The organism is Pseudomonas sp. S2_E02 (genome assembly GCF_054668355.1).
On sequence record NZ_CP162761.1, the window covers coordinates 6,374,843 to 6,544,582 of the forward strand.

General features: G+C 58.6%; 158 protein-coding genes, 5 tRNA genes, 1 pseudogene and 1 riboswitch (1 of these 165 running past the window's edge). Of the genes and pseudogenes, 92 read left to right on the forward strand and 72 right to left on the reverse strand.

All coding sequences use genetic code 11. The features are described 5' to 3' along the window. On the reverse strand, nucleotides 1-777 hold the 5' end (the start) of the coding sequence (gcl, locus tag AB4O01_RS28660; RefSeq protein ID WP_460090206.1) for a glyoxylate carboligase. It extends 999 nt beyond the left edge of the window; only the first 777 of its 1,776 coding nucleotides appear in the window; its start codon is at nucleotides 775-777; its stop codon lies off the left edge, out of view. Between the two features lie 268 nt (nucleotides 778-1,045). Between gcl and AB4O01_RS28665 the strand changes: the two genes are divergently transcribed. Together AB4O01_RS28665 and AB4O01_RS28670 are read left to right on the forward strand one after the other, a co-directional pair. Beyond that, nucleotides 1,046-1,486 carry a GlcG/HbpS family heme-binding protein gene (locus tag AB4O01_RS28665; RefSeq protein ID WP_016987506.1) on the forward strand — a complete coding sequence of 147 codons (441 nt, stop codon included), beginning with the start codon at nucleotides 1,046-1,048 and terminating at the stop codon, nucleotides 1,484-1,486. 209 nt (nucleotides 1,487-1,695) lie between these two features. After that, entirely contained in the window at nucleotides 1,696-2,154 is a 459-nt protein-coding gene (locus AB4O01_RS28670; protein WP_460090207.1) for an REP-associated tyrosine transposase, read from the forward strand. A gap of 112 nt (nucleotides 2,155-2,266) precedes the next feature. Here AB4O01_RS28670 and AB4O01_RS28675 read toward each other — a convergent pair whose 3' ends face one another. Continuing rightward, nucleotides 2,267-2,872, reverse strand: coding sequence for a TetR/AcrR family transcriptional regulator (locus AB4O01_RS28675; protein ID WP_007919931.1), 606 nt, complete (start codon nucleotides 2,870-2,872; stop codon nucleotides 2,267-2,269). Nucleotides 2,873-3,007: 135 nt separating this feature from the next. On the opposite strand from AB4O01_RS28675, the gene AB4O01_RS28680 reads away from it, so the two are divergent. After that, a complete protein-coding gene (locus AB4O01_RS28680) occupies nucleotides 3,008-3,922 on the forward strand; it encodes a DUF808 domain-containing protein (protein ID WP_093439889.1) in 915 nt (304 codons plus the stop codon). A gap of 181 nt (nucleotides 3,923-4,103) precedes the next feature. On the opposite strand, the gene AB4O01_RS28685 is transcribed toward AB4O01_RS28680, so the two are convergent. Together AB4O01_RS28685 and AB4O01_RS28690 are read right to left on the reverse strand one after the other, a co-directional pair. After that, the gene (locus AB4O01_RS28685; protein WP_034151542.1) at nucleotides 4,104-4,892 is read right to left on the reverse strand and encodes an MlaA family lipoprotein; all 789 of its coding nucleotides are present in this window, start codon (nucleotides 4,890-4,892) and stop codon (nucleotides 4,104-4,106) included. Then, nucleotides 4,885-6,183 carry a hypothetical protein gene (locus tag AB4O01_RS28690; RefSeq protein WP_064117369.1) on the reverse strand — a complete coding sequence of 433 codons (1,299 nt, stop codon included), beginning with the start codon at nucleotides 6,181-6,183 and terminating at the stop codon, nucleotides 4,885-4,887. Before AB4O01_RS28690 ends, AB4O01_RS28685 begins: the two co-directional genes overlap by 8 nt. 224 nt (nucleotides 6,184-6,407) lie before the next feature. Here AB4O01_RS28690 and AB4O01_RS28695 point away from each other — a divergent pair, with 224 nt between their 5' ends. Then, on the forward strand, nucleotides 6,408-6,776 hold the full coding sequence (locus AB4O01_RS28695) for a hypothetical protein (protein ID WP_257357719.1): 369 nt from the start codon (nucleotides 6,408-6,410) through the stop codon (nucleotides 6,774-6,776). A gap of 97 nt (nucleotides 6,777-6,873) precedes the next feature. On the opposite strand, the gene AB4O01_RS28700 is transcribed toward AB4O01_RS28695, so the two are convergent. Continuing rightward, the gene (locus tag AB4O01_RS28700) at nucleotides 6,874-8,469 is read right to left on the reverse strand and encodes a glycoside hydrolase family 17 protein (RefSeq protein ID WP_460090209.1); all 1,596 of its coding nucleotides are present in this window, start codon (nucleotides 8,467-8,469) and stop codon (nucleotides 6,874-6,876) included. Nucleotides 8,470-8,755: 286 nt separating this feature from the next. Between AB4O01_RS28700 and AB4O01_RS28705 the strand changes: the two genes are divergently transcribed. From AB4O01_RS28705 to AB4O01_RS28715, 3 genes are all read left to right on the forward strand, one after another. Then, nucleotides 8,756-9,607 carry a glycine betaine ABC transporter substrate-binding protein gene (locus AB4O01_RS28705; RefSeq protein WP_034151546.1) on the forward strand — a complete coding sequence of 284 codons (852 nt, stop codon included), beginning with the start codon at nucleotides 8,756-8,758 and terminating at the stop codon, nucleotides 9,605-9,607. Nucleotides 9,608-9,847: 240 nt separating this feature from the next. After that, nucleotides 9,848-10,159, forward strand: coding sequence for a DUF485 domain-containing protein (locus tag AB4O01_RS28710; RefSeq protein WP_093439905.1), 312 nt, complete (start codon nucleotides 9,848-9,850; stop codon nucleotides 10,157-10,159). Further along, on the forward strand, nucleotides 10,156-11,814 hold the full coding sequence (locus tag AB4O01_RS28715; RefSeq protein ID WP_093439909.1) for a cation acetate symporter: 1,659 nt from the start codon (nucleotides 10,156-10,158) through the stop codon (nucleotides 11,812-11,814). Before AB4O01_RS28710 ends, AB4O01_RS28715 begins: the two co-directional genes overlap by 4 nt. A gap of 1,247 nt (nucleotides 11,815-13,061) precedes the next feature. On the opposite strand, the gene gltA is transcribed toward AB4O01_RS28715, so the two are convergent. Beyond that, entirely contained in the window at nucleotides 13,062-14,351 is a 1,290-nt protein-coding gene (gene gltA, locus AB4O01_RS28720; RefSeq protein ID WP_039763648.1) for a citrate synthase, read from the reverse strand. A gap of 363 nt (nucleotides 14,352-14,714) precedes the next feature. Between gltA and sdhC the strand changes: the two genes are divergently transcribed. The 12 genes from sdhC to AB4O01_RS28780 all read left to right on the forward strand — a co-directional run bounded on the left by sdhC (nucleotide 14,715) and on the right by AB4O01_RS28780 (nucleotide 29,104). Further along, on the forward strand, nucleotides 14,715-15,089 hold the full coding sequence (sdhC, locus tag AB4O01_RS28725) for a succinate dehydrogenase, cytochrome b556 subunit (RefSeq protein ID WP_016773673.1): 375 nt from the start codon (nucleotides 14,715-14,717) through the stop codon (nucleotides 15,087-15,089). Beyond that, a complete protein-coding gene (sdhD, locus tag AB4O01_RS28730; protein WP_003222999.1) occupies nucleotides 15,083-15,451 on the forward strand; it encodes a succinate dehydrogenase, hydrophobic membrane anchor protein in 369 nt (122 codons plus the stop codon). The genes sdhC and sdhD overlap by 7 nt, the downstream gene beginning before the upstream one ends. Nucleotides 15,452-15,454: 3 nt before the next feature. Then, a complete protein-coding gene (gene sdhA, locus AB4O01_RS28735) occupies nucleotides 15,455-17,227 on the forward strand; it encodes a succinate dehydrogenase flavoprotein subunit (RefSeq protein ID WP_099758391.1) in 1,773 nt (590 codons plus the stop codon). A gap of 11 nt (nucleotides 17,228-17,238) precedes the next feature. Then, nucleotides 17,239-17,943, forward strand: coding sequence for a succinate dehydrogenase iron-sulfur subunit (locus AB4O01_RS28740; protein ID WP_093440161.1), 705 nt, complete (start codon nucleotides 17,239-17,241; stop codon nucleotides 17,941-17,943). A 251-nt stretch (nucleotides 17,944-18,194) separates the two neighbouring features. Then, entirely contained in the window at nucleotides 18,195-21,026 is a 2,832-nt protein-coding gene (locus tag AB4O01_RS28745; protein WP_186624874.1) for a 2-oxoglutarate dehydrogenase E1 component, read from the forward strand. A 42-nt stretch (nucleotides 21,027-21,068) separates the two neighbouring features. After that, nucleotides 21,069-22,292, forward strand: a complete 1,224-nt coding sequence (gene odhB / locus AB4O01_RS28750) for a 2-oxoglutarate dehydrogenase complex dihydrolipoyllysine-residue succinyltransferase (RefSeq protein ID WP_077571706.1) — start codon at nucleotides 21,069-21,071, stop codon at nucleotides 22,290-22,292. Nucleotides 22,293-22,386: 94 nt separating this feature from the next. Then, nucleotides 22,387-23,823, forward strand: a complete 1,437-nt coding sequence (gene lpdA / locus AB4O01_RS28755) for a dihydrolipoyl dehydrogenase (RefSeq protein WP_007919881.1) — start codon at nucleotides 22,387-22,389, stop codon at nucleotides 23,821-23,823. Nucleotides 23,824-24,005: 182 nt separating this feature from the next. After that, on the forward strand, nucleotides 24,006-25,172 hold the full coding sequence (gene sucC, locus AB4O01_RS28760; protein WP_038363950.1) for an ADP-forming succinate--CoA ligase subunit beta: 1,167 nt from the start codon (nucleotides 24,006-24,008) through the stop codon (nucleotides 25,170-25,172). Beyond that, entirely contained in the window at nucleotides 25,172-26,053 is an 882-nt protein-coding gene (gene sucD / locus AB4O01_RS28765) for a succinate--CoA ligase subunit alpha (protein ID WP_038363951.1), read from the forward strand. The genes sucC and sucD overlap by 1 nt, the downstream gene beginning before the upstream one ends. Nucleotides 26,054-26,456: 403 nt before the next feature. Next, on the forward strand, nucleotides 26,457-27,770 hold the full coding sequence (brnQ, locus tag AB4O01_RS28770; RefSeq protein ID WP_093439927.1) for a branched-chain amino acid transport system II carrier protein: 1,314 nt from the start codon (nucleotides 26,457-26,459) through the stop codon (nucleotides 27,768-27,770). A gap of 195 nt (nucleotides 27,771-27,965) precedes the next feature. After that, nucleotides 27,966-28,703, forward strand: coding sequence for a DUF599 domain-containing protein (locus AB4O01_RS28775; protein WP_095050220.1), 738 nt, complete (start codon nucleotides 27,966-27,968; stop codon nucleotides 28,701-28,703). Then, nucleotides 28,703-29,104, forward strand: coding sequence for an MAPEG family protein (locus AB4O01_RS28780; protein WP_320337233.1), 402 nt, complete (start codon nucleotides 28,703-28,705; stop codon nucleotides 29,102-29,104). Before AB4O01_RS28775 ends, AB4O01_RS28780 begins: the two co-directional genes overlap by 1 nt. Nucleotides 29,105-29,182: 78 nt before the next feature. On the opposite strand, the gene AB4O01_RS28785 is transcribed toward AB4O01_RS28780, so the two are convergent. Continuing rightward, nucleotides 29,183-29,419, reverse strand: a complete 237-nt coding sequence (locus tag AB4O01_RS28785) for a hypothetical protein (protein WP_007919867.1) — start codon at nucleotides 29,417-29,419, stop codon at nucleotides 29,183-29,185. A gap of 158 nt (nucleotides 29,420-29,577) precedes the next feature. Here AB4O01_RS28785 and AB4O01_RS28790 point away from each other — a divergent pair, with 158 nt between their 5' ends. The 4 genes from AB4O01_RS28790 to AB4O01_RS28805 all read left to right on the forward strand — a co-directional run bounded on the left by AB4O01_RS28790 (nucleotide 29,578) and on the right by AB4O01_RS28805 (nucleotide 33,287). Further along, nucleotides 29,578-30,054: a PaaI family thioesterase gene (locus AB4O01_RS28790; RefSeq protein ID WP_093439939.1), complete on the forward strand. Its 477-nt coding sequence runs from the start codon at nucleotides 29,578-29,580 to the stop codon at nucleotides 30,052-30,054. Then, nucleotides 30,051-30,503, forward strand: coding sequence for a PaaI family thioesterase (locus tag AB4O01_RS28795; protein WP_093439944.1), 453 nt, complete (start codon nucleotides 30,051-30,053; stop codon nucleotides 30,501-30,503). Before AB4O01_RS28790 ends, AB4O01_RS28795 begins: the two co-directional genes overlap by 4 nt. Before the next feature lie 82 nt (nucleotides 30,504-30,585). Continuing rightward, a complete protein-coding gene (gene htpG / locus AB4O01_RS28800) occupies nucleotides 30,586-32,490 on the forward strand; it encodes a molecular chaperone HtpG (RefSeq protein WP_116256535.1) in 1,905 nt (634 codons plus the stop codon). A gap of 68 nt (nucleotides 32,491-32,558) precedes the next feature. Beyond that, nucleotides 32,559-33,287 (forward strand): dienelactone hydrolase family protein, encoded by a 729-nt coding sequence (locus AB4O01_RS28805; RefSeq protein WP_093439949.1) that lies wholly within the window; start codon nucleotides 32,559-32,561, stop codon nucleotides 33,285-33,287. A gap of 356 nt (nucleotides 33,288-33,643) precedes the next feature. On the opposite strand, the gene AB4O01_RS28810 is transcribed toward AB4O01_RS28805, so the two are convergent. Continuing rightward, nucleotides 33,644-34,510, reverse strand: coding sequence for a pirin family protein (locus AB4O01_RS28810; protein ID WP_460090211.1), 867 nt, complete (start codon nucleotides 34,508-34,510; stop codon nucleotides 33,644-33,646). A gap of 61 nt (nucleotides 34,511-34,571) precedes the next feature. After that, entirely contained in the window at nucleotides 34,572-34,988 is a 417-nt protein-coding gene (locus AB4O01_RS28815) for an OsmC family protein (protein ID WP_320337236.1), read from the reverse strand. Nucleotides 34,989-35,116: 128 nt separating this feature from the next. Between AB4O01_RS28815 and AB4O01_RS28820 the strand changes: the two genes are divergently transcribed. Continuing rightward, complete coding sequence (locus AB4O01_RS28820) at nucleotides 35,117-36,172, forward strand: amidohydrolase family protein (RefSeq protein ID WP_099758395.1); 1,056 nt, start codon at nucleotides 35,117-35,119, stop codon at nucleotides 36,170-36,172. Nucleotides 36,173-36,302: 130 nt separating this feature from the next. Continuing rightward, nucleotides 36,303-37,928, forward strand: coding sequence for a methyl-accepting chemotaxis protein (locus AB4O01_RS28825; RefSeq protein ID WP_460090212.1), 1,626 nt, complete (start codon nucleotides 36,303-36,305; stop codon nucleotides 37,926-37,928). 270 nt (nucleotides 37,929-38,198) lie between these two features. On the opposite strand, the gene AB4O01_RS28830 is transcribed toward AB4O01_RS28825, so the two are convergent. Genes AB4O01_RS28830 through purM form a run of 3 tightly spaced genes read right to left on the reverse strand, consistent with a single transcriptional unit; the run spans nucleotide 38,199 to nucleotide 40,629 of the window. Continuing rightward, nucleotides 38,199-38,912 carry a DUF3108 domain-containing protein gene (locus AB4O01_RS28830; RefSeq protein ID WP_093439984.1) on the reverse strand — a complete coding sequence of 238 codons (714 nt, stop codon included), beginning with the start codon at nucleotides 38,910-38,912 and terminating at the stop codon, nucleotides 38,199-38,201. An 8-nt stretch (nucleotides 38,913-38,920) separates the two neighbouring features. Further along, nucleotides 38,921-39,571: a phosphoribosylglycinamide formyltransferase gene (gene purN / locus AB4O01_RS28835; protein WP_093439988.1), complete on the reverse strand. Its 651-nt coding sequence runs from the start codon at nucleotides 39,569-39,571 to the stop codon at nucleotides 38,921-38,923. Beyond that, nucleotides 39,571-40,629, reverse strand: coding sequence for a phosphoribosylformylglycinamidine cyclo-ligase (purM, locus tag AB4O01_RS28840; RefSeq protein WP_099758397.1), 1,059 nt, complete (start codon nucleotides 40,627-40,629; stop codon nucleotides 39,571-39,573). The genes purN and purM overlap by 1 nt, the downstream gene beginning before the upstream one ends. A 373-nt stretch (nucleotides 40,630-41,002) precedes the next feature. On the opposite strand from purM, the gene AB4O01_RS28845 reads away from it, so the two are divergent. The 5 genes from AB4O01_RS28845 (at nucleotide 41,003) to AB4O01_RS28865 (ending at nucleotide 45,667) form a co-directional block, all read left to right on the forward strand. Beyond that, entirely contained in the window at nucleotides 41,003-42,061 is a 1,059-nt protein-coding gene (locus AB4O01_RS28845; RefSeq protein ID WP_414926774.1) for a DUF2066 domain-containing protein, read from the forward strand. 34 nt (nucleotides 42,062-42,095) lie between these two features. After that, nucleotides 42,096-43,169 (forward strand): AI-2E family transporter, encoded by a 1,074-nt coding sequence (locus AB4O01_RS28850; protein ID WP_093440003.1) that lies wholly within the window; start codon nucleotides 42,096-42,098, stop codon nucleotides 43,167-43,169. 206 nt (nucleotides 43,170-43,375) lie between these two features. Further along, nucleotides 43,376-44,080, forward strand: a complete 705-nt coding sequence (gene hda / locus AB4O01_RS28855; RefSeq protein ID WP_007919828.1) for a DnaA regulatory inactivator Hda — start codon at nucleotides 43,376-43,378, stop codon at nucleotides 44,078-44,080. A gap of 214 nt (nucleotides 44,081-44,294) precedes the next feature. Beyond that, the gene (locus AB4O01_RS28860) at nucleotides 44,295-44,912 is read left to right on the forward strand and encodes a C40 family peptidase (RefSeq protein ID WP_007919826.1); all 618 of its coding nucleotides are present in this window, start codon (nucleotides 44,295-44,297) and stop codon (nucleotides 44,910-44,912) included. A gap of 218 nt (nucleotides 44,913-45,130) precedes the next feature. After that, nucleotides 45,131-45,667 carry a C40 family peptidase gene (locus AB4O01_RS28865; RefSeq protein WP_016987857.1) on the forward strand — a complete coding sequence of 179 codons (537 nt, stop codon included), beginning with the start codon at nucleotides 45,131-45,133 and terminating at the stop codon, nucleotides 45,665-45,667. Between the two features lie 134 nt (nucleotides 45,668-45,801). On the opposite strand, the gene AB4O01_RS28870 is transcribed toward AB4O01_RS28865, so the two are convergent. Together AB4O01_RS28870 and AB4O01_RS28875 are read right to left on the reverse strand one after the other, a co-directional pair. Continuing rightward, on the reverse strand, nucleotides 45,802-47,115 hold the full coding sequence (locus tag AB4O01_RS28870) for a PQQ-dependent sugar dehydrogenase (protein ID WP_175554965.1): 1,314 nt from the start codon (nucleotides 47,113-47,115) through the stop codon (nucleotides 45,802-45,804). A gap of 66 nt (nucleotides 47,116-47,181) precedes the next feature. Next, on the reverse strand, nucleotides 47,182-47,766 hold the full coding sequence (locus tag AB4O01_RS28875) for a hypothetical protein (RefSeq protein WP_122597294.1): 585 nt from the start codon (nucleotides 47,764-47,766) through the stop codon (nucleotides 47,182-47,184). Between the two features lie 163 nt (nucleotides 47,767-47,929). Continuing rightward, nucleotides 47,930-48,159: riboswitch (cobalamin riboswitch) on the forward strand. 81 nt (nucleotides 48,160-48,240) lie between these two features. Between AB4O01_RS28875 and cobO the strand changes: the two genes are divergently transcribed. From cobO to AB4O01_RS28945, 14 genes are all read left to right on the forward strand, one after another. Beyond that, nucleotides 48,241-48,852, forward strand: a complete 612-nt coding sequence (gene cobO / locus AB4O01_RS28880) for a cob(I)yrinic acid a,c-diamide adenosyltransferase (RefSeq protein WP_003223053.1) — start codon at nucleotides 48,241-48,243, stop codon at nucleotides 48,850-48,852. Then, complete coding sequence (locus AB4O01_RS28885; RefSeq protein WP_460090215.1) at nucleotides 48,849-50,198, forward strand: cobyrinate a,c-diamide synthase; 1,350 nt, start codon at nucleotides 48,849-48,851, stop codon at nucleotides 50,196-50,198. Before cobO ends, AB4O01_RS28885 begins: the two co-directional genes overlap by 4 nt. Before the next feature lie 47 nt (nucleotides 50,199-50,245). Beyond that, nucleotides 50,246-50,896 carry a 5,6-dimethylbenzimidazole synthase gene (bluB, locus tag AB4O01_RS28890; RefSeq protein WP_460090217.1) on the forward strand — a complete coding sequence of 217 codons (651 nt, stop codon included), beginning with the start codon at nucleotides 50,246-50,248 and terminating at the stop codon, nucleotides 50,894-50,896. Further along, the gene (cbiB, locus tag AB4O01_RS28895) at nucleotides 50,893-51,801 is read left to right on the forward strand and encodes an adenosylcobinamide-phosphate synthase CbiB (RefSeq protein ID WP_093440029.1); all 909 of its coding nucleotides are present in this window, start codon (nucleotides 50,893-50,895) and stop codon (nucleotides 51,799-51,801) included. Before bluB ends, cbiB begins: the two co-directional genes overlap by 4 nt. After that, a complete protein-coding gene (gene cobD, locus AB4O01_RS28900; RefSeq protein ID WP_194934467.1) occupies nucleotides 51,794-52,786 on the forward strand; it encodes a threonine-phosphate decarboxylase CobD in 993 nt (330 codons plus the stop codon). Before cbiB ends, cobD begins: the two co-directional genes overlap by 8 nt. Continuing rightward, nucleotides 52,783-54,234 (forward strand): cobyric acid synthase, encoded by a 1,452-nt coding sequence (locus tag AB4O01_RS28905; RefSeq protein ID WP_460090220.1) that lies wholly within the window; start codon nucleotides 52,783-52,785, stop codon nucleotides 54,232-54,234. The genes cobD and AB4O01_RS28905 overlap by 4 nt, the downstream gene beginning before the upstream one ends. Nucleotides 54,235-54,383: 149 nt before the next feature. Beyond that, nucleotides 54,384-54,905 (forward strand): bifunctional adenosylcobinamide kinase/adenosylcobinamide-phosphate guanylyltransferase, encoded by a 522-nt coding sequence (gene cobU, locus AB4O01_RS28910; RefSeq protein WP_460090222.1) that lies wholly within the window; start codon nucleotides 54,384-54,386, stop codon nucleotides 54,903-54,905. Beyond that, a complete protein-coding gene (cobT, locus tag AB4O01_RS28915) occupies nucleotides 54,902-55,957 on the forward strand; it encodes a nicotinate-nucleotide--dimethylbenzimidazole phosphoribosyltransferase (protein ID WP_460090223.1) in 1,056 nt (351 codons plus the stop codon). Before cobU ends, cobT begins: the two co-directional genes overlap by 4 nt. Next, the gene (gene cobC / locus AB4O01_RS28920) at nucleotides 55,954-56,529 is read left to right on the forward strand and encodes an alpha-ribazole phosphatase family protein (RefSeq protein WP_460090224.1); all 576 of its coding nucleotides are present in this window, start codon (nucleotides 55,954-55,956) and stop codon (nucleotides 56,527-56,529) included. The genes cobT and cobC overlap by 4 nt, the downstream gene beginning before the upstream one ends. A 1-nt stretch (nucleotide 56,530) precedes the next feature. Next, on the forward strand, nucleotides 56,531-57,262 hold the full coding sequence (locus AB4O01_RS28925) for an adenosylcobinamide-GDP ribazoletransferase (RefSeq protein ID WP_460090226.1): 732 nt from the start codon (nucleotides 56,531-56,533) through the stop codon (nucleotides 57,260-57,262). 175 nt (nucleotides 57,263-57,437) lie between these two features. After that, nucleotides 57,438-57,842: a MarR family winged helix-turn-helix transcriptional regulator gene (locus AB4O01_RS28930; RefSeq protein ID WP_007919794.1), complete on the forward strand. Its 405-nt coding sequence runs from the start codon at nucleotides 57,438-57,440 to the stop codon at nucleotides 57,840-57,842. A gap of 53 nt (nucleotides 57,843-57,895) precedes the next feature. Continuing rightward, a complete protein-coding gene (locus tag AB4O01_RS28935; protein ID WP_093440060.1) occupies nucleotides 57,896-59,104 on the forward strand; it encodes an MFS transporter in 1,209 nt (402 codons plus the stop codon). Beyond that, nucleotides 59,101-59,223 carry a hypothetical protein gene (locus AB4O01_RS28940; protein WP_256573964.1) on the forward strand — a complete coding sequence of 41 codons (123 nt, stop codon included), beginning with the start codon at nucleotides 59,101-59,103 and terminating at the stop codon, nucleotides 59,221-59,223. The genes AB4O01_RS28935 and AB4O01_RS28940 overlap by 4 nt, the downstream gene beginning before the upstream one ends. A 55-nt stretch (nucleotides 59,224-59,278) precedes the next feature. Continuing rightward, nucleotides 59,279-59,839, forward strand: a complete 561-nt coding sequence (locus AB4O01_RS28945) for a glutathione peroxidase (RefSeq protein ID WP_414926784.1) — start codon at nucleotides 59,279-59,281, stop codon at nucleotides 59,837-59,839. Nucleotides 59,840-59,972: 133 nt separating this feature from the next. On the opposite strand, the gene AB4O01_RS28950 is transcribed toward AB4O01_RS28945, so the two are convergent. The 3 genes from AB4O01_RS28950 to AB4O01_RS28960 all read right to left on the reverse strand — a co-directional run bounded on the left by AB4O01_RS28950 (nucleotide 59,973) and on the right by AB4O01_RS28960 (nucleotide 62,374). Next, nucleotides 59,973-61,244: an OmpP1/FadL family transporter gene (locus AB4O01_RS28950; protein ID WP_034156220.1), complete on the reverse strand. Its 1,272-nt coding sequence runs from the start codon at nucleotides 61,242-61,244 to the stop codon at nucleotides 59,973-59,975. Between the two features lie 147 nt (nucleotides 61,245-61,391). Continuing rightward, nucleotides 61,392-61,874: a hypothetical protein gene (locus AB4O01_RS28955; RefSeq protein ID WP_093440074.1), complete on the reverse strand. Its 483-nt coding sequence runs from the start codon at nucleotides 61,872-61,874 to the stop codon at nucleotides 61,392-61,394. A 275-nt stretch (nucleotides 61,875-62,149) separates the two neighbouring features. Next, nucleotides 62,150-62,374 carry a hypothetical protein gene (locus AB4O01_RS28960; RefSeq protein WP_003214941.1) on the reverse strand — a complete coding sequence of 75 codons (225 nt, stop codon included), beginning with the start codon at nucleotides 62,372-62,374 and terminating at the stop codon, nucleotides 62,150-62,152. A gap of 962 nt (nucleotides 62,375-63,336) precedes the next feature. Between AB4O01_RS28960 and AB4O01_RS28965 the strand changes: the two genes are divergently transcribed. Further along, the gene (locus AB4O01_RS28965) at nucleotides 63,337-63,660 is read left to right on the forward strand and encodes an SEL1-like repeat protein (RefSeq protein WP_186624892.1); all 324 of its coding nucleotides are present in this window, start codon (nucleotides 63,337-63,339) and stop codon (nucleotides 63,658-63,660) included. A 175-nt stretch (nucleotides 63,661-63,835) separates the two neighbouring features. Further along, a complete protein-coding gene (locus tag AB4O01_RS28970) occupies nucleotides 63,836-65,200 on the forward strand; it encodes a DNA recombination protein RmuC (protein WP_163013634.1) in 1,365 nt (454 codons plus the stop codon). Nucleotides 65,201-65,287: 87 nt separating this feature from the next. On the opposite strand, the gene AB4O01_RS28975 is transcribed toward AB4O01_RS28970, so the two are convergent. Together AB4O01_RS28975 and AB4O01_RS28980 are read right to left on the reverse strand one after the other, a co-directional pair. Beyond that, nucleotides 65,288-68,758: a hybrid sensor histidine kinase/response regulator gene (locus AB4O01_RS28975; RefSeq protein ID WP_460090228.1), complete on the reverse strand. Its 3,471-nt coding sequence runs from the start codon at nucleotides 68,756-68,758 to the stop codon at nucleotides 65,288-65,290. Nucleotides 68,759-68,909: 151 nt separating this feature from the next. Continuing rightward, nucleotides 68,910-69,452: a TetR/AcrR family transcriptional regulator gene (locus AB4O01_RS28980; protein ID WP_460090230.1), complete on the reverse strand. Its 543-nt coding sequence runs from the start codon at nucleotides 69,450-69,452 to the stop codon at nucleotides 68,910-68,912. A 91-nt stretch (nucleotides 69,453-69,543) separates the two neighbouring features. On the opposite strand from AB4O01_RS28980, the gene AB4O01_RS28985 reads away from it, so the two are divergent. From AB4O01_RS28985 to AB4O01_RS29000, 4 genes are all read left to right on the forward strand, one after another. Beyond that, nucleotides 69,544-70,731, forward strand: coding sequence for an MFS transporter (locus AB4O01_RS28985; protein ID WP_427118689.1), 1,188 nt, complete (start codon nucleotides 69,544-69,546; stop codon nucleotides 70,729-70,731). Nucleotides 70,732-70,782: 51 nt separating this feature from the next. Continuing rightward, a complete protein-coding gene (locus tag AB4O01_RS28990; RefSeq protein WP_095051094.1) occupies nucleotides 70,783-71,094 on the forward strand; it encodes a cupin domain-containing protein in 312 nt (103 codons plus the stop codon). Nucleotides 71,095-71,199: 105 nt separating this feature from the next. Then, nucleotides 71,200-72,351 carry a TDT family transporter gene (locus tag AB4O01_RS28995; RefSeq protein WP_460092327.1) on the forward strand — a complete coding sequence of 384 codons (1,152 nt, stop codon included), beginning with the start codon at nucleotides 71,200-71,202 and terminating at the stop codon, nucleotides 72,349-72,351. 99 nt (nucleotides 72,352-72,450) lie between these two features. After that, nucleotides 72,451-74,325, forward strand: coding sequence for an MFS transporter (locus AB4O01_RS29000; RefSeq protein ID WP_460090231.1), 1,875 nt, complete (start codon nucleotides 72,451-72,453; stop codon nucleotides 74,323-74,325). Between the two features lie 112 nt (nucleotides 74,326-74,437). Here the strand turns inward: AB4O01_RS29000 and sugE are convergent, their stop codons facing one another. The 3 genes from sugE to rdgC all read right to left on the reverse strand — a co-directional run bounded on the left by sugE (nucleotide 74,438) and on the right by rdgC (nucleotide 76,906). Beyond that, nucleotides 74,438-74,752 carry a quaternary ammonium compound efflux SMR transporter SugE gene (gene sugE, locus AB4O01_RS29005; RefSeq protein ID WP_003223093.1) on the reverse strand — a complete coding sequence of 105 codons (315 nt, stop codon included), beginning with the start codon at nucleotides 74,750-74,752 and terminating at the stop codon, nucleotides 74,438-74,440. 119 nt (nucleotides 74,753-74,871) lie between these two features. Further along, the gene (locus AB4O01_RS29010) at nucleotides 74,872-75,837 is read right to left on the reverse strand and encodes a bile acid:sodium symporter family protein (protein ID WP_460090232.1); all 966 of its coding nucleotides are present in this window, start codon (nucleotides 75,835-75,837) and stop codon (nucleotides 74,872-74,874) included. Between the two features lie 148 nt (nucleotides 75,838-75,985). Then, nucleotides 75,986-76,906 carry a recombination-associated protein RdgC gene (gene rdgC / locus AB4O01_RS29015; RefSeq protein WP_064390914.1) on the reverse strand — a complete coding sequence of 307 codons (921 nt, stop codon included), beginning with the start codon at nucleotides 76,904-76,906 and terminating at the stop codon, nucleotides 75,986-75,988. A 159-nt stretch (nucleotides 76,907-77,065) separates the two neighbouring features. Between rdgC and AB4O01_RS29020 the strand changes: the two genes are divergently transcribed. The 4 genes from AB4O01_RS29020 (at nucleotide 77,066) to AB4O01_RS29035 (ending at nucleotide 77,600) form a co-directional block, all read left to right on the forward strand. Beyond that, nucleotides 77,066-77,141, forward strand: a tRNA-Val gene (locus AB4O01_RS29020). Between the two features lie 19 nt (nucleotides 77,142-77,160). Further along, nucleotides 77,161-77,237, forward strand: a tRNA-Asp gene (locus AB4O01_RS29025). A 191-nt stretch (nucleotides 77,238-77,428) separates the two neighbouring features. Beyond that, a tRNA-Val gene (locus AB4O01_RS29030) sits at nucleotides 77,429-77,504 on the forward strand. Between the two features lie 19 nt (nucleotides 77,505-77,523). Continuing rightward, a tRNA-Asp gene (locus tag AB4O01_RS29035) sits at nucleotides 77,524-77,600 on the forward strand. Between the two features lie 114 nt (nucleotides 77,601-77,714). Here the strand turns inward: AB4O01_RS29035 and AB4O01_RS29040 are convergent. Both AB4O01_RS29040 and AB4O01_RS29045 read right to left on the reverse strand, forming a co-directional pair. Next, nucleotides 77,715-78,881: a catalase family protein gene (locus AB4O01_RS29040; protein ID WP_460090233.1), complete on the reverse strand. Its 1,167-nt coding sequence runs from the start codon at nucleotides 78,879-78,881 to the stop codon at nucleotides 77,715-77,717. Beyond that, nucleotides 78,878-80,694, reverse strand: a pseudogene (locus tag AB4O01_RS29045) (di-heme-cytochrome C peroxidase). The gene AB4O01_RS29040 and the pseudogene AB4O01_RS29045 overlap by 4 nt, the downstream one beginning before the upstream one ends. Before the next feature lie 261 nt (nucleotides 80,695-80,955). On the opposite strand from AB4O01_RS29045, the gene AB4O01_RS29050 reads away from it, so the two are divergent. From AB4O01_RS29050 to AB4O01_RS29080, 7 genes are all read left to right on the forward strand, one after another. Next, entirely contained in the window at nucleotides 80,956-81,672 is a 717-nt protein-coding gene (locus tag AB4O01_RS29050; protein ID WP_007919751.1) for an FKBP-type peptidyl-prolyl cis-trans isomerase, read from the forward strand. 294 nt (nucleotides 81,673-81,966) lie between these two features. After that, on the forward strand, nucleotides 81,967-82,422 hold the full coding sequence (locus AB4O01_RS29055) for a YkvA family protein (RefSeq protein WP_007919749.1): 456 nt from the start codon (nucleotides 81,967-81,969) through the stop codon (nucleotides 82,420-82,422). A gap of 112 nt (nucleotides 82,423-82,534) precedes the next feature. Further along, nucleotides 82,535-82,876: a helix-turn-helix domain-containing protein gene (locus AB4O01_RS29060; RefSeq protein ID WP_093440125.1), complete on the forward strand. Its 342-nt coding sequence runs from the start codon at nucleotides 82,535-82,537 to the stop codon at nucleotides 82,874-82,876. After that, nucleotides 82,873-83,244 (forward strand): hypothetical protein, encoded by a 372-nt coding sequence (locus AB4O01_RS29065; protein ID WP_003223109.1) that lies wholly within the window; start codon nucleotides 82,873-82,875, stop codon nucleotides 83,242-83,244. Before AB4O01_RS29060 ends, AB4O01_RS29065 begins: the two co-directional genes overlap by 4 nt. Further along, nucleotides 83,245-83,652, forward strand: a complete 408-nt coding sequence (locus AB4O01_RS29070) for an SEL1-like repeat protein (RefSeq protein ID WP_093440130.1) — start codon at nucleotides 83,245-83,247, stop codon at nucleotides 83,650-83,652. A 241-nt stretch (nucleotides 83,653-83,893) separates the two neighbouring features. Further along, a complete protein-coding gene (locus tag AB4O01_RS29075; RefSeq protein ID WP_460090234.1) occupies nucleotides 83,894-88,663 on the forward strand; it encodes an RHS repeat-associated core domain-containing protein in 4,770 nt (1,589 codons plus the stop codon). Beyond that, on the forward strand, nucleotides 88,660-89,037 hold the full coding sequence (locus AB4O01_RS29080) for a hypothetical protein (RefSeq protein ID WP_093441580.1): 378 nt from the start codon (nucleotides 88,660-88,662) through the stop codon (nucleotides 89,035-89,037). Before AB4O01_RS29075 ends, AB4O01_RS29080 begins: the two co-directional genes overlap by 4 nt. A gap of 43 nt (nucleotides 89,038-89,080) precedes the next feature. On the opposite strand, the gene AB4O01_RS29085 is transcribed toward AB4O01_RS29080, so the two are convergent. Next, nucleotides 89,081-90,871: a bifunctional diguanylate cyclase/phosphodiesterase gene (locus tag AB4O01_RS29085; protein ID WP_460090235.1), complete on the reverse strand. Its 1,791-nt coding sequence runs from the start codon at nucleotides 90,869-90,871 to the stop codon at nucleotides 89,081-89,083. A 134-nt stretch (nucleotides 90,872-91,005) separates the two neighbouring features. After that, the gene (locus AB4O01_RS29090) at nucleotides 91,006-93,090 is read right to left on the reverse strand and encodes a carboxy terminal-processing peptidase (RefSeq protein WP_460090236.1); all 2,085 of its coding nucleotides are present in this window, start codon (nucleotides 93,088-93,090) and stop codon (nucleotides 91,006-91,008) included. A gap of 138 nt (nucleotides 93,091-93,228) precedes the next feature. Between AB4O01_RS29090 and AB4O01_RS29095 the strand changes: the two genes are divergently transcribed. Then, nucleotides 93,229-94,191, forward strand: coding sequence for a zinc-binding dehydrogenase (locus tag AB4O01_RS29095; protein WP_257357809.1), 963 nt, complete (start codon nucleotides 93,229-93,231; stop codon nucleotides 94,189-94,191). Nucleotides 94,192-94,336: 145 nt separating this feature from the next. Here AB4O01_RS29095 and AB4O01_RS29100 read toward each other — a convergent pair whose 3' ends face one another. The 6 genes from AB4O01_RS29100 to AB4O01_RS29125 all read right to left on the reverse strand — a co-directional run bounded on the left by AB4O01_RS29100 (nucleotide 94,337) and on the right by AB4O01_RS29125 (nucleotide 99,695). Then, the gene (locus tag AB4O01_RS29100; protein WP_460090237.1) at nucleotides 94,337-94,990 is read right to left on the reverse strand and encodes an HAD family hydrolase; all 654 of its coding nucleotides are present in this window, start codon (nucleotides 94,988-94,990) and stop codon (nucleotides 94,337-94,339) included. 34 nt (nucleotides 94,991-95,024) lie between these two features. After that, nucleotides 95,025-96,014, reverse strand: coding sequence for an ABC transporter ATP-binding protein (locus AB4O01_RS29105; RefSeq protein WP_099758418.1), 990 nt, complete (start codon nucleotides 96,012-96,014; stop codon nucleotides 95,025-95,027). After that, a complete protein-coding gene (locus tag AB4O01_RS29110; protein WP_007916333.1) occupies nucleotides 96,011-96,811 on the reverse strand; it encodes an ABC transporter permease in 801 nt (266 codons plus the stop codon). Before AB4O01_RS29110 ends, AB4O01_RS29105 begins: the two co-directional genes overlap by 4 nt. Next, nucleotides 96,798-97,634 carry an ABC transporter permease gene (locus AB4O01_RS29115; protein ID WP_177413149.1) on the reverse strand — a complete coding sequence of 279 codons (837 nt, stop codon included), beginning with the start codon at nucleotides 97,632-97,634 and terminating at the stop codon, nucleotides 96,798-96,800. Before AB4O01_RS29115 ends, AB4O01_RS29110 begins: the two co-directional genes overlap by 14 nt. 5 nt (nucleotides 97,635-97,639) lie before the next feature. After that, nucleotides 97,640-98,446, reverse strand: a complete 807-nt coding sequence (locus AB4O01_RS29120) for an alkaline phosphatase family protein (protein ID WP_093441617.1) — start codon at nucleotides 98,444-98,446, stop codon at nucleotides 97,640-97,642. 181 nt (nucleotides 98,447-98,627) lie between these two features. Next, the gene (locus tag AB4O01_RS29125; protein WP_093441622.1) at nucleotides 98,628-99,695 is read right to left on the reverse strand and encodes an ABC transporter substrate-binding protein; all 1,068 of its coding nucleotides are present in this window, start codon (nucleotides 99,693-99,695) and stop codon (nucleotides 98,628-98,630) included. 351 nt (nucleotides 99,696-100,046) lie between these two features. Between AB4O01_RS29125 and AB4O01_RS29130 the strand changes: the two genes are divergently transcribed. Next, nucleotides 100,047-100,760, forward strand: a complete 714-nt coding sequence (locus AB4O01_RS29130; protein ID WP_064121017.1) for a UTRA domain-containing protein — start codon at nucleotides 100,047-100,049, stop codon at nucleotides 100,758-100,760. Nucleotides 100,761-101,243: 483 nt separating this feature from the next. Here AB4O01_RS29130 and AB4O01_RS29135 read toward each other — a convergent pair whose 3' ends face one another. The 8 genes from AB4O01_RS29135 to minC form a co-directional block, all read right to left on the reverse strand. After that, nucleotides 101,244-102,578: an amidohydrolase gene (locus tag AB4O01_RS29135; RefSeq protein ID WP_460090239.1), complete on the reverse strand. Its 1,335-nt coding sequence runs from the start codon at nucleotides 102,576-102,578 to the stop codon at nucleotides 101,244-101,246. 64 nt (nucleotides 102,579-102,642) lie between these two features. Then, the gene (locus AB4O01_RS29140) at nucleotides 102,643-104,796 is read right to left on the reverse strand and encodes a mechanosensitive ion channel family protein (protein ID WP_460090240.1); all 2,154 of its coding nucleotides are present in this window, start codon (nucleotides 104,794-104,796) and stop codon (nucleotides 102,643-102,645) included. Between the two features lie 77 nt (nucleotides 104,797-104,873). Then, nucleotides 104,874-105,050 (reverse strand): hypothetical protein, encoded by a 177-nt coding sequence (locus AB4O01_RS29145; protein WP_016982863.1) that lies wholly within the window; start codon nucleotides 105,048-105,050, stop codon nucleotides 104,874-104,876. A 212-nt stretch (nucleotides 105,051-105,262) separates the two neighbouring features. Continuing rightward, nucleotides 105,263-106,552 (reverse strand): M18 family aminopeptidase, encoded by a 1,290-nt coding sequence (locus tag AB4O01_RS29150; RefSeq protein ID WP_007919200.1) that lies wholly within the window; start codon nucleotides 106,550-106,552, stop codon nucleotides 105,263-105,265. Nucleotides 106,553-106,668: 116 nt separating this feature from the next. Then, nucleotides 106,669-107,304: an RluA family pseudouridine synthase gene (locus AB4O01_RS29155; RefSeq protein ID WP_007960625.1), complete on the reverse strand. Its 636-nt coding sequence runs from the start codon at nucleotides 107,302-107,304 to the stop codon at nucleotides 106,669-106,671. 90 nt (nucleotides 107,305-107,394) lie between these two features. After that, nucleotides 107,395-107,649: a cell division topological specificity factor MinE gene (gene minE / locus AB4O01_RS29160; RefSeq protein WP_003223146.1), complete on the reverse strand. Its 255-nt coding sequence runs from the start codon at nucleotides 107,647-107,649 to the stop codon at nucleotides 107,395-107,397. Continuing rightward, a complete protein-coding gene (gene minD / locus AB4O01_RS29165; RefSeq protein ID WP_007913953.1) occupies nucleotides 107,649-108,461 on the reverse strand; it encodes a septum site-determining protein MinD in 813 nt (270 codons plus the stop codon). Before minD ends, minE begins: the two co-directional genes overlap by 1 nt. A gap of 169 nt (nucleotides 108,462-108,630) precedes the next feature. Further along, nucleotides 108,631-109,368: a septum site-determining protein MinC gene (minC, locus tag AB4O01_RS29170; protein WP_026000431.1), complete on the reverse strand. Its 738-nt coding sequence runs from the start codon at nucleotides 109,366-109,368 to the stop codon at nucleotides 108,631-108,633. 117 nt (nucleotides 109,369-109,485) lie between these two features. On the opposite strand from minC, the gene AB4O01_RS29175 reads away from it, so the two are divergent. Together AB4O01_RS29175 and AB4O01_RS29180 are read left to right on the forward strand one after the other, a co-directional pair. Then, nucleotides 109,486-110,418, forward strand: a complete 933-nt coding sequence (locus tag AB4O01_RS29175) for a lipid A biosynthesis lauroyl acyltransferase (protein WP_093441635.1) — start codon at nucleotides 109,486-109,488, stop codon at nucleotides 110,416-110,418. 35 nt (nucleotides 110,419-110,453) lie between these two features. Continuing rightward, nucleotides 110,454-111,638: a patatin-like phospholipase family protein gene (locus AB4O01_RS29180; RefSeq protein WP_460090241.1), complete on the forward strand. Its 1,185-nt coding sequence runs from the start codon at nucleotides 110,454-110,456 to the stop codon at nucleotides 111,636-111,638. A gap of 121 nt (nucleotides 111,639-111,759) precedes the next feature. Here the strand turns inward: AB4O01_RS29180 and AB4O01_RS29185 are convergent, their stop codons facing one another. The 8 genes from AB4O01_RS29185 to puuE form a co-directional block, all read right to left on the reverse strand. Then, on the reverse strand, nucleotides 111,760-112,545 hold the full coding sequence (locus AB4O01_RS29185; protein ID WP_093441644.1) for an outer membrane protein OmpK: 786 nt from the start codon (nucleotides 112,543-112,545) through the stop codon (nucleotides 111,760-111,762). A 373-nt stretch (nucleotides 112,546-112,918) separates the two neighbouring features. Further along, entirely contained in the window at nucleotides 112,919-113,704 is a 786-nt protein-coding gene (locus tag AB4O01_RS29190; protein WP_064118622.1) for an outer membrane protein OmpK, read from the reverse strand. 174 nt (nucleotides 113,705-113,878) lie between these two features. Beyond that, a complete protein-coding gene (locus AB4O01_RS29195; protein ID WP_099758423.1) occupies nucleotides 113,879-115,231 on the reverse strand; it encodes a nucleobase:cation symporter-2 family protein in 1,353 nt (450 codons plus the stop codon). A gap of 167 nt (nucleotides 115,232-115,398) precedes the next feature. After that, the gene (locus AB4O01_RS29200) at nucleotides 115,399-116,712 is read right to left on the reverse strand and encodes a urate hydroxylase PuuD (protein WP_460090242.1); all 1,314 of its coding nucleotides are present in this window, start codon (nucleotides 116,710-116,712) and stop codon (nucleotides 115,399-115,401) included. A 51-nt stretch (nucleotides 116,713-116,763) separates the two neighbouring features. Next, entirely contained in the window at nucleotides 116,764-117,267 is a 504-nt protein-coding gene (locus AB4O01_RS29205) for an ureidoglycolate lyase (RefSeq protein WP_034151759.1), read from the reverse strand. A 119-nt stretch (nucleotides 117,268-117,386) separates the two neighbouring features. Continuing rightward, entirely contained in the window at nucleotides 117,387-118,382 is a 996-nt protein-coding gene (gene alc / locus AB4O01_RS29210) for an allantoicase (RefSeq protein WP_007913974.1), read from the reverse strand. A gap of 87 nt (nucleotides 118,383-118,469) precedes the next feature. Further along, on the reverse strand, nucleotides 118,470-118,985 hold the full coding sequence (gene uraD, locus AB4O01_RS29215; protein WP_064391195.1) for a 2-oxo-4-hydroxy-4-carboxy-5-ureidoimidazoline decarboxylase: 516 nt from the start codon (nucleotides 118,983-118,985) through the stop codon (nucleotides 118,470-118,472). Then, nucleotides 118,982-119,908: an allantoinase PuuE gene (puuE, locus tag AB4O01_RS29220; RefSeq protein WP_099758426.1), complete on the reverse strand. Its 927-nt coding sequence runs from the start codon at nucleotides 119,906-119,908 to the stop codon at nucleotides 118,982-118,984. The genes uraD and puuE overlap by 4 nt, the downstream gene beginning before the upstream one ends. Nucleotides 119,909-120,329: 421 nt before the next feature. Between puuE and uraH the strand changes: the two genes are divergently transcribed. Beyond that, nucleotides 120,330-120,683 (forward strand): hydroxyisourate hydrolase, encoded by a 354-nt coding sequence (gene uraH / locus AB4O01_RS29225; protein WP_003223171.1) that lies wholly within the window; start codon nucleotides 120,330-120,332, stop codon nucleotides 120,681-120,683. A gap of 133 nt (nucleotides 120,684-120,816) precedes the next feature. Here uraH and AB4O01_RS29230 read toward each other — a convergent pair whose 3' ends face one another. From AB4O01_RS29230 to AB4O01_RS29270, 9 genes are all read right to left on the reverse strand, one after another. Continuing rightward, entirely contained in the window at nucleotides 120,817-121,980 is a 1,164-nt protein-coding gene (locus AB4O01_RS29230) for a hypothetical protein (protein ID WP_460090244.1), read from the reverse strand. After that, nucleotides 121,968-122,702, reverse strand: a complete 735-nt coding sequence (locus tag AB4O01_RS29235) for a hypothetical protein (protein WP_460090245.1) — start codon at nucleotides 122,700-122,702, stop codon at nucleotides 121,968-121,970. The genes AB4O01_RS29230 and AB4O01_RS29235 overlap by 13 nt, the downstream gene beginning before the upstream one ends. A gap of 49 nt (nucleotides 122,703-122,751) precedes the next feature. Further along, on the reverse strand, nucleotides 122,752-124,596 hold the full coding sequence (locus tag AB4O01_RS29240) for a response regulator (protein WP_460090246.1): 1,845 nt from the start codon (nucleotides 124,594-124,596) through the stop codon (nucleotides 122,752-122,754). Nucleotides 124,597-124,676: 80 nt separating this feature from the next. Further along, nucleotides 124,677-126,350, reverse strand: a complete 1,674-nt coding sequence (locus AB4O01_RS29245) for a hypothetical protein (protein ID WP_460090247.1) — start codon at nucleotides 126,348-126,350, stop codon at nucleotides 124,677-124,679. Nucleotides 126,351-126,597: 247 nt separating this feature from the next. Further along, nucleotides 126,598-128,442: a hypothetical protein gene (locus tag AB4O01_RS29250; RefSeq protein ID WP_320337258.1), complete on the reverse strand. Its 1,845-nt coding sequence runs from the start codon at nucleotides 128,440-128,442 to the stop codon at nucleotides 126,598-126,600. 149 nt (nucleotides 128,443-128,591) lie between these two features. Then, complete coding sequence (locus AB4O01_RS29255) at nucleotides 128,592-132,137, reverse strand: calcium-binding protein (protein ID WP_460090248.1); 3,546 nt, start codon at nucleotides 132,135-132,137, stop codon at nucleotides 128,592-128,594. A gap of 233 nt (nucleotides 132,138-132,370) precedes the next feature. Beyond that, on the reverse strand, nucleotides 132,371-133,000 hold the full coding sequence (locus AB4O01_RS29260; protein ID WP_038366975.1) for a LysE family translocator: 630 nt from the start codon (nucleotides 132,998-133,000) through the stop codon (nucleotides 132,371-132,373). 90 nt (nucleotides 133,001-133,090) lie between these two features. Beyond that, on the reverse strand, nucleotides 133,091-134,440 hold the full coding sequence (locus AB4O01_RS29265) for an NCS2 family permease (protein ID WP_007914003.1): 1,350 nt from the start codon (nucleotides 134,438-134,440) through the stop codon (nucleotides 133,091-133,093). A gap of 291 nt (nucleotides 134,441-134,731) precedes the next feature. Next, nucleotides 134,732-135,178 (reverse strand): MarR family winged helix-turn-helix transcriptional regulator, encoded by a 447-nt coding sequence (locus AB4O01_RS29270; RefSeq protein ID WP_093441687.1) that lies wholly within the window; start codon nucleotides 135,176-135,178, stop codon nucleotides 134,732-134,734. 82 nt (nucleotides 135,179-135,260) lie between these two features. Between AB4O01_RS29270 and AB4O01_RS29275 the strand changes: the two genes are divergently transcribed. Beyond that, on the forward strand, nucleotides 135,261-136,427 hold the full coding sequence (locus AB4O01_RS29275; protein ID WP_116256627.1) for an aminotransferase-like domain-containing protein: 1,167 nt from the start codon (nucleotides 135,261-135,263) through the stop codon (nucleotides 136,425-136,427). Nucleotides 136,428-136,588: 161 nt separating this feature from the next. On the opposite strand, the gene AB4O01_RS29280 is transcribed toward AB4O01_RS29275, so the two are convergent. The 5 genes from AB4O01_RS29280 to AB4O01_RS29300 all read right to left on the reverse strand — a co-directional run bounded on the left by AB4O01_RS29280 (nucleotide 136,589) and on the right by AB4O01_RS29300 (nucleotide 139,361). After that, nucleotides 136,589-136,960: a glutathione S-transferase N-terminal domain-containing protein gene (locus AB4O01_RS29280; RefSeq protein ID WP_093441696.1), complete on the reverse strand. Its 372-nt coding sequence runs from the start codon at nucleotides 136,958-136,960 to the stop codon at nucleotides 136,589-136,591. A gap of 104 nt (nucleotides 136,961-137,064) precedes the next feature. Next, the gene (folE, locus tag AB4O01_RS29285) at nucleotides 137,065-137,610 is read right to left on the reverse strand and encodes a GTP cyclohydrolase I FolE (RefSeq protein ID WP_003442011.1); all 546 of its coding nucleotides are present in this window, start codon (nucleotides 137,608-137,610) and stop codon (nucleotides 137,065-137,067) included. A 77-nt stretch (nucleotides 137,611-137,687) separates the two neighbouring features. Then, nucleotides 137,688-138,245 (reverse strand): Smr/MutS family protein, encoded by a 558-nt coding sequence (locus tag AB4O01_RS29290; RefSeq protein ID WP_038366959.1) that lies wholly within the window; start codon nucleotides 138,243-138,245, stop codon nucleotides 137,688-137,690. Nucleotides 138,246-138,319: 74 nt separating this feature from the next. Next, on the reverse strand, nucleotides 138,320-138,640 hold the full coding sequence (locus tag AB4O01_RS29295) for a hypothetical protein (protein ID WP_460090249.1): 321 nt from the start codon (nucleotides 138,638-138,640) through the stop codon (nucleotides 138,320-138,322). Between the two features lie 130 nt (nucleotides 138,641-138,770). After that, nucleotides 138,771-139,361 carry a cysteine hydrolase family protein gene (locus AB4O01_RS29300; RefSeq protein ID WP_007914026.1) on the reverse strand — a complete coding sequence of 197 codons (591 nt, stop codon included), beginning with the start codon at nucleotides 139,359-139,361 and terminating at the stop codon, nucleotides 138,771-138,773. Nucleotides 139,362-139,600: 239 nt separating this feature from the next. Here AB4O01_RS29300 and prmB point away from each other — a divergent pair, with 239 nt between their 5' ends. Further along, nucleotides 139,601-140,509: a 50S ribosomal protein L3 N(5)-glutamine methyltransferase gene (prmB, locus tag AB4O01_RS29305; RefSeq protein ID WP_099758433.1), complete on the forward strand. Its 909-nt coding sequence runs from the start codon at nucleotides 139,601-139,603 to the stop codon at nucleotides 140,507-140,509. A gap of 137 nt (nucleotides 140,510-140,646) precedes the next feature. Here prmB and AB4O01_RS29310 read toward each other — a convergent pair whose 3' ends face one another. Both AB4O01_RS29310 and AB4O01_RS29315 read right to left on the reverse strand, forming a co-directional pair. Next, nucleotides 140,647-141,438 (reverse strand): hypothetical protein, encoded by a 792-nt coding sequence (locus AB4O01_RS29310; protein WP_093441710.1) that lies wholly within the window; start codon nucleotides 141,436-141,438, stop codon nucleotides 140,647-140,649. Between the two features lie 99 nt (nucleotides 141,439-141,537). Further along, entirely contained in the window at nucleotides 141,538-142,491 is a 954-nt protein-coding gene (locus AB4O01_RS29315; protein ID WP_460090251.1) for an alpha/beta hydrolase, read from the reverse strand. Between the two features lie 130 nt (nucleotides 142,492-142,621). Between AB4O01_RS29315 and aroC the strand changes: the two genes are divergently transcribed. From aroC to mtnC, 5 genes are all read left to right on the forward strand, one after another. Continuing rightward, nucleotides 142,622-143,713, forward strand: a complete 1,092-nt coding sequence (gene aroC, locus AB4O01_RS29320; protein WP_093441715.1) for a chorismate synthase — start codon at nucleotides 142,622-142,624, stop codon at nucleotides 143,711-143,713. A 34-nt stretch (nucleotides 143,714-143,747) separates the two neighbouring features. Further along, complete coding sequence (locus AB4O01_RS29325) at nucleotides 143,748-144,893, forward strand: MFS transporter (protein WP_427120602.1); 1,146 nt, start codon at nucleotides 143,748-143,750, stop codon at nucleotides 144,891-144,893. Beyond that, nucleotides 144,890-145,516 (forward strand): methylthioribulose 1-phosphate dehydratase, encoded by a 627-nt coding sequence (locus AB4O01_RS29330; RefSeq protein WP_099758436.1) that lies wholly within the window; start codon nucleotides 144,890-144,892, stop codon nucleotides 145,514-145,516. The genes AB4O01_RS29325 and AB4O01_RS29330 overlap by 4 nt, the downstream gene beginning before the upstream one ends. A 94-nt stretch (nucleotides 145,517-145,610) precedes the next feature. Continuing rightward, nucleotides 145,611-146,156: a 1,2-dihydroxy-3-keto-5-methylthiopentene dioxygenase gene (locus tag AB4O01_RS29335; RefSeq protein ID WP_460090253.1), complete on the forward strand. Its 546-nt coding sequence runs from the start codon at nucleotides 145,611-145,613 to the stop codon at nucleotides 146,154-146,156. A gap of 4 nt (nucleotides 146,157-146,160) precedes the next feature. Next, a complete protein-coding gene (gene mtnC / locus AB4O01_RS29340) occupies nucleotides 146,161-146,844 on the forward strand; it encodes an acireductone synthase (RefSeq protein ID WP_116256628.1) in 684 nt (227 codons plus the stop codon). A gap of 183 nt (nucleotides 146,845-147,027) precedes the next feature. Here mtnC and AB4O01_RS29345 read toward each other — a convergent pair whose 3' ends face one another. Next, on the reverse strand, nucleotides 147,028-147,306 hold the full coding sequence (locus tag AB4O01_RS29345) for a DUF3509 domain-containing protein (protein WP_008080936.1): 279 nt from the start codon (nucleotides 147,304-147,306) through the stop codon (nucleotides 147,028-147,030). 390 nt (nucleotides 147,307-147,696) lie between these two features. Here AB4O01_RS29345 and AB4O01_RS29350 point away from each other — a divergent pair, with 390 nt between their 5' ends. From AB4O01_RS29350 to AB4O01_RS29395, 10 genes are all read left to right on the forward strand, one after another. Further along, the gene (locus AB4O01_RS29350; protein WP_116256629.1) at nucleotides 147,697-149,535 is read left to right on the forward strand and encodes a long-chain-acyl-CoA synthetase; all 1,839 of its coding nucleotides are present in this window, start codon (nucleotides 147,697-147,699) and stop codon (nucleotides 149,533-149,535) included. Nucleotides 149,536-149,632: 97 nt separating this feature from the next. Continuing rightward, complete coding sequence (locus AB4O01_RS29355; protein ID WP_460090255.1) at nucleotides 149,633-150,151, forward strand: ankyrin repeat domain-containing protein; 519 nt, start codon at nucleotides 149,633-149,635, stop codon at nucleotides 150,149-150,151. A 140-nt stretch (nucleotides 150,152-150,291) separates the two neighbouring features. Further along, complete coding sequence (locus tag AB4O01_RS29360; RefSeq protein ID WP_093441747.1) at nucleotides 150,292-150,822, forward strand: hypothetical protein; 531 nt, start codon at nucleotides 150,292-150,294, stop codon at nucleotides 150,820-150,822. A gap of 77 nt (nucleotides 150,823-150,899) precedes the next feature. Beyond that, nucleotides 150,900-151,091, forward strand: coding sequence for a PLDc N-terminal domain-containing protein (locus tag AB4O01_RS29365; RefSeq protein ID WP_007914053.1), 192 nt, complete (start codon nucleotides 150,900-150,902; stop codon nucleotides 151,089-151,091). 240 nt (nucleotides 151,092-151,331) lie between these two features. Further along, entirely contained in the window at nucleotides 151,332-152,207 is an 876-nt protein-coding gene (speE, locus tag AB4O01_RS29370; RefSeq protein WP_460090256.1) for a polyamine aminopropyltransferase, read from the forward strand. Between the two features lie 238 nt (nucleotides 152,208-152,445). Continuing rightward, entirely contained in the window at nucleotides 152,446-152,679 is a 234-nt protein-coding gene (locus AB4O01_RS29375) for a hypothetical protein (protein WP_093441755.1), read from the forward strand. A gap of 208 nt (nucleotides 152,680-152,887) precedes the next feature. After that, nucleotides 152,888-153,235 carry a ribonuclease E inhibitor RraB gene (locus AB4O01_RS29380; protein WP_093441760.1) on the forward strand — a complete coding sequence of 116 codons (348 nt, stop codon included), beginning with the start codon at nucleotides 152,888-152,890 and terminating at the stop codon, nucleotides 153,233-153,235. Nucleotides 153,236-153,722: 487 nt separating this feature from the next. Continuing rightward, nucleotides 153,723-155,132 (forward strand): circularly permuted type 2 ATP-grasp protein, encoded by a 1,410-nt coding sequence (locus AB4O01_RS29385; protein ID WP_007914061.1) that lies wholly within the window; start codon nucleotides 153,723-153,725, stop codon nucleotides 155,130-155,132. A 12-nt stretch (nucleotides 155,133-155,144) separates the two neighbouring features. Then, on the forward strand, nucleotides 155,145-156,095 hold the full coding sequence (locus AB4O01_RS29390; RefSeq protein ID WP_016982907.1) for an alpha-E domain-containing protein: 951 nt from the start codon (nucleotides 155,145-155,147) through the stop codon (nucleotides 156,093-156,095). Next, a complete protein-coding gene (locus AB4O01_RS29395) occupies nucleotides 156,092-156,895 on the forward strand; it encodes a transglutaminase family protein (protein ID WP_460090257.1) in 804 nt (267 codons plus the stop codon). Before AB4O01_RS29390 ends, AB4O01_RS29395 begins: the two co-directional genes overlap by 4 nt. 113 nt (nucleotides 156,896-157,008) lie before the next feature. On the opposite strand, the gene AB4O01_RS29400 is transcribed toward AB4O01_RS29395, so the two are convergent. Beyond that, nucleotides 157,009-157,830, reverse strand: a complete 822-nt coding sequence (locus tag AB4O01_RS29400) for a c-type cytochrome (protein ID WP_186624402.1) — start codon at nucleotides 157,828-157,830, stop codon at nucleotides 157,009-157,011. Between the two features lie 585 nt (nucleotides 157,831-158,415). Between AB4O01_RS29400 and AB4O01_RS29405 the strand changes: the two genes are divergently transcribed. From AB4O01_RS29405 to AB4O01_RS29415, 3 genes are all read left to right on the forward strand, one after another. Beyond that, the gene (locus AB4O01_RS29405; RefSeq protein WP_460090258.1) at nucleotides 158,416-159,621 is read left to right on the forward strand and encodes an acetyl-CoA C-acetyltransferase; all 1,206 of its coding nucleotides are present in this window, start codon (nucleotides 158,416-158,418) and stop codon (nucleotides 159,619-159,621) included. A 24-nt stretch (nucleotides 159,622-159,645) separates the two neighbouring features. After that, complete coding sequence (locus AB4O01_RS29410) at nucleotides 159,646-161,790, forward strand: 3-hydroxyacyl-CoA dehydrogenase NAD-binding domain-containing protein (protein WP_460090259.1); 2,145 nt, start codon at nucleotides 159,646-159,648, stop codon at nucleotides 161,788-161,790. Nucleotides 161,791-161,882: 92 nt separating this feature from the next. Continuing rightward, nucleotides 161,883-162,605: an amidotransferase gene (locus tag AB4O01_RS29415; RefSeq protein ID WP_460090260.1), complete on the forward strand. Its 723-nt coding sequence runs from the start codon at nucleotides 161,883-161,885 to the stop codon at nucleotides 162,603-162,605. A 108-nt stretch (nucleotides 162,606-162,713) separates the two neighbouring features. Here the strand turns inward: AB4O01_RS29415 and AB4O01_RS29420 are convergent, their stop codons facing one another. The 3 genes from AB4O01_RS29420 to AB4O01_RS29430 form a co-directional block, all read right to left on the reverse strand. Then, nucleotides 162,714-163,685 carry a magnesium and cobalt transport protein CorA gene (locus tag AB4O01_RS29420; protein WP_093441790.1) on the reverse strand — a complete coding sequence of 324 codons (972 nt, stop codon included), beginning with the start codon at nucleotides 163,683-163,685 and terminating at the stop codon, nucleotides 162,714-162,716. 134 nt (nucleotides 163,686-163,819) lie between these two features. Then, the gene (locus tag AB4O01_RS29425; RefSeq protein WP_077571798.1) at nucleotides 163,820-164,542 is read right to left on the reverse strand and encodes a lysophospholipid acyltransferase family protein; all 723 of its coding nucleotides are present in this window, start codon (nucleotides 164,540-164,542) and stop codon (nucleotides 163,820-163,822) included. Nucleotides 164,543-164,755: 213 nt separating this feature from the next. Beyond that, nucleotides 164,756-165,445, reverse strand: coding sequence for a crotonase/enoyl-CoA hydratase family protein (locus AB4O01_RS29430; RefSeq protein WP_034151725.1), 690 nt, complete (start codon nucleotides 165,443-165,445; stop codon nucleotides 164,756-164,758). 295 nt (nucleotides 165,446-165,740) lie between these two features. Between AB4O01_RS29430 and AB4O01_RS29435 the strand changes: the two genes are divergently transcribed. Beyond that, nucleotides 165,741-165,830, forward strand: a tRNA-Ser gene (locus tag AB4O01_RS29435). Nucleotides 165,831-165,975: 145 nt separating this feature from the next. Beyond that, nucleotides 165,976-166,296 (forward strand): YbjQ family protein, encoded by a 321-nt coding sequence (locus AB4O01_RS29440; RefSeq protein WP_099758444.1) that lies wholly within the window; start codon nucleotides 165,976-165,978, stop codon nucleotides 166,294-166,296. A 61-nt stretch (nucleotides 166,297-166,357) separates the two neighbouring features. On the opposite strand, the gene AB4O01_RS29445 is transcribed toward AB4O01_RS29440, so the two are convergent. Further along, nucleotides 166,358-166,762: a hypothetical protein gene (locus AB4O01_RS29445; RefSeq protein WP_460090261.1), complete on the reverse strand. Its 405-nt coding sequence runs from the start codon at nucleotides 166,760-166,762 to the stop codon at nucleotides 166,358-166,360. Between the two features lie 119 nt (nucleotides 166,763-166,881). Between AB4O01_RS29445 and AB4O01_RS29450 the strand changes: the two genes are divergently transcribed. The 4 genes from AB4O01_RS29450 to AB4O01_RS29465 all read left to right on the forward strand — a co-directional run bounded on the left by AB4O01_RS29450 (nucleotide 166,882) and on the right by AB4O01_RS29465 (nucleotide 168,618). Continuing rightward, complete coding sequence (locus AB4O01_RS29450) at nucleotides 166,882-167,070, forward strand: hypothetical protein (RefSeq protein ID WP_093441821.1); 189 nt, start codon at nucleotides 166,882-166,884, stop codon at nucleotides 167,068-167,070. A gap of 324 nt (nucleotides 167,071-167,394) precedes the next feature. Next, nucleotides 167,395-167,766 (forward strand): glycine zipper domain-containing protein, encoded by a 372-nt coding sequence (locus tag AB4O01_RS29455; RefSeq protein WP_016983669.1) that lies wholly within the window; start codon nucleotides 167,395-167,397, stop codon nucleotides 167,764-167,766. 137 nt (nucleotides 167,767-167,903) lie between these two features. Then, nucleotides 167,904-168,323, forward strand: coding sequence for a YMGG-like glycine zipper-containing protein (locus tag AB4O01_RS29460; RefSeq protein ID WP_007914081.1), 420 nt, complete (start codon nucleotides 167,904-167,906; stop codon nucleotides 168,321-168,323). Nucleotides 168,324-168,444: 121 nt separating this feature from the next. Next, entirely contained in the window at nucleotides 168,445-168,618 is a 174-nt protein-coding gene (locus tag AB4O01_RS29465) for a hypothetical protein (protein ID WP_174244440.1), read from the forward strand. 290 nt (nucleotides 168,619-168,908) lie between these two features. Here the strand turns inward: AB4O01_RS29465 and AB4O01_RS29470 are convergent, their stop codons facing one another. Both AB4O01_RS29470 and AB4O01_RS29475 read right to left on the reverse strand, forming a co-directional pair. Beyond that, a complete protein-coding gene (locus AB4O01_RS29470; RefSeq protein ID WP_158561689.1) occupies nucleotides 168,909-169,304 on the reverse strand; it encodes an Imm50 family immunity protein in 396 nt (131 codons plus the stop codon). Nucleotides 169,305-169,306: 2 nt separating this feature from the next. Continuing rightward, a partial coding sequence (locus tag AB4O01_RS29475) for an HNH/endonuclease VII fold putative polymorphic toxin (protein ID WP_460090262.1) occupies nucleotides 169,307-169,740 on the reverse strand: 434 nt, incomplete at its 5' end.

The window sequence follows — 169,740 nt, forward strand, 5'->3', positions numbered from 1 at the left end:
AGTCTGCAGGCCAACCATGCCCACCATCAGTGGGTGGTCGTCCGGGATAGTGCCCCAGCCCATCAGGGTTGGGATCACCGGGATGCCGGTCAGTTCAGCGAACTCAACCAGCAGATCGCTGGCGTCGGCGTTGATGATGCCGCCGCCGGCCACCAGCAATGGACGCTCAGCCTGATCCAGCAAAGCCAAAGCCTTCTCGACCTGAACGCGGGTCGCAGTCGGTTTGGCCAGCGGTAGCGGCTGGTAGGCGTCGATGTCGAATTCGATCTCGGCCATCTGCACGTCGAACGGCAGGTCGATCAGCACGGGGCCAGGACGGCCGGAGCGCATTTCAAAGAACGCTTTCTGGAACGCGTAAGGCACCTGGCCCGGTTCCAGAACAGTGGTCGCCCACTTGGTGACTGGCTTGACGATGCTGGTGATGTCGACAGCCTGGAAGTCTTCCTTGTGCATACGGGCGCGGGGTGCCTGGCCGGTAATGCAGAGGATTGGAATCGAGTCGGCCGAGGCGCTGTAGAGCCCGGTGACCATGTCGGTACCGGCAGGGCCGGAAGTACCGATGCACACGCCGATGTTGCCGGCCTTGGTGCGGGTGTAGCCCTCGGCCATGTGCGAGGCGCCTTCAACGTGGCGAGCAAGGACGTGATCGATGCCACCGACCTTCTGCAAGGCGGAGTACAGCGGGTTGATGGCAGCGCCCGGGATGCCAAAAGCGGTATCAACCCCTTCACGGCGCATCACCAGAACGGCGGCTTCGATTGCTCTCATTTTGCTCATGGTTTTGTGCCTCTTTACGTTTTGTAATTGTATACAAGTGGCTTTGCGCAGAGTGTATTCACGGCGGACGGCGCAGGTCAATCCATTTTCTCAAGCGCCTGTTTCATTCGTCGGAAGCCTTTCTGACTGTGGCTTTTCGTCGCATGTGGCGCTTTTCGAGAATTATTGTATACAAAAAAATAATTCATTGTGTTCTATTTGTTGCATCGACCTGCGGCAGAAAACCGCAGGCCCACGACTTTCCCTATAACAAAATGAGGACGGCACCATGAGCGCTTTAACCTTGAAAGTCGCAGTCAACCTGGTCAACGAAGCCATCAACGCAGGGCGCGGCATCAATGCCGCGCCGCTGACCATCGCGGTACTCGATACCGGCGGTCACCTGATCACCCTGCAACGCGAAGACGGCGCCAGCCTGCTACGCCCGAACATCGCCATCGGCAAAGCCTGGGGCGCCATCGCGCTGGGCAAAGGCTCACGCCTGCTGGCACTCGACGCGCAACAACGCCCGGCGTTTATTGCCGCACTCAACAGCATGGGCCAAGGCAGCGTCGTGCCGGCACCGGGTGGTGTGTTGATTCGGGATCAGGCGGGGAATGTGCTGGGCGCGATCGGGATTAGCGGGGATTTGTCGGATATTGATGAGCAGGTGGCGATCAGGGCGGTGGAGGCGTTGGAGTTGAGGGCGGATGCGGGGGTGGCTGCTTGATCTTTAGCGTCTGAACTGAAGTCTTCGCGAGCAAGCTCGCTCCCACAGGTTTGTGTTCTGTCACATAAAGTGTGAACACCTCAAATCCCCTGTGGGAGCGAGCTTGCTCGCGAAGGCGATTCAACGGACACATCTGGCTAACAGTCTTGACGCTTCCTCCCCGTGTACAGATCTAACCTTTCAGGTCATCTCTTGAAAGGGGCAAAGGAATGCCGAAACTGTCCGCTTCACATCGCTTGCGCTTTGGTCGTTACGACGAGCCCAACCGAATTTATCTGCTGACTGCCAATACCCTATATCGCGAACCTGTTTTCCACGATTTTGCGTTGGGCAGGTTGGTCGTTGACCAATTTCGACGCGCCCAAGAGCAGGGCTTTGCCGACTCTTTGGCGTGGGTAGTTATGCCTGACCACTTTCATTGGTTGATCGATTTGAAGCGAGGTTCCTTGAGTGAACTGATGCAACGGACCAAATCCTTGAGCGCGCGGGCTGTGAATATGGCTGCGGATAGAAAAGGCAGTTTGTGGCAGCAGGGATTTCATGACCGTGCGCTGAGGCGGGAAGACGATTTGGTGAAAATGGCGCGTTATGTCGTGGCCAACCCATTGCGGGCAGGTTTAGTGCAGAAGTTTGGCGACTATCCCCTGTGGGATGCGATGTGGGTCTGACAGGCTAACCGAGTCGCTCCATTCGCGAGCAAGCTCGCTCCCACATTGGATCTGTGGCGTTCACGAATCCCTGTGGGAGCGAGCTTGCTCGCGAAGCAGTCGCCGCGGTCTATCAGTCCGGCTCACACCCCTTCAACACCAGCCGGATAATCGTTTGCGCCGCCGCTTCATAATCCGCCTCGTCCAGCTTGTCCTTGCCGGTCACCGCAGAAATCTGCCAGTCGAAGTCGGCGTAGGTCTGGGTCGCGGCCCAGATGCTGAACATCAGGTGATTAGGGTCGATCGGGGCAATTTGCCCGCGGTCGATCCAGCTCTGGATGCAATCGATGTTGTGCTTGGCCTGGCCGTTGAGTTGCTCGACCAGGTCGGCGCTCAGGTGTGGGGCGCCGTGCATGATTTCGCTGGCGAATACTTTCGAGGCGAAGGGCAGGTCGCGGGAGATGCGGATTTTCGAGCGGATGTAGCCGCTCAGCACTTCGCTCGGTACGCCGTCCGGATTGAACGGGGTCGAGGCCTGCAAAATCGGCACGATGATGCTTTCCAGAACCTCGCGGTAGAGGTTCTCCTTGGACTTGAAGTAGTAGTAGACATTGGGCTTGGGCAATCCCGCCTTGGCGGCGATGTCGCTGGTTTTGGTCGCAGCGAAGCCCTTGTCGGCAAACTCCTCACTGGCGGCACGCAGGATCAGTTCTTTGTTGCGCTCGCGGATTGTGCTCATAAACCCGGTGGTTCCTTGCCTGTTCTGGCGGTTGCGCATGGTAGCACCGGCCTCGCGCGGCGCTCAAGAATGCCCCGTGTGGTCTGTGGTCGCGTTATGCTTCGCACCATTCATACATAAAAGGAAACAGGATTCATGGCAGGAAGCAGTTTGCTGGTGCTGGTCGACGATATTGCCACTGTGCTGGATGACGTGGCGTTGATGAGCAAAATGGCCGCCAAGAAGACCGCCGGCGTACTCGGCGATGATCTGGCGCTCAACGCCCAGCAGGTCTCCGGCGTACGTGCCGAACGGGAAATCCCCGTGGTCTGGGCCGTGGCCAAGGGTTCTTTCGTCAACAAACTGATTCTAGTGCCATCGGCGCTGGCGATCAGTGCGTTCGTGCCGTGGCTGGTGACGCCATTGTTGATGGTCGGCGGTGCGTATCTGTGCTTTGAGGGTTTTGAGAAGCTTGCGCACAAGTTTCTGCACAGCAAGGCTGAAGACGAGGTCGAACATGCGCAACTGACTGAGGCGGTAGCCGATCCGGCGACCGATCTGGTGGCCTACGAGAAAGACAAGATCAAAGGCGCGATCCGCACTGACTTTATCCTCTCCGCAGAAATCATCGCGATCACCCTGGGCACCGTGGCTACTGCTTCGCTGACTCAGCAAGTGATCGTCATGTCCGGTATCGCGATTGTGATGACGGTGGGCGTTTATGGACTGGTGGCGGGCATCGTCAAACTCGACGACCTCGGCTTGTGGCTGACGCAAAAGCCTGGGCAGTTGGCGAAGAAAATCGGCAGCGCCATTCTCAGTGCCGCGCCGTACATGATGAAAACCCTGTCGGTGGTCGGCACGGCGGCGATGTTCCTGGTCGGCGGCGGCATCCTCACCCATGGCGTGCCGGTCGTGCATGACTGGATTGAAGGCGTTGGCGCCGCGGCGGGGAGTGCCGGGTTTGCGGTGCCGATGTTGCTCAATGGTGTGGCGGGGATCATCGCTGGTGCTGTGGTGTTGGCGGTGGTTTCCGTTGTCGGCAAAATCTGGAAAGCCGTGAAGGGCTAACCAGCGACACAAAACAAATGTGGGAGCGAGCTTGCTCGCGAAAGCGGAGTATCAGTCGACTTAAATGTTGACTGGACTACCGCATTCGCGAGCAAGCTCGCTCCCACATTGGATTCAGCTGATGCCATGAAAAAGGGCCATTCGACTCGCATCGAATGGCCCTTTTTTGTGCCTGCCGTTTTTACTCGGCGATCTGCAACTTACGCGCTTCGGTATACACGTAACGCACCTTCTCGTACTCGAACGGCGAGTTCATCTGGCCGTAGCGGAAGCTGGTCTGGTAGCGCTTGTCGACCGCGCGCAGGGCCCAGATTTCCGGGTGGTTGGAGCTGACTTCCGAGACGTTGAGGAAGTTGATCGCTGATTCGGCGGTGTAATCCACAGCAAGACCGGCGGTGTCGCGGATGTTCGACGGGCCGAGGATTGGCAACACGAAGTAGGCGCCGCCCGGTACACCGTAGAAGCCCAGGGTCTGGCCGAAGTCTTCGCTCTGGCGCGGCAGGCCCATGGCGGTCGCTGGGTCCCAAAGGCCGGCAATGCCGATGGTGGTGTTGAGCAGCAGGCGCGCGGTGGTTTCCATCGAGCGCTGGCCTTTGAACTGCAACAGGCTGTTGACCAGGTTCGGCACGTCACCGAGGTTGTTGAAGAAGTTGCTTACCCCGGTACGCACAAAACTCGGCGTGATGTAGCGATAGCCATCGACCACCGGCAGGAACACCCATTGGTCGAAGCGGTAGTTGAAGTGGTAAACCCGACGGTTCCACGACTCCAGCGGGTCGTAGACGTTCAGCGCGTTGAGCGTCGAGCGCTCGAATTCGCGCTGATCCAGCCCCGGGTTGAACTTGAGTTTGGACAGCGGCTCTTTGAAGCCGTCGCTGTCGACGACGACCGGCGCGTTGGCTTTACTGTTGTCGGCCTGGGCCACGCCTGCGCAGAGGAGCGCTGCCATCAGCAGGAGATATTTAGCCACGGAAGAACTCCAGCATGGCGTCGCTGTTGACGCGGTAGTTAAGGTTGCCGCAATGGCCGCCCAGTGGATAAACGGTCAGACGATCACCGAACGTTTTACGCAGGAAACCGAGATCGCCCGGGCCGAGGATCACGTCGTCGGCGTTGTGCATCACGGCGATTTTCGGGCTGTCGTGCAGGTAATCCTTGAGTGCATACAGGCTGACCTGATCGATCAGTTGCAGCAGGCTGCCGCCGTCAGTGCGCGCACGCCACATCGGGATCACCTGATCGGTCAGATAGCAGTCGAAGTCGCACTGCAGCGCACGCTTGAGGAACGGCGTGAGGCTGGTGCCTTCGGTGATCGGGAACTTCGGCGGGGTGATCAGGCCGCGACGGTTGATCAGATCCGAGGTGAAGGCAATGTCGGCCGCCGAGAAGCGGAACGAGGTGCCGATCAGCATCGCCATCTGTTCGTTGGTCAGGTGCTGCTTGGACTGCTGGAAGTCGTAGAGCAGTGCATCGTTGAGGTCGATGTAGCCTTTCTGCTGGAAGTAGCGGGTCAACTTCGACAGCACCAGTTCATAGAACGTGGTGCTGTTGTTGATGCCTTTCACCTCGGTTTGCACCAACTTGTCGAGGTTGGTCACCGAGGTGTAGAGGTTGACCGGCGGATTGAGCAGCAGGACTTTCTTGAAGTTGAAGCTGCGGCGCGTCTCGTCCAGATGCGCGACGAAGGCGGCATCAAGGGCGCCGAGGCTGTAACCGGTCAGGTAGTACTCGGTCACCGGCAGTTTCGGGTTCTGCGCGCGCACGGCCTGCATCACTCGATACATGTCCTCGGCGTCTTCCTTGGTCACGCCCGGGGTCGCGAAGCGCGAGGCGGCGCTGATGAAGTCGAAACTGGTCGGCGACGACAATTGCACGACGTGGTAGCCGGCCTTGTAGTAGAGCTTTTTCAGGTATTCGTTGAGGGTGCTGTCATAACGCGCGCCGGTGCCGGCGATCAGGAAGATCAGCGGTGCCGGTTTGTCCTGGGTGGCGATGCGATAGGTGAGTTTTTTCACCGCCCAGAAGTTATCCGGCAGGATGAACTCTCGCTCCGGGCGCAACGTCAGGCTGCGGTCCGACTGATTGATGTCGTCGTCCAGCGGCAATTCCGGGCGCAAGTCCGGCGGCGTCGTGGCGATGGTCGCCTCGAACGGGTTGGTCAGGGGGTAGCCATAACTGGCGGCATCGATATCCACCGCCAGTGCGGACGCACTCAAAATAAGGCCGCTGAACAGCGCGGCGAAGCGCAAGGAACGGAGCATGACTAGATCCCTTAGAGGAAGGTGCCGAATGAAGTTCGCAGGCTATGACCACCGGGGTTGCGCCAAAGTGCCATGCTGCGGCACCAAACAGGCAGAATTCGGAGTAATAGTAGCTGGACGATACACTTTGCACGCCCTGAATGAACAGTTAACAGTTGTTAGTTCTTGCACACGGCTGGCGGCAGATTAAGCTGGCCGCCGATTTCCAAAGATTGGAGTGTTTCATGTCCCGCCGTTTGCCCGTGATTTTGCTGCTCATTCTGTTGCCGTTGTGGCTGGCCGCCAGTTATGGCGCGCGTTATGGCTTTATGGAAGACGGAAAGTGGGTGGGCATCTGCGTGGATGAGGCCAGTCGCTGGGAATGTCAGGTGCGCTCGAACCTTGGGTTGATGATTCACTTCAAGGTGCTGGGCTGGACGGCGTTGGGTGCGGCGTTGATCGGTTTTGTCTTGCCGGGGCGGGCAGGGTGGTGGCTGGCGGTGCTGGCGCTGGTGTTTGGGGCGCCGGCGCTGGCGTTGTACAACACCACGTTGGCGGTGTTTGCGCTGGTGATTGCCGGGTTGCGTCTGGTCCGGGAGTCCCGCAGCGCCTGACAGTCAGTCTTCGCGAGCAAGCTCGCTCCCACATTTGGAATGCATTCTCCTGTGGGAGCGAGCTTGCTCGCGAAGAGGTCTTTAGCCTCGCTGAAAATCAGACCTTGCGAACGCGAAGGCAGCGCCACAAAGCAGCCACCATCAACACACTCACCAACGCCCAACCCCACGCCTGCTGATTCTGCAGGCCTTCCTGATACAACTGCGGCGCAATCCCCGCGCCGACAATAAACGTCAGCAGGGCAATTTCCCGACGCGGCACGCTCACCGGCCGGCACAGATAAACCAGCGCCGGCAGCACGAACGCCATGCTCGCAAAGCTGCGATAACGCGGATCGAAGACCATCTCCAGCATCATTACTGCTGCGGCAAAACCTGCCGCTGCGACCAGCCAGCCCGCGCGGCGCTCCAATAGATTGAACGCCCGCTCACGCCAGCCGGCACGCGCGCTCAGCGTCAGCGCAGCGTGCGCCAACACCAACAGGTTCAAAGCGGTCAGCAAGCCGACCCACAACCACTCACTGGCAAACCGCGTGGTTACCCGTGCCAGATCACCCCAGGCGCCAATCGAGCAAGCGGCGAGGGCGCCCAGCAGCGGCAACACCAACGCCGAGCGCGTAGTGCGGACGCGACCGCCAAGGATCAGCGTGCCAAGAAAAATCAAACCACCGACCGCCAGCCATTCCTTCCAATAGGGGACGTTGGTCACCGGCCCGGCCAGCACGCCCTTGTCGTGACGGTCGGCATCGAACAAGCCCCAATAGCCACCGACTGCGCCTTCACTGCCGCGCTTCCACGGCTGGTCGAAGGCTTCGATCAGGTTGTAATGCCAGCCTTCCTTCTCGGCCATCGCGACAAAACCACGAATGAATTTGGCCTCATTGACCCGACTCGGCAGGGCGGTTTCGCGCTGACGGCCTTCGCTCGGCCAGCCGGTTTCGCCGATCATCACGTCTTTCGGTGCGAATTTATTACCGAACACCTGGCGCACATCCGCCACATGCTGCAGGGCGACGTCGATGTTCGACGGATCATCTTCCCAGTACGGCAGTAAATGAATAGTCAGAAAGTCCACCGCTGGCGCGACTTCAGGATGCTTGAGCCAGAACTCCCAGACATCGGCGTAAGTGACCGGTTGCTTGACCTGACTTTTGACCTTGTTGATCAATCGGGCCAGTTGCGCGCCGGTGACTTCCTTGCGCAGCAGCGCCTCGTTGCCGACGATCACTGCACTGACCACATCCGCGTTGGCGTTGGCCGATTTGATCAGCAGGTCGACTTCCTTTTCGGTGTCCACCGGGTTGCTGTTGACCCACGCGCCGATCATCAATTTCAAGCCGTGTTTGCGCGCCATATCCGGCAGCGCCTCAAGGCCTGTCATCGAGTAAGTGCGTATGCACTCAAAGCGTGTCGCCAGCAATGCGAGGTCGGCGTCCATGCGCTCCGGGCGCAGTTTGAACGGCACGTCGAACGGCGATTGGTCTTTATCGAACGGGGTGTAGGAGGCGCACTGCAATTTATGCGTCGGGGTCGCGGCGTCGGGCAGGATCACCGGTTGGCCGAGGCCGTACCAGAAGCCGCCGAGGGCAAACAGCCCCAGCAGGCAGGCGAAGAGATAAGGCAGAAAAGGGAAGCGGGAAGTCGCGGACATGGTCAGGCCGAGTGGCTGCAAAGCGACGCATGTTACCTGCATTTATAGAGGGGTTGGTGGCCCGCATGATTTTGACATGCAAAGTTCGGGCGGATTATTTGGCGTCATTTATATAGCCGCGATTAATGGCCTTCTGATGTCGTTTCTCGTTGCCTTGAGGTCGCTGACAGAGCAGGTCGCTGCGGGCGTCAGGTTGATGATCGAAAGCGTCAGTACTCCGCTGACGACGAACGAGTTTGCGGTCAGGCGTGATGGGGGCGCCGTGCACCATAACAATACGTTGACGCCGCCCGTCATCCGTCGGGCGCAGCATTTCGGGGAAGTAACGATGAAGATGCGACGACTTTTAGGCGCAAGTGCTGCTTTGGTGCTTGCGATGAGTTCCACTTTCGCCAGCGCAGAAAAACAGACCCTGAACATCGGTTACGTTGACGGCTGGTCCGACAGCGTTGCGACCACCCACGTAGCGGCCGAAGTGATCAAGCAGAAACTCGGCTACGACGTGAAACTGCAAGCCGTCGCCACCGGGATCATGTGGCAGGGCGTAGCCACCGGCAAACTCGACGCCATGCTCTCGGCCTGGCTGCCCGTGACCCACGGCGAATACTGGACGAAAAACAAGGATCTGGTCGTCGATTACGGCCCGAACTTCAAGGATGCGAAAATCGGCCTGATCGTGCCGGAGTATGTAAAAGCCAAGTCGATCGAAGACCTGAAAACCGACGACACCTTCAAAAACCGTATCGTCGGCATCGATGCCGGGTCAGGCGTAATGCTCAAGACTGATCAGGCGATCAAGGATTACGGTCTCGACAAATACAGCCTCAAAGCCAGTTCCGGCGCCGGCATGATTGCCGAGCTGACCCGTGCCGAGAAGAAAAACGAATCCATCGCCGTCACGGGTTGGGTGCCGCACTGGATGTTCGCCAAGTGGAAACTGCGCTTCCTCGACGACCCGAAAGGCGTGTATGGCGCAGCTGAAACCGTGAACAGCATCGGCAGCAAAGAGCTGGCAACCAAAGCGCCGGAAGTGGCCAAGTTCCTGAAGAACTTCCAGTGGGCGTCGAAAGACGAAATCGGCGAAGTCATGCTGGCGATTCAGGACGGTGCCAAACCTGAAGCCGCGGCCAAGGATTGGGTGGCCAAACACCCGGATCGCGTGGCTGACTGGACCAAATAACCGCCACACCGCCTAACCCTGTGGGAGCGAGCCTGCTCGCGAATGCGATCTGTCAGTTGATGCAAATATCGACTGATCCGACGCCTTCGCGAGCAAGCTCGCTCCCACAGTTGTTTTGTGTGTACCGGAAATTGGCAAAAGTGTCATGGCGTTCTACTACTAAGGTCGTCTGTTACCGCGCTCGCAGCCGCATACATTAGCTATGTTCCAACAATAATCTGTGCTGCGAGGATAAAAACAATGAACGACAGCATTTACCTCTCGATTCAAAACAGTCCCCGATTCAAGGAGCTGGTTCAGAAAAGGGAACGATTCGCCTGGATTCTCTCGGCAATCATGCTCGGGCTGTACTCCGCATTCATTCTGTTGATCGCTTACGGGCCGCAAGTGCTCGGGGCGAAACTCAGTCCTGAATCTTCGATTACCTGGGGCATTCCGATCGGTGTCGGTCTGATTGTCTCGGCCTTCGTCCTGACCGGTATCTATGTGCGCCGCGCCAATGGCGAGTTTGACGACCTGAACAATGCGATTCTCAAGGAGGCTCAGCAATGATCCGGCGTCTACTGGCTCTTCTGAGCATCTCGGCGTTCGCGCCTGCGGTCTGGGCCGCTGACGCCCTGACCGGTGAAGTTCACAAACAACCGCTCAATGTCGCGGCGATTGCCATGTTCGTGGTGTTCGTCGGTGCGACCCTGTGCATCACTTACTGGGCGTCCAAGCGTAACAAGTCGGCTGCCGACTACTACGCGGCGGGCGGCAAAATCACCGGTTTCCAGAACGGTCTGGCGATTGCCGGTGACTACATGTCCGCGGCTTCCTTCCTGGGGATTTCCGCGCTGGTGTTCACCTCCGGCTACGATGGCCTGATCTACTCGATCGGCTTCCTGGTGGGCTGGCCGATCATTCTGTTCCTGATCGCCGAGCGTCTGCGTAACCTGGGGAAATACACCTTTGCCGACGTGGCGTCCTACCGCCTCGGGCAAACCCAGATCCGCACGCTATCGGCCTGCGGCTCGCTGGTGGTGGTGGCGTTCTACCTGATCGCGCAAATGGTTGGTGCCGGCAAGCTGATCCAGCTGCTGTTCGGTCTCGACTACTACGTGGCGGTGATTCTGGTCGGTATCCTGATGTGCATGTACGTGCTGTTCGGCGGCATGCTGGCGACCACCTGGGTGCAGATCATCAAGGCGGTGCTGCTGCTGTCCGGTGCCTCGTTCATGGCGCTGATGGTGATGAAGCACGTCAACTTCGACTTCAACATGCTGTTCTCCGAGGCGATCAAGGTTCACCCGAAAGGTGAGGCGATCATGAGCCCGGGCGGTTTGGTGAAAGATCCGGTATCGGCGTTCTCCCTCGGCCTGGCACTGATGTTCGGTACCGCTGGCCTGCCGCACATTCTGATGCGTTTCTTCACCGTGAGTGACGCCAAAGAAGCGCGTAAGAGCGTGCTCTACGCCACTGGCTTCATTGGTTACTTCTACATCCTGACGTTCATCATCGGCTTCGGCGCGATCCTGCTGGTCAGCACCAACCCGGCCTTCAAAGATGCGGCGGGCGCTCTGCTCGGCGGCAATAACATGGCGGCGGTGCACCTGGCTGACGCGGTGGGCGGCAGTATTTTCCTGGGCTTTATCTCGGCTGTAGCGTTTGCGACCATTCTGGCGGTAGTGGCGGGTCTGACCCTGGCCGGTGCTTCGGCGGTCTCTCACGATCTGTATGCCAGCGTGATCAAGAAGGGCAAGGCTAACGACAAGGATGAGATTCGCGTTTCGAAGATCACCACGGTTGCGCTGGGTATTCTGGCTATTGGCTTGGGTATCTTGTTCGAAAGCCAGAACATTGCGTTCATGGTGGGCTTGGCGTTCTCGATCGCTGCCAGCTGTAACTTCCCGGTGCTGTTGCTTTCGATGTACTGGAAGAAGCTGACCACTCGGGGCGCGATGATTGGTGGCTGGTTGGGTCTGGTGAGTGCGGTGGGCTTGATGATCCTTGGCCCGACCATCTGGGTGCAGATTCTGCATCATGAGAAGGCAATCTTCCCTTACGAGTATCCGGCGTTGTTTTCGATGATCATTGCTTTTGTCGGGATCTGGTTCTTCTCGATTACTGACAAGTCGACGGCTGCGGATAACGAGCGGGCGCTGTTCTTCCCGCAGTTTGTGCGTTCGCAGACTGGGTTGGGGGCGAGTGGGGCGGTTTCGCATTGATGGTTTGATGGTTTTGTAATGTTGTGCTGAATGCCCCGGTTGAGAGATCGGGGCATTTTTATTGGGCGGTTATCGGCTAGAGCTGTGTACATATCCGTTGCTGCGGTAACGGCTGATTAGGGTTTCGCCCTTACGGCGACTCACTTTTTTTACAAACGCCTAAAAAAAGTAAGAAAAAAAACGCTTGCTCCTACGTGCGGCCCGCTCGCCGGGGCTCGGGGTTCCTTCGCTGCGGGATCGATCCGGGCGCAGCGCCTACGGTTTGCTTCGCTGCACCTCCTCTCGCTGTGTTTGGCTGCGCCAAACGGTCGCTGCGCTCCCCCGTCCGGATCAATCCCTCCACTCAGCCTTCCGACGTCGCCTTACAGATCAAGAGCTGCGGCCGAGCTAACGCTCATCCTGTTGAGTGGTGAAGAACACAGCGCGGTCGGCTGTGGTTTTGTGTTGGATTCGCCCCTCACCCCAGCCCTCTCCCGAGGGAGAGGGAGCCGATGGTGAGCTTTTCAAAATTTGTGTTCAACGCGGTATTGCACGTCGGCGTACCTCTCCCAAACACCTCGGTCAGTCCCCTCTCCCTCCGGTAGTGGAAGGAAATGGGGCTGATTTGTTTGCTTTTTAGAGCCTGAGTTCAACGCGGTATCGCAAGTCGGCGTAGCTCTCTCAAATACCTCAGTTAGTCCCCTCTCTCTCAGGGAGGGTGATGGGCCGATTCGTTTGCTTTTCAGAGCCTGAGTTCAACGCGGTATTGCACGTCGGCGTACCTCTCCCAAACACCTCGGTCAGTCCCCTCTCCCTCCGGGAGAGGGCTAGGGTGAGGGGCTCTTGATCTGGCTTGTGATCTTGCTTTGGCTTTGGCTTTGGTTTTTGATCTTTTGCCCCATCGGCAGGCCGAGCGTAGGTGTTCATCCGGGGGTTAGGCGCGCAGCGCCGTTCGACGAAGTCGAACACATCGAGAGGAGGTGCAGCGAAGCAAACCGTAGGCGATGCCCCCGGATGGACACCGTAGCGAGGGAACACTGAGCCTCAGCGAAGTGCCGTACGCCGGGGCAAAGCCTTTTGGGTTACCTTTTCGGCGTTTGGAAAAGGTGACTCGCTGTAAGAGCGAAACCGCCAGCGGCAACACCCGCAGCAACGGATATGCCCCCAATCCCAATCCCAAAGCCCCAAATCCCAGACAAACAAAAACGGCCCCTATATAAATAGAGGCCGTTCCCGATACAACTTAAGACGTTATCGCAAGACAAATCTTATTTGCGGTCTTCCAGCTTGGTAATGTCACGCGACTCGTAGCCGGTGTACAACTGGCGCGGACGGCCAATCTTGTACGGGCTGGAGAGCATTTCTTTCCAGTGGGAGATCCAGCCAACAGTACGCGCCAGCGCGAAAATCACAGTGAACATGCTGGTCGGAATGCCGATCGCCTTGAGGATAATCCCCGAGTAGAAGTCGACGTTCGGGTACAGCGAGCGTTCGATGAAGTACGGGTCGGTCAGCGCGATCTCTTCCAGGCGCATGGCCAGTTCGAGTTGCGGATCGTTGTTGATGCCCAGTTCCTTCAGTACTTCGTCGCAGGTCTGCTTCATTACAGTCGCGCGAGGGTCGCGGTTCTTGTAAACGCGGTGACCGAAGCCCATCAGTTTGAACGAATCGTTCTTATCCTTGGCCTTGGCGATGAACTTGTCGATGTTCGAAACATCGCCAATCTCGTCAAGCATGGTCAATACGGCTTCGTTCGCACCGCCGTGGGCAGGGCCCCACAGTGCGGCGATACCGGCGGCGATACAAGCGAACGGGTTGGCACCCGAAGAACCTGCCAGACGCACGGTGGAGGTCGAAGCGTTCTGCTCATGGTCGGCGTGGAGGATGAAGATCCGGTCCATGGCCTTGGCGAGTACCGGGCTGATCGGTTTGATCTCGCACGGGGTGTTGAACATCATGTGCAGGAAGTTTTCCGCGTACGTCAGGTCGTTGCGCGGGTACATCATGGGCTGTCCCATGGAGTACTTGTAAACCATCGCTGCCAGGGTCGGCATCTTGGCAACCAGACGGATCGCGGAAATTTCGCGATGCTGCGGGTTATTGATGTCCAGGGAGTCGTGGTAGAAGGCCGAGAGGGCGCCGACTACACCGCACATGACGGCCATCGGGTGGGCGTCGCGACGGAAACCGTTGAAGAAGGTTTTCAACTGCTCGTGAACCATCGTGTGGTTTTTCACGGTGCTGACGAACTGGGCCTTCTGTTCTGCGGTCGGCAGTTCGCCGTTGAGCAGCAGGTAGCAGGTTTCCAGGTAGTCCGACTTTTCAGCCAGTTGTTCGATCGGGTAGCCGCGGTGCAACAGAATGCCGTTGTCGCCGTCGATATAGGTGATCTTCGACTCGCACGAGGCGGTCGACATGAAGCCTGGGTCGAAAGTGAAGCGGCCCGTGGCCGTCAGGCCCCGAACATCGATTACATCGGGACCAACGGTGCCGGTTAAAATGGGCAGCTCGACGGGGGCTGCGCCCTCGATGATCAACTGCGCTTTTTTGTCAGCCATGTGGCCTCCTATTTATGCTTGAACCATCAGACAGACCCCCCACGCAGGGCCCGCACCACTATAGTGAGATAAATTCGAATGTCAATTTGCCTAAAGTCTTGCTCCAGAAGGCTTTAAGCGCACTTTTTCCTCGAAATTGACTGCCATTTACGCCTTTTATACGACTTGTGCAATCAGCTATTTGGGGTAGGTGATTGCGTTGTCATTAGTAGCCTAACTGTCTATACTCGGCCACCGACCGCCAAGGGCTTTTGGGCTTGCTTTCATTGGGGGTCGCATCCCTGGGTGGTGGTTACCTGACCAGTGCACTCCCCAACAACTTTGCCCTGATTGTTAGGGGCTCTTCAGTGTGAAAAAAAAGCCGTGAAAAGCCAACGACCTGTAAACCTAGACCTAAGGACCATCAAACTCCCAGTCACTGCTTACACGTCCATTCTTCACCGTATCTCCGGTGTCATCCTCTTCGTGTGCCTTGCCATCATGCTTTATGCATTGGACAAGTCGCTCAGCTCCGAGGAAGGCTTCGGTCAGGTGAAAGCGTGTCTGACCAGTCCGCTAGCCAAGCTAGTGATTTGGGGCATCCTGTCCGCTCTGCTGTATCACCTGGTAGCCGGTGTGCGCCATTTGATCATGGACATGGGCATCGGTGAGACGCTGGAAGGCGGCAAGCTGGGCTCGAAAATCGTTATCGCCGTTTCCGTGGTGGTAATCGTTCTGGCAGGAGTTTGGATATGGTAACTAACGTCACGAACCTGTCGCGTTCGGGCCTCTATGACTGGATGGCGCAACGTGTGTCTGCGGTCGTTCTCGCGGCTTACTTCATCTTTCTGATCGGATACGTCGTGGCCCACCCTGGCCTCGAGTATGCCCAGTGGCATGAACTGTTCGCCCACAACGGGATGCGTATTTTCAGCCTCCTGGCCCTTGTTGCTCTCGGCGCTCACGCCTGGGTCGGCATGTGGACCATCGCGACTGACTACCTGACGCCGATGGCGTTCGGCAAGTCCGCAACGGCGATACGTTTCCTTTTCCAGGCAGTATGCGGCGTTGCGATGTTCGCTTACTTCGTCTGGGGTGTGCAGATTCTCTGGGGTATCTGAGTCATGGCTAACATTCCAACGATTTCTTTCGACGCCATCATTATTGGTGGTGGCGGTGCCGGCATGCGCGCTGCGCTGCAACTGGCGCAGGGTGGTCACAAGACTGCCGTGATCACCAAGGTTTTCCCGACCCGTTCGCACACTGTATCCGCTCAGGGCGGCATCACGTGCGCGATCGCGTCTGCTGACCCGAACGATGACTGGCGCTGGCACATGTACGATACCGTCAAGGGCTCCGACTACATCGGTGACCAGGACGCTATCGAATACATGTGTCAGGAAGGCCCGGCCGCGGTTTTCGAGCTGGACCACATGGGTCTGCCGTTCTCGCGTACCGAACAAGGCCGTATCTACCAGCGTCCGTTCGGTGGTCAGTCCAAGGACTACGGTAAAGGCGGCCAGGCTGCGCGTACTTGCGCAGCTTCCGACCGTACCGGTCACGCCCTGCTGCACACCCTTTATCAGGGCAACCTGAAAGCCGGTACCACGTTCCTGAACGAGTACTACGCTGTCGACCTGGTGAAAAACCAGGAAGGCGATTTCGTCGGTGTGATCGCGATCTGCATCGAAACTGGCGAAACTTCCTACATCCGCGCCAAAGCCACCGTATTGGCTACCGGCGGTGCAGGTCGTATCTACGCTTCCACCACCAACGCCCTGATCAACACCGGTGACGGCGTCGGCATGGCTCTGCGTGCTGGCGTACCGGTACAAGACATCGAAATGTGGCAGTTCCACCCGACCGGCATCGCCGGTGCCGGTGTACTGGTTACAGAAGGTTGCCGTGGTGAAGGTGGTTACCTGATCAACAAGCACGGCGAGCGTTTCATGGAGCGTTATGCTCCGAACGCCAAAGACCTTGCCGGTCGTGACGTGGTTGCTCGCTCGATGGTTAAAGAAATCATCGCTGGCAACGGTTGCGGTCCGAATGGCGACCACGTGATGCTCAAGCTCGACCACCTGGGCGAGGAAGTGCTGCACAGCCGTCTGCCAGGCATCTGCGAACTGTCGAAGACTTTCGCCCACGTTGACCCGGTTGTTGCGCCGGTTCCGGTTGTTCCGACTTGCCACTATATGATGGGCGGCGTTGCCACCAACATCCATGGTCAGGCGATCACCCAGAACGCCGATGGCGTGGATCAGATCATTCCTGGTCTGTTCGCGGTAGGTGAAGTGGCTTGCGTATCGGTTCACGGTGCCAACCGTCTGGGCGGCAACTCGCTGCTCGACCTGGTGGTATTCGGCCGCGCTGCCGGCCTGCACCTGGAAAAAGCCCTGACCGACGGCATCGAATACGACGACGCTACCGAAGCCGACATCGAAGCTGCCCTGTCGCGCCTGAACGCACTGAACAGCCGTACTGACGGCGAAGACGTCGCTACCCTGCGTCGCGAACTGCAGAGCTGCATGCAGAACTACTTCGGTGTATTCCGTACTGGCGAATACATGCAGAAGGGTATTGCTCAGCTGGCCGATCTGCGCAAGCGTATCGCCAACGTGAAGATCAACGATAAGTCGCAGGCGTTCAACACTGCACGTATCGAAGCGCTGGAACTGCAAAACCTGCTGGAAGTGGCTGAAGCTACCGCCATCGCGGCCGAAGTACGTAAAGAGTCCCGCGGTGCTCACGCCCGTGAAGACTTTGAAGATCGTGATGACGAAAACTGGCTGTGCCACACCCTGTACTTCCCGGGTGACAAGCGCGTCACCAAGCGTGCCGTGAACTTCTCGCCGAAGACTGTTCCGACTTTCGAACCTAAAGTCCGGACTTATTAAGGGTGACCGCCATGTTGAATGTCAGTGTTTATCGCTACAACCCTGATCAGGACGCTGCGCCGTTCATGCAGGAATTCCAGGTCGATACCGGTGGTAAAGACCTGATGGTGCTGGACGTGCTGGCTCTGATCAAAGAGCAGGACGAGGGTTTCTCCTATCGTCGCTCTTGCCGTGAAGGCGTCTGCGGCTCCGACGGCATGAACATCAACGGTAAAAACGGTCTGGCGTGCATCACGCCGCTGTCCGCCGTTGTAAAAGGTAACAAGCTGATCGTTCGTCCGCTGCCAGGTTTGCCGGTTATCCGTGACCTGGTCGTCGATATGAGCATCTTCTACAAGCAATACGAGAAGGTGAAGCCTTACCTGCAGAACGACACGCCGGCTCCGGCCATCGAGCGTCTGCAGTCGCCAGAAGAGCGTGAAAAACTCGACGGTCTGTACGAGTGCATCCTGTGCGCTTGCTGCTCGACCTCTTGCCCGTCCTTCTGGTGGAACCCGGACAAGTTCCTGGGTCCAGCTGCGCTGCTGCAAGCTTATCGCTTCCTGGCAGACAGCCGTGACACCAAGACATCCGAGCGTCTGGCTTCGCTCGATGACCCGTTCAGCGTCTTCCGCTGCCGGGGCATCATGAACTGCGTCAACGTATGTCCGAAAGGCCTGAACCCGACTAAGGCCATCGGTCACATCCGTAACATGCTGCTTTCGAGCGGCGTGTGATTCAGCTGCTGTAACCGCTGTACCGTAGAGGCTGTGGCGCGGGCTTCAACCCGCGTCATGGCTATAACCAGAGCAGTAGCCAAAAGCTGCCGCTCTTATTTTGAAGAAATGAGACAAGCAGGGGCATCCGGGCTGGTACCCGGACTATCAGTGTGATCCTAAGTGGCTTGTTTTAGTCGCTGCATTCGGACTTCTGCAAGTTTGCTCGGTGTCGACATCGATGGTGTTCCCCTAACCGAGGGTGACCAAGCATGCAAGAAAGCGTGATGCAGCGCATGTGGAACAGCGCCTACCTTTCAGGTGGAAACGCTGCCTATGTGGAAGAGCTTTATGAGCTCTACCTGCACGACCCTAACGCTGTGCCAGAAGAGTGGCGCACCTACTTTCAGAAGTTGCCTGCCGACGGCAACTCTGCCACTGATGTTTCGCACTCCACGATTCGCGATCATTTCGTGCTGCTGGCAAAGAACCAGCGCCGCGCCCAACCGGTTTCCGCCGGCAGCGTGAGCAGTGAGCACGAGAAGAAGCAAGTTGAAGTGTTGCGATTGATCCAGGCCTACCGTATGCGTGGCCACCAGGCAGCCCAGCTTGACCCGCTGGGGCTGTGGCAGCGTCCTGCACCTGCAGACCTGTCGATCAATCATTACGGCTTGACCAATGCCGATCTTGATACGACCTTCCGTGCCGGCGACCTGTTCATCGGCAAAGAGGAAGCGAGCCTACGCGAAATTCACGAAGCGTTGCAGCAGACATATTGCCGCACCATCGGCGCTGAATTTACGCACATCACCGATTCCGAGCAGCGCCAGTGGTTCCAGCAGCGTCTGGAAAGCGTGCGTGGTCGTCCGACGTACTCCGCCGACATCAAGAGCCACCTGCTTGAGCGCGTAACCGCCGGTGAAGGCCTGGAAAAATACCTGGGCACCAAATACCCGGGCACCAAGCGTTTCGGTCTGGAAGGCGGCGAAAGCCTGATTCCGATGCTCGACGAACTGATCCAGCGTTCCGGTTCCTACGGCACCAAGGAAGTCGTCATCGGCATGGCCCACCGTGGCCGTCTGAACGTGCTGGTCAACACCTTCGGCAAGAACCCGCGCGAGCTGTTCGACGAGTTCGAAGGCAAGAAGAAGGTCGAGCTGGGTTCCGGTGACGTTAAGTATCACCAGGGCTTCTCGTCCAACGTGATGACCGCCGGCGGTGAAGTTCACCTGGCCATGGCGTTCAACCCGTCCCACCTGGAAATCGTTTCCCCGGTGGTCGAAGGTTCGGTGCGCGCCCGTCAGGATCGTCGTAATGACGCCACTGGCGAGAAGGTTCTGCCGATCTCCATCCACGGTGACGCTGCATTCGCAGGTCAGGGCGTGGTCATGGAAACCTTCCAGATGTCGCAGACCCGCGGTTTCAAGACCGGCGGTACCGTGCACATCGTGATCAACAACCAGGTCGGTTTCACCATCAGCAACCCGCTGGACTCGCGCTCCACCGAGTACGCCACCGACGTCGCGAAGATGATCCAGGCGCCGATCCTCCATGTGAATGGTGATGATCCGGAAGCCGTATTGTTCGTGACCCAGCTGGCCATCGACTACCGCATGCAGTTCAAGCGTGACGTGGTGATCGACCTGGTCTGCTACCGTCGTCGCGGCCACAACGAAGCTGACGAGCCTAGCGGCACCCAGCCTCTGATGTATCAGCAGATCACCAAACAGCGCACCACCCGTGAGCTGTACGCTGATCGTCTGACCCAGGGCGGTGTGCTGGACGCAGAGCGTGTTCAGGCGAAAGTCGATGAATACCGCAACGCGCTGGACAACGGTCTGCACGTAGTGAAATCGCTGGTCAAAGAGCCGAACAAAGAGCTGTTCGTGGACTGGCGTCCGTATCTGGGCCACGCCTGGACTGCGCGTCACGACACTCGCTTTGATCTGAAGACCCTGCAAGAACTGTCCGCCAAGCTGCTGGAAATTCCGGAAGGCTTCGTGGTTCAGCGTCAGGTCGCGAAGATCTACGAAGACCGTCAGAAGATGCAAGCCGGCGGCCTGCCGATCAACTGGGGTTACGCCGAAACCATGGCGTACGCGACCCTGGCGTTCGAAGGTCACCCGATCCGTATGACCGGTCAGGACATCGGCCGCGGTACGTTCTCGCACCGTCACGCTGTGCTGCACAACCAGAAAGACGCGGGTACCTACATTCCGCTGCAGCACCTGTACGACGGTCAGCCACGCTTTGACCTGTACGACTCGTTCCTGTCGGAAGAAGCGGTACTGGCCTTCGAATACGGTTACTCGACCACCACGCCGGATGCGCTGGTGATCTGGGAAGCCCAGTTCGGCGACTTCGCCAACGGTGCACAGGTTGTAATCGACCAGTTCATCACCAGCGGCGAGCACAAGTGGGGCCGTCTCTGCGGTCTGACCATGTTGCTGCCACACGGTTACGAAGGTCAGGGTCCTGAGCACAGCTCGGCACGTCTTGAGCGTTACCTGCAATTGTGCGCCGAGCACAACATTCAGGTTGCCGTACCGACTACGCCAGCACAGATCTACCACTTGCTGCGTCGTCAGGTGATTCGTCCGCTGCGCAAGCCGTTGATCGTGCTGACGCCGAAGTCGCTGCTGCGCCACAAGCTGGCCATCTCGACCCTGGAAGATCTGGCCGAAGGTTCGTTCCAGACCGTGATCCCGGAAATCGATGCTCTGGACCCGAAAAAGGTCGAGCGCGTTGTTCTGTGTAGCGGCAAGGTCTACTACGACCTGCTGGAAAAACGCCGTGCCGAAGGCCGTGAAGATATCGCCATCGTGCGTATCGAGCAGCTGTATCCATTCCCTGAGGACGACTTGAAAGAAGTCCTGGCTCCATACACCAACGTCAAAAATGCCGTTTGGTGTCAGGAAGAGCCGATGAACCAGGGCGCCTGGTACTGCAGCCAGCACCACTTGCGTCGCAGCATCGGTAACCTCGACAAGTCTCTCGTACTTGAGTACGCGGGCCGTGAGGCTTCTGCTGCCCCAGCTTGTGGTTACGCATCGATGCACGCCGAGCAGCAGGAAAAACTCCTGCAAGACGCGTTTACCATTTAACGCCTTCGCGCACCTGAAACCGAATTTAAGGAACCACAGATAATGGCTATCGAGATCAAAGCCCCCACTTTCCCGGAATCGGTTGCCGATGGCACCGTTGCCACCTGGCACAAACAACCGGGCGACGCTGTCAAGCGCGACGACCTGATCGTCGACATCGAAACCGACAAAGTCGTACTGGAAGTTCTGGCTACCGCTGATGGCGTGCTGGGCGCAATCGTCAAGAACGAAGGCGACACCGTTCTGTCCGACGAAGTGCTGGGCTCCATCGAAGCGGGCGGCGCTGCTGCCGCTGCCCCAGCCGCCGCTGCTGCTCCGGCCGCTGCTGCCGCTGCACCGGCTGCCGCCGAAGGCGAAGACGATCCTGTTGCTGCACCGGCTGCTCGCAAGCTGGCTGAAGAAAACGGCATCAACATCGCTTCCGTTGCCGGCACCGGCAAGGGCGGTCGTGTGACCAAGGAAGACGTGGTTGCTGCTGTTGCTGCCAAGAAAGCTGCTCCGGCTGCCGCACCTGCCAAGGCTGCTGCTCCTTCGGCTGCTGCTCCTGTGTTCGCCGCTGGCGACCGCATCGAGAAGCGCGTACCGATGACCCGCGTTCGTGCCACCGTGGCCAAGCGTCTGGTTGAAGCACAGTCGAACATGGCGATGCTGACCACTTTCAACGAAGTCGACATGACTGAAGTCATGGCCCTGCGTTCGAAGTACAAGGATCTGTTCGAGAAGTCCCACAACGGCGTACGCCTGGGCTTCATGTCGTTCTTCGTGAAAGCGGCCACCGAAGCGCTGAAACGCTTCCCGGCTGTCAACGCGTCGATCGACGGCGGCGACATCGTTTACCACGGCTACGCGGACATCGGCGTTGCCGTTTCCAGCGACCGTGGCCTGGTGGTTCCGGTTCTGCGTAACGCCGAGCTGATGAGCCTGGCTGAAATTGAAGGCGGCATCGCCACCTTCGGCAAGAAAGCCCGTGACGGCAAACTGTCGATGGACGAGATGACCGGTGGTACCTTCACCATCACCAACGGTGGTACCTTCGGTTCGATGATGTCGACCCCGATCGTCAACCCGCCGCAGGCAGCGATTCTGGGCATGCACAACATCATCCAGCGTCCTATGGCCATCAATGGTCAGGTCGTTATCCGTCCGATGATGTACCTGGCACTGTCCTACGATCACCGTCTGATCGATGGCAAAGAAGCTGTGACCTTCCTGGTGACCATCAAGAACCTGCTGGAAGATCCAGCTCGTCTGTTGCTGGATATCTGATAGAAGCAGTCGCGGGCTGTTGGGGTATCGCCGGAAACGGCGGTACAGCCTGCAGCGCGCGGCTTGAAGCTTTTCGCTAAAGAGGATTTTTTGAATGTCGCAGAAATTTGACGTAGTAGTGATCGGTGCTGGCCCTGGTGGCTACGTGGCTGCCATCAAGGCGGCGCAGCTGGGTCTGACCACTGCCTGCATCGAGAAGTACACCGACGCTGAAGGCAAGCAAGCCCTGGGCGGCACCTGCCTGAACGTGGGCTGCATTCCTTCCAAGGCGCTGCTCGACAGCTCCTGGAAATACAAGGAAGCGAAAGAAAGCTTCAACGTTCACGGTATCTCGACTGGCGAAGTCAAAATGGACGTCGCTGCGATGGTTGGCCGCAAGGCTGGCATCGTCAAGAACCTGACCGGCGGCGTTGCCACCCTGTTCAAGGCCAACGGCGTTACTTCGATCCAGGGCCACGGCAAACTGCTGGCTGGCAAGAAAGTCGAAGTCACCAAGCCAGACGGCTCGGTTGAAGTCATCGAAGCTGAAAACGTCATTCTGGCTCCAGGCTCGCGTCCGATCGACATTCCACCGGCTCCGGTTGATCAGAAAGTCATCGTTGATTCGACTGGCGCTCTGGAATTCCAGTCCGTACCTAAGCGTCTGGGCGTGATCGGCGCTGGCGTGATCGGTCTGGAACTGGGTTCGGTCTGGTCGCGTCTGGGCTCCGAAGTCGTTGTTCTGGAAGCACTGGACACCTTCCTGATGGCAGCGGACACCGCTGTTTCCAAGGAAGCGCTGAAAACCCTGACCAAACAAGGTCTGGACATCAAACTGGGCGCTCGCGTAACCGGCTCGAAAGTGAACGGCGACGAAGTCGTTGTGAACTACACCGATGCCAACGGCGAACAGACCATCACTTTCGACAAGCTGATCGTAGCCGTTGGTCGCCGTCCGGTGACCACTGATCTGCTGGCTGCCGACAGCGGCGTGACCCTCGACGAGCGCGGTTTCGTGCACGTTGACGATCACTGCGCGACCACCGTACCGGGCGTTTTCGCCATCGGTGACGTGGTTCGCGGCATGATGCTGGCTCACAAAGCTTCGGAAGAAGGCATCATGGTTGTCGAGCGCATCAAGGGCCACAAAGCCCAGATGAACTATGACCTGATCCCTTCGGTTATTTATACTCACCCGGAAATCGCGTGGGTTGGCAAAACCGAGCAGGCCTTGAAAGCTGAAGGCGTTGAAGTTAACGTCGGCACCTTCCCGTTCGCCGCTTCCGGCCGTGCCATGGCCGCCAACGATACCGGTGGTTTCGTCAAGGTCATCGCTGATGCCAAGACTGACCGCGTATTGGGCGTGCACGTGATTGGCCCGAGCGCTGCAGAACTGGTTCAGCAGGGCGCGATCGGTATGGAATTCGGCACCAGCGCTGAAGACCTGGGCATGATGGTTTTCTCCCATCCGACCCTGTCTGAAGCCTTGCACGAAGCTGCTCTGGCTGTGAATGGCGGTGCCATCCACATTGCCAACCGCAAGAAGCGTTAAGACACAATAAGAAACCACGGCGGTAACGGCCCGTCGTGAGCCTTGCGAGCAAGTCTCACCGCGGAATGTCCGCTGGACGCAGTCTTGCGTAGCTCAGCTACGCAAGCAGCAGTCACAGGTGGCGCGGCACTCAAACGAGCGCAGCGCCGAATGCGCAGTACCTAACGAAGACGGTAAAAAGCATGAATCTTCACGAGTATCAGGGTAAGCAGCTGTTCGCTGAATACGGCCTGCCAGTTTCCACTGGTTACGCAGTAGACACCCCGGAAGCAGCAGCAGAAGCTTGCGACAAAATCGGCGGCAGCGAGTGGGTTGTCAAAGCCCAGGTCCACGCCGGTGGTCGCGGTAAAGCGGGCGGCGTCAAGCTGGTTCGCAGCAAAGAAGACGCCAAAGCCTTCGCACAGCAGTGGCTGGGCAAGCGTCTGGTGACTTACCAGACTGATGCCAATGGCCAGCCAGTCACCAAGATCCTGGTTGAATCGTGCACTGATATCGCTAAAGAGCTGTACCTGGGCGCTGTCGTTGACCGTTCGAGCCGTCGCATCGTGTTCATGGCTTCCACCGAAGGTGGCGTGGACATCGAGAAAATCGCTCACGACACTCCAGAAAAAATTCTCAAGGCCACTATCGATCCACTGGTTGGCGCTCTGCCATGCCAGGGTCGCGAGCTGGCATTCCAGCTGGGTCTGGAAGGCAAGCAGGTCAATCAGTTCGCCAAGATCTTCGTTGGTCTGGCCAAGCTGTTCAAGGATCACGACCTGGCTCTGCTGGAAGTGAACCCGCTGGTGATCAAGGCTGACGGCGATCTGCACTGCCTGGACGCCAAGATCAACATCGACGCCAACGCCATGTACCGTCAGCCTAAGCTGAAGGCTTTCCACGATCCGTCGCAGGACGATCCGCGCGAAGCGCACGCTGCCAAGTTCGAACTGAACTACGTAGCACTGGAAGGCAACATCGGCTGCATGGTCAACGGTGCTGGCCTGGCCATGGGTACCATGGACATCGTCAACCTGCATGGCGGCAAGCCAGCCAACTTCCTCGACGTAGGTGGTGGCGCTACCAAGGAACGCGTAACTGAAGCGTTCAAGATCATTCTGTCCGACACCAACGTCGCTGCAGTACTGGTCAACATCTTCGGCGGCATCGTTCGCTGCGACATGATTGCCGAAGGCATCATCGGCGCTGTGAAAGAAGTCGGCGTGAAAATCCCGGTTGTTGTTCGCCTTGAAGGCAACAACGCTGAGCTGGGCGCTAAAGTACTGGCAGAAAGCGGTTTGAACATCATCGCTGCTACCAGCCTGACCGACGCTGCTCAACAAGTTGTCAAAGCTGCGGAGGGCAAATAATGAGCGTCCTGATCAATAAAGACACCAAAGTTATCTGCCAGGGTATTACCGGTTCGCAAGGTAGTTTCCACACCCAGCAAGCCATCGAATACGGCACCAAGATGGTTGGCGGCGTAACTCCTGGCAAAGGCGGCACCGAGCACCTGGGTCTGCCAGTGTTCAACACCGTTAAAGACGCAGTTGCAGCCACTGGCGCTACCGCCAGCGTGATCTACGTTCCGGCTCCTTTCTGCAAAGACTCGATCCTGGAAGCGGCATTCGGCGGCATCAAGCTGATCGTCTGCATCACCGAAGGCATTCCAACCCTGGACATGCTGGACGCCAAAGTTACTTGCGACGAGCTGGGCGTAGTCCTGATCGGCCCTAACTGCCCAGGCGTTATCACTCCGGGCGAGTGCAAGATCGGCATCATGCCAGGTCACATTCACTTGCCAGGCAAGGTCGGTATCGTTTCGCGTTCCGGCACCCTGACCTACGAAGCTGTCAAGCAGACTACTGACGCCGGTTTCGGTCAGTCGACTTGCGTCGGCATCGGTGGTGACCCGATCCCGGGTTCGAACTTCATCGACATCCTGAAGCTGTTCCAGGAAGACCCGAAGACCGAAGCGATCGTCATGATCGGTGAGATCGGCGGTTCGGCTGAAGAAGAAGCGGCTGCCTACATCAAGGCACACGTGACCAAGCCGGTTGTTTCCTACATCGCTGGTGTGACTGCTCCTCCGGGCAAGCGCATGGGCCATGCTGGCGCAATCATCTCTGGCGGCAAAGGCACTGCAGACGAGAAATTCGCTGCACTGCAAGACGCAGGCGTGAAAACCGTGCGTTCGCTGGCAGACATCGGCAAGGCCCTGGCCGAGCTGACTGGTTGGGCTGTCAAGTAAGCCTCGCGCTTAACTGACGCTTTACCAAACAAAGGCCACCTTCGGGTGGCCTTTGTCGTTTCTGGCACCTGCGTCATCAGTGATATCGCCTTCGCGAGCAAGCTCGCTCCCACATTTGTACGCATTCCCAAGTGGGAGCGAGCTTGCTCGCGAAGGCGATTTATAGACATCTACCCAATTACATGCAAAAACGCGACACGGAAACGTCGCGTATCGGATAGTTCGCCCTCTAACAGTGCGTTCGCACGACAAATTCGTTAGGCTAGCAGCCATTTTTGCGTCTGCCGCCCACAAGGCATGCAACGCGCTTAAGGGTCAGTCCCATACGGATCGACAGCATTTCCCTAATTACACAGGGCAATCCCCCTCTAAATTCCGATTTCAGTAGTGTGGTATTACCTTAATGAAAGTTTTGAAAGGTCAGGACATCCTGGCACTTGGCTTTATGACATTTGCCCTGTTCGTTGGGGCTGGCAACATCATCTTCCCGCCGATCGTGGGCTTGCAGGCCGGACCTCACGTCTGGATGGCCGCGCTGGGCTTCCTGATCACTGCGGTGGGTCTGCCGGTGATCACCGTCGTTGCACTGGCCAAGGTCGGTGGGGCGATGGATACGCTGAGCAGCCCGATCGGCAAGATTGCCGGCGGCATTCTGGCGGCGGCGTGCTACCTGGCGGTCGGCCCGTTGTTCGCCACCCCGCGTACCGCAACCGTATCGTTTGAAGTCGGTCTGGCGCCGCTCACTGGCGAAAGCCCGTTGGCACTGTTCCTCTACAGCTCGGTGTACTTCCTGCTGGTGTTCTTCATCTCGCTTTACCCTGGGCGGTTGCTGGACACGGTTGGCCGTTTCCTCGCGCCGCTGAAGATCATCGCACTGGCGGTGCTCGGTATCGCCGCATTCGCCTTGCCGGCGGGTGACATCGGCCAAGGTACGCCGGAATACGTGGCGGCACCGTTCTCTCAGGGTTTCATCAATGGTTACCTGACCATGGATACCCTGGGGGCGCTGGTGTTCGGCATCGTCATCGTTAACGCGATCCGCTCCCGTGGCGTCGAGTCGCCCGCGCTGATCACCCGTTACGCGATCATCGCCGGGCTGATTGCCGGTGTCGGTCTGGCGCTGGTGTATGTCAGCCTGTTCCGCCTCGGTTCCGGCAGCCACGAAGTGGCGGTGGGCGCGACCAACGGCGCCGCGGTATTGCACGCCTATGTGCAACACACCTTCGGTTCGCTGGGCAGCGGTTTCCTCGCGGTGCTGATCTCGCTGGCGTGCCTGGTGACAGCGGTCGGCCTGACCTGTGCTTGCGCTGAGTACTTCAGCCGTGTGCTGCCACTGTCCTACAAGACCCTGGTGATCATTCTGGCGGCGTTCTCGCTGCTGGTGTCCAACCTGGGTCTGACCAAGCTGATTGCCTTCTCGATCCCGGTGCTGACCGCGATCTACCCGCCGTGCATCGTGCTGGTGGCGCTGAGCTTCTGCAAAGATTTCTGGCATGAGCACGGCCGCATTCTTGGTCCGGTGATGCTGGTATCGTTCGTGTTCGGCACCATCGACGCGCTGAAAGGCGCCGGTCTGGCCGACTGGATGCCATCGCAGTTGTCCCACCTGCCGCTGAGCGAGCAGGGTTTGGCATGGCTGGTGCCCTGTGTGATGACCCTGGTGGTCGCAGTGGTTTGCGATCGCATGCTGGGCAAGCGCAGCGAAGCGGTTGCCTGACGTTGCTTGACCCGCCATAAGCGGGTCTTCAACGCTTAAACAGAAATGCCCCGTATCAATCGATACGGGGCATTTTTTATGCGCCTCAGGCAGTGTCTTTTTCCCTAGGCTAACGTCGAAGGGTTGCCGAAGTCCTAACGTGGGAGCGAGCAGGCTCGCTCCCACAGGTAGCATCCATACTTCACAGGGAATTGCATGTCGTTCATCCAAGCCAACCTGATCCACCTGCTCGCCGCCGTCTGGTTTGTCATCTGCTGGGGCGGTTACACCCGTTATGCCGGCTGGAAAGCCCGCGACACAGCATGTCTGGCCAGTGTGCTGCACCTGTACCGCGAGGACTGGATGCGCCGTATGTTGCTGCGTGACAACCGCATCGCCGACGCCAGCGTGATTGGCAATCTTGAACGCAACGCCTCGTTCTTCGCCTCAAGCACATTGATTATTCTCGCCGGCATTCTCACCGTGCTTGGCGCGTCAGAGCGGGCGGTTTCGTTGCTGGCGGACATCCCGATGGTGCAACAGGCGTCGCAGGGCATGTCGGAGATCAAGTTGCTGTGTCTGGCGATGGTGTTCGTTTACGCCTTTTTCACCTTTAGCTGGTGTATGCGCCAGTACAACTTTGCCGCCGTTCTGGTGGGGTCGGCGCCGATGATTGGCGAGCGGCAGGTGTCGGAGCAGGAGCGTAAAGCCTTCGCCTTACGGGCGGCGCGAGTGATTTCGATGGCTGCCAACCAGTTCAACTTCGGCTTGCGTTCCTACTACTTCGGCATGAGCATGCTGGCCTGGTTTGTCAGTCCATGGCTGTTCATGCTGATGAGTGCCGGCGTCGTGGTGGTTCTGTATCGCCGGGAGTTTCATTCCGACGTTCTCGATGTCATGGTCTATACCCCTACAGAAGCCCCCCTTCCCGAAACAAACAGAGAGGTCGCTTGATGAGTATTCCGTTCTGGTGTGTGTTTATCAGTGCGCTGTTGATCTATATCGCGCGTATGCCGGTAGGCAAAGCGATGAAAGAGCAGGGTGGTTACAACAATCACCTGCCGCGTCAGCAACAGGCGCAATTGACCGGTTACGGCGCGAGGGCGCTGGCGGCGCATCAGAACAGCATCGAAGCGTTCATGTTGTTCGCAGTCGGTGTGTTGATGGCGCACACCACGCAAACGGCAGGATGGTTGATCGACACATTTGCGATCGTCTTCGTGATCGCGCGACTCTTCTACTTGTGGTTCTACCTGGCCGATCTTCCCAAGCTGCGCAGTCTGGCCTGGATAGTTGGCGTATTGTGTTCGCTGTTGCTAATGATTAGTCCGACTTTTAGAACTGTCTTGCTCTAAGGCGGCTCTGGCGTTAATTCCCAGACAAAAGAAAACCCGCACTTGGCGGGTTTTCTTTTTTCTGCAGCAAAAAGCGAATTATTGCTTCTTGGCAGCTTCTTCTTGCGCAGCAGCGTTCGATTCAGCCTGAGCTTTGGCAGCTTCGGCGTTTTCTTTCGCAGCGTCGTTCACTTTATCCTGAGCTTTGTTCATGTCCTGCTGAGCTTGTTCAGCATGTTGGTTGGCATCTTGAGCTTTGTCCTCGGATTTTTTATCGCAGGCAGCGAGACCGAGGGAAGCGGTCAACATCAAGGCAATAGCAAAAGTCTTACGCATGGGGTGTTTCTCCTTATGGAAAATAACTACTGGCCTTAAGAACTCGGCGCTACAGGTTAAGTTCCTCATTTCTTTCAGATATATAAGTTTGTTTTTACACGGAACTTTTGCTGGTTTGCACACTACTGGCAAAAGGCTCTAACGAGAGTAATTATCATATGGCCGAAAATCCCGTTTTTGAGCGTGCGACGCGATTTCTCTCCGCGCTGCGCCACTGTCAGGTACTCGGTTTGCAGGTGCACAGCGCCTCGGCCGAAGGGCTTACGGTGATCTTGCCGTACAGCGAAAAAATCGTCGGCAATCCCCGGACGGGAGTCATTCACGGCGGGGCGATTACTTCATTGATGGACACCGCCTGCGGGATGTCGACCCTGTGCGTGTTGCCGGAGTTCGAGGTGTGTCCAACCCTCGATCTGCGCATCGACTATATGCACGCCGCCGAGCCGAACAAGGATGTGTATGGCTTTGCCCAGTGCTACCGAGTGACCACCGATGTGATATTCGCCCGAGGCTTCGCTTATCAGGATGATCCCGAACAGCCCATCGCCCATGTGGTTGGCACCTTCATGCGCATGGGCAAGGGCCTTAAAGGCACCAAAGGTTTCGGCGGCGCGATCAAGGGAGAAAATCAGTGATCGACGACCTCAAGAAACAATTGCAGCAGGCCCATGCAGAGGGTGATTACGCGCCGTTGCTGGAGCTGATCCCGTACGCCGGGCTGATCGGTATCGAGTGTTCGCGAGTCGGCGATGAACTGTTGTTCAAGCTGCCGGCGAACAAGGACAACATTGGTAACCCTTTATTGCCGGCGATTCACGGCGGGGTGATTGCCGGATTCATGGAGCTGGCCGCCGCCCTGCATCTGTTGATTTTCACCGGTGCGCCTGGCGTGCCGAAGATTATCGACTTCTCCCTCGATTACCTGCGCGCCGGGCAGTTCCGCGATACCTGGGCCAAATGTCAGGTCTGCCGTCAGGGCCGGCGCGTCGCCAACGTTGCGATCACAGCCTGGCAAAGCACTGAAAGCGAACCGATTGCCACCGCGCGTGCGCACTTCAAAATCGAGGAGCCCTTGAAATCCTGAACAGCGCCCCAAACTCACAAGACAACCCGCCGCCGACCATTTCGGGTCGCGGCCACTGCCATCTGATTGGAGTTTGATGACCATGAGTGTGGAAACTCAAAAGGAAACCCTGGGCTTCCAGACCGAGGTAAAGCAGCTGCTGCACCTCATGATCCATTCGCTGTATTCCAACAAGGAAATTTTCCTTCGCGAATTGATCTCGAACGCCTCTGACGCTGTCGACAAGCTGCGCTTCGAAGCCCTGGCCAAGCCAGAGTTGCTCGAAGGTGGCGCTGATCTGAAAATCCGTGTGAGCTTCGACAAGGACGCCAAGACCGTAACCCTCGAAGACAACGGTATCGGCATGAACCGTGACGATGTGATCACCCACCTGGGGACCATCGCCAAATCCGGCACTGCCGATTTCATGAAGAACCTCTCGGGCGATCAGAAGAAAGATTCGCACCTGATCGGCCAGTTCGGTGTGGGCTTCTACTCCGCCTTCATCGTTGCTGACCAGGTTGATGTGTACTCCCGTCGCGCCGGCACCCCGGCCAGCGAAGGCGTGCACTGGTCGTCGAAAGGTGAGGGCGAGTTCGAAGTCGCCACCATCGAAAAACCAGAACGTGGTACCCGCATCGTCCTGCACCTGAAAGCCGCTGAAGACGAGTTCGCCGATGGCTGGCGTCTGCGTAACATCATCAAGAAGTACTCCGACCACATCGCTTTGCCGATCGAGTTGCCGAAAGAAGCGGCAGCAGCAGAAGGCGAAGAAGCACCAGCCGTTGAATGGGAAACCGTCAACCGCGCCAGTGCTCTGTGGACCCGTCCGCGCACTGAAGTGAAGGATGAGGAATACCAGGAGTTCTACAAGCACATCGCTCACGACTTTGAAAACCCGTTGGCCTGGAGCCACAACAAAGTCGAAGGCAAGCTCGAATACAGCTCGCTGCTGTACGTGCCGGCCCGTGCACCGTTCGACCTGTACCAGCGTGAAGCGCCGAAAGGCCTGAAGCTCTACGTGCAACGCGTGTTCGTCATGGATCAGGCCGAGTCGTTCCTGCCGCTGTACCTGCGCTTCATCAAAGGTGTGGTCGATTCCAACGACCTGTCGCTGAACGTGTCGCGTGAAATCCTGCAGAAAGACCCGATCATCGATTCGATGAAGACCGCGCTGACCAAGCGTGTGCTCGACATGCTGGAAAAACTGGCGAAAAACGAGCCTGAGCAATACAAAGGCTTCTGGAAGAACTTCGGTCAGGTCATGAAAGAAGGCCCGGCAGAAGACTTTGCCAACAAAGAGAAAATCGCCGGCCTGCTGCGTTTCGCATCGACCCAAGGCGACGACGGCGAGCAGATCGTTGGTCTGGCCGACTACCTGGCCCGTGCCAAGGAAGGTCAGGACAAAATCTACTACCTCACCGGCGAAACCTACGCGCAGGTCAAGAACAGCCCGCACCTGGAGGTCTTCCGCAAGAAAGGCATCGAAGTGCTGCTGCTGACTGACCGCATCGACGAGTGGCTGATGAGCTACCTCAGCGAGTTCGACGGTAAGACTTTTGTCGACGTGGCACGCGGTGATCTCGATCTGGGCAACCTGGACTCGGAAGAGGACAAGAAAGCCGCAGAAGAAGTCGCCAAGTCCAAAGAAGGTCTGGTTGAACGTCTGAAAACCGCGCTGGGCGATTCCGTGGCTGAAGTCCGCGTATCGCATCGTCTGACCGACTCGCCGGCCATTCTGGCCATCGGCGAGCAGGATCTGGGTCTGCAAATGCGCCAGATCCTCGAAGCCAGCGGGCAAAAAGTGCCGGATTCGAAGCCAATCTTCGAATTCAACCCAAGCCACCCGCTGATCGAGAAACTCGATGGCGAGCAGAGCGAAGAGCGGTTCGGCGATCTGTCGCACATCCTCTTCGATCAGGCAGCCCTGGCTGCCGGCGACAGCTTGAAGGATCCGGCCGCGTATGTGCGCCGTCTGAACAAGCTGCTGGTTGAACTGTCGGTTTAACCAAGTTGCAGAAAAACCCGCTTCGGCGGGTTTTTTCATTCTGGTGTTTAGCAAATCAGGAGTCAGAAATGAGCGAAGTCACTGTACGTTCCGTGGTCTACCAGATCGACGGCCAGCCTTATGAAGGTCGTCTGGCGTTCGACGCCGAGCACAAAGGCGCGCGGCCGGGTTTGTTGATGGCGCCGAACTGGATGGGCGTCAGCGCTGGTGCCGAAGAGATCGCCAAATCGGTGGCGGCCAAGGGCTACGTGGTGTTGATCGCTGACGTTTACGGTCAGGCTGTGCGTCCGCAGAATGCTGATCAGGCCGGCGCGGCGATGATGCCGTTGAAGGATGATCGCGCGCTGCTGCGCAAGCGTATGCAAGCGGCGTTCGAGCAGTTGCAGAAGCAGGGCGAAGCGGCGGTGGATACTTCGAAACTGGCGGTGTTCGGTTTCTGCTTCGGCGGTTGCTGTGCGCTGGATCTGGCGCGCACCGGCGCGCCGGTGAAAGCGGCGGTGTCGTTCCACGGCACACTGGATTCACCGAATCCGGGCGACGCGCAGAACATTAAAGGTTCGGTGCTGGTGCTGCACGGTGCTGCAGACCCGTTGGTGCCGAAAGAGCAATTGCCGGCGTTTGAGGATGAAATGAACGCGGCGAAAGTCGATTGGCAGTTGCTGAGCTATGGCGGTGCGGTGCACTCGTTCACTGATCCGCATGCGAATGTGCCGGGCAAGATGATGTACGACGCGAAGACCGCGAAGCGCGCGTTCAAGTCGATGCATGATTTGCTGGATGAAGTGTTCAAGGGCTGAAGCCTGAAAAGCAAAAGCCCCTCATCGGAACGCCGCCCGCCTAACCCTCTCCCAAAGGGAGAGGGGACTGATTGGGGGATGCTGAAGGACTACGCAGACCTGAAAGGGCAGTGCTGAATCCATAATCGCCAAGACTTTTCAGGTCGGCGTATAACCTGAGACATCTCGGTCGGCTCCCTCTCCCTCTGGGAGAGGGCTGGGGTGAGGGTACTGATGGTGGGTGCTCAACCAACGCGTCGACCTGAAAGTGTCTTGGTGAATCCATAATCGCCAAGATTTTTCAGGTCGATGTATGACGCAAGACATTTCGGTCGGCTCCCTCTCCCTAAGGGAGAGGGCTGGGGTGAGGGTGCTTTTCAGCGCGGCAACTCGATCCGCTCAACTTCCCCCGGCACCGTCGGCCAGTCCCCGGTCGCCCATTTGCGCCGCGCCTCATCAATCGCCGCCGGATCGCTCGCGACAAAATTCCAGTTGATCCGCCGAGGCCCATCCAACGGCGCGCCGCCAAAAACCACCGCGTGCACATCACTTTCGGCAAACAGACTTATCTCTTCCCCGGCCGGCAATACCGCCAGCGCATGCGGTTCAAGCGCTTCACCGTTCAGTTGCGCATCGCCACTCAACACATAAACCGCCCGCTCTTGATGCTCGGTCGGAATCAGCAAAGTGGTCGCCGTTCGCATCTGCACTTCCGCATACAACGTAGGAGAAAGCACCGGCACCGGCGATTCCAGGCAAAAGCCTGACCCGGCAATCATGCGGATCTGTACACCCAGGTTGTCGCTGACCGGCAAGGTCGCCGCCGGGTGATGGCTGTAATGCCCGGGACCTTGCTCGTGCTCCTTGGGCGAGGCCAGCCAGATTTGCAAACCGTGCATCGTGAAGCTCTGCTCCCACAACGGCTCCGGCGTGCGTTCAACGTGAGCAATCGCGCTGCCAGCGGTCATCCAGCTGACATCGCCAGCGCCGACCACCTGATCGGAGCCAAGGCTGTCCTTGTGCTGGATCTGACCTTCGAACAGATACGTAAGCGTCGACAGACCGATGTGCGGATGCTGTCGGATGTTCATGCCTTTGCCCGTCGGATAAACCGTCTGGAGCATGTGATCAAAAAACACGAATGGCCCGACACTGCGGCATTTGGCTGACGGCAGCGGACGCAGAATCGGCTGGCCTTCGACGTCTTCGGCGCGCGGGCGGATGATCAGAGGTTGCGTGTCCATGGTGCATTCCAGACTGAGCGGGTGATGCCAGAAGCATAACCCGCCGCTGGCATCAGGAGGGTTACTGGCTATCGAAGCCTTGCGGGGCGTGGGTCTCGATCGTCACGTCGCTGGTGGTCATCAGTTTGTGAATCGGGCAGCGATCGGCGACGCGCAGCAGTTCTTCACGCTGGGCGTCGGTGAGTACGCCTTTGAGGGTGAGGGTTACGTGCAGGGCGTATTTGCCTTTCTGCTCTTCACTGTTGTCGCGTTTGACCTCGACTCCGACACCGGTCAGCGGGATGTCTTTTTTCTTCGCGTACATCTTTAGAGTCAACGCTTTGCAGGCGCCGAGGGCCGCATCGAAGTAGTCGTGCGGCTCAGGCGCCGTGCCTTCGCCGCCGGCGGATTTCGGCACGTCGGCAAACAGTTCGTGGTCATCAATCTGTACGGTGTGACGAAAACCTTCAGCGGAGACGGTATTGACGGTAACGGTCATGGGAACCTCACTGGCAGTAGGAAAAGTCGTTCGATCAAAAAAGACCTTGCAGTTATAGAGCATTCCCACCGGTACGCGTTCCACTTTCCTGCGGGATGAACCCTTGTCGTCAGGGCGGGGTCTAGGCTATGCCTACTTCCCGGAGATTACTTGTGTCCCTGTATCGTCTGAGTCTTGCCTGTCTTCTTCTGGTTGCCGGCAGCGCCAGCGCCCGCGATTACACCTACAGCGATGCGCACCTGCATTACGTTGATTTTTTCCAGGAAAGCGCGGGCATGGCGAAATTGCTGACAGCCATGCAGGACAATTCCATCGAGCATGTGATGATTTCCGGTATTCCGGTGGCGAAGAAATGGCACGAAGACGAACCCAAGCGTCCGCGCTATTACGCGGGTGACGACGCTGACGCCTACTGGTACAGCGCAACCGATGTGATCGTTGCTGATGCCGTGCAAAAACTCAGTGCCGAGCAGCGCCCGTACTTTCATCCGTTCCTGTCCGGCTTCAACCCCAACGACAAGAACTCCGCCGCACATATCCAGCGCATGCTCGACCTTTACCCAGGGCTTTGGCAGGGCATCGGCGAAGTGTTTACCCGGCATGACGATCTCACGGCGCTGACCTCCGGCGACACGCCGCGGGCCAACAATGAAGCGATGACCAAGATCTATCATCTGGCCGCCGAGAACGATCTGCCGGTAATGCTGCATTCCAACATCACTTCCAAGCGTGAGAAAAATCCGCTGTACCTGAAGGAAATCGAAGAGCCGCTGCGTAATCACCCGCACACGCGATTCATTTGGGCGCACGCCGGCACGAGTGCAGAAATTCATCGGCATCAGACACAACTGAAGTTCTTGCTGCCCACGCTGACGCGCATGCTCGAGGCGTATCCCAACCTGTTTATCGACTTGTCCTGGAGCATGCTCACGCCGTACCTGCTGGACGAACAGGGCACGCCGCGCGTGGAGTGGCTGGCGCTGGTCAGGAAATATCCGGAACGTTTCATGCTCGGCTCTGACGTGGTCGGGCGTTTCAATAAGCTCGGTGAAGAAATGCGAAGTTTCAAACCGTTCCTTGATGCGCTGCCGGAAGACGTTGCGCAAAAAGTCGCTCGGGATAACTTCCTGGCAATCTTGCCGCGAACGGTGCTCAAGTCCGGCAAAAGCACGCTGAATCGTTAATGCCAACGGTTCGAAGGATCAAGGCCTTTTGATATCGCCTTTTCGTCTTACGCAAATTTTCGCCGGGCCGATACCTTCTTAAGCAACCAGCTGCAGGGTTGATGCAGCGCTTTTGGAAGGAACCAGAGCAATGAGTATCCGTAGTCTCAATATTGCCCCGCGCGCCGGCCTCGGTTTTGGCTTGTTGGCGCTGATGGTGTTTGCTCTTGGCGCGTTCGCTTTGCTGCAAATGTCGAACATGCGCGCGCAGTCCGACGAGGTCGATAACAATTGGTTGCCGAGCGTGATGGCGGTCGGCGAGATGAGTCAGGACATGCTGCGCCTGCGAGCGTTGACCATGCGTCTGTTGCTCAATCGTGATCCGCAGGCGCTCGAACAGAACGTTGCCAAACTCAATGAATTGCGCGGTGTGCTCAGTGAGGCGCAGCAGCGTTATGACGTGCTGATCGTGTTGCCCGAGGAGCGCAAGCTGTTCGATCGCTTCAAGGTTGCCGAACACCAGTATCTTGAGTTTCAGGCACAGGTCATGCAGTTGTCTGCGCAGAATCGGGTCGCGGAGGCTGCGACCATTCTCAACGGTCAGATGAGTCCTTTGGCCGACGAAATCGCAGTGCTTTTGCGCGAACTGGTTGAGCTGAATAAACACAATGCCAATCTCGCCACTGAAGCTGCGCGGTTGGTGTTCATGAATTCGCGGGTGTGGGTCGGGGTGATGATTGGCGTGACCACGCTGATCACCATCGGCCTGGCCCTGTTGCTGACCCGCAGCATCGTGTTGCCGCTGGCGCAGTCGTTGGGCGTGGCCGAGGTGGTGGCGGGTGGCGATCTGACCGGCGACATCAACATCAGCGGCAAGGACGAGCCGGCGCGGCTGTTGCAGGCGCTCAAGAGCATGCAGCACAACTTGCGCGAGACGATTCGGCAGATCTCGGAGTCCTCCAGCCAATTGGCCTCGGCGTCAGAGGAGCTGAGTTGCGTCACGGAAGACGCTACGCGCGGTTTGCACCAGCAGAGCCTGGAAATTGAACAGGCGGCCACGGCGGTCAATCAGATGACTGCTGCAGTGGAGGAGGTTGCCAGCAATGCCGTGGCAACGTCAGAAGCGTCGCGGGAATCCGATCGTATTGCCCAGCATGGTCGTGAACAGGTGCATCAAACGGTGTTGTCCATCGAATCGCTTGCCGATGATGTGACGGCCAATGCCAGCCAAGTAGAAGATCTGGCGCAGAAGGTCTATAGCATCAGCAAAGTGCTGGACGTGATCCGTTCGATTGCCGAGCAGACCAATTTGCTGGCGCTGAACGCTGCGATCGAGGCGGCGCGGGCCGGTGATGCCGGGCGTGGGTTTGCTGTGGTGGCGGACGAGGTGCGGGCCTTGGCGCATCGCACCCAGCAGTCGACTCAAGAGATTGAGCAGATGATTGGCGGGATTCAGCAGGGTACCGATTCGGCGGTCAGTTCAATGCAGCAAAGCAATGTACGTGCGCGTTCGACGTTGGAGCTGGCCAAGGCTGCCGGGACTGCACTTGAAGAGATCGCCTCGGCATTCACGCTGATCAACGAGCGCAATCTGGTGATCGCCAGTGCCTCGGAGGAGCAGGCAGCGGTGGCGCGGGAGGTGGATCGTAATCTGATGAATATTCGTGATCTGGCGATGCAGACATCGGCTGGGGCCAATCAAACGAGCGCTGCGAGTCAGGAGCTGTCGCGGTTGGCGGTGGATTTGAACAGCATGGTGGCGAAGTTTTCGGTCTGATTGTGTGTTGAACCTGAGGCTGCCCTCACCCTAGCCCTCTCCCAGAGGGAGAGGGGACTGACCGTGGGACATTAGAGAATTACGCCGACCTGATCTAATCCATAATCGACTCGGTCTTTCAGGTCGATGTATGGCGCCAGACATCTCGGTCGGCTCCCTCTCCCCCGGGAGAGGGCTGGGGTGAGGGGGCGAAGGTGATACAAAAAATCGGGTTGAACGCAGGCAAAAAAAAGCCCCGCATTTCGCGAGGCTCTTTGCTGTAACGGCAGATCAGCTGCCTTTAACGGCTTTGCCGTTGACGGTGCCGTCCTGGAGCATGATGTTGTACTCCTTGCCGTCGGTTTCAACCTGTTGCAGGCGAACCAGCAGGTAATCCCAATCCTTGGCGAACCAGAGGACCGTGGTGCGCTTGCTTTGTGTCGGGTCGCGCACACGCTCGACCTTGATCGCATCGATCTTGCCAGCCTTGGTCTCGACTTTCTCCGAGCCCAGCACGCGGAAGTCATAGGTATCGACTTCACCGTCATCGACCACTTGATAGCTCATGGTCTTCTTGCCGGCAGCTACGTCATGTTGCAGTGCCAACTGGTAAGTGGACTTGTCGACCATGCCGCGATTCAGTGGAATCTTCACCGCGTCGCCACGGTCGGTACCGGTGACCATTTTGCTGTTCCAGTCAAAATCCAGATCAGCCTTTTTCGCTTTGCCCAAGCCACCACGTTCAAAGTGGTAGGACTGCGGCAGCAGGGTGTCCTTGTCCAGGGTCAGAGTGCTTTCTTCAGTCAGGCTGGCGATCATCATCGAAGCCTTGAAGCTGAGCTTCCAGACGCCGTTGGCTTCCTTGACCAGACTGCGCTCGGCGGTGCCGCTCATGGGCAGCTGCTTCCAGTCGGCGGTGTAGCTGGCGGAGAACGGTTGAAGGTCCGCTGCCTGCGCGAAGGGCAGGGCGAGCAGAGCGCAAGCGAAGAGCAGGGCGCGACGCATAAAATCTCCTAGTTTCGAATCAAGTGGCCGCTGGCCGCGAGTAACTGCCCGTCCAGTAAAGCACCGTGTTCACCGAGTGCCAGTCTGCCTTCTGCAAACCAGCGCACTGCCATCGGATAAATCAGGTGTTCCTGAACGTGGACTCGCTGCGCCAGACTCTGCGGCGTGTCGTGCAACTCTACCGGTAATACTGCCTGTACGACCAGTGGTCCGCCATCGAGTTCCTCGGTGACGAAGTGCACGGAGCAACCGTGCTCAGTGTCACCGGCCTCCAGCGCACGCTGATGAGTGTGTAACCCTTTGTATTTGGGCAGCAGCGACGGGTGGATGTTGAGCAGGCGACCCTGATAGTGGCGAACGAAATCAGCGCTGAGAATGCGCATGAAGCCGGCCAGCACCACAAGTTTCGGTTTGAATTCGTCGATCAGTTCGATCAGGGCAGCATCGAAGGCCTCGCGACCTTCGAATGCCTTGTGATCCAGCGCGCGGGTGGCGATACCCGCAGCACTGGCGCGTTGCAGGCCGTAGGCATCGGCGCGATTGGAAATCACTGCAGCGATGCGGACCGGGCTGTCGCCGGTCCGCGTGCTGTCGATCAGAGCCTGCAAGTTACTGCCGGTGCCGGACAACAGCACCACGACATCACAGGTTGCGGACATTAATGAGCCTTAAGGTTCTGCAGATCAACCTGGGCAGCGCCTTCGGCAGCAGCAGCGATCTGACCGATGACCCAAGGCTGTTCGCCGGCGTCACGCAGGGTTTTCAGGGCTACTTCAACGTGCTCTTGAGCCACGCAGATGACCATGCCAACGCCGCAGTTCAGTACGCGGTGCATCTCGGTTTCGTCAACGTTGCCTTTTTCCTGCAGCCAGTCGAACACGGCAGGGCGAGTCCAGCTAGCCACGTCAACCACCGCCTGAGCGCCTTTTGGCAGTACGCGCGGGATGTTGTCGAGCAGGCCGCCACCGGTGATGTGGGCCATGGCTTTGACGGCGCCGGTGTCTTTGATCAGCTTGAGCAGCGGCTTCACGTAGATGCGGGTCGGGGCCATCAGCAGATCGGTCAGCGGTTTGCCGTCGAGCTGGATGTTTTCGATGTCGGCACCGGAGACTTCGATGATCTTGCGGATCAGCGAGTAGCCGTTGGAGTGCGGGCCGGACGATGGCAGAGCGATCAGCGCATCACCAGTGGCGACTTTCGAGCCGTCGATGATTTCCGATTTTTCCACGACGCCGACGCAGAAGCCGGCCAGGTCGTAGTCTTCGCCTTCGTACATGCCTGGCATTTCAGCGGTTTCGCCGCCAACCAGCGAGCAACCCGACAGTTCGCAGCCAGCGCCGATGCCGGTTACCACCTGGGCAGCGGTGTCGACATTCAATTTGCCGGTGGCGTAGTAGTCGAGGAAGAACAGTGGCTCAGCGCCGCAAACGACGAGGTCGTTGACGCACATGGCAACCAGGTCGATACCGATGCTGTCGTGCTTGTTCAGGTTCAGCGCCAGACGCAGCTTGGTGCCGACGCCGTCGGTGCCGGAAACCAGTACTGGCTGCTTGTAGCCGGCCGGGATTTCGCAGAGGGCGCCGAAACCGCCCAGGCCGCCCATGACTTCCGGGCGCGCAGTGCGCTTGGCGACGCTCTTGATGCGTTCGACCAATGCTTCACCGGCGTCGATGTCTACACCGGCGTCCTTGTAGCTCAGGGAGGGTTGCTTGCTCATGATCCAGGCCTTTAGGGGAGGGGATTCAGGGGTAACGACCGAGTTCAGCGGGAACTTCGAAATCGACGGGGCGATGGCCTCACGCGAGTTTCGAGGTGCCCGGCTGTTGCCGGTCTGCGAAGGCGCGCGATTTTATCAGGCTTGAGGGGCAGCGGCCATCCTCGCACCGACGGGCAGGGCCATATCAGCGGAAATTTTTTGCAATTGAGCCGTATGAACGCCTGTATAAGGTGTGGCGATTAACCGTCTATCGTTATCACTGTGCAAAAACTTACCGCTACCGTGTGAATGTTTTGCGATGGCAGATTGTCACAGCCTTGCTTAACCGGTTCACGCGGCCTGTTCCAGCCGCTCCTGTCGACGGGAATTTTCCATGCGTTTTTGTAAATTGTTGTTTGTGGGTTGTTTGTCTCTGCTCAGCCTGGCGAGTCACGCCGAAAATCTCAAAGGCCTTTATCAAGTGCGTGAGCCGGTCAATGGCCAGGCGCCGGAAGAACGTGATCGCGCCACGCAGGCGGCGCTCGACACGTTGGTGCTGCGTTTGACGGGCGATCCGAAAGCTGCGCAAAACCCGGGGCTGGCGGCGATTCGCAAGGATCCGCAGCAAATTATCAGTCAGTTCGGTTTCGATGCCGGGCCGCCGGAGGTGCTGAAGGTCGATTTCGATCCGGCGACCACCGAGCAGGCGCTGCGTCGGGCCGGCCTGTCGTTGTGGGGCGCCAGTCGGCCGTCGATTCTGAGCTGGTGGCTGAATGATTCGGCTGAAGGTTCGAGTCTGGTCGGTGATGGTCAGGCCGCTGCCGCGCCGTTGCGTACCGCCGCTCAGCATCGCGGCTTGCCATTGCGTTTGCCGTTGGCGGACTTGAGCGAGCAACTGGTTGCCACGGCGCCAGCGCTGGAAGGCACCGATCCGGCACCGTTGCGCGGCGCCTCCGAGCGCTACAACGCTGACGCCTTGCTGGCGGTGCATGCCCGCGAAGAAGGCGGGCAATGGCAGGCCAAGTGGCACTTGTGGCTGGGCGACCAGAAAGAGGCGGGCAGTGTGCAGGGTGCCGATCAGGCCGCTGTCGCTGATGCGGTGATGCTGGCGGTGGCTGAACGTCTGGCGCCACGATTTGTGGCCAAGCCCGGCGCTTCGGGTCAGCAGACTCTGGAAGTCCAAGGCATGAATCTTGAACATTACGCGGCGCTGTTGCGGTTACTCGAGCCGTTTGGCGTGCGTCTGCAAAGTGTTGATGGTGATCGCATCGTTTATCGGGTCAATGGCAGCGCCGATCAAATGCGCGCGCAGTTGTCGCTGGCGAAGTTGCAGGAGTTGCCCGCCGAAGCCCCGGTTCCAGTGGCGGCGCCACAGCCAGTGGCTGGTGGTGCAGCACCTGTCGCGGCGCCAGCCCCGACCCCGGCAGCACCGTCGTTGCGGTTTCGCTGGTAAGTCTTTCCTTATATAGAAGCAACAGGAGTGGTACATGGCCGATACGCGGCGTTGGTTCTGGCTCGGTGGGGTAGTCCTGCTTTGCGCGTTTGTGTGGTTGCTGCACCCGATCCTCACGCCGTTTCTGGTGGCGCTGCTACTGGCTTATCTGTTCGATCCGTTGGTGGATCGACTGGAAAAACTCGGGCTGTCGCGAACCTGGGGCGTGATCGCGGTGTTTGCGTTGTTCACGCTGATCGTCACCGCACTGATGCTGGTGCTGGTGCCGATGCTCGCCAAGCAGTTGCTGCGTCTGTACGAACTGGCACCGCAGATGCTCGACTGGTTGCAGCACACAGCTGTGCCGTGGGCGCAGTCGAAGCTGGGGTTGTCGGACGGTTTCTGGAAGTTCGATAAGGTCAAGGCCGCGATCAGCGAGCACATGGGTCAGACCACCGACATTGTCGGCGTGGTGCTGAGTCAGGCAACGGCCTCCAGTCTGGCGCTGATCGGCTGGCTGGCCAATCTGGTGCTGATCCCGGTGGTAAGTTTCTACCTGCTGCGCGACTGGGACGTGATGATGGCCAAGATCCGCAGCCTGTTGCCGCGTGATCGTGAAGAGCGTGTAGTCGCGCTGGCTGGCGAATGTCATGAGGTGCTGGGCGCGTTCGTTCGTGGTCAGTTGCTGGTGATGCTGGCGCTGGGTGTGATTTATGCGGCAGGCCTGATGATTGTCGGTCTGGAACTGGGGCTGTTGATCGGCCTGATCGCGGGGCTGGCGGCGATCGTGCCGTACATGGGCTTCGTGATCGGCATTGGCGCAGCGCTGATTGCCGGGTTGTTCCAGTTCGGTGGTGATCTGTACCCGATGGTCGGGATCGTCGCGGTGTTCATGGTTGGTCAGGCGCTTGAGGGTATGGTGTTGACCCCGTTGCTGGTGGGTGATCGTATTGGTCTGCACCCGGTGGCGGTGATCTTCGCGATTCTGGCTGGCGGCGAGCTGTTCGGTTTCACCGGTGTGCTGTTGGCCTTGCCGGTGGCGGCGGTGATCATGGTGCTGGTGCGCCATGTGCACGACTTGTACAAGGATTCCGAGATCTATAGCGGTGTGGACGAGCCGGAGTTGTAACGGTGCAGGGCGGCCCGGCGATTAGCCGGGTTGGTCCGTGTCCTGCAGGCGCTGGCGCCAAAGAATCTGTCATAAAACCAGCGTGTTAACGCAAACCTTTGATTTTGCTTGGACTCTGTCGCATTGTGCGCTCAGCTTCACGGGTATAAACTTCGCAAACTTTACACAGAGGCCACTAACGGTTCCTTGAGAACTGTTCAGTCAGCATGAAACCGATTCAGCTGCCCCTAGGTGTGCGTCTGCGTGACGACGCCACCTTCATCAACTACTACCCAGGCGCCAATGCCGCTGCACTCGGCTATGTCGAGCGTCTATGCGAAGCCGACGCCGGCTGGACAGAAAGCCTGATCTACCTGTGGGGCAAACACGGCGTAGGGCGGACGCATCTGTTGCAGGCCGCATGCTTGCGCTTCGAGCAGATGGGTGAGCCGGCTGTGTATTTGCCGTTGGCCGAGTTGATGGACCGCGGCGTTGAAATCCTCGACAACCTTGAACAGTACGAGTTGGTTTGCCTGGACGACTTGCAAGTGATTGCCGGCAAGGCTGACTGGGAAGAGGCGATGTTTCATCTGTTCAATCGTCTGCGTGACAGCGGTCGGCGCTTGCTGATTGCCGCCTCCACCTCTCCGCGTGAATTGCCGGTCAAACTGGCTGACTTGAAATCCCGCCTGACCCTGGCGCTGATTTTTCAGATGCGTCCGCTCTCCGATGAAGACAAATTGCGCGCCTTGCAATTGCGCGCGTCGCGTCGCGGTCTGCACCTGACTGACGAAGTCGGGCATTTTATTTTGACTCGCGGCACTCGCAGCATGAGTGCGCTGTTTGACTTGCTTGAACAGCTCGATCAGGCCTCGTTGCAGGCTCAACGCAAGCTGACCATTCCCTTCCTGAAAGAAACGCTAGGCTGGTAACGGCGCGGCTTTCAGCGTGTTTCGGCATATTTCAGGCGCCAGAAAATCCGCTTTCCTGCGAGGTGCGCAGGCCGCGTATCGGTTCAAATGGACTTAAGCGCTTAGATGTAAACGAGAAACCGAGAAGTCACAAAAAGATCGATTGAATTTGCAAATGAGGCTGATAGCGGGCATAGTCTCGGCTTCTTTACAACTATCAGCCACGGTCGTGCCCATGCTAAAGCGCTTCGCACCCCTCGTGCCTCTCGCACTCGTCACCCTGTTGTACGGTTGCGCTGCTCATTCTCCAGTTCAAGAGCAGCCTCAACAGGTTAAAAATTCTGCCACGGCTCAGTCTTCCGTTATTTACCAGGAAGAGCTGGACACCGAAAAAGAGCTCAACGAATTCAATGGCAAGAAGCCTTATCAGCTTCCTGTTCTGGCCGACAGCATCCTTGAACGCGGCATGTCCCTGATCGGTACCCGTTACCGTTTCGGTGGTACCTCTGAAGCCGGTTTCGATTGCAGCGGTTTCATCGGCTATCTGTTCCGCGAAGAAGCTGGCATGAACCTGCCGCGCTCGACCCGCGAAATGATCAACGTCGATGCGCCGCTGGTCTCGCGCAGCAACCTTGAGCCGGGCGATCTGCTGTTCTTCGCCACCAACGGTCGTCGCGGTCGTGTCAGTCACGCCGGGATCTACCTCGGTGACAACCAGTTCATCCACTCCAGCAGTCGTCGCAGCGGCGGTGTTCGCATCGACAGCCTGGGTGACAGCTACTGGAGCAAGACTTTCATCGAAGCGAAACGCGCATTGGCCAACGCTCCGACGGTCGTTACCGCTCGCAAGTAATCCCCGTTGTCGCTGCGTTCGCGGCGACAATCAGGCTCCCGGCAACGGAGTAGACCTAGACTTTACAAGGTGAAGTTAAAGTCTTACTTGAAGTTTGCCGCGTAGCCGCTAGAATCCTGTATCTATATTGATGGCAAACCGCCTGCGTGCTCACGCAGGCGGTTTTGTTTTCTGTCCATCGGCAGAAAAAGCCGCAGCCAGATCAGGATGTTCTGCTTATGACGATGTCGGCCCGCCTCACATTGATGCTCTGCATAGCGCTGCTCAGCGCCTGCGCCAGTCGCACGCCGCCACCTGCGCCGGTGGTTCGCGCCCCGGTCGTATTCGGCCCCTCCCAAGCTTTTTCACCGGCTGCTGAAGACGTGCTGTTTCGCGCGCTTGGCCTGGTCGGCACGCCTTATCGCTGGGGCGGTAACACGCCGGATTCGGGGTTTGATTGCAGTGGCCTGATCGGTTTTGTCTACCGCGATGCGGCGGGGATTTCGTTGCCACGTTCCACGCGCGAAATGATCGTCATGCAGGCGCCGAACGTCGGCAAGGAAGGCTTGCAGACTGGCGACCTGATCTTCTTCGCCACCAATGGCGGTTCGCAGGTCAGTCACGCGGGGATTTACGTCGGCGAAGGGCGCTTTGTGCACGCGCCAGCCACGGGCGGCACGGTGAAGCTGGACAGCCTGTCGAAGGCGTATTGGCAGAAGGCTTATCTGAGTGCCAAGCGGGTGCTGCAGCCGGAGCATCTGGCGCATAACCCGTAATTCAAGTTGCCCAAAATCTAATGTGTAGGAGTGAGCCTGCTCGCGATGACGGTGTCACATTCAACATCAATGTTGAATGATCGACCGCTATCGCGAGCAGGCTCACTCCTACAGTTGTTTGTGCATGGCGAAAACTATTTGCTGGCCGACACTCGCCATACCTTGTTGCCAACATCATCCGCTACCAGCAAGCCACCTTGCTGGTCGATCACCACGCCCACCGGCCGACCCAAAGCATTCTCGTCCTTGTCGAGGAACCCGGTCAGGACATCCACCGGTTTGCCGCTTGGCTTGCCACCGGTAAACGGCACGAAAATCACCTTGTAGCCACTGTGCGGCTTGCGGTTCCACGAGCCGTGCTGACCGATGAATGCGCCTTCCTTGAACTGCGCTGGCAATTTGTTGCCGTCGGCAAAACTCAGGCCCAACGAGGCAGTGTGCGGCCCGATCGCGTAATCCGGGGCGATGGCTTTGGCCACCAGATCGGGGTTTTGCGGCGTAACGCGGACATCGACATGCTGACCGTAGTAACTGAACGGCCAGCCATAGAAACCACCGTCCTTCACTGAAGTGATGTAGTCCGGCACCAGATCACTGCCGATCTCGTCACGCTCGTTGACGGCTGTCCACAGCGCCCCACTGGTGGGTTCCCAGGCCAGGCCATTGGGGTTGCGGATGCCCGAGGCGAAGATGCGGTGATTGCCGGTCGCCCGATCGACTTCCCAGATCGCTGCGCGGCCTTCTTCTTTATCCAGACCATTTTCACCGACGTTGCTGTTCGATCCGACAGTGACGTACAGCTTGCTGCCGTCCTTGCTGGCGATGACGTTTTTGGTCCAGTGGTGATTCAGCGTGCCGCCCGGCAGATCGACTACCTTGATTGGCTGCGATTTGATCTCGGTCGCGCCCGGTTCGTAGTTAAAGCGCAGCAGGCGGTCGGTGTCGGCGACGTACAGATCATTGCCGACCAGGGTCATGCCGAACGGCGAGTTGAGGTTCTGCAGAAACACCGTGCGTGTTTCCGCGACGCCATCATGATCGGCGTCACGCAGCAGGGTGATGCGGTTCGGACTCGGTACGCCAGCGCCAGCCTTGCCCATGACCTTTTTCATCACCCAGCCACGAATGCCGCTGCTGTCATCAGGCTTCGGCGGGGCGTTGGTTTCCGCCACCAGCACATCGCCATTGGGTAGCACATAGAGCCAGCGCGGATGATCGAGGCCTTCAGCGAAGGCTGCCACCTGAGTACCGGCCGCTGCGGTCGGTTTGCCGCCCGCGGGCCAGCCGATCGCCGGGGCGATGTTCACCGTCGGAATCAGGGTCTTGTTTGGTTCAGGCAATTTCGGTGACGGGCCGGTGCCGTCGGAGACTTGCAGGCTGGAGGTTTCACCGCAGGCGGCGAGTCCTCCGGCGAAGGCGATGACAAAAACGAGCTGGGGCTTGCGCATTGCTGATCTTCCCTATGAATGCATTCCTAATCATAGAGGAGGGCGCAAGCCCGATGGTTCAACTGCTCAGCCGCGGGCTTCCTTGAACAGCACGGCAATGCCCGGGTGATAGTTGCCGGCTTCGCTGCGCAATTTGCGGTAGGCGTAGGGGAAATACCAGGCGACCGCGCAGGTGTGTTCCTTTTGCAGGTCGTCGACCATGTCTTGCAGCTCTTCGGGGCTGGCGCTGTGCTGGGCTTTTTGCGGCGCGACAAACAGGCAGCCGAGCTTGAGGTCGCTGGCATAACTGATGCGCTTGGCGTCGTTGGTGATGTCCAGCAGAGCTTGAGTCAGATTCAGGTTGGTGACCTTTGGCCAGCGCTGAGTGGCCTGGATAAAGGCGCGGTCTTCGGCACCGGCGAGAAACAGATCGGCGCGGGCATTGCGCTCGCCTTCTTCGTTCTGTTTACGTGTGGCAGTCTCGTTCAAAGTGACCAGCTCAGCCATCCAGGCCGCCGCCGAGAGCAATCCGAGATTGGCTTTCTCATCATGCCAGTAAGGGGTGTCGCTGTCGCCGCGCACGGCGTTGTAGCGGTCGATACAGTCAAACCAGCGTTCAAGCACTGGGCGCAGGAATTCCAGGCGCGGGTTGCTGATGATCATGCCTTGCATCGTCATCATCCTTTATTGTTGTAGTGGGCTTTTCGAGAAAAGCATGGCTCTTTGATATCATTTGTATCAGTGTGGCACAAGATTGGCGGCAGATAAGTGATCGGCGGCAGTTATTCGCCCGATGGCCGCCTCTTTAATTGACGCTCCACCCCCAACCCTCTAACCTTCGCGGCTTGTTTCAGGTGCTCTGTGACCTGCGTCGACAGAGTGAAACAGGGAAGCCGGTGAGGGTTGTCTTCGCACGAAGAACCACCACGATCCCGGCGCTGCCCCCGCAACGGTAAATGAGTGAAAACTGCGCCTTGAGCCACTGCCTCGAAAGAAGCGGGAAGGCGCGCAGTCAGGCATGCGCCGCTCATGAGCCCGGAGACCGGCCTGATCCATCCAGCGGCATCACGGTGGGCGATGCCAGGCTTTTTGCCGTCTATTCTTGTGCCTGCCCGCCGTTATCCAGCCTCAACGGAGAGCTCCCCCATGACTGATTCCCCCGAGCGCGACGAACGCCATCTGGCGCGTATGCAGCGCAAAAAAGCCGTGATCGACGAACGCATCGCCAACTCGCCTGACGAGTGTGGCCTGGTGCTGGTGCTGACCGGCAACGGCAAAGGCAAAAGCAGCTCGGCGTTCGGCATGCTCGCCCGTGCCATGGGCCACGGCATGCAGTGCGGCGTGGTGCAGTTCATCAAGGGCCGTAACAGCACCGGTGAGGAGTTGTTCTTCCGACGCTTCCCCGAGCAAGTGCGCTTCCACGTGATGGGCGAAGGTTTCACTTGGGAAACCCAGGATCGTCAGCGTGACATCGCCGCCGCCGAAGCCGCGTGGGCGGTCTCCCGCGAATTGCTGCGTGATCCGTCGATCGGTCTGGTGGTGCTCGACGAATTGAACATCGCCCTCAAGCACGGCTACCTCGATCTCGATCAGGTGCTCAGCGATCTGCAGGCGCGTCCGCCGATGCAGCATGTGATCGTCACCGGTCGCGCGGCCAAGCCGGAAATGATTGAGATGGGCGACACGGTCACCGAAATGGGCATGCTCAAACATGCCTTCCAGGCCGGCATCAAAGCGCAGAAAGGCGTCGAACTTTGAATCAACCACGTCACTGCCCGGCGGTACTCATCGCCGCGCCGGCCTCCGGTCAGGGCAAGACCACCGTCACCGCCGCGCTCGCCCGTTTGCATCGCAATCAGGGGCGCAAGGTGCGCGTGTTCAAATGCGGGCCGGACTTTCTCGATCCGATGATTCTCGAGCGCGCCAGCGGTGCGCCGGTGTATCAACTGGACATGTGGATGGTCGGCGAGCAGGAAAGTCGTCGTCTGTTGTGGGAAGCCGCCGCCGAGGCGGATCTGATTCTGATTGAAGGCGTGATGGGCCTGTTCGACGGCACGCCGTCCAGCGCCGATCTGGCGCGGCACTTCGGCGTGCCGGTGCTCGGGGTGATTGATGGGACGGCGATGGCGCAGACCTTTGGTGCGCTGGCGCTCGGCTTGGCCAAGTATCAGCCAGATCTGCCGTTTGCCGGTGTGTTGGCCAACCGCGTTGGCACCTTGCGCCATGCGCAATTGCTCGAAGGCAGCCTCACCGAAGGTCTGCGCTGGTACGGTGCGTTGTCCCGCGAAACCGGTATCGAACTGCCAAGTCGTCATCTCGGCCTGGTCCAGGCCAGTGAATTGAATGATCTGGATGTGCGTCTCGACGCCGCCGCCGACGCATTGGCCAGCAGTTGCGAGGTAGCGCTGCCACCGGCGGTGGAGTTTGCCGCACCGGACGTGATCGCTGTCGAGCCGTTGCTGAAGAATGTGCGGATTGCCGTCGCCCGTGATGAAGCGTTTGCTTTCACCTACGGCGCGAGTCTCGATCTGTTGCGGGCGATGGGCGCCGAGTTGAGTTTCTTCTCGCCGATCCGCGACTCGCAATTGCCTGAAGCGGATAGCCTGTATTTGCCCGGTGGGTATCCGGAACTGCACCACGTTGCGTTGTCGCAGAACACCGCGATGTGTGAGGCGATTCGCGCGCATCATGCGGCGGGTAAGCCGTTGCTCGCCGAGTGTGGTGGGATGCTGTACCTGCTCGATTCGTTGACTGACGTTGAAGGCACCCGCGCTGAATTGGTCGGGCTGCTTAAGGGCGATGCGGTGATGCAGAAGCGTCTGGCGGCGTTGGCGTTGCAAGCGGTGGATCTGCCGGAAGGTTCGTTGCGCGGGCACACTTATCATCATTCGTTGACGACTACCGAACTGGCGCCGATTGCGCGGGGTTTGAGTCCGAATGGTGGGCGCGGTGCCGAGGCGGTTTATCGGGAAGGGCGGATGACGGCTTCTTATGTGCACTTCTATTTCCCGTCGAACCCGAGTGCGATTGCCGCATTGTTTGCGCCAGACCGTGAGGCCGCCTTCGCGAGCAAGCTCGCTCCCACAGGGGATCGCGTTTCTTGAGCAAGCATCCCGTCCAATGTGGGAGCGAGCTTGCTCGCGAAAGGGCCATGACCGACAACACATTCTCCGAAGCCGAGCGCGAAGCGGTTTATAGAGCCATTGCCGAACGCCGCGACATGCGCCACTTCACCGGCGGCAGCGTCGAACCGGAGCTGTTGCGCCGACTACTGGAAGCCGCCCACCAGGCCCCAAGCGTCGGCCTGATGCAGCCCTGGCGTTTCATCCGCATCAGCGACCGCAGCCTGCGCGGGCAGATCCAGAATCTGGTGGAAGAAGAACGCATCCGCACAGCCGAAGCCCTCGGCGAGCGCAGTGACGAGTTCATGAAGCTCAAGGTCGAAGGCATCAATGATTGCGCCGAAGTGCTGGTCACCGCGTTGATGGATGATCGCGAAAAGCACATTTTCGGTCGCCGTACATTGCCGGAAATGGACATGGCCTCGCTGTCCTGCGCGATCCAGAATCTGTGGCTGGCCTCGCGCGCCGAAGGCCTGGGCATGGGCTGGGTCTCGCTTTTCGAACCGCAAGCGTTGGCGGATCTGCTGAAGCTGCCCGAGGGTGCCAAGCCACTGGCGGTTTTATGCCTGGGCCCGGTCAAGGAATTCTATCCGGCGCCGATGCTGGTACTCGAAGGGTGGGCGCAGGCGCGGCCGCTCAATGAGTTGCTGTACGAAAATTATTGGGGAGTGAGTCAATGAGTGTGGCGTTGTTGAGTGTCGCCGCAGTGGCGCTGGATGCGCTGTTGGGTGAACCGAAACGCTGGCATCCGCTGGTGGCGTTCGGCAATTTCGCCGGGCGCATCGAGCAACGCTTCAACGCCGGTGGCCGGGGTTGGCGCAGCCATGGGGTCACTGCGTGGGTGATCGCGGTGCTGCCGCTGACCTTGCTCGCCACGGCGTTTTCCTGGGCGCCATACGTGGGCTGGGTCGTCGAGATTCTCGCGCTGTATTGCGCCCTTGGCATGCGCAGCCTCGGTGAACATGTCGCGCCGGTCGCCGCCGCGTTGCGCGCGGATGATCTGGACGAGGCGCGCAAGCGTGTCGGCTATCTGGTCAGCCGCCAGACCGATGAACTCGACAGCACCGCCGTCGCCCGCGCCGCCACCGAGTCGGTGCTGGAAAACGGCAGCGATGCGGTGTTTGCCGCGCTGTTCTGGTTTGTCGTGGCGGGTGCGCCGGGCGTGGTCCTCTATCGCTTGAGCAACACGCTCGATGCGATGTGGGGCTATCGCAACGAACGCTTTGAGCGTTTCGGTTGGGCAGCGGCAAAAATCGACGACGTGTTGAACTACATTCCTGCGCGTCTGGTGGCATTAACCTACGCGCTGCTGGGTAAAACCCGACTCGCGCTGAAGTGCTGGCGCGCGCAGGCGCCGAAGTGGGACAGCCCCAACGCTGGCCCGGTGATGGCTGCCGGGGCCGGTGCCTTGGGCGTGGAGCTGGGCGGCCCGGCGATCTATCACGGCGAACTTCACGACCGTCCGCAACTCGGCGAAGGCGCTCCAGCGGATGCCGATTCCATCGACCGTGGCTGGCAATTGGTCCAGCGCGGGGTATGGTTATGGCTGCTGATTCTCTGCGTGGGGGCTGAATTCTATGCTTGAGCACGGTGGCCGGCTGCGCAAGGCTGCACACGATTACGGCATTGCCGAGGCGGACTGGCTCGACCTGTCCAGCGGCCTCGCGCCGTGGCCATTTCCGATCCCGGAAATCCCGCTGCGCGCCTGGGCGCGCTTGCCGGAAACCGATGACGGTCTGGAGCAAGCCGCGTGCGATTACTACGGTGCCGCGCAAGTGCTGCCGGTGGCCGGTTCGCAGATGGCCATCCAGTTGCTGCCGCGTTTACGTCGCGCTGGCAAGGTCGGCGTGTTGTCGCCGTGTTATGCCGAACACGCCGAAGCGTGGCGGCGCAGTGGTTACATCGTGCGCGAAGTGCTGGAGCAGGAAGTCGAATTCTTTCTCGACAGCCTCGACGTGCTGGTGGTGGTCAACCCTAACAATCCGACCGGCTTGAGCCTGACCCCGGCACGATTGCTCGACTGGCACGCGCGGCTCGCCCGGCGCGGTGGCTGGCTGGTGGTCGATGAAGCCTTCATGGACAACACGCCGCAGTTGAGCCTGGCCCCGCATGCGCATCAAGTCGGGCTGATCGTGTTGCGTTCGTTCGGCAAGTTTTTCGGTCTGGCCGGGGTGCGTCTGGGCTTTGTCCTGGCCGAACGCAAGTTGCTCAAACTGCTCGCCGAACAGGTCGGGCCTTGGGCCGTGAGCGGGCCAACCCGAGTGCTTGGCCAGGCGTGCCTGCAAGACACCGAAGGTCACACCCGCCAACGCATTCGCAGCGATGAGGCCAGCGAACGATTGGCAACGCTGCTTGAGCGCTACGGCTTCAAGCCCCAGGGCGGTTGCGCGCTGTTCCAGTGGCTGATCACCGAGCATGCCGAAACGCTGCACGCATTCATGGCCCGTCGCGGCATCCTCCTGCGCATATTTACCCACAACAGCAGTCTGCGTTTTGGTCTGCCCGCCGATGCGACTGAAGAGACGCGCCTCGAACAGGCTTTGATAGCCTTCACCAAGGACCACCCATGACCACCCTGATGGTGCAAGGCACCACTTCCGACGCCGGCAAAAGCACACTGGTGACGGCGTTGTGCCGCTGGGCAACTCGTCAGGGCGTGGCGGTCGTACCATTCAAGCCGCAGAACATGGCGCTCAACAGTGCCGTGACCGCTGATGGCGGTGAGATTGGCCGTGCGCAAGCGGTGCAGGCGCAAGCTGCTCATCTCGAACCGCACACTGACATGAACCCGGTGCTGCTCAAGCCGAACAGCGACACTGGCGCGCAAGTGATCATCCATGGTCGTGCCGTCACCACGATGAACGCGGTTGCCTACCACGACTACAAAGCCATCGCGATGCAAGCCGTGCTGGCCTCGCATGAACGACTCAGTGCCGCGTATCCGCTGGTGATGGTCGAAGGCGCGGGCTCACCGGCCGAGATCAATCTGCGTGCCGGTGATATCGCCAACATGGGTTTTGCCGAAGCGGTGGATTGCCCGGTGTTGCTGATTGCCGACATCAATCGCGGCGGGGTTTTTGCCCATCTGGTTGGCACCCTTGAGCTGCTGTCGCCGAGCGAACAGGCACGGATCAAAGGTTTCATCATCAACCGTTTTCGCGGCGACATCGCTTTGCTGCAACCGGGCCTTGACTGGCTGGAACAGCGCACCGGCAAACCGGTGGTCGGCGTGTTGCCCTACGTGATGGATCTGCATCTGGAGGCCGAGGACGGCATCGATCAGCGCCAGACCGACAAGGCCGAACAAGTGCTGAAAGTGGTGGTGCCGGTGCTGCCGCGCATCAGCAATCACACTGACTTCGATCCGTTGCGCTTGCATCCGCAGGTTGATCTGCAATTCGTCGGCCCGGGGCAGGCGATCCCTGCTGCCGATCTGATCATCCTGCCGGGCTCGAAAAGCGTGCGCAGCGATCTGGCCTATTTGCGTGCCAATGGCTGGGATACCGCGATCAATCGGCATCTGCGTTACGGCGGCAAAGTGCTGGGGATTTGCGGTGGTCTGCAGATGCTCGGTGAGCAGGTGCATGATCCGCTCGGCCTCGAAGGTGCGCCGGGTACGAGTGCCGGTTTGGGTTTGCTGGCGTTCGACACCACGCTTGAAGCCGAGAAGCAGTTGCGCAATGTGCGTGGGCGGCTGGCGCTGGAAAATGCCGAAGTCAGTGGCTATGAAATTCATGCGGGCGTGACCACGGGAGCGGCGCTGGAGAACGCAGCGGTGCATCTTGAAGACGGCCGTTGCGACGGTGCGCAGAGCGCTGATGGGCAGGTGTTTGGCACGTATCTACATGGCTTGTTTGAATCGCCGACGGCGAGTGCAGCGTTGCTGCGCTGGGCCGGGTTGAGCGATGTGCAGCAGGTGGATTATCACGGCTTGCGCGAGCGTGATATCGAGCGCTTGGCGGATCTGGTGGAGAAGCATCTGGATACCGGCTTGTTGCGTCAGCTCTGTGGGATTTAAGGTGCTTGTGCTGGCCTCTTCGCGAGCAAGCTCGCTCCCACAGTGAATGCGGTTAACCATACATTTTGAGTACAACTCATAACCCTTTGGGAGCGAGCTTGCTCGCGAAGGGGCCAGTTGCCTCAACCCATAATTCTGTGGATAAAACCATGCTCCAACTGATCCTCGGCGGCGCCCGCTCCGGCAAAAGTCGTCTGGCCGAAAAACTCGCCAGCGATAGCGGCCTGGCGGTGACCTATATCGCCACCAGCCAGCCCCTCGATGGCGAGATGAGCGACCGCGTCGCCCACCACCGCGCGCGCCGTCCCATCGAATGGGCGCTGATCGAAGAGCCGCTCGAATTGGCCCGCGTCCTGCGCGAATCCGCCAGCGCCGAGCATTGCCTGTTGGTCGATTGCCTGACCCTGTGGCTGACCAATCTGCTGATGCTCGATGACGCCGAACGTCTCGCCGCTGAGCGCGAAGCCCTGCTCGACTGCCTGGCCTTGCTGCCGGGGGAAATCATTTTTGTCAGCAACGAGACCGGAATGGGTGTCGTGCCGCTGGGCGAATTGACTCGCCGCTACGTCGATGAAGCCGGTTGGCTGCATCAAGCTCTGGCTGAGCGCTGTCAGCGTGTTGTCCTGACCGTCGCCGGCCTGCCCCTGACTCTGAAAGGACCTGCGTTATGACTCAAACCTGGTGGCTGAACCCTTGCAAACCGGTCGATCTGAACGTCGTTGAACAAGCGACGGCGCGGCAACAGCAATTGACCAAACCGGCAGGTTCGCTGGGGCGTCTGGAATCGGTCGCGGTGCAACTGGCCGGTCTGCAAGGCCAGGTCAAACCGACGCTCTCGCAAGTGTGGATCGCGATTTTTGCCGGTGATCACGGCGTAGTCGCTGAAGGTGTTTCGGCGTTCCCTCAGGAAGTCACCGGGCAGATGCTGCTCAACTTTGTCAGCGGCGGTGCGGCGATCAGTGTGTTGGCGCGGCAGCTCGGTGCGCAGCTGGAAGTGGTTGATCTGGGCACGGTGAATCCAGCGCTGAACCTGGCGGGTGTGCGCCACTTGAATATCGGCCCGGGCACGGCCAACTTCGTGCGGGGCGCGGCGATGACTCAGGCTCAAGGCGAGCTGGCGTTGCAGGCCGGTCGCGACAGTCTGCTGCGGGCGAAAGCCGCAGGCGCACAGTTGTTCATCGGTGGCGAAATGGGCATCGGCAACACCACCGCCGCCAGCGCCTTGGCCTGTGCCTTGCTCGATTGCCCGGTGGCACATCTGACCGGTCCCGGCACCGGGCTGAATGCCGAAGGTGTCAGCCATAAAGCGCAAGTGATCGAGCGCGCATTGGCGTTGCACGTCGCGCAACCTGGCGATGCCTTGCAGACCCTGTTCAATCTTGGTGGTTTTGAAATTGCGGCGCTGGTCGGCGCGTATCTGGCGGCGGCTCAAGAAGGCGTTGCAGTATTGGTCGACGGCTTTATCTGCACGGTCGCTGCGCTGGTTGCGGTGCGCTTGAATCCGGACTGCCGCGAGTGGTTGTTGTTCGGTCACCGGGGCGCCGAGCCGGGCCATCGCCATGTGCTGGAAACGCTGAAAGCTGAGCCGTTGCTGGAACTCGGTTTGCGTCTGGGTGAGGGCAGTGGCGCCGCGTTGGCGGTGCCGCTGTTGCGTCTTGCCTGCGATCTGCACGGGCAGATGGCGACGTTCGCCGAAGCGGCGGTGGCGGATCGTCCGGCATGACGCTGCAACTGGATCTGTTGCGTCATGGTGAAACTGAACTCGGCGGTGGTTTGCGCGGCAGCCTCGACGATGCGCTGACCGAACAGGGTTGGGCGCAGATGCGTGCGGCGGTAGTCGAAGGCGGGCCGTGGCAGCGGATTGTCAGTTCGCCGTTGCAGCGTTGTGCGCGCTTCGCCGCCGAACTGGGCGAACAGCTGAGTCTTCCGGTGCAGCTGGACAAGAATCTGCAGGAGCTGCATTTCGGCGCATGGGAAGGGCAGAGCGCAGCGGCGTTGATGGAAACGGACGCCGAGGCCTTGGGGCTGTTCTGGGCTGATCCGTATTCCTTTACGCCACCGCAAGGTGAGCCGGTCAGCGCGTTTGCGGCTCGGGTGTTGGCAGCGGTTGCGCGCCTGCACACTGCGTACGCCGGTGAGCGGATTTTGCTGATCAGTCATGGCGGCGTGATGCGTCTGCTGTTGGCGCAAGCGCGAGGGTTGCCACGCGAACAACTGCTCAATGTCGAGGTCGGGCATGGCGCAATGTTTGCGCTGACGGTCGAGGTTGACGGTTCACTCAAGGAAGGTCACTGACATGTTGCCGCTGTGGATCGCCCTGCAATTTCTCAGCAGCCTGCCGATTCGCCTGTCGGGGATGCCCGAGCCGGAACAGCTTGGGCGATCGTTGCTGTTTTATCCGCTGGTGGGGCTGTTGTTCGGGCTGATCCTGTGGGTGCTGAATCTTGCCTTGAGCGGCGCGCCGTTGCTGCTGCATGCGGCGTTGCTGCTGACGGTTTGGGTGGTGCTCAGCGGCGCACTTCACCTGGATGGTCTGGCCGACAGCGCTGATGCCTGGCTCGGCGGTTTTGGTGATCGCGAGCGTACGTTGACGATCATGAAAGACCCGCGCAGCGGGCCGATTGCGGTAGTGACGCTGGTGCTGGTGTTGCTGCTCAAGTTTGCTGCACTGCTGGCGCTGATCGAGCAAGGGCATGGGCTGGTGTTGATCATTGTGCCGCTGCTCGGGCGGGCGGCGCTGTTGGGGTTGTTTCTGACGACGCCGTATGTACGTGCGGGTGGGTTGGGGCAAGCGTTGGCGGATCATTTGCCGCGCAAGGCCGGGTGGCGGGTACTGGGCTTGAGTGCGCTGGGCTGCGTGTTGATCGCCGGGTTTGGCGCCGTTGTTGCGTTGGTGATTTCGGTTGTTGTGTTTGTCTGGCTGCGGCAAGTGATGATGCGGCGGTTGGGCGGGGCGACGGGCGATACGGCGGGGGCGTTGCTGGAATTGCTGGAGATGGTGGTGTTGGTTGGATTGGTTTTGATCTGACAGTTTTGGATTGTCTGTGCTGGCCTCTTCGCGAGCAGGCTCGCTCCCACAGGGGATCGCATTGCAAATGTAGGAGTGAGCCTGCTCGCGAAGGCGGTTTGTCAGGCAGCACAAATGTTATGGGTAAACTCATCTGTAACTTGATTTAACATAGTCGCGGGTATATACACGCATCATGCTTCCTTCTCAGTGTTTGTGCACCAACCTGCGTCGCGCCGCTCGTGGCGTCAGCAGGCATTACGACGGCGCTCTCGACGGCTTCGGGATCAACGTTGCCCAGTATTCTTTGCTGTGCAATCTGCAGCGTCTGGATCAACCGAGCATTTCCGAACTTGCCGAGGCGATGGGTCTGGACCGCAGCACCCTCGGGCGCAATCTGCGGGTATTGGAAGGCGAGGGGCTGGTGGCGCTGGCCGAAGGCGAGGACATGCGCAACCGTATCGTCAAACTCACCGAGACCGGCGTGCAACGCCTGGCAGCGGCACTGCCGGCCTGGGAAGCAGCGCAGCAGCGGTTGATTGACCGACTGGGCGCCGAGAAGCGTGAAACCTTGCTCAGATTGCTGGATGAACTGGCCTGAGGCCGGTTTTTTCCAAACTCAAGCGGGTATATACCCGCAAGCGGAGAATAACAATGACATCGATGTGGCGTACGTGCGGTTGGGTGTTGCTGGGGAGTGCGCTGATCCTGGCGCTGTCATTGGGCGTGCGGCACGGCTTCGGGTTGTTCCTGTCACCGATGAGTGCGCAATTCGGCTGGGGACGTGAGGTGTTTGCTTTCGCGATCGCCCTGCAGAACCTGATCTGGGGTCTGGCGCAACCGTTTACCGGTGCATTGGCTGACCGCTTCGGCGCGGCAAAAGTGGTGCTCGTCGGTGGGGTGCTCTACGCGGTGGGTCTGGTGTGCATGGGCCTGTCTGATTCGGCGGTAACGCTATCACTGAGCGCCGGCCTGCTGATCGGCATTGGTCTGTCCGGCACCTCGTTCTCGGTGATCCTCGGCGTCGTCGGCCGCGCGGTGCCGCCGGAAAAACGCAGCATGGGCATGGGTATCGCCAGCGCCGCCGGTTCTTTCGGCCAGTTCGCCATGTTGCCGGGTACCCTCGGCTTGATTGGCTGGCTCGGCTGGTCGGCGGCGTTGTTGGTATTGGGCTTGCTGGTGGCGCTGATCGTGCCGCTGGTGAGCATGCTCAAGGACAAGCCGTTGCCGGTGCTCGGCCATGAACAAACCTTGTCTGAGGCCCTGCGCGAAGCCTGTTCGCATTCGGGTTTCTGGTTGTTGGCGTTCGGCTTTTTTGTCTGCGGTTTTCAGGTCGTGTTCATTGGTGTGCACTTGCCGGCCTATCTGGTCGATCAGCATCTGCCGGCCAGTGTTGGCACCACCGTGCTGGCGTTAATCGGGCTGTTCAATATCTTCGGCACCTACACCGCCGGCTGGCTTGGCGGACGCATGTCCAAGCCGCGCTTGCTCACCGCGTTGTATCTGCTGCGCGCAGTGGTGATCGTGTTGTTCCTGTGGCTGCCGGTGACGACCACGTCGGCGTACCTGTTTGGCATGGCCATGGGTTTCCTGTGGCTGTCGACGGTGCCGTTGACCAACGGTACGGTGGCGACTTTGTTCGGGGTGCGAAACCTGTCCATGCTCGGTGGCATCGTGTTCCTCTTCCATCAGTTGGGATCGTTTCTTGGCGGCTGGCTGGGCGGGGTGGTGTATGACCGAACCGGGAGTTATGACTTGATCTGGCAAGTGGCGGTTCTGCTGAGCCTGCTGGCAGCCGCGCTGAACTGGCCGGTGCGTGAGCGTCCGGTCGCACGCCTGCAAGCCGCAGCGAGCGCCGCATGAGCCGATTCTGGCGACGATTGGCCATCACGGCACTCGGCGCCGCTGTGCTGGCGCTGGTGTGGTGGGGCTGGCAGCAGGGCGGTCTGGCCTTGATGCAGTTGGGCATGAGCATTTGCTAGAAGCGGGCATGACGAGTAACGTCGAATCCTGAACGACTGCTCAAGGATGCTCGACATGCTGATGCGCTGGTGTGCTGTTCCCGCGTTGCTGATGGCGTTGACTGGTCTGGCCCAGGCTGCCGACTGTCCCGAATTGCTGCAAGGCTCGCTACCCAAGTTGCGAGCCAAGGAATCCATTGATCTGTGCCAGCAATACGCCGACAAGCCGCTGGTGGTGGTCAACACTGCCAGTTTCTGCGGTTTTGCGCCGCAGTTCGAAGGTCTTGAGGCGCTGCATAAGCGCTACGAAGGGCAAGGTTTGCAAATGCTCGGGGTGCCTTCCAACGACTTCAAACAGGAGTCCAAGGACAGCGCCGAGACTGCCAAGGTCTGCTACGCCAACTATGGCGTGACGTTCAATATGACCGAGCCACAAAAGGTTCGTGGTGATGACGCTACGCATCTGTTCCAAGTGCTGGCAGCACAGAGCAGTGCGCCGAAATGGAATTTCTATAAATATGTGGTTGATCGCCAAGGCAAGGTGATCGCCAATTTTTCCAGTCTGACCAAGCCGGATGATCCGGAGTTTATCGCCGCGATCGAGAAGGCTATCGCCTCGAAACCGCTGAAACCTTAGCGCTGTTTTTTGTGGGAGCGAGCCTGGGAAGTGTGTTGTGGTGGTGAGTAAACTCAAGGCAATAAAAAGCCCCGCTTTCTGCAAAGAGAGCGGGGCTTTTTTTGTCGGCGAGGGTTAGCCTCGCCGTGCAGCATCAGAAGCGGTAGGTCGCGCCGACACCGAAACCGTTTGCCGAGTTTTCATACTTGGCGTCGTAGGTCTGACCACGATCGTTTTCGTTGCGGATCTTCACCGACTCTTCCTTCAGGTACGAGTAGGCAACGTCGATGGTCAGGTCTTCAGTCGGGCTCCAGCCGGCACCGATGCTGAAGATGGTCCGGTCGCCGGTCGGGATGCGTGGCGAACGGTCGACGTTGTTGGTCGGCGACTGGTCGAAGGTCAGACCGGTACGCAGTACCCATTCCTTGTTCAACTGATACGAAGTACCCACGGCGTACGCCCAGGAGTCGTGCCAGTTCTGGTCTTCGGTGATTTCACCGAACTGACCGGCGAGCAAAGGCTGCACACCAGAGTTCTTGACGGTGATTTTTTCCAGTTGGCTCCAGCGGGTCCAGGTCGAACCGGCATACACGTTCCAGCGATCGTTGATCGCCTGGGTGACCGAGAAGTCGATGGATTCAGGCGTGGTGATCTTCAGCGAAGCATCGTACTTCTGGTTGGCACCCAGACCGATTGCACCCAGCACACCGTAGTTGACCTTGGTGTTGCCTTCGAGCTTGTAGTCGACTTTCGAGTGGTAAGTCAGACCCAGACGCGTGGTGTCAGTGGCTTGTACCAGCACACCGATGTTGTAGCCCAGCGCGGTGTCGTCACCCTTGATCTTGACCTTGCCATCCGGCGCGGCCTGAGTGATCGACAGGTTGGATTCCAGCGTACCGTCGATGCGGTTGATGGTTGGACCAAAACCGATCGACACCTTGTCGTTGAAGGCGTAACTGACGGTTGGCTGGAAGGTGATCACTTGTACTTCGGACTTGCTACCGAAGTAACGGCCGGCAAAGCCTTTTTCATAGTCGGTAATCAGGCCAAACGGCACGTAGACGCCGAGGCCGAATGCCCAATGATCATCGATCGGTTTGACGTAGAAGCCCATAGGTACGGAGGTGAAGGGCACCATGTCGCCTTTGTTGCTGCCGCCGTTAGGGCTGGAGCTGGCATCGCTGATATCGGTTTTTGCATCAAGGAATGCAACACCGCCAGTGACTTGTTCGCGCTTGAGGCGCGACATGCCGGCAGGGTTGCCATAAACAGTGCTTGCGTCGTCGGCAGAAGAAGATCGTCCAGCGTAACCGGTGCCCATCCCGCTGATACTGTGTTCGTTGATGGCAAAGCCAGCTGCGAAGATCTGTGTGGATGCCATGGTAACGGCGAGGCTAAGGGTGGTTTTGAGCATGACTTTTTTCATTATTAGAACTCCTGATGATCACCGGGGCGAAAATTACCAACATTTTCGTCCCAGCGCTATAGTCCGTATGCCTTGAGTTAGAGCGGTTTTGTAGGACAATCCGACCAGATTCGCGACCTGTTGGCCGATCTTCTGAAACCGGACGGATCAGCAAGCGATCTGATTCACCGTTGAAACACAGGTGTGCCAGGCGTAAGTGAAGTCACGCAGACGACCTTGGGGTTGAAAGGTCTGACGCCAGATACGCGCCATTCCCAGCAAATCGTTGGAGTCGGGGAGGGTGGGGTTTTGTTCTTCTACCAGCAACCAGGCAATGGCCGTGGCGTAGCGCAGATTGACCGTCAGTTCCAGGTGCGGGCCGGTCAGAAAAGCATGCTGACTGGCGAGGCCGCGAACCAGGCTGGCACGTTCCGGATCGAGCGCCAGATAGTCATCCCAAAGGGCCTGATGGCGATGCTCGGCGATACGGTAGAGGCCGTGGCCACGGCGGTCATGGAGGGCGGAACCCAGGGCAGACTGGCTGGCGGCGATGCCCAGCAGGAGAGATTCGGCAGTTGCGCTGTGGCGTCCCAGATAAATCAGCGTAGGACGGATCACGTAGCGGCACAGTTCGCTGGCAGCGATACCCATAAAACCCTCGGTTCTTGTTATTAATGGCGAGTCCTGAAGGGGGGCTTGGCAGCTATGGATCGGTTCAGGCTCGCCGCAAGCGGCTCATGCCGCTTGAGTTGAAGTGTAGTGTCATATTCACGACGTAAAGGACTGTTTTTAAAATATTTCCCGCTGCGGGGAATATCCGTTATATCCGATAGTGCTTAGCCGCTGAGGGGTAAAAGCGAAACATCAGGCAATAAAAAGCCCCGCATTGTGTGCGGGGCTTTTGCTTTTGCAGCCTTTTTCGGCTCTCAGGCAACCAGTGCCTGACGGGTACGATCGATCACGGCCTGCAGCGGTTCAGCGCTGGAGTACTGATCGGGGTACAGACGCTCGCTGTGGCGGGCGATACCGTGTTCGTTGACCAGTGTGAAGCTGAAGCAGCCTTTGCGAGCGGCCATGATCAGGCAGTTCATTGGTGCAAAAGCGTTGGTTAGGGTGCGAATGGCATCCTGAGTATGGATTTGAGTAGACATAGTTATTAGGTGTTCCTACAAATGACACGGATAAGAACCGTGCAACGTTAAAACGTTCCAGTAACGTCGACCACCATTGGTCGAACGAAGAACCCGACTGGAACAAAGCAGCCAGTTTGAAGCGCTATTAAGTTGGCGCGCTTGGGCTGGCAGGTAGGTACTTAGGAGGGCAGGCATCACAACGAGGGCAAAGGTTCTGGGCCCGGGGTGAAGATCCTGATCAATTTGCAGGTTGGTTCGGTCAGAGTAAGTGTTCTTCGCAACACCCTTCACGTCATTGGAAGGCTGTGTTGTCGCAAGATTTACCTGGAAACCATCGAGGGGTCGTTCCCGCTTTTTTCGGTAGGGCTTCTTGGAAGAAGGCAGACCGTGGGGATGTGTTCGACCGGAATTGACTTTCAGCTTGGTACTAACGCCGCGGATACTAACGGATCGAAACGGGTAAAGCAAACTTCGAGTAGAAAAACATTGCAGAGGCCGATTGAGTCTGCTTTGGGGGGCGCAGAATTGCCCGCATTTGGCGCAGCGCTTGACCGTCGGTCGGTGAAGATTTGTTCATCAAGCCGCGTGCCAGGCCGGTTTATCCCCAGACCGGTTAGCAAAACGACCCGAAAAAGCGCATCGATATAACCGGGTAACAGGTACTTGTGCACATTAGTTGCGCAAGCTGTAACGGCACTGTCATACCAATCCTGACTCCACTGGCTGCCTGCATCGAAAGTTTAAGTCAATGAAAAACATCGCTTTTTTTTGTTGGTGAAAAAATCGTCAGTTTGACTGCGAGCCCCATTCCATAAGGCTTTGCGGCGGTTGGAGGGCGGTTGTCCACTGAGTTATCCACAGCTTCTGTGGATTGTCCCGAGCGCTTGCTCTAGGACGGGCGTGCCGGGTTGTTTTTCGACTTTACCTGTAAGAAAAAGAGAGTAGAGTGGCGCGCCTTCCGATTCGTCCCACAGTGCTTTATGAAGTTTCGCTCAGTATCAGACTCTGTTACCTCACAACCTTCTTCTGTTACCCCGCCCAAGCGATTTTCCGTTCGCGTTGCAGAATGGCTGCTCGACAGCCCGCGCCTGAGCGACAGTCATAATGCCAAGCACATCGCAGGGCGCCTGCTCAAACAACCGGCGCGTGAAGGCGTGGTGGCTGCGCAAAGCCGTCTCGGTCAGTTGATGTGCCGTGAGTGCGGTAACGCCCGGGATCGTCGCATCGGTCAGGATCTGCTGCGCCAGGCCGCGCGTGCCGGTGACCGTCGTGCGCAACAGGAACTCGGTCTGCTCGAAGACTGAGCTGTCCAAGACCTGACACCTTGGTTAACCTTCAGGCTTTATAAGATCGGCGGGAGTGGCTATGGCGATGGACTTGACCAGCGTATTGCTGGGGCTTGCAGGGGCGGGATTGCCACTGCTGGCGCTGGCTTGGCAACTGCAACGCCGGGCGAGTAACGGCCAGGCCGAGGTCGCCTTGCTCGAAGAGCGGCTGGCCATGGCGCAACTGGCGCAGGACGGACTCAACGCGCAGCTCGACGCCAGTCGCGATGAAGTCGCCGATCTCGGCCAGGCCAACGCCGCCAAGCAAGCTGATCTGGCAGCGCTGCGCCGGGAAGTCGAGCTGCTGCAGATCGAGCGTGATGACGCCCGCGATGCCTCCCACGCCTGGAACCTCGAACGCGCGAACAAGGAAGCTGAGCTGCGCCGCCTCGACGCACAAGCCGCTTCACTGAACGCCGAACTGCGCGAGCAACAGGAAAGCCACCAGCAACGCCTCAACGACCTGCAAGGCTCGCGCGATGAACTGCGTGCGCAGTTTGCCGAACTGGCCGGGAAGATTTTCGATGAGCGCGAGCAGCGCTTTGCCGAGACCAGTCAGCAGCGGCTCGGGCAGTTGCTTGATCCGCTCAAGGAGCGCATCCAGTCCTTCGAAAAACGGGTGGAAGAAAGTTATCAGGCCGAGGCCCGCGAGCGCTTCTCGCTGGCCAAGGAACTGGAACGTTTGCAGGCGCTCAATCTGCGCCTGAGCGACGAAGCCACCAACCTCACCCGCGCCCTCAAAGGCCAGAAAACCCAAGGTAACTGGGGCGAGCTGATTCTTGAACGAGTGCTCGAACACGCCGGTCTGGAGAAGGGCCGCGAATACCAGACCCAGGTCAACCTCAAAGGCCCGGATGGCGAGCGCTTCCAGCCTGACGTGATCATTTACCTGCCGGGCGACAAGCAAGTAGTGGTGGACTCCAAGGTGAGTCTCACCGCCTATCAGCAGTACGTGGCTGCCGACGACGACAGCCTCGGGCAGATCGCGATCAAGCAGCATGTATTGTCGTTGCGCAATCACGTCAAAGGCCTGGCCGGCAAGGATTACAAACGTCTTGAAGGCCTGCACAGCCTCGATTTCGTTTTGCTCTTCGTGCCGATCGAGGCCGCATTTTCGGCAGCGTTGCAGGCTGAGCCATCGCTGTTTCAGGAAGCCTTCGACCGCAACATCGTCATCGTCAGCCCGACGACGTTGTTGGCGACGTTGCGCGTGATCGACAGTCTGTGGAAGCAGGAGCGCCAGAGCCAGAACGCCCGGGAAATCGCCGAGCGCGCCGGGTGGCTGTACGACAAGTTCGTGCTGTTCATTCAGGATCTGGATGAGGTCGGCAATCGCCTGCAGCAGTTGGACAAAGCCTACAGCTCAGCGCGCAACAAGCTGACAGAAGGGCGCGGTAATCTGGTCAGTCGCAGTGAGCAACTGAAATTGCTCGGCGCCCGGGCGAGCAAGAGCTTGCCGGCGGATTTGCTGGAGCGGGCGATGACCGATGTCGATGGTCTCGTCGAACTCCCTGAATAAAGATCAAAAGATCGCAGCCTCCGGCAGCTCCCACAGGATGTACGCCATACCAATGCAGGAGCCGCCGGAGGCTGCGATTTTTTGCTTCTACAACGGTAAATACCGACTCAACAACGCCCGCAACGCCGCCGGCTTCACCGGTTTGGCCAGATAATCCAGTCCCGCCGCATGCACCTGGGCGACCATCTCCGGTCGCCCGTCAGCGCTGATCACCACCCCCGGCACCGGCTCACCCAGGCTTGTGCGCAACCACGCCATCAGCTCAGTGCCGGTATCGCCGTGGTCAAGGTGATAGTCGACCAACGCCAGTTGCGGTCGCACGCCGTCATTTAACAGTGCTGCACATTCTTCGCGATTGCGCGCTGTCCACACCTGACATCCCCAGCGACTGAGCAGGCTGTTCATGCCGATCAGAATGCTGTCTTCATTGTCGATGCACAGCACCCGCGCGCCGCTTGGCAACCTGCCATTCATTTCGGCTGCAGCGCTTGCCGGTTGGGCCTGCGAGTGAGTGAGCGGCACGCTGACGCTGAACACACTGCCGCGACCCGGCCACGAGCGCACCCGCAAGGTGTGACCGAGCACCCGGCACAAACCATCGGCAATTGCCAAACCCAGGCCGAGGCCTTTTTCAGCGCGGGTCTGATGACTGTCGAGGCGTTTGAACTCTTCGAAAATCACTTGCTGTTTATCTTCCGGAATCCCTGGCCCGCGATCCCACACCTCCAGGCACAGTTCGCCGCCACGTCGACGCACACCGAGCAACACCGGACCCTTGGCATAACGGAAGGCGTTGGTGAGGAAGTTCTGCAGAATCCGCCGCAGCAATTTGATGTCGCTGTCGATGCGCAAATGGCTGCCGCGCACACGGAAAGTCAGACCTTGTTCCTGTGCCAGTGCCTTGAATTCGGCGCCGAGAATGTCGAACAGCTCATTGACCGCAAACGGCTTGCGATCGGGGTTGATCTTGCCGTTTTCCAGGCGGGAAATATCCAGTAGATCGCTGATCAAGTCCTCAGCCGAACGCAGTGAGCTGTCGAGGTGCTGCACCAGTTTCTGCGCCTCGCTGCTCAAGCCGTCGTCCTGATGGGAGAGGGCGGCGGAGAACAGCCGAGCGGCGTTCAGCGGTTGCATCAAGTCATGGCTGACCGCCGCGAGAAAGCGGGTTTTCGACTGATTGGCGGCTTCGGCGGTGCCCTTCGCCTCGGTCAGCGCGACGTTGAGTTGCGACAGTTCCTGAGTGCGTTCGCTGACCCGTTGTTCCAGCCCTTCATTGGCTTCGGTCAGTGCCTGCTCGGCTTCGCGGAACGCGGTGATGTCGGTGAAACTCATGACGAAACCGCCCCCCGGCATCGGGTTGCCGATCAGCTCGATCACTCGGCCGTTGGGGAACAGCCGTTCAGAGGTGTGCGCGCGGCCCTGACGCATCCAGTGCAAACGCCGGGCAACGTGGACTTCCGCTTCGCCGGGGCCGCACAGGCCGCGCTCGGCGTTGTAGCGAATGATGTCGGCAATCGGCCGGCCGACGCTGATCAGACCATCCGGGTAATTGAACAACTCCAGATAGCGCCGGTTCCAGGCCACCAGTTTCAGTGACTGGTCGACCACGCTGATGCCTTGGGTGATGTTCTCGATCGCACCCTGCAGCAAGGCACGGTTGAACTGCAGCACCTCGGAGGCTTCGTCGGCGATGCGCACGACGTCCTCCAGCTGCATTTCCCGACCTTCGATGGCGGCTTTTACCACTGCGCGCGTCGAAGAAGCGCCGAGTACACCGGCCAGCAACCGCTCGGTATGGGCGATCCATTCGCCGTCGGCATTCTGGTTGGGGTTGAAGCCTTTGCCCTGGCGATAGGCGAAGCGAATGAAGCTCTGGCGCGCACGTTCCTCACCGACAAAACGCGCGGCCAATTGCAGCAAGTCGTCGATTTGCACCGCCAGCATCGAGCGTGCGCTCGGCCGCGCACTGATCTCCTGACCGATGAAACGTCCGGCCTGCCAGTGTTCCGATACGCGGGTACGCGACAGCACCGAAACCCAGGCGAACAGGGTGAAGTTGCCGGCCAGCGACAGCACTACGCCTTGGGTCAGCGGGCTAATTGGCAGGTTCAGCGGATTGCTGTGCAACCATGCCAGCCCTGGAAAACTGCTTAACGACCAGCCGAGGCTGTGCGCGGCGATCGGCAGGATCAAGGTGTAGAACCACAGGAAAGTACCGGCCGCCAAACCGGCGAAAACGCCGCGCCGGTTGGCCTGTTTCCAGTACAGCGCACCGAGCATGGCGGGCGCCAGTTGAGTCACGGCGGCGAACGCAATCTGGCCGATGGTCGCCAGGCTTGCCGTCGAGCCGAGCAAGCGGTAGCTGACATAGGCGAGCAACAGAATCACCACGATGCTGACGCGGCGCACCGAGAGCATCCATTGGCGGAACACTTCGAACGGGCGCTCGGCGTTATTGCGCCGCAGCAGCCACGGCAACAGCATGTCGTTGGACACCATGGTCGACAACGCCACACTGGCGACAATCACCATGCCGGTCGCCGCCGACGCGCCACCGATAAAGGCCAGCACCGCCAAGGCCGGGTGCGCCTGGGCCAACGGCAGGCTGATCACGAACGAGTCGGGCAAGACGTCGCTCGGCAGCAGCATCTGTCCGGCCAGCGCGATCGGCACGACAAACAGCGCGGCCAAGGCCAGATAGGCCGGAAATACCCATTTGGCCAGGCGCAGATCTTGCGGGTCGATGTTCTCAACCACGGTGACGTGGAACTGCCGGGGCAGGCAGATGATCGCCATCATTGCCACGCCGGTCTGCACCACCATCGACGGCCAGTTGATGGTTTCTTTCCAGTATTCCTCGAGACGCGGGGCGAGCATGGCCTGGTTGAACAGGTCATCGAAACCGTCATACAGGCCATAAGTGACGAAAGCGCCGACGGCGAGAAAGGCGAACAGTTTGACCAGCGATTCGAAAGCAATCGCCAGCACCATGCCACGGTGGTGTTCGGTGGCATCGAGGTTGCGCGTGCCGAAGACAATGGTGAACAGCGCCAGCACCAGCGACACGATCAGCGCGGTGTCCTGGGCGCGGGTGCCCATGGCATCGGCACCGGCGCCGATCAGCAGGTTCACGCCGAGGACGATGCCTTTGAGTTGCAGGGCGATATAGGGGAGAACGCCGACCAGGCAGATCAGCGCCACGACCACCGCCAGCGATTGCGATTTGCCGTAGCGTGCAGCGATGAAGTCAGCGATGGAGGTGATGTTCTCCTGTTTGCTGATCATCACCATTTTCTGCAGGACCCACGGCGCGCCGACCAGCAGCAGAATCGGCCCGAGGTAAATCGGCAGGAATGACCACAATTGCTCGGCGGCTTGACCGACAGCGCCGAAGAACGTCCAGCTGGTGCAGTAAACCGCCAGCGACAGGCTGTACACCCAGGCACGCATGCGCGGCGGCAACGGCGCGCTGCGGCGATCGCCGTAGAAGGCGATGGCGAACATGATGGCCATATAGGCCAGGGCGACGGCGGCGATCAGCCCGGTGGACAGCGACATGCAACACTCCCGACAAAAGACTCCCCGGCACTCCTGCCCGGGCGGACAGTCTCGCATGCGCGGGGCGGTTAGTCAGTGTCGACCAAGGTCGTGGCGTGGTGGGGTGTCGCAGGCGGGGAACCCCTCGGTTTCTGGGGTGATCGCGAAGGCGTCAGTCCTGACGCAGCGCAATATCGATCAGCCGATGCAGTTCAGCCACCTCCAGCGCTGCCGCCGAAAACAGAATCCGGAACACCACCGGCGCAACCACCAGGTTGATCAACCGATCAACACTCGGCGCCATTTCATCCGGATACCGCTCAACGATCGTCTGCAATTGCGCACTAATGATCGTCACGCAATACCCCGGCGTAGCACTGGCCTGCACGTCGCGCATCATGTTGCGCCCAGGCTCCGAGCTCATTTCATCGAGATATTGCTCGGCCCACGCACGAATATCGCTGCGCAAACTGCCGGTTTGCGCCGGCTCGCTGTCGGGGCGCATGCGGGCGAGGGCGACGTCGGCCAATAACGCCGAAAGATCACCCCAACGCCGATAAATCGTCGACGGTGTCACCCCCGCACGTGCGGCGATTTGCGGGACGGTCACGCTCGAACGTTCCTGTTCCTGCAAAAGCGCACGGACTGCCGAATGAATTGCATCTTGCACCCGGGCACTGCGGCCGCCGGGGCGTAAACCTTCTTTAATAGCCATGCGGCAGACCTTAACACAAAGAATTTGCTTTAAGCGCAAGGCAGTAGCACACTCCGCAAAAGCAAAAAATTAGCTTTTGCGGAGTGTGCCCATGACCAGCCTTGCTTCCAATCGATCCAGCCTGTGGTTTCTGGCGATTACTTTACTGAGTTTTCTCGCCGCCTCCACGGCGCCAACGCCGCTGTATCACCTGTATCAGGATCAGCTGCACTTCTCGGCAACCATGTTGACGCTGATCTTCGGCGTCTATGCGCTCAGTCTGTTGGCGGCTCTATTAACAGTCGGTTCGCTATCCGACCACTTGGGACGCAAACCGGTGATCTTCGCCGCCGTGCTGCTTAACGCGTTGGCGATGTTGCTGTTTATCTACGCCGACAGCGTGGCGTGGCTGATCAGCGCGCGTGTTCTGCAAGGATTTGCCACCGGCATGGCCACCGCTGTTTTAAGCGCGACCCTGCTCGACACGGATCGTCAGCAGGGGCCATTGATCAACAGTGTCGCGCCGTTGCTCGGCATGGCCTTGGGCGGCATGGGTTGCGGTTTGCTGGCGGAGTTTGCGCCGGCGCCGTTGCAACTGACCTATTGGCTGCTGCTCGCACTGTTTGTATTGCAAGGCATTTATGTCTGGCGCTTATCGGAAAGCGTCACTCCGCAAGCCGGGGCGTGGGCCTCGTTGCGGCCGACACTGCACGTGCCGACTCAAGCGCGAGCCACTTTGTGGCGAGTGTTGCCGCTGAACACGGCAACCTGGGCGCTCGGCGGCTTTTATGCATCGCTGGCACCGTCATTGGTGCGCACCGCCACTGGCTCGGACTCGAATCTGATCGGCGGCGCCACCGTTGCGGCCCTGACCGTGACTGGTGCGCTGATGATTTTCACGATGCGCAATCGTCCTGCCGTCCGGGCCTTGCAGTTGGGCGCGAGCCTGCTGCCGATCGGTCTGGTATTGATTCTGCTGGGCGTGCACAGCGCCAGCCTGTCGCTGTTTTTCCTCGGCACGCTGGTGGCCGGTTGCGGCTTTGGCTCGGGATTCCTCGGCGCCGTGCGCAGCCTGGTGCCGCTGGCCTTGCCCCATGAGCGGGCAGGATTGATGGCGGCCTATTACGTGCTCAGTTATCTGGCGTTCTGTCTGCCGGCGTTGCTCGCCGGGCACTTGTCGCGTAGCTACGGTTTGCTGGCAACCACCGATGGTTACGGGGTGGTGTTGATCGTGTTGGCCATTGGCGCGCTGCTGCTCAGCCTGCGCCCAGCCGCAGCCAAAGTGTGCCGCGCTCCATAACCCCCTCGATTTCGGTTAGCCTTGCCCAGCCTTCTTCTCACGGATCGACTCATGAAGATTATTCGCAGCAAGACCTTCACCGCCGAGCGCGCCTGGGGCGCGCTGGACATTGCCAACATGAACGGCATCACCACGCGCCTGCACTGGACGGATCAGCCGTACAAATGGCACATCAACGACGGCGAGGAAGTGTTTGTGGTGCTGGATGGTCAAGTGCTGATGCATTACCGCGATCTGGGCGAAGAAAAACAGGTGCAGCTTGAGGTCGGTGACATCTTCTATGCGAGTGTCGGCACCGAGCATGTCGCCCATCCGCAAGGTGCAGCGCGGATTCTGGTGATCGAGAGCGAAGGCAGCGTCTGACTGCTTATTGGTAAAACAGATAACAGTTAGAGAAATTACCCGTTATATAGATATTCGATTCGGTTCTACCATGGACTCAACCTCACCAGAGGAGAGGACTCCATGATGACTTGCCCCAACAGCGCCAAACCCGGCATCAAACCGTTCAGCCAGCTTCAGCATCCGCGTGAAGTGATCCGCCAGTTCACCCCCAACTGGTTCGCAGCGACCATGGGCACTGGTGTGCTGGCGTTGGCGTTGGCGCAACTGCCATTGGCCATTCCAGGCCTGCACGCCATTGCTGAAGGTTTGTGGTTGTTCAACATTCTGTTATTCAGCCTGTTTACCGTTGCCTACGCCGCACGCTGGATGCTGTTCTTTGATGAAGCGCGGCGGATTTTCGGCCACTCCACTGTATCGATGTTCTTCGGCACGATTCCCATGGGCCTGGCGACGATCATCAACGGCTTTCTGGTGTTTGGCCTGCCGCGCTGGGGTGACGGCGTGATTCACCTCGCCGAAGTGCTGTGGTGGATCGATGTGGCCATGTCGCTGGCTTGCGGCGTGTTGATCCCTTACATGATGTTTACCCGTCAGGAACACAGCATTGATCAGATGACCGCCGTCTGGTTGCTGCCGGTCGTGGCGGCAGAGGTGGCGGCGGCCAGCGGTGGTTTGCTCGCGCCGCATCTCACCGATGCCCATTCACAACTGGTGGTACTGACGACAAGCTACGTGCTCTGGGCCTTTTCCCTACCGGTAGCGTTCAGCATTCTGACCATCCTGCTGCTGCGTATGGCCCTGCACAAACTGCCCCACGAAAACATGGCAGCCTCGAGCTGGCTGGCCCTCGGCCCGATCGGCACCGGTGCGCTGGGCATGTTGCTGTTGGGCGGTGATGCGCCGGCGATATTCGCGGCGAACGGTCTGCCCGGTATCGGTGAAATCGCCTCGGGTGTGGGGCTTATTGCCGGGATAACCCTGTGGGGCTTCGGGCTGTGGTGGATGCTGATGGCGCTGCTGATCACCGTGCGCTACTTGCGTGACGGCATCCCGTTCAACCTCGGCTGGTGGGGCTTCACCTTCCCGTTGGGCGTGTATTCGCTGGCAACCCTGAAACTGGCGAGCACCCTGAACCTGACGTTTTTCAGTGTCGTCGGCACGCTGTTGGTGATGTTGCTGGCGCTGATGTGGCTGATCGTCGGCAAACGTACCGTGCAAGGCGCCTGGCGGGGCGAGCTGTTTGTCTCGCCGTGCATCGCAGGTTTGAAGAAATAACCAGAAAAGTTTAGGTAAGGTGTGGCCTGGATCGCTGTTCGAGAATCCAATAAGCAGTACCCAGGCCTCTCTACCTTAAACATCAGGGAAACACGGAAGATGAGTCACCCCTCACAGTTCAACCTGCTGCGCACCCGGCGCTTCCTGCCATTCTTCATCACGCAGTCGCTCGGCGCGTTCAACGACAACGTGTTCAAACAGTCGCTGATCCTCGCCATTCTCTATCGGCTGACCATCGAGGGTGACCGTTCGATCTGGGTCAACCTGTGTGCGTTGCTGTTTATCCTGCCGTTTTTCCTGTTCTCGGCACTGGCCGGGCAGTTCGGGGAAAAATTCGCCAAGGACGCGCTGATCCGTCTGATCAAGCTCGCGGAAATCGCGATCATGGCCGTAGGATCGGTCGGTTTTCTCTTCGATCACTTGTCGCTGATGCTGGTGGCGCTGTTCGCCATGGGTACCCATTCGGCGCTGTTCGGGCCGGTGAAGTATTCCATCCTGCCGCAGGCCTTGCGCGAGGATGAGCTGGTGGGCGGCAACGGCCTGGTGGAAATGGGCACGTTTCTGGCGATTCTCGCCGGGACGATTGGTGCCGGGGTCATCATGTCTTCTTCGCACTATGCACCGTTGGTGTCCTGCGCCATCGTCGGGATCGCCGTGCTGGGTTATCTGGCCAGTCGCAGCATTCCGCGCGCGGCGGCATCCTCCCCGGAGATGCGCCTGAACTGGAACATCTTCAGTCAATCCTGGGCCACGCTGAAACTCGGTCTGGGCCAGACGCCAGCAGTGTCGCGCTCGATTGTCGGCAATTCGTGGTTCTGGTTTGTCGGGGCGATTTACCTGACGCAGATTCCCGCCTACGCCAAGGAATGGATGCACGGCGATGAGACCGTGGTCACCCTGATTCTTACCGTGTTCTCGGTCGGGATTGCGCTGGGTTCGATGCTTTGCGAGAAGCTGTCCGGGCGCAAGGTGGAGATCGGTCTGGTGCCGTTCGGTTCGTTCGGTCTGACCGTATTCGGTTTGCTGCTGTGGTGGCATTCCGGCGGGATTCCCGACAGCGTCAGCGGCCACAGCTGGATTGAAGTGCTGGGCTTCGTGCACACCTGGGCGGTGTTGGTCGACATCCTCGGTCTCGGCATTTTCGGTGGTTTCTACATCGTGCCGCTGTATGCCTTGATCCAGTCGCGCACCGCCGAGAACGAGCGGGCAAGGGTGATTGCCGCCAACAACATTCTCAACGCACTGTTTATGGTGGTCTCGGCCATCGTCTCGATTGTGCTGCTGAGCGTGGTCAAACTGTCGATCCCGCAGTTGTTCCTGGTGGTGTCGCTGCTGAATATTGGCGTCAATGCCTACATCTTCAAAATCGTCCCCGAGTTCAGCATGCGCTTCATGATCTGGCTGCTCAGCCATTCCATGTACCGCGTCGAACACCGCAACCTTGAGGCGATTCCGGATGAAGGCGCGGCACTGCTGGTGTGCAACCACGTGTCGTTTGTCGATGCCTTGCTGATTGGTGGCGCAGTGCGTCGGCCGATTCGCTTTGTCATGTACTACAAGATCTACAACCTGCCGGTGCTGAACTTTATCTTCCGCACGGCGGGGGCGATTCCGATTGCCGGACGGAATGAAGACATCCAGATTTACGAAAAGGCCTTCACGCGAATTGCTCACTATTTGAAGGACGGTGAGCTGGTGTGCATTTTCCCGGAAGGCAAGCTGACGGCGGATGGCGAGATGAATGAGTTCCGGGGCGGTTTGACGCGGATTCTTGAAGAGACGCCGGTGCCGGTGATTCCGCTGGCATTGCAGGGGTTGTGGGGGAGTTTCTTCAGCCGCGATCCGAACAAAGGGTTTTTTCACCGATTGTGGTCGCGGGTAACGTTGGTGGCAGGAGCGCCGGTGGGCGTTGATGCTGCTGAGCCGGCGACGTTGCAGGGGTTGGTCGGGGAGTTGCGCGGGGCAGTCAGATAGCCGGCGATTTTAAGGGCCTCTTCGCGAGCAGGCTCGCACACATTCGATCGCGTTCCGTCAGAGGAATACGATCAACTGTGGGAGCGAGCCTGCTCGCGAAAGCGGTAGTGGCTTAAGCGCTGACCTTAAGCCCAATCAACCCGGTAATGATCAACGCCACACTGGCCAGCCGAATCAACGCCATCGACTCGCCAAACAGGATGATTCCGGCAATCACCGTGCCCACCGCACCGACGCCGGTCCAGATCGCATAGGCGGTGCCCAACGGCAATTCCTTCATCGCAAGACCGAGCAGGCCAAGGCTGATGGCCATGGCCGCAACGGTCAGAACGGTGGGGAGCGGGCGGGTGAAACCGTCGGTGTATTTCAGGCCGACGGCCCAGCCGACTTCAAACAGGCCGGCGAAAAACAGAATGATCCAGGACATGAAAGACCTCCATCGATAGACGGGGTCGTCCCCAGATTAATAACTCGATCGAGCCGCAGGGTCGTCCCCGCGTTGCGCAGTAGTGTGACGAGCATTAACCCGGGGATCAAGTTTGCGCCTCAGTCGGCCGCCTGTTGCGCCAGTGCCTCGCGGTCTTGTTTTTCACTCATGCGCCGGAAGTACGTCGACAGCAACGCGCCGGAGATATTGTGCCAGACGCTGAACAGCGCGCTCGGCACCGCCGCCAATGGCGAAAAATGCGCACTGGCCAGCGCGGCGCCCAACCCGGAATTCTGCATGCCGACTTCCAGCGCCAGCGATTTGCGCTGGGCCAACGGCAACTTGAACAGGCGCCCGGTGAAATAACCCAGCAGATAACCGAAGCTGTTGTGCAGCATCACCACGGCCATGATCAACAGGCCGGATTCGGCGATTTTCGCCTGACTGGCGGCTACCACGGCGGTGACAATGATAACGATGCTGACCACCGATACCAGCGGCAACACGTCCACGGTATGACGAACCTTGTCACCGAGCATGCGTTGGGCAACCACGCCGAGAATGATCGGCAGCAGCACCACTTGCAGGATCGACCAGAACAGCTCCATGAACGACACCGGCAACCACGCCGAAGCCAGCAGCCAGATCAGTGCCGGGGTCAGCAGCGGGGCGAGGAGGGTGGTCACGGCAGCAATGGCCACCGACAATGCCAGATCACCTCGGGCCAGCCAGGTCATCACGTTGGACGAGGTGCCGCTCGGGCAGCAACCGACCAGAATCACTCCGACAGCGATTTCCGGCGGCAGGTGAAATATCTGGCAGAGCAACCACGCCACACCGGGCATGATCACGAAATGTGCAACCACGCCCAGCGCTACGCGCCATGGATGGCGGGCGACAGCAGCGAAGTCGTCGAGTTTGAGGGTCAGGCCCATGCCGAACATCACCAGCCCGAGCAGCGGCACGATCGCGCTTTTCAGGCCGAGGAACCACGCCGGTTGCAGGAACGCAATCACCGCGAAAAGCAGAACCCAGTAAGCGAAGGTATTGCCGACAAAGCGGCTGAGTGCAGCCAGTGCGCGCATGGCCTGTTCCTTATTATTAAATGAACACCACAAAACAAATGTAGGAGTGAGCCTGCTCGCGATAGCGGTCTTTCAATCAACACTTTAGTTGAATGTCAGTCCCTCATCGCGAGCAGGCTCACTCCTACAGTTTTGACATCACAAGGCTTTAGATGCCTTGAGGAGTCTCTTCCCCACCCAACGCTTCAACCAGCGCTGGCAGGAAATCACCGAAGGTCAGCATCATCAGCGTGAAGCTGGCATCCAGCTGACCCAGTGCCTCGTCGCCACCGTCCTGCTCCGCCTGATCCTGCAACAGATCTTCGAACTTCAGACGTTTGACCGTCATCTTGTCGTCGAGCATGAACGACAGTTTGTCCTGCCAGGCCAACGACAATTGAGTGACGACTTTGCCAGTGCTCAGGTGCAGCTGGATTTCTTCGCTGGTCAGATCCTGACGCTTGCAACGCACGATACCGCCATCTTCGTGGGTGTCGCGCAGTTCGCACTCGTCCAGTACATAGAAGTCATCAGCGGCTTTTTGCGTGGTGACCCAGTCAGTCATGACCGCAGTCGGTGCCATTTTCACGGTCAACGGACGGACGGGCAGGGTGCCGATCACTTCACGCAGGGTCGACAGCAGGTCTTCGGCACGTTTCGGGCTGGCCGAGTTGACCAGGATCAGGCCCTGTTTCGGCGCGATAGCGGCAAAGGTCGACGAGCGACGGATGAAGGCGCGCGGCAGGAACGCCTGGATGATTTCATCCTTGATCTGATCGCGTTCCTTCTTATAGACCTTGCGCATCTGTTCGGCTTCGATCTCTTCGACCTTTTCCTTGACCGCGTCGCGCACGACGCTGCCCGGCAGAATGCGTTCCTCTTTACGCGCGGAAATCAGCAGGAAGTCACCGCTGACGTGCACCAGTGGAGCATCTTCGCCTTTTCCGAACGGCGCGACGAAACCGTAGGTGGTCAACTCCTGGCTTGCACATGGACGCGCCAGTTTGGTGGCCAGTGCAGTTTCCAGCGCCTCGGCATCGACAGGCAGGTCTTGGGTCAGGCGATAGATAAGCAGGTTTTTGAACCACATGGGGTGAGTCTCTCCTTTATACAAAGGGGGGCATTATTGTCTTCGCCGTCCCATAGGCCAACCCTTCTCTAAGCCTTTGGAAGGCCTGAGAAAATTATTTAAAAAAGTGCTTGCCAGAGGTTGGGTCGCTCCGTAGAATGCGCGCCACACCGAGGCGAAGGGTGATTAGCTCAGCTGGGAGAGCGTCTGCCTTACAAGCAGAATGTCGGCGGTTCGATCCCGTCATCACCCACCATTCGTTTCAAGTGTTTAGCGCAGCGGTAGTTCAGTCGGTTAGAATACCGGCCTGTCACGCCGGGGGTCGCGGGTTCGAGTCCCGTCCGCTGCGCCATATTCGGTAACCTGGACCACTGAACGCCAGGTCACCACGGAAAAACCCGCCAAGGCGGGTTTTTTTCTGCTCCAAGGTTGTACCCGCGGGATGTGTCGTTTTACTGGTTTTCGGATTTATTTGAAAAAAACTTCAATTAAATCAACACTTTACGAAAACTTGTGGCATAATGCGTCCCGTAACGAAGCGAAGGGTGATTAGCTCAGCTGGGAGAGCGTCTGCCTTACAAGCAGAATGTCGGCGGTTCGATCCCGTCATCACCCACCATTCGTTTCAAGCGTTTCGCGCAGCGGTAGTTCAGTCGGTTAGAATACCGGCCTGTCACGCCGGGGGTCGCGGGTTCGAGTCCCGTCCGCTGCGCCATATTCGGAATCTGGAACACTGAACGCCAGATTCCACAGAAAGCCCGCCTAGTGCGGGCTTTTTGCTGTCCGGGATTTATTGATCCCATGTCCTCAAAGGTGCTTTGACACCGTTCTACTGCGCGGCATTCTGGCTGTGCCGATAGTCGCTCACCGCCTCATACACCGCTTTACGCAAGCGGTTGATCCCGCCAATCGGCCGATGCGCCTCAATCCCGAACCACGGATTGAACGAAAGATTGTCACACGCCAGATTCAGCGCCGGTGTATCGAAGTCCTGCGGTGGCAGAGTGATCCGCGCCACGGTTTCAAACGGCGATTCCTGCTCGCGCCATTCGATGCTGGTGTCTTCGATCGGCATGTACTTGTTGGCATCCTGACGCTGGATCTGCAGGACGAAACACGCCGGTATCCGGTCCGTCGACAGTTGCTGGTTTAAGGCGCTGCGCAGGAAATTCGGCAAATCATGATTCTGTTTTGGCAGTGTGTAGTCCGGGCAGTTGTCCGGGGCCGGCGCCACCCGAAACTTTGCATTGGCTTCACCAAATTTGTACGGCGATACCGAAAAATAAGTGGTCGCGGTCGGACTGTCCGGTGGCGGTGACAGGGTTGCCAGTGCAATAAACAAATGGCGGACCTGCCATGTACGCGGGTCCCATCCCGGAAAAAATGCCATGACCTTTTTGCCGTCAGCCTGCGCCGATACGTTCTGACGATACTCGGCGACGTCACTGACAAAAAAGTTCGGGTGGCTGAACATCACAAAATCCTGCTCGCGCTGCTCCTGGCGGTCACGCAGCAAGGATTTTCCCGGCACATCGAGCAGTTTGATCGCCATCCCCCGGGCGTCGCGCAGACTGTCGAACTGTGGATAGGCATTGCCATTGGACAGGCGAATCATCGCTTGCCAGGTTTTTCCGGGCTCACTGAACACGCCCTGTCGCAGCGGTTGCGCCAGTTCCGGCAGCACTTGCACCTGCGCCTTCACGCAGCCATGGGCCTTGGCATGGGCGTCGCGCAGATAACGGGTGCTTTCTCGGTGTTGATCGACGATGCGTACGGCGGTCTGGATCACGTCCTGGGTCATCGCCGCTTCGCCGCTGGGAATCTGCTCCTGCGCCGACACCGGGCCACGGTGTTGCCAGGCAAACCAGACCGTAGCGATGGCCCAGCCGAACAGGCCGATGACGAGCGCTATCAACAGAACCTTGCCCAGTACACGACCCAGCCACAACCAGATTCTGGCCAGCAGCGACTGTTCTTTCTTGAAGGTTGAGATCATGGCAGTTGCGCCTCCAGTGGGCCGCCGAGGACTTTCAGGTACTCAAGAAGTGCCCAGCGTTCTTCGGGCTGCAATAGCCGGCCAATAACGCCGTTGCCACGTTCGCCGGCACGGAATTCATGGCCGCTGTTGTGGTTGCCGGTGATGCGCGTGTCGAACAGGAAGCCATTGGTAAACGCTTCGGTGCGATACCCCAAATGTCGCGGATCGTATTCGAAGGTGCCTTTGAAAAAGGTCGTGACGCGTTCATCCTGCGGCGACAACAACTGATAAATACTCGGCACCGAGCCGTTGTGCAGAAACGGCGCGGTGGCCCAGACACCCGCCAGCGGGCGCGCCTTGTAGGCGAGTTTTTCGCGCACGCCGATGGGCAGGCCGAAGCCGTCCAGGCGTGGTTTTTCCTGCGGCGTGACGTTGGCTTCGCGATAGGCGCGGTCTTCGACGAAGGCGGTGACGTAAGCCAAGCCCTTGGCCACCGACATTTGGCTCAGGTCCAGTGGCGCCTTGGGTGTCGGATGCAGTTTGACGTCCATTTTTTCCAGCTCTTTCAGATCCCACTGCAGAGCGGTCAGGTCGAAACGGTGGCTGGCGATATTGTTGGCGGCGGTCGGGTCGGTGCCGATGACAGCGACCGGCAGCATGTGCAAAAGCTGCACCCAGCGCTCACCTTCCTGGGTCTGGCGCGGGACATGGCAACCGGCGCAATTCTCGGTAAACAGCGTGCGCCCCTTGGCTGCCAGGGGGTGTCGATGGCGCCAAACAGATCCTCTGGCCAAGTGGGGGGCTTGAGCTTTTGCAGGGTTTCTTCGATCTTGTGCAGATCACGCACGCGCACGCTGGAGGCATAGCGTGCTTCGCCTTGCAGTGGCTGGCCGTTGTCATCGAAAAAATTCAGGGTGGCGCCGACGCCCAACGCTTCACCGATATTGCGCGCCATCGGCTGCTGCGCCGAGCCGTTCCACTGCACCCAGTCGAATGACCACATATCCCAGAGCTGTGGATAATCCACCGGGGCATTGGCCACGCGGTAGTTGGCGGGGGAAATCGCATCGCCAAACGTCGCGTTGGCAATGCGTCCGAAGGCATCGGCGCGGCCGGGGCCTTCTTCGGTCGGGTAGAGGCCGCGATGGGTATCGTTCCAGGCGACTTTGAGGAATGTATTCAGTGAGGTTTTGAAGTCTTTGCGCAATTGCTCGTGACGCGCGTCGTATTCGTCGCCCAGCACGGTTCTGGCGAAACGTTCGAATTTCCATGGGTTGTAGTAAGTCGCGGTCAGACTTGCCACCAATGCCTGTCCGAAACTGCCGCCGCGCAAAGTAGGCACACTGGACGGCAGCACATGTTGCGCGGTACCCCCGTCAATTCGCACGGCCTGACCTTTGAAACGCAATTCGCCGGTGTGGCAAGCGGCGCAAGTGATGTCCAGATATTGTTCGGTGCTGCCGGGGTTCTGATGTCGGGCAAAACCGACGGGGAGGTTGCCGGGGTTGGTCGTCGTGGCTTTCTGCTGCGGGTCGATCAGAAAACCGAAACGCGCCAGGTAATCAGGCGAGGCGAAACGTTGCGCCGAGAAGGGCAGTTCCAGCGCCTGGAACCACTCATAGCGCAGGCCTTTGACCTGCGTACCCTGGGGCGTGAAATAGTAGGTTTGCCGGTCTTCGTCACTCCACTGATTGAGGTAATGCACCTGCTCGGCGGGGGTGTAGAAGGGCAGTTTCGGATTGGCGACGTAATACAGGACCACGGCGAGAACCAGTCCCAGCAGCACGACGATCAGGGTCAGCACACGGAATAAGAGGCGCAAGATAAACATCCTTGTCGATTTGTTCCGCTGTTATGCCTGAGCCTGGCCCTGTGCGGCAAGTGGCCATTACGCCAGATGATGCAAGAAGAAACGACGCCGATTGCCGGGACGAGATGACAGAAGCTTCATCGTCGCTTCGCGCCAATGCGTTTTAATCCCTGAACTTATCGGAAGATTCCTGCTCTCATGCCGGTAGCCATTGGTCGTGGCGGCCTGATAAGCTCGCGGCTTTACTCGATTGCCCTTTCGGCGCATGAACAAGGAAATAGCATGAAACAGCATCGGTTGGCGGCGGCGGTTGCCCTGGTTAGCCTGGTCCTCGCGGGTTGTGATTCGCAGACCAGCGTAGAGCTGAAAACCCCGGCGCAAAAAGCTTCCTACGGTATCGGCCTGAACATGGGCAAGAGCCTGGCTCAGGAAGGCATGGATGATCTGGACTCCAAAGCGGTAGCCCAGGGCATCGAAGATGCCGTCGGCAAGAAAGAACAGAAGCTGAAAGATGAAGAACTGGTCGAAGCCTTCGCCGCGCTGCAGAAGCGTGCTGAAGAGCGTATGGCCAAGATGAGCGAAGAGTCGGCAGCCGCCGGCAAGAAATTCCTCGAAGAAAATGGCAAGAAAGCTGGTGTGACAACCACCGCTTCCGGCCTGCAGTATGAAGTCGTCAAGAAAGCTGATGGCCCACAGCCTAAGCCGACTGACGTAGTGACCGTTCACTACACCGGCAAGCTGACCAACGGCACCGTATTCGACAGCTCCGTCGAGCGCGGCAGCCCGATCGATCTGCCGGTGAGCGGCGTGATCCCGGGTTGGGTTGAAGGTCTGCAACTGATGCACGTTGGCGAGAAGTACAAACTGTACATCCCTAGCGATCTGGCTTACGGCGCACAGTCGCCAAGCCCGGCAATCCCGGCCAACTCGGTTCTGGTCTTCGACCTGGAACTGCTGGCCATCAAGGATCCAGCCAAAGAAGCCGCTGCTGCCAAGTAATCGGTAATGGGTCTGACAACAACGCCTCGCTTATGCGGGGCGTTGTTGCATCTGGACCCTGGCAAGGGTAAACAGAGCGAACCGATGGCGGTCGGGAGAGTCATAGCCAATGAGACTGCCATCGCTAGCCGCCCTGAGCAGCCAAGTCAATGAAATATTGGGGTTTTTTATGTGAGTAAAAAACGCCCGATCTGAGCGCAGCCCTTATGAAACGGGGCTTTCAGCGCTGAAATGCAGCTCTGTTCACAAGGTTATCCACAATTTGTGTGGATAACATTTCAACGGGAGGAATAGATGAAAGCTCCGTGGAATTTCGCTCGATTCCTGCCCTTGGCCGGCCGTCTGCTGGCGCGTGGCCGTTTACCGACCTTACTGTTTGCGGTTGCCAGCAAAGGCGCCGCGCAAGGCAATCGTCTCGGTAAACTCAAGGACGATTTACGCTTGCTTCAGGCATTGTGCCTGGCCTACTGGCGCGGCGAGTACCGCGCTATCAGTGGCAAAGCCCTGGTGTCGGTGGTGGCGGGTTTGATGTACTTCCTCAGCCCGGTGGACGCGATTCCGGATTTCATTCCCGTGTTTGGCATGCTCGACGACATCGCCGTCCTCGCCTGGCTGATGAAAACCCTCGACGATGAACTCAATGCGTTTCGCCTGTGGCGCAACCGTCAGCAACCGGAAAAACTGGCAGTCGTCGAACGCCTGCCGGATACCCCCGAGCAACTGCAACTGCAGGGGCCGAAAAAAACCTGATTCTCAGCACCCACCTACAGATAGATACCCCCCGCGACCTTAGCCGCTGTTAGGATTACACTTCTAGGGAAAAGTGCCGACTCGCTAAGTGTTGTTGTCCTACGGGGTAGTCATGGATATTCAGATAATTGCACGCGATGGCGAACCCGAATACGCGGTTCTGCCGTGGGCTCAGTATCAGGCTCTACTAAAAGCAGCAGGCATCAACGAAACACCGTCGCGTCCGGCAGCCACGCCGCTCGCGGCCTCACCAGACGCGATTCTTCCAGGTCTGGATCAACTACGCAGTTTGCGCGAAGGGAAGGGCATCGCCATTGAGGCGCTGGCCCGCACGGTAGGCATCAGCCCGTCTTATCTGGCCATGATCGAAAGTGGCGAGCGTCAGCCCGACGCCGCGATTCGCCGCAGCCTGGCCTGGGAATTGACGGTGCCAGGGTGGAGGGATGAATCGTGAGCGTACGCATCAGCCGTCAACATTGGGACGGATTGCTCGGGGAACTTGATCAGGCGCGTCGCCAGCGCCATCTGCTGACTTATCGGGCCTTGCTCGAGCGGTTGCAATTGCCGACGCCGGCCATGCAAACCCTGACGGCCGCGCTTGAACATCTGGCCGCGCTGGATGCCAAGGCCGAACAACCGTTGCGCAGTTCGCTGGTGATCAGCCAGGGCGCGAGTCGCCTGCCGCGCACGGGTTTCTTTGAATGCGTTGAACGTCTGGGGCGTTTTTCCGGGCCATCCGACGGCGTTGCCGCGGCTTCCTGGCATGCCTCGGAAGTGGTCAGGGTCTTCGAGTACGAGTACCCGGAATCGGCAGAGGCCTGAGTGTTTTTACGACTCAAGGCGCGGGCCAGTTACTGGCTGGCGCGCAGGCTGTTTCACTGGTCGTGGTTTGTCCGCCAACCGCGAGGCTGGCGCTGGCTTGAAGGGCAGTTTGCGCGCATGGCCAACCTTGGCGATGTTGGTGCACAAAGCTTCTACGGGCACATCCTGACCTTTCGTGGTGTCGGCCTGGGTGCACGTGAAGAAGGAGTGCGCCTGTTGCGGCTGGCCGCGCTCGCGGGTGATGGCAAAGCGGCTTATCAGGTCGGCGTGATCAGTTTGGCCGGAACGCCGAGCAAACCGCCGGATCCTGCCGAAGCCGCACGCTGGTGGGGCATGGCGGCCAAAGCCGGGCACCCGTTGGCGGAGCTCAAATTGAAAGAGCTGAGTACTCGCGACTCAACACTGTAAATCCATTTATGTCTGCCCGAACAAACGCGGCGTGAGGTTTTCCTCACGCCGCGTTTGCGTTTTTGCGCGGTTGTTTATCTGTGAGTTGTTTTTTACAGACAAGTCCTACAGTCATCGCCTACTTGCCTGACTTCTTTCCCGATTGATCCCCCGCACAGTTCCCGCGCCTAATTTTTTTGCGCGAGGGAACGCCCATGTTTGATCCGCTTATCCAGCCCACTTCGCCCACCCGCGTGCGTTGATGGACGCCGTCACCCGCATCGAGCAAGCACTCGACAGCTTTCCCGACACCCTCAGCGTTTACCGCGAACAGCTCAAGCATTGGGCCAGTCGCGCGGCGGACGAGGTCAGCCACGCGGCGGATCTGCCGTCACTGGTGGGCATGGAGCGGATCATTCGCTTCGGCTCCGATAGCACTGCCGTCAGCAGCACCGACAACGCGTTTTTCTCCGGTGTCGTCCAGTGCCCGAAGAGTGGCCCGATGCTGATCGAAAGCAAATTCGAGTCGGTCTACGACATTCCGCTGGGCAATATCGTGGTCGATGTGATCGCCATGGACAGTGGCGAAACCACCCCCATCACCCTTGATGCGCAAGGCAAGGGCTCATTCAAAGGAATACCTGGCAAATTCTACCGGGTGCAGGTGCACAGCGCTGTCACTTCGGGTCAGGTCGAGGACCTGTTCAAAGCCTATGACGGCCTGACTGCTGAGCTGGATGGCTGGCTGCGCAGTGAATGGCAGGGTTTAAAGCCGCAATGGTCGCAGTCGGTGGCGACGGCGGCGGGCAACGGCATGCTGGCCGGGAGTTGGGCGGCGATCGAGGGCGTGTGGGACAGCATTGGCTTGCTCTCGGACATTCTCAAGGATCCCGGTCAGTTTGCTGAGCGCTTGGGCAGTGGTGCGGCGGATCTGATCGAGCTGGCGAAAACCGCGCCCGAGGTCATGGAGAAGCTGCAACTGCTGGTCAGTGACGAGGCGGCGCTGTGTCTATTGCTGCGCACTGCCAGCCTTTGGCTGGAGATGCTGCCACCCAGTGAAATCGCCGGCAAAACTGCTGAAGCGGCGTCGATGATGATGGTGCAGTTGCTCATCGATGTGCTGATCAGCGTCGTCTTGACGTTCGTCAGTGGTGGCGCAGGCATCGCTTATCTGACGCTGCGTCTGGCGGACCGCGCCGTGCAATTGCTCTCGGCGGTAAAGCGTTTGGTGAAGGCGATGTTTGGCATCGTCGAAGGGTTCATCAAATACGTCGATCAATACAAAACCGTTGCCGCCCGTGGCATCGCCGCCGGGGTGAAAAAAGGCCGGATGCAATTGCGCTGGAATGCGCAGCGCAACACCTTGTTGAAGAAAGACGAGCATCACGACGACTCACCGGACCAGGCGAAAAACCCCAACGGCGACAGCGCCGATTGCGTGCCGCGCACCTGCACCAACGGTTGTCCGGTGTCGATGGTTACTGGCGAAGAACTGCTGACCCTGAACGATGCGCTGCTCGATGGCGTGTTGCCGTTTGAGTTCACGCGCTTGTATCGCTCCAGCGCCGCCGAAATCGATGTTGGGTTGGGCTTTGGCTGGAGTCATTCGCTGGCGCATCGGCTGGCGTTTGAAGGCGACTTTGTGGTCTGGGTCGACCACGAAAACCGTCGCACCCGTTTTCCGCTACCGAGTAGTGAGCGGCCGGCGATTCACAACAGTTTGTCGCGGGCGGCGATTTTTCTGGGCGAGGAGCCGGAAGAGCTGATCCTCGCGCTGGCCGGGGACACGGCGCGCTTTTATCACTTTCGTGCAGGACGGCTGACGGCGATCAGCGATGCCTATGGCAATCGTCTGACGGTGCAGCGCGATCGGTCTGACCGGGTGCAGCGCCTGGACAATGGCGCCGGGCGCTCACTGCTGTTGCGCTATGAGCAGGCGCAGTTGCTGGGTGTTGATTATCAGGTGTTTCGCGAGGGTGCCTGGAGTACCGAACAGGCGCTGGTCAGTTACCGCTACGACGCGTACCGGCATCTGATCGAAGCGAGCAACGCCGTCGGTGAAAGCGAGCGTTACGACTACGACGACGCTCACGTGATCCTGCAGCGGCAACTGGCCGGCGGCGCGAGCTTCTTCTGGGAGTGGGAGCGGTCGGGCAAGGCTTCTCGCTGTGTCAGGCATTGGGCATCGTTCTCGCAGATGGACACGCGCTACGTCTGGAACGATGACGGCAGTGTCGCGGTGCATTACGTCGATGGCACCGAAGAGACCTACGTCCACGATGATCGTGCGCGGCTGGTGCGTAAAGTCTCGGCGGATGGTGGCGAGCAGCTCAAGGCTTATGACGATGCCGGCCGGTTGATCGCCGAGCGCGATGCCTTGGGCGCTGTCACCGAATACCGCTACGACGACGTCGGACGGCTGATCGCGCTGATTCCGCCGGACGAGGCGCCCACGTCCTACGAGTATCGCAACGGTTTCCTGTACCGGCGTTCACGCGGCGAGGCGGTGTGGATCTACCGGCGCAATGCCGAGGGCGATGTCACCGAGGCGGTCGATCCCGACGGCCATGTCACCCATTACTACTACGACACCCGTGGGCAGTTGCTGTCGATCCGCTACCCGGACAGCAGCCGGCATCGTTTGGTCTGGAACAGCCTTGGCCAGTTGACCGAGGAAACCCTGCCCGACGGTGGCGTACGGCGCTTTTCCTACGATGCACTGGGGCGGCGGACCACAACTGCGGACGAACACGGTGCGGTCACCCGTCAGCACTGGGACGCCGTTGGCCGACTGATTCAGACGACATTTCCTGGCGGCAGCACCCGCGCCTACAGCTACGGCGCCTACGGCCAGGTCACTGCCGAGCGCGATGAACTCGGGCGTATCACCCGCTACGAATACGACGATGACCTGCATCTGGTCTCGCGGCGAATCAACCCCGACGGCACGCGGGTGCAGTACCGCTACGACCATGCGCAACTGTTGCTCACCGAGATCGAAAACGAGTCCGGGGAAAAGTATCGCTTGGATTACACGCCGACCGGGCTGATTCGTCAGGAAGTCGGTTTTGATGGTCAGCGCACCGCGTATGCCTACGACCTCAACGGGCATCTGCTGGAGAAGACCGAGTTCGGTGATGACGGCTCTTGTTTGCTCACCGCTTATGAACGCGATACCGCCGGGCGTTTGCTGGTCAAAACCCTGCCGGACGGGATCAAGGTCAGTTACCAGTACGACCGACTCGGTCGTTTGATCAGTGTCGACGACGGCCAGCAACACCCGCTGGCCTTCGAGTACGACCGTCAGGACCGGCTGATCACCGAGCATCAGGGCTGGGGCACCCTGCGTTACCGCTACGACGCCTGCGGCCAGCTCAAGCGCATGCGCCTGCCGGACAGCAGCGTGCTCGACTACCGCCACGCCAAGGGCGGCGCGCTGAACGGGATTGACCTCAACGGCACGCCGCTGACCCGCCATGTCTACCAGTCCGGTCGCGAACTGCAACGCCAACAAGGTCTGCTGCTCAGCGAATATTCCTACGACGATCAAGGACGATTACTCGCCCACGCCGTAGGCCATCAGCGCGATGCGTTGTACCGCCGCGATTATGCCTACAGCGCCAACGGCAATCTCGCGCACATCGCCGACAGCCGCCACGGCCAGCGCACCTACGGCTACGACGCCCTCGACCGGCTGATCCGCGTCCGTCACTCACGCGACGAGCTGCCGGAATCCTTCGCCCACGACCCGGCCGGCAACCTGCTGATGCAGGACCGCCCCGGCCCCAGCCAGATCCAGGGCAATCGCTTGCTGATGCAAGGCGATCGTCATTACGACTACGACGCCTTCGGCAACCTGATCCGCGAACGTCGCGGCCGCGCACAGACACTCGTCACTGAATACCGCTACGACTGCCAGCACCGCCTGATCGGCCTGACCCGCCCCGACGGCCAGACCGCCAGTTACCAATACGACGCCTTCGGCCGGCGTATCCGCAAAACCGTCAACGGCGAGATCACCGAATTCTTCTGGCAAGGCGACCACCTCGTCGCCGAAAGCAGCGAACACGAATACCGCAGCTACGTCTACGAACCCGGCACCTTCCGCCCGCTGGCACTGCTCGACGGCAAAGGCCCGAAAAAAGCCTGCCCCTTCTACTACCAACTCGACCACCTCGGCACCCCGCAGGAACTCACTGACTACAGCGGCGACATCGTCTGGTCCGCGCAATACGACGCCTACGGCAAAGTCGCCGCACTGACCCTGGCCGGCGAGGACTACCTGAACCAGCCGCTGCGTTTTCAGGGGCAGTACTTCGACGGCGAAAGCGGGCTGCATTACAACCGGCACCGGTATTACGACCCGAGGTTGGGACGGTATCTGACGCCGGATCCGATCAAGTTGGCGGGTGGGTTGAATCAGTACCAGTACGTGCCGAATCCGACGGGGTGGGTGGATCCGTTGGGGTTGACGTCGAACTGCCCGCCGCCGAATAAGCCGGGTTGCGAGGTGCCCGGCGGTATTGGTGGGGCTAAGGTTGACGAGGGTGAGCCCGCGCTACCGAAGATGACGGCGCAGGAGCGTAGAGCGAGGATTGATGACTTGGCGGAGGCAAATGCTTTTAGGCGTTTGGATGAAATGGAGAAAGCCACACCAGGCGCACACTTCGTAGAAAAACATGGCAAACAAACCACATTGGCCTCTCAGCAAGAACGTTCAGTGACGGGAAGAAATCCATCGACCGGAGTCATAGAGCTTTACACCAACGGAAGGCGAGCAGGGCAGCCAAAAATTCCCAGTGCAGCCACTCACTTTTTTAGTAATCGAGACCAACTGAACGCCATACATCGTGCCCAGCTTATTTTTAGGCGGAACGGACAAATCGCGTCGAAGGAGCCAATGAATATGGGCAAAATTGTAGGTGAAGGATACAAGAGGGGGGGAGTCATTTACGGACAGCAAACACATGCGGTAGTAATTCTTGATAGAGCCGGCAAGCCGATAACCTCTTATACGGATTTTATGGAATGAAACGTAAACCTGAGTATTTTGTTTTGCGTGGTCTGCTGTTTCTATTTGATATAGAAAATACTGACGACGACGCTCGTGAAAAAATCATTGTTTCAAAGAACGTGAATGATAAGAAGGAGCTTGCCGAGCTATTCGATATTCTTATGAAACCTGAGTTTCTCTCTTATAGCGTTGAAGAGCGCGAGTGGTGTGTTGAAACGTTGAAACACTATTTGGACGTCGATGATGACTTTGATGCGGTATTCACGAAAATCACCACCTATTTCGATGATGATGTAGAGGATCAACGGCAGTTTATGCAGGTTTTGTTGAGTTGTTTATTGAGGTATCAAATCGAAAATCTAAAGGTTGACCCAGTAAACAAATTTGATTGAGCTGCCTCTTCGCGCGGCCTGAGGGTTTGACAGCTTTCAGGAGTCAACATTGGCCAATTAGCTGCGATTGGCGCAGGTCGGGCGCGGCAAGACTGTCAATCACATGCACGCTGTACCCCGGAATATTCTTCGCATGATGCTTCGCCTGGGAAGCCATTTCCGCGAGTTGACTGGCATCGAGTTGTGCGCAGGCCTCGGGGTGTAGATGCACCACGCCGATGGACAGCGACAACAGCGGAAACTCCTGCCGCACTCCCTGGCGATTCGGTGCGATGAAGCAGCCAGCCTCAAGGTGTTCAGGGCGGTAGAAACGTCGGCACTGACTCTGGAAATCATCAAGCAGTTGATTAAGACGTTTGCGCCAGTCTTCCGGACCGAGGACGAGCAGGAAGTCGTCGCCGCCAATGTGGCCCACGAAGTCGCGGCTCGGGTCGACGCGCTCGTTGAGGCATTGCGCCAGACACAGCAGGACTTCGTCGCCGCGCCCGTAGCCATAAATGTCGTTGAAGGGTTTGAAACTGTCGATGTCGACGTAGCAGATGACCGACTCGCGACCCTGCTGTAACAGGCGAGTCAGGCATTGTTGAATCGGCACATTACCCGGCAGCAAGGTTAGCGGGTTAGCGTAACGCGCCTGTTGGATCTTCAGTTCGGTGATCAGTTTGAGTACGTCGATCACCCGGCCAAGACCCAGGTAGCCGCCGTTAAGAGTAATGATGAAGTCTTCTTCGATGCGTTGCCGCGCGCGGCTAGTGATCAGTCGGCTGACCTGTTGCAGTGACTGGCTCATTTCCACGGCGAGGAAATCGTCGTTCATCAGGCGGCTGATCGGTTTACGCGCGAACAGGTCGGTGGCGAACGGTTTGAGCAGGGCATCCGACAACGAGTGGCGGTGGACGATGCCGCAGGGTTGGCCTTGTTCGTCGAGTACCGCCAGTGAGTTGAGGTTGGCCTGGCGGCGGAAGGCCTCCAGCACGTTGGCGGTGGGTGTGTCGCGGTGCACGGCCGGTTGGTCGTTGAGCAGGGCGCTGAGGTCGCTGCCTTCGTCGTTCAACGCAACGCTGCTGCTGTCGTGTTTGGGCATCAAGGCGCGGGCGTCGCGGGGCGGATGTTCCTGAGGACGTCCGAGCAAGTAACCCTGCACCAGATCGACACCCATTTCCGTCAGCACCGCGAGCTCTTCCGGCAGCTCGATGCCTTCGGCGATGACTAGCGCGCGAGAGGCTTTGGCGATTTGCAGAATCGAGCCGACGAACTCACGCTTCAATGCGTCCTGATGAATGCCATCGATGAAGTGTCTATCGATCTTCACGTAGTCCGGGCGCAATTCCGACCACAGACGCAAGCTTGAATAGCCGGCACCGAGATCATCCAGTGCAATGGAAAAACCCATGGCTCGGTAGTGATGCAAGGCGGTTTGCAGCAACTGGAAATCGTCGATGGGCGTCTGTTCGGTCAGTTCGATGACCACCTGACTGGGCGGAATGCCGAAATCCTGCAGCAACTGCAATGTGCGCCCCGGTTGGTGGGCGGCTTCAAGCAAGGATTCCGGCGAGACGTTGAGGAACAGTTTGCCCGGCAGTTGTTGCTCGTTGAAGCGACGGCAAGCGCTTTGGCGGCAGGCGATTTCCAGCTCGCTCAAACGCCCGGCCTGACGGGCCACGGCGAACAGCGCGATCGGCGAGTGAAGAGGGCTGTTGGAAGGGCCGCGCGTGAGCGCTTCGTAGCCGAGAATGCGCCGTTCCGAGAGACAAATGATCGGTTGGAACAGGCTGTGTAAACCGCTTTGAGTCAGGATCGAGCTCAAGGCACTCAGCTGTTCGGTCGTGGTCATGGCAATCTCTGGCGATAAAAAAAGGACTGGGAGCGTTCTCGATGAAGAGAATGGCTCCCAGTCCTTTATTGCACGACAGAATGATGACTGTTTGATGACGATCCGGGGATCGTCAGCACTAAATTGCCATCACCTTACTTCTTGGCCACCTGATTGCTCAGCTTCAGGTAATCCAGCAGCACGCGCCCGGTTTCGCTCAGGTAGGCATCGTCCTCCGGTTTGACCTTGTCCGGGTCAGCGGCCGCAAGGGCGTCTTCGTCTTCTTTCTTCAGCTCTTTAAGCGGCTCTTCGCCTTTGGCCTTGCGACGGATGTTTTCCATCGTCAGTTGCTTGGCATCGATGTCGTTGTGCTGGGCACGGCGCTCGGCTTCGTTGAGGCTGACGGTTTTTTCTTCCATCAGTTTCTGCGCCAGAGCCAGCTTGTCACGGATGAACACGAACTCGGCATCCTTGGCGGTGCGCGTGTCATGTTCGGACTTGAGCTGCGCCAGGAACGGCTTGAACGGATCGGCCGCCGGTTTGATCGCTGCGCGGATGGTGTCCCACGGCATGGCTTCCGGCAGTGCGCTCTCGCCGATTTCCTTGGTGTCGATCAGCGACGGGTAGTCGATGTCCGGCAACACGCCCTGATGCTGGGTGCTCTGACCGGAAACCCGGTAGAACTTGGCCAGAGTCAGCTTCAGTTCGCCGTGGTTCAGCGGCTGAATGGTCTGTACGGTGCCTTTACCGAAGGTCTGGCCACCGATGATCAGCGCGCGGTGGTAGTCCTGCATGGCGCCGGCGAAGATCTCCGAAGCCGAGGCGGACAAGCGGTTGACCAGCAACGCCATCGGGCCTTTGTAGAACGCGCCCGGGTTTTCATCTTCGAGGACGTCGACACGGCCATCGGCATTACGCACGAGGACGGTCGGACCCTTGTCGATAAACAGACTGGTCAGTTCGGTGGCCTCCTGCAGGGAACCGCCGCCGTTGTTGCGCAGGTCGATGACCACGCCGTCGACTTTGTCTTTCTGCAGTTCGGTCAGCAGTTTCTTGACGTCGCGAGTGGTGCTCTTGTAGTCCGGATCACCAGCGCGGAACGCCTTGAAGTCGAGGTAGAAGGCTGGAATCTCGATCACGCCGAGTTTGTAGTCCTTGCCGTCCTGTTTCAGGTTGAGCACGGACTTCTTCACGGCCTGGTCTTCAAGCTTCACCGCTTCCCGGGTGATCGGCACGATCTTGGTGGTCTGGTCGTTCGGCGCATTGCTCGCCGGAATCACTTCCAGACGCACCACGGTGCCTTTCGGACCACGGATCAGTTTGACCACTTCGTCCAGACGCCAGCCGACCACGTCGACCATCTCTTTGTTGCCTTGGGCAACACCGATGATCTTGTCGGCCGGGGCAACCTGTTTGGTCTTGTCAGCCGGGCCTGCCGGCACCAGACGCACGACTTTCACCTGGTCGTTGTCGCTTTGCAACACGGCCCCGATGCCCTCGAGGGACAGGCTCATGTTGATGTCGAAGTTTTCCGCGTTATCCGGCGACAGATAGTTGGTGTGCGGATCGTACGACATGGCGAAGGTGTTGATGTACGCCTGGAAGATGTCTTCCGGACGGGTCTGGTCCAGGCGCGCCAACTGGTTCTTGTAGCGCTTGGTCAGGGTTTCCTGGATCTGCTTCGGCTCTTTGCCGGCGATCTTCATCCGCAGCACTTCGTCCTTGACGCGTTTGCGCCACAGGTCGTCGAGTTCAGCGGTGGATTTGAGCCAAGGTGCGTCCTTGCGATCGATCAGCAAGGTCTCCTTGGTGGTGAAGTCCATCTTGTCGACGCCTTTGTTCAGCTCGGCAAGGGCGAAGTCCAGACGCGCCTTGACGCGGTCCAGATAGCGCTTGTAGATGGTGAACCCGGCGTTGAGGTCGCCGCTTTTGAGGAAGTCGTCGAACTGGGTCTTCCACTTGTCGAATTCGATGATGTCGCTGGCCATGAAGTAGCTGCGCGACGGATCCAGCAGCTTGAGGTAGCTGTCGTAGATGATCACCGAGCGCGCATCGTCGAGCGGCGGCTTGCTGTAGTGGTGACGCTTGAGCAACTCGACGACGTTCAGGCTGGCGATGACTTCATCGCGATCAGGCTGCAACTTGTCCCAGCTGTTGGCTGCGAATGTAGTGCCCGACACCGGCAACAAACCGATACCGATGAAAAGAGCGAGGGCGGTGCTGGGGAGCAAATGCTTCATGCTGATTCGACGCGGGGACAATTGATAACGCATATTAGGCCGTCTTTGAAGTCGCCGGTTCTACGAGAGCCGGTCGCATAATGCAAAAAGCCCGGCGCTACAGCTTCGGGCTCAGTCCAGACTCACTATGGAGGCACTGTGAAGGCATTGCAAGGCGTTGACGGTCAAGTGGCATGGGTTGAAGAGCCGAGTCCTACGTGCGATGTAGGACAAGTCCGCATCCGAGTGGCGGCAGCGGGCCTCAATCGCGCTGATTTATTACAGAAAGCGGGGCTTTATCCGCCACCACCAGGGGCCAGCCAAGTGCTCGGTCTTGAGTGCTCCGGGGTGATCAGCGAGGTCGGCGCGGGGAGTGCGTGGCAGGTCGGTGATCGGGTTTGCGCCTTGTTGGCCGGGGGCGGGATGGCCGAAGAGGTGGTCGTCGACGGGCGGCACGTGCTGCCGGTTCCCGAAGGCGTCTCGCTGATCGAGGCCGCCGCATTGCCTGAGGTTTATGCAACAGTCTGGCTGAATGTGTTTCAACTTGCGGCGCTCAAACCGGGTGAGAAAGTTCTCCTGCATGCCGGCGCAAGTGGAATCGGTTCAGCCGCTATTCAGTTGTGCAAGGCGTTCGGCAATCCGTGCTGGGTCAGCGTCGGTTCGGCCGAGCGTCTGGCTTACTGTGAAGCACTCGGCGCGCAGGGCGGGGTGGTGCGCACCGATGATCTGGAGAGCCTGCGTGATTTCGGGCCGTTCAATGTGATTCTCGATCCGGTCGGCGGTAATTATTCGGCGCTGAACCTGAAGCTGATGGCGCTCGATGGGCGCTGGGTGTTGATCGGTTTGATGGGCGGCCGTGAGGCCAAACTGGATCTGGCGCAGGTCTTGGCCAAGCGTGTGCAACTGCTGGGCTCGACGTTGCGCAGTCGTGACGATCAGTTCAAGGCGGACCTGTTGAGTGATCTGGGTCAGCAGGTGTGGCCGTTGTTTGCGGAAGGGCGCTTGAGTCCGCAGTTGGCCAAGGCTTTTGCGGTGAAGGATGCCGAGGCGGCGTTTGCGGAGCTGGCGAGCAACAAGGTGGCTGGCAAACTGGTGTTGGTGATTGACGAAAGTCTGAGCTGAGACCAAGGCAAAAAGCCCCTCACCCTAACCCTCTCCCAAAGGGAGAGGGGACTGACTGAGTTGTTCTGTCGAGCTACATCGACCTGACACATGGTGTCGAACTCGGGTTCGGAATGTCAGCCTGCAATTGCAGATTAAATCTTTGTCATTTCCAGAGGTGGATTGGCCAGTTGGCCTTTTCGGCGTGTTCCAGCAGCACTGGGTCCGGATTCACCACGTGTGGGAAATCCACTTTCAGCAACAACGGCAGATCATTGCGCGAGTCGGAATAGAAACTCGCACCTTCCAGATTTTCTTCCTCGGCATCCAGCCATTCCAGCAAACGGGTGATCTTGCCTTCGCGGTAGGTCAGGGTGCCAACGGTGTGACCGCTGTAAACGCCATGGGCGACTTCCAGTTCGATCCCCAGAATTTCATCGATGCCCAGTCGATCGGCAATCGGTCTGACCAGGTGCGTGCCCGACGCCGAGATCACCAGAATCCGGTCGCCGGCCTTGCGGTGGGCGGCGATGGTTTTGGTCGCGTCGCTGAAGATGATCGGTTCGATAAAGTCTTCCACCCACGGCCCGACCAGATGATCGACTTCTTCTGGCGTACGGCCGATCAGCGGTTCGAGGCTGAACTCCATGTACTCTTCCATGCGCAATTTGCCATGGCTGTAGGCGTCCATCAGCTCGTTGTTCTTGCGCATGAACGATTCGGGATCGACCCAGCCCAGGCGTCCCATCTGCTCGCTCCAGAGGGTGGCGCAGTCGCCGTGGATCAACGTTTCGTCCAGATCAAAAATTGCCAGGGCCATCAGTGCAGTTCTCTCTTCAACGTCAGCAAAGTCATCAGGCTACCTCACACAGGGCCGTTGGATCGATGGAAAGTGCCAGTCGCTGACCGTCGGGATGCAGATCGGCCGCCGAGCGGTTGAGCACATCCACCACCAGTTCGACACCGCGCGCTTCGATCCGGTAGCGGATGACATTGCCGAGCAGGCTGTGGCTGCGGATCTGCGCGTCGAGTTCGCCGTCAAGGCTCAGTTCGATGGCTTCCGGGCGAATGGCGATGCGGTGGTTGATCGGGCGCTGCAACAGCTTTGATGCGTCGTCGGCATCAAGCAGGTTGTAGTTGCCGATGAAGCCGGCGGCGAACACATCGACCGGTGCGGTGTAGAGGGTTTCGGCATCGCCGCTCTGGACGATTTTTCCCTGATTCATCAGGAAAATCCGGTCAGACATGGTCAGCGCTTCTTCCTGATCATGGGTGACGAAAATCGTCGTCAGGCCGAGTTCGCGTTGAATCTGCCGGATCTGTTCACGCAAGTGTTTACGAATTCGTGCATCAAGGGCCGACAGCGGCTCATCCAGCAGCAGCAATCGCGGACGCGTCACCAGCGAACGGGCAAGGGCAACACGCTGACATTGGCCGCCGGACAACTGATGCGGATAGCGGCTGGCGAAGTCGTTCAGTTCAACCAGTTTCAACACTTCCGAAACGCGTTTATGGCTGTCGTCGGCATTAACCTTTTGCATGCGCAAACCGAAGGCGACGTTTTGCTCGACGGTCATGTTGGGGAACAGCGCGTAGCTCTGGAACACCATGCCGATCCCGCGTTTCTGCGGACTCAACGGCACGATATCGACACCATCGAGCAGGATCTTGCCGCCATCGACCGGCGTCAGGCCGGCGATGCAACGCAGCAGGGTGGACTTGCCGCAACCGGACGGGCCGAGCAGGGTGACGAACTCGCCCTTGTTGATCTCGCAATTGATGTCGCTGAACACGGTCGTGCCAGCGTAGTTTTTCTGCAGGTGTTGGACGCTGACATAGCTCATTCGCTTTTGTCCTTGTTCAAGATGTTGGCGATCCAGGTCAGGACCAGCACGAAAAAGAAATATGAGATAACCAGGGCACTGGTGAAGTGGCCGCTGCTGTTGCGCATGTTGTTCAGGTACACCTGCAGGGTTTCGTAGCGCGTGCCGACCAGAATGTTGGCAAACACGAACTCACCGAACAGGAACGAGAACGACAGCAGCAACGCGACCATCAGGCCTTTGCGCAGGTTCGGCAGCACCACCAGAAACGCCGCCTGAAAGGTGCTGGCGCCGAGCAGTTGTGCGGCGTCCATCAGGTCGCGCAGGTTGATCGCTTGCAGGTTGTTGGTGATTGCCCGGTACATGAACGGCAGTGCCACGGTGAAGTAGCAGCCGATCAGGATCCACGGTGTACCGACCATGGCCATCGGCCCGGAACCGTAAAGTTGCAACAGTCCCACCGACGACACCACCGGCGGCACCGCGAAGGGCAGCAGGATGAGGATGTTCATCAGCGCATCGAGTTTCGGGAAGTGGTAATGCACCACGAACAGCAGCGGCAGGATCAGCACCACTGAAAGCACCAGTGCGCCGACGCAGACCAGCAACGATTGACCGAAGGCGTGAAGGAAACGTGGATCGCTCCACAACTGGATGTACCACTTGAAGGTGAAACCGCTGGGCAGGATGGTCGCTGACCAACTGCTGGCGATCGAATAAACCAGCGTGCCCACGAGTGGCAGCAAGAGTATGGCGAACAACAGATAAACCACGACGCGGTGGTAGAGGCCGGCCGGGCCGGATTCAGCGCGAGACATGGTAGCTCCTCTTCAACAGCAGTTGATGCACGACAGTGACGATGGTCATCAGCGCCACCAGCACCACGGCCAGAGCGCTGGCCAGATTCGGGTCGAGGGAAATGTCGCCGGAGACCATCGCCGCAATCCGGATCGGCAGCACGTTGAAGTTGCCGGTGGTCAACGCATACACCGTGGCGTAGGCACCGAGGGCGTTGGCCAGCAGAATCACGAATGTACCGAGCAGCGCCGGGGTCAGCACCGGCAAGCCGATATGCCGCCAGAATTGCCAGCCATTGGCGCCGAGCAATGCGGCGGACTCGCGCCAGTCTTCACGCAGCGCGTCGAAGGCCGGGTAGAGCAGCAACACGCCGAGGGGGATCTGGAAGTAGGTGTAAAGGATGATCAGGCCGGTTTTCGAGTACAGGTTGAAGTCCTGAATGATCCCCGACTGCTTCAACATGATGGTGATGCTGCCGTTGAAACCGAGCAGGATGATGAACGCGAACGCCAAAGGCACACCGGCGAAGTTGCTGGTCATGTTGGCAAAGGCATTCACGAAGTTGCGCAGTTTCGAATCGACCCGACGCAGAGAGTAGGCACCGAGAACGGCGATGACGATGCCGAACACGCTCGACCAGAAACTGATTTCGAGGCTGTACTGGATCGCCTGCAAATAGAACTTCGAGCTGAAGATCTTGCTGAAGTTGGCCAAACCCCAGCCGAACTCTTCCGATTGCAAGCTGTTGATCATCACCCAGACCAGCGGGGCGATTTCAAAGACGATAAAGAACAGCGCGAAGGGCACCAAGCACAGCGCCGCCAGCCATTTGCCGCGATTCATCGAGTTCACTTGAGCAACTCCCGGCACACAGGTTTGTCGTGGGGCACGCCGAGCAATTCGCAGACGGTGCCGCAGATTTCGGTCTGCTTGGGTGCGGCGCCAGCGTCGAGGCTGAACGCGTCACCGAGGACAAACAGCGGCACCTGGCGTTCTTCCGGCAACAGGCCGTTGTGCGAGCGATCGTTGTTCATGCCGTGATCGGCGGTCACCAATACCTGATAGCCAGCGTCGAGCCAACTCTGCAAGTAGTCGGCGAGGATGATGTCGGCCGAGCGGGCGCTGTTGCGGTATTGCGAGCTGTCGAGGCCGTGCTTGTGCCCGGCGTCGTCGATGTTCATCGGGTGGATCAGCAGGAAATTCGGATCGTGGCGCAGGCGCAGGTTTTCGGCGTCGGCGAACAGGTGCGAATCCGGGTAGTGATCGCTCCAGTAGAAATGCCCGTGCTGGATCGGCAGCGACAGATTGTCGGTGTGGCGGTCGCGGGCGGCGACGAAGGGCGAGCGGTTGTACAACTCGCTGACCCAGTGATACGCCGCCGCAGCGGTTTTCAGACCGGCGTCGCGCGCGTAGTGATAAATGCTGCGCTGGTTGGACAAGCGCGAGACGTTGTTGTGGACGATGCCGCTGTCGATCGGCGGCACGCCGGTGAGGATGCATTCATAAAGCGGTCGGGACAGGGCCGGCAGTTCGCACTCCAACTGATAGAGCGCGGCGCGTCCTGCGCCAACATAAGCCTGCAGATGCCCCATGGCGTGACGTGCGACCTCGTAGTTGAGGCCGTCGAGCACGACAAGGATGACGTTGTGCTTCATAGGGGCAAAAACTCCGCGAAATTCAAATATTCCGAAATCAACTCAATCCCCCTGTGGGAGCGAGCTTGCTCGCGAAGGCGTCATGTCAGCCAACATCAATGCTGAATGAATAACCGCATTCGCGAGCAAGCTCGCTCCCACATTTGGAACTCCAGCGGATCCCGAAGAGGGATCTACAGGCTTATTTCATCTCGACGATGACTTCTTCGTTCCACGCCTGTGGCAGGGCTTTCGAAGTCTTTTCCCACGCATCGGCGTCTTTGATCGGGGTGACCTTTTTGTACTGCTCGTTCGGCAGCAGCTTGGCCTTCACGTCTTCCGGCAGTTGCAGGTGTTCGGCGCGGATCGGACGGGCGTTGCCGCGGGCGAGGTTGGTCTGGCCGGCGTCGCTGAAGATGTATTCGCGGGTCAGCTTGGCGGCGTTCGGGTTTTTCGCGTACTTGTTGATGATCGTGGTGTAGCCGGAAATCACCGAACCGTCGGATGGGATCAGCACCACATAGTCATCCGGGTTGGCCATTTTGGCTTTGTAGCTCAGGCCGTTGAAGTCCCAGACCACGCCGACTTCGATCTCGCCTTTTTCCATGGTGGCGATGGTTGGGTTGGCCATCGACAGGCGACCTTGCTTGGCGATGTCGGCGAACAGCAGCAGCGCAGGCTTGATGTTTTTCTCGTCGCCACCGTTGGCCAGTGCCGCAGCCAGAACGCCGTTGGCGGCTTGGGCGGCGGTGCTCACGTCACCAATGGAGACCTTGTATTTGCCGCCCTTGAGGTCAGCCCATTTGGTTGGCACTTCGGAGCCGTGCAGCAGCTTTTTGTTGACGATGAAGGCGATGGTGCCGGTGTAGGCCAGCGCCCAGTTGCCGTCCTTGTCCTTGGCCCAGTCCGGGACTTGATCCCAGGTGCTTGGCTTGTACGGTTGCACCACGCCTTGCTTGACCGCGATCGGGCCGAAGGCCGCACCGACGTCGCCGATGTCAGCAGTGGCGTTGTCTTTTTCGGCGGCAAACTTGGCGATTTCCTGGGCCGAGCTCATGTCGGTGTCGATGTGCTTCAGGCCGTAGGTCTTGGCCAGGTCTTCCCAGGTGCCTTTCCAGTTGGCCCAGTCATCGGGCATGCCGACGCTGTTGACGGCGCCTTCCGCTTTCGCAGCGGCTTCGAGGGTTTTCAGATCGGTGCCGGCCGCCATGGCGGAGGTGCACATTGCAATGGTCGAGCCTAACAGTGTTGCCAGGAAAAGCTGTTTCATTCCGAAGCTCCTTGGTCGTGTTCAACGCTGCGATTGCGGTGTGTGTTGGTCTAGGTCAGCAATACCTGAGCCAATTTAAGGGGGCTGGATGACACTTTGATGTCGGCGGCCTTGTGTCAGGCCTTTTATTTGCCTGGTATTGGCGGCCGCCAGATAAGCGTAGACCATGCCCAAAGGCCCGCAGAGCAAGGGACTTGGCCGATGTATTGCAAGTCGTGAAGACGACCGTTCGGTAGTTTTGTCATCTCTTGGTCATCTGCACTGCCTAGGCTTGCAACATCAGGAAACGGCTTGATCGCCGTGCAGTTTTGCCCCGAAACAGTGCTGGTCTAGTCCAGATAGGTAACGTTGATGCGCGATGAGGCAACAAAAGCGGTGACAGCGATTGGCCAGGTGCTGCAAGAGCAGCTCGATCACGGGTTGCTGGCGGCGGGCAGCAAGTTGCCGGCCGAGCGCAAACTCAGTGAGTTGTTCGGTACGACGCGGATTACTGTGCGAGAGGCGTTGCTGCAACTGGAGGCGCAGGGGCAGATTTATCGTGAGGAGCGCCGTGGCTGGTTCGTCTCGCCGCCGCGTCTGGCCTATAACCTGATGCAGCGCAGTCACTTTCACGCGATGGTCAGTGCGCAGGGGCGGGTGCCGTCGACCGAGGTGATTTCGGCGCGGTTGCAGCCGGCTTCGGCTGCGGTGTGTGCGTGGTTGCAGTTGCCGGCGTTGTCGAGCGTGATTCAGATTTGCCGGTCGCGGCGGATTGATGGGCGGTTGGTGTTGTATGTGGAGCATTATTTGAATCCGCAGTTTTTTCCGGGGATTCTTGAGTTTGATTTGAATCAGTCGATCACCGAGTTGTATGCGCGGCATTACGATTTGCACTATGGGCGGGTGCGCTTCGAGATTGTGCCGACGTCATTGTCTGTGGATGCGGCGGCGGCTTTAAGGGTGTCGGTGGGGAGTCCGGGGTTGCGGATTGCTCGGGTCAATTACGATCAGCATGAGCGGTTGATTGATTGTGATCTGGAGTTTTGGCGGCATGATGCGATTCACGTTGGGGTTGATGTGGTTTGATCGTTTTGGGGGCATATCCGTTGCTGCGGTAACGGCGGCTTAGGGTTTCGCCCTTACGGCGACTCACTTTTTTTACAAACGCCTAAAAAAAGTAAGCAAAAAAACGCTTGCTCCTGCGTGCGGCCCGCTCGCTGGGGCTCGGGGTTCCTTCGCTGCGGGATCGATCCGGGCGCAGCGTCTACGGTTTGCTTCGCTGCACCTCCTCTCGCTGTGTTTGGCTGCGCCAAACGGTCGCTGCGCTCCCACGCCCGGATCAATCCCTCCACTCAGCCTTCCGACGTCGCCCGTGGATCAAGATCAAAAGCGGTACTCGAGCTTGCGCTCATTGTGTTGAGTGGGGCGGCTTTGCCGCATGGGTGTTCGCAAATTAAAACTGTGGGCGCTGCGGTGCGACGGTTCGACCTGCCAGCGATGACAGGCTGTACACGGTCCAAATGTGGGAGCGAGCTTGCTCGCGAAGGCGCCCCCACAATCACCTCATCCCTATTTGCCTGCCCCCGCATTGGCATACAGATAATCCGTCGCCAACGAGGCCAATGTTCTCACGCCTACCACCAGCGCCGACTCATCGACAAAGAACCCCGGATTGTGATTCGGCGCTGCCTTGCTCATGTCCTGGTCTCTTGGCGTCACGCCGAGAAACACAAAAAGTCCCGGCACTTCCTTGGCAAAGAACGAGAAGTCTTCCGCGCCACCCACCAGCGGTGCATTCACCACATCATCCTTGGCCGCCCACTTCAACGTCGGCAGCATTTTTTCCGTCAGTGCCGGGTTGTTGATGGTCGGGTCGTATTTTTCGATGATGGTGACGTCGGCTTTGGCGCCGCCGCTTTCGGCGATTTTTTCCACGGTCTGGCGGACGTCGGCATGCAGTTTCTGGCGGATGCCGTAGTCGTAGGAGCGGATCGTGCCGGTCATGTCGACGGATTCGGGAATGATGTTGTAGCGCGTCCCGCCGTTGATGGTGCCGATGCTGACCACTGACGGATAAGACGAGATATCGGTGCGGCGGCTGACCACGGTTTGCAGGCCGACGATGGTTTGCGCGCCGACGGTGATCGGGTCGATGCCGTCCCATGGGCGGCCGGCGTGGGTCTGTTTGCCGAGGATTTTGATGCGCAGGTCGTCGGAGCTGGCGAGGGTCGCGCCGGGGCGGTAGGCGATCTGGCCGGCGGGGACACCGGCCCAGACGTGCAGGCCGAAAACGGCGTCGGGTTTCGGTGATTTCATCACGCCTTCCTCGATCATCATTTTCGCGCCCCAGGTGTTCTTGCCGTCGGGGATGAAGTCGCTTGGGCCTTCTTCGGCGGGCTGGAAGTAGAACACCACGGTGCCGGGCAGGGTGTCGCGCATGCCCGTGAGAATTTTCGCCGTGCTCAGCAGGATGGCGGTGTGCGCATCGTGGCCGCAGGCATGCATGACGTCGACTTCTTTGTCGAGGTAGGTGCCTTTGGCTTTTGAGGCGAACGGCAGGTCGGCGACTTCCTTGACCGGCAGCGCGTCCATGTCGGCGCGCAGAGCCACGGTCGGGCCGGGCAGGGCGCCTTTGAGGACGGCGACTACACCGGTGCGGGCGACGCCGGTTTTGACGTCCAGGCCCAGGGCTTTGAGTTGATTGGCGACCAGCTCGGCGGTGCGTTTTTCCGTGTTGCCGAGTTCCGGGTGGGCGTGGATGTCGCGGCGGGTTTCCAGCAGTTCGGGCTCGAGCTTTTGCGCTTGTTCGGCGATCGTTGTGCGGGTGCTTTCCAGCGTCGCGGCGCCAGCGTTGCTGGCGAACAGGCTGAGTAGAACGGCTTGGGCAATGCGCGTCAGTTGCATCGGGTTCTCCTTGATTATTGTTGTCGGGCTTCCCTGCCTGTGACTGCAACCGCGCGCCTGAGTGCTATTCCTTCGGCTGACCGCCACCGGCAGTGATCACTTGCACGCTCATGCGCGGCGTTGCCAGATCGAGTCCGGCTTCATCGAGATGGCGTTTGAGCGACAGGTTGAAGGCTCGAGACACTTCCCATTGTTTGATCGGCGCGGTCTTGAACCGGGCGCGCAGGATCGCGCTGCCGGACTCGAAACTTTCGACACCCTGAATCTCCAGCGGCGACCAGATGTTGCGCCGTTGCAGCGGATCGGTGCGCATCTTCTGGCCGACTTCGCGCATCAGTTTGATCGCGTCGTCGATTTCCATGTTGTACGGCACCGCCACGCGGAAGATTGCGTAGCCAAATTCCCGCGAGTAGTTCTTGATGCTTTTGATTTCGCTGAACGGGATGGTGTGGACGATGCCGTCGATATCGCGCAGGCGCACGGTGCGGATGGTCAGGCCTTCGACAGTGCCGAGGTGGCCGCCGACGTCGACGTAGTCATCGATGGCCAGCGAGTCTTCGATGATGATGAACAGACCGGTGATCAGGTCCGCTACCAGCGACTGCGCACCGAAACCGATGGCCAGGCCGATCACGCCGGCACCGGCCAGCAGTGGCGTGACGTTCATGCCCATGTTGGCGAGCGCGACGATCAACGCAATGATGAAAATCGCCACGAACAGCACGTTGCGGATCAGCGGCATCATCGTTTGCGCGCGGGCATTCGCCAGACCTTTGCGCGAGCGGGTGAGGGCGTGGTGCACGGCCGTGTCGGCGAGGATCCAGATCAGCCAGGAGAAAATCAGTGTGCCGATCAGGCTGAACAGTTTGACGCTGACATCATGCCCCTCACCTTCGGCAAAACCGATCAGCGACTGGCCCCAGACGCGCAGGCCGAGTTCGATAAAGACCAGCCAGACCAGCAGGTGCGCGAGGGTATAAAAGAAGTTTTTCAGACGCTCGGAATACAGCGCGTGACGTTTCGGCCCGCGTTGCGGTTTCAGTGAGTGGCGGCGCACGAGGCCGTTGATCACCATGCACAACACCAGCAGCACGGTGCAGATCAGCGACTGACGCAGTGCGGTGCTGGTGTCGCCGGCGGAGACGAACGTGGCGAACAGCGAGATGCCAACCAGCACCAGCGCCGGCACGTACCAGAAGGTACCGAGGATTTCGATGGTATCGCTGAGGGCGCGGCGGGTCAGGCGTCGTGACAGCGGCTGGTTGCGAATCAAGTGCGCGATCGGCCGGCGGAAACGCAGGATAAACAGGCCGGTGGAGATTGCCGCGAGGACATTGGCGATGGTCGCGGCCGTGTGGGCCAGATGCACGCCGAGGCTTTCGATCAGGCGCGGATCGTTCAACGCTTCACCGAACGCGGCGAAGCTGCCGATCAGCCATAGCGGCCGGAACGCCTGATGACGCAGGATGTACAGCGCACGATGGCGGTGCGGGCCGTCGAGCAGGGAAAACGCGATCACGCAGATCGCCGAGAAACAGGTGCCGACCACCAGCGCATAGGCCAGCACCATCGCCAGGCTTTTGCCTAGCGACGACGGTAGCGCGTAGCTCATGTAGACGGTCATTACCAACGCGATCAGCCATGGCCCGAGCTTGCGTAATGCAAAGCGCAGCATGTCGAGGGCTTTGGGGTGTTGCGGCAGTTCTTCGGTGAGGCCGAAGCGCATGCGTACCCGGTGACTGAGCCAGATCAGCGCGGCGGCGAGCAGGCTCCAGACCATCAGGATCATGGCGAAACCGAAAATGATCGGCAGCCACTCGTTAGCCGGTAGCAGCATCGCGCTCAGTTCGTCCTTGGCCAGGTCGAACTCGTTGCCCCAGCGGTTGAGCGGGCTGTCGGCACCGGTGAATTGCTTTTCGAAGTTGGCGAGGGTCCCGCCGATCAGGCCGAGTACGCCTTCTTCGGGGCTGGCCTGGGCCTTTTTGGTGGCGTCGCGCAGCTTTTTCAGGTCGGTCAGCAGTTGCGCGCGTTGCTTGTCGTTTTCCAGCGACTTGATGACTTCGTCGAGGGACTGGCCGAGCGGTTCCTGGGCTTCTGGCTGGGCCTTGTTGGTGTTGAGCAGACCAGGCAAGCCGACCGCGTGGGCGGGCGCCATCTGCAGCAGTGTCATCAGGCAGACAAGGAACAGACTGGGCAAAGCAAAAAGACGAGCGAACACTAGGCGGTCAACCTCGCAAGGGGCGGATTCGCTGGAGTGTACGAGGCCCACCCATTCAATGCGAGCCGGGCGCGGATTTATTCGTTGAGTTTGGCGAGTATCTTGTAGACCACCGTGGCGAGGATCGTCAGCATGCCGACCCACATGGCAAATACCCCGGCGTTCTTGTCACGGAAGTTGAAACCGATCGCCAGCAGGATCATTCCGCACAGGATGGGAATGAGCATGGCGTGGAACGAAGACATCGAGATCATGGAGACTGCCTTGTCGAAATGAATGATGTAAGTCTAGGTCGGTTTTGCTTGAGCTGTTCTGATGTGTATCAGAGTTGAGCCGGTTTCAAGATGAAATTTGTGCTGCCTGAACTGACGCTTTCGCGAGCAGGCTCGCTCCCACATTGGAATGCATTTCAAACTGTGGGAGCGACGGTGCGACGATTCGACCTGCTCGCGAAGCTTTTAAGCTTTTAGGGCAATTCGCGGCAGGCGTAGAACGCGCTGAGTACTTTGACCAGATGTGCCAGGTCATGGCTGCCGCACAGTTCGCGGATCGAGTGCATGGCGAAGGTCGGCAGGCCGATGTCGACAGTGCGCACGCCGAGGTGGCTGGCGGTGATCGGGCCGATGGTCGAGCCGCAACCCATGTCGCTGCGCACCACGAAGCTCTGTACCGGCACTTCTTCGGCCATGCACAGATGGCGGAAGAACCCGGCGGTTTCGCTGTTGGTGGCGTAGCGCTGGTTGCTGTTGACCTTGATCACCGGGCCGGCGTTGAGTTTCGGGCCGTGGTTGGCATCGTGCTTTTCCGCGTAGTTGGGGTGCACGCCGTGGGCGTTGTCGGCCGAGACCAGCAGGGACTTCTGGATGGTGCGGACGAACTCGTCACCTTCCGGCAGCAGACGACGCAGGGTTTGTTCGAGCATCGGGCCATCGGCGCCGCAGGCCGAGCAGGAACCGACTTCTTCGTGGTCGTTGCACACCAGCACGCAGGTTTCGTCGGTTTCGGCGGTCAGCAAGGCTTGCAGGCCGGCGTAGCACGACAGCAGGTTGTCGAGGCGCGCGCCGGCTATGAAGTCGCCGTTGAGGCCGATCACTGCAGCGCTTTGCGTGTCGTAGAAACTCAACTCGTAATCGAGCACGACGTCGGCGTTCAAGCCATGTTCGCGGGCCAGTTGATCGGTGAGCACGGCGCGGAAGTCGACGCGCTCGTCACCGGCGAATTGCGCGAGGATCGGTGGCAGTTCGGTCTGCGCGTTGATCGCCCAGCCCTGATTGGCTTCACGGTTGAGGTGAATGGCCAGGTTGGGAATGATCGCGATTGGCGCCTTGAAGTCGATCAACTGGCTTTCGACTTTGCCGTCGCGGCGGAAGGTCACGCGGCCGGCCAGCGATAGATCACGGTCGAACCACGGCGCCAGGAGGGCACCGCCGTAGACTTCAACACCCAGTTGCCAGAAGCCCTGACGCTGCAGTTCCGGTTGCGGCTTGACCCGCAGGCACGGGCTGTCGGTGTGCGCGCCAACCAAGCGGATACCGCCGTGCAGTGGCGAGGTGCGGCCCATTTTGATCGCGACGATCGAGGAGTCGTTACGGGTGACGTAATAGCGGCCGTTCGGCTCGGTGGTCCAGGGCTCGCGCTCGTCGAGGCGCACGAAACCGGCAGCCTCCAGACGCTGCACCAGACTGGCGGTGGCGTGGAACGGGGTAGGGGAGGCCTTGAGAAAGTCGATCAGGCCTTGGTTCAACTCTTCGCGCATAAGAAACTCCAGACAGCAGTGGGCGGGAGTTTAACGCATCGGCCGGGGAATTGAATCTGCACCGAACCCATGTGGGAGCGAGCCTGCTCGCTCCCACATGGGTTCGGTGGTGCTTGTCAGAACGGCGCAGGGCACTCGAAACGCAGGCGTTCGCCGGTTTGCGGATGGGTGAAGCTGAGCATGCTCGCGTGCAGGCACAGGCGTGGCCATGCCGCCAGCGCCTGCTCGTGGGCGTAGAGGCCATCACCGAGCAGCGGATGCCCGATCGACAGCATGTGCACGCGCAACTGATGCGAGCGGCCGGTGATCGGTGTCAGCTCAACGCGGCACCAGTCGCCGCAACGCTCCAGCACACGCCAGAAGGTCAGCGCATGCTTGCCGAATTCGTGGTCGACGACATGGCGCGGTTTGGTCGGCGGGTCGTAACGCAAGGGCAAATCGATGCTGCCACTGTCCAGTTCCGGCTGACCCCAGGCCAGTGCGGTGTAGGCCTTTTCAGTTTCGCGGTCATGAAACTGCCGTGACAGTTCGCGATGCGTATCGGCATCACGCGCCAGCAAAATGATGCCGGAGGTTTCCCAGTCCAGGCGATGGACGATGCGCGCTTCGGGGTAGCCGTTTTCCTGCAGGCGGGTAATCAGGCAATCCTTGTTGTCGTCGGCGCGACCGGGCACCGAGAGCAGCAACGTCGGTTTGTCGACCACCAGTACGGCGGCGTCCTGATGGATGATGCGGATGTTGGACAGCGGCATTAAAACAGCCTCGTAACAAATGCCAACGGCGGTTCAGGGCCATCCCGCATGGGGATGGCCCTGAACCGCCGTCGTACCTGCCGGATCGACTCAGCGATCAGGCAGGGTGATGTTGAGTTCCAGAATCGAGCAACTGCCCTGGCTTTCCAGTGCAACATGTACGTCGTCGTTGCCGATGTTGACGTACTTGCGGATCACGTCGACCAGTTCCTTCTGCAAGGCTGGCAAGTAATCCGGCGTGCTGCGCTGGCCGCGCTCATGCGCCACGATGATCTGTAGACGCTCTTTCGCTACCGAGGCGGTACTTGGCTTTTTGTTGGCACGAAAGAAGTCAAAAAGGTTCATTACCTACCTCCAAACAGGCGCTCGAAGAATCCCTTCTTCTCGACATCGAGGAAACGGTGGGCTTTTTCTTTGCCCAGCAAACGGTCGACGGTATCGCTGTAGGCCTGACCGGCATCGCTCTGGTCGTCGAGAATCACCGGGACGCCCTGGTTGGATGCCTTGAGCACCGCCTGGGATTCCGGGATCACGCCGAGCAGGGTTACCGAGAGGATTTCCTTGACGTCTTCAACGCCCAGCATTTCGCCCTTTTCAACACGCTCTGGATGGTAGCGAGTGATCAGCAAGTGTTCCTTGATCGGGTCTTCGCCACGTTCGGCGCGGCGCGATTTGCTGGCCAGCAGGCCCAGCATGCGGTCCGAATCTCGTACCGAGGACACTTCCGGGTTGGTCACGACGATCGCTTCATCAGCGAAGTACATGGCCAGGTGAGCACCTTTCTCGATGCCCGCCGGGGAGTCGCAGACGACGAACTCGAATTGTTCCTTGAGCTCCATCAGGACTTTTTCCACGCCTTCGACAGTCAGCGCGTCTTTGTCGCGGGTCTGACTGGCGGCCAGTACGTAGAGGTTTTCCAGGCGCTTGTCTTTGATCAGCGCTTGTTGCAGGTTGGCTTCGCCGTTGACCACGTTGACGAAGTCATACACCACGCGGCGCTCGCAACCCATGATCAGGTCAAGGTTACGCAAGCCCACGTCGAAGTCGACGATCACTGTTTTGTGGCCGCGCAGAGCGAGGCCGGTACCGATAGCGGCGCTGGTGGTGGTCTTACCCACACCACCCTTGCCGGATGTAACCACGAGAATCTTGGCCAAGGTGTTTCACCCCTAAGGAAGAAGGACTTTTTAGCCCCTGAAAAACATCTCTTGAAAACTACTGCAGTCGGACAGCCTTGGCTGGAATTCGGCATTGAGCCTTTTTCCTACTTCGTTTGAGCCGTTTTCGCTACGTTTTAGAGATGCTTGGAAAATGCGGCAGTATCCGTTAAAGCCGAATGATGTTCAACACGTCGCCCGACAGGCTGACCTGTACGCCCGAGCCCCACATAGGGTCGCGGCGCAAATCTTCGGAAACCTTGTAATGACCGGCGATGGAGATCAGTTCAGCGCTCAATTGCTGACAGAAAATCCGTGCCTTGGTGTCACCCTTCACGCCGGCCAGCGCCCGACCACGCATCGGGCCGTATACATGGATGTTGCCATCGGCGAGAAGTTCCGCCCCCGGACTGACCGAGGACACCACGACCAAATCGCCACCCTGGGCATATATCTGTTGGCCACCACGTACTGGCGTGGTGATCACGCGGGTCGGTTTGACCGTTGGCTCCGGCGGTTTTTCCGGCTTCTTTTTGACCTCGGCTTCGGGTGTTTCCAGCGGTCGTTCACGGGCGCCCGACGGCGGCAGCACCGGAATGTCGATAGCGATGGCGGCGGCGATGTCTTCGATACGGCTGGCGCGAATCGCCAGGGTGCGCAGGCCATGTTGACGGCAGACGCGCATCAGGCCTGGCAGATCGACGGCGCCTTCGCTTGGCGGCAGTTTGTCCAGCGCCAGAACCAGCGGCGCGTTGCTGAAGAAGTTCGGCGCCTGGGCAACTTTGGCGGCCAATTGCCGATCGAGGCTTTCGAGGTCGTTACGGGCCAGTTCCAGCACAGTAATGGCCAGCATGCTGCCCTTGAGCTGGAATACGGGATCTTGGTCTAACGGTTCGGTTTGGCTCATGTCGGCATACAACGGCTTGTCACTAAAAGTGCCGAGACTTATAACGAGAACGCCCGCAGGCCGCAAGCCGGGTCGAACGATGTAGAATGCGCGGCCACTGCATTTACGGAAGCTTTAATGGATCGCCCGCGTTTTCGAACAGCCTTTTTATCGCCACGCTTCTGGCCGCTCTGGTGCGGTCTGGGGCTTTTGTGGCTGATCGTCCAGTTGCCGTATCCGGTCTTGCTGACCATCGGTCGTGTTTTGGGCGCGCTGATGTATCGCGTGGCCGGCGACCGGCGGCGCATCGCCAAGCGCAATCTTGAACTGTGCTTCCCGGAAAAATCCGCCGCTGAGCGCAAACGCCTGCTCAAGGAAAATTTCGCCTCCACCGGTATCGCCTTTTTTGAAATGGCCATGAGCTGGTGGTGGTCGCGCGAGCGTCTGGCCAAGCTGGCCCACGTTGAAGGCCTGGAGCATTTGCAAAAGGCCCAGCGCGAAGGCAAAGGCGTGATTCTGATGGCCGCGCATTTCACCACGCTGGAAATCGGCGCGGCGTTGCTCGGTCAGCAGCACACGATTGATGGCATGTACCGCGAACACAAAAACCCGCTGTTCGACTTCGTCCAGCGTCGCGGTCGCGAGCGGCACAATCTCGACTCGCTGGCCGTGGAGCGTGACGACGTGCGCGGCATGCTCAAGCTGCTGCGCTCCGGTCGCGCGATCTGGTATGCGCCGGATCAGGACTATGGCGCCAAGCAGAGCATTTTCGTGCCGCTGTTCGGCATTCAGGCGGCGACGGTGACAGCGACGACGAAATTTGCGCGTCTGGGCAAGGCGCTGGTGGTGCCGTTCACCCAGGAGCGTCTGGCCGACGGCAGCGGTTATCGGTTGGTGATTCATCCGCCGCTGGAAGATTTCCCCGGCGAAACCGAAGAAGCCGACTGCATCCGCATCAATCAGTGGGTCGAGAGCGCTTTGCGTGCCTGCCCCGAGCAGTACCTGTGGGCGCATCGGCGCTTCAAGAGCCGGCCACCGGGCGAGCCGAAGTTGTACGCCAAACGCGGTTGATTCCCCCATCCTTTCAAGCACCATGGAGTGTTGCGATGAGCCCAGCTGAACCGGTCACAGGTTTGATTCTTTCCGGCGGCGGGGCTCGGGCGGCGTATCAGGTGGGCGTGTTGGCGGCGATTGCCGAATTGCTGCCGTTGGGTGCGGACAATCCGTTTCCGGTGATCGTCGGCACCTCGGCCGGGGCGATCAACGCCGTCAGCCTCGCCAGTGGCGCTAGCGACTTTCGCGCCGCCATCGAACGCCTGACCTTGTTCTGGCAGGGCTTTCGCAGCGATTGCGTGCTGCGCAGTGACTGGCCCGGGGTTATCCGTCAGGCCAGCCGTTTTGTCAGCCACAGCCTGCTCGGCCTCGGTCGGCAACTGCCAGTGGCGTTGCTCAACAGTTCGCCGCTGCGCGAACTGCTCAATGAAAAACTGCACATGCCCGGTATCGCCGAATCGATCGCGCGCAAGCAATTGCATGCGGTGGCGGTGACGGCGTTCGGCTACGAATCCGGGCAAGCGGTGACGTTCTATCAGGGCGGCGGCAAGATCGATTCATGGTTACGCCATCGGCGGATTGGCGTGCCGACGGAACTGACGGTGGAGCACCTGCTCGCCAGTTCGGCGATCCCGTTGCTGTTCGCACCGGTCAAACTCGGCGATGAATATTTTGGCGACGGCGCGGTGCGGCAATCCGCACCGATCAGCCCGGCACTGCACCTGGGCGCGAGCCGAGTGCTGGTGGTGGGCGTCAGTGGCAACCCGCGCGGCTTTGATCCGCAGCAGCCGCTGGAACGCGCCTACACCGGGCAACAGCCTACGCTGGCGCAGATTGGCGGGCACATGCTCAACAGCACATTCATTGACAGCCTGGAGAGCGACATCGAGTTACTTCAGCGTCTCAACCAGTTCAGCCATTTGATGCCCGCCGGCACGCCGACCCGTGAGTTGGGTGTGGCGCCGGTGGAGGTGCTGGTGATCTCGCCGAGCCAGCCGATCGATGAAATCGCGGCACGCCATCGCCAGGAATTGCCGGCGGCGTTGCGCTTGTTCTTGCGCGGACCGGGCGCGACCAAGACGAGTGGGGCAGGGGTGTTGAGTTATCTGTTGTTCGAGGCGGGGTATTGCAGCGAGTTGATTGATCTGGGGCGGCGGGATGCGTTGGCCAAGCGCGAGGAGCTGTGCCGGTTTCTCGAGATATCCGAAACGGTGGCGTCCGCCTCGAATCTTGTTTGAACCCATTCGCGAGCAAGCTCGCTCCCACAGGGTTCGGCGTCGTATGCGGAATTCGCCTTCAACATAGAACCACTGTGGGAGCGAGCTTGCTCGCGAAGGCATCCTTGCGGACGCCGCCGGATCAGAAGTGGTACTTCACCAGGAAGCTGGTGTTGCTCTGATTGGTCTTGAATGCACCGGTGTCGTCGATGCCGTACTTGTCTTTCCAGTAGTCGTATTCCACACCGACGTACAACTGCTTCTCGCCGAGACGCAGCGCTTTGCCCAGGTCATATTTGATCTGTGGGTTGAAGTGCAGGTTGGCGTGGTACTCGCCCTTTTTGTTGACGTCGTTGTCGCTGACCCAGTCCATGAAACCGTCGATCAGGATGTTCGAATTGCCGACCGGAATGGTGTACGACCACACCGGGGTGATCTGCCAGACGTTGTCGCCCGCACGTGGGCCTTCGGTGTGGCGCTGATAGAAGTTCAACTGGAAGTAGTCGAAGCCCGGGATGGCCAGGTCGAAACCAGGGCCGATCAGGTAAGACTCGACATCACCTTCACCGAACTCGTAGGTCATCGCCAGCAGCACGTCTTTGATCGGGCCGAATTCGATCTTCTGGTCGAGGATCTTGCCCAGCGACAGGCGCGGGCTGAACTCGCCGTAATACGTGTTGTTGCCGACGCCGCTGTCAGGCTTGCCGTTGTAGAAGATCTTGTCGACGAACAGGAAGTTGTCCCCGTACTTCCACGCATCGGCGTGCTCGAAGGTGACGGTCTGCTGGATGCGCGGGTTGACCTGGAAGTCCTTGCCATAGAGGTAGGTCAGGCTGTTGTTCTGCCACTGCAGCAGGCCTTCGGCCATGGCCTGGCCGCCGGCCAACATCGATCCCGCGAGCATCAGGCTGGTGCACATACGTTTCATTCGGTTGCTCCCAAAGTAAGTGTTCCACGTTATTTTTTTAAGATCGGCGCTCTGGTGTGGCGCCTTTTTTCGTTGCTGCAAAAACTCATCCGATCGGTCAGCTTCGTTGCTGTTAGCAAGAGCTGAGCCAAGGCTTTCGAAAAGCAAAAAAACACCCGCTCGGCTGCTGAAAAACAGTCGATTGAGTGTGTTTTCGGGACGCCTCGGTACTGACCGGGGCCGGGATATGTTGGCTTTTCGGTCAGGAATTAAATCCGGGCTTTTTTTTAGACCGAATTCAGGAGGCCGCGGAGAATACTGACTCCTCGGCCAGCTCTCAAGTGCCCCGCAACAGAGCACCGACGACAGGTATGGGGCACGGTTGCGGGCCATCTTAGAAATGCACCTTTACCAGCAGGCTGGCGGTGTTCTGATTGGTGTCGAAGTTGTGCGTGTTTTCGACGCCGTATTTATTTTTCCAATAGCTGTATTCGGTGCCGACATACAGTTGCTTCTGGCTCCAGCCCAAAGCTTTGCCCAGGTCATATTTGATCTGCGGATTGATGTGCAGGTTGGCGTGGTAGGTGCCGCGTGAGTTCTCATCGTTGTCGACTACCCAATCGAGGTAGCCGTCGATCAGCACATCGGAATTGCCCAGGGGAAAGCTGTAGGACCAGCCGGGGGTGATCTGCCATACGCCGTCGCCGGGGCGTGGGCCTTCGGTCTGGCGGCGAAAGATGTTCAGGGTGACGTAGTTGAAGCCGGGCACCTTGAGGTCGAAACCTGGGCCGATCAGGTAGGCCTCGCTGTCGCCTTCGCCGTACTCGTAAGTCATGGCGAGCAGCACGTCCTTGATCGGGCCGAACTCGAGCTTCTGGTCGAAGATCTTGCCGAACGAGAAGCGCGGGGTGAATTCACCGTAGAAGGCGTGCGGGCCTTTGTTCGCGTCTTCCTTGCCGTTGTAGAAGATCTTGTCGACGAACAGGAAGTTGTCGCCGTACTTCCATTTGTCGGCGTGCTCGAAGGTCAGCGTCTGCTGGATCGATGGGTTGATTGCGAAATTCTTGCCGTACAGATAGCTCAGGCTGTTGGTCTGCCACAGCAGTAAATCGCCGGCCATGGCCTGACTCGCGGCCAGCAGGCCGCCACTCAACAGAACGTTGGTTTGCGTGCGAATCATCTGTTGCTCCCTCTTGTTTTTATTGTTTGAGGCAGGGTGTTGCACAGTCCCTGTGGGAGCGAGCTTGCTCCGGGCGGCGTTCCGACGAAAGCGGTGTGTCATTCAACAGTGATGTTGACTGACATGGCCTCTTCGCGAGCAAGCTCGCTCCCACAGGGATAATCAGTAATGCTGTTAATGCGCGTGGCAGTCATTGATCGCCGCGCGCTCTTTGCCGCCGAGAATGTTGAACAGCAGGTTCAGCGTCAGCGCACTGAGCGTTGCCATGGCGATGCCGCTGTGGGTAATCGGGCTCATCCACATCGGCAAATGCGCAAAAAACTCCGGACGCACCACCGGGATCAGGCCCATGCCGATGCTCACCGCGACCAGCAACTGGTTGCGCCGGTCACCGATGTCGGCTTCCTGGAGAATCTTGATTCCGGTCGCGGCGACCATGCCGAACATTGCAATCGCTGCGCCGCCCAAAACCGCTGGAGGAATAGATGCAACGAGGAATGCCGCTTTCGGCAGCAGGCTCAACACGATCAGCAAGCCACCGGCAACGATGGTCACCGAGCGGCAGCGCACGCCGGTCATCTGCACCAGGCCGATGTTCTGCGCGAACGAGGAGTGGGTGAAGGTGTTGAAGAAACCAGCGACAAACGAGGCGCCGGCATCACACAGCAAGCCGCGACGCAGCATGCGCGGGCAGACTTCCTGGCCGGTGATCTTGCCCAGCGCGAGGAACATCCCGGTGGATTCAACAAAGATGATCACCACTACCAGGCACATCGACAGAATCGGTGCCAGTTCGAATTTCGGCATGCCGAAATGCAGCGGAGTGACGAACTGAACCCATGGCGCGCTGGCCATGCCGCTCAGGTCGACCATGCCGATGGCACCGCACAGCAGGTAGCCGAAACACATGCCGATCAACACGGAAATGTTGACCCAGAAACCGCGCATGAAGCGGTGGATCAGCAGGATGGTGCCCAACACCAGAGCGGCGATGGCCAGATAAATCGGTGAGCCGAATTGCGCAGCAGCGGCGCCGCCGCCGGCCCAGTTTACGGCCACGGGGAACAGCGACAAACCGATCGAGGTGATGACCGTGCCGGTCACCAGCGGCGGGAAAAAGCGCACGACCTTGGACATGAACGGCGCGATGAGCATGCCGAAGAAACCGGCAGCGATCGTCGCACCGAAGATGCCTTGCAGGCCGATACCGGGCATGCCGGCCATGGCGACCATGCTGCCGACTGCAGCAAAACTGGCGCCCATCATCACCGGCATGCGAATGCCCATCGGGCCTATGCCCATGGATTGCACGATGGTGGCGATACCGGCGACCAGCAGGTCGGCGTTGATCAGGAAGGCAATTTCTTCACGACTCAGGCCAGCGGCCTGTCCAATGATCAGCGGCACCGCGATGGCACCGCCGTACATCAGCAGAACATGTTGCAAACCGACCAGGATCAGTTGCAAAAGGGGCAATCGCTGAATGGCGGGTGCGTCGGGGATGCGCGCTTTGGACAGCTCGGACATGCAACACCTCGGATCTTTTTATTCTTGTGATTGAACAGCTGCCGGGTTGCTCACAGCTGTTTCTTTGCATCAGGTAAAACCGCGTTAAGGCGATTCGCGAGCAGGCTCGCTCCCACAGGAAATGCGCGATCTCTGTGGGAGCGAGCTTGCTCGCGAAGCTTTGTTGCTTAGTTGGTCTGTGCTCCCTGGGCGATCCATGCACCGATCAGGTCACGTTCCTGCTGGGTCATCTGCGTGATGTTGCCCAGCGGCATGATCTGCGTGGTGATGGCTTGCGCCTGGATGCGCGCCGCGTTCTGGCGAATTTGCTCTGGGGTGTCGAACATCACACCGGCAGGGGCCGCACTGAACAACGGGCTGGTCGGTTTGGCCGAGTGGCAAACCGCGCAACGTTCCTGAATCACGTTGTGCACTTTGTCGAAGGCCGGGCCTGTGTTGGAGGCTTGCGCCGGTGCTGCTGCAGGGGCTGCGGGTGCAGCAGGTGCCGCCGCTTCAGCCGGTTTCGCGCCACCGCCCAATGCCGTTTCCGGCAGCGGTTGGTACTCGATTTTGGTTGGTGCCTTGGCCACTTCCGGTGCGGTCGACATCGGCGTTGGGCCGGTGACGTACGCCAGGGTGATCATGCCCACCGCTGCAACCGGCAGAGTCCAGGCAAACTTGTGGCTGTCGTGACGGGTGTTGAAGTAGTGACGCACCAACACCGCCAACACCGCGATCCCGGCGAGGATCAACCAGTTGTACTGGCTGCCATAGGTGCTCGGGAAGTGGTTGCTGATCATGATGAACAGCACCGGCAGGGTGAAGTAGTTGTTGTGACGCGAACGCAGCAAGCCTTTGGCTGGAAGCGCCGGATCCGGCGTGCGGTTCTCGGCAATTGCGGCAACCAGTGCACGCTGCGCCGGCATGATGATGCGGAACACGTTACCGACCATGATGGTGCCGATGATCGCGCCGACGTGCAGGTACGCACCACGACCGCTAAACACTTTGCTGAAGCCATACGCTGCGCCGATGATCAGCACGAACAGAATGAAGCCGAGCAGAGCAGGGCGTTTGCCCAGTGCCGAGTCGCACAGGAAGGAGTAGATGAACCAGCCGAGGAATAGCGAGCCGATACCGATGGCCACGCCTTCAGGGCCGCTCAGGGTGCTGCCCGGAGCCAGCAGGTAGAGCGTTGGGTTGGAGTAGAACACCACGCACAGCAGCGCGATCCCCGACATCCAGGTGAAGTAGGCTTCCCATTTGAACCAGTGCAGGTTCTCCGGCATCGCCGGCGGGGCCAGTTTGTATTTTTCCAGGTGATAGATACCGCCACCGTGGATCGCCCACAGGTCACCGGCCAGGCCGGTTTTCGGGTTGACGCGGTTGAGGTTGTTCTCCAGCCAGACGAAGTAGAACGACGCGCCGATCCAGGCCACGCCAGTAATCATGTGAACCCAGCGCACGCTCAGGTTCAGCCATTCCAACAGATGTGCTTCCACAGTCTTTACCTCTCGCCTGTCACTCTTGTTGTCGAGTGATCAGACCTTCTCTTATTGGTGGGGGGCGAGGATCAAACGCTCATCCTCTTTGAAAAAATGCTCATCGCAGTTATTGCCTGTGCCACTGCGATCAACCACCAGGAAGTCATCCCGCTTTTCGATCGTCAGCACCGGATGGTGCCAAACGCCGCGATGGTAATTAATGCCCTGCCTGCCGTTGGTGACGAAGGCGCGGACCAAGCCTGATACAGGTTCATCGCCAACGGGCGCGACCACGATCAGAAAGGGATTGCCGAGCAGCGGAATGAAAGCCTGGCTGCCCAGCGGATGGCGTTCCAGCATGCAAACGGTCAGCGGCATGTCCTGCGCGTCGGCGCGGAAGATGCTGATGATCGCGTTGTCCTCAGGCTGAGCGGTTTCGACCGTCGCCAGTTTATGGAAGCGCATGGTCGAACCGTTGTTGATCATGAAGTGATCGCTGCCGTCGGTTTCGATCACGTCACCGAAAGGGGCGAAGGCTTCTTTGCTCAGCGGTTCAATCGTTAGTGTGCGCATGCTGTTCTTCTTATCCGAATTCTGTGTTGACTGTTCTGACGCCTTCGCGAGCAGGTTCGCTCCCACCTGTGGAATGCAATCCCTTGTGGGAGCGAGCTTGCTCGCGAATGGGTTCAACCTTATTTAGCGACCTTGCCCAAAACGCGCAGGCGGCTCACACCACCATCCGGGAACACGTTCAGGCGGATGTGGGTGATCGGGCCCAGCGCCTTGATCTGCTCGACGAAGGTGTGTTCGGCGTGCATTTCCAGCTTCTGGCTTGGCAGCAGTTCACGCCAGAACAGCGACTGGGTTTCGATCTGGCTGTCAGTACCACCTTTGACGAACGCACCCTGGATCGAGCAAGTGTCCGGGTAGTTGCCTTTGAAGTGCAGGGTGTCGACGACGATCTTCTCGATCTCGCCCGGGTGACCCAGCGCGACGATGACCCAGTCATTGCCTGGCGTGCGACGACGTGCAGTTTCCCAGCCGTCGCCCATGTTGATGCCACGGCCCGGGTTGAGGATGTTGCTCATGCGGCCGAAGTGTTCGTCGGAGCAGGCGAGGGCGCGGCCACCATTCAGGGCTGCTGCCAGATCGACTTGCTCGTTGTCACCCACAGCGGACCAGTCGCGGAACGGAATGCCGTACACGCGCAGACGGGCGACACCGCCGTCCGGGTAGATGTTGAAGCGCAGGTGGCTGAACGCTTGGTCGTTGCTGATTTCGTGGTAGTGGTGGCTGTTGCCCTGCAGCTCGACGGCCGACAGCACTTCAGTCCACTGGGTGTTTTCATCAGGCTCGCCCGACGCCAGGAAGCACGCTTCCAGAGAGGCCGATGGCGGGAAGTTGCCGGTGAAGAATGAAGTATCGATGTCCACGCCTTTGATCGAGCCCGGTACGCCCAGACGGATTACGGCGCTGTCGAAGCCTTCGAAGCGCTTGCGGCGTGATTCCCAGCCGTCCATCCACTTGCCGTTGTCATCGAACACGCCCTCCTTCCATACGGCCGGGGTCGGTTGGAACAGACGATTGGCGTCTGCGAACCAGTCATCGGTGACCGAAATGATTTTGGTGCCCAGACGGGCATCGGCCAGGTTGACGAATTTTTCGAAAGGTACGGCGTAAGCTTTCATTCTTCTTGTCTGCCTTTAAAAAAGTGGCTGGGGATGCTTGCAGGACCCTGGGTACTCTCCGCGTTTGATGTACTCGGGTCAGGCTTGCTAAAGAGTCAGTAAACGGAACAGGGCGATCTTGTTGATCTCCGCCAGCGCGCATTTGAACTCGGTGTCTTGCGAGTTGTGAATGCGCGTTTCGAACGCCGCGAGGATCTGATGCCGGTTGCTGCCTTTTACCGCCATGATGAAGGGAAACTTGAACTTGGCTTTGTAGGCGTCGTTCAGCTCGGTGAAGCGCTGGAACTCTTCGGCCGTGCATTGGTGAATACCGGCGCCAGCCTGTTCATTGGTGCTGGCTTCGGTCAGTTGGCCCTGGACGGCCGCTTTGCCGGCCAGGTCCGGGTGAGCGTTGATCAGTGCCAGCTGACTGGCGTGATCAGCGCTCAACAGGATGTCGCTCATGCGCTGGTGCAGGGTTTCGATCTCGTCGATCGAAGCGTCCGCACCCAGGTCGTAGGCCTTCTCGGCCACCCATGGCGAATGTTCGTAGATGTCGGCGAAGGCGTTGACGAAAGCGTCGCGGCTCAGGGTCGACGGTTGCAGGGTTTGAAAGCGGCTCATTTCGCGGCCTCTTGGTACGGGTGGGTTTCGTGCCAGTGACGCGCGATGTCGACGCGACGGCTGAACCACACCTGTTCATGACTTTTGGCGTATTCGATAAAGCGTTTGAGCGAAGCGAGGCGACCCGGACGGCCGATCAGGCGGCAGTGCAGACCGATCGAGAGCATTTTCGGTGCTTCAGCGCCTTCGGCGTAAAGCACGTCGAACGCGTCTTTGAGGTATTCGAAGAAGTCGTCACCCTTGTTGAAACCCTGCACTTGGGTGAAGCGCATGTCGTTGGTGTCGAGGGTGTACGGGATCACCAGATGCGGCTTGCCGGTCGGGTTGTTCGGTTCCCAGTAGGGCAGGTCATCGTCGTAAGTGTCGCAGTCGTAGAGGAAACCACCTTCTTCCATGACCAGGCGACGGGTGTTCGGGCCAGTGCGGCCGGTGTACCAGCCCAGTGGGCGCTCGCCGGTGATTTCGGTGAGGACGCGGATCGCTTCGAGCATGTGCTCACGCTCCTGCGCTTCGTCCATGTACTGATAGTCGATCCAGCGGTAGCCGTGGCTGCAGATCTCGTGACCGGCCTCGACCATCGCACGAATCACATCCGGGTGGCGCTGAGCGGCCATGGCCACGGCGAAGATGGTCAACGGAATGTCGAATTCCTTGAACAGTTTCAGAATCCGCCAGACGCCGGCGCGGCTGCCATACTCGTAAAGCGATTCCATGCTCATGTTACGCGCACCTTGCAGCGGCTGAGCGGCAACCATTTCGGAGAGGAAGGCTTCGGATTCTTTGTCGCCGTGCAGGATATTGCGCTCGCCACCTTCTTCGTAATTGAGTACGAACGACAGAGCGATGCGGGCATTGCCCGGCCAGTGTGGGTGAGGAGGGTTACTGCCGTAACCGATCAGGTCGCGTGGGTAGTCAGCGCTCACTGCAGTCTTCCTTCTTATTCGTTGACAGATGGGTGTGGCGGCCTGGCAGGCTGGCGTCACAGCGATGGGCTGATTGTATACAACTTTATTCGCAATTTGTAAGCCTGAATTTTCGCATTTTTCGCCGACTGTCATCTTTTCCTGGTATTGGCGTGAGCCTGCAAGAAACCTGCCTGACCAGTCAGTTAATGGATAGGAGGTGCAATGTATAGGCGTGTTGCTGGCAGAACGCGGGGAAACCCCCGATTGGCGGGGGTGGTGTGAAAAATGTCGTTTTTATTGTGTACAATTTTTTTGAAAAGTGTCTTAATCAGTCGCTCGCCGCAGCTTTTCGTGCTCCGAATCGGTGCGGTCTCCTTTTTATCTGACTTCGGGAGGCGCGAGGTCTGACTGCTTCCACGCAGGCAGGCGCGCAGAATCAATGGGACGTTTGACAACACACGTTTTGGACGCTGCACACGGTTGCCCGGGCAGTTCGATCAAGGTCGAGCTGTACCGCGTTGAAGGTTCGCACCTGGAATTGGTCGCCAGTGCGATAACCAACAGCGATGGCCGGGTCGATGCGCCGCTGCTGCAAGGCGATGATTATCGTACCGGGGTTTATCAGGTTCAGTTCCACGCTGGCGATTACTACCGCGCCCGCGGCGTTCAGTTGCCGGAGCCGGCATTTCTGGACGTGGTTGTACTGCGCTTCGGCATCTCTGCCGAACAGGATCACTACCACGTGCCATTGCTGATTTCGCCTTACAGCTATTCCACGTACCGGGGCAGTTGACCCCCAAGCAGCTGCCCCCCACCGGGAAGCGACTGCGCATATAGCTTCTTTGGTCTTTCGCCCGCTCACACTGCGGGCTTTTTTATGCCTGAGTAATCTGCCCGCCTGCGCTGCAGAGAACTCCGGAGCTCACTCAGCTGTGTCGGGTGACAATAAGGTTATGTTCGTGAGTGGGGAGAGGCTCGTTGGTGCCCAGCAAAAAAACGATTCTGTTGGTGTGCAAATGCACCATCAACTCGTCTTTGACCTGTACGTCCATGTTGTCGACAAAGACTCTTTTCTTGAGCCAGGCAACTGGATCAGGGAGAAAAACAGTGTTGTTTTGAATCCTGTCCATGAACAGGATGAAAACAGGATCAACCCCCGTTCGCTTGATCAATAAGGCATTCCCCTGGTTGGCGCCGAAATCATGGGCAATGGAGTAGCCGTGTGCACTAAGAAGATCTTTGAACAGTGTTCGCGTTGTTCGGCGACCCCTTTGGTGTTGCGAGCCGGAGAACAGTTTCGGGTTGAAGTCGATTCTTCGCAGACCTTCAGCGGAAGGTAGCGGCATACGCATGTAACCATTTACGTCAGTCGCAAGCGGCGAGAGGAGCATCAGCGGGTCGCTCAAGTCTTGACGAGCGACTCTGTTATCACCCGTGAAAATAGAGCGATTTTCCCAGTACTTGAACGTCTCGAACAATGCACTGATCCCGGACCCTGTTATTTTCTCGGAGTGACTGGCTCGGTTGAACATCTCCCGTGCGGCTTTACTTGCAGAGTGATCGGAAAGATAGGGGAACTGATCGCTGACATATTGAGTCAGGCTTTTCTCAAATGGCCGACTCTCCACGATTCTCCATGCCTGACTGCCATGCCCCGTATTGCCCTCCCACTTCACTGCCGCCCTGGGTTGCAACTCAGGATTGCTCAGCAGCAACTGTTCGAAAGCATCGAAACGAGTAGCAGAAAACTGTGGCGGCTTGATGAAGGCAAAGGCGTCAATGGCGTGGCTCGGCTGGTCAAGTATCGCAAAGTGCTTGCCGCCGATTTCGATGGAGTCGCCGGCTGACGGTTTCGTCGTGGTTCCCCAGCCTTTCCATAATTCACTGATGCCCATGAGTACGAAGGGATTGAGAGGATCACTGTCTTCTGGCAGTCGAGGGCGTTTACTTGGACTCGGGCCGGGCTTTTGTGACCGGGGCAGGGCACGGGAACTGCCTGCTTGTGGAGCTTGTTGTGTCTCTGTAGTCGTCTGCAATTTACGGCGCCAGACGAATTGCCCGGGAATCTGCTCGAACGCTATATCCGGCACATTGATCGTTGTTGCTGAAGCCAGTTTGTATTCGCCTTGTTCGTTCCTGCGAACCAGGACGGTTCCTTCGGCGATATCGACATAGGTTTTCCCACGCGGCCCTTTGCGAATACCGTCCAGGGACTCCCGCGCGGCAGGCAGAAGGGTCGCCAGGTGCGGGTCGACGAGGATGATCGCTTGTAGTGGTTCGGCAGTCCGTGGCTGCGCAGACAGACTCCTCTGTCTGGAGTGAGCCGCGTACCACTGTGCCTCGATGCGCCAACGTGACTGGCCGTGGATTTTTTCAGAATGGGTGGTGTCACGCCCGGAGCCGCGGGCCAGGGAATCTGGTAGTGACCGGCGGTGTTGAGTTCAACCCGGTAATGCCGGCCGTCTTCCAGGTGCGCGTAAATCTGGCCGCCCGGGGCCACGAATAACCCGTCGACGGATTTGTGCGGCTGTAGAAGAGCGGCTTGTAATATCGGCAGGGATATCTCGGCCAGTCTGGCATTGGTTTCGGTGAGCAGCGGATCCGTTATGTAACTCACCACCACGCGTGGGGCGCCTGCCATTTCACTGCCAGACGTACCGGCAGTGGAAGTGTCGGGCAGTTGTTTCGTACCTGGCGCAAAAATGTCAGAACCCTGAGTGTTTTTGAGGCTGCCATTGCCAGCGGCAGATCTGTTGATCGCCGAGGTGTCGGGCGAAGCAGGGCGGACTTTAGTCTTTGTGGGTTTGGTCATTGAAGTATCTCTAAGCTGTTCATGTTTTTTGGTTGACTGTCCTGCGCGGTCATTGGTCTTTGAAAATGAACAGCGTTGTCTGCCCCAGAACATCTGTCTGGGTGCCGCCGAGCAGGTAGCTGATCTTTTTTTCTGTGCGGTAAGTCGACAAAGGCTTTGGTTCGCTGCTGGATGTTTGCAGCACGACTTCATTGTTCTCAAAACGCTCAGGCCGAAATCGCTGCAGGCGCCCGTCGTTAAGAGGTGGCAGTTTCAGTACGAACACGTGATCGATTTTCTCGCGGTGAAACAACAATTCGTTTTCCGCAAGCGTGTTTGTCGGGTTGCTCACCACGTAACCGTCATCCTCCAGAATCTGCCTGAACAGCCTGCGCAGATTGGCCGCAGTGGGCGTCGTGGCGTACTCGTTCCAGTGGCGAGAGAAGCGCCCGGGATCAAAATCCAGGCGCATCAGGCCTTCACCCAGCGAAGCAGGAATCGCCAAGGTGGGTTCCGGTCCGGACAGAGGGCGCAACATGAGGAGCGGGTCGGCCAGCTCTCGATTCGGTGCTCTGCGCCGATCCCTGTTGGCCCAGTAACCAAACACCTGGTTCATCAGCGCCAGACCAGGGGCAATGATGATTTCCGATCGGTTCGCCTGATTGAACATGGCCCGGGCGAGTGAATTGACGGATTGATCCGACAAGTACTTGAAGGTTCTGGCGATGTACCGGGTGATCGGCATTTCGAAGGGCACGACACTGTCGAGGACCGTCCATTGGTGGTTTTGTTTAACCGCCCACTTGGGCTGCAGCGACGGGTTGTCCCGCAGCATGTATTCGAAGGCGTCATACAGGGCGGGCGAGAACAACGGATGCTGCAGGTAAACCAGTCGCGGGTTGGCATTCAGGTCTTGTTGCATCACCCGGTAATACTGCCCGTCGATCTCGATATGCTGACCCAACGCTGGTCGGACACGGTGTCCCCAGTTTCGCCATAAAGCGAAACTCAAGTTGATCGCGTCAGGGTTGTCCGAGAGCAGGCTTTCGGTCAGCGCCCGGGTGGCGTCTGTCCCTTCTTCCTGATGCGGGCGTTTGCTGGGGCCGGCCATGGGGTCCGACGTCTCGGTCGAGGTTTTGCGTTTTTCCTGCGGCGGGCGTTGCGCAGGCAAATCGGTTAGCCCGGTCTTGCGGCGCCACAGTCGCGTCCCGGTAATCTGTTCGAACAATAGAGCGGATACTTCGCGCGCCGTCGCGGAGGTCTGCTGATAGTGACCGTTGGCGTTTTTACGCACCATGACGGTTCCTTCTGCGGTATCGATATAGGTTTTTCGGTGCTTGTCGTAGCGAACGCCGTCCAGTGTTTGCAGGCGGGGGGAGAGCAGGGCGGCGGCATCGGGGGCGAGGTAGATCGGCTGTTCCCCGGGGATACGCTCAGCGGCTGCAGCTGGCCCGTCATTGTCTGGGTTGTGCGCCAGCCAACTGGGTCGTTCGAAGGTCCAGACTGGCTGGCGCTCGGTTTTGATCAGGAAAGGACCCGCCAGATGCGGAGTGAAGTTGAAGGGAATCCGGAAGCGGCCATCGTGATGGATTTCGACCAGCAGATGCCCTGCATTTTCAACATGGGCGTACAGCTTTCCTTCCGGGCTGGTGAACAATCCGCTGTCGGGATCCAGCCGTTGTAGCAGGTGCACTTGATCGGCAGGCCAGCTGATGGCGCGCAGAGCGGCCGCTACCGACACGGGGTAGACGGCAGATGCCTCGTGGACCTGCACTGGCTGTTGACGCCCGGAATTGCTCGGCAGGTCTGCAGAGGATTGCGTGGTTTCGCCGGGGATTCTGGGGACAATGCCAGCGGCATTTGGGCGTGTGTCAGGCGCAATAACACCGGCCACACGCTTTGGTGGTTTGACCATTAACTGAATCTCTTGATTTGGATTGTGGGTGTGCAGGTGTCCGGACTTGCGGACGTACCGTTCAGGCGTTCAGCAGCGGCTCAGCCCTCTCTCACAATGAACAGCGTCGGGTAATCAGCGGATATGGGTTGTATACCCCCCACCAGATGGATGACTTCGGTGTGAGCCAACTGGCTCTCCAGCATCTGTTTTTGCGACACGCTGAGCCTCGTCAGATAGGCGGGGTCGATGAGTTCGGTACCTGCGGGTGTGGTGCGAGTAACCTGATTGCCAGCGATGGGTGGCAGCTTCAACACGAATAGAGCGGCAACGCCCGGGCGGTAAAAAATCAACGCACCTTCACTGAGTCGGTGCGTGGTCGGATTAATGCTGTAGCCGTTGTGTTGCAGGATGGTCGCCATCAATCCGCGCAGGTTTCCTGGCGTCGGCGCTGCTGCATAGGAGGCCCACTCCTGAGGAAACCGTTGTGGGTCGAAATCCAGGCGCTGTAATACGGCTGAGTTGTGCGCAGGCAGTGTGAGCAAGCGGCCGCCTGCCAGATGGCCGGGCGATGTCGGCAGTTTTGGCAGCATCATCAAAGGGTCCGCCAGTCCGTGTAGCGGGGGCTCGTGATTTACCCTGTCCAGCCAATGGCGGAAGGTCAGCGCCATCGCCGAAAGTCCATGGGCGTTGATGCCCTGAGGCAGTGAAAGCCGATCGAATACCGCCCGCGCGAGGTTGCTGGTCGCCTGCTCGGACAGATAGTTGCAGGCGGCGGAAACATATTGAGTGGCGGACATTTCGAACGGTGGAGCGTTGTCCAGAACCTTCCATTGGCCTTCGCGTTTCAGTGCCCATTTCGGTTGGCGCGAAGGCTCGTGACGCAGCATGTTTTCGAACGCGTCATAGCGGTCCGGTGCAAATCCCGGGTGTTGCAAATAGACCAGTTCGGTATCGGCACTGACACCTTGCGTGACGATCTGAAAGTGTTGCCCGTCGATCTCTATCGACTCGCCTGAATCGGGTTTTGTGGACTTCCCCCAGTTTCTCCACTGACCGGCGGAAAGATCCAGGGCGACGCCCGGCTGGGCTAACAGATGTTCGACCAGCGTGCTGGTACCGGTCGCAACATGGCTCTGTTCGTCCAGGCGTTGGCGCTTGCTCGGGCCGGGTACGGCATCGGGCCTTTCGGTGGACAGTGGATTGATTACGGCTGGGTCGCCTTGCTGTGGCGTGTCGATTTCACGCCAGAGTTTTGTCCCCGGAATCTGTTCCACTCTTTGTCCCGTCGGGGTTGATTCCCCGGCATGTGTCTGTCGCCAGCCTTCCGCAGTTTTGCTCACCATGACTATGCCGCCGAGCATTTCGACGTAGGGTTTCTTGCGTTTGTCGTAGCGAAACCCTTCTTCAGTGCCTGGTTGCAGCTTCAGTCGGGTTGCTGATTCGGGGTCGATATAGACCGGATGCGCTGGCCTTTCGCTGCTGGAAGCACCGGCCAGCGCAGACGGTCCGGTTTCGATGGATTGCTGCCTCACCCAGTCAGAGGTTCGCGCTTCGCTCAATTGGCGATGCCGGGTAAACGGACGACCGACGATGACGCTGGGGCGGTCGGCGGGCGCTTCTGGCAATGCGTGTGATGAAGTGGCTTCGGTGTGGGGAGTGGAATGACCCGGTTCACCGGGAAGTGCTGCCAGTGGAACAGGTAAAGGATTGGTTGCCCGGCCAGACGGCTCCGGTGACGCCGTGCGAGGAATTTTCCTGGGTGGTTTTGCCATGGACTTGCTCCGATGAATCGCTGATCAGTGATGCGGCCGGATATTCGGGAAGCGGATTCGATGTGCAATTGCGCGGCATCGTGTTTGCCCGACCCATTGGCTTCAAAGGCGTGATGTTCGGCAAAAACTCGCCACGGCGTGCGGTATATATGTATGGCGATGAGGGTAAGTGCTGCAGGGTGTTTCGAGGCGTTCGAAAGTCATGCCGACTCGCGCCGGCAGGGCCGGTGCGAGTCGTAGCGGGATCTCAGCGCTCCCTGAGCACGAACACCGAATCCGGAGTCGACTCAACCTTCAATACGCCCCCGATGAGCCAGACCACTTTGTTTTCCATGGTCGCGGTGGCCAGGGCGTGAAACGCCTCGTTGCCTATCCTGGCCGGCAGGCTGGGTTCTGCCAGTTCATTGCCCGGGGTGTGGGACAGGCCGACATGATCCACCACACCCAGTTTCATGAAATAAATCCGCTCACTGGTTCCGCGCCTGAATACCAGCGTTGGCATGCGGTGTTCGTATGTCAGGGGAAATATGTCATAGCCGCTGCGAACCAACAGGGCGCCAAGCAGGCGTCTGAGGTTCAGATCGGTCGGGTAGGTTTTGTAGTGGTTCCACTCGACGGGAAAATGCTTGGGATCGAAGCTGAGTCGTTGCAGTTCGCCGTCGACCTGGGAGGGTATGCGGATGAGTTTTTTTCCGTTGAAATCGATGGCGGGTGCCACTGCCAGCATGTTCAGCGGGTCGGCATACGCAGGTGCGCTGGGAAATGGCCGTTGTTTCCACTGATGCAGGACTGCCTGAATGTTGACCAGCCCGGTGCCGGTAATCGTCGGTGTGTTGTCCGCGAGTTCGAACAGCCTTCTGGCGACGGCCCGTGCCGTGTCATCAGAGAAATCAGGGAATGTCTTGGCTACCGACTGCGAGATCGGTTCATCGAAGAAACGTTTTCCAGGGTGTATTTCTCCCGGATCGTTACCGATGCGAAATGTTGCAACAGGCTGCATCGAGGGCGCCGTACGGAGCATTTGTTCAAACGCATCGAAGTGTGTTGGCACAAAGTCAGGATGTTGCACAAAGAAGACTTTGGGGTTAGGGGTGGAACCCTTCGGCACCACCGGATAATGAAACCAGCCGAGCTGCACCGACTCCACCTGCGCGGGTTTGTTCAGATGGCCCCAGGGTAGCCAGAAAAACGGTGTCTGCTCGGCTGGAGCGCTGGCGTCGAAGGTTATTGGTGCTAGTGGTTGTTCGGGGACGTTGACCCGCGCGCGTTTGCTTGGGCCGGGTTGCGGTTCGTCTGCTTCGGCCATTGGCCGCGACCTGCCTGCAGCGGGATGGTCGGGGGTTGGCAAGTGCGGATGCTTGCGGCGCCAGAGCACCGTTCCGGGAATCTGTTGAAAAAATACATCGGGCAAGTCTCTGTTTGTAGTCGAGGTCAGTTGATATTCACCTTGCTGGTTTTTCCGAACCATGACTGTGCCGTCTGCGGTATCGACGAAGGTATGTTTGAGTTTGTTGTATCGGAGTCCCCCCGTTGAGAGTTCTGCTCTGGTCAGTGTTTTTGCGTCATCGGGCGCAAGGTAGGAGAGGGACGGTGGCGTGGCAGGGGTGTCGGGGCGAGACTGTGTTGATTGCCAGCCGGGGCGCTGGATGTGCCAGCTGGCCTGGCCTTCAATCCTGGTCAGTACCGGGCCGGGAACACCCGGTGCAAAGGTCAGCGGAACGTAATAGTTGCCTTGCAGATCCCGTTCGACGACAAACCGGCCTTCGTTGCCGATTTGCGCGTAGGTTCGTTGATCCGGGCCGGTGAACAGACCCGTGTTTTCTCCGCTTGGTATCAGCTCGTGCAATCGATCCTGTGGCCAGGCGATTGCACTGCGGGCGGCACGGTAGGTATCGGGCATATCACTGACGATGACGGCGGGCGGGCGAGTGGTGGCGATACCGGGAGGTCCCGTGGTCGCGTCGACGCCCGGCAGCGCTGGGTCAGGCAGGTTTGCAGTGACGCGAGTCCCCGAGCCTGGCTGTGCAGGTCTGGTTGTAACAGGGGTATCTGCTGCCACTGTCACAGGAACTTTTTTGGGTGGTTTGGCCATGTGAAGTTACTCGTTGAGTGATGATGCGCGGGCACGTAAGTGCCTCAGCGCATTTTTCAGGCGCACTCGTCCGCATCCTGTGGAGATGTTCGGTTACTGCACTTCGGAGTGCGCACGTGGTTATCGGTTTTTGACGGGTGTGTGGCGCGTCAAGCAGGGGGAACAGTCATCAACGGCGGCTGTGCAAAGAGGGTGAGGTCTTGATGGCTGCACCGATTGACCACTTGCAGTGCTGAGTATTCAACGCGAGATTTGTCTCTGCGCAGGATCCAGCCGTGTGCGGGAAAGTTGTAGCTCAGTGCCTCGGGACGATTGTCGGCGAGCACGATGTTTCTCACTTTGATCTCTTGATTGGCCATTGCTGCAAGGGCCTCGGGCAAGTCTTTTGCCGAGTCGGGGTCTTCAAAGAAGCGGGCATCCAGACCATCCAGGTAAACCCTGTCGAAAGAAAGATCGACGGTATGGACAACCCCTTTCTCGGTAATGACACGGACCTGATCGATCAGGTCTTCGCTTTCGTACTCGGGCAAATGAATAATGCAGGTGCCGATGTGCAGCTGGTTATTTTCCAGCCTGATCTCGACCTTGCCGAGTTTCGTCGCGTCGAGGTCCCAGGTGGAAGAGTAAGGCAGTCTGGCAGGGGCGTTCGCGAGTGCTCCCGGGGTAGACAATCTGATCGCTATATCGGCAACCAGATGAATCAGGTAGGTGGAACCAGTACCTTCAAGATTCTGGATCGAGGTTTGCTCGGGGTAGGAAAAAAGCGAACCGCATCCCGCCCTGTCGAATTTGAAGGGTTTGGTTTCAGGTAACTCAAAAGGCGTCTGATCTGTGCGCCGTGGCAGTGGTAGTGAGAGCTGCGTCGTCCAAGTATCAAAATCATTCGGATTATGGCTTTCAAGGGGGCAAACATCGGTTTCCGGTGTCAGCTGCAAATTGACCGTGACGCCACCTTTAAAAATGAGCACGACCCGGTAGTTGGGACGTGCGGCCATGGTTCGCAAGATCCTGATCATGTTTCTGGGGTCAAATCCACCTTCCGCATAGGCGAACAAGCCAAATTTCAGTGTGTTTTGGCCGAAGTGATAAATCAGGTCGCATCCCGCAAAAAGTTCTCCATTTGACTTCTTCTCTCCCGAGGTAAAGTGCGCTTCAACCTGTGTCAGTTCGCTGATGTCGTAATCAAGATGCAGACGAACCACCGCTTCAGCACGTTTCACCAACCGGAGTGTCGTGTTTTTCCTGGACCTTGGCAGGTAGTAACTCGCATCACGCTGATGATCGATCAGGCACTCGGGAGCGTGGAGGATAAGGGGTCTTTCGGGTGTTCCTTTTTTTACAACGACGACTTCGATTTCGAGGTTGTGGCCATTTTCGATGCTGTCGGGCAGGTCGGGGGCGTCAGGCAGTTTTAACGAGTAGCCGTCGCCGGTCATGAACGTGAATTTATTATTCTGCAATACGAAGTTGTTTGCGTCTTTCTTATACAGGCCTTGAATGATCACGACACTTTTCGGGTCGTCCGCAAATGCGAATCGGGAACTGATGATCAGCGCGCCATTCTCGATTGCCCAGCTTTCGATCAGTTCGTATTTCCAGTTGAGCAGAACAATACTTTCTTCTGTGCCGTCTTCGATGATGGCAATACGGCCTGGTTTGTGGTCAATGATGTATTCGTCAATGCCAGCCTCACCCGAGGCTGTTGCTCCGGGATACGTCAGATGGATTTGATCATTTCCGGGCCCCGCATTGATGGTGTCCTGGCCGCGCGAATTAATGATGTTGCGTTTATCCGAACCGGTCACAACACTGATGGCCCCGCTGACCGTTTCAACATTCTCGATACTTTCCAGAAGGCTGTGGAGAGTATATTTTTCACCCTCTTCGGCAGACGGATCGGTTGCGATTACCTGCAGGGTTTGGGCCAGCAGATCGACGTCATAGCCTTTTCTATCGGTGCGGCGGGTGTAATTGCTTCCAGCCAGAACAAGCGTGTCGTTGCCTGCGCCGCCTTTCAGTGTTGAATACTCAGAAATCTGGGCATCCTGTACAAGCAGATCCCCTGCACCCTCGAACACGAAGCGGTCGTCTTTCTCACCCCCGGTCAGCTGTTTTTTTCCCGATCGGTAGTGAAAGCTGTTGGGTTTGTTTTCAACGCCCTTGATTGAGTCCTGGCCCTCGCTGATGAACCAGAGAATGCCCTTGTTTTCGCCAACCGTACCCAACTCTGCACCAGGCGTATCCTTGGAAACCCCGTTGCGGGCGTCAATGATGTCATCGCCTCCCTTGATCTCGGGAACCTGGATCGTTTCCCAACTGTCTCGTTTGGTCCACCAGTTACGCTTGCGCACTCGGGAGGGTTTGAGGTGGACTTCAAACTTGCCATTAACGATGGCTTCGGTTGTGTCCTTTAGTTGCCCATCCAACAGTTTTCTGGCTGTTTCTTTCAATTGTTTCGCGTGTTGGAGCCTGGTTTTTGCCAGCAGATAGCGGTTTTGCACGGCCTGGTCAGGGTCCATCATGCAGAACGAAAACCAGCCTGTGCGCCAGCGCTCGTCCAGCGTCAGTTCGATGTAGTCATCAATGTCGTCGACCACGCGTACCGCGCCATAAATTTGCGATCCGATGGCCAGGATTGCTCCAGCTGCAAGCCCGACCGGGCCTGCAAATGAAAAGCCTGCCAACGCTGCCGCACCGAGGATGACCGTCATGGCCGCGCTGGTAATACTCAATCCAGCGCTCACGTAATGGTCCATGGCTTCTTTTCCGACGGCATTTTCAGCGGCATTGATCGATCTGACAGCAGTGAAGATATCGAACGGCAATGTCAGTGCGCCGCCGATCAAACCGCCGGACCGACCCAGCCTCAGGGCAAACCGGGTTTTGGCAAAATCCATCAGGGCGCCTTGCCCGGCCGAGAGCATATTCGACGCAATTTTGCTGACGGCGATGTCAACAACAATGGAACCCACTTCCGTACCAATACCCAAGCTGTTGATGGCGACTTCGGTGGTGTTGTTTGCTTTGATAGCATCCACCACACCGCGTAAACCCATGAATATGCCGAAAGCCTGGATGCCGACACTCGAACCGAGCGCGGCGTAACTTTTCGCCAGGGACACCCAGCGAGGATTATGTTTGGGCAGGTTTGCGTGATACAGATCCAGTTTCTGTGCAGAATCCAGCAGTTTTACCAATTTGCTACGGTAGTTACCTTCGTCTGTAGAGACTTGCGAACTTTCTCTTATCAGATGAGGGGCCGTCAGTGGGCGTTCGCTGGCCATTTCGAAAAGCAGTGTCGTCAACAAATAACTGTCCTTGCCTGTTGACGATTTCATATGGTGTTCAATGTCGACAGCACTGAACTGCAACGCGTTGATGAAAGATCGCTTGGGTACCCGGAAAAAGGTGCTTTTGCCGCTCAGTGGCTGGCCGTCAAACGTGGCGCCCAAGGCATCAAGTGACACTCGTGTTATTGAAATATTGCCGATTTGCAGCGGGCCGAATACGGAGTCGACTATTTTCAATTGATCGACTTTGCTTTTTACTTTGATGCTGGTTGTTTCATCAGTTTCGGGTTTGAAGTCAATGGTCGAAAGATGATGTTCATTGCTCTCGAAACGCATGTCGGCGATGACGACGGCGTCGGTGATTTCTGCAGTTTCCAATGACGCTTTACGTATCAGGGTGGCCATGTGAACTTCCTTGTTCTGGCGGGTTTTTATTTATTTGAGTCGTGATAGTACGGTCGCCTTTTGAACGATGTACATCAACGGGTTGTTGCTGTGTATTGCGCTTGAGGGATGCAGTTGTGGCGGCGGGGAGATGTCGCGAGCAACACGAGCGGTCGCTGCGAATGCCATCCCTGACTTGAGTTTTTCAAGTCAGGGATGGCTACAGTAAATAAAAAGTTTGTGATCCAAATGTCTCAGTGACTGCTGAGCAACGATGCCGCGCCGGCGCCTCCGAACAAGCCGGCACTGATCCGGTTGAACCAGCTCTGTCCTTTGCCACTGCGCAAGTAACGCGCTGCGCCGTGGGCTCCGAGTCCGTAGGCCAGCTTGCACAGCAGATCCAGCAGAGTCCAGGTGGCGATCATCACCAGCAACTGCGGCAGGAAGGGCTGTTCGGCGCTGAGGAATTGCGGCAGGAAAGCGGCGAAGAACAGGATGTCTTTCGGGTTGCTGGCGCCCAGTACAAAGGCGCGCCCGAACAACGCGCGAAACCGTGGAACGGCGGCAGCTTGTGGCACGACGGCGCCGACCGATGGCTGGCGCGATTGCTGCCAGCTCTGCCAGGCCAGATAGAACAGATAGAGTCCGCCGACGATTTTCAGGGCGCTGAACAGTTGCTCCGATGCCAGCAACAAGGCACCCAGCCCCAACGCCGAGGCACTGAGGAGGCAGATAGAGGCGAATACGCCACCGAGAAATGCCGGATAAGAACGGCGCAACCCATAATTCAGACTGTTGCTGATCATCAACAACGACAGTGGCCCCGGAATCAGGATCACCACCAATGCAGCGCCGCTGAACAGCAGCCAGGTTTCCAGACTCATCACTTTCCTCCTTTTTTTGTTGTACTCAAGAATGTGCAAAAGCCCCACCCGATTGGGTGAGGCTGTGTTGAAGCTTGAACCGCGTGACGCTTACAAGAAGATGAACTTGGCGATGAAGATCGCGCAGAGCACCCACAGGCTCACGGAAATTTCCTTGTACTTGCCGGTACCGGCCTTCAACGCCACGTAGGTGATGAAGCCCAGCGCGATGCCGTCGGCGACCGAAAAGGTCAGTGGCATCATGATCGCGGTGACGATGGCCGGGATGGCGTCAGTGGCTTCGTCCCATTCGATGTGGGCCATGCCGCCCATCATCAGCATCGCCACATAGATCAGTGCACCGGCGGTGGCGTAAGCGGGAATCATGCCGGCCAGCGGTGCGAAGAACATCGCCGCTATAAATAGCACACCTACGGTGACTGCGGTAAGACCAGTCCGACCACCAGCGGCTACACCTGCGGCACTTTCTACATAACTGGTGACTGGCGGAACACCGACCACGGCACCGAACACGCTGGACGCACTGTCGGCTTTCATCGCGCGGGAGAGGTTTTCGATACGGCCGTCAGCATTCACCAGATTGGCGCGCTGGGCGACGCCCATCAGAGTGCCGGCGGTGTCGAACATGTGCACAAAGAGAAAGGCCAGTACCACGCTGATCATGCTGACGTTAAACACGCCGGCGACGTTCATGGCCATGAAGGTCGGAGCCAGACTTGGCGGGGTCGACATGATCCCTTCGTAGTGCACGATGCCCAGGCCCCAACCGGCCAGGGTCACGGTGATGATGCTGATGAGGATTGCGCCGAAAACTCGGTGGTAGCTGAGGATCGCGATCATCAGAAAGCAGATGGCCGCGAGCAGTGGGCCAGGTTCGCGCAGGGAGCCGAGTTTGATCAGTGTGGCCGGGCTGTCGACGACGATACCCGCGGTTTTCAGGCCGATCAGGCCAAGGAACAGACCGACGCCGGCACCCATCGCAAAGCGCAGGCTGACTGGAATGCTGTTCAGCAGCCACTCGCGAATCCGCGAGAAAGTCAGGATCATGAACAGCACACCGGAGACGAACACCGCACCCAGTGCAGTTTCCCAGTTGTAGCCCATGGTGCCGACCACGGTGTAGGTGAAGAAGGCGTTGAGGCCCATGCCCGGTGCCAGCCCCACTGGCCAGTTGGCGTACAGCCCCATCAACAGGCAGCCCAGCGCGGCGGCGATACAGGTGGCGACGAAGGCTGCACCGTGATCGATACCGGCATCGGCCATGATGTTCGGGTTGACGAAGATGATGTAAGCCATGGTGATGAAGGTTGTCAGACCGGCAATCAGCTCGGTCTTCACCGTGGTGCCATGCAAGCTGAGTTTAAACAGACGTTCCAGCAAGCCACTGCGTAATGGCGGCGAGAGGTCCAGCGTCGATGCTTCGGATTTGCGGCTTTCCACAGCGAGTACTCCTCAAGAGTTTTATTGTTATTTCCAGGGCCGGACCCATGAGGGGTGGCAGCGGCCCTTTGAGGCATACGCGAATTTGTTGACCATGCGGTCAGGAACTCGCACGCTGTGGATTATGCTTTTGTGTACAAATAAAGCAAATATTGTTTTTGGTTTTGTTTACGAAAGTTCCGTCGATAGCGATATATCGCCTGCACTGGCCCCTTTGCGAGCAGGCTCGCTCCCACGTTTGGAATGCGTTCCCCTGTGGGAGCGAGCTTGCCCGCGAAGAGGCAGTCCCATTCAATCGAGAGCCGTCTGACTTTTCCCCAGTGCCATATTCACCGCCAACCAGCCATTCACCGCCGCCTCGCCAGCCTCGGCAAACACTCGCTCCAGTAATTTCACCTGCTCACGCCGCAGCGCCTGTTCAAACTTCGCGCCTTCGGCCGTCAATTCCAGCAGACGCTTTCGCTTGTCGGCCTCGGACGCCACGCTGTCGACCAGATGCATTTCCTGTAACTGCCGCAACGGCATGTTCAAGGCCTGCTTGCTCACGCCAAGCAATCCCAGCAATTCCTTCACGCTCAAATTCGGGTATCGAGCGATGAAAAACACAATTCGCTGATGTACCCGCGACAGCCCGCGGCGCTCGAGCATTTCATCAGCCTTGGCGGTGAAGGCTTGATAGCCGAAGAAAAACGCTTCCATCGCCTGTTGTTGGCTCGCGGGGTTTTTAAGGTCAAGCATATTGACGTACTCGCTCAAGCTGTCGTAATTTCAGTCAACCAGTTTGACTCATTTTTCCCATGCCTCGCTACCGGTGACTTCCATGGCTTTTTCCGAACGTGTCGCGCGCCTTAAAAGTTCTTTGATCCGTGAAATCCTTGCCGCCGCCCAGCGTCCGGAGGTCATGTCGTTCGCTGGTGGCTTGCCGGCCGAAGCGATGCTGCCGAAGGTCGAGTGGGCTGACATGCCGCTGTCGCTCGGCCAATACGGCATGAGCGAAGGCGAACCGGCATTGCGCGAAGCCTTGGCAGCGGAGGCGAGGGCGCTGGGCCTGGAGTGCACCGCAAGTCAGGTACTGGTGGTCAGCGGCTCGCAGCAAACCCTCGATCTGGCGGCCAAGCTGTACATCGACAAGGGCACGGAAATTCTGCTTGAAGCGCCGACCTATCTCGCTGCATTGCAGATTTTCCAGCTGTTCGGCGCCGATTGCCTGACCGTGCCGCAAGAAGCCGACGGCCCGAATCTGGCGCAATTGCGCAGTCGTCTCGAACAGCACCGGCCAGCGTTCATCTACCTGATCCCGACGTTCCAGAATCCGTCCGCCGTGCGTTACAGCGAAGCCAAGCGTGCAGCCGTAGCGGCATTGCTCGACGAATTCGGCGTCACCCTGATCGAGGACGAACCCTACCGCGAGCTGACTTTCGATGGCGGCAGCGCCAAGCCGATTGCCGGGCGTCTGCAGAAGGCGAGCTGGATCTACACCGGCACCGTGTCGAAAACCTTGTTGCCCGGTTTACGCGTCGGTTACTTGATCGCCAGCCCGGACCTGTTCCCGCATCTGCTCAAACTCAAGCAATCGGCAGATCTGCATACCAACCGCATCGGTCAGTGGCAGGCCCTGCAATGGATCGGCAGCGACAAGTATCAGCAGCATCTGAGCGAGTTGCGCGGCTTCTATCGGCAACGGCGCGATGCCTTCCAGGCGGCGCTGGAAACGCACTTTGCTGATCTGGCCGACTGGAACATGCCGCAGGGCGGGCTGTTTTTCTGGCTGACGTTGAAGCAGCCGCTGGATACGCGAACGTTGCTCAATGAGGCGTTGGCCAATGACGTGGCGTTTATGCCGGGGGAGCCGTTCTTTCCGGATCCGGATAACAACCTTGGGCATTTGCGCTTGAACTTCAGCCACATCGATCCGGCACGACTGGATGAAGGGCTCAAGCGATTGGCGGCGGTGGTGCGCCAGGCGCTGCTAGAGAAAGCGGCCTGAAAACAAATAAACCGGCTCGAGGGCCGGTTTATTTTTGTCCGGGATTTGCGGTGGCTGAGAGGGCCACTTCGCGAGCAGGCTCGCTCCCACAGTGGAAATGCATTCCAAAGGGTGGGAGCGAGCCTGCTCGCGAAAGCGTCAATCAACCCACCACATAATCATCAGACCGCCGCAAACCGCTTATCCAGATAATCAATAATCACCTTGGACTCATACATCCAGGTTGTCTGGCCATTCTCTTCAATGCGCAGGCAAGGCACCTTGATCCGGCCGCCCTGATCCAGCAGCGTCTGACGATCCTGTTCGTTGTTCTTCGCATCCTTCAGCGCCACCGGCACATTCAGGCGACGCAGCGTGCGGCGGGTTTTCACGCAGAACGGGCAGGCATGGAACTGATACAGGGTCAGGCCTTGCGCGGCGGCATTGACCTGGGCCTGAGTTTCGGCAGGACGCTGTTTCTTGCCCGGGCGGGTGATGAAGTCGATGAAGATAACCAGTTGGCCGAGGCCGACACGAAGCGCTTTGACGAACACGTTTAAAGCCTCACGGTGCAAATTGAGAAAGGCGCGCAGCTTACCCGATTTTTCACGGACGAAAAAAAACCGGCGATGAATGCCGGTTTTCTTCGGGCAACGAATTACTTGATGAGGCTGAGGAATTCGCTGCGGGTCGCTGCGTTTTCGCGGAACTCACCGAGCATCACCGAAGTGATCATCGACGAATTCTGCTTCTCGACACCGCGCATCATCATGCACATGTGCTTGGCCTCGATCACCACGGCTACGCCCAGCGCGCCGGTGACTTGCATCACTGCATCGGCGATCTGGCGGCTGAGGTTTTCCTGGATCTGCAGGCGACGGGCGTACATGTCGACGATCCGCGCGACCTTCGACAGGCCCAGCACTTTGCCGCTCGGGATGTACGCAACATGCGCCTTGCCGATGAACGGCAGCAGGTGGTGTTCGCACAACGAGTACAACTCGATGTCCTTGACCAGCACCATTTCGCTGTTGTCGGAGCTGAACAGGGCACCGTTGGTGACCTCTTCGAGCGTCTGTTCATAACCGCGGCAGAGGTACTGCATGGCTTTGGCGGCACGCTTTGGCGTGTCGAGCAGGCCCTCGCGGGACACGTCCTCGCCCAATTGGCCGAGAATCGCGGTGTAATTCTGTTCCAGGGACATGAAACTACCTGTGGGGATTTTCGCAAAGGGCAAGGGTACGGTGGCGGACACAACCCTGCAAGTTCGGTGTAACGGGATTATTCGTCGCGGCCTTCCATCATGGTGCGTTTGAGCATCACGTAAACCGCGCCGGCACCGCCGTGTTTCGCCTGACACGAGCAGAAACCCAGCACTTGGGCATGCTGGCGCAACCAGGTGTTGACGTGGCTTTTGATCATTGGCCGCTTGCCGTCCAGGCGCACAGCCTTGCCGTGGGTGACGCGGACGCAGCGGATTTCGAATTTAGTCGCTTCGGCAAGAAAGGCCCAGAGGGTTTCGCGGGCCTTTTCCACGCTCATGCCGTGCAGGTCGAGGCTGCCTTCGAACGGGATCTGGCCGACCTTGAGCTTGCGCATCTGACTTTCCTGCACGCCGTCACGGGACCACATCAACTCGTCTTCCGGGCCGACGTCGATCACGAACTGGTCGGACAGGCCATCCACGGTAGCGGTGTCGGTGCGCACGGTGGCGGACTGGCGCAGCTTGGCGATCTGTGCGCGGTCAGCCTTGGGTTTGCCGGTGTCGGCGCGGTCGTGCTTGATCGGCTTGACGCCTTGGATCGCACTTTTGAACAGGGAAAAATCGTCGTCTTGCATGTCAGCCTCCGCGAAGGGCGGCCAGTTTACCCAAGTCGAAACAAAACGGCCCGGCAAAAAGCCAGGCCGGTGATTCAGTCGTGTTTTTTCATCAGGTGCGGGGACATGTTCAGTTCCCGCGATTGCCGGGCGCGACGCCGGCAACGACGCCACAGCGCCACGCCGAAATACACAAACAGCAAGCCGACAACCAGAATGATCGCCGAACCCATCGGCGTGGCATTCAAATCACCGAGCGCTGGCGGGCGCCCGAGCAGGCTGGCGGCCCCGGCCATCGCCAGCAGCACACCGAACGTCGCCAGAATGGCGGCAATCGCCGCGCCGAATCGAAAACGCCAGTTGCTTTGGCCTTTGGGCCGCAAGCGGCGTGCGTCAAATCCATCGGATAACTTCATTCCGACCTTCCTCAATGGGTATCGGCCCTTCGACCGGGAGTTGACCGGGTTGTTCCTGAGGCTATGGCATTTGCGGCAAATGAGAGGATTTTGCGGATGAGCGGCGCCGTGAGCCGCTCATCAGGGTCGATCAGATCAGGTCTTGCGTCAGCGCGAGGGTGGCGAAGTTGTCCGCCATGATCGCCATTTCGGCTTCCTGTACCACAGCGGCGCTGAGCACGCGGCCCTTGAACGGCAGGTCGCGGGTGGCGCAGGCGTCTTCGACCAGGGTGCAGCGGAAACCCAGATTCTTCGCCGCACGTACGGTGGTGCTGACACTGGAGTGGCTCATGAAACCGCAGACGATCAGGTCCAGTGAGCCAAGGTTTTGCAAACGGTCCAGCAACTCGGTGCCGTGGAACGCGCTCGGCAGCAGTTTGCCGATAATGGTTTCATCGCCCTGTGGCTCGAGGCCAGGGATGAATTCGCCGCGTTCGCCCTGCGGGTCGAACAGGCCGCCGACGGTGCCGAGATGACGCACGTGCACGATCGGCCGACCGGCTGCACGGGCTGCGGCAACCACTTGCTTGATGTTTGCGACGGCCGCGTCCATGCCGCTCAGGGCCAGCGGGCCACTGAGATATTCTTTCTGGGCATCGATGATGACCACGGTGGCATGGCTCAGTGTGGCCGCTGCGTAACCGCGACCGCTGAGTTGAAACATCGTTTTTGGAACGGACATTCTGGGGCTCCTTGGGGTGGGGCTTTTGCGACATTGTCCTCTGGCTGAGCGGTTCTGTGAATCGCTACCATCGTAGGCACCGTCGTTATTGGCCTGCAGCCTTGTCAAGTTACACGTTCTGTTCAATAGCCGATGCAAAAAACAGAAAACTCCTACCGTCGGTGCGATGTTTTTCCTGCGTCGTCGTCGCGCGTTTTGGCTGCTAGAATCGCCAGTCGTTTTTTCTGGAGTTCTGCGCCGTGATCACTTCCCGCCTTCGTACCCTGCGTGACCATATCCGTTGGGCCGTCAGCCGCTTCCATGGGGAGGATCTGTTTTTCGGCCATGGCACCGACAATGCCTGGGACGAAGCCCGGCAACTCGTACTCGGCGCGTTGCACCTGCCGTGGGAAATCGCCGATAGCTATCTCGATTGCGCGCTGGAAGACGACGAGTTGGTCAATTTGCAGCGTTTGCTCAAGCGCCGTATCGAAGAGCGCATTCCGACCGCTTACCTGTTGGGTGAGGCATGGTTCTGCGGCATGTCATTCATCGTCGATGAGCGGGTGTTGATCCCGCGTTCGCCCATCGGCGAACTGATCGAAAACCGTTTCGCCCCGTGGATCGGCAATGAACCTGCGCGGATTCTCGACCTGTGCACCGGTTCCGGTTGCATCGGTATCGCCTGCGCCTACGAGTTTCAGAACGCCGAAGTGGTGCTGGCCGATCTGTCGTTCGAAGCGCTGGAAGTGGCCAACCAGAACATCGAGCGCCATGGCGTCGATGAGCGCGTCTATACCGTGCAGGGCGATGGGTTTGATGGCTTGCCGGGCCAGCGTTTCGACCTGATCGTGTCGAACCCGCCTTACGTTGATGCGGAGGATTTCGCCGACATGCCGGACGAGTATCAGCATGAACCGGAGCTGGGTCTGGCTTGCGGTGATGATGGGTTGAACCTGGTGCGACGCATGCTCGCTGAAGCGGCGGATCACCTGACCGAGAAGGGCTTGCTGATCGTTGAAGTGGGCAACAGTCAGGTGCACGTTGACGCGCTGTACCCGGAAGTCGATTTCGCCTGGCTCGAATTCGAGCGCGGCGGGCATGGTGTGTTCATGCTGACGGCGGAGCAGTGCCGCGATCATCAGGCGCTGTTCGCTTCCCGCGTCTAATCGGGCTGCATTCCGACGCGGAGCGTGGGAACGATCAAAAGCTTCGCGAGCAAGCTCGCTCCCACAGGTTCGGTGTACGACACAAATCCTGTGGGAGCGAGCCTGCTCGCGAATCGCCGCACTGCGGTCTCAAGCCATCAGCGATGCGTGGCAATCCAGATCAGCAGCCCCGCCTGAAACACCGCAAACGCCACCAGACAGGTAATGGTGAAACGCAGCCCGGCGTCTTCACGCTTGAACTTGCTGACCTTCTCTTCCTGTTTCTTCAGCTTCACTTCCTGCTCGGCCAGATTCTGTTCGGCCTGCTGAAGCATCTGTGCCGCTTCAAGAATCTCGACGATCTGCAGCTTCTCGCTGTTCCAGTCGCCGAGCAAATCGCCGACCAACACATCCTTGACGCTGCCCTTCAAGTGCTGGGCATCGGCGTACACCACATCAAAACCATGCACCCGCAGGAAATGATCGCGACGCAGGCGGGTGTCTTCGTTCAGCGCGTCCTTGTTGTTCAAGTCCATGCCGTCAACGGTGTAGGTCGGCCAGCGCTTTTTTGCCCAATTGATGCCTTGCGCGGCCATGTAACGGCCGATGCCACGGTTCATTGGTTCGATCTGCAAGCCGCTGTCGGGGCCGAAGTGCACACGTTTGGTCGTGTGATCAACCCACACGTCCAGCTGATTCTGCTCTTTGCGCACACGCTGGCCGGGCAGCTTGATCGTCATGCGCATCAGGCTTTTTTCTTTGCTGTTGCGTTCGGCATAGCCGAATTCGACGAAGCGCAAGGGGCGGCCGCCAGTGTTGCGGTCGGTCTGCAGCGGGGCCAGGCGGAGCATCTTGTGGTGCTCGACGTGGACATCCGCCCACGGCAGCTCGACCGCTGGCGGTGCGTCTTTTTCAGCGGTGGTGTCGGGTGAAGTCGGGGTATCAGTCATAACGGCGAGATCCTGTCCAAGCCCTGCTTGTCGCCAGCCGTTGCGCTGGCGACAAAGGCTTATCGGCCGTTTTTTGCAGGACTAGAGGGTAAACAACCGTTAACGGGTGCGAAGTCCGTCAATAAACTCGATGATCTTCGCGCCAAGTTCCGCCGCCAGTGGCAAATTCGGATCCTTGTACGAAGCCAATTGCCGCTTCATATCGTTATGGACGATGCGCATGACGTGGTTCATGCCGTCGATCACCGCCAGTTCGGCGTCGGGTTTCGCGGCTTTCAGCGCCTGCGCATCGCCAACGCCGACCTGCATGTCGTTGCTGCCCTGGACGATCAGCGCCGGCATCTTCAATTGCGCGAAGGCTTTCGCGGGATCCTGACGGAACAGCGAAATCAGATACGGCTGCACGCTCGGGCGGAAAATCACCTGCAACGGTTGCGGCACATTGTCGTCAGTGTGGCCGGCCTTGAGGCTGTCGAGCAGTTCGTTACTGCGTAGCATCAACGGAGGAGGGAGGCTGCGGGCCAGTTGCTCGCGGATCACTTGATCGACCGGGCGGGCGCTGCCGGACAGGGAAATCACCGCAGCGGCATCCACTTTCAGCGCGGCGAGGCTGGCAATCAGCGCGCCTTCACTGTGGCCGAGCAGGATCAATTTGCCGAAACGCGGATCGGCCTTGAGCTTCTGCCCCCACGCCACCGCGTCTGCCGCATAGGCCTCCACCGATAAATTGCGCTCATCCGGCGTCGCCGCCAGACTCGCCGCAACACCGCGTTTGTCGTAACGCACACTGGCAATGTTGTGTTTGGCCAGCACCCACGCCAGGCGCTTGAGGCTGTCGTTGCGCCCGCCGTCGGGGTTGTTTCCGTCGCGATCCGTAGGACCGGAGCCAGAAATAATCAGGACAACCGGCACCGGATTGTCGGACTTTGGCAGCAGCAGCGAACCGAAAAGTTCGCCGGTGCCGGTATCCAGAGTGACCGGGCGTTGTAGGACCGTCGCTTGGGCAAAGCCCGTAAAGAGGGTAAGACTCAAGATCAAAACTCGCAGCATCATCACGCCATCATTCGCCAAGGTGCCGGTTGGACTCGCCAGCACCACTAAGGTTCGAGGATGAACTACTCGGTTAGCCTGCGTATACTGGCGCGCATCACGAATTTGGGTTTGATTTCACGGAGCGTCCTGCATGTCCGGCAATACCTACGGCAAGTTGTTCACTGTCACCACCGCTGGCGAAAGCCATGGTCCGGCGTTGGTCGCCATTGTCGACGGCTGCCCGCCGGGCCTGGAGATCTCCCTCGAAGACCTGCAGCGCGACCTCGATCGCCGCAAGCCAGGCACCAGCCGCCACACCACCCAGCGTCAGGAAGCCGACGAAGTCGAAATCCTCTCTGGCGTATTCGAAGGGCGCACCACCGGTTGCTCGATCGGCCTGCTGATCCGCAACACCGACCAGAAGTCCAAGGACTACTCGGCGATCAAGGATCTGTTCCGCCCGGCCCACGCCGACTACACCTACCACCACAAATACGGCGAGCGCGACTATCGTGGCGGTGGTCGCAGCTCGGCGCGCGAGACCGCAATGCGCGTGGCGGCCGGTGCGATCGCGAAGAAATACCTGGCCACCCAAGGCATCGTCATTCGTGGCTACATGAGCCAGCTCGGCCCGATCGAAATCCCGTTCAAGACCTGGGATTCGGTGGAAGACAACGCTTTCTTCAGCCCCGATCCGGACAAAGTCCCGGAGCTGGAAGCCTACATGGATCAATTGCGCCGCGATCAGGACTCGGTCGGGGCGAAGATCACCGTCGTTGCCGAAGGCGTGATGCCGGGTCTGGGCGAGCCGATTTTCGACCGTCTCGACGCTGAGCTGGCGCATGCGCTGATGAGCATCAACGCAGTCAAAGGCGTGGAAATCGGTGCCGGTTTTGCCTCGGTCGCTCAGCGCGGCACCGAACACCGCGATGAAATGACCCCGGAAGGTTTCCTCAGCAACAACGCGGGCGGCATCCTCGGTGGTATTTCGTCCGGTCAGCCGATCGTTGCGCATCTGGCCTTGAAGCCGACGTCGAGCATCACCACCCCGGGCCGTTCGATCGATATCCACGGCAACTCTGTGGACGTCATCACCAAGGGCCGTCACGACCCGTGCGTCGGCATCCGTGCCACGCCGATTGCCGAAGCGATGATGGCCATTGTGCTGATGGATCACTTGCTGCGTCACCGTGGCCAGAATGCCGATGTGCGCGTGAGCACGCCGGTGCTGGGTCAGCTTTGATGGCAGGCCTTAAAGCCGTCGCGGCATAACCGGCGTGGCGGCGCTCCCTTACTGGCGGCTGTCCAGTTTCTATCTGTTCTATTTCGCCTTGCTCGGGTCGACAGCGCCGTTTCTGGCGCTGTACTTCGACCACCTCGGCTTCAGTCCTGCGCGGATCGGTGAGCTGGTCGCGATCCCGATGCTGATGCGCTGTGTGGCGCCGAACATCTGGGGCTGGCTCGGTGATTACACCGGCAAACGCCTGGCTATCGTGCGTTTCGGCGCGGTGTGTACGCTGCTGACGTTTTCACTGATCTTCGTCAGCAAGACCTACGCCTGGTTGGCGATGGTCATGGCCTTGCACGCGTTCTTCTGGCACGCGGTGCTGCCGCAGTTCGAAGTCATCACCCTGGCGCATTTGCAGGGGCAGACCTCGCGCTACAGCCAAATCCGCTTATGGGGCTCGATCGGTTTTATCATCACCGTGGTTGCACTCGGCCGATTGTTCGAATGGCTCAGCCTCGACATCTATCCGGCGGCGCTGGTGCTGATCATGGCTGGCATCGTCCTCAGCAGCTTGTGGGTGCCGAACGCGCAGCCGCCGCAAGGCGATCGGCCGAGCGGTGAGGGCTTTCTCACACAACTGCGCAATCCCGGCGTGCTGGCGTTTTACGGCTGCGTCGCGCTGATGCAAATGAGCCATGGCCCGTATTACACCTTTCTGACCCTGCACCTTGAACGACTCGGTTACACCCGCGGCACCATCGGCATGCTGTGGGCCGTGGGTGTCGTTGCCGAAGTGCTGATGTTCATGGCAATGAGCCGGATTCTCGCGCGGTTTTCCCTGCGCCGGGTGCTGATGGCAAGTTTTCTGCTGGCAGCGCTGCGCTGGTTGTTACTAGGTTCGTTCGCCGAGTTCCTGTGGGTGCTGTTGTTTGCGCAGGTGCTTCACGCGGCGACCTTCGGCAGTTTTCACGCCGCTGCCATCGCTTTCGTGCAACGTAGCTTCGGCGCGCGCCAGCAAGGGCAGGGCCAGGCGTTGTACGCCGCACTGGCCGGCACCGGCGGCGCCATGGGCGCGTTGTATTCCGGCTACAGCTGGAATGCCCTCGGCGCGACATTGACCTTTAGTATTGCCAGTCTCGCGGCGCTCGCTGCTGCCGTTATCATTGCCACACGTATGCAAGAGGACCGGCCATGAGCCTTACGCGTGAACAACTCGCCCAGCAAATCGTCGATGCCGGGCGCTTTCTTTATGGTCGCGGCTGGTCGCCGGCCACCAGCAGCAATTACTCGACACGCCTGTCGCCGAGCGAAGCGCTGTTGACCGTTTCGGGCAAGCACAAGGGCCAGTTGAGTGTGGACGATGTGCTCGCCACCGACCTCTCCGGCACTAGCCTGGAGCCGGGCAAAAAGCCGTCCGCCGAAACCCTGCTGCACACCCAGCTGTATAGCTGGCGGCCGGAGATCGGCGCAGTGCTGCACACCCATTCGGTCAACGCCACGGTGCTGTCGCGCCTGACTCCGCAAGACTTTATCGAGTTCGAAGACTACGAGCTGCAAAAAGCCTTCAGCGGCATCTCGACCCATGAATCGCGTGTGCGCGTGCCGATTTTCGACAACGATCAGGACATTGCGCGCCTCGCCGCCAAGGTGCAGCCTTGGCTCGACGCCCATCCTGATTGTGTCGGTTACCTGATTCGCGGCCACGGCCTCTACACCTGGGGCGCGCAGATGAGCGACGCGCTGCGGCAGATCGAGGCCTTTGAATTTCTGTTTGAATGCGAGTTGAAAACCCGCAGCGTCATGAACCGCCAAGGCTGACTTCACCAGAAGTAGCCCATTTGCCTGATGAAATGCTGTGCCCGACCGGTCTGCAAGAACCGGACGGCAAGGCCGATACCGAGGAATTGCCCCAATGAGCAGCCTGTCCGTCTATCACGTCTCAAGCCCTGAGATTCCGAACAAGGTGCTGACCCACTTTGAAGACATCGCCTCGACCCTGGCCGAGCAGGGCGTGCGCTTCGACCGCTGGCAAGCCGCCGCGAAAATACAGCCTGGCGCCACCCAGGAAGAGGTGATCAGTGCTTATAAAGCGCAGATCGATAAGCTGATGACCGAGCGCGGTTACATCACTGTCGACGTCATCAGCCTGAACAGCGATCACCCGCAAAAAGCCGAGCTGCGCGCCAAGTTTCTCGAAGAGCATCGCCATGGCGAAGACGAAGTCAGATTTTTCGTCGCCGGCCGTGGGTTGTTTACCTTGCACATCGATGATTACGTTTATGCCGTGCTTTGTGAGAAGAACGACCTGATCTCGGTACCGGCCGGCACCAAGCACTGGTTCGACATGGGCGAGCATCCGCACTTTGTCGCGATTCGCCTTTTCAACAACCCGCAAGGCTGGGTTGCCAATTTCACCGGCGAAGACATCGCCGGCCGCTTCCCGCGTCTGGAGGACTGATTCGATGTCGATCAAAGCCATCGTCACTGACATCGAAGGCACCACTAGCGCGGTAAGTTTCGTGTTTGACGTGCTGTTTCCGTACGCGGCCAAACATTTACCGGATTTCGTGCGGCAGAACGCCGAACGCGCCGATGTGGCCGAACAACTCGAAGCTGTGCGCCGTGACAGCAATGCGCCGCAGGCTGATGTTGAGCGGGTTGTCGAGATTCTCTTGAGCTGGATTGAGGAAGATCGCAAAGCCACTCCACTCAAGGCCTTGCAAGGCATGGTCTGGGCGCAGGGTTATCACGCCGGGCAGTTGAAGGGGCATGTTTACCCGGATGCCGTTGAAGCGCTGCAGCGCTGGCATGCTGCCGGTTATCAACTGTTTGTGTACTCGTCGGGATCGATTCAGGCGCAGAAACTGATTTTCGGCTGCTCGGAGGCGGGGGATCTGACGCCGTTGTTCAGTGGTTATTTCGACACGACGTCGGGGCCTAAGCGTGAAGTGCAGTCGTACACCAATATCCAGCAAGCCATCGGTGTTGAAGCGGGGGAGATTCTGTTCCTCTCGGACATTGTTGAAGAACTCGACGCCGCGCAAGAGGCTGGCCTGCAAACCTGCGGCCTGGCCCGCGAAGGCGGGGAGTTGGGCAGCCACATCACCGTCGACACGTTCACCGGCATAGAACCGGAAGCCTTCTGACCACACAAAAAAAACCTGTGGGAGCGAGCTTGCTCGCGAAGGTGGAGTATCAGACGAAAAATTTATCTCTGACACACCGCTTTCGCGAGCAAGCTCGCTCCCACAGGGGTATGCGTCAGGCATAAAAAAACAGGCCGTGAAGCGGAAGCTCCACGGCCTGTTTTGTCTAATGCGCTTTGAAAATTACAGCGAGTGATATGTCGGCAGAGCAAAACGCTGCTGGCTCTGCAGCATGGCAATTTGCGGCAACTCACTGGCTTGTTCTGCCAGGTCACGACGAATTGCACTGATCGCCCACGACAGTTGGTCGCCGGCATGCAGTTGTTGATAAGTCAGTGCGCGTTTGAACACTTTGCCGTCGCTGCTGCGCAGGGTCAGCAGGATCCCGCCATCGGGACGTGGCGCAGTGGTGACGTCGAAGTTGGAGAACAGGGAGGTAAATTTTTCTTGGATCAGGCTCATGTCTTTCAGCTCCGTATGCACTTGAATGGCAAGCATGCAGAGGAGGTTGCAGCGATTGTGCCAGCATTTGAAAATAAAAAAATCGTTATAAATCAATGATATAAAAATAATGAAAATTCAGGTGGTCGTGCAAACTGCATGAATGGCCATCGTGCATCCTGCATTTTGCGGGATCGATATCGATTCGATGGAACCAATCGCTGAACCGCAGATCACCTGCGCTCGCTAAAGAGCAGCGGATACAAAACATTGCAAAAACCGCGTGTACAGCCCGAGAAGCGCTGACGTATTTTCGACCTCGACCCGTGCTCGAATGCGCCGGTTGGTTCAAGTCAAAGCCCGAAAAATAAAAACATCGACCTGCACGTCAAGGTTGAACGGGGAGCTTCCATGAGTCACGCGCCAAGCGACACGATTACCTGGGGCATGATGCTCCGCAAACTGCCGATGATTGCCAAAGCCATCCCGCGGGTGGTCAAGGGCATGAAGGTGGCCAACGTCACGGATCCGACCCAAAGCTGTGGCCTTGGCTGGACATTCGAGCAAGCGACGCTGCGCAATCCCGAGGGGCCGGCGTTATTGCACGGCGATGTGCGGCTGACCTATGCGCAGGTCAACCAGTGGGCCAACCGCATCGCTCACTATCTGAACGGGCAGGGCATCGGCAAGGGCGACGTGGTCGCAGTGTTCATCGAAAACCGCCCGGAACTGCTGGTGACCATTCTGGCGCTGGCCAAGGTCGGCGCGGTCAGCGCGCTGCTCAACACCTCGCAGACGCGTGACACCCTTGTCCACAGCGTGAATCTGGTGGCGCCGGTGGCGATCATTGTGGGCGAAGAACTGCTTGCGGCGTATGCGGCGATTCGCGATCAAGTAGCGATCACTGCACCGCGCACCTGGTTTGTCGCCGATCAGGACACCTACAGCCATCCGGGCATTGCGCCCGACGGGTACGTCAATCTGATCAGCGCCAGTGCCGACGCCTCCAGCGAGAATCCGCCGAGCAGCCAGCAGATCTTCTTTGACGATCCGTGTTTCTACATTTATACCTCCGGCACCACCGGCCTGCCCAAGGCAGGGGTGTTCAAGCATGGGCGCTGGATGCGCAGCTCCGCCAGTTTCGGCATGATCGCTCTCAATATGAGCCCTGACGACGTCGTCTATTGCACCTTGCCGCTGTACCACGCCACCGGTCTTTGCGTGTGCTGGGGTTCGGCGGTGAACGGTGCTTCGGGTTTCGCGATCCGCCGCAAGTTCAGCGCCAGTCAGTTCTGGAGCGACGTGCGCCGCTACCGCGCGACGACCATCGGTTACGTCGGCGAGCTATGCCGTTATCTGGTCGATCAACCGGCCAGCGCCGATGATAGCCGTCACGATGTGCGCAAGATGATTGGCAACGGCTTGCGCCCCGGCGCCTGGGCCGAGTTCAAGACACGTTTCGCCGTCGAGCACATCTGTGAGCTGTACGCGGCGAGCGACGGCAACATCGGATTCACTAACATTCTCAATTTCGACAACACCATCGGTTTCTCCCTGATGGCCTGGGAATTGGTCGCCTACGACCATCACAGCGGCGAGCCAATCCGCAGTCCTGACGGATTCATGCGCAAGGTCGGCAAAGGCGAGCAGGGTCTACTGTTGGCGCGGATCGACGAAAAAGCCCCACTGGACGGCTACACCGATCCACAGAAAACCGCCAAGGTCGTGTTGCACGACGTGTTTAGCAAAGGTGATCGTTTTTTCAACACCGGCGACCTGCTGCGCAACATCGGCTTCGGTCACGCTCAATTTGTCGATCGCCTCGGCGACACCTATCGCTGGAAGGGCGAAAACGTCTCGACCACCGAAGTCGAAAATCTTCTGCTGCAACACCCGCAGATTTCCGAGGCGGTGGCTTATGGCGTGGAGATCTGCAATACCAACGGCCGCGCCGGTATGGCGGCGATCACGCCAGCGGAATCCCTTGCGACGCTGGATTTCGCCGAGTTGCTGACTTTTGCCCGGGAGCGCATGCCAGCCTATGCCGTGCCATTGTTCCTGCGAGTGAAGGTCAAGATGGAGACCACCGGCACCTTCAAATACCAGAAAACCCGACTCAAGAACGAAGGCTTCGACCCCGGCCAGACGGGGGATGACCCGATCTTCGCATGGCTGCCCGGCACGCAGACTTACGTTCGGGTCACCGATGAAGTGTTGGCAGAAATTCATCAGGGCAAGCATCGTTATTGAATCTGGCTATGGCTCGACTTGAGAAAAAGGGGGTGACAGCCAGCGCCTCGCTCGGGAAACTGTCGGCTTTCCGATTGACCGAAAGTGGAGTTGCCCCATGTCCGACCAAAGCCGCCAGATGACCCCTGAAGAAGCTGCCGAATTCACCGAGCAGGTTTTCAACAAGGCGCGCGACGGTGATGCCGAGATGCTTGATCGCCTGGTCACGGCCGGTTTGCCAGTCAACCTGAAGAACAGCAAGGGTGACACGTTGTTGATGTTGGCCAGCTATTACGGCCATCTGAATGCGGTGCAGGTGTTGCTCAAACACAAGGCCGATCCGGAAATGCGCAATGGCAACGGCCAGAGCCCGATTGCCGGCGCCGCGTTCAAAGGCGATCTGCCGGTGGTCAAGGCGCTGGTCGAAGCGGGCGCAGAGATCGAAGGCTCGTCGTTTGATGGTCGTACGGCGCTGATGATGGCGGCGATGTTCAACCGCGTTGAAATCGTTGATTACCTGATCAGCAAGGGGGCCAATGCGCAAGCCAAGGACGCCAATGGCGTGACGGCGCTGGATGCGGCCCGCACGATGGGGGCGGTTGATACCACCGCTCAGTTGGAAAAACTGCTGGCCTGACGGGCCTCAAAAGATCGCAGCCTGCGCTAGCTCGTCCGTGGATGAGCGCTGAGCGTGGGCGCTGCCGAGGCTGCGATCTTTTGCTTTGTGCGCTATCCTCCGCGCCCTCGAAATTCACCTTCGCCACAGGATCCGCCCTCATGAAAGCCGCACTCGTCGAACTCATCAGCAAAATCAGCTCCGGCTGCATGGGCGAGGACGAGATCCTGAAAGTGGCTGACGAAGCCGCGCAAGCTTACGCCGATGCGGGTGCCTTTCTGGCAGCCAACCCTGACATCAACTACGACGACACATTCCCGATTGCGTTGGGCGAATGGGTCGTGGTCGGCAGCCTGCCGGAAACCGTGCTGTTCCAGGCCGACACCTACGTTGACCTGTTCGCGCAGATCGTTGCCTCGTTCGGCCCGGGCGTGGATTTCAACCTCAAGCCCAAGCAACTGGCCAAGACCGAAGCACTTACCGCCCTTAACCGCATCCAAGTGCAGATGAGCAGCCTGAACAAGGAAAACGGCGGTTACACACTGATGAACTTCAGCCAGTTGCTCGACGACGAACTGCAGGTGGTGCTGGTCTACGGCAACGACGTGCCACGGGTGCTGGAGCTGTGCGCCGAAGTCGGTATCGCCGCTGCGCCATCGCTCGAAGCGCTGAAGATCGCTGTGCACGTCTGAGCGAGATAGCAATAAAAGGGAACCCTGCGCGCGACCGTCTATCCTAAAAGTGCATGCCACTATTCTGGAGCGACACCATGGGTTCCACGTTCAACGGTCTGATCGGTCTGATCATCCTCGCCCTCGACATCTGGGCCATCATCAATGTGCTGAAAAGCGGCGCCACCACCGGGATGAAAATCGTCTGGGTGCTGCTGATCATCCTCCTGCCAGTGCTGGGCCTGATCATCTGGGCGATTGCCGGACCGCGGGGCAACGTGCGGATCTGACGCTGATCCCGAGAACACCGCAATACCCTGTAGGTGTGAGCCTGCTCGCGATAGCTATCCTCCAGTCAATGAGTCAGTGACTGAAAAACCGCTATCGCGAGCAGGCTCACTCCTACAAGGGATTGCGATTTGCTGATGAAGGGAGGTTCTACCTGTCATCTTCGGCAACGTAGAATGCGCGCCTTTCCCGGGCAATCGCCCCCACGATTGGCGCCCGCGCATTCATCGGAGCACTTGACCATGACCGTCACCAAAACCAGCGAGTACCTGGAAACCCTCTACGAGGGCTACGGTCAGCGCTTTCGCATGGAAAAACTGCTGCACGAAGTGCGCACCGAACACCAGCACCTGGTGATTTTCCAGAACCCGCGCATGGGCCGGGTCATGGCGCTGGACGGCGTGATCCAGACCACCGAAGCCGACGAATTCATCTACCACGAAATGCTCACCCACGTGCCAATCCTCGCCCACGGCAGCGTCAAGCGCGTGCTGATCATTGGTGGCGGTGACGGCGGCATGCTCCGTGAAGTGACCAAGCACGCCGGTGTCGAGTACATCACCATGGTCGAGATCGACGGCACCGTGGTCGATATGTGCAAAGAGTTCCTGCCGAACCACTCCAGCGGCGCCTACGACGATCCACGCCTGAACCTGGTGATTGACGACGGCATGCGTTTCGTCGCCACCACCACGGAAAAATTCGACGTGATCATCTCCGATTCCACCGACCCGATCGGCCCGGGCGAAGTGCTGTTCTCGGAGAACTTCTATCAGGCCTGCCATCGCTGCCTGAACGAGGGCGGCATCCTCGTGACCCAGAACGGCACACCGTTCATGCAGATCGAAGAAGTAAAAACCACTGCCGGTCGCCTCAACAGCCTGTTCCCGGACTGGCACTTCTACCAGGCGGCCGTTCCGACCTACATCGGTGGCTCGATGACTTTCGCCTGGGGCTCGACCAATCCGGCCTACCGCAAGCTCAGCCGTGAAACCCTGCAACAGCGCTTCATCGGCAGCGGCATCGTCACCCGCTACTACAACCCTGAAATCCATATCGGCGCGTTCGCCTTGCCGCAATACGTGCTGCAGGCGATCAACAAGCCAAGCAACGACTAAAAGAACACTGCAACTCCCCTGTGGGAGCGAGCTTGCTCGCGAAGGCGTCAGGTCAGTCAAAGAATATGTCGACTGGACAGGCCCTTTCGCGAGCAGGCTCGCTCCCACATTTGTTTGCTCCACACGATAGATGTCGTTTTTTTCATCTTCCCCCGCTGTAATCCTTTTGAACCAACCCTCTGCGTCTAAAGTCGAGATAGGTGTAAGCCCATTTGCGGGTTTGATCGAGGAGGCACCGATGCAAAAGTGGAAAGTCACTTTCGTGGACGATCATGGTGAAATTGTCGATGAGGTGTTCGAGCGCGCGGAATGCCCCAGCGACGATGAGGCCGCTCGATTGATCAAGGCACGGCTTCTGCCCGTCGCCGCCGAACTGGATCTCAACGATCTGGAAGGGCGCACCGCCGATGCGGGCGTGAAAAACCTGAAAACCCAGAACAGCATCGAAATCCGCAGCATCACACCCGTCTGACAGTTCCTGTCATCTCTTGAAACCAGGCCTTGGCAGCAGCTCTATCTTGGGGCTACTCTGCAAGCGAGATCAGCGAACGGATCGCTAAGGTCTGGTCTTGTCAGCTACATGCTTGTTCCCGCGTGCAACCACGTTGCCGTCGTACTTTGGCCAAAGGCCCGGGGCGGGAATACGGAAAGTCTATCCATCTATGCGAGGGGGACGATTCATGAGCACAGCCTATCAAGAAGACATCAGCAGCAATGTTCTGCGCCGCATGAAAGAAGGCGGTTTCGATTTTTCCCGATTCCATCCCATCGAGTTCTACGCGATTTTCCCGGACGAGGAGCGGGCGCGCAGGGCGGCAGGCAAATTTCGCGGTGAATCCATCAATGCCCAGGTCAGCCTGCGTGATGACGGTGCGTGGGCGCTGGAATTGAGCAAAGTGATGTACGCGACATATGACGATATCGGCGACTTCGAGCAGGGATTCTCTGCCGTGGTTGAACCTCTGGGTGGCATTATCGAAGGCTGGGGTGTGAAACAGGAGGTGCGCAACCGCCACCGTTTGAATTGATCTCTGGTTTCATTTGTTGAGCAACGGCTGACCTTCGGGTTGGCCGTTGTCATTTCCGGCATAAGCAAAACGCTGTGGCAAAACCCTGAAACAAGAAACCGAGGCAAAAAAAAGCCACCGGAGAGGGTGGCTAAAAGGGAAGACCGATAAGGAGAGGAAACCGGTCAGGGTTACAGCGGGGCGGGCCGCCGAGGCGATCCCAATCAGTTGAGCTGGCCGCTTCATGGCGCCGGGGCCGGTGAAGATTTGCAGCGAATGTGCGGATTATCCGCAGGCAGCGCCGGGCAGTGAAATCAACTCTGACTATGCTGGTGATAGGCGATGCAGTGCGTCGCAATGAAGCGGGGGCAATCCGGTTGGGGCATTTGCCGCACAGGAATGGTGCGGTGCTTGCGGCGTGTATTTCCAACCGATTGAAATCAAAGCGTTTATGCCGATGGCACGGGCCTTGCGAAGGCCTGTATGTCCGGGTGACAAGGAGTACGGCATGATCCGCACCTATTTTGATGAGATGTACGATGCCGGCGGCCAGGTTCGCCCGCATTATCGGGAGTTCGCCCGATGGCTGGCCGATACGCCGGATGAGCTGTTGGCCCAGCGGCGACGCGAGGCCGATCTGCTGTTCCATCGCGCCGGCATCACGTTCACGCTCTATGGCGACGAGCAGGGCACCGAGCGCCTGATTCCTTTCGACACCATCCCGCGCAGCATCCCTGCCAGTGAATGGCGAATTGTCGAGCGCGGGTGCATCCAGCGGGTCAAGGCGTTGAACATGTTCCTCGCCGACCTTTATCACGAGCAGCGCATTATCAAGGCCGGGATCATTCCCGCCGAACAGGTGCTGGCCAACGAGCAATATCAGTTGGCGATGCAAGGCCTGGATCTGCACCGCGATATCTATTCGCACATCTCCGGCGTCGATCTGGTGCGCGACGGCGACGGCACTTATTACGTGCTCGAAGACAACCTGCGAACACCGAGCGGCGTCAGCTACATGCTCGAAGACCGCAAGATGATGATGCGCCTGTTCCCGGAGCTGTTCGCCGCCCAGCGTATTGCCCCTATCGATCACTACCCGAACCTGCTGCTCGACACCCTGAAAAGCTCAAGTCCGATCGATGACCCGAGCGTGGTGGTGCTGACGCCGGGGCGCTTCAACAGTGCGTTCTTCGAGCACGCATTCCTGGCGCGGGAAATGGGCGTTGAACTGGTCGAGGGCGCGGATCTGTTCGTTCGCGACGACAAAGTCTTCATGCGCACTACGGACGGCCCGAAAGCGGTGGACGTTATCTACCGTCGGCTCGACGACGCGTTTCTCGATCCACTGGCGTTCAACCCCGACTCGATGCTCGGTGTGCCGGGGCTGCTGTCCTCTTATCGCTCGGGCAACGTGGTGCTGGCCAACGCCATCGGCACCGGCGTAGCGGACGACAAATCGGTGTATCCGTTCGTTACTGACATGATCCGGTTCTACCTCGACGAAGAGCCGATTTTGAAGAACGTACCGACCTGGCAATGCCGCAACCCGTCTGAACTTTCTCACGTGCTGGCCAATCTTCCAGATCTGGTGGTCAAGGAAACCCAAGGCTCAGGCGGTTACGGAATGTTGGTCGGGCCGGCATCGACGAAAGCGGAAATCGATGCCTTCCGCGAACGAATCAAGGCCAAGCCCCACGCGTACATCGCGCAACCGACGCTGTCGCTGTCGACTTGTCCGACCTTTGTCGAAAACGGCATTGCGCCGCGCCATATCGACTTGCGTCCGTTTGTCTTGTCCGGGCGCGAAACCCGGGTAGTGCCTGGGGGGTTGACCCGTGTGGCGCTGCGCGAAGGCTCCTTGGTGGTGAATTCCTCCCAGGGTGGCGGAACCAAGGACACCTGGGTGGTCGAGGATTGAAGGAAGCTTGCCATGTTAAGTAGAACTGCCTCGGATCTGTATTGGATGTCGCGTTACCTGGAGCGGGCGGAAAACCTCGCGCGGATGCTCGACATCAGTTATTCGCTGTCGCTGATGCCGCAGGACGGTCGCGGCGACGGTTTGCACGAATTGGCCATGCCGCTGCTGATCACCGGTACCCTCGACGATTACCTCGAGCGCCATGGCGCGCTGCATGCTGAGCGTCTGCTGCACTTTTTTGCCCTCGATGCGGCTAACCCGGCGAGCATTTACAGCTGCCTCGGCGCGGCTCGGGCCAGCGCCCATGCGGTGCGTGGGCGGATCACGGCGGACATGTGGGAGAACATCAATTCGACGTGGCTGGAAATTCGCGGAATCGCCGAGCAGGGCCTCAGTCGCTATGGCATGAGCCGTTTCTGCGAATGGATCAAGGAGCGTTCGCACCTGTTCCGTGGCGCGTCGTACGGCACGATCATGCGTAACGATGCATTTCGCTTTATTCGCCTCGGCACCTTTATCGAACGCGCGGACAACACGCTGCGATTGCTCGATGCGCGCTATGAAATGGCCGGCGATCAGGCTGAAGCAGTCAGCGACGGTACGGCCCACGCCTACTACCAATGGAGCGCCTTGCTGCGCGCCTTGTCGTCATTCGAGGCCTACACCGAAATCTATCGCGATGCGCCGGGGGCGCGGCATGTTGCCGAGTTGCTGTTGTTGCGCGCCGATGTGCCGCGCTCGCTGCGGGCCTGCACCGAGGAGATCGATCAGATTCTTGCGCAGTTGCCCGGTGCCAACGGTCGACCGGCACAACGTCTGGCGGCAGAAATGGACGCGCGCCTGCGCTACACCGGCATCAACGAAATTCTCGAGGAAGGCCTGCACGCCTGGCTGACCGAATTCATCCCGCTGGTGCGCCAGCTGGGCAACGCCATTCACAGTTCCTACCTGGAGGCTGCATGAGACTTTCCATAAGCCACGAGACCACCTATCACTACGAAGATCAGGTGCGGGCGAGCATCCAGTACCTGCGGCTGACCCCACACGACAGCGAGCGTCAGCACGTGTTGAGCTGGCAGCTCGATCTGCCGCGCCCGGTGCGTGCGCAACTCGATCCGTTCGGCAATATCCTGCATGTGCTGACCATGGATGAACCGCACGAGGCGATCATCATCGGTGCGCGCGGTCAGGTCGATATCGACGAACTGCGCGAGGCCGAGCATGAGAGCCAGTCGGCGCTGCCGTTCCTGCGCTTTACCCGTTTGACCGAGGCGGATGAGGCGTTACGCGTGTTTGCCGAGAAATCCTGCAAGCAGCGGCGTGATCGCACGGCGCTGATCGATCTGATGCACGGCTTGAATCAGCACATGACCTACACGCCGGGGTCCACCGAGGTCGATACCAGCGCCGCTGAGGCCTTCGCCGGGCGTGCGGGTGTTTGCCAGGATCATGCTCACGCGTTTCTGGCTTGCGCACGCAGTCTCGGGATTCCGTCGCGTTATGTGTCGGGGTATCTGTACAGCGAGGATTGCGAGCATCTAGCCAGCCATGCATGGGCTGAAGCGTGGCTGGATGACGCCTGGTACAGCTTTGATGTGACCAATGAACTGGCGCGGCCGGAGCGTCATCTGAAACTGGCGGTGGGTCTGGATTATCTGGATGCCTGCCCGGTGCGCGGCATGCGCCGTGGCGGTGGGTGTGAGCAGATGCATGCGAAAGTGTTCGTCTCGCCAACCCCGATCATCTCGGTGCAACAGCAGTAAACGCCGTACCCCTGTGGGAGCGAGCCTGCTCGCGATAGCGGTCGGTCAGTTACAAATGTGCTGACTGATACACCGCTATCGCGAGCAGGCTCGCTCCCACAAGGGAAATGGCGTTACGGCTTAACCTTGCGTCCGGCCATGTGCTTGAGATACCCCACCAGCATTTCCAGATCCCCCTCTGGTAACACCTCCACCGAAAACCCCGGCATCTTCGCCTGCGGCCACTGACGCAAACTCTGCGGATCCCGAATGTAGCGCTTGAGGAAATCCGCGCCGAAATACTCGGTCGGGCTGTAAGGAATATTCAGGTCCGGCCCGAATTGCGCATCCCCCGCACCGTTCAACCGGTGACACGCCAGACAGTTTTTCTGAAACAGCGCAAACCCTTGATTCACCGGGTCATCTGCTTTCAACGCAGGATCCGGCAGTAGGGCAGGGAAACGCTCCGCCACTGGCGCCATGCGCTTGATGCTCGCGACTTCGAACGGCCATTGCTCCGGACTGATATTGCCGGCCTGCGGATCGGTCCAGACCAGATAAAACGGCCCGGCGCTGTGCTTGCCTTCCGACAGCGATGGCCACGGCTGCGCCGGATCTTCGATGGCCAGCCATGCTCGCGCACCTGTTGTATTAAGCAACGGCGCAGCTGACAACTCGGCGGCAAAGCCGTCCAGTGCCACCGCTTGCAGGTGATCCTGCGGTTTGATCCCTGTCAGCAATGCGGCCACAGGCACGGCGCGATAGGTCATGTCCTTCTTGTAGGACACATCGTTTTTGATCGTCAGGGTTTGCACTTGAGGATGCTTGAGCAATTCCTCGGTCTGCCAGGTGCGGCTGCTTGCGCCCAGTTGCAGATCCAACTGTGCGGCAGACAAGGGCATGCTCAGCAGCATGGCCCCGAACACAATGAGCGCTTTCAAATGATCGCCGTCCATGTCGTGGGAGTGCGCCAAGGTTGGCACAGCCACGCTGGCCCGGGTAGCGGGCCAGTCACATTTTCAGTGGCGATGAGCAGCGCCCGGCGCTCGACTCAGCCGATGACCTTGGTCAGATTCGGCAAAATCAACAACAGCGTCGTGGCGAAAAGAATGAGCCCTGCTTGACGAACTTTCGGTTGTTTGAACATGGCTTGACCGCCTTTATTGTTATTTCCTGATGCCTGCCTGCATATCCATGACGGCAAGCGCTGCACTTCCTGTTGAAGAACGTCTGCCCCGGCAAAACCCGACGACCCTGACGTACATGTTCTACATTAGGGGCCACGTCACGCTTGGCTTAGATCCATTTCATATGGAGTACTTGCCAGATGCGATAAAAAAAGCATGAGGCTTATTGCCAGCTTCTTTGCCGCCCGCTGGCTAGACAACTCGCCGACCTGAACCGGTTCACCCAGCCGCCGATGACCGTCCGTCTGAGCGTGTGCGTCAACCGCATTGAGCGCTGTGGTCATTGAATCCATGGCCGCTCGGGTCAAGAGTGGAGGTACAAGCAATCTCTCCCCGCACAGGTTCGAGGACGTCATGACCCAAGCTTTGATATTCGATGCGTTACGCACGCCCCGTGGCAAAGGCAAGGCCGATGGCGCCCTGCACAGCGTCAAACCGGTGAATCTGGTCGCTGGTCTGCTCAACGCGCTGCAAGAACGCTCCTCGCTGGACACCAGTCAGGTCGATGACGTAGTGCTCGGCTGCGTGACGCCGATTGGCGATCAAGGCTCGGACATCGCCAAAACCGCCGTGCAAGTGGCCGATTGGGATGTCAGCGTTGCTGGTGTGCAGATCAATCGTTTCTGCGCCTCGGGTCTGGAAGCGGTCAACCTCGGCGCAATGAAAGTGCGCTCGGGTTTCGAAGATCTTGTAGTGGTCGGCGGTGTCGAGTCGATGTCGCGGGTGCCCATGGGCAGCGACGGCGGCGCCTGGGCGCTCGATCCGCAGACTAATCTGCACAGTCATTTCACTCCGCAAGGCGTCGGTGCCGACCTGATCGCTACGCTTGAGGGCTTCAGTCGTCACGACGTCGATGCCTACGCGCTGCACTCGCAGCAGAAAGCCGCGCGGGCGCGGGCCGATGGCTCGTTTAACAAGTCGTTGGTGCCGGTGCAGGATCAGAACGGCATCATTCTGCTCGATCACGATGAGTTCATTCGCGCCGAATCGACCCTGGAAGGCTTGGGCAAGCTCAAGCCGAGTTTCGAAATGATCGGGCAGATGGGCTTCGACGCGACCGCGCTGCGGGTCTACAGCCATGTCGAGCGGATCAATCACGTGCACACACCGGGTAACAGTTCCGGGATCGTCGACGGTGCAGCACTGATGCTGATCGGCTCCGAATCCAAGGGGCGTGCGCTGGGCCTGCAACCTCGGGCGCGGATTGTCGCCACGGCGGTCACCAGCACCGATCCGACCATCATGCTCACCGGCCCGGCGCCGGCAACGCGAAAGGCACTGGCCAAGGCCGGGCTGCGCGTTGAAGACATCGACCTGTTCGAGGTCAACGAAGCGTTTGCCTCGGTGGTGCTGAAGTTCATCAAGGACATGGCAGTCGACCCGGACAAGGTCAACGTCAACGGCGGTTCCATCGCTATGGGCCACCCGCTGGGCGCGACCGGTTGCGCGATCCTCGGCACCTTGCTCGATGAGCTGGAAGCGCGGCGCCTGCGCTATGGCTTGGCGACGCTGTGCGTCGGCGGCGGCATGGGCATTGCCACCATCATCGAACGCCTCTGAGCCCCGAATTCAAGGAACCTTGTTATGAGCGAAGCCATTCGTTACGAAAAAGGCCAGGACGCGATCGTCGTGCTGACCATCGACATGCCGGGCCAGAGCGCCAATACCATGAACGCTGTGTACCGCGAGGCCATGGCCGCGTGCGTCGCCCGGCTGGTGGCGGAAAAAGACGACATTGCCGGGGTGATCATTACGTCGGCAAAGAAAACCTTCTTTGCCGGCGGTGACCTTAATGAGCTGATCAAGGTCGGCAAGCCCGAAGCCAAAGCCTTCTACGACATGGTGCTGACCCTCAAAGCGCAGTTGCGCACCCTGGAAACCCTCGGCAAACCGGTGGTCGCGGCGATCAACGGCGCGGCGCTGGGCGGCGGCTGGGAAATCTGCCTGGCCTGTCACCACCGTGTGGCATTGGACGACACATCGGTACAGCTCGGTCTGCCGGAAGTGACCCTCGGCCTGCTGCCGGGCGGCGGCGGAGTGGTACGCATGGTGCGCATGCTCGGTCTCGAAAAAGCGCTGCCCTATCTGCTAGAGGGCAAGAAGGTGCGTCCACAGCAGGCATTGCAGGCCGGTTTGATTGATGAGCTGGCGGCGAATCGCGATGAATTGCTGGCCAAGGCGCGCGCCTGGATCGTCGCCAATCCGATGGCGGTACAACGTTGGGATGTGAAGGGTTATCAGATTCCGGGCGGCACGCCGTCGAATCCGAAAGTGGCGCAGATGCTGGCGATTGCGCCGTCGATTCTGCGTAGCAAGACCCATGGGACAATGCCGGCGCCGGAGAAAATCCTCTGCGCGGCAGTCGAGGGCGCTCAGGTCGATTTCGACACCGCGCACTTGATCGAAACCCGTTACTTCACCGAACTGACTACCGGGCAGATCTCGAAAAACCTGATCGGCACGTTCTGGTTTCAACTCAATGAGATCAATGCTGGTGGTTCGCGGCCGCAGGGTTTTGCGCCGTATGTCACGCGTAAGGTCGGCGTGCTTGGCGCAGGGATGATGGGCGCGGGGATTGCCTTTGTCAGCGCTTCGGCGGGTATTGAGGTGGTGCTCAAGGATGTCAATCTGGCTGCCGCCGAGAAAGGCAAAGCACATTCTGCGGCGTTGCTAGACAAGAAAGTCGCCCGTGGGCAGATGGATGCTTTGAAGCGTGATGTGGTGTTGGCGCGGATCAAGCCGTCCGAAAATGATGCCGACCTCGCGGGTTGCGATCTGATCATCGAAGCGGTGTTTGAGGATCGCGATCTCAAGGCCAGGGTTTCCTCTGCCGCCCAGCAAGTTGTCGGCGCCGAAGCGGTCATCGCTTCGAATACATCGACGTTGCCTATTACCGGGCTGGCAAAGGCTGTGCCTGATCCTGGCAAATTCATCGGCCTGCATTTCTTCAGCCCGGTAGAAAAAATGCCGCTGGTGGAAATCATCAAAGGTGCACAGACCAGCGATGAAACCCTCGCGCGCGGTTTCGACTTCGTGCTGCAAATCAAGAAAACCCCGATCGTCGTCAACGACAGTCGCGGCTTCTTTACTTCACGCGTCTTCGGCACCTTCACCAACGAAGGCATCGCCATGCTCGGCGAAGGCGTGAGCGCGCCGATGATCGAGACCGAAGCGCGCAAGGCCGGGATGCCGGTCGGGCCTCTGGCGATTTCCGACGAAGTTTCCCTCAGCCTGATGAGCCATATCCGTCAGCAAACCGCCAAGGACCTACAGGCAGAAGGGAAACCGCTGATTGAGCACCCGGCCTTCGCCGTGATTGACTTACTGCTTAACGAATACAAGCGTCCGGGCAAAGCGGCCGGTGGCGGTTTTTACGATTACCCGGCTGGTGGGCAGAAACATCTGTGGCCCGAGTTGAAGGTGCGTTTCGAAAAGGCTGACGGACAGATTTCGCCCAAAGACGTGCGTGATCGGCTGCTGTTTGTACAAGCCATTGAAACCGTCCGTTGTGTGGAGGAGGGTGTGCTGACCTCGACGGCGGACGCCAACGTTGGCTCGATCTTCGGTATCGGTTTTGCAGCGTGGACTGGCGGCGCATTGCAGTTCATCAACCAATACGGGGTGAAGGATTTCGTCGCCCGTGCGCAGTATCTGGCCGAGCAGTATGGCGAGCGTTTCGCGCCGCCAGCGTTGCTGCTGGATAAAGCGGCAAAAGGTGAAATGTTCTAAGGGCAACGAGCATTCCGGGGCTTGCCTTGCCAGGGGGTTTCAAGGCAGGCTCTGGGGTGTTCATTATTCCCATCACGTGTCAGGTATTTTTTATGTCGCTACGCATCTGCATTCTGGAAACCGACATCCCGCGTCCGGAACTGGTCGATCAATATCAGGGTTACGGGCAGATGTTCCAGCGCCTGTTCTCGCAGCAACCGATTGCCGCCGAGTTCACCGTCTACAACGTGATGCAGGGCGAATACCCAAGCGACGACCAAACCTTCGACGCATACCTGGTCACCGGCAGCAAGGCTGACTCGTTTGGTACTGATCCGTGGATCCAGACCCTGAAGGAATACCTGCTGACTCGTTACGAGCGCGGCGACAAACTGCTCGGCGTGTGCTTTGGCCATCAACTGCTGGCGCTGCTGCTCGGTGGCAAGAGCGAGCGCGCCACGCAAGGTTGGGGTGTTGGCACCCATAACTACAAACTGGCGGCGAAGGCGCCTTGGATGAGCCCGGTGCGTGAGGAACTGACGCTGCTGATCAGCCATCAGGACCAGGTCACAGCGCTGCCGGAAAACGCCACGGTGATTGCTTCCAGCGATTTCTGCCCGTTCGCGGCCTATCACATCAACGATCAGGTGTTGTGCTTCCAGGGCCACCCGGAGTTCATTCACGATTACTCGCGGGCGCTGCTCGATCTGCGTCAGGAAGCGTTGGGTTCACAGATCTACAGCAAAGGTGTGGCCAGTCTCGAGCAGGAACACCATGGTGCGACAGTCGCGGAATGGATGATGCGTTTTGTGGCGCATAAGCCAGAAACTGTCTAAGGACAAAAGCTTCGCGAGCAGGCTCGCTCCCACATTGGATTTCCGGTGCGCCACCGATCAATGTGGGAGTGAGCCTGCTCGCGAATGTTCCAGACAATTCTGTCTGCTCTACAACCACCCAGACCTCTTGAAACTTGCCCACAAACTCACACACCCCACCGTAATAAACCCCAGCACACCGAAATAGCCGTAGTGCCAGCTCAACTCCGGCATGTTCTGGAAATTCATCCCGTAAATCCCCGCAACCGCCGTCGGAAACGCCAGAATCGCCGCCCAGGCAGCAAACTTGCGTTGCACCACGCTTTGTCGTGACGCCTCGAGCAACACACCAATCTCGATGGTCTGGCTGGCAATGTCGGCCAAGGTGGTCAGGTCTTCCATTTGCCGCGTGACGTGAATCTGCACATCACGGAAGTACGGCCGCATGTTCTTGTCGATAAACGGGAAACTCAGCTTCTGCAGTTCCTCGCCAATCTCCACCATCGGTGCCGCGTACCGACGCAGGCGTACGACATCGCGGCGCAAGCCATGCAGCTTCTGAATGTCATGCTCATTCAACGCGCTGCACAACACGTTGCGCTCCAGCTCATCGATCTCGGCATGGATCGCTTCGCCGACTGGCTGATAGTTCTCGATGACAAAATCGAGCAACGCATAAAGTACGAAATCTTCCCCGTGCTCCAGCAACAGCGGACGCGCCTCACAACGTTGGCGAACATGGGCGTAGGACGCCGAGTGGCCATTACGCGCGGTGATGATGTAGCCCTTGCCCGCAAAGATATGCGTCTCGATAAATTGCAGAACGCCGTTCTCGCGGATGGGTGAGTAGGTGACGATAAACAAAGCGTCGCCAAAGGTTTCGAGCTTCGGTCGACTGTGTTTTTCCAGGGCGTCTTCAATGGCCAGTTCGTGCAGGTTGAACTGACGTTGCAGGTTGGACAGCTCTTGAGCGTCCGGCTCTTCCAGGCCGATCCACACGAAGTGGCCGGTTTTCGCCGCCCAGGCAGCGCCTTCGTCGAGGGTAATATTGGTGACTTTCTTGCCTGCGCTGTATACCGCAGCAGCAACAACTCGACCCATGGTGGTGATTCACTTCTTCTTGGCAGGTGGCAGGGAATTCAAGGCTTCAGCTTAGCCGTGTCGCTGCTTGAGAGTCAGTGAAATCTGTACAGTTCACCGGGCAAAAGAAAACCCGCACAGGGCGGGTTGTCTTTTCAGGCAGCTTGCAGTTGCCGATCCATCGATTCAATGCACTCGCGCATCTGCTCGCGACACTGATTGATGAGCATGGGCATGTCGTCCATGGTCAATCCGGCTGTAGGAATCGCCGGCAACGAGCGTATGAGGATTTTCCCGCTGCGCCAGCGATTCAGGCGCATGTGCTTGATGTAACTGCTGACGCAAACCGGAACGATCGGTACACCAGCGGCAATTGCCATCTGGAACGCACCTTTCTTGAAGGGCAGCAATTCTTCGCCGAGGTTGCGTGTGCCTTCCGGGAACACCCAGATCGAGGTGTCTTCGTTCTGCAAGGTATTGGTGGTGGTCAGCATCGACTGGCGTGCCTTGTGCGCATTGCCACGGTCGATCAACACATTGCCGGCCAGCCAGAACAGTTGCCCGAACAGTGGCACCCACTTGAGGCTCTTCTTGCCGATGCACACGGTACGGCGCGGCACGACGTTGCCGAACACGAACAGATCATAATTGGACTGATGGTTGGCGATGATCACGCAGCTGTCGGGTTTGTTCAGCAAACCGCTGACGTCGGATTTCACTCTTAAACGCAAAATACACATCGCCGGCAGCGCGTAGAGACGGGCGCACAGACGGCTGTTGTCCGGATTGAACGGGCGGCAGATCCCGAGAATCACCCCGAGCACGCCGGCGAGAATAAAGTGCAGGCCCATCAATAACATACGAAACACGAACAGCATTTTCAGGCCCCACCGGGACAAAAGGTGGCGCAGTGTACGGATGTGCACTGTTTTCGGCAATTGCCGCTATAGAGTGCGGAGATAGCCGATGTTTAAGCGCATGTTTCAGAATGGAGGGTCAGACCTGTCCTAGAGCGGTCGCGGACTTTTAAACCATGCGTGCAAGAAAAAGCCCGACACGACGGTCGGGCTTCTTTTGCGCAGCAGCCGGGCTTAGCCCAGATGCTCTTGATCCTGGATGATCGCGTTATCCAGAGCTTCCAGCAGTGCTTTACGCACCTTCAACTTGGTGTTCTTGTGCGCGAGCATGTTGATCTTCTTCAACTGACGCGCAGCGGCGAGGGCGGCACCTTGCAGCTCTTCGGCGGCAACCACCTTGTCGAGGAAACCGGCATCCACGGCGCTTTTTGGATCGAACATCTCGCCGTTGATCACCGAGCGGTGGAACGCCGAGCGACGCAGGCGATCGCGAGCCAGTTCGATACCCGCGTGGTGCATGGTCATGCCGATCTGCACTTCGTTCAGACCGATGCTGAACGGGCCGTCGACACCAATGCGGTAATCAGCAGACAACAGAATGAAAGCGCCTTTCGCCACCGCGTGACCTGGGCATGCGACGATCACCGGGAACGGGTGAGAGAGCAGGCGCCGGGCCAAGGTCGACCCCGCGGTTACCAGCGACACAGCTTCTTTAGGACCGGCGGTCATGACTTTCAGGTCATAGCCGCCGGACAGAATCCCTGGCTGACCGGTGATGATCACGATGGCACGATCAGTCACCGCCTGATCCAGCGCCGCGTTGAATGCCGCAATCACGTCCGGAGAAATGGCATTGACCTTGCCGTTGCTCAAGGTCAGGGTCGCGATACCGTCTTCGAGGTGGTAGGAAATCAACTCACTCATGACGCTATTCCTTGTAAGAAAGATGGGCAGACGTTACCCACCGCCGCAGGCCAGGTAAAGCGCCATGACTGACCCGCCAGTCACCGTTTCCCGACCCACCCTGCATGGCTAGGCGTTCAGCTTCTATATAGAAGGGCCGCGCCCACCGAAGATTGGCCGGTTTGCCATGGCCTGCTAGCGGGCAAAACGACTTTTTCTCTTAACCGCATGAAAATTCTGAAAAAAAGTTTGCCATCGGAAAAGCTTTCGACTACATTAGCGCGCCTCGACAGACAGAACATGTTTGAAGAGATACGGTGAAGTGTCCGAGTGGCTTAAGGAGCACGCCTGGAAAGTGTGTATACAGGAAACTGTATCGAGAGTTCGAATCTCTCCTTCACCGCCATATTCAGTAAACACAAAACCCCTGATTTCGAAAGAAGTCAGGGGTTTTGTGGTTTCTGGTGTCTGGATTTTATTGGCAGCGGCTTGACGTTCGTCTTGAGCGATTACAATTGCGGATTTATTCATCCATATAGGGACGGCATTCCATGATCATTTCCACCACTCACGCCATTGAAGGCCGGCAGATCGCGGCCTACCTGGATATCGTCAGTGCCGAATCGGTGCAGGGCGTCAATGTGATCCGTGACATGTTCGCTGGTATGCGCGACTTTTTTGGCGGCCGTTCGCAGACGCTGGAGCGCGCTTTGAAGGAGGCGCGTATTCAGGCGACCGAAGAAATACGGGAGCGTGCGCGTGCTTTGCAGGCGGATGCGGTGGTCGGGGTGGACTTTGAGATCAGTATGCCCGGCGGGAAGGGCGGGATGGTTGTTGTGTTTGCGACGGGTACGGCGGTGAAGTTGCGTTGAGTTTGTTTGACGGGTGTGTAAGCCCATTCAGAGGTTGAATGGGCTCAATCTTGCGGTGCAATCAGCCTTGTGGCTTGAGGATCACGGTGCCTCTTTCGTCATAGGTCAGTGGTGTATCAATGGCGACCAGAGGGGGTGTATCAGAAGGCGGGTTGGGTTCGACTGGCTTGCTGGGATGGTAAATGACCCCTGGTTGCAGAACCGGTGTATCCGGACCCGGATACTTGATGGTGATTTCACCGGAAGCGATCTTCTCCTTGAGTTTTTCCGCGCCAGCCTTGCCGGCTGCGATCTGTTCGTCCGTGAGTTTTACGACAGGCATATTGGGGAATCCGTTGATTTGCATGTTCTCTCCTTGAGATTCATTTGTATGAAAAAGGGCAACGGCCTGGCTTTGGAATTCTTTAGCAATCTGGGACCAATGGTTCATCGTCTGTTTAAATTTTTCAGGCCATTCGTCGGGCATCAGGGGATCTGAATCACAAGTCCAGGAATGACCAGCTAGTCTCAAAAGCCATGGAGGTCGATATTTTTTCAGGCACAAGGGTTTTTGCCGGTGTCGATCTGTTGCGACGGGGCGAAGGTATGACTGATCCGTATATCGAAGACGATGGCGCTGAATTTTCCTTCAATAACTGCGTACGGTGCGGTCAGACCGAGTATCAGTCAGGTTTTGGCGAGGATCCGGTGCAGATCGGCAAAATCAAATCCGCGGCACCCAAGGGACCCAAGGCGAAATTTCTCCCCAGGGTCACCACGCGTTCCAGGAAATAATCGTTCTCTGCATAACCCTGCTACTGAGCGGGGTTTTTTATGGTTGTGGGTTTGAAGAATTTTCCTACAGGTGATGACGGAAAATCAGTCTACTTTCACAAACTTTTCACGTCTGCCGAAGTAGGGTGAAGCCATCCGTTAGAAAGCAAGTCTCCAGCCCGTCTCCCCAGCGGGCTTTTTTTTGCCTGTCATAAAACCTTTTCCAGAATCGCTGTCCAATCGGCGCCGAGTGCGCGCGAGATCCGTGATTTTGGCTGGACTTTCGCGCGACGACGGCATTAAATCCCGGCCCTTTTTGTCATCCCAATTGTTGAGGTTTTCGTCATGCGTTTAACACTGCCTGCTCTGGTTCTGGGGCTTCTGGTTGCTCAAGGTGCAATGGCTGCCGGTGATGGCACTGCTGCGTTGGGCGGTGGTCTGGGTGGCGCACTGGGTAATGTCGTCGGCCAGAAAATGGGCGGCAGCACTGGCGCGGCCATTGGTGCCGGCGTAGCAGGCGCGGCGGGCAGCGCAATGGCGGCGCGCAAGGGTAGCCGGACCAAAGCGGCGATTGGCGGCGGCGTTGGCGCAGCCGGTGGTTCGGTGATCGGCAACAGCCTGGGCGGCAGAACCGGCGCCACGATTGGTGCAGGCCTGGGTGGCGCAGCTGGCGGCGCAGTGGGCAGCAACTTGTCCAAAGGTCACAAGCGTCACTGAGACTAATCCCTTGTCAGAAAAAGCCCGGCTCGATGTCGGGCTTTTTCATGGCTGAACGTTTTTCCCGTTTGCGTCTCCAATCTCACATAGGCCCATGTCTGGGCGGACTGTCCCGCTTCGGGAACTGTGAGGTTCATATGCGCTTGTCATTATCTGCACTGTTTTTCGGTTTGCTGGTAGCACAAGGGGCGATGGCCGCTGGTGATGGCACCGCCGCTGTGGGTGGCGGCTTGGGCGGCGCGCTCGGCAATGTGGTCGGTGGACAACTCGGTGGCAGTACTGGCGCGGCGGTAGGTGCGGGTGTTGGTGGCGCGGCCGGCAGTGCCGTCGGGGCGAATAAACGCAATCGAACTGAAGCGGCTATTGGCGGTGGTCTCGGCGCGGCAGGTGGCTCGGTCGTTGGCAACAGCCTTGGCGGGTCTACGGGTTCGACCATTGGCGCAGGGTTGGGCGGCGCGGCTGGCGGTGCGGTCGGCAATAATCTCGGTGACGATGGTGGGTCCCATTCGGGTGGCGGTCACAAGCACAAGAACAAACATAAAAACCGCCATCATTGATGGAGGGTTAAACGGAAACCCGGCATTTTGCCGGGTTTTTTGCATTTGCTCGTCGGACTTCGGAACGAATGGTTGTAGGGCTTTTCGAACCTCATACACTCCCTGAAATGACGAGGTTGCCATGACTCCTGAAACCGAAGGCAAGGAAGAAAAAGGTTCGAGTGGACTGCCATTTATCAATGACCCGGGGAATGAGGACCCGGGATCGTTGATGGATGATGCGACGGTGCCGTTGAATGATTCGGATGAGGCGGATATGGAGTATGAAGAGGATGAGGATGAGGATGAGCAGTGATCGGATGTTTGCGAAGATCTGAGCGTCTGAATCCGGATTTTAAGGGCCTGAGTTCAAGAGGTCCTACAAATTTGTTAGTGACTAAAAATGGCTGCCCACCAGTCATTGATCTGGTGAGCGAGTCTAGGTATAGGCGTTTTTTTGTAGTGCTAACAATGTGAAATCTCGGATTTAGAGAATTCCAAATTGTCTAGAATCATGCTGAGCAACTGGATGTCGAACTGTTCTCTGTATCTATATAAAATTTTATGATGCCTCACGGTAATAGAGCACCCGTCGCTCAATAAATTTTAGAAAGGTAACTCTGTTAAATATACGCTAGGTTCTCGCAGTCTTAATGATGATGTGGTGAACGTTACTTTCGAAGTGCTTGATACAGCTGAAATCAGATATCTGTCTCCAATTGGTTGTATGGATAGACTTAAGTTTTTTTGAGTTGGAATGTTGGATGTCGTCAACTCTCTAATTTCACAGCATGTTATTCCGATTCGGCAAGCATTGTATCCTATGGATTCCCATTTTTTCGGAGGAGTGTCCGGCATTTCTCTAATATCAAATGCCAAGGTCAATGTTGAAAGGTTGTTGTCCATGTTTAAAGCGAATAGCTTGATCTCCCCAACGGGTATATTTCTGCTGAATACCATGTTGAAGAGTTTGCCTCCTTCTATTTCATTCCAGTATTTCATGGTCATTCCTTGAATGGATAATGATCGCTCGTACTTTTTACTTTGCCATTGCGTGTGTCATCAGCGGGTCGTATGTTTATGTGAGGTCCTTGATCTCCTCGGTTATTTATATCTCCATACTTGTGTCCCGCTGAGTGGTCTTGGAGTGTCAATATAAAACCATCCTCTCGGGTGAATCTATATTCTCTGGTTATAATCGGCTTTCCACTGCTGTCTAGAATGTTATTTCCTTTTCTATCCGTCATGTTGACATAGGTGAACTGCTTCTGCCTGCCACTTACCTCATCAATTTGAATATCTGGCTGTTGCCCTTTCGGAATTCCTGCATCAACTTTTGCCTGTCTGAATGCACCGCGCCTGGAAACCTGTGGTAGCTCAACATCATCAGGTTTTGAACAATTGATCGATTTTCGGCCTTTGGGCGGACAATTGGAAC

What these genes read in the sequence shown, in the direction of transcription:
- AB4O01_RS28665 (WP_016987506.1), top strand. Translation starts at nt 1,046, where the DNA reads ATGAGCGCTTTAACCTTGAAAGTCGCAGTCAACCTGGTCAACGAAGCC.
- AB4O01_RS28670 (WP_460090207.1), top strand. Translation starts at nt 1,696, where the DNA reads ATGCCGAAACTGTCCGCTTCACATCGCTTGCGCTTTGGTCGTTACGAC.
- AB4O01_RS28675 (WP_007919931.1), bottom strand. Translation starts at nt 2,872, where the DNA reads ATGAGCACAATCCGCGAGCGCAACAAAGAACTGATCCTGCGTGCCGCC.
- AB4O01_RS28680 (WP_093439889.1), top strand. Translation starts at nt 3,008, where the DNA reads ATGGCAGGAAGCAGTTTGCTGGTGCTGGTCGACGATATTGCCACTGTG.
- AB4O01_RS28690 (WP_064117369.1), bottom strand. Translation starts at nt 6,183, where the DNA reads ATGCTCCGTTCCTTGCGCTTCGCCGCGCTGTTCAGCGGCCTTATTTTG.
- AB4O01_RS28695 (WP_257357719.1), top strand. Translation starts at nt 6,408, where the DNA reads ATGTCCCGCCGTTTGCCCGTGATTTTGCTGCTCATTCTGTTGCCGTTG.
- AB4O01_RS28700 (WP_460090209.1), bottom strand. Translation starts at nt 8,469, where the DNA reads ATGCAGGTAACATGCGTCGCTTTGCAGCCACTCGGCCTGACCATGTCC.
- AB4O01_RS28705 (WP_034151546.1), top strand. Translation starts at nt 8,756, where the DNA reads ATGAAGATGCGACGACTTTTAGGCGCAAGTGCTGCTTTGGTGCTTGCG.
- AB4O01_RS28710 (WP_093439905.1), top strand. Translation starts at nt 9,848, where the DNA reads ATGAACGACAGCATTTACCTCTCGATTCAAAACAGTCCCCGATTCAAG.
- AB4O01_RS28715 (WP_093439909.1), top strand. Translation starts at nt 10,156, where the DNA reads ATGATCCGGCGTCTACTGGCTCTTCTGAGCATCTCGGCGTTCGCGCCT.
- gltA (WP_039763648.1), bottom strand. Translation starts at nt 14,351, where the DNA reads ATGGCTGACAAAAAAGCGCAGTTGATCATCGAGGGCGCAGCCCCCGTC.
- sdhD (WP_003222999.1), top strand. Translation starts at nt 15,083, where the DNA reads ATGGTAACTAACGTCACGAACCTGTCGCGTTCGGGCCTCTATGACTGG.
- sdhA (WP_099758391.1), top strand. Translation starts at nt 15,455, where the DNA reads ATGGCTAACATTCCAACGATTTCTTTCGACGCCATCATTATTGGTGGT.
- AB4O01_RS28740 (WP_093440161.1), top strand. Translation starts at nt 17,239, where the DNA reads ATGTTGAATGTCAGTGTTTATCGCTACAACCCTGATCAGGACGCTGCG.
- AB4O01_RS28745 (WP_186624874.1), top strand. Translation starts at nt 18,195, where the DNA reads ATGCAAGAAAGCGTGATGCAGCGCATGTGGAACAGCGCCTACCTTTCA.
- odhB (WP_077571706.1), top strand. Translation starts at nt 21,069, where the DNA reads ATGGCTATCGAGATCAAAGCCCCCACTTTCCCGGAATCGGTTGCCGAT.
- lpdA (WP_007919881.1), top strand. Translation starts at nt 22,387, where the DNA reads ATGTCGCAGAAATTTGACGTAGTAGTGATCGGTGCTGGCCCTGGTGGC.
- sucC (WP_038363950.1), top strand. Translation starts at nt 24,006, where the DNA reads ATGAATCTTCACGAGTATCAGGGTAAGCAGCTGTTCGCTGAATACGGC.
- sucD (WP_038363951.1), top strand. Translation starts at nt 25,172, where the DNA reads ATGAGCGTCCTGATCAATAAAGACACCAAAGTTATCTGCCAGGGTATT.
- brnQ (WP_093439927.1), top strand. Translation starts at nt 26,457, where the DNA reads ATGAAAGTTTTGAAAGGTCAGGACATCCTGGCACTTGGCTTTATGACA.
- AB4O01_RS28775 (WP_095050220.1), top strand. Translation starts at nt 27,966, where the DNA reads ATGTCGTTCATCCAAGCCAACCTGATCCACCTGCTCGCCGCCGTCTGG.
- AB4O01_RS28780 (WP_320337233.1), top strand. Translation starts at nt 28,703, where the DNA reads ATGAGTATTCCGTTCTGGTGTGTGTTTATCAGTGCGCTGTTGATCTAT.
- AB4O01_RS28785 (WP_007919867.1), bottom strand. Translation starts at nt 29,419, where the DNA reads ATGCGTAAGACTTTTGCTATTGCCTTGATGTTGACCGCTTCCCTCGGT.
- AB4O01_RS28790 (WP_093439939.1), top strand. Translation starts at nt 29,578, where the DNA reads ATGGCCGAAAATCCCGTTTTTGAGCGTGCGACGCGATTTCTCTCCGCG.
- htpG (WP_116256535.1), top strand. Translation starts at nt 30,586, where the DNA reads ATGAGTGTGGAAACTCAAAAGGAAACCCTGGGCTTCCAGACCGAGGTA.
- AB4O01_RS28805 (WP_093439949.1), top strand. Translation starts at nt 32,559, where the DNA reads ATGAGCGAAGTCACTGTACGTTCCGTGGTCTACCAGATCGACGGCCAG.
- AB4O01_RS28810 (WP_460090211.1), bottom strand. Translation starts at nt 34,510, where the DNA reads ATGGACACGCAACCTCTGATCATCCGCCCGCGCGCCGAAGACGTCGAA.
- AB4O01_RS28815 (WP_320337236.1), bottom strand. Translation starts at nt 34,988, where the DNA reads ATGACCGTTACCGTCAATACCGTCTCCGCTGAAGGTTTTCGTCACACC.
- AB4O01_RS28820 (WP_099758395.1), top strand. Translation starts at nt 35,117, where the DNA reads ATGCCTACTTCCCGGAGATTACTTGTGTCCCTGTATCGTCTGAGTCTT.
- AB4O01_RS28825 (WP_460090212.1), top strand. Translation starts at nt 36,303, where the DNA reads ATGAGTATCCGTAGTCTCAATATTGCCCCGCGCGCCGGCCTCGGTTTT.
- AB4O01_RS28830 (WP_093439984.1), bottom strand. Translation starts at nt 38,912, where the DNA reads ATGCGTCGCGCCCTGCTCTTCGCTTGCGCTCTGCTCGCCCTGCCCTTC.
- purN (WP_093439988.1), bottom strand. Translation starts at nt 39,571, where the DNA reads ATGTCCGCAACCTGTGATGTCGTGGTGCTGTTGTCCGGCACCGGCAGT.
- purM (WP_099758397.1), bottom strand. Translation starts at nt 40,629, where the DNA reads ATGAGCAAGCAACCCTCCCTGAGCTACAAGGACGCCGGTGTAGACATC.
- AB4O01_RS28845 (WP_414926774.1), top strand. Translation starts at nt 41,003, where the DNA reads ATGCGTTTTTGTAAATTGTTGTTTGTGGGTTGTTTGTCTCTGCTCAGC.
- AB4O01_RS28850 (WP_093440003.1), top strand. Translation starts at nt 42,096, where the DNA reads ATGGCCGATACGCGGCGTTGGTTCTGGCTCGGTGGGGTAGTCCTGCTT.
- hda (WP_007919828.1), top strand. Translation starts at nt 43,376, where the DNA reads ATGAAACCGATTCAGCTGCCCCTAGGTGTGCGTCTGCGTGACGACGCC.
- AB4O01_RS28860 (WP_007919826.1), top strand. Translation starts at nt 44,295, where the DNA reads ATGCTAAAGCGCTTCGCACCCCTCGTGCCTCTCGCACTCGTCACCCTG.
- AB4O01_RS28865 (WP_016987857.1), top strand. Translation starts at nt 45,131, where the DNA reads ATGACGATGTCGGCCCGCCTCACATTGATGCTCTGCATAGCGCTGCTC.
- AB4O01_RS28870 (WP_175554965.1), bottom strand. Translation starts at nt 47,115, where the DNA reads ATGCGCAAGCCCCAGCTCGTTTTTGTCATCGCCTTCGCCGGAGGACTC.
- AB4O01_RS28875 (WP_122597294.1), bottom strand. Translation starts at nt 47,766, where the DNA reads ATGCAAGGCATGATCATCAGCAACCCGCGCCTGGAATTCCTGCGCCCA.
- cobO (WP_003223053.1), top strand. Translation starts at nt 48,241, where the DNA reads ATGACTGATTCCCCCGAGCGCGACGAACGCCATCTGGCGCGTATGCAG.
- bluB (WP_460090217.1), top strand. Translation starts at nt 50,246, where the DNA reads ATGACCGACAACACATTCTCCGAAGCCGAGCGCGAAGCGGTTTATAGA.
- cbiB (WP_093440029.1), top strand. Translation starts at nt 50,893, where the DNA reads ATGAGTGTGGCGTTGTTGAGTGTCGCCGCAGTGGCGCTGGATGCGCTG.
- cobD (WP_194934467.1), top strand. Translation starts at nt 51,794, where the DNA reads ATGCTTGAGCACGGTGGCCGGCTGCGCAAGGCTGCACACGATTACGGC.
- AB4O01_RS28905 (WP_460090220.1), top strand. Translation starts at nt 52,783, where the DNA reads ATGACCACCCTGATGGTGCAAGGCACCACTTCCGACGCCGGCAAAAGC.
- cobU (WP_460090222.1), top strand. Translation starts at nt 54,384, where the DNA reads ATGCTCCAACTGATCCTCGGCGGCGCCCGCTCCGGCAAAAGTCGTCTG.
- cobT (WP_460090223.1), top strand. Translation starts at nt 54,902, where the DNA reads ATGACTCAAACCTGGTGGCTGAACCCTTGCAAACCGGTCGATCTGAAC.
- cobC (WP_460090224.1), top strand. Translation starts at nt 55,954, where the DNA reads ATGACGCTGCAACTGGATCTGTTGCGTCATGGTGAAACTGAACTCGGC.
- AB4O01_RS28925 (WP_460090226.1), top strand. Translation starts at nt 56,531, where the DNA reads ATGTTGCCGCTGTGGATCGCCCTGCAATTTCTCAGCAGCCTGCCGATT.
- AB4O01_RS28930 (WP_007919794.1), top strand. Translation starts at nt 57,438, where the DNA reads ATGCTTCCTTCTCAGTGTTTGTGCACCAACCTGCGTCGCGCCGCTCGT.
- AB4O01_RS28935 (WP_093440060.1), top strand. Translation starts at nt 57,896, where the DNA reads ATGACATCGATGTGGCGTACGTGCGGTTGGGTGTTGCTGGGGAGTGCG.
- AB4O01_RS28940 (WP_256573964.1), top strand. Translation starts at nt 59,101, where the DNA reads ATGAGCCGATTCTGGCGACGATTGGCCATCACGGCACTCGGCGCCGCT.
- AB4O01_RS28945 (WP_414926784.1), top strand. Translation starts at nt 59,279, where the DNA reads ATGCTGATGCGCTGGTGTGCTGTTCCCGCGTTGCTGATGGCGTTGACT.
- AB4O01_RS28950 (WP_034156220.1), bottom strand. Translation starts at nt 61,244, where the DNA reads ATGAAAAAAGTCATGCTCAAAACCACCCTTAGCCTCGCCGTTACCATG.
- AB4O01_RS28955 (WP_093440074.1), bottom strand. Translation starts at nt 61,874, where the DNA reads ATGGGTATCGCTGCCAGCGAACTGTGCCGCTACGTGATCCGTCCTACG.
- AB4O01_RS28960 (WP_003214941.1), bottom strand. Translation starts at nt 62,374, where the DNA reads ATGTCTACTCAAATCCATACTCAGGATGCCATTCGCACCCTAACCAAC.
- AB4O01_RS28965 (WP_186624892.1), top strand. Translation starts at nt 63,337, where the DNA reads ATGAAGTTTCGCTCAGTATCAGACTCTGTTACCTCACAACCTTCTTCT.
- AB4O01_RS28975 (WP_460090228.1), bottom strand. Translation starts at nt 68,758, where the DNA reads ATGTCGCTGTCCACCGGGCTGATCGCCGCCGTCGCCCTGGCCTATATG.
- AB4O01_RS28980 (WP_460090230.1), bottom strand. Translation starts at nt 69,452, where the DNA reads ATGGCTATTAAAGAAGGTTTACGCCCCGGCGGCCGCAGTGCCCGGGTG.
- AB4O01_RS28985 (WP_427118689.1), top strand. Translation starts at nt 69,544, where the DNA reads ATGACCAGCCTTGCTTCCAATCGATCCAGCCTGTGGTTTCTGGCGATT.
- AB4O01_RS28990 (WP_095051094.1), top strand. Translation starts at nt 70,783, where the DNA reads ATGAAGATTATTCGCAGCAAGACCTTCACCGCCGAGCGCGCCTGGGGC.
- AB4O01_RS28995 (WP_460092327.1), top strand. Translation starts at nt 71,200, where the DNA reads ATGACTTGCCCCAACAGCGCCAAACCCGGCATCAAACCGTTCAGCCAG.
- AB4O01_RS29000 (WP_460090231.1), top strand. Translation starts at nt 72,451, where the DNA reads ATGAGTCACCCCTCACAGTTCAACCTGCTGCGCACCCGGCGCTTCCTG.
- sugE (WP_003223093.1), bottom strand. Translation starts at nt 74,752, where the DNA reads ATGTCCTGGATCATTCTGTTTTTCGCCGGCCTGTTTGAAGTCGGCTGG.
- AB4O01_RS29010 (WP_460090232.1), bottom strand. Translation starts at nt 75,837, where the DNA reads ATGCGCGCACTGGCTGCACTCAGCCGCTTTGTCGGCAATACCTTCGCT.
- rdgC (WP_064390914.1), bottom strand. Translation starts at nt 76,906, where the DNA reads ATGTGGTTCAAAAACCTGCTTATCTATCGCCTGACCCAAGACCTGCCT.
- AB4O01_RS29040 (WP_460090233.1), bottom strand. Translation starts at nt 78,881, where the DNA reads ATGATCTCAACCTTCAAGAAAGAACAGTCGCTGCTGGCCAGAATCTGG.
- AB4O01_RS29050 (WP_007919751.1), top strand. Translation starts at nt 80,956, where the DNA reads ATGAAACAGCATCGGTTGGCGGCGGCGGTTGCCCTGGTTAGCCTGGTC.
- AB4O01_RS29055 (WP_007919749.1), top strand. Translation starts at nt 81,967, where the DNA reads ATGAAAGCTCCGTGGAATTTCGCTCGATTCCTGCCCTTGGCCGGCCGT.
- AB4O01_RS29060 (WP_093440125.1), top strand. Translation starts at nt 82,535, where the DNA reads ATGGATATTCAGATAATTGCACGCGATGGCGAACCCGAATACGCGGTT.
- AB4O01_RS29075 (WP_460090234.1), top strand. Translation starts at nt 83,894, where the DNA reads ATGGACGCCGTCACCCGCATCGAGCAAGCACTCGACAGCTTTCCCGAC.
- AB4O01_RS29080 (WP_093441580.1), top strand. Translation starts at nt 88,660, where the DNA reads ATGAAACGTAAACCTGAGTATTTTGTTTTGCGTGGTCTGCTGTTTCTA.
- AB4O01_RS29085 (WP_460090235.1), bottom strand. Translation starts at nt 90,871, where the DNA reads ATGACCACGACCGAACAGCTGAGTGCCTTGAGCTCGATCCTGACTCAA.
- AB4O01_RS29090 (WP_460090236.1), bottom strand. Translation starts at nt 93,090, where the DNA reads ATGAAGCATTTGCTCCCCAGCACCGCCCTCGCTCTTTTCATCGGTATC.
- AB4O01_RS29100 (WP_460090237.1), bottom strand. Translation starts at nt 94,990, where the DNA reads ATGGCCCTGGCAATTTTTGATCTGGACGAAACGTTGATCCACGGCGAC.
- AB4O01_RS29105 (WP_099758418.1), bottom strand. Translation starts at nt 96,014, where the DNA reads ATGAGCTATGTCAGCGTCCAACACCTGCAGAAAAACTACGCTGGCACG.
- AB4O01_RS29110 (WP_007916333.1), bottom strand. Translation starts at nt 96,811, where the DNA reads ATGTCTCGCGCTGAATCCGGCCCGGCCGGCCTCTACCACCGCGTCGTG.
- AB4O01_RS29115 (WP_177413149.1), bottom strand. Translation starts at nt 97,634, where the DNA reads ATGAATCGCGGCAAATGGCTGGCGGCGCTGTGCTTGGTGCCCTTCGCG.
- AB4O01_RS29120 (WP_093441617.1), bottom strand. Translation starts at nt 98,446, where the DNA reads ATGAAGCACAACGTCATCCTTGTCGTGCTCGACGGCCTCAACTACGAG.
- AB4O01_RS29125 (WP_093441622.1), bottom strand. Translation starts at nt 99,695, where the DNA reads ATGAAACAGCTTTTCCTGGCAACACTGTTAGGCTCGACCATTGCAATG.
- AB4O01_RS29130 (WP_064121017.1), top strand. Translation starts at nt 100,047, where the DNA reads ATGCGCGATGAGGCAACAAAAGCGGTGACAGCGATTGGCCAGGTGCTG.
- AB4O01_RS29135 (WP_460090239.1), bottom strand. Translation starts at nt 102,578, where the DNA reads ATGCAACTGACGCGCATTGCCCAAGCCGTTCTACTCAGCCTGTTCGCC.
- AB4O01_RS29145 (WP_016982863.1), bottom strand. Translation starts at nt 105,050, where the DNA reads ATGATCTCGATGTCTTCGTTCCACGCCATGCTCATTCCCATCCTGTGC.
- AB4O01_RS29150 (WP_007919200.1), bottom strand. Translation starts at nt 106,552, where the DNA reads ATGCGCGAAGAGTTGAACCAAGGCCTGATCGACTTTCTCAAGGCCTCC.
- AB4O01_RS29155 (WP_007960625.1), bottom strand. Translation starts at nt 107,304, where the DNA reads ATGCCGCTGTCCAACATCCGCATCATCCATCAGGACGCCGCCGTACTG.
- minE (WP_003223146.1), bottom strand. Translation starts at nt 107,649, where the DNA reads ATGAACCTTTTTGACTTCTTTCGTGCCAACAAAAAGCCAAGTACCGCC.
- minC (WP_026000431.1), bottom strand. Translation starts at nt 109,368, where the DNA reads ATGAGCCAAACCGAACCGTTAGACCAAGATCCCGTATTCCAGCTCAAG.
- AB4O01_RS29175 (WP_093441635.1), top strand. Translation starts at nt 109,486, where the DNA reads ATGGATCGCCCGCGTTTTCGAACAGCCTTTTTATCGCCACGCTTCTGG.
- AB4O01_RS29180 (WP_460090241.1), top strand. Translation starts at nt 110,454, where the DNA reads ATGAGCCCAGCTGAACCGGTCACAGGTTTGATTCTTTCCGGCGGCGGG.
- AB4O01_RS29185 (WP_093441644.1), bottom strand. Translation starts at nt 112,545, where the DNA reads ATGAAACGTATGTGCACCAGCCTGATGCTCGCGGGATCGATGTTGGCC.
- AB4O01_RS29190 (WP_064118622.1), bottom strand. Translation starts at nt 113,704, where the DNA reads ATGATTCGCACGCAAACCAACGTTCTGTTGAGTGGCGGCCTGCTGGCC.
- AB4O01_RS29195 (WP_099758423.1), bottom strand. Translation starts at nt 115,231, where the DNA reads ATGTCCGAGCTGTCCAAAGCGCGCATCCCCGACGCACCCGCCATTCAG.
- AB4O01_RS29205 (WP_034151759.1), bottom strand. Translation starts at nt 117,267, where the DNA reads ATGCGCACACTAACGATTGAACCGCTGAGCAAAGAAGCCTTCGCCCCT.
- alc (WP_007913974.1), bottom strand. Translation starts at nt 118,382, where the DNA reads ATGAAAGCTTACGCCGTACCTTTCGAAAAATTCGTCAACCTGGCCGAT.
- uraD (WP_064391195.1), bottom strand. Translation starts at nt 118,985, where the DNA reads ATGAGCCGCTTTCAAACCCTGCAACCGTCGACCCTGAGCCGCGACGCT.
- uraH (WP_003223171.1), top strand. Translation starts at nt 120,330, where the DNA reads ATGGGACGTTTGACAACACACGTTTTGGACGCTGCACACGGTTGCCCG.
- AB4O01_RS29235 (WP_460090245.1), bottom strand. Translation starts at nt 122,702, where the DNA reads ATGACCAAACCCACAAAGACTAAAGTCCGCCCTGCTTCGCCCGACACC.
- AB4O01_RS29240 (WP_460090246.1), bottom strand. Translation starts at nt 124,596, where the DNA reads ATGGTCAAACCACCAAAGCGTGTGGCCGGTGTTATTGCGCCTGACACA.
- AB4O01_RS29245 (WP_460090247.1), bottom strand. Translation starts at nt 126,350, where the DNA reads ATGGCAAAACCACCCAGGAAAATTCCTCGCACGGCGTCACCGGAGCCG.
- AB4O01_RS29250 (WP_320337258.1), bottom strand. Translation starts at nt 128,442, where the DNA reads ATGGCCAAACCACCCAAAAAAGTTCCTGTGACAGTGGCAGCAGATACC.
- AB4O01_RS29255 (WP_460090248.1), bottom strand. Translation starts at nt 132,137, where the DNA reads ATGGCCACCCTGATACGTAAAGCGTCATTGGAAACTGCAGAAATCACC.
- AB4O01_RS29260 (WP_038366975.1), bottom strand. Translation starts at nt 133,000, where the DNA reads ATGAGTCTGGAAACCTGGCTGCTGTTCAGCGGCGCTGCATTGGTGGTG.
- AB4O01_RS29270 (WP_093441687.1), bottom strand. Translation starts at nt 135,178, where the DNA reads ATGCTTGACCTTAAAAACCCCGCGAGCCAACAACAGGCGATGGAAGCG.
- AB4O01_RS29275 (WP_116256627.1), top strand. Translation starts at nt 135,261, where the DNA reads ATGGCTTTTTCCGAACGTGTCGCGCGCCTTAAAAGTTCTTTGATCCGT.
- folE (WP_003442011.1), bottom strand. Translation starts at nt 137,610, where the DNA reads ATGTCCCTGGAACAGAATTACACCGCGATTCTCGGCCAATTGGGCGAG.
- AB4O01_RS29290 (WP_038366959.1), bottom strand. Translation starts at nt 138,245, where the DNA reads ATGCAAGACGACGATTTTTCCCTGTTCAAAAGTGCGATCCAAGGCGTC.
- AB4O01_RS29295 (WP_460090249.1), bottom strand. Translation starts at nt 138,640, where the DNA reads ATGAAGTTATCCGATGGATTTGACGCACGCCGCTTGCGGCCCAAAGGC.
- AB4O01_RS29300 (WP_007914026.1), bottom strand. Translation starts at nt 139,361, where the DNA reads ATGTCCGTTCCAAAAACGATGTTTCAACTCAGCGGTCGCGGTTACGCA.
- AB4O01_RS29310 (WP_093441710.1), bottom strand. Translation starts at nt 141,438, where the DNA reads ATGACTGATACCCCGACTTCACCCGACACCACCGCTGAAAAAGACGCA.
- AB4O01_RS29315 (WP_460090251.1), bottom strand. Translation starts at nt 142,491, where the DNA reads ATGATGCTGCGAGTTTTGATCTTGAGTCTTACCCTCTTTACGGGCTTT.
- aroC (WP_093441715.1), top strand. Translation starts at nt 142,622, where the DNA reads ATGTCCGGCAATACCTACGGCAAGTTGTTCACTGTCACCACCGCTGGC.
- AB4O01_RS29330 (WP_099758436.1), top strand. Translation starts at nt 144,890, where the DNA reads ATGAGCCTTACGCGTGAACAACTCGCCCAGCAAATCGTCGATGCCGGG.
- AB4O01_RS29335 (WP_460090253.1), top strand. Translation starts at nt 145,611, where the DNA reads ATGAGCAGCCTGTCCGTCTATCACGTCTCAAGCCCTGAGATTCCGAAC.
- mtnC (WP_116256628.1), top strand. Translation starts at nt 146,161, where the DNA reads ATGTCGATCAAAGCCATCGTCACTGACATCGAAGGCACCACTAGCGCG.
- AB4O01_RS29345 (WP_008080936.1), bottom strand. Translation starts at nt 147,306, where the DNA reads ATGAGCCTGATCCAAGAAAAATTTACCTCCCTGTTCTCCAACTTCGAC.
- AB4O01_RS29350 (WP_116256629.1), top strand. Translation starts at nt 147,697, where the DNA reads ATGAGTCACGCGCCAAGCGACACGATTACCTGGGGCATGATGCTCCGC.
- AB4O01_RS29355 (WP_460090255.1), top strand. Translation starts at nt 149,633, where the DNA reads ATGTCCGACCAAAGCCGCCAGATGACCCCTGAAGAAGCTGCCGAATTC.
- AB4O01_RS29360 (WP_093441747.1), top strand. Translation starts at nt 150,292, where the DNA reads ATGAAAGCCGCACTCGTCGAACTCATCAGCAAAATCAGCTCCGGCTGC.
- AB4O01_RS29365 (WP_007914053.1), top strand. Translation starts at nt 150,900, where the DNA reads ATGGGTTCCACGTTCAACGGTCTGATCGGTCTGATCATCCTCGCCCTC.
- speE (WP_460090256.1), top strand. Translation starts at nt 151,332, where the DNA reads ATGACCGTCACCAAAACCAGCGAGTACCTGGAAACCCTCTACGAGGGC.
- AB4O01_RS29375 (WP_093441755.1), top strand. Translation starts at nt 152,446, where the DNA reads ATGCAAAAGTGGAAAGTCACTTTCGTGGACGATCATGGTGAAATTGTC.
- AB4O01_RS29380 (WP_093441760.1), top strand. Translation starts at nt 152,888, where the DNA reads ATGAGCACAGCCTATCAAGAAGACATCAGCAGCAATGTTCTGCGCCGC.
- AB4O01_RS29385 (WP_007914061.1), top strand. Translation starts at nt 153,723, where the DNA reads ATGATCCGCACCTATTTTGATGAGATGTACGATGCCGGCGGCCAGGTT.
- AB4O01_RS29390 (WP_016982907.1), top strand. Translation starts at nt 155,145, where the DNA reads ATGTTAAGTAGAACTGCCTCGGATCTGTATTGGATGTCGCGTTACCTG.
- AB4O01_RS29395 (WP_460090257.1), top strand. Translation starts at nt 156,092, where the DNA reads ATGAGACTTTCCATAAGCCACGAGACCACCTATCACTACGAAGATCAG.
- AB4O01_RS29400 (WP_186624402.1), bottom strand. Translation starts at nt 157,830, where the DNA reads ATGGACGGCGATCATTTGAAAGCGCTCATTGTGTTCGGGGCCATGCTG.
- AB4O01_RS29405 (WP_460090258.1), top strand. Translation starts at nt 158,416, where the DNA reads ATGACCCAAGCTTTGATATTCGATGCGTTACGCACGCCCCGTGGCAAA.
- AB4O01_RS29410 (WP_460090259.1), top strand. Translation starts at nt 159,646, where the DNA reads ATGAGCGAAGCCATTCGTTACGAAAAAGGCCAGGACGCGATCGTCGTG.
- AB4O01_RS29415 (WP_460090260.1), top strand. Translation starts at nt 161,883, where the DNA reads ATGTCGCTACGCATCTGCATTCTGGAAACCGACATCCCGCGTCCGGAA.
- AB4O01_RS29420 (WP_093441790.1), bottom strand. Translation starts at nt 163,685, where the DNA reads ATGGGTCGAGTTGTTGCTGCTGCGGTATACAGCGCAGGCAAGAAAGTC.
- AB4O01_RS29425 (WP_077571798.1), bottom strand. Translation starts at nt 164,542, where the DNA reads ATGCTGTTCGTGTTTCGTATGTTATTGATGGGCCTGCACTTTATTCTC.
- AB4O01_RS29430 (WP_034151725.1), bottom strand. Translation starts at nt 165,445, where the DNA reads ATGAGTGAGTTGATTTCCTACCACCTCGAAGACGGTATCGCGACCCTG.
- AB4O01_RS29440 (WP_099758444.1), top strand. Translation starts at nt 165,976, where the DNA reads ATGATCATTTCCACCACTCACGCCATTGAAGGCCGGCAGATCGCGGCC.
- AB4O01_RS29445 (WP_460090261.1), bottom strand. Translation starts at nt 166,762, where the DNA reads ATGCCCGACGAATGGCCTGAAAAATTTAAACAGACGATGAACCATTGG.
- AB4O01_RS29450 (WP_093441821.1), top strand. Translation starts at nt 166,882, where the DNA reads ATGACTGATCCGTATATCGAAGACGATGGCGCTGAATTTTCCTTCAAT.
- AB4O01_RS29455 (WP_016983669.1), top strand. Translation starts at nt 167,395, where the DNA reads ATGCGTTTAACACTGCCTGCTCTGGTTCTGGGGCTTCTGGTTGCTCAA.
- AB4O01_RS29460 (WP_007914081.1), top strand. Translation starts at nt 167,904, where the DNA reads ATGCGCTTGTCATTATCTGCACTGTTTTTCGGTTTGCTGGTAGCACAA.
- AB4O01_RS29465 (WP_174244440.1), top strand. Translation starts at nt 168,445, where the DNA reads ATGACTCCTGAAACCGAAGGCAAGGAAGAAAAAGGTTCGAGTGGACTG.
- AB4O01_RS29470 (WP_158561689.1), bottom strand. Translation starts at nt 169,304, where the DNA reads ATGAAATACTGGAATGAAATAGAAGGAGGCAAACTCTTCAACATGGTA.